Here is a 230,686-nt window from a genome sequence, read left to right on the forward strand (position 1 = left end):
CGTATATTGTAGCATCGGGAAGCTCTTTCTTGAAATCCCTGATGACTTGTCCAACGGTTTGTTCCTCATTGTAACAAGGAATAAGAACTGCAATCTCCATATACACAACTCCTGTTCTAATTAATTCAATCTTGACCATCAGATAGAATAACACGAATCGACATATTAATCTAGAAATAAATGATAGTCCATCCACCATTTTTTGGCATACATAAAAACGAAATTTTTCATTGAAACCTTATAATAACCACAATATACTATAATATGTACAATATACAACATTTTATAGGAGGCTAAGATTTTGCAAAACAGGTTGAAAAAGCTTAAAGCTGTTTTGACACAGTGTCTAATTATGCTGTCGATTTTCTGTTTTATCGTACCGATGACTGCTCATGCAGCTGGAGACACATCCAATGCTGATAACGTCCAAGAGGGTAATGTTCAATCGGTCAATGATAGCAGTATCGAACAAAATGATGAGGAAGCAGCACTCATCAGGTTGGTTGCAGACGTGCCATTGGAAAACGGGATAACCTTGAATGAAGGGCAGCTCATTTTTGTAACAATTGGTAAAGAGAATGAGGCATTAGTTCAAGTTGGTTCCTTAATGTTTAATATTCCGCTTGAAGCTTTCCAATCTGAGGAAGTAAGTCAAGAAAATGCAGAAGAGTACATATCATATGAGGATTCTAAAGTAGAATCGGATACGATTACACTTCCTGCAGGCTTGTCTCTTTATGCAGATTCAGATGAAGCCATTGCATCAGTAACTAAATCTGTTGATTTGCCAATATTGAAGCAGGATGACCTGAAATATTATTTGATTTTAGGCAGCCGACTGGTGTATGTGAATAAAAGTGAGCTTGAATCACAGTCAACGGAGACAGAAGATTCCTCTGGCGAAAAAGAGGAAACAGTTCCTGTCAGTGAGGAACCTGTTAGTACTGAGGAACCAATCTCAGAAAGTGAATCAGAAGAAACAGCAGCTTCTGATTCAACAGCTACTCAAGAGAACGCAGCTCAAACGGAGGATGAGATTGAGCTCTCTGCACAAGCTGAAGAAGAGACCACTACGACTTTACCCCCTCAAGAGGCTAAATTAACATTTGAGGAAGCGGGCTTTTTAAAAGCTGCAACTCCTACATTATCAATCTATGATAATAGTAGCGGGAGCCTTGTAAAAGTAGGGGATATTGTTGAAGGACAATCTTTCCGTATAGTGGAGACAATCGGTAATTGGCATAAGATTAAATTCAATAAGGGCTATGGTTTTGTTTGGAAAGGCTCCACTATTCCATCCACTGGCGAGGAAATAACAAATACAGCTCCAGTGAACAACCCTGCTATATTTGAAGTTCTTAGTGATGTGAATCTATCAGTCTATGATAATACTTCTGGCAGTCTCGTAAGAATGGGGAATATAGCCCCAGGAGTAAAATATCCAGTGATTGCAGAAATAGGGAACTGGTACAAAATTGAGTTCTCCGGAAGGATCGGATACGTTTACAAACCGGCAACAAAACTAGCATTTAATTCGAATCACAAGTATTTCAAAGTAACAACAGATTATTTGTCAGTTTACGATACCAGCTCAGGGGAGTTTGTAAAAGTGGGTGCTTTAAATAAAAATCAAGAGTATCCAATTGAGTCTGTCAGCGGGAACTGGATTAAAGTTAAGTTTGGTAACGGATTCGGTTATATCTGGAAAGATTCGACTGTACCTGTAACAAAACACTCGATCAAAAACCTGAATAGCGGAATGAAAGATTCAGCAAGGATGTTATATTCAGATAAATACCTGTCAGTCTATGATAATACTTCCGGTGAACTTGTCCAATTCGGTTCCATCCAACCCAATACCAAGTATCCAATAATCGACAGGACCGGTAATTGGTATAAGGTAAGCATGGCTGGAAGGATAGGGTATGTATACGAACCACCGACTTTCACAACTTTCCTTTCAAGTGATAAATTTTTTGAAGTAAAAAAGGAAACAGATGTTTATGATAATAGAAGCGGCAGTCTCAAAAAAGTCGGGATATTATCACAAGGAGAAACTTTCAGAAGAGTTGAAGATGCAGGAGACATGCATAAAATCAACTTTGGCGACTACTATGGGTATGTTTATGAAAGTGATACCTCAGTAGGATTTGAAAATAATATTCAAAGCAAATCCACCTATCCATCTTCTGCTCAATCTGATGGGAAAATATTCATCACCTTGCAGGATGTACCTGTTTTTGATAATGGTTCAGGAAGCCTGGTTAAGATAGCCGTTATTCAAAAAGGCGAGGCGTATCCTTTCAAAGGAACGATGGGGAACTGGATAGAGATAGACCTGGGGGGCCACATCGGTTATGTATATAAAACCGGCGTCCAAATTGGACCTGTACTGGATAACAATTACTATTCAACATCTTTTGACCAGGCACTTGAAATTCAGTTAACAAGAGCGCCTCAAAATGATACAACAAAATATGAAGCATATGTACACTCCGGTGCCTTCACTAAGATTGAAGGAAACTTCGGTTTTGTAAAAGATGTATGGAACGTACGGGGCGGCCCTGGGGTCAACTACTGGCAGCTGAACGCTAAATCGGTTGTTGCCGTAAATGGTCCTCTGATTGATGACGAAAAGGTAGAAATCCTTAGCGAAACAACCATTGAAACAGCCGCTGGTAAAGAGAAATGGTATAAAATCAATTTCTATAAAACATATCGTCTTGATGGTAACGGCAATTACAATACTCACTATCGTGCGTTCGTCAATGCGAGCAGAACACATGTAGCACACTACATGGATCCTGCCAACTTCGTAAATGACGAGAATGCAAGATTCCAGTTCTTGAAGCTGTCTGAATCTGCTGATGCAGATGCGAACAGAATCAATGAGTTGATGCTGTCAAACAGAGGCGGTCTCAAAGGTAAAGGAGCAGCTTTCGTTGAAGCAGGGAAGCGCCATAATATCAATGAGATATATCTTGTATCACATTCCATCCTTGAAACAGGTGCTGGATCATCAAGAGAATCAGTACTGTTGAAAGGTTACAAGATTAATAGTGTCAAAGGACAATCAGTCCCTGAAAAAACCGTATATAATGTTTATGGAATTGCAGCATATGATGGATGTCCTGGTTCACCAGCTGTTTGTGCGGCAGAATTTGCCTATGAAGAAGGATGGTTTACTGTGGAAGCAGCAATCATCGGCGGAGCAAAATTCATCGGTGAAAAGTATATCCACAGAGAAGGTAACCAACAGGATACGCTTTATAAAATGAGATGGAATCCAGAATCTCCTGGAACTCACCAATATGCAACCGATGTTGGATGGGCTGTCAAACAGGCAGTTAACTACTTCTCATCTTATTACTCGATACTTGGGCTTAAACCAAAAACATTCGATATACCTGTTTACGGGGGAGATCCTGGTAAATAATTCGAAAGTCTCAGCCGCTTCGGCTGAGACTTTTTTTAGTGCCTTATATATACAATTCCCATATGTATTCTTATTAAACCTTTTTGTGTTAAGATAAATATGTTTTCAATAGAAAGCTGTTTTGAGATGAAAACTATTTTTTTCTATGAGGTATGAATATGTCGAAACTAAAAATTGCCAGTATCATTTTCTTAATATCAACGTTGTTCCTTAAGTTCTCCAGTATGCTGAGAGACCTGGTCATTGCCCATTATTTTGGAGCCAGCTATATAGTCGATGCTTATAATGCCGCGATGATCATCCCGAATGCTTTCATATTATTTATGCTGACAGGAATGAAGGATGCATTTGTACCAAGCTATATAAAGTATGAAAAGAAGAATCAGGGAAATGAACACCTGACAAATATTGTAAAGGGCACCTTTATCGTTGGTTTTGTCATTTCTCTTATTGGAGCTGTGTTTGCACCGGTTTACTTTCCGCTTATGTATCCTGAATTCACAGACAGTGCCATCAATCTGGGAATCTGGACTGCTACCGTCTATTTTGCTACCGTTTTCCTTGTCGGTATCAATGCCATCTATGAAGGGTATTTTGATGCAAAAGGGAAGTACTCATTTGCGACTTTTTCACAGACCATCGTGGTATTATGTACCATCGGGAGTGCGATTTTACTACACAGTGTCATAGGAGGGTATTCACTGGCACTTGGATATCTGGTCGGTACCATTATCTCTTTCTTGATTAAGCTGATGTATCTTAAGCCAAGAAACTTTATCAACTGGAAACAAAGAATGGACAAGAAAGAGGTTTACAACTACTATAAAATCTTTCTGCCTGTCGGCTTGACGATCATGGTGGGGCAGATCAACCTGACTGTGAACTTTCTGTTTGCCGGGCAATTCGGGGAAGGAGTCATTTCCTACCTGAACTATGCTTTCCGGCTTGTCAGCATTCCACAGGCAATTTTTGGGGTCACGACAGCGACCATCATTTATCCGATATTGTCCAAGGCACAGGCTGATAAGAATGATGCCCTCTTTAAAACAGGCATAGAAAAAGGACTTAATGTCATGATCCTTCTGCTTGCGCCTACCATCACCATCATGATGATACTCATAACGGAAGTGGTGGCAATCGTGTTTGAAAGAGGAGCATTTGACCATACTGCGACACTGGCAACCAGCGAAGTGGCAGTTTATTACATTGGATCGGTCCTTTTCTATTCAATCCAAGTTATAATTGCAAAAGGCTTTTATACGTTGGAGAAGGGGCATTTGATTCTTAGAATCGGGCTTCTATCGGTGGTTCTCAATGTAATCTTCAGCTTTGTCTTTTCACAGCTGATCGGCTATAAAGGCCTGGCATTGTCTTCATCTGTTGTCGGTCTTGTTTATACAGTACTTTGCTTTATCATTCTATACAGGATTGCCGGCGGCTTTAACTTGTCGTTCATCTCAAAAGAGTATGGGAAAGTAATCGCCGCGGTCGTTCCTGCAGGAGCCGCTGTATACATTTTGAAAGGCTTGCCTGTATTTGCGGATCTTACAAATTATGTGAGTGTCCCGCTCTTGAGTATCATCGGCATACTCATTTACCTGCCGATTTTATATCTGTTGAAATCTGATTCCCTACGAATGGTTTTAACAAGAGGGAAAAAGGAATAGTGTACTGAAAGCTTAAATCAACTGGTGGAAAGGGTTAGTGGAATGAAAATACATTTGATTGCCAATATGTACCCAAGTAAAGATGCACCAAGCTACGGGGTATTTGTTCAAAACACAGAAAAGATTCTCGAATCTGCGGGTATTGAGGTTGACAGAACCGTATTGACGAAGAAGACATCGAAACTTAAGAAACTCATCGGATACGGTATGTATTCACTTAACATCTTATTAAAAGGCCTGACTAATAAATACGATTATACCTATGTGCACTATGCAGCACATAACTCACTTCCTTTGCTGGCACTTAAAATATTGAATAAGAATGTCAGAATTGTAACCAACGTCCATGGTTCTGACGTGGTTCCGGAAGTGCCATCCCAGGAAAAGTTCCAGAAATATGTTAAACGATTGCTGCAGAAGTCGCATAAAGTCATCACCCCGTCCAATTATTACAAGGGACTCGTGAAAGAAAAGTATGGACTATCGACTCCTGTTGAAGTGTTTCCATCCGGTGGTGTCAACAAGGAGTTATTTCATCAGAAGAAGAATAAAGAAGAATTGTTCTCACAATATAAATTAAATCCGGACTATCGTTATGCTGGATTTGTCAGTCGGCTTGACGTAGGAAAAGGCTGGGATGTACTTTTGGATGCCATCGCTTCTCTAAAGAAGGCGCAGGCATTGGATAAGGTCAAGTTCATCATTGTCGGTGACGGAAAGCAGCGGCCACAATTTGAAGCTAAAGTGGAAGAGCTTGGATTGCAGGATGACATTGTCCGCTTTACCCTTTTGCCTCAAAAGTCCCTCGCCGATATATATAACTGTTTGGAAATCTTCTGTTTCCCTACGACACGAAAAGGGGAGAGTCTCGGGCTGGTTGGACTTGAAGCGATGGCCTGCGGTACTCCGGTTGTCGGCAGTGCAATCGGCGGCCTGCTGGATTATGTGGAAGATGGGAAGAATGGCTTCCTGTTTGAACCGGGAAATGCTTCAGGATTGGCAGAGAGAATCAAAGATTATTACCGGTTGAGTGAAGCTGAACAGGCAGAAATGAAGAAGAACGCTTTGGAAAAAGCGGATGAATATGAAGTGGAAAATATTAAGCCTTTATTGGTTGATGTTTTTAAATAAGGGAAAGGCCTGCAGGCATTAAAGCTTGCTGGCCTTTTTCAAAGTTGGATGACCCTGCAGTAAAACGTATTAGGAAGCAGGATCTCTCACTTGGCGCTATTCTATTTCCTCTAATAATTGGAAGTATTCATCATAATAGCCTTTCTCGGCAAAAATCAGCAGTGACTCCACTTTTCTGTAGGGTATCCACAGGCTGATCCCCAGTTTGATTGAAATGACCCCATCGCTTTGTTCAAATAAATCAGGGTCCAGGCTTTTCAGACTGTTTATTGCTTTTCTGCCTTTCATATTCAAATATTTGACTCCTTGGAATACTGGTGATGAACTGCTTGTGAATTCAATAGCTTCAACGGTTTCATTATCTTCTTTATAGTAGATAAGAAGGCCGGATTTCACATATTGTTCAGCCGGGGAGTCTCCTCCCTTCATAAAAATTTCCGGAGATTCACCCAGTGCCTGCCGTATCTCTTCCTTTGTCATCGTAAAATTAAGCTGGCCAGCTCCATGGTAAGATTTGATTTCCACGTTTATCACCTCTTTTTTTGTTAAGTACCATTCTACCATTAATATTTTGCTGTTTGGGAAGGCTCAAAAAAAACAGTCCGAATTTTTCGGACTGTTTCAGGAGTACTATTCAATTGTCTCTTTCATTGAGGAGTTAAGCTCAACAACCGTCAGCGCAAATATCAAGCCAAAATAGATGCTTACAGCCGGTGCTGTTAACACATGTCCTGCAAAGTGGGCAATCCCCAACGTCAAGGCTAGGCTTGATAACAGCATCATGTATTCCGGTGTGAACACTAGTTTAATATTCTTAATCAGTTTCTTTCCGGCAATGTAAAGATAGAATAGAACAGGTGCTATATATACAAAGAAACCGAGAAATCCAAATGAGAAAAACAGATCGTAGAAATCCATTTCAATCATTTTGGGTTCAGGATTATCATAATTGCCGGCGAACCCTGTTCCAAAAGCTTTCTGCAGAAGTGGTGAGTCCATGTAATCTTCCGTATGATGGGCGAGGAATTCCTCACGACTGCTGTAGATTAAATTCTGAACTTGTTTTTTATTCAGTTGTTTACCTTCCTTATCCACTTCTTCCCCGTGGTCGTCTTCCTCAGGCGTTTCTGGTTCATCATCACTCATATCTATTCCAAGGAATCCTAAGTGGACATTGATATTATTAAATACAGGAGTAAAAGGTGTTGAAATAATTAATGCTAAAAGCAGTACCGAAGAGATCACCAGGTTGTTTTGACTCTTCTTTTGCCCGTCAGTCCCTTTATTTCTAAAGAAAAGAATGGCACAGACAAATACTGAGGCCAATAGGACAATGAAGATTGCGCCGTAACCAACTTTAGTCCCCAACATTAAAAGTGAAAATGAAGCAAGAACTGTCGGAATCCAGAAATAACTCTGCTTCAGTCTGCTTGTTTTTCTAATGGCATACAGGCAAAGGATAGGAAGAATGATGGCAATGATCGCACCAATCTCATTTCCGGCAAAGAACCAGCCGGTATAACCGACTTTAGCCGATTCGTAGCTTTCTAAGGAAGTGGAGGTCATTATCGAAATGATCATAGAAACAGAGATGATCAAAGATGCCACTAAAATATAATAAACAGCTTTCGTCAGAATGCTGCTTCCTTTTTCTTTAAGAAGGGTCAGAACTAAGATAAAGTTTAAAAAGACGATATTCATATAAACTACTTTAATGAAAAATTTGATTTCCTGTCCCATATAGAAGGGATCTTTAATGAAGTAATTAATAGCCAGGTTAAATCCAACGAATAAACCGAGGATGACAAGGTATATAAATGAGTTCCTAGCTAGTTTACTTTTATTGAAATTCAGAAGGATGAGCAAAAGGCCCGCAAACATGTATGCAACCCGTATGAGGACGCCAAAGGTGGCGCTGCTTTCCAACTGGACTAATGTATAGGTAGTCAATATGTCAATCACAGGCTGAAAAAGGATAAATATTAAAAAGAGATTTAAGAACCTCTTACTGTTAATCACTGAATGCATGATTTCATTCCCTCCAAGGTCAATTAGTCTTCAACTAGGATACAATATTTTTTTTACAGGGTAAATGGAAAATGTGAATATGGCAAAAAGTAGTGCCATAGTAAGATCGAAAGTTTATATATATAAATGGAGAAGTCCATCGAGTGATACAGGAACTATTATACAATGAATCAAGTTTTGTTCCAATTTTCGACATAAACTATTTCAAGATTTAGATAAACTTTAAACTTTGTGAAATATATTACCAAATGTTCACAATTTGGACCATATTTATGTATTATTATCATTTTAATATACATAACATTAGGTTGGCTCTGCAGAGGGGCACAACGTTTAAAGTAACTTCTTTTATTTTTTTACATATAAATGAAACTTTTGAAAGAGTTTCTCCGTCTAAGTATGTGGGAATATATTAATAACGTCGGATTTTGATAGATAAAAAGGATTAAATGGAGAATATGTTGGAATTTTATATATCATATCTGGTTTTCAAGTGGTATAATCAGTTTTGTGATTATTCGCTAGCTTACTATGTTTGCTGGCTCGCCCATTAATTGCAAAAAAGTAACAAATTGAAAATAAAGAAAAATGGTTATGATATCATTAAGGAGGTATTACATGGTTTACCTAACCTTGTTCCTTTGCTTTATTGCCTCGATTGTTTTGACACCTTTAGTAAAGAAGCTTGCCATTAAAATCGGAGCAACTGACAGTCCTAATCACAGAAAAGTCCATCAAAAAATCATGCCTCGTCTTGGGGGCTTAGCTATATTTTTAAGCTTTATTCTTGGAGTAATTATCCTTCAGCCTTCAAATGTTTATGCAAATGCCATCATTGCCGGAGCAGTCATCATTGTTTTGACTGGTGCTTTGGATGACGTGTTTGAACTATCAGCAAAAGTGAAATTGCTGGGGCAATTGATTGCCGCGCTGCTGGTTGTCGTTTGGGGAGGGGCTCAGGTTGAATTCATTAACCTTCCTTTCGGAGGCCAGCTTGAGTTTGGATATATGAGCATTCCGTTGACAATCGTCTGGATTGTCGGTGTAACTAATGCCGTCAACCTTATTGATGGTCTTGACGGTTTGGCTGCCGGCGTTTCATCGATCGGCTTGATTACCATCTCCGGAATGGCTGTCATCATGGGTGATACCTTTGTGGCGGTTATGGCGTCCCTGCTGCTTGTCAGTACTTTAGGCTTCTTGTTTTACAACTTTCATCCGGCAAAGATTTTCATGGGTGACACAGGAGCATTGTTCCTGGGCTATATGATTTCAGTGCTGGCTTTGCTCGGGTTTAAGAACATTACCGTCATTTCACTGATTATACCGGTTATTATTCTCGGCGTGCCCATTTCTGATACATTCTTTGCGATTATCAGACGAATTGTAAATAAGCAACCGTTGTCTGCACCGGATAAATCACATTTGCATCACTGTTTATTGCGTATGGGCTATTCCCACCGTCAAACAGTATTGATCATTTATGCGATTGCCGCTCTGTTCGGACTGGCAGCTGTCATTTTCTCGCAGGCAACATTTTGGGGTTCCATTATTTTAATTGGGGTTCTTCTTGTCGCACTTGAGATCTTTGTTGAAAGTATTGGACTTGTCGGCAATAATTATCAGCCTCTGCTTAAGATGATGAAAGCCCGCAGAGATAACGGATGAAAAAAAGCTCTCCATTTTCGGAGGGCTTTTTAATTTTAGCTATTTTTTTAAACAGGGAGGTGGGAGGTGATTTTTCGCTTCTTAAACGGAATGAAAATTTCATCGGTCTGCTCTAAATAAAACATTGCTTATAGGTGAACAATTTAATAAATCTTTGTAATCTTTAAGCAGTATGTAGCCCTATTTGCATTTTAAGAAAAGGGTGATGTCTGCTTAAAGTAAGATATTTGAAAGAGAGTCACCATATCGGTGTAAGTGGAATCGATATTGAAAAAACGCCTGGATTCTATCCAGGCGTTTGATTTTTAAGGCTGATGGGAAGATGCTATAGGATCTTTGTCATTTCTGCTTGAGACTTCCAAGTGATTTTTTAGCTGAGATGAAATAGAGTCAACGGATGTTGGATCCAGCTGCCAATAGTATATTTCATCAATATAAGAGTCGCTGCCATCTAGAGTGAGGGTATCAACGTTTAAATCCTTATTGATACCGTAACTTCCAAGAGTTTTCATCTCAGAGAACGTCATATTGGTTTCCATATTGTCTCCGACGGCTTCGATGACGTTATCATACTTTGTAATTGAATTAGCTTGTGATGCTTTTTTCATAATTGCCTTCAAGATATCCTGTTGCCGTTTTCCTCTTTCGATATCATTGTCCATTTTTCTTGTCCGGGCAAAAGCAAGGGCCTCTTCACCGTTCAACTGTTGTTCGCCAGGAAGAAGATGAATGGCATTTTTGTTATCCTCAGAATCTTGCTCGTATAATTCAAAAGGGACATCGACAGTAATTCCGTTTAGTGCATTTACCACATCAATAAATGCATAAAAGTTCATTTTTACATAATAGTCAACGGGGATGTCCAGAAGCTCTTCGACTGTTTCCATGGAGGCTTTGGCTCCGCCGTATGCATATGCATGGTTTATTTTTGTTTTATACCCTACTTCATCAACATATACATAAGAATCACGTGGAATGCTGACTAATTTTACGGTTTTGTTTTTTTCATTCAAGGTGGCGAGCATTAAAGCATCTGAACGAACAGCTTCGCCGAAATTCCTGCTGTCACTTTCATCTACGCCGATAAACAGGATTGAAACATTATCATCTTCAGGGTTAACTTCCTGTTGGCGTTTGTCTGATTTTTCTCGGCCATCTAAATCATTATAAGAATCATTCACTGCATTTTCGGCTTTTTTGTATAGATAAGCTCCATAGCCTGCAGCGGAAAGTGCGATTAAGAGGAATGGAATCACCAGGAAGAACAATATCCGGCGTCTTCGCTTTTTCTTTCTCCGTAATTGAAAATGTCTTCTGTCTGTAGACATATTGCTAAACTCCTTTGGCGGTGCTTTTCAGTGAAAGCTCTTATTAATGTATTTCCCCATTAATCGACTAAATACACTAAATTCTATTGTACTATTCCTGGTTATAGGCGTAAATGGCAAATAGGTGACAGTTTGTTTACGTCTAATTTGTGACGGCTTTTGTTAAAAAAGAATTAACATTATTGCAGCCGGACAAGGAAATAATCAGACATCCTTCTCCAAATATTCAAGATTTCCCTCTGTTATTTCCCCTTGTCCATTCGTCAGCTCCGTCATCCAATCGACAAATTCCTCTTTTTTGTCTTCTTCAACATAGGTTTCCACTTCAACTGCGTCCAGATAATGAATTTCTTTAAGCGGATATTTTGATGAACGGACTTCATTTTCGACTTTCCCCAGCCATGTATAGTCGATCTTTGTCTTCATGATCCGCATTAGTGTCCTTTCGACAATCCCAACGGCGTTGAGGCCTTCAGAAACTGCTTTTCCGTATGCTCTAATCAGTCCGCCTGCCCCGAGCTTAATTCCGCCGAAATAACGCGTCACGACGACAACAGTGTCCTTCAGGTCTCTTTTCTTAAGAACTTCCAGCATGGGAACACCGGCTGTTCCGTTCGGCTCTCCGTCATCATTCGCCTTTTGAATTAGGTTGTGTTCGCCGATCATATAAGCTGAACAGTTGTGATTGGCGTTCCAGTGCTCTTTTTTGATTTGGACTATGAATTCCTGGGCTTCTTCTTCCGATTCGGCTCGTTTAATGTGTGCAATAAAGCGGGAGCGTTCGATATTAATTTCATGCTCTCCGAGTTCTTTCACAGTTAAATACTTTTGCAGCAAAATGAATGCTCCTCTCCTAAAAGGTTTATATCTATATCTAAGAGGGTAAATAAGCATAATTCGACAAGGTGTCTACTCTTTATTCTACTACATATGACAAGATATATCATTTGATGGTTTTTACTTCAGTATTCTAAAGCGATGGGGGACAGTCCCCCATCGCTTTAGAGTGCTGAAGAGTCAGCGTGGTAAAGGTAACAATATGTAATGAAACTTTAATATCCGACAAAATGTGACATGGTATAATAGACGTGTGAATAGATACTGCAAGCCGAAAATATGCCTAGATGAATAAAGGGTTTTAAAAGGTCTCATGGAATTTTATTAATAACAGATAATTTTGGGGAAGTTATATATGGGATGAAAGATATAGGAGGTTCCGCCGGGTCTGTGCCTTTTGGCCGATTTTGGTGATGACTCCAACATTTAACTATTTTGCAATAGTATCCGTTATGAAATCCATGTACAATGAACTTGTCATTTAAGGAGGGTCCCCCGTGTCAATAAAAAAGGTGAACACCAAGATGCTGGATAACATTTTAGAGCAGATGATCGACACGGTCGGACGCAGTAAAGATGATGTATTTGAAATCGGCGAGCAATGCCGGCAGGATTTTGAATCCATTACAGAAGAGCTGAAAGTCATAAGGGAATCGGTATTCAAAGTGATCAAAGAAGGGGATGACCTTGAAAACAAATCAAGGTTTGCCCGAAAAAGACTGTCAGAAGTCAGCCAGCACTTTCAAAAGTTTTCGGAAGAGCAGGTAAGGGAGGCTTATGAGAAAGCACACGATCTGCAAATGAGGCTTTCACTGAACAGGCAGACTGAAGCAAGGCTGAGGGAACGCAGGGATGACCTTGAGAGAAGGGTGAGAAACCTGCAGGAAACCATCGACCGTGCAGAGCATCTAAACTCCCAGATTTCAGTTGTGCTCAACTACTTAAGCAGTGACCTTAAGCAGATGGGAGCAGCATTGGAGGATGCGAAAGAAAGGCATGACTTTGGCCTGAAAATTATCGAAGCCCAGGAAGAGGAGAGAAAAAGGCTTTCCCGTGAAATTCACGACGGACCGGCGCAAATGATGGCGAATGTCCTTCTCCGTTCCGACCTGATTGACAGGGTATACCGTGAAAATGGCCCTACGGCGGCACTGGGGGAAATAAAAAGTCTTAAGGAAATGGTTCGATCTGCATTGTATGAAGTGCGGAGAATCATCTATGACCTTCGACCGATGGCACTTGATGATTTAGGTTTGGTTCCGACCCTCACAAAATACTTAAGTACTATCGAAGATTATCATAAGAACACGAAAATCAGTTTTATTAATATCGGGCAGGAAAAAAGACTTCCTTCCAAGTATGAAGTAGCCCTTTTCCGGCTGATCCAGGAATCAATCCAAAATGCATTGAAGCATGCAGATGCTAAGGAAATTCAGGTGAAATTAGAAATCACTAAAGATAGAATTACCGTTATCATCAAGGATGACGGTACGGGGTTCGATATCAAAGAAAAGAAAAACGGATCCTTTGGAATCATGGGCATGAAGGAAAGAGTCGAGCTTCTTGAAGGGGAGCTGAGTATCGACTCAAAAGTCGGTACCGGAACGGTCATCCTTGTTCAGGTTCCATTAACAGCATAAATTTTTCTCGTATGTATAGGGAGGCGAAATCATGGCAACGAATATTGTCATTATAGATGATCATCAGTTATTTCGAGAAGGGGTAAAGCGCATCTTAGAATTTGAACCAAGCTTCAATGTGCTTGCTGAGGGTGATGACGGTTCCGAAGCAATTAATTTAGTTGAAAAGCATAAGCCGGATGTTGTATTGATGGACATCAATATGCCTGAAATTAATGGGGTAGAGGCTACACAGCAGCTTGTTAAAAGGTATCCGGATACAAAAATCATTATTTTGTCTATTCATGATGATGAAAACTATGTAAGTCATGCTTTGAAAACAGGCGCATTGGGTTACCTGTTGAAAGAGATGGATTCAGAAGCATTGATTGAAGCGGTCAAAGTAGTGGCGGCAGGCGGATCTTATATCCATCCTAAAGTCACTCACAACCTAATCAGTGATTACCGTAGATTGGCTAATTCACAGGATACAGGTGGATTCAAGCAGACAGAAGTGAGACGTCCACTGCATCTTTTGACCCGCCGTGAGTGTGAAGTGCTGCAGATGCTGGCTGATGGAAAAAGCAACCGTGGTATTGGCGAAGCCCTGTATATCAGTGAAAAGACAGTCAAAAACCACGTAAGCAACATCCTTCAAAAAATGAACGTAAACGACCGTACACAAGCTGTTGTAACAGGAATTAAAAATGGCTGGGTGGAAGTAAGATAAATATTCATATGAAGGCAAGCTCCTATCAGGGGCTTGTTTTTTTGTGGTTTTTTATTGGTGACAGGCACGCCCCGAGATTTGCAGAAAGTCGTCGGATGGATTATATAGCCAGAAGAATTTTATTGAGAAAAATTGCAGGTCTTTTTTACCCTTAATATAAGTATGATTTGAAAACAAAAGCTATATATTAAAAAAGTTCTGAATTTGTTTAAAACAACTGAAAATTGTAGTAGGCGAATCGAATCATAAGCTTAAAGGACGAATATTTTGTCTGATGGGATAAAAACAAATTGGACATACCAGGAAATTGTTAATAAAATTGTAAGTAATACAGGACTAAAGTACGAGTTTAGAAGGAGACGTTAATATGAAAGATACAAAGAAAGAAAGAGTAAGAAAACCAAAACGACTTATATCAAGTCATTTTCTTAAGAAATCTTTACAAAGGCAGATATTAATCCCGTTTTTAATATTAATAGTGCTCTCTGGAGCTGTGATTTCCTTTGTTAGTTATCAATCCAGCGTCTCCTTGACAACGGATGAACTTATTACCAATGTGGAAGAGCAAATGTCCAGTGTAAATGATTCTTACCAATTATTCTTCAATAATATCAATAATACGGTGAATAGATTTAGCACAGATTTTATTTTACAAAACTATGAACAAGAAGGAAATGTCAATTCTATCTTAGATGATTTTAGAAAAAATGCTGAAAGCAATACTGCGATTGTAAATATTTATATGGGCACTGAAGCCAAAGGGGACATGATCCTTTACCCAGAAACAGAATTGCCTTCAGACTTCGATGCAAGAACAAGACCTTGGTATGAAAGAGCAGTAGAACAGTCCGGAGAGGTAATCTGGACAGAACCTTACATAGATACAGCATCTAATGAAGTAATTATCAGTGCAGCTAAGGCAGTTGAAAAATCCGGAAAAGTTGTTGGAGTATTTAGTGTAGATGTTTCTATTGAAGCACTGGCGAATATTGTAAGAGAGATTAAGATAGGAGAAGAGGGTTATGCCGCATTGTTTGATAATGGCGGGAAATTCCTTGTGCATCCTTCACCAGAAAAAATCGGAACAGATGCTTCTAATCAGGAATTCTATAAAAAGATGGAAAAGACGGGTGAACACGGGATTGTAGAGTATGAATTTGAAGGTGACGATAAAATAATGGGATATGTCACCAACCCGACAACAGGATGGAAAATAGTTGGAGCAGTGTCTCTTTCTGAATTTGAGCAAAAAGCACAGGGAGTAATGTTCCCAATTCTAATAACACTGGGTGCCATCATCCTTCTTGCTGTGTTGATCTCTATCATAATTACAAGAGCGATCACTAATCCAATTCGTAAGCTTCAATCAGCAATGCAGGAAGTTGAAGAAGGAAACCTAATGACTGAAATTGACACCAATCGTCCTGATGAAATTGGACAACTGTCTGTCAGCTTCTCCAATATGCTGGAACAGGTAAAAGGAATGATGAGGAAAGTTTCTCAAGTATCTATGCAAGTAACAGATGCCTCTCAAACTCTCGTGGCAAGTTCTGAGGAAAATACTGCTGCTTCTAATGAGGTAGCTGTAACCATGCAGCAGATTGCTTCTGGATCAGGAGAACAAACAAGTTTGCTGGAGAAAAATACATTGGCTACAAACAGTTTAGCGGAAATGATCCGACAAGTAGAGGATCAATCCATCGAAGTTCAGCAGGAATCAGTTAAGTTATCTTCAATATCAGCAGAAGGAATGGATAAGGTTCAGTTACTTCAAAAGCAGTTTGACCGGACTAATGACATGATGAGGGAAATGGTTTCTGCTGTAGGTTCACTTGATGAAAAGTCCAATAATATCAGTAAGATTGTCAATGCCATAAGCGAGATTGCCGGCCAAACAAACTTGCTGGCCCTAAATGCAGCAATAGAGGCAGCACGGGCAGGTGAACAAGGAAAAGGCTTCGCAGTAGTGGCAGATGAAGTAAGAAAACTTGCTGAACAGTCTGAGTCAGCCCTTACTCAAATTGGGGAAATTATCAATCAAATGCAAAGTGAAACAAAACATACAGTCGGATTAATCACCAGAACAAACGAGGTAATGGGTGAACAAGGCAACGCAGTGACAGACACGGAAGGTGCATTCTTTACAATCAATAATGTTATTGAAGCAAATAATAGTAAAATAGCGGAAATTGTCGCATCAATGAAGAGAATGGTCGAGCAAAAAGAAGTGCTTGTGTCCAATGCCACTCATATTACCTCTATCAGCCAGGAAACGGCTGCTGGAACTGAAGAAGTATCTGCGTCGATAGAAGAAACTACTGCTTCAATGGAACAATTGAATAAATTGGCCGAAGAATTAGACTCCCATTCACAAGAAATGAGAAGAGAGTTGAAGAAGTTTATTATTGAATAAAGAAAAGGGCTGTTTTCACCTGGGGTGGCAACAGCCCTTTTTTAAAAACTAGGAGCAGGATATATGAAAAGAAAAGCGTATAAGTCACATATTTTTTGGAGAATCTTCTCTGTATTATTCATTACGATTGTCTTATTATTAAGTTTTGTATATATTGCTTCGAGCCTCATTTTACCAAGAATATCACAACAGCAATTTAAAGAAATGACCGATCTCGCATCAAACCGTTTAGCTGAACAGGCAAATCTATTAGTGGAAAATGCAATGGCAATTGCCGATGGCAGTCAACAAAACGACGAGTTACTGTCAAAAGATATAAATCAGCTTGATCGGGAGTTGAACAAGCTTGTGGATACCTCTCCTTTTTTTGATGGAGGAGCCATCACTGATGAACAGGGTGATGTACTAGTTTCTCGTTATCTAAGTCTGGAAGAATACGGGGAAACGAATTATCTGCCCTATCTAATGCAAATTAGAGAAGGAAACAATGCTTATTTTAGCAATGTATTAACAAGAAAATCCGGCAAAGCCAATTCAGTTATCTTGTTCTCCATGCCCATAGAAAGTGAAAAAGGAGTATTAAAGCGGGTAGTACATCTCTCAATCCATCTTGATAATCAGGGTTTGTTTCAATCTATCTTTAAGGATTTAAATCTTGGAATGGACAGCTATGCCTATATTGTAGATTCTACTGGTAAGCTGATTGCCCACCCTCAAAAAGAAATGCTTGCTGAAGATGTTTCTGATAATCCGGCAGTAATGGAACTGCTGAATAAAAACTCAGGGTATATGTCATTAGTTAATGAGTTTGAAGTAGAAATGTACTCTTCCTATGAATTTATTCCTGGATTAGAATGGGGCGTTGTTGCTCAGGTTCCAAGTGAAACAACACTGCTTGGAACGAAAGAATTCCAGAAAGTACTCTGGGTACTTTCGTTAATAGTTCTTTTCTTACTAACATTGATATCAGCAATTCATGCCATGGCCACGATTAAACCTCTTAGAAAATTATACAAAGCAGTTGATCAAATTGCCAAGGGGAACTTCCAAACCTCGATAGAAGGCATGAATGGTAAAGATGAAATAGGCTTACTCTCCCAACGTTTTAATGAAATGATTAGTTCTCTTCAATCAACAAGAAAATTATTGGCTTCAAATGAAAAATCGCTGAAAACACAGAAGGAATTCCTTCGCAAAATAATAGATAAGAGTCCAAATTCTATCTATATAATGGACTATGAAGGGAAGTATACCTTAGCGAACGAAGCCTACACTGACTTACTGGGCTCAACCCCTAAACAAATTATTGGGAAAACAGAGTCTGATTTCAACTCTAATGCAAAAGAAGTAGAATTATATATGAATATCAATCGTGAAGTCATGGAAAACAAGGAAGAAAGGTTTATACCTGAAGCTGCACTAATAGACAGCCAGGGCAATAAACATTGGATGCAGGTGGTAAAGATTCCGATCATTGAAGATGATGGGATATGTCAATCGGTACTATGCTTTGCTACTAATATAACTGAGCGGATTCTTAATGAGGAAAAGATTAAATTTCATGCTTCACATGATAGTCTAACAAAACTGCCCAATCGATATAAGTTCAAAAAGTGTTTAGACCAGGAAATCGAACTTGCTTCAGAAGATCAGTCTCAAATAGCTGTTCTCTTTATGGACTTGGACAGGTTCAAATATATCAATGATAATTTTGGTCATAACATGGGTGATAAACTATTAAAAGCAGTGAGTGACAGGTTAAAGGAAAATCTTGACGAAAGGGATACCATCTCGCGTCTCGGAGGAGATGAATTTACCGTCATCCTTTCAGGCATTGATGATAAACAGCAGGTAAGCAGTATTGCTTCAAAGTTAATACATGCACTCGCTCAGCCTTATCAAATTGAAGATCAGTCATTTGTTACAACAACAAGTATCGGTGTAAGTATGTACCCTGCTGACGGAGAGGATGTTGAATCCTTGATTAAATATGCTGATACAGCTATGTATCAAGCAAAGAACCAAGGGAAAAACACCTACAGATTCTATCAGCATGAAATGAATTCAATCTTATCAAATAAATTTAAGATAGAAACCTATATGCGCGATGCTCTTAAGAAGGGGGAATTTGCTCTTCATTATCAGCCTAAAATGGATACAAAGACAGGGAAACTCTCTGGAATGGAGGCCCTCCTTCGATGGGAGCAGGAAGAGTTGGGGATGGTTTCTCCTGCCGAATTCATCCCTATTGCTGAAGAGAGCGGGATGATTATTGAAATAGGTGAATGGGTTTTAGAACAAGCTTGTATTCAAAATAAAAAATGGCAGGAAACAGGGTATCCGCCAATTAAGGTGTCTGTTAATCTTTCGGTGTTGCAGATGAAGCATAGCGATATCGTCACAACGGTGAAAAATGTATTAGAAAGCACCGGGTTGGATCCTGTATGGCTGGAACTTGAAATAACAGAGACGGCGATTATGGAGAGCAAACGGTCAGTTGTACGCATCTTAAAGCAGTTAAAGAAAATCGGTGTGTCAATCGCCATTGATGATTTTGGCACGGGATACTCATCATTAAATTACTTAAAACGCTTTCCTGTAGATACACTTAAAATCGACCGCACATTTATACAGGACCTTCTGACTGAACAAGACGATACAGTTATCGCAACAGCTGTCATTTCCATGGCCAGTAAACTCGGTTTGAAAGTAGTTGCTGAAGGCGTAGAAACAGAAGAACAATTGAACTACCTCCATGATTTACATTGCAATGAGGTACAGGGATTTCTGATTAGTCCACCGATTCCTGTGAAAGAATTTGAAATTCTTTTGGAAAAAGAAAGATTATTTTATAAGGGAAGAAAAAATACAGGATAGTGACAGTTGAGTATACCTGAAAAGCTTGTGCCCTTTTGGAATAATGGCACAGGCTTTTTGTTTCATGGTTGGAAATAATTATACATTTCACAAAAAATAAATATTCTGTAACATATGTAATATAAAATTGGGTTTGTTTAAGGGAGTTATATGGTAGATATGTTCCATGTTGAAGTTATTGATATAAGATTTATGCTTATTATTGTGGTAATTGCTATACTTGGTTCTCTTATGGCATTAGATTATTCTACAAAGTCCATATTAACAAAGAAAAAGCACAACCTTTCCAGCCTGTTAATCATTTCCTTCGGTATGGGATTTGGCTTGTGGTGTATCAGTATGATTGGAATAATGGGATCCTATTCTCCTGAAGGTTTCACAAATTTTCATGAAGTACTGTATGTAATTTCTTTCCTTTTCAGTTCGATTGGTTCACTGTTTGGTTTTTATATCATCTCGATTAAAGAAAAGTCTATTTTACAACATTTGATAAGTGGGTGTTTATTTGCTGTAGCAATTGTAACAGCTCAATATATGGGGGTATTTGCCCTTCATGAACAAGGTGATTTGGCCTTCTCCTGGGGACATATTTTCCTCTCATTCATTTTTGCTCTATTAACAGCATTTTCTTTTCTCTACTTTTTACATATTCCCATAAATCATAAGGAACATAAAGGGAAAAGGTTACTGAAAAAATCAGGAAAATCAATCATCATGGGTGGTTCCTTGGCATTGATGCAAGTCTTTGTTTTAAATGGAGCGTATTATTCAACTGAGGCCTCTCCCTGGATGAGCCAAAGGGAAACAATCGATATGATGATTGTTGCCATATATCTGGGAATAGCAGCAACCTTCATATTCATCAGTTTCATTATCGCGATATATGTTGCCAATGAAAGAGCTTTGTACGACAAAAGCATTTCAGATGAAAAATTCAAATCACTTTTTCATTATAATCCGCTTATTGTCCTGGAGCTTAGCAAAACGGGAATCATCAAGGATGTAAACCAATCGTTCCTGGTTAACTTGGGGTATACAAAAGAACAAGTAGTCAATGAAAAGATTTACTGGCTGTTTTCTGTTGAACATAAGGAAGTGATTCAACAATGTATGGAGAATGCTTTATTAAAGGAAGCAAAGGTTACTCAGGAGATGACAATTGTCAAAAAAGATGGTGACTTACTCCCGGTAAAAATGGTGTTTTTACCTATACAACAGTATGCTCACACAATAGGAATCTATTTAATTGCGAGTGACTTATCAGAACGGAATAAAGCCTTATTCAAACAGCATAGTGCTGAAGAAGAGCTGCGGGATATATTGAAAAATCAATTGTGTATCATTACAGTATTCAAAAAGAAAAACAATCGTTTTGTCCATACTTTGATTGATGGAAAGTTATTATATAGAGCAGGCCTGAACCCTGACCAGTTTACAGGGAGATATTTAGAAGATATACCTCTAACAGAAGAGGAGTACGGGTATCACCTTAAACATTATGAAAAAGCGTGGAACGGCAGTGAGGTAACCTATGAAAGCTGCTTTAGAGACAGGACAATTCTAAGTTCATTAATGCCGGTCAAAAAAGGCGGGAAAACGATAGAAGTCGTGAGTACGATTGTTGATATTACAAAGCAGAAAATAGCTGAAAGGGAAATGGTGGCTGCGAAGGAACTTGCAGATAAAGCTAATGATGCTAAATCGCAATTTTTGTCTAAAATGAGCCATGAGCTTAGAACCCCACTTAATGGGGTTCTTGGTTTTACACAAGTCTTAGAGCTGGATGAAGGGCTTACAGAGGTTCAGGCATCACATGTGAAAGAAATATATACGGCAGGCCGTCATTTGCTAAAACTGATTGATTCCGTTCTTGACCTTGCCAGGATTGAATCAGGAAATCTGAAGTTTTCAATCAAGGAAGTTTCATTGAATAAAATACTGCAGCAAAGTATAAGAATGGTTGAACCTGATGCTGCTAATAATGGTATTAAACTAGTGAATAAAGTACCTGAAGATGATTTTAAAGTTAAGGCTGATAGTACAAAGTTAAGGCAAGTGTTCATTAATCTATTAGATAATGCTATTAAGTATAACAGAGTTAATGGAGAAGTTATCATAGAAACTCTCCTTATAAATGAACGAGTATGTGTCGATATAATAGATACAGGGATTGGAATACATGATGAAGAGTTAGAACATGTTGTTAAGCCCTTTTACCGAAGCCCAAGTACGAAATCAACCATTTCTGGTGCTGGAATAGGACTCTCTCTTGTCAAACAAATTATTGATACACTAGATGGCACATTTCATATTGAAAGTGAAGTAGGGAAAGGATCAGTCGTTAGGATTGAATTGCCTTTAATTATCTATGCAGCAGGAGATGATAGTGTAGAGCAAGCAGTTTCATATGTTCCAGATTCTTTAAGGATTTCCCCTTCTACCATTTTATATATTGAAGATAACAGAATGAATCAGCAGCTGCTGGAGAGCCTGTTAAGAAGAGAAAAAGAAAAATTGAATCTGCTCATTGTACCTAATGGCGTCGAAGGAATAAAGACCCTTAGAACACAGCAGATAGATCTCGTGTTGCTGGATATGGATCTTCCGGATATCAGCGGGTTGGACGTCTTGGATATTCTGCGCATACAAGAAAAAAGCGAAATCCCTATTATCGGAGTCAGTGCAAATGCGATGAAAGCTGATATTGACATGGCGCTTTCCAGGGGATTGAATGACTATATTACAAAGCCAATTGATGTGAAAAAACTTTATAAAGTACTTAAACAGCATTTAGAGGGTGAGAAATGACGTTATGAGGAAAATTGTAATAGCTGAAGATGACTTAGCTTCGAGAAAGGTTTTGTCTCTTTTTATTTCAAAAACGGCTGATTATGAAATCGTGGCAGAGGCCGTGAACGGAGAAGAACTTATACGACATTTGATTGTCGAAAAACCGGATATTGCAATTGTCGATATCGGTATGCCTCTGCTTAACGGAATGGAAGCCATAAAATCCTGCAAAGAGTTATTGCCCGACCTTCAGGTGATTTTCTTAACGGGCCATGATGAGTATGCAATGGAAGCATTCGATATAAATGCGGCTGACTATATCATAAAACCTATCGAACGCGGGCGTCTAATTAAAGCTTTAGATCGGGCTTCGCTTCTTGGCTCTGCAGAACAACAAGGAAAGTCTGACAAGAGAGAACAGAACGACAGAAAGCTTGTATTAAAACATTATAATAATTTTTCGATTATTCCTTTTGAGGAAATCATTTTCATAGAGAAAATTGATAGAAAAACATCCATCCATACGAAAGCAAATGTCTATCAAAATACAGAATCACTTTCAGACCTTTTGCAAGAGTTATCCTCCGATTTTATTCAGGCGCATCGTTCCTATATTATCAACATGAAACACCTGAGTAACATTGAAGCCCGAGGGCAATCATACTATGCTTCCTTTTTAAATTATAGTAAAAAGGCAAAAATTTCAAAGCATCATCTTAAAGAGGTCCGGAACAAGTTAAATCATCACTGATATAGGTTACCTTTTAAAACGAGCTTATGCAAAAAGTTGTCAGACGCTGAACAAACCCGACATCAACCTTTGAGTTGTAGTCGGGTTTGTTAATTTTTGAGTGAATCTTTGGATTTCAAAGTGGACATGGCGCTCGCTATGTCCACTTTGCCTATTTTCAGATTCATGGAAGCAAAAGTAGGCATCAGCAGAAATTCTTTAGATTGTTTCTTTGTGCTTAGAGTATAGCGCATGATTCAACTCAGTATGCCTGATTTATACAACACCATCTATGTAATCCTGCCAAATTTGCCTGTGAATCATTTTGTGTCACTTCATTAGGACAAAAGGTCAATCCGTTGTCTAGCCAGCACCTGTCTTACCAGGTAATCAAGGCTGGTTCAACCTTTTCTTACTAAATGTTCTACCGGAACCGAATGGTCCGAGTAATCATCTCTTTTTGATTTCTTCCATCTTCTAATGCTTAGACAACATTATGTTCCTTTCACAAATGCTAAAAGATTTTGGTTTCAAAGCTCTCTAAAGCTAATAAAGGGTGATTGAAGAAGAAGGCAAACGACCTCCTGTGGGAATAGTGGGTCTAGTTCCAGCGCCAGGTCCCTCGGGTTCCGGACCCCTACTACCCAGGAGGCTAACCGATCGCCTTGCGGAATCTTACGGCTGTAGAGGGAATTAACTATTCACTCCAATAACGGGAATCTCAGAAAACAGTATTAGAAAATTAAATTATATTAAAAAACCTTTTTTTATTGAAATTTTTAAAATACCGTCTTAACGGACGGTAAATGCACAGGAATGGACCTATAGTGAGTCTGTAAAACCGAATTTTATTGCCTGAACAGAAATGGACAATCCAGGAAAATATACTTATGATTTACAAGTAAGTTCGTAGGACTTAAGTAGTGTAAAAACTGTATGAAAAGGTTGAGAGGCATGGTAGTTAAAACCAAGGAAACAATAGAATCTTTACTTCCGCCAGGGGTTCATCATGAGTTTCAGCCATTATGGAACCTGAAAAGCTGGAGTGTGTTCGGTTATGAAGGTTTGTTTCGAAGTGAAAGCGATTTGAATCCAGAAGAGGCTTTTTCTCACGCAAGAAGCAACGGGTATCTGTATGAAATGGACACCTATTCTCTGAGAAAGGCAATAGAGACGTTTCCAAATTTCAACACTCAATTCTTGTTTTTGAATGTTTATCCTTCTACAGTTCTTCATAGAGATTTCCAAGGGTTTATTAGGAGTCTCGTAGACGAACATCCAAGAGTAATGGACAAACTTATCCTTGAATTGAACGAAACAAGTGAAGAGGAGTATGTTTGGCATATTCCTGCCTTAAAAGATAGAATTAACTGGCTCCAGGATGTTGGGATCCATATGGCTTTAGACGATCTTGGAAAAGGCGCTGCCTCTTTACAAAAAATAATTGAATTTCAACCTCGCTTCGTAAAGTTGGATCGATACTTTTCTCAGCAGTTGAGTGAATCGATGCAAAAACAAAAGATGGTTGAACTTCTCACTCAATACTGTATTGATGAGAGCATTACTCTCATTATAGAAGGAATTGAAAAGCCTGTAGATTTGGCACTTGCCAAGATGTTGAATGTGCCAATTGGTCAAGGATATTTAATGGGCAGGCCTTCAAAGTTATAAAGCAATTAGAATTCATCAACTAAGAAAAAGGGGAATTGAAAATGCTGTCTAAGTTCCGGAAAATTTCTAAACTATTTAATTTTTTACAGAATGTCAAAATCGGCTGGAAATATGGAATAGCTTTAAGTATTACAGTTGTTCTCTTCTGTATTTCTGCTGTCGTTATTTATACCCAGGTGGGGAATGTGAAGGAAGATCTTGAGACATTGGAAAGAAGAGGGGACAGAGCGATTAAAGTAACTGAAATGGCCTCTATTTTCCGGTCCAAGGATATTCTAATCGTTGATTACATCAATACTTCTGAGCACATATATATACAGCAGTTTGAAGATGAAAGAAAAGCCTACAATACATTGGAAAAAGAACTGAAGGCCAAGATGGATTCAGATAAAGAAAAGAATTTTTTCGAACAAATTGCCGCTAATGATAAAGAGGTTAACGATATCTTCTTGAACGAGATCGTGCCGATCGTAAAAACAGGCACTGAAGAAGAGATTGCGTTCACCAGGCAAAAGGCCCGTCTTTTAAGGATAAAAACGGTTGAAGTATTTGAGGACTTAAGAAATTTAATCAACGAGCAGAGACAAAAAGCGATTCATAAGGCAGAACAAAGTCTGAATCAGTCCATTCTTATTTTAGTTATCTCGATTACTGTATCTGTTATATTGGGTGCAATCATTATGACCGTTGTTAACCGATTAATACAAAGTAACTTAAGAAAAGTAATCGAAATGGCCACAGAGATTTCAGCTGGAAATCTGCAGATAGAAGAAAGTAACTATAAAGGAAAAGACGAGATAGGCGAGCTAAGCAATGCAATGAATAAAATGTTAGCAAGTTTGCGTGAAATGATAGGCGGAATTAATAACGTCTCCGGCACCGTCACAGCCCAGAGTCAACAAATGATGCAATCTTCCACTGAAGTTAAGGCTGCGAGTGAACAGGTAGCGTCTACTATGCAAGAGTTATCTTCAGGGGCTGAGCAGCAAGCATCTACTTCTAACGAAATCGCAATCACAATGGATCGTTTTATAGAAAAGCTTAAGGGCGCCAATGATCAGGGCGGCATTGTCAGCAGTACTGCTGAGGATGTATTAAAGATGACTCATAAAGGAAACGAATACATGGAACAATCAGTGAAACAGATGGCCTCTATTGATGAGATAGTGAGAGAAGCAGTGAAAAAAGTAAAAGGTCTTGACCATCAATCACAGGAAATAACCAAGCTTGTTTCAGTCATCCAGGAAATTGCGGAGCAAACGAACTTGCTGGCATTGAATGCGGCTATTGAAGCGGCACGTGCAGGTGAGCATGGAAGAGGGTTTGCTGTCGTTGCAGATGAAGTGAGAAAGCTTGCAGAACAAGTTTCTTCATCCGTGCTGGATATTACAGGGATTGTTCAAAAGGTTCAATTTGAGTCAAATGATGTGGCAACCTCCCTTGAGAACGGATACGGGCAAGTAGAGGCAGGAACGAAGCAAATACAAGATACGGGCGAGACGTTCAGGGAAATGAACGGAATGGTATCCCAAGTCGTACAACAGATCAATCGTATCACTGAGGATCTTCATAAAATTACAGAAACAGGAGCAGAAATGCACCATTCTATCGCCAATATTGCTTCAGTATCGGAAGAATCTGCAGCAGGAATCGAACAAACATCAGCTTCTTCTCAACAAACATCAGCTTCTATGGAAGAAATTTCACAAAATGTTAATGAGCTTTCTCAATTGGCAGAAAATCTTAATGGACTTGTTGGAAGATTTAGAGTCTAAAGGCAATGCATTCTGAAGGGCAGGGGTAAATTCATGGAAAACGAAGTAATGAAGGCAAGGTTGAAGAGGGCGTTTATGAGTTATGCCAGACGATATAGAAGCTGCCTGAAAAATGGTACAGTTGTTTCTGTCACGCCAGAAACAATTACAAAGCAGGTATTTCAACAGCTTTCCCTGGTTGAAGTGGAAAGAATCATCCAGGATATAGAGGTTATTAGAGACCGAGGTGGAGAAGCCGGGGAATATCTCAAAATGATTGTATATGGATTTCAAGATAACTTAAATGACTCTTCAGAAGTAAATGGGTATTCATCCTACTGATAGTAGGATAAGTTAGAAAGATCAAAACCTTAACATAATACTGCTGTAGACTGACTCAGTAGACAGCAGTATCAAATGAGAATGGAGTGAAAGATATGTCAACAACAGCTGCTGAACCTGTTACAGACTTGCTTAATGGGATGCTGCATTCTATCAATAGTATCGTTCCTATACCATATGAAAAGAAAAGCCCTCAAATGTTGAACAGCCACTTAAACTTAGAGTTTGGTGTTTTAATTGGATACACTGGGGACCTTAAAGGGAAATTGGTATTTAAAGCAGATTCATCAGTCTTCAGCTCAATAGGAGAAGTGATGTTTGGAATGCCGTTAGAAGGAGATATGTTGAGCTCTTTTGCAGGCGAATTAGGCAATATGCTGTCCGGGAGCCTTTGTACCTACTTGTCAGAAAAAGGGACGGTCCTGGATATTACCGCTCCGACCATGATAGAAGGTAATTCCAAGTTATCTGGCTTTGAGAGTGCTATTGAGATTGAGGTTACTTTTGATGGTAAAGGATCGATGTTTTTATACTTATTGAAGGATAAATAAACTGATTGAAAGATAGAGAAAGAAGGATAAAAAAATGGCAAGGATTTTGATTACAGATGATGCTGCATTTATGCGCATGCAGTTGAAGGATATGATCACAAAAGCTGGGCACGAAGTGGTAGGGGAAGCAGAAAATGGAGCCGTTGCCATAGAGAAATATAATGAATTGAAGCCGGATTTGGTTACGATGGATATTACAATGCCGGAAATGAATGGGGTCGAGGCGGTTAAAGGCATCAAAAATATTGATGCAAATGCCACCATCATCATGTGTTCAGCTATGGGGCAGCAAAACATGGTATTGGAAGCGATCCAGGCGGGTGCCAAGGATTTTCTGGTTAAGCCATTTAATGCTGAGCGTCTGGAAGAAGCTTTAAGCAAAGTGTTGTGATTCAATAGTTGATGGGGAAGTTTTAGCGAAGAGTACTTAATATTTTTTCCGGCATGCCGTTCCTGGAGAGAATAACACTGTTTGCTTAACAGGAGGATGGAATGAAGGAAAAACCTTTTAATGCTATAAAGCATACCTACGTTGATTCAATTGGGGTGAGCGAGTACACTGCGTATCATCCCGTTGTGAGATTTTATGAGAATGAACCTTACTGTTATATACCTTCAGAGGAATCACCTACGGGTTTGATTGAATATGACAATGAGAAAGAAGCATTAAGGTGTGCAGAGGATCTATACAAAGATTATTTACAGGGAAAGCTAGAATAGAATAGATGTTAGTATTTTTGCATATGCACGTTTACATGTAAAAGGCGTCTCGACCAAAGTGGACGTCTTTTTTACTTATTGGCTTTGTGAAAGAGTATTTTGGTTTAAGTGTTAACTGGTTTCCGCTTCAGGTGCACGACTCCACGGGACGGACGGGTGATCCTCCCAGGAGTTATGTCCAAGTAGGTACGTAACCTTGGTCTCACCTTTCCCGCTGTTCCCGCAGGAGGTCGCAAACCTTCAGTTCCAATTAACTAGAGCTTTCATTATTCATTAGAGTCATGAGTATCCAAAGTTAGTAAACAAGATTGACCATAATCGGATTGTTTCAATAAAAACTGAATAATGATTTATATTGATATATCAAGGGTTAAAAGATTTTCTTCTTAAATTAAATTACAAAGTATATTACTAAAAAAGCCTACTTATTAGTAATATATTCCACATGCTAGAGCACATTAAGATTTGACAAAACATGTCGATATTATGTGTATAAGAATGTCAGAAAATTTTTTGCATTCTGGCATTAATGTTTTACAGGAGGTATTTCATGAAGTTAAAAAGCTTACAATTCAAACTGACCCTCAGCCTCTCGATTCTTCTGTTTTTCCTAATCGCTATCAGAACGACTATAGTAGGAATAGCAGACCGCTTTTTTAGTGATACATTATTGGTTAATATCCTTTCAGCAGTTGGAACCATTATGATTGGTGCTGCTTTCATTTATTTTCTAATAAATTTTTTCGTTGAAAAGCCGCTGAAAAAGTTAACAGCCATCGCCACTCTTTTCAATGAAAATGATTTTACGCAGCGAGTCGATTTAAAAACGAAAGATCAATTTGAACAAATAGCAAATGTCTTCAACAATTTAGCAGATAATTTGCAGACTCTTATCCAAGAAATTCAAAACACAGGCCATCAGGTTGCTGCCTCATCTCAAGAACTGTCAGCAACCTCAGAGGAAACGACGACAGCCAGCGAACATATTTCAGCTACGATGGGCAATCAGCTTAGTGTCGCAGAAAACCAGGTTGTTCAAGTAGAAGAAAGTAAAAAATCAATTGATGAGCTGGTCGATGATATCAAAATCATTTCCCAAAGTACGAAAACTGTTGAAGTGCTGACGAATTCGGCCTCTGAGAAAACGATTATTGGCAGTGAGGAAATCAAGGTAGCCCTTCAGCAGCTGAATGTGATCAGTGACTCAGTGAAAAATTTATCATCCACCATGCACAGGCTTGGTGATCACTCCAACCAAATCGGCAACATTATCGGAGTAATCACTGGAATATCTGAACAGACCAATTTGCTTGCTCTTAATGCTGCGATAGAAGCCGCGCGGGCAGGGGAACATGGGAAAGGTTTCTCAGTTGTCGCGAGTGAAGTCCGAAAACTGGCCGAAGAATCTTCTGTTTCTTCTCAGAAAATCAGTGAATTGATTCAAGCGATGCAGGCAGAAACCAATGAAGTGTTGAAGACTATGGATACGTCAACAGAGGATGTTACCTCAGGGATTCAAAAAGTCTCTACACTGAACTCAACCTTTGCTGATATCCGTGCTGCGATAGAGCAGCTGGAAGGCGAGATCAAAACAGTTTCTACGAAAACCTATGAGATTGAAAGCAACACCGGCAAAGTGACAGAGTCAGTGGAAGCTGTAAGGGAAGTTGTCTTGAACTCATTGAGCGGCATGGAGGCCGTATCTTCAGCGACAGAAGAGCAACTGGCTTCAACGGAAGAAGTCTCAGCCTCTGCACAATCACTGTCTCATTTGGCAGATAATCTCAATGGGCTTGTTCATAAGTTTAAGGTGTAACCGGGGGCTTGCTTGGCTTGCTTCGTGACAGTCACGCCCCGGAATTTGTCGATAAATGTAAAAACGACTCATCCCTTTGAAGGGCTGAGTCGTTTTTTAGTGTTTTCTGCGGGCAAAGTCGACAAACCGAAACTTGTCGAGCCGGTGCCTTGATTCTGTATATTGAAAGAGAGTCGTATCCTCAAGGTGGACATAATTCTTCACCACAACCACATGATCATAACCGGCCAAGTCAAGAAGGGAACGGTCTTCTTCAGTGCACTCCTCGACAACGATCTCTTTTTTGGCAAAGGAAATTGGAAGCTTCAATTCTTCTTCCAGGTATTCATAGATTGACCTCTCACAGATTTCCTTCGTGAGAAGCGGGACACTCTTTTTTAAAAAGAAATCTTTATCAAGAATGATCCGCTCGCCTTTGATGTTACGGGCACGCACGACTTTCCAAACTTCTTCATCCAGCGGGCAGGCCAGCTGTTTTGCAAGATTCTTATCCGGCATGATCAGGCCGAAATCATAGACGATGGTCTTCGATTCGCCGCCTAGCGACCCCTGTAATTCCTTGAAGCTGACTAGTCCGGAGATAGGGAAGCTCAGCTTCGATACGTCTAACACGAGCGAGCCTTTGCCGCGCAATTTTTGGATGTACCCACGCTGGGAGAGCAGTGTCAGTGCCTTCCGGATTGTTTCCCGGGAGGTTTCATAGATATCTGCCAGTTCGTTTTCAGATGGAAGGGTTTCGTTGGCTGGATAGGTGCCGTCCTGAATTTTATCTGCCAATTCTTGATATATTTGCATATATTTATTGTTTTTTGTCATAATATCACCATCCTTATTTTAACATAGTTAAGGTATTTTCAATAAGAGGTTGAGAGTTTTGGGATTTTTCAGGTAAAATGGAGTTATCGCATATTTTAGAAAAGGGTGAAGGATTTGACTACACAGCTTTGGAAAAAATTCATGATAGGTCTTGGAGTGAGCAGTCTTCTCTTGGCGGGTTGCAATAACAATGAAGGGACAAGCAATGAGAACCAGCCGGAAGAGAACGCTCAAGAACAAACCGAAGAACAGCCAGAGGTAAATCCGCTGGAAGAGCAGAATGCTAAAATATTGAAAGACGCGGGTGCTCTTGAGGAAGCTGAGAATATTCCTGAGGAAGAAAAACAGGCGATTCTGGATGCTTTTAATAAATATATCGAAAGCTTTAATGAAGAAAACGTGGAAGAGTATCTGAGTACCCTTTCCGAAACACCGGTCAACTTTACGATCGAAGATGAAGAAGAAGCTGTAAACAATGTGTTTCAAAAGCTTGATGTAAGAAGAGAAGCTTCCAATGTGAAAATCATCAATTTTCAAGGGAAGAAAGCAGACGTTTACGCTGAGCTGGATGTTACCACAAAGGATCCTAACAGCGACAGACAGGCTGAAACCTCAGGAAAGCAATTGACGATTTTCCAAAAAACTGATGACGGCTGGAAGGTTTCTATGATTACGGCTTTGTTGAATGAAGAGGAAGATGCTGAGGCTGATAGCGAAGAGTAAGGTCAGCTTTTAAGGGAGCACCGGTTTATGCCGGTGTTTTTTTTGTTTTGGTTGCGGTGAGGGAGGAGGGAGGATTAGGGTGGATTGGAGTGCCTGGTACAAAAAGGTGGAGCTGAGCCAGGTACAAAAAGGTGGATTTGAGCCAGGTTCAAAAAGGCGGAGCTGAGCCAGAATCAAAAGGGTGGATTTGAGCCAGGTTCAAAAGGGTGGATTTGAGCCAGGTTCAAAAGGGAGGAAATGAGCCAGGGTCAAAAAGACGGATTTGAGCCAGGCACCTAACACTATAAAAATGGACAAAAATATACCCGCTATCAAAGGCTGTTGGATAGCGGGTACCAGCAGGTTATTTTGTCAATCGGTAAACGATCGATTCATATGGTCTCAACTTGATTAAATCCAGATCCGTCTGACTGTCGTCATAGTTGGAAAGCAGGATTTCACTCTTCCACCCGTCGACTTCAAGTTCGTCATTAGGCAAGTCAAAGACGGTTTTGTTGCCGTAGAAGTTGTTGACGACCAGGAGCTTTTCATTTTCACTGTTTCTTGCATAGGCGAATACGTCGGCGTGTTTTGGGGTCAGCAGTTGATAGTCTCCAGTGGTGATGATGTCGTATTCTTTACGCAGCGAAATTAGCTTTTGGTAATGATAGAATACTGAATCTTTGTCCTGTAAAGCTTTCACAGCGTTGATTTCCGGGTGGTTTTTAGCAACCGGAATCCAAGGTGTGCCGCTCGTAAATCCTGCATTTTGGCTGTCATCCCATTGGACCGGCGTACGTGAGTTGTCGCGCGATTTGTGGCGCAGAATTTCAAGGATTTCCTCTTCCGGTTTTCCTTGTTCTTTTAAAATGTTGAAGATGTTAATGGACTCCACGTCGCGATACTCATCAATGCTGGTGAACTTTGGATTGGTCATTCCGAACTCTTCACCCTGGTAGATATAAGGAGTTCCCTGCATCATATGAATCGTGGTGGCGAGCATTTTTGCGGAAAGGTTTCGATATTCTCCGTCATTTCCATAGCGGGATACAATCCGTGGCTGATCGTGATTACACCAGAAAAGGGCATTCCAGCCGCCGCCTGCGTGCATTTCTCGCTGCCATGTGGAAAGGATGTCTTTTAGCTGTAAAAAGTTGAAGTCTGCGACGGACCATTTTTCGCCATTTGGGTAATCGACTTTTAAATGATGGAAATTGAACGTCATGTTGAGTTCGTTGCGATCAGGGTTAGAGTACTTGATACAGTTCTCGATTGTTGTCGAACTCATTTCTCCGACTGTCATGATGTCATAGTTGGAGAAGACTTCTTTGTTCATTTCGTTCATGAATTCATGGACACGCGGTCCGTCTGTGTAAAATGTTCGTCCGTCTCCAGGCGGCACAGAACCGTCATCATCAGGGAAGTCCTGATTTTTCGAGACGAGATTGATGACATCGAGGCGAAACCCGTCGACGCCTTTATCGAGCCAGAAGCGCATCATGTCATATACCTTGGTGCGCAGCTCTTCATTCTCCCAGTTCAGGTCAGCCTGTGTGACGTCGAACAGGTGGAGGTAATATTGACCGGTTTCTTCGTCATACTGCCAGGCGTTTCCACCGAATTTGGACTGCCAGTTGGTCGGCTCGGACCCGTCTGCCTTGCCGTCTCTCCAGATGTAGTAGTCACGATAAGGGCTATCCTTTGATTTGCGTGATTCGATAAACCATTTATGCTCGGTCGATGTATGGTTGACGACGATGTCCATGATGATCTTGATGCCTTTTTGGTGGGCCTGTGATAAAAGTTCATCAAAGTCTTCCATTGTGCCGTATTCCTCGTGGATGCTGAAATAGTCGGCAATGTCATAGCCATTATCTCGCTGGGGCGACTTATAGATCGGCGTCAGCCAGACGACATCGATACCCAGTTCCTTTAAGTAATCGAGCTTTTCAGTAATGCCTTTAATATCCCCGACACCATTGCCGGATGTATCATTAAAACTCTTCGGATAAATTTGATAAACAACAGATTTCTTCCACCAGGGTTGCTGCTTCTTCATTTATAACACCTGCCAATAATAATTTGGTAATACTTTAGCACATCACCGCAGCATAGGGGACAGTCCCCCTTAGCGCTTTAATGCGGTAGTGTGTGAAGAGGGACTGTCCCTCTTAGTGGTTTAATGTGGTAAAGCAAGGGCTTGTTGATAGTATGGATTGTTTGTTTATTTTTATCTTAGGAAAAAGAGAAGAGCCGCCGTGGGAATTCTCAGCGGCGGTTCTTCTGGATTCTATTTTGATTACTTTGTTTTCATTACTTTTGACAACAGGTATGTCAGTAAAAATGGCAGTAAAAATGCGACAGCCATACCGATGAAGAAAGTCAGCCATTGCTCTACAGGAATCGAAACGAATGCCGGAAGACCGCCGACACCGATAGCAGGGGCAATGACGTCTCCCATCGTGATGATCAAGCCCGCCACCGCTGAACTGATAATTGCTGCGATGAATGGGTATTTGTAACGAAGGTTGACCCCGAACATCGCCGGTTCTGTAATGCCGAGGTAAGCAGAAACCCCGGAAGAAACTGCAAGCCCTTTGAATTTCTCGTTGTTTCGTACAATCATCAGCATAGCTAAAGCTGCAGAGCCCTGGGCAATATTAGACAGTGCAACCATTGGCCACAGGTAAGTACCGCCGATAGAAGCAATCAGCTGAAAATCAACTGCGAGGAATGTATGATGCATCCCCGTGATAACAAGCGGTGCATATAATCCGCCGTAAACCAATCCGCCAATAGCCGGTACAGCATCAAAAATAGCGTTAACACCTTCTACTAACCATCCGCCAAGCGTAAATGTGATTGGCCCGATAATCGTAAAGGCAAGGAATCCTGTGATAAGCAATGCGATTGGTGCAACTGTAAGCAGTTGGAACGCGTCTGGAATACGTTTGCGCAACCAAATTTCAATTTTAGCCAAGAACCAGGAGGCGACAAGGATAGGCAGAACCTGTCCCTGGTAACCGACTTTTTCAACCGTCAACCCAAGCAGGTTCCAGGTAGGGATTTCACCTTCCAGCTGTGCTGAACCGTAACCCCAAGCGTTCAGCAGGTCGGGATGGACAAGCATAAGACCAAGGACGATACCAAACAGCGGGCTTCCGCCAAACCGGTTTACAGCACTCCAGCCGATCAGACCCGGCAGGAATACGAATGCCGTATTGGCAATCAGGTTAATGATCGAGGCGATATCCGCCCATTGCGGAAAGGCTTCAATGATGCTTTGATCGTCAAAGAAAATCCCTTGCTGGGTAAGGACGTTATTAATACCCATCAAAAGACCGGCTGTAACAATCGCCGGCAAAATCGGAATGAAAATATCTGCCAGTGTTTTTACCGCGCGTTGAAGCGGATTCAAGTTTTTCTCGGCAGCATTTTTAACATCCTGTTTCGATGCTGTTTCCATCCCGGTTTCGTCCATCATCATTTGATAAACCTTATCGACAGTCCCCTGTCCGATAACGATTTGGAACTGGCCGTTCGTGGAGAATGACCCTCTCACCAGGTCGATTTCCTCGAGTCGTTCTTTGTCTACAAGGTTCTCATCGTTGAGTACTAGGCGAAGACGAGTGACACAGTGGGTAGCCGTATGGATGTTTTCCTTACCGCCGATCGCTTCAATAATTTCATGTACAGATTCTCTGTTCACGCTCATGCTTGTTCCCTCCCGTTTTGGGGTTTGGAGCCCCTTTATTTAAGCCTTTTGTAAAACTTCAGCGTATATCGAAAAAATTACTTCTGCGGCGAGTTAGAATGTATAAATTCAATTACTAGTCTGTGAAAAATGAAGCAATCTATCCATTTTTCAAATATTCCCCAGCTGCCACAGAATAAACAAAATAACGCTTACATTTTAGTTCGGCTTGTTGTATATACAAGTTATGAACTAATTGTATTCATGTATATACAAGTTGTCAACCTGTTTGGTGCCTGTCACGCCCCGGTTATTGTCGAATCAGATTCAGGGCAAAGCAAAATCCCCAGGAAACTCCTGCCTTTAAGGAGTTTCCTGGGGATTTTTTTATAAGAATTTTCCAATTTATTAATCGACATATTTCGGGGCGTGCCTGTCACGAATCAAATACGCTTAACCGAAATCGCATTCCGCATTTTTTTTAACGCATTTTGTCCTTCTTTATCCCGCTTCATCATAATGCTGACATACAGCGCATCGAAGAGGGAGAGCTGTGCGATCCGTGAAGACAGTGCTTCTGAGCGGTAGTCTGTCTCTTCTGAAACAGTATAGAGAGAAATGTCGGCTTTTTCGCTTAAAGGTGATTTGGCGAAATTGGTAATGGCGATCGTTTTCGCTCCGGTTTCTTTAATGACCTTCATGACTTGAAGCATATCCTTTGTAGAGCCTGAATGGGATATAAAGATGCCGCAGTCTTTTTCAGTCATTTGTGAAGCCGTCATTAATTGAATGTGGCTGTCAGTGGAAGCGTGGACCCTTAATCCTGTGCGGATGAACTTATGATAGGCATCCATTGCCACGATACCGGAGCCGCCGCTGCCGAAGAACTCGATGTTATCCGCAGCCAGCATGGCATCGACGGTTTCCTGGAATTGTGTTTCTTTTAAGACCATTAAGGTATCTTCAATCGTTTTCATGTTGGAACGGAACACTTTTGATGCGATGGTTTGCGGTGTGTCATTTTCTTCGACATTTTCGTGGATATCTCTCATGGGTGTCACGATTTCCGCAGCCAGTGCTATTTTCATGGACTGATAGCCTTTGAATCCGATTCTTTTGCAAAAACGGAAAACAGTCGAATCGGCAACACCAAGATTATCAGCAAGCCCGTTGATAGTGGAATGAATAATATCTGTCGGGTTGTTCAAGATATAATTGGCAATTTTTTTCTCTGTATCACTGAATTGGGGATAGTGGGAGCGGATGCTCGCCAAACAGTGCTGGTGATTCTTCTTCATATCTCACTCTCCTGAAAGGGTTTTCATGGTTTTATTATACTAGAAAATACAGAAAGAAAAAATATTTTTCTGAAATCGCTTGCAAAAAGAAAAATATTTTTTATAATAAGGGTAACGCGAAAATAATTTTCACATGAATATAAAAATGAATCCAACTTGAGGTGTTACACATGCAAATAGGAATGATAGGGTTAGGAAAGATGGGATACCAGCTTTCGCTTAACCTCGCTGATCATAAACATGACGTGGTTGCTTTTGATTTAAACGGAGAAGCGATGAAAAAAATTTCCGCAGAAGGAGTTCAAACGGCTTCTACGATTGAAGAATTGGTTTCGAAGTTAGAAAAACCAAGAACGGTTTGGATGATGGTTCCGGCGGGAGAAGCTACAGAATCTGTCTTTGGACAAGTGCTTCCTTACCTTGAAGAAGGCGACTGCATCATTGACGGTGGAAATGCGCACTACAAAGATTCACTAAGAAGAGACGAGCAGGCTGCGGAAAAGGGCGTTTATTTCTTTGACTGCGGAACGAGCGGCGGGGTAGACGGAGCACGTCACGGCGCTTGTACAATGATCGGCGGGAATGCCGAAGTATTCAAAGAAATCGAGGCGATTTTCGCGGATATCTCAGTTGAAAACGGCTACCTTTACACTGGAAAAGCGGGAAGCGGCCACTTTTTGAAAATGGTCCATAACGGTGTGGAGTACGGCATGATGCAGGCGATTGCTGAAGGCTTTGAGATTTTAGAAAAAAGTCCATTCGATTACGAATACGAAAAGGTTGCGCGTGTCTGGAACAATGGTTCTGTCATCCGCTCATGGTTGATGGAACTGACAGAAAATGCGTTCTCCAAAGACGAGAAGCTGGACGGCATCAAGGGCGTCATGCACTCATCCGGCGAAGGCAAATGGACAGTCGAAACGGCGCTTGACCTGCAGACGGCAGCCCCGGTTATCGCACTGTCACTGATGATGCGCTACCGTTCACTTGAAGACGATACATTTACAGGCAAAGTGGTTGCGGCACTGCGAAATGAGTTCGGCGGCCATGCTGTTGAGAAGAGCGGGAAATAATTTTTCATAAATGGGTGCCTGGTCCAAATCGCGCGATTTGTGCCAGGCACCGCTAAGAAATAAAAAGCAAACGTTTTCAAAATTTCTATTAAACTATAAAACTTTTATGAAGGGCAGGTTTTTTTAATGTCAGATCAAATGTTAATTCTGGTGGCATTAGCTGGTATTTTTCTTCTATTATTCTTAGTCATCAAAACAAAGCTTCATGCTTTTGTTGCCTTGCTGCTGGTCAGTTTGATCGTTGGTATCGCAGCGGGAATGCCTCTTAACGAGGTTGTCTCCTCGATACAAAGCGGTATGGGAGGAACTCTAGGTTTCGTAGCCGTTGTTGTTGGTTTAGGTGCGATGTTCGGCCGTATGCTTGAGGTTTCAGGCGGAGCAGAGCGTTTGGCGCAGACCATGATCAAGAAGTTTGGCCAGGATAAAGCTCAGTGGGGCCTTGGTATCACAGGTTTCCTGGTTGCCATCCCGGTATTCTTCGATGTTGGTTTTATCATCTTGGTTCCAATCGTTTACGGATTGGCTAAGAAAACAGGAAAGTCTCTTTTATACTATGGAATTCCATTGCTTGCCGGTCTTGCGGTAACGCACAGCTTCATCCCGCCAACACCCGGGCCGATCGCTGTTGCTGACCTTTTAGGCGCCGATCTTGGCTGGGTTATCTTATTCGGTTTCCTTGCAGGTATTCCTTCCATGATCATTGCCGGTCCGCTTTTTGCAAAATATATTTCGAAAAAAATCCATGTTGTCGTTCCTGAGTACATGGATGCTGATGAAGAAAAAGTATACGACAAAGACCTTCCAAGCTTCGCGCTTGTAGCGTCACTGATTTTCATTCCATTAGTATTGATTCTGTTGAACACAGTTTCAGGCGTTCTTTTAGAAGAAGGAAACACAATCCGCAGTATCTTAACGTTCCTTGGCCACCCATTTGTTGCGCTAACAATTGCAACACTCATGACGTTTACTTTCTTGGGAACAAAACGCGGGTACACTCGCCAGGAAGTAGCAGATATCGCGACGAAATCTCTTGAGCCTGCCGGCATCATCATCCTTGTAACAGGTGCCGGTGGAGTCTTCAAGCAAGTATTGATCGACTCTGGTGTAGGACAGGTTCTTGGTGATATGATGGCAGGATCCGCTCTGCCGCCGCTTGTGCTGGCGTTCTTGATTGCAACAGTTGTCCGTGTAGCCCAGGGTTCTGCGACAGTATCCATGGTTACAGCAGCTGGCCTGATGTCACCGCTGATTGCGACACTTGGACTTGAAGGGCCGATTCTTGGCCTGATGGTTATTTCAATTGCGGCTGGTGCGACAGTATTCTCACACGTTAACGACTCAGGCTTCTGGCTCGTGAACCGTTACTTCGGTCTGGATGTTAAAGACACATTGAAAACGTGGACAGTGATGGAAACACTGATCGGTTTCGTCGGTTTCGGAGTGGCGATTATTCTATCATTCTTTGTAGCATAATATATTCAATTCAATGAAAGGAAGGGCGTTTTTTCGCCTCTTCCTTTTCTGCGTACGGGAGGACTTATAACTATGGCTAATTATTATATGGGTGTCGATATAGGGACAACGAGCACCAAGGCAGTTGTTTTTGATAAAAACGGACAGGCGGTGAGCCGTTTCGGAGTCGAATATCCGCTTTATACCCCGGTGCCTGGTACAGCGGAACAGAATCCGGAAGAAATTTTTCAGGCAGTCCTGACTGTCATAAAAGAAAGCATGGTTACTGGAGGGGTAAGCGGGGAGGATATCCGCTTTGTTTCCTTCAGTTCAGCGATGCACAGTTTAATCGTGGTCGACGGCGAAGGCCAGCCACTGACAAATTCAATTACATGGGCAGATAATCGCAGTGCTGCCTGGGCGGATAAAATAAAAAATGAATTGAACGGACATGAGATTTATTTGCGGACGGGAACACCAATCCATCCGATGTCTCCGCTTGTGAAGCTTGCCTGGTTAAAAGACGAGCAGCCTGAACTATTGGCCGCTGAGAACAAAGTAATCGGGATCAAGGAATTTGTCTTTCACCGTCTGTTTGGCGAGTATGTCGTGGATTACTCGATCGCTTCTGCAATGGGGATGTTCCACTTGGAGAATCTGGATTGGGATCGGGAGGCACTTGAGGTTGCGGGTGTGACGGCAGACCAGCTTCCGCGGCCAGTGTCGACAACAGAATCTTTGATTGGCTTGAAGGCGGAGTATGCGAAAATGATGGGGCTGCCGGAAGGAGTTCCATTCATTGTCGGCGCCAGTGACGGGGTGTTATCAAACCTTGGAGTGAATGCGATCAAGCCGGGAGTTGTAGCTGTAACGATCGGAACTAGCGGTGCGATTCGTGCGGTGACGGACCGTCCGGTGACAGATCCGAAAGGCAGGATCTTCTGTTATGCTTTGACGGAAAACCACTGGGTGATCGGCGGGCCGGTCAACAACGGCGGCATGATCTTCCGCTGGGTGCGCGATGAACTGGCATGGGCAGAAGTCGAAGTGGCGAAGCGCCTTGGCAAAGATCCGTATGAAGTACTGACGGATATTGCGGAAAAAATTCCTGCCGGAGCGAATGGTTTGCTGTTCCACCCATATATGGCCGGAGAAAGAGCGCCGTTGTGGAACGCCAATGCCCGCGGGTCGTTCTTCGGGCTCGGCATGCACCATAAGAAAGAGCATATGGTCAGAGCGGTCCTTGAAGGGATCGTCATGAATCTGTACAGTGTGCTGCTTGCGCTTGAGGAACTGATCGGCACGCCGACGAAAATCCAGGCAACCGGCGGATTTGCCCGTTCAACGCTGTGGAGACAGATGCTGGCCGATATTTTCGATGGAGAAGTAAGTGTGCCGGAAAGCTTCGAAAGCTCCTGCCTGGGTGCGGTGGTACTAGGAATGTACGGACAAGGAGAAATAGACTCCTTCGATGTAGTAGAGGACATGGTCGGATCCGTCCATTCACATCAGCCGAACCGCGAAGCATCCGAGATCTACCGCGAACTGATGCCAATCTTCATCAGAATTCCAAGACTGCTCGAAAGCGAATACAAAGCCATCTCAGAATTCCAGCGTAAACACAAATAACCTATTGAGGGCCAGCCTCCTTTGCTGCTTTAAAGCACCAAAAAGGCCAGGCCCTCTTCGTGCTTTAAAGGATTAAAGTGCTCTTTGCAAATCTTTTGAAAAATTTTAAGAAAGTTTGAAAATGCTATGAAAATTTTGTGAATATTGTCGAAATAAAAAGTAAGAGAATTTCGAGAAGTATCTTCTTTAGTCAAGAGTGAGTCTGCTCTATACTGAAAGTAGTCCTAATTTCATAGTTCAAAATTCATAATTGAGGGGTCGAGAGATGAAAAAACTAGGGAGCAAGTTGAAGCGGAAAACTAAAAGTCCGGGGGAGAAAGTCCAGAAAGCTAAGAAACCAAAGAAGGCTTCTGGAATCAATTTTTGGAAAAATATGAAGATTGGTCAGAAATACATAACGGCGTTAAGTGTGACAATCGTCCTTTTCCTGATTTCATCTGTATTGATTTTTGTCCAGTACAATAAAATCCAGGAAAATATTGAACATGTGGATACAAGCAATGTCCGCTCGGTCAAACTGACGGAGATGGGTAGTATATTCAGGGATAAAGCGTTATTGCTTCAACGATATGCGAATGAACAGAGTCCACAGATTCTGGAAGACTATAACATCCAGGAAGAAAAATTCATAAATTTCACACAAGAACTTACTTCACAAATGAATACCAAACAAGAGAAGGAATTATTTAGTTTTATCATTGAGAGTGACAAAGAGTTAAATACTCTGTTCCATGATGAAGTCGTGCCAAGTGTCGATAAGAATTCGACGGTTCTTCTTGATACAACATTGAAAAAAGCGGGAATCATCGCTCCGAATACAGTGAAGAAGCTTTATGAGCTTCGTACCATCGTCATGAGTGAAAAAGATACTGCTCTTGAAGAGGCATACAGCGGGATTGCTGAAAGCAAAATGATCATGATTGCTGCGATTATCGTTTCATCTATCCTTGGTATCGCAACGCTGCTTATTATCAACCGCATGATTTCCAGTAGTTTGAACAGGGTTGTCAAAACAGCGAATGCGATTTCAGAGGGCAAGCTGAATGCAGATGAACTCACATACCTAGGAAAAGATGAAGTCGGCCAGCTGAGCTTGGCTATCAATAATATGAAAAACAACCTTTCCACAATGGTTAAAGATATGAGAAAGGTTTCTGAAACAGTGTCCGAACAAAGTGCCGCACTGACTCAATCTTCTTTGGAAGTGAGAGAAGGAAGTTCACAAGTTGCGGTAACGATGCAGGATCTTTCAGCTGGTGCCGATCAGCAGGCTAACTCTGCTTCAGAATTGAATGAGATGATGGCACTATTTACACAAGCCATCGAAGAATCCAACCACTTTGGTAAAGAAGTCAGCGACTCTTCGAGGGTGGTACTTTCAAAAGCAGAGGAAGGCTCAACATTGATGGCAGCATCAGTGGATCAAATGAAGAAGATTTATACAGTTGTCGAAACATCTGTTGAAAAAGTAGAAACGTTAAAAACTCGTTCTAACGAAATCTCGAGTCTGGTAAGCGTCATCCAAGGGATCGCTGACCAAACGAACTTGTTGGCATTAAATGCAGCGATTGAAGCAGCACGTGCCGGCGAAAGCGGAAAAGGATTCGCGGTTGTTGCGGAGGAAGTCAGAAAGCTGGCTGTCCAGGTATCTCAGTCACTTGAAGGAATCTCGAAAGTCGTTCACGGCATTCAAAATGAGTCAAACACAATTGCGGCTGCATTGAATGACGGATACACAGAAGTACGTACAGGTACAGAAAGCATTGAAAAAACGAAAGAAAGCCTGACTGCACTAGGCGATCAGATATCTTCAATGGTCAGCAACATTGACCGAATTTCAAACAACCTTGTTGAGATTAACAGCAAAGGCTCAGAAATGAACCAATCCATCGAAAATATTGCTTCTATTTCTGAAGAATCTGCAGCAGGTGTTGAACAAACATCCGCGACAGTTCAGCAATCTACAAGTGTAATGGAAGAAGTTGCCCGCAATGCGGAAGGCTTGAATGACCTTGCAGACAAGTTGAATGTCTTGATTCATAAGTTTGAAGTTTAATTGAAAGTTATTGGAAGAACCGGCAGCGATATGTTGCCGGTTCTTTTTGTATTTAGTGAGGGTAGAAAGAACGCTCTGAAAAAAAACGAATATTGGGGAAACTATTGTTATATCAGCATTAATATCTCTTAATCAAACGTTTGATTAAGAGATATTAAGCAGTCCTTTGTTACTGACATGGCTGCTATTTCGTATAATCTCCAGCTTGTAATGTTGAACGCCCGGAGTCGCGCAACCTGGAGCGGAAATCAGGTGACGCTATTATCAAGATACATATCAACAACAACTTTCTTAAATTCAGCCATTCAGAATTTTTTTCATATGAATAAAAAAGGAAGTCATTTTCTTCTAAATATTGTATTATGATAGGTATTGATTTGTATCTGAAGAAAGAAGGAATAACCATGCTCAGATTATATACGGCACTCATTTCCCTCAGCCTGATTTGGGGGCTTTCATTTGTTTTTATAAAATTAATCGTCGATCCTGCCGGTGTCTGGGGGACGACTTTTCTACGATGCTCTGCAGGAGTACTGGTGCTGCTGCCTTTATTCATCCGCAACCGAATGAAAAAGGAAAAAGCACCGCTGCCAATTGGCAAGCTTCTTATTGTTGGCTTAGTCAATGCCGGAATTCCATGGTCACTAATTGCTTGGAGTGAAACACAGATTAACAGCAATACAGCTTCCATCCTCAATGCAACGACTCCATTGTGGACAGCTTTGATCGGATTCGCGATTTTCTCAGTTGTACTGACCGGTTTTCAATGGATTGGGATACTGGTTGGATTTCTGGGGATTCTGGTGCTGATGGACTTTCAGGTCGCCGGATTGTTCACCTCAAACTTCATCGGAATCGGAACGATGCTGCTGGCGACCATCTGCTACGGTTTTGCCGGCCAGTATACAAGGAGGGCATTGCAGGGAGTCAGTATGGTGGCGATCTCCACCTTCCAGCTGCTCGTCGGAATGGCGACAGGATTGGTCGGCATGCTGTTTACAAGAGGGATCGAATGGGGAGCGTTGTTAGATCCGAAAATCATCCTTGCGATTATCGGACTTGGTTGCTTTGGTTCAGGGGTTGCCGCATTACTGTTCTTCTATGTCCTGACAAAAGGAAGCCCGGAATTCGCTTCAACCGTCACATACCTGATCCCGGCCTCCGCGATGATTTGGGGATTTGTCCTTCTCGGGGAACCAATCACCTCAAATCTTATCCTTGGATTAGCCATCATCTTTGCCGGAGTCTTCCTGTCATCAAGAAAAGGAAAGAAACGCGAAACATTGGCCAAACCCTTGGTGAATTAACGATGACTACCTATTAATCAAACGTTTGATTAATAGATATTAATCCTTTACCCCGCTGAAAGGGCCAGGCCCCTATCGCGCTTTAAAGCGCCAAAGGGGCCTGGCCCTTTCAGTGCTTTAGAGCGGTAAAGAGGTTTTTTCAGGATAGTGATGCAAATCGTTTCCTTTTCATATAAAATGTTATCTATACATAAAAATGAAGTAGACAAGTTGTCGGCTCGCCCGATAAATATAATTTAAGGCAGGTTATGTAATGAAAACAGCAATTGTGACGGATAGTACAGCCTATATCCCCCAAGAATTGCGCGATAGATATAACATACATATGATACCCCTGAGTGTGATCCTCGGCGGTGAGACATACCGCGAAGAGATTGATATATCGGCAAGTGGTTTTTACGAAGAAGTCAGGAATGAAGACAAGCTTCCAACCACTTCTCAGCCTTCACTCGGCAGTTTCGTAGAGCTCTATGAAAAACTGGCAAAGGATTACGATGCCGTCATTTCCATCCATCTTTCGAGCGGAATCAGCGGTACTTACCAGGGGGCAATCCAGGCAGGAGACATGGTTGAAGGAATCAAGGTTTATCCTTTCGACTCCGAAATCAGCTGTATGGTGCAGGGGTTCTACCCAATCTACGCTGCTCAACTGGCAAGCGAAGGAACAGCACCCGAAACCATCATTGAAAAACTCAATGAAATGAAGACGACGGTTCACGCGTATTTCATGGTAGACGATTTGGCCCATCTCCAACGCGGAGGACGCTTATCAGCGGCACAGGCAATCATCGGAAGCCTTCTGCAAGTAAAACCGCTCCTTCACTTTGAAGAAAAAGTCATCGTCCCGTTTGAAAAGATCCGCACCCGCAAAAAAGCGATGAAGCGAATAGCCGATCTGCTTCAAAAAGAAATCGATAAAGGCTATCCCATGCAGGTTGTCATCATCCACGCCAACCGTGAAGAAGAGGCAGTGAAATGGAAAGAGGAATTACAGGAAAAACACCCTGACACTGACTTTTCCATCAGCTACTTCGGCCCGGTAATCGGAACCCACCTTGGAGAAGGATCAATGGGGATGGGTTGGTCGAGAAAGTTTTGATCCCCCGACTTACCTTATTGAATTAGGGCAGTCCAAGCTGAAAGGTGCTTTTACCCAATCTAAACAAAAGAAAAGAGTGCCGAAGTAACAGTATTCTGGGGTTTTACTTTAAAAACTATTTTCCTTATAGACCTTCTTATTAAAAAATGAAGGCTTTAAAAAAATATAAGCAACTTGATTTTTGGCTCATATCCTTACGTTTCGTATTTTAATAATTTCATCCTTTGTCTCTCCCAATAAGGGCTAATCCAACTAAAAATTTATGTGTCTTGGCCGATATTTATAACATGGGGGTGTACATATGGAAGTTTCTTTTTCGCTAAGTAAAGCTCAAGCAGCATTAGGACAAAAAGTTAGTCTTGCTGTAACAAAGAAAGCGCTGGATATGACTGAACAGAAGAATCAACAAACAGTTGAAATGCTAAAAGCTTCTCATCCTACGCTCGGTAAGTCAATTGATTTAAAAGGATAGTCCTTTTAGTGCACTCTGTTAGGAGTGCACTTTTCTAACCATGTGAGCAGACCTCTCCCAATAGCTCTTCAAATCATTAATTTATTTGAACGGAAGCATGTGTTTCAAATTCGTCAATTCCCCAGCAAGCTCACCGACAGCCGCAAGCTCCTCAGCTCCTTCAAGGACGTATTCGGGCGACATCATTTCTTCCGTCAGCCTCATATCAAGCAGCAATGTCCCTTGGTCATCAAACAACTCAATGAACAGCGCATCCTGATTGAAGGTTTCCATCGCCAGCAGCTCATTGATGGCAACTCTTCTTCTGTCACCCGATGCATCCTCAATGTAATACTTCGCATCTATTTTTAGCATAGCCATCATCTCGGTCCATGCCTTACCAAGATCTTCAATTTGTTCCGGAGTCAGTCCTGACTCGGGGTCCAATGCCAGATAAGGCTCAAGACGTGAAGAAATCGCCTCCATCTGCGACTCCAGCGCCGTCTCATCCAACGCCATCAAATGGTTGAAGAATGCATCAACTTCATTCTCCGTCAATCCCATCGTCGCCAGGAAATCCTCTGCTTCCTCCATATACTCATCATGGTTTTGATAGAAATCAACCGAAAGGTCCAAGTCTTCCACAAACCAGTAATCATCAACTGTTTCCCCGAATCCTGCCAGGAGCGTATCGAGTTCTGCACGCGTCATTTCGTAATCTGCTAAAAGCTGGACAAGCGTCTCGTCAGTCAGAGGGGTTCCCATCATGACCCGAAGTTCCTCAACCGTGTCAAAGTCATCGAGTGTAAGCTCATAGTAATCCAGGTATTCAGTCAGGTCCTCCGGGGTCCACCCCAATTCGCTCAGCAGCTGGTTGATATCCTCTTGAGGAGGAGCTGCATAGGCAGTAAGAGAAGTTGAAAGGAAAATAAGAGCTGTCAAAATTGCAAGTAATCTTTTCATGAAAAAGCCTCCATCATTTGAAATGTTTTCCTAGCTATTATGTGAAAAATAAAAGGAATCATTCATGCGGTAGAGAATATATAGAAGGAAAAGGAGTGATGTGTTTGAAATTCAACTATTCGCGAGAAAAAATAATACCCGATATCCTGTCTGCCGATTCTTCCGGACCCTCTAAGCGGATTTCCGATCTAACCCAAATCCCCCAACCCCAACTCAACCCCTCTTTCAACATGGACCCCCAATTACAGCACCTGCTGGAAGGAAAAGCCCTCCTCATTGATGAAATCCCACAATCCTTAAATGAAATCCAAACACACTATGAAAACGGCTATATAAAATATGGAAAAGGATTAGAACTCACAAAGGACAAGCCCCAATGCAACCGGTGCGGCAACAATGACGTATCCCTATTCGCCGAATTTCCCTGCAGCCGCTGCAACGAGCAGTGCCTGTACTGCCGCAACTGCATCATGATGGGGCGGGTATCCCAATGTTCACCCCTTCTCGAGTGGAATGGGCCCAACCAACAACAAAACATCCATAGCTTTAGGTGGGAAGGGACCCTGTCACAAGGCCAGCAAACCGCTTCAGATAAAGTAAAAGAAGCCATCCGGAATGACGGAGATCTCCTCGTCTGGGCAGTTTGTGGAGCCGGGAAAACAGAGGTCCTTTTTCAAGGCATCCATGAAGCACTGAAGGCAGGAAAAAGAATCTGTATCGCCGCCCCCCGGACAGATGTCATCCTCGAACTGGCTCCACGCCTGCAAAAAGTATTTCCAGATGCTGATCCGATAGCCCTTTATGGAGGGAGCGCTGACCGCGACAAGTATTCACAGCTCGTCCTCACCACCGCCCACCAGCTTTACCGCTATAAAGAGGCCTTCGACGCCGTCATAGTCGATGAAGTCGACGCGTTTCCCTACTCCTATGATGAAACCCTGCAATTTGCCGTTGAAAAAGCAAGAAAGCCAAAGTCTGCTCTCATTTATCTCACCGCCACCCCAAACAGAAAACTCCAAAGTGAATGCAGGCTCGGTAAAAGAAATTTCGTCACCATTCCGGCCAGGTATCACAGGCATCCACTGCCAATACCTTCGATGACATGGATCGGCAATTGGAAAAAAGGAGTGGAAAAAGGGCATCTCCCATACGCACTAAAACTTTGGACAGAAACAAGAATCAACGAAAACAAACAGGCACTCATATTCCTTCCGAACATCAAGACCATGAACCAAATCCTGCCCCTTTTTCAAAAACTTCACACCGATATCCTTTCCGTCCATGCAGAAGACCCGGAGCGTAAAGAAAAAGTCGAAAAGATGAGAAAAGGAGAGGTTCCCATTTTACTGACGACAACCATTCTGGAGAGGGGCGTCACCATTCCGAATATCGATGCAGCTGTTATGGGAGCGGAAGAAGAGATTTTTACCGAGAGCGCCCTCGTTCAAGTCGCCGGCCGGGTCGGGAGGAACGCAAAACATCCAAAGGGAGACATCACCTTTTTTCATTACGGAAAGACGCTCGAGATGTTGAAAGCAATCCGCCATATAGAATCCATGAATTCGGCAGGAACGAAAAGGGGGCTGCTGGACTCGTGAATGAAAATTGCCTGGATTGCCACAGTGAAATCGACTATCCCTTAACATGGAATTCCTTTATCTTTCCCCCTGAAGAACAATGGCTGTGTCATAAATGTTCCTTGCAGCTGCATCCTGTTATTGGGGAGAGATGCCTGGTTTGTTCGCGGCCTCTTTCTCTGCTGCAGCCTGAGTTTATAAACGAAAACAAATGCCTGGACTGCGTCCGATGGGAAGAAGCCCCCGACTGGACGCGAATCCTGTCCAAAAACACATCCCTATTTTTATATAATGATTATTTAAAAGAGTACCTTGCGCGCTTTAAGTACCGAGGTGACTATCTGCTCGCAAAAGCATTTTCCCCGGTCATCAAGCAGGTAACAAGGGATCTCCAATATGATATCATCATACCCATCCCCCTTAGCCTGGAACGTCTCCAGGAACGGGGATTCAACCAGTCGGAAGCACTGGCAAATGAAGCAGGTTTCCAAACAGAAAACCTCCTCACGAGAACTCACTCCGAAAAACAGTCGAAAAAATCCCGCCAGGAACGTATTCATAGTAAGGGGATATTTGAAGTGCACCCTGAGAAAGCATCCCACATCCAAAGCAAAACAATCCTCATAATCGACGACATCTACACAACCGGCACCACTCTCCGCCAGGCGGCAAAGCAGCTGAAATATGCCGGTGCCAAAAAAGTAACTTCCCTAACCCTGGCAAGGGGCTGATTAGGCTAAACAGATACTAATAACTGCCGATATAAAAACTAGAGGAACTTTCGAGAGGAGCAAGAAACATGTCAGATTTACTAAATTGTCCAGAATGCGGTGGATTATTTGTTAAGAATATGTTCAAAGATACATGTGATAAATGTTATAGAGAAGAAGAAAAAATGTTTGAAGAGGTTTATGGTTTCTTAAGGAAACGTGAAAACCGTGCAGCTTCCATTGAGCGTGTAGTAGAGGTAACTGGGGTAAAAGAGAAGTTGATTCATAAGTGGGTGCGGAAAAGAAGGCTTCAGCCGACACATTTCCCTAATATGGGTTATCCATGTGATAATTGCGGTAAGATTATATCAAAAAGCAAATTATGTGAAACGTGCTCTGACGGCATTAAACAAGACCTTAAAACTTTCTCCGCACAAGAAGAATGGCGAGAGAAACAAAAGCAAAATCAACAAGCAACTTATCTTTCCGGGAATGCCCGAAACAATAAATAGGAAATAACGACCATTAGTTTTAACTAAACAAACATATTGAGTATCCGATATAATGAATAGAAATAACTTGATCGGAACGAAAGCGAGGGAAATACAATGAAAATCAACAATATTGGTGCTTCGGGTGTAAATCCCTATAAGAAACAGCTGAACAAGTTAGACCAACTTTCTAAACCTGGTCAGCCAAAAGCCGATAAGGTGGAGATATCTACATCAGCCAAGGAAATGCAGGAATCTTTACGAATTCCGAAAGAACGCCAGGCAAAAGTGGATGAACTAAAAATTTCAGTGGAAAACGGAAATTATAGAGTTAACTCCCAGGAAGTAGCAAAAAGCATTTTGAAATTTTATAAAGGGTAACCAATAAGACGAGCGGTAGAAAACAACTATGAGGACTTCAATGGAGTGTGAATTTTAATATGCAAGTTATTAATACTATGAAAATTTCATCCGCCAGTAATGGAATAAAATCTCTTTCTTTTAATGAAGGGGACGTATCTTCTGCGCTCGTCAAAGAAAAGTTGCCAAATCAAGAGGCAGTCTTAAATATAAGAGGCAACGATGTGAAAATGAAGCTTCAAGGTGATTATTCCGCAAATGATAGAGTGACTATTGAAGTCAAAGACCCCAAAAGTTCACCACCAGCAGGGAGGGTGTTGGAAAGAAACCCTCTTCCTGCGGCCACCCAATATACTAACTCCGCAGAGAAATCAGTAAAAATCGTTCACGACGGGCATTCTTCCCCACAAATAAAGCAGGCAGTGGAACTGCTTACCAGTAAAGGAACAAAGCTCAATAATGAATCCCTGCAGCAACTGAAAAGTTATATGGGGGAAGTAAACAGAACCTCCTCCCAGAAGCTTGAAACCATTCATATGATGGCTGTCAAACGGTTGGAGATCACACCTGCAAACCTGAGAGCGGTGGATCAATCACTGCACGGAGAGGGCGTCAGCAGATCATTGGATCAGCTATTAAAAGCAGCAGATCCTAACTTTAGTTGGAGTGAAATAAGAAAGACACTAGAGAATAGCAGGTCCTCTTCTGTTGATAGGGAACAGCCATCCAGAAACTTGAACCAACTCTACCAAAAAGCCCAAGCCATGTTAAAAGCGGGTTCGACCACTTTAACGGAAATTGAACAAATCGCCCAAACAGGAAAACGTATTGATAATGCCATTGGTCAGAGGCTGGATCAAGCACTGAAATTATTGAAAAACACAGGATTATCCAAAGAAACTGAGCTCCTTTTACGCATGAAGCAGTCGGTTGAACAAATGGCGGGAACTGGAGAGTTACTTAACCAGTTGGACCGTTTGTTGAGCAAGGGGACGCTTTCCGGTGAGGCAGAAGGTCTGTTAAGAGATGTAGGAAAGCTTTTGAGTATTAAGGGTGACCTTGCCTCGAAAGTGGAAGGGCTTTTGTTACAAACAACAGGTGACAGCGTCGGAGATTCTGACTCCTTTCCCCTACAAAGATTAGTCCAAAGTCAATTGAAGATGGTACAAAGGGAACCTCAATTCACGAAGATTATGGAATCTTTGAAAATGGAACTTTCTACTTCAGGGGTTGATGAAATCCAGAGCAATTCTTTACAAAATGCGATAGGGAAGGCGGACGCATTGTTCCAAGGCGGAAAAGAGCTGGCGGCAAGACAGGAACTGTTAAATACTCTTTCTGAATTGGAGAAAAGTACAAATCCCATACCACTACCAAATAAAGAAGCTCAAGTTCAGGCTGAAACTTACAGCTTGAACGATGAAATGTTATCCATGATTCCGATGCAATCAAAAGATGTAATCGTTAGTACTATTACCACGAAACTCTCGCAGATGGCAATAGATTTTAAAGCATTAAAAAGAGATATAGGCAGAAACTTGGATTCAATTTCGCAAATCATCCAACAATCCAAATCCCGTGCCGCTGTTACTGCACGACCTATGCTAGAAACGACAATCAAGCAGCTTGACCAGGCGATAATGAAGAGTGACATTATGCTTTATGCCGACATGAAGACGGAAAAGAGCTTGATGAATGCCAGTTCTCAGTTGGCTGAAGCGAAAAAATTGCTCTCTAGAGGAGATCACTCCAGTGCACACAAAATCGTTCAAGAAGTGAAGGGCAATATGGAAAAGTTGATATTTAAACCATCTGATGTAAGGGTGAAACATTTTGTTTCACAAGAAGTTCTTCGTTATGACTCGGCTCCTCTTACAAGTAAGATAGGGCAGTCAGTTAGCCAATCAATTCAATCATTCTCCCATGAACCTTCTTCAAGACATGCTTATGAGTTTGTCAGAAGCATGGGCCATACATTTGAATCAGAGCAGGCCCAATCGCTAGTCAGTTCTGGAAGGGCAAAAGAGGACCTTCACCTTTCGTTAAAAAATATCCTAATGAAATTCAATCAGTCCGATATGGAGATGCAGGGAACAACTAAAGCAGATACGCTTCTACAAAATCTAACCGGTCAGCAGTTGATGAGTAAAAATGATGCATCTGGACTGCAGAACATGATGTTTACCCTTCCTCTCCTATTGCAGGATAAGGTGGAAGATGTAAAAGTCTATGTCAATTCAAAAAATGAACAACAAAAAGTAGACTGGGAGAATTGCAGTTTGTTCTTTTTGATAGAAACCAGGAAACTGGGTGAAGTGGGAATTGCTTTGAATGCGGCAGACCGCGTTTTGTCTGTTCAGATTAAAAATGATCAAGAGGGTTTTAAAGAAAAAATGGAGCCGGTAACTAATATAGCAAAATCGCGGCTGGAGGAAATCGGCTATACAATCGGTAGTTTGAAATTCACTCCTTTAAATAAATCGACAGAACCTAACGAAATAGATACAGCCAGTACTGACAACAAGGGCAGTCACTTGGCGAAGGTTACAGAGAAAGGATATGACTTTACGGTATGATGAGTCATTATTACAATCAAAAAAAACGCCGAGCAGTCAATGGGCCAACTGCTGCAGTCATTCGCTATGATGAATCGGAAGGAAAAGGTCCCCAGGTAGTTGCTCAAGGGTCAGGCCTTCTGGCAACAAAGATTATGGAACTGGCAAAGGAACATAACATTACTATGCAGGAGGATTCAAGCCTTGTCCAGAATCTCCTGGATATCGATTTAGGAGATAATATACCACCCCAATTGTATTCGGTCATCGCTGAAATTTTACTTTTAATTGAAGAGATGGAGAATCAATATTAAACAACGAGTGAAGCGGTCGATATAAGAGAGGGAGGTAATGAATATGGATTTGCTTACAAAAGAGTTTATCTACCAGAAATCATCGCAGGAAATCACTGCGTTATTATATGAAGCATTGCTGACAAATATCCAGGGTGCGATGGATGACCTGCAGAAAAATAGATTAATAGAATCTAACACTAAGCTGCAAAAATCTAATGATATATTAGAAAGGCTGGGTGCAGGCCTCAATTATGAAGCTGGCATCATCGCTGATCAATTAGATGCGCTGTATAACTACATGGCTGATGTTCTTATAAAGGCAAACGCCACAAAAGATCTAACTCTTCTGGATGAAGTAAGAAGCATTGCAGGAGAACTGTCTGGCGCTTGGAGAGAAACGCTCACTAATAAACAAAAAAATGGTTTACATAAACCAAACAAAAAAACGAATGCCTATGAGAGAAATGTCATGGTATATGAACAAGAATCTACTATTGTGGAAGCGGGGAAATAACAGATGAGAATCAATCATAATATTCAGGCGCTGAATGCCTACCGAAACCTATCACAAACAATGGGCCAGACTTCAAAGAGCTTAGAAAAGCTTTCATCCGGTTTGAGGATTAATCGTGCGGCTGATGATGCTGCCGGTCTTGCCATCTCCGAAAAAATGCGTTCTCAAATCCGCGGCTTGGATACGGCAGAAAGAAACTCACTGGATGCCATTTCCCTGATTCAAACAGGTGAAGGGGCATTGAATCAGACTCATGAAATCCTTCAGAGAATGAGAGAGCTTTCCGTTCAGGCGGCAAATGGGACATTAGAAGATAATGACCGTAAAGCGATCCAAAATGAAATCGACCAATTGACATTTGAAATCGACCGTATTGCGGATACCACACAATTCAACCAAAAGAAACTGTTTAGCGGTGATGACCAGGGAACTGCTTTTGCAGAACCTAGTCTTGATGAAGTGGCTTATTCTGGGAATGGAACATGGGAAGGCGTTGTAACAGCCGAGCCAACTAAGCCTGCGGAGATGATGATTGAGTTTCCGATAGAGGTTGGGCAAAAATTGATAGCTGATATAAATGGTGAAACCATTTCGATTAATGGGAAGACCTATCAAATGGATACCACTGGGGCTACAGGCGGCACATTGGCAAATGGGAACATTGTGGTGAATTTAAGCAGCTGGACAGATGGGACAACAGCTGATGACGCTGAGGCGAAGATCACCCATTTAATGAATCAACTTTCTTCAGCTATATCCAGCAATGACCCGGATTTAAATAGCGGTGCGTTTGTTAAGACCTTTCCATTAAACTCTGACGGGGATAATACAAATCTTGAACAGAATGGACAGTTAACATTAGTAACAGCAAACAAAATGTCACCGAAAGAGGCAGCGACTCTACCTGTGACGAGTACATCTCTTACTGATGTGAATTTTATGAATCCAGAAGACCTTTCTTCTGCTACAGGTGAATTCTTCGGTAAAGCCGAAGGAGCAAGTGCCAAACCGTTAACTCTGACATTCTCTGAAGTACCAAAGTCAGGGGAAGAACTTCAAATAGATGGTCTGACTATCGAATTTAACTCTCCAGGAGCCGCCTATACAGGTGGAAGTGCTGCAAGAATTGATGTGGAAGGAAAAGATTTATTCACTGTTCTTGGGGAAATTGATTCGATTCTAACAACCGCTAAAAACGACTCCCCTAGCCCGGTTATTGCATTGACATCCCATAACGTAGTAGGAAACACTCTTTCTCTCTTTACAAACAAAACGGATGATGGAGCAACAAATGGTCTGGATGTGATGATCAAGGATCAAGATTTCGAAGCCAACAAAGACAAGGATCTTTCAGTAGAACTTCAAATTGGCGCCAACAGCTCGGAAACCATGAACTTAACACTTGGAGTCATGGACGCAGCGAAGCTAGGCTTAGCGAGAGACGCTGACCATACGACCATTCTAACAACGGGCGTGAACGCGAAAGCCGGTGTAAATCTTGGAACTCCTGATGCCGCAAGAACAGCGATTTCTGTCATAGATAACGCCATCCGTTTGGTATCAGAAGAACGCAGCAAGCTTGGAGCTATCCAAAATCGTTTAGAACATACTGTCACAAACCTTCAAACAACGAATGAAAACCTGACTTCAGCAGAGTCTCGTATAAGAGATGCTGATATGGCACAAGAAATGACGCAATTCACTCGAAATAATATTCTTAACCAAGCTGGCCAGGCAATGCTTGCGCAGGCGAACCAACTGCCGCAAGGAATTCTGCAGCTATTGAAATAATGATGGAAGGGGAGGAAAGTCATACCATGGCTCTTCCTCTTTTTTCTTGGGTACCATTCAATTACAATAGAGTGAGATTAAAAGTTTAATATATATGGAGTGATCCTTTTGGATATACAAAAAGTGAACAAAGTAAGTTCAGGCCATAAGATTGCAAAAAAACAAGAAATAGCTGCTGAATCTGTCAGTTTTTCTGAAGTAATGGCAAAGAAACGGACAAATGTTTTACATGAAAAGTTTGCTGCCATGGCCAAAGATATTGAAGCTCAAGGTAAAGTTCTTGCAGAGTCCCGTACGGTAGAAGACCTTATTAAATACAAAAAAATGGTAAAATCTCTTTTGGAAGAAGCTGTTAATAATGCTCTTCAACTTGAAGATCAACGCGGCTTCAACAGAAGAGGAAGAACAAAAGTGTACAAGATTGTAAAAGAAGTAGACAGGAAATTGATTGATATCACTAACGAGGTCTTGCAAAAGGAATCTAAGAGCTTGAATATCTTGAACATGGTTGGGGAAGTACAGGGGATGTTAATCAATATTTACACATAAATGCTTTAAATAAATGGCGTCATGCCGATATTATAAATGAACAATAACTACGAAGGAGGGATTCATTTGTCTGCTGAAAGGAACCTGATCAGTGTTCTTGAAAAACTTCTTGCCTTGCAAAAGAGTCTGCATGAAGTAGCCGTCAGGAAGACGAAGATCCTTAAGGATGGGGACATTGAATCCCTCGGTAAACATATGAAAGACGAGATCAAGCATATAAAGGCAATTGAGGTATTAAACAACGAACGGGAGAACCTCCAGCGTCAGTTTGCTAAAGATCTTCCTATTAATATCTCTAACGTCACCATTTCACACTTGTTGGAATATGGGAAATTTATTGAAGCAGAAAGACTAAAAGTTCTTCAAAACGAGCTCATTCAAACAGTAAATCACTTAAAGCAAGTGAACGATTTTAATCAAAGTCTTCTTAATCAATCCTTACAGTTCGTGAACTTGAATTTGGATTTGTTAACTGGAAGGCAGGAATCACCCAACTATTCTAAAGACCCAATAGATCATACAGAAGAAATGAATAGTCGATCTCTATTCGACTCTAAAGCATAAAAAAGGGGGATTATCTATGGCATCCACTTTCCATGGACTGGAAACAGCTAGGCGGGGAATGTTCACCCAACAGGCAGCTTTGAGTGTTACTGGCCATAACATTGCCAATGCCAATACTCCAGGTTATACAAGGCAAAGGCTCAATTTCCAACAGACAGAACCATATCCGGCACCAGCAATCAACCGTCCGCAAATCCCTGGGCAAATGGGGACAGGTGTTGAAGCAGGAAGCATTCAACGGATTAGAGAATCTTTCTTGGATGTTCAATACCGTGCTGAGAATAATAAGCTTGGTTATTGGGAATCGAAAGCCGAATCACTCACGAAAATGGAAGAAATTATGAATGAACCGTCTGATTCAGGTTTAGCCAAAACAATGGATATGTTTTGGCAATCTCTTCAGGATTTGGCGGTGAACCCGAAAAACTCGGGCGCACGTTCGGTAGTCAGGCAGAGAGGGATTGCCTTGGCAGAAACGTTCAATTATTTGTCCAACTCATTGACAGGAATCCGACAAGATTTAAAGAACGAAATTGAAATCACGGAAAAAGAAGTGAATTCATTAATTACCCAAATTCATAATGTCAATGAACAAATTGGGGATGTTGAGCCAAATGGATACCTGCCAAACGATCTATATGATGAACGTGACAGGCTGATTGACCGTTTATCGCAGCTGGTAGATATTGATGTTTCTTATCAGTCTTCTGGAGGAAATGCGTTAAAAATTGCAGAAGGAAAAGCAATCATCAATATTGTCGACAGTAATAATTCCCAAATTGCGAATGTCGTAAGCATCGGCGGGTATAAAGAAATTTCAGTAGAGTCGACCGGAACAGCACCTGATACATACGTAAATGGGATTACAATCAATGGCACAACAACCAATATTGAAAATTTCAAATCAGATGGAAAACTAAAAGCTTTAATAGAGTCCTTCGGCATGCAACAAGCGGATGGGACAATTTCCGGGGATTACCCAAAGATGTTAGATGAACTGGATAATCTTGCGTATACTTTTGCCAAGAAGTTCAACGAGATCCATTCCGACGGGATGAGTCCCAATGAAATCAACTATGTTAATGCAGCCGGGGAGCATGAACCAACTGACTTACCAATTGAATTTTTTGCAGATTCAGCAAATGGGGCTTTAACAGATTCCGATAAACAAGGATTTGCTCAGCGCATTGTTATTTCGGATAAAATCAAAGCTAGTCTCGATAATATTGCCAATGCAGACGGAACCGTCCCTGCCGACGCAACAACCGGAGATGCAAGCGTGTTATTGGAACTGGCAGATGTCATTAATAAAGAGCTGGAGTATGGAACGGCAACCGATTCCCAGAAAGCCAGCTTCAGAAACTATTTCGAAGTGCTGGTTGGCGGAATGGCAGTAGACACCCAGAATGCGATGAGATTGACAGCGAACAGTGGAACCTTAAGGCAGGCAGTTGAGGAAAGAAGGATGTCAACGAGTGCTGTTTCATTGGATGAAGAAATGACGAACATGATTCAATATCAGCATGCATACAATGCCTCTGCCAGAATGATTACATTGCAAGATGAGCTACTAAATAAAATTATCAACGGTATGGGTACCGGTGGAAGATAGGCGGGTGAGATAATATGCGTGTAACACAAGGAATGCTTGCATCCAATTCATTGAGACATTTAAGCCAAAGCTATGAACGACTAGGGAAATACCAAGACCAACTGGCGACAGGGAAGAAAATCACCCGGCCGTCAGATGATCCGGTTGTAGCCATGAAAGGGATGTTCTACCGTTCTAATCTAAGTGAAGTAGAACAATACCAACGAAATACATCTGAGGCCTATCTATGGATGGACAACTCAGAGGCAGGACTTACTCAGGCAAACAGTGCTCTTCAACGTGTGAGGGAGTTGGTCATTCAAGGTAAAAATGGTACGAACAGCGAGCAAGATCGGTTAGCCATTTCGAAGGAAATTGAACAATTGAAGCAGGATCTCGTTGAAGTGGCAAACACTAAAATTTCCGGACGATATATATTTAACGGTACGAATGTAGATGCTCCGCCAGTACAACATGGGAACCCTCCTACGGTATCTTTAAATACAGATGACTATAGAGTAACGGTGTCAGATGGGGTCAATATAAAATCCAATATCAATCCCGAAAAAGTCTTTAATCAAGGGTTATATGATAACTTGGAGAATGTCGCCAAGTTGTTCGAAGGCGGTTATAATGCGGAAGCGATGGATGATGCTCTTGAAAAATTGGATGTTAACATTGATTCTCTACAAGCAGAACGATCTGAACTCGGAGCACGATACAATCGCCTGGAAATGATTGAAAATCGATTAGGACAGACAGGTATCATAGCAACCCGAATTTTATCCGATAATGAGGATGCGGATATTGAAAAAGTCATCACTGATTTGACGTCACAAGAAAGCGTTCATCGTGCAGCTTTGAGTGTCGGTGCTAAAATCATCCAGCCGACCCTGATGGATTTCTTAAGATAATTTTTTAAAATGAGCTTCTAGATTTGGAGGGTTATTAGAAAATAGAAATAATCAGCAGGATTACAAGCTGTCCATTGTACGTGTGAACAAACAGTGGGCAGCTTTTTTAATGAGGTGATATTTATGAGATTGCCGCAACTGCAAATACAAACAACTAACGCTCAATTGGGAATACAAAAATCAAGTTCTCACATTCAAATGCAACAGCCAAAAGCGCAAGTTAACCTTCATCAGCCTCAACCGTCCATTCAAATGAGGCAAACCCCAGGAAGGCTGACCATTGATCAAACAGAAGCGTGGGCAGACATGAATTTAAAAGGCATCCTAAGAAGGAACAAAGAAATAGCACAAGAAGGATACCAGGCCTGGGCGCAATATCTCGCCAAAAAAGCCCAAGAAGGCAGTGAACTGATGAAAATTGAAAACGGAGGAGGAGCGATTGCAGCTCAAGCGAAACGAAACGGCCAGCTTCCTAAGCATGAGTTTGGTATTGATTTCATTCCTTCTCCATTCAGTGTAAGAATCGATTACCAGCCAGGCTCAGTAAATGTCACACATCAAACTCAGGATGTGGTAAGTGCAGTTACTCCTCAAAAACCGATCATTCAATACCAACCGGGGGATATCAAGTTTAACTTAATGCAACAAAACTCGATTCAATTTGATTTTACCATTTAATCTTGAAAAGATTTACCTATAGTAGAAAGGAAGTTATGAAATGAAGCTTGAAACAAAATACCATGGCAACATCGAGATTGATAAAGAGGATATATTAAAGTTCAGCCAAGGAATACCGGGTTTCGTGAATGAAAAAGAATTCATCCTGCTCTCTTTGCCTGAAAATGAATGGTTCCAAGTCCTTCAGTCTGTCCGGACACCTGAACTTGGTTTCGTAGTAACCGATCCATTTGTCTTTTTCAATGACTATGATTTTAAACTGGATTCAAGTACAATCAATACTCTTGAAAAACCAGCAGAACAGGATATCAAGGTGCTTTCAATTGTCACGGTGAGAGAACCGCTTCATGAAACCACAACGAATTTACAAGCGCCGGTGATTATCAACCTTGCAAACAATGAGGCCAAGCAGGTCATTATCAACGAAACTAACTATCAAACGAGGCATTTTATTTTTCAACAACCTCAAAAGCAGGGGCAGGAGGGATAAATCATGCTAGTTTTGACAAGGAAAAAAGGAGAAGTCATCCAGATAGGTGAAGATATCGAGATATCAATTCTTTCTATAAAAGGTGATCAGATAAAACTGGGGATAGAAGCTCCAAAACATATTGAAATCCATCGGAAGGAAATTTATGTATCCATTCAAGAAGAGAATGCCGAGGCGTCAAAAGGAATCAGCAACCTCTTCGATATCCTAGTAAAAAAAGAATAAAAAAATCGTCGGAAACTATTAAAGAATCTCAGTATCCTCCGATATTAATAGTGTAAGCAAGAGCAACATAGGGCGGCCGACCTTTCGTACTCTTAGCAAACTAATTAACAGTTCACAAGGATGTGGACTTTAAATTCAAGGAGGAAATTTATAATGAGAATCAATCATAATATTGCTGCTCTTAATACTTACCGTCAGTTAGGTTCTGCTAACAATATGCAATCAAAATCTATGGAGAAATTATCTTCAGGTCTTCGGATTAACCGTGCTGGGGACGATGCAGCAGGTCTATCAATTTCTGAAAAAATGCGTGGTCAAATCCGTGGGTTAGAGCAAGCGTCTCGTAATGCTCAAGATGGTATCTCATTGATACAAACAGCTGAGGGTGCATTAAATGAAACACATTCTATTCTACAACGTATGCGTGAATTAGCAATACAAGGTGCCAACGATACAAACGTAACAGCAGACCGTGAATCTATCAAGGATGAGCTACAACAGTTAAAGAAAGAAATCGATAGAATTTCTTCTGATACAGAATTCAATGAACAAAAATTAATAGCGGCTAGTGGAACATATAACTTCCAAGTTGGTGCGAACTCTGGTCAGGTTATTGCTGTGACAATAGGATCGATGAATGCATCATCATTAGCTACTAACTTAACTCAAGCTGCTATTACAGGGCTAAGTGGTTTTGATGAATTTACTTCTTTTGTTACACACGTTAATAGTGCTTTAACGAAGGTTTCTAAAGAACGATCTAAGCTTGGTGCTTATCAAAATCGCTTAGAACACACAATTACTAATCTAGATACAAGTGCTGAAAATCTAACTGCTGCTGAGTCCCGAATCCGTGATGTAGACATGGCGAAAGAAATGATGAATCAAACGAAAAATTCTATTTTATCTCAAGCTTCTCAGGCAATGTTAGCTCAAGCTAACCAACAACCTCAGGGAGTTTTACAGTTATTGCGTTAAATTTTCTGAAATATTTACTGATAGGCAACCATATAATGGTTGCCTATCTTATTATTAAGAGGAGTTAACTATGGATAATATTATATATATTAATAATAGAGTAAATGATTTACATAAAGAGGACATCTTAATTACAGAAAGTAAAACAGGAAATAGGTCAGTTAGGTATAACAACTTTTATCTTAATAGTCATTATAATCCTCTAAAAGAAGCAAAGCGTTTAGTGAGTAAGCATTATCAAAAAAATCATGCTCATGTTCTTTTTGGTATAGGTTATGGTTATTTAGCTAAAGAGTTCCTAACCGAAATTAGAGAAGATGAATTTCTACTCATAATTGAACCAAGTTTAAATTTGTTTAAACAAGTGAAAAACAACCCGAATCTCAGTGGATTATATAATCATCCAAGGGTCTTTTTTATTATTGGTTTTGAAGAAAAACAGATAGATGAAGAAATCAAATACTTGATAACCTCGAAATATATGGCGCAAGTAGAACTCATTGTATCGCCCAACTATGACCGGATATATCCAAGATTAATTGATAGTGTAGAAGAAATTATTAAGAAAAATGTAAAACTATCTTTAGTTAATCTTGGCACAATGGCAGTATTCTCAAAAATTTGGCAAAAAAATCTTTTGTATAATGTTTATGGTGCTTGGGAATCTACCCCATATAAAAAATTTCAAAAAAGATTCACCTGTCCAGTTATTATCGTATCTTCAGGTCCTTCTTTGACTAAACAATTAGACCTTCTGAAAACAGTAAGAGAGCAAAGTTCAGCTCTGATTATCGCAGCCGGATCTACTTTGAACCCTTTACTTAATGCAGGAATAAAGCCACATTTAGTAGTATCAATTGATGGAGGAGAGCCAAACTGGGAGCATTTCAAAAATATAAATTACGATGATGTTCCATTATTCTATAGTTTTACATGTCATAGAGAAATACCAAGAAATCATAACGGTCTGAAAGTAGTATTTAATAATGGTGATGAAGGATTAGCCGAGTGGGTAAATCAAACTGTGGGCACAGACATAGGTTTTGTTGTCGGGGGTGCGTCAGTAGCTAATTTTTGTTTATATATTGCTCAAAGTATGACTAGTGGAACTATTACTTTTATAGGGCAAGATTTAGGTTATACCAACAACTATACTCATGCAGAAGGAAATAAACACTTTAAAAAAATTAATCAAAATAAAATTGAGAAAAACAAAATGTATACTTATGTTACAGGGTATTATGGTGATGAAGTTCTAACCAGCTATCAGTTTTTAAGTATGAAGAGAGTATTTGAAGAGATGGTAACGATTTTTAGAAATCATGGAGATCAACGACAGATATATAACTCTACGGAAGGCGGAGTCCTAATTGAGGGTATTAAAAATATAAGTTTTAGTGATTTCGTTAAGGAAAACTGTAACGAGAATTATTCAGATGTATTTCAAGAAGTATTTATTTCTCATGAAGTAAATACTAAACAAAAGGAACGTATTGTTTCAAAATTATTATCAGAGAAAGAAAAACTTGGGGAAATAATAAAATTGTCTAAGAAAGCGAAAAAAATGTTGGATGGGATTTCTAGAGAAACTGTTTTAACTGACATAAGAATACTAAGTAAATTAGATATGATAGATGAAAAGTTAAATAAGTACTTAGGAAGTAACATTATTTATTATATTACCATGCCAGTATATTTCCGTGTTAATCACTTGTATCAAGAGAAGGATAATGAATCTCCTCTTGATAAAACCAAAAGAATTCTTAATAAGTCGGATGCACTGTATAAGGGAATTATTGAAGCTGCAGAGACTACTATTGAAATTTTAGAAATTGTTATAGAGGAAGACCAGTAAGAAGGGAGAAGAAAAATGGAGTACATAGTTATGGAGACAATTAAAAGCATAAAAGAATATATCCCTAAAATGGTGAATGGTTGTAAACAAACGGTTGAAGATTTACAGGAAGGGAATGAAGCAAATGCTTTGCAACTAGTCCCACATATTATAGAGGGGTTAGATTGGATTGTACAAGCTTTAGCTGGAATTCAAAAAAATGGATTGCTATTAAATATTGATTTCAATGAATTGAACTCTCACTTAGGAGAAATGCTCTCTTCGTTAGAAATCAATGATTACGTTTTGTTAGCTGATATAATAGATTATGAATTAGTACCTATTCTCAATGACTGGCTAAGTAAGGTTAATTCGGTAGAAATATGAATTGGAAATTAAAAGAAACAAAAAGTGGCCATCAAACGGTTGTATTAAATAAAGCTGGTCGAGAGTTTCTTTTACATAGTAAATATAATCCTATATTAGAAGCAAACCGGTGGGTATCTCAATGGGAAATTGATAAGCATCTGCCGAAAAAAATAGTCATTGTAGGAATAGGTGCAGGCTTTCATATTGCAAGAATAATTGAAAAGTATGCATATACTCCTATAGAGGTATGGGATTTTAACCCTGGCTATGTAGACTGGCTTAAGAAAAATAAGGTATTAGATGAATTGAATCCTAAAATTAAAAATCATCTTTTTGTGACAGATGATATGTCAAAAGTGCAACAAAAATTGCTACCGAGGCTAAATGAAGAAGACACAATGTTCCTAATTCATTCACCATCCCTAGAATTGATACCTCCAAAACTACTACCTATAAAAGAAGCGTTAGAAAGGTTTTTGGTTTTCTTAAGAACCATACGGAGACATGGTGACCAACTCATAAATAATTTTAGTGATAACTGCCGCTTAAACGATAATGGAATAAAAGAGTGGGAATTATATTTACTAAACAAGCCATCGATCCTCATTTCTGCCGGCCCGTCTTTAACTAAGCAGTTACCGTATTTAAAGATGCTCAGTGAAAGTGGTGAATATTTCCTAGCTTGTGTAGGGACAGCATTAACTCCTCTTTTAATTGCAGGAATTGAACCAGATATTGTTATGGTGTCCGACCCGCAAGAAAATATAAAAAACCAATTGAAAAATAAAAGTATTGAAATACCATTATTTTATTTATCTACAGCAAATCATACTGCTGTAAAGGAATACATAGGCCCAAGATTCATTGTTTGGCAAAAGGGTTTCTTTAAATCAGAAGAGCAAGCTCAATTGCGAAATGAGCCAGTTGTTGAAACAGGGGGTTCAGTCGCAACTTGTTTACTCGATTTATTAATGTGGATGGGGTGTAGTAAGGTGGCTTTAATTGGGCAAGATTTAGCCTTTACTAATGGATATAGTCATGCAGTAGGTACTCATGCTCATCACAGTATCAATAGTAGTAACTTAATTGAAGTTGAAGATTACTACAGGCAAGGTAAGGTTAATACTTCTAAGAATTTATATATATATTTAAAATGGTTTCAGAGCTATAGAAGTAGTATTAGTAGAGGTATAGAATTGTGGAATTGTACTGAGGGGGGAGCCTACATTCCTGGTTGGATTCACAGAAGTCTGAAAGAGTATACCAATGTTTAATGCTGAAAGATTCCTCATAGCATGTAAGAAGATATAAATTCTTACATGCTATGAGGAATCATTGGAAATAAAACAAAAAGTTTTCTTAAAAGAATTAATTAGAAACTAGAATCAGGATTCTATGGGTGATTTCGGAGAGGCTCCTTCTTCAATAACTTTTCAAAGTAATTATGGATGGTCCTGAAGCTTAATTGCCAAACTAATGGAATGGGATTTCAAAGGATAAGATAAAAATGAATACATAGAAAATTATACTAAAATATTAAATTGAGCAACAAGATATTGCGCTCGAATAATAGATGTATATTTTTTTATAGAGGTTTTAGTAACATTGCTAATACAATTGTTTGTCAAGTTACCAGGTGAAAGTTCAGGTATCTAAGAAGGTTTCCAACACAATTTATATAGCTAATTTCTCTTACTTGTAGATGATGAAGTGTTTTTTCTGAAAAAAAAGGTTTATATTAGTTAAATTGATTGATCATCTTAAAAAACGTATTTCAATTACATAGATAAAAAGGGATCCTCTAGGTAAAATATAGTGAATAATAATTTTTGATTATTTCCAATTTATTTTTTTGAAAGAATTTTGTCCCTTCATGGATAGAAGGAACTAACTTAATAAAAATGTATTAAAATAAAAATTAGTACAATTTAATAAAAGAAAGAAAAGTAAGGGTGAACCAGATGAGTGATAAACTTCAAGTCGAAATAGCAAATGATGGTGATTGCACTTGCAAGTATCTGATAAATGGTAATTGGAAGTATCTTTATTCTAAATATAAACCTAAAAAGATAAGACCATTTCATATTGATAATACTGTGGAAGCCTATATAGTATTGGGAATTGGTCTTGGCTATGAATTAGAACACTTATTAAACCATACATCTGACAAGCCTATATACGCAATTGAGTTTGATGCAGATTTCATTAAAGCTTGGAAGGCCAAAAATCTAACAGTCGATAAGGTTAAGGATTCAAGGATTACTTATTTGTTTGGAGAGGACTTTAAGAAAGTTTTTTTTCCTGAAGAACATTACCAAATCATAGTGAACAAAAACTTAGTTCAAATTAATCCTATTTATTATAGTGAGGTTCAAAAATATTTTTCGAAAGCTAAACCCAGAAGTAAAGAAAAGATTGTTGTCCTAAATCATATTACAATAGCAGAAGATTGTATAGATGCTTTTTCTAATATAGGTTATAAAGTTTACAAACTAAATTGGTTGAATGATAAGCACTTACTTTCTGAAATTTCCAGAATATCTCCACGCTATGTCTTTACAATTAATTTTAGCAAGAAAATTGCTCATATTTGTAAAGCATTAGAAATTATTTATATTTCTTGGACTGTTGATACACCAGCTTATTCTTTATATGATGAAAAAAATCTGAAATTCCATCATTGCTTTTATTTTATTTATGATCAGGGTGTTGTTAGTTCTTTAACAATAAAAGGGTTAGAGCGAGTCTTCTATTTACCGGTGGGAGTCAATGTTAATAGGTTTGATAAGATATTCATTGATCATAACGATAAAAAATTTATATCTGATATTTCTTTCGTTGGAACAACTGGAATGGAGAACGAATACAATCTAAAATTCAGACATACATTGTCGGATGAATTAAAGAAAAGGATTGAAGTGAAATTTCTTGAACAGATAACAAAACCCGACGAATCGATTTTGTATGATTTTATCGATGAGAGTATAATAAATTTATTTGAAAGAGAATTAGAGGGAAAAATATTGCATAATAATGAGGAGTTACTAGAAAGAAAAACTAAGCTATATTACTTACTTGGTAGAAAATATAGTCAACTAGAAAGAATGTATGTAATGAAAGAACTTTCTCAATTGGATTTAAAGGTATATGGAGATCAGTATTGGAGTGAAATTGTAAAAAGCCAATTTGTGGGAGAAGCTGAACATTTTAATGATATGCCAAAAATATTTAAATTAAGTAAAATTAATTTAAATATTACTAGGAAATTTGTTGAATCTGGATTACCAATGAGAGTTTTCGATATTTTAGGTGCAGGTGGATTTTTGTTAACAAATGAAAAGAAAGATATAAAGCGTTTATTTACTTTAGGAAAAGATTTAGAAGTTTTCCGTGACTGGCAAGATCTTAGAGAAATAATTAATTATTATTTAATTCACCCAAAAGCACGTGAACAATTACGATTAACTGGTCAAGAAACAGTTAGAAACCATCACACCTTTAAACATAGACTAGAGGAAATGATGAAGGTAGTCAATAGTAATAGTGAACTTTCGAAAATGATGAGATGATAGATGATCTCGAATATTCAGTATCGTTTCAATGCATATTTCTGCTGACAAGTGGATCAGTATGTTTGGTAGTGTATAAAAATCAAAGAATAAATAATAATTAACGAACGTTTTTTTTAATAGCAACAAATAAATCAGCCTTAACTTTCATTATGGAGTTGAGGCTAATCTCATTATAGGAGGGTGCGATAGAATATAAATAAAGTGGAAGCAATTAACTTTAAGTAATTGACTTAACTGAATTAATTGAATAAGCAATCCAATCCTTATTTTCTTTGTAATCAATGAAAGAATAATGTGAGCGGGAGGACTGTCAAGAACAAAGAAATGTTTTTATTCATTATTCTTGAAAACAAGAAACTTTTTATAGATGTGTTCTATTGGAATATTCTTATATGATCTTTCCTTTACTTATTTAACAAGGAACAATAAAGAATCTAATTCCAATGCGGATTACAATCTCAATGATATAAAATATAATCAATTTTGAATATTATTTTTGATAATCTATTTTACTCGCAGGTAGGGTTTTAAAACAACATTATTTAAGAAATAAAAATACAGTATGTTACTTTATTATTTGTACTAGAATAGTTGCGTAATTGGCGGTTTGATTTGTTATGTTCGTTGTAATATTAGATAGATATTATCTCAAATAAAGGAGAATACCTCGAAATGAAGGTGAAAATTTTTTCCTGCTAATAAACTAAATCCTACTAAATATATTTCTGTAGTAACCGATATAACAAATATATGTAACCATTAGGAGGATTCCAAAGGTGATTGACAAAGTGGCGGGGTTATCAGTGGGTATACATTCATACAATTCTTCAACCTCAAAAAGTAGAGAAATATCCGATAGTGAAATACAAAATAAGGCAGAAGGGCAACAGAGATCTCCATACAACCAAGAGCCTACCATAAAAGAGAAATTAGATAGTGTCGTCCGAGGAATGAACGAGTTTCTATCTTCTTCAAATACTCATCTAAAGTTTGAATTCCATGAAAAGTTAAAAGATTACTATGTCACAATAATAGATGACACAACAAAAGAAGTAGTAAAAGAAATACCATCCAAAAAAGTATTGGACATGCATGCAGCGATGAAAGAGTTTATTGGTTTAATGATAGATAAAAAGATTTAAAGGAGTGAGATTATGAGAGTCGGCGGCTTAGCGAGCGGGATGGATATCGATTCTATAGTAGCTGATTTAATGAAGGCAGAGAGAATGCCTCTTGATAAATTAAAGCAACAAAAGCAAATACTAGAATGGAAACGTGATGACTATCGATCAATGAACACTCTATTGTTGGACTTTCGTTCGGAACTTACTCAAATGAAATTTTCTTCTAAGTATAGTGCTCGAAAAACTACTTCAAGCAATGAAAATTTATTGACAGCAACAGCAACTTCTTCTGCTTCACAGGGGTCTTATAATATATCAAATGTCACACAATTAGCAAGTGCGGCAACACTTACTAATGGTGGGCAAATTTCCAATAATACTCTGGAACCGGCGAAAAGTCTTTTCTCTCAAACCTTTAGCAACAATATTACTTGGGTGGAGGGAGCAGTCGAAAAGCAAACCATCAATGTTGCAGCAGACGGAACGACTGAACTTGCTCTAAATGTGGATGCGATTGATTCAGGGACGTTGAATGTAAAGGTGGATGGGAAGAATTATAAAGTTGTTCAATCTTCTACTCCCGCTGCCGGAGAAGTGTATTTAGATGTGACGAACGATAAGTTAGTGTTTGGAGGTACTGGTTTATCTCAAGGGGCGGTGGTAAAAGCTGAGTTTATCACCCAGAACAGAACTGAAAATAAAACCATCGATGCAGCAGCCGGTACATGGCAGCTTGAGCGTGGATCCTTGAAGTCATTGAGTTCTTTTAAGATTAATGGAGCGACCTATTCGATTAGTGATGACACTGCAAATAATAGGTTTACCATAGGTGCAGATGTAGGATATATTGATAAAGAAACAGGAAAAGTTACTTTTAATGCGGAGCAAGCTTCAGGCACTTCTTTTGAAGCAACCTATACCCAAAACTACACTTCTTTTACTTTGGGAGCTCATACTTCAAAAGGCGAAACCTCTGAAAACTTTATTGTCCAAGGGAACCAGTCTTTAAATACCGTTATGAATAAAGTGAACGGCTCCAAGGTTGGACTTTCGATGGTGTATGACTCATTCTCAGACCAGGTGACTCTTACACGAACTGAAACAGGTAATTATAATGGTACTGAAACAAATAGGGAAATAAATACTTCAGGTGAATTCATTAATTCAGTATTAAAGTTTGATGCGAATGTTTACAATTCAGACCCCAATAAGGTAACTGAAACTGGCGGCGAAAATGCCCAATTCACCATTAATGGGCTTACTACGGAAAGGACATCAAATACCTTTACGATTAGCGGTGTCACTTTTACATTAAAGCAGACATTTACTACCGGCTCTGCTGGAATCTCAGTCAATAATGATACCGAAAAGGTGTATGAAAACATAAAAGGCTTTATTGAAAAATACAATGAGCTCATAGGGAAAATAAGTGATAAAACTTCAGAAGAATATTATCGTTCCTACAAACCTCTAACAGATGACCAGAAAGAATCACTGTCTGATAAACAGCAGGAAAAGTGGACAGACATGGCCAAAAGTGGATTGTTAAGAAGAGATCCAATCCTATCCAATGTACTTTCAGAAATGCGGATGGATTTCTATCAGCCGGTTCAAAACAGTGGAGTCTCTTCCGTATTTAATCAGTTAGCTTCCATAGGAATTACCACCACTAGCAATTATTTAGAAGGCGGGAAGCTTGTAATTAATGAAACTGAATTAAAAAAAGCAATTGAAGAAGATCCTTCTTCTGTTCAAAATCTTTTTTCTTGGGATGGATCTACTGAAGAAGAAAAGGGGATCATCAACCGGCTATACGATACGGCCAACAACGCTATGGACAAGCTAAAAGATAAAGCAGGAAATGCGTTTTCTAACAATCAGCAGTTTGCCATTGGAAGAAACTTGAATAATATGGATAATCGAATCGACCTCTTTGAAGACAGAATGAAGCAGGTTGAAGACCGTTACTGGCGTCAGTTCACTGCCATGGAGAAAGCGATACAAAAAGCTAATTCCCAGTCAGCTTATCTGATGCAACAGTTTAGTGGCATGTAATAATTTATTAAGGAATAGTGAGGAGTGGCAATATGGCTATTAACAACCCATACAAAACGTATCAAAACAACTCAGTCTCAACAGCATCACCCGGGGAGTTAACGCTTATGCTATACAATGGCTGTCTGAAGAATATTCAGTTTGCAAAAAAAGCAATCGTTGATAAACAGGTAGAAGTAAAAAATACTAACATTCAAAAGGCTCAAAATATTATCAGTGAACTCATGGTGACCCTGAATATGGACATTGCAGTTTCGAAAAATATTATGGCACTTTATGATTACCTGAATAGAAGGCTGATTGAAGCCAATCTAAAGAATGACACTGAAATTTTGGAAGAAATCGAGGGGTTTGTGACAGAATTTCGCGATACGTGGAAGCAAGTCATTCAAGCTAACAGACAGCAGCAATATGCAGGTTCAGGTGATAAAGCGTAATGTTGGCTGTTAAAGAATGTTATCTGTTGACCAAACAATTGGTCGAAGTTTTACAAGCGCTCCCTGATGAAGAGTGGGATGCTTACATTTCTAAAGTGGAAAATTTATTAGAGCGAAGAGATAGTGTCTTGGAGAAAATAGAGCCGCCCTTCATCGAACAAGAAGTAGAGCTGAGCAGAGAAATAATAAAGTGGAACCAAATGATTGACAATAAGATGACAGACTTTCGAGATCGTATCAAAAGGGAAATGAATGGAACTGTTAAAAAGAAAGTTTCAGTTAAAAAATACAAAAATCCTTATGATCATCTTCAAACGGACGGATATTATTATGATAAAAAGAATTGATTTTTCAATTAAACTCCTGATTAGTTAGGGGTTCTTTTTTTGTAAAAAGTGAATTGTGAAATTAGTAGACTGGTACCTACAAGACAAGCACCAAAAGAAATTAACAAAAAGATTACATAATGGTTTCTGTTTAAATACACAGAGTTACAGTTATTAAAATAGTAAAAAATAAATATTACTGGTGCGATAATTGACACTTAAATTAATGCGTATTTTCTGGAAAATAATTCATTCACCTGAGGATTACAAAACAAATTAATAACTTTTTGATATTATTATAGCAAAGGAACCAAGGGGAAACCTTTCCATTCCAATCTTGAAGGTTCGTTAGTTGATTATTAATCCATTATATATCAATGGGTGACGGAGGATATCTGTATACCTATTCTCGAAAAAGAGTGTGGGCTAACATGTGAATTGATTTTAAAGTTGGATATTCTCCTAAAGGTAAATCTAGACGATAAAGTGCATAATTTAGAGAATATTTTAAAATTGTTTCTCGCGTTGATTAATAAAGTATAAAGGGATTTTAAGAGACTATTAGTAAATAATTGCTGGTGTGAATAAAGCAAGTAGTATTAAAGGTACTGAAGTCGCTAAAGCTGTAGAAAATAGTCAGTAAGAAAAATTAACGATGGGAAGGGTGAATTTGTATCAGGTGGGATTATTAAAAAGCTAATTCAAATATTATGAAGTAAAACGAGCAAAAGTGGTTTTGCTTGAAATAATTTTTAAAGAAAATTGTTTTGATATTAGAACTCTAATGTTATAGATAATATTACTAGCTTTAATGAGTATGGTATAAATCCAGTAGTTGTTGAGCATATGTAGAATCTTTAGTAGTAAAAAATGGGAATGCCGTATTGATTTCGCTGATCTTGAAGAGGTTAATGATAGTGAATAATTTTTTTGGCAGTTGGTCATGAGGGGGTAAGAGTATAAATTTGTTAAAGATGTATTTACTAATTAGGAAAATGATAAAAAGGTAGTTATGATGTAAGAAAATTGGAAAATAAAATAAGGGGCTAAAGTTATTGGTATAATAGATAAAATGACATAAATCCAGGGTGGAATAAATTAAGTAAGAAGGTTTGGTATATTAATTCAAATTATAGTGTAAGTTTTTTTTTGAAAATTTATTAAAAAACCAAAAGGAAGTTGGATAAGATATTGATGTACATGTTCCAGTTTCTACATCGGTAGATAAGAAAAGTTTAAAGCTTGATGATTATACTACAATAAGTATAAATCATAGAATATATGATAGATTAATATTTTATTGTTTACTCAGTTGGTAGCGTTGGTAAACTATTACAACTAATATGCCCCGATATTAATTTTAAAATGGAAGAAAAAAGTTGTTTTGAAGAATAAGGGCTCAAAAATTTCACAAAATCTATAAACTAAAATAATAAACGAACAGGAGAATTTTTATGTTAAACAATAAAACAATCTTAGTTACAGGTGGTACAGGTTCTTTTGGGAAAAAATTCATATCAAGGGTGTTAGAACAAAATGTTAAAAAAGTTATTGTTTTTAGCCGTGATGAATTAAAACAATATGAAATGGCGCAGGAGTTCACTGATCCTCGAATCCGCTTCTTTATCGGAGATGTTCGTGACAAAGAGCGTTTATATAGAGCTTTTGATGGAGTGGATATTGTCATTCATGCAGCTGCATTAAAACATGTAGGTGCTTGTGAATATAATCCTTTTGAGGCTGTTAAAACCAATATTCATGGTGCTCAAAATATTATTGAGGCTGCCATCGATCGTGGTGTTGAAAAAGTAATAGCTCTAAGCACAGATAAAGCAGCAAGCCCAATTAACTTATATGGTGCGACTAAGTTAGCTTCAGACAAATTATTTGTTGCTGGAAATTCATATGCAGGTAATAAGGTAACAAGATTCTCGGTAGTTCGTTATGGCAATGTAGTAGGAAGTCGTGGAAGTGTAGTGCCATTCTTTAAAAAGCTTAAGACACAAGGAGAGATTCAATTTCCAATTACTGATGAACGCATGACACGTTTCTGGATTACATTAGACCAAGGTGTACAATTTGTTATTGATAATCTCCAGAGAATGAAAGGTGGAGAAATCTTCATACCTAAAATTCCTAGTATGAAAGTCGTGGATTTAGCTGAGGCAATAGCTCCTGAATGTGAAATTAAGATAGTTGGAATTCGTCCGGGAGAAAAATTACATGAAGCTATGATTAATGAAGATGATGCTCGTCAAACTTTAGAATATGATACTTACTATGTAATTCAACCGGAATTTCCATGGTGGAGAGAAGAATACTCAAACGGTGGTAAACATTTAGCGGAAGGGTTTACCTATATGAGCGATGTAAATGACCATTGGTTAACTGTTGATGAACTTAGAGAATTAGTAAACGAGTAATTACTATTTCTTCTATTTAAATATGGAAAGGAAGTTTAATATGGGTACTAAGACATTTAGAGACAGTTACTTACCATATGGGAGACAATGGATTGATGAAGAGGATATTCAATCAGTGGTAAATGTATTAAAAGGAGACTATCTAACAACTGGACCATCAGTAAATGAGTTTGAGAAAGCAGTTGCCTCTTACGTCAGTGCTAAGTATTCAGTTGCATTTTCGAATGGAACTGCTGCACTTCATGGTGCTTGCTTTGCTGCAGGTATTGGTGAAGGAGATGAAGTTATTACAACACCGATGACATTTGCTGCTAGTTCTAATTGTGTTCTTTATCAAGGTGGCAAGCCAGTTTTTGCAGATATTGATTCCGAAACTTATAATATTAATCCCAAAAAAGTTGCAGAGTTAATTAACGAGAACACAAAAGCAATTATTCCTGTCCATTTCACTGGACAGCCAGTTGCTCTAGATGAAATTCACCAACTTGCTAAAAAGCATAATTTGGTGGTAATTGAGGATGCAGCACATGCCTTGGGAGCGACTTATAAAGGTAAAAAGATAGGCTCATTAAGTGATATGACAATGTTTAGTTTTCATCCTGTGAAACATATTACTTCAGGAGAAGGCGGGATTATAACAACTAATAATGAAGAGTATTATCAAAAGCTATTACAATTTAGATCCCATGGAATAACACGAGAACCTGATAAGTTAATTGAAAACCATGGTCCTTGGTATTATGAAATGCAGTTCTTAGGCTTTAATTACCGAATGACAGATATTCAAGCTGCTCTTGGTACTAGTCAATTGAAGAAGATTGATAATTTTATTGACTTAAGAAAGAAGTATGTATCAATATACAATGAGGCTTTTAAAGGGATAAATGGAGTTCAAACACCATATCAGAATCAGTACGGGTCATCAAGCTGGCATTTATATATAATACGTTTAGATTTAGAAAAGTTTTCTGGGAGTAGAAAAGAAATTTTCAAAGCTTTACTTAATGAAAATATAGGTGTGAACGTACATTATATTCCTGTTCATCTTCTGCCTTACTATTCACAATTGGGTTATCAGCGTGGTATATGCCCAAATGCAGAAAATTTGTATGAGAAAATCATAACACTACCACTTTTCCCTTCAATGACAGAAGAAGATGTAATGGATGTAATAGCAGCTGTAAATAAAGTAATAAATACTTATCGAAAGTAGGGTAATTACATGAAAATTGCAGCTATTATACAAGCAAGAATGGGCTCGACAAGACTTTCAGGAAAAGTAATGAAGGATATAAAGGGAAGAACTGTATTATCGCATGTCATAGAGAGAGTTAAGCAATCTAATTTAATAGATGAGATTATTATTGCTACAACAGTACAAGAAAGAGATAACGTTATTGAAAACGAAGCACTTAAATATGATGCTAAAATATATAGGGGTAGTGAAGGTGACGTTCTAAGTCGTTACTATTTGGCTGCAAAAGAAAACAATATTGATATTATTGTAAGGATTACTTCAGACTGTCCTGTAATTGATCCAAACGTAATAGATAAAATAGTTAATTATTATTTGAATGAAAGTTGTGCAATTGTAACCAATGCTGGGTCAGATATAAGTCAAAGAACATTTCCTAGGGGTTTAGACACAGAAGTATTTTCTATTAAGGTATTAGAAGATGCATTTATTAATGGACAGGAAAAGTACCATAGAGAACACGTTACTCCTTACGTATATGAAAATAATAATAATAAAATACATTACTATAAAAATAATGTTGACTATTCAAAGTATCGTTGGACTCTAGATACCAAAGAGGACTTTGAGCTAATAAATGAAATATATAATAGGTTATATATAGGGAAACATGACTTTTATCTCCAAGATATTATTGAGATATTTAAGCAAGATCCAAAACTTTTTACAATCAATGCACATATTGAGCAAAAGAAAATCAATTAAACATAAGGGTGAAAAGTATGAGAGTGTTGATTTTCACAGAAGGCGGTAATCAAATAGGGTTAGGGCATATCTCAAGGTGTAGCTCTTTATATGATGAGTTGTTGGATAGAGGGATTGAAGTTGAATTCATTATTAATAGTGACACGTTTCGATTTGAAATTCTAAAAGATAAGAAATACAAAATAGTTAATTGGTTGTCAAAAGAATTTTTAACCAACTATATTAAACAGAGCGACTACTGCATTGTAGACTCTTACTTGGCTAGTGAAAATTTATATCAAGTTATTTCAAATTGTGCAAGGAAAACTCTATTTATTGATGATGTTGGAAGGATTGAATATCCAAAAGGTATTGTAGTTAACCCATCTCTAAGTACAAAAGTAGTTAAGTATCCTATGAATGATACTAATTGCTATTTACTTGGTCCAAAATATATCATTTTGAGGAACTCCTTTATAGGAATAAAAAGGAAAGAAGTTAATCAGCAAGTTAAAGAAGTGCTGATAACATTAGGTGGGTCAGATTTACACAATCTAACTCCGAGCATTTTAAAACAATTTGCTCTAAAAAACTCAGATATTACTTTTAATGTAGTGATAGGAAATGAATTTGATAATATTGAAGAAATAAAGAGTTACTCATTAAATAATATTAATTTCTATGAGAGTGCTTCCGCTGAGGAAATGAAATCAATAATGTTAAAATCTGATTTTGCGATAACCGCTGCAGGGCAAACTATCTATGAATTATTAGCTACTCAAACACCTTTTATTCCAATAAAAGTAATTGAAAATCAGCAAAATAATATTAGTGCTTTATTTGATCTTAATTTGATCGAGAGAGCCCTTGAATTCAGTGATACTTGCTTAAGTGAAAAGTTAATTGTTGAATTTGAGAATATTATGAATTTTAGTACTCGAATAAGGATGGTAGAACGATTTAAAGAAGTAGCTGATGGACTAGGGAGTAAACGAATTATTGAAATGATTTTATCGGGAGAGGTTATGGAAAAAGATTACTATTTAAGAAAAGTGAAAGATGAAGACATTTCTGCCGCGTTTCAATTATCTAATGAGGATTACGTAAGAAAGCACTCAATAAATAAATCAAAAATTAATTGGGAAGATCACAAGGCTTGGTTTCGGAGGATTATAAATTCCGCTAATGATGTATTTTATGTTGTGACAGATCATACCGAGGAATTCCTTGGGCAGTTAAGGTATAAAATAGAGGGTGAATCTGGAGTTGTAAGTATTAGTTTAGGTAAGTCAATTGCAGGAAAAGGCTTCAGTAAAGAATTACTAAAGAAAAGCATTGAATTAATTCGCGAGGAAAGAAATGATTTAAAAAAGATCATAGCCTATGTCTCAAATGAAAATTTTGCCTCCAAAAAGTTGTTTGAAAATGTAGGTTTTAGTTCTCATGAAAATACTAGTGGCTTTTTTAAGTATATTTACACAATTAAATAGAGGTGGAAAATTATAAATGCTTATCGATAATTTTGACATAAATAAAAAAGTATTCGTAATTGCAGAGATGTCTGCTAACCATGGACATGATATTAAAATTGCGAAAGAAACAATAAAAGCTGCAAAAGAAGCTGGGGCAGATGCTATTAAGTTCCAGACATATACTGCGGATACTATAACGATTGATTGTAATAATGATTATTTTCAAGTTAAGCAAGATACAATATGGGATGGGAGAACGTTGCATGACCTTTATAAAGAGGCTCATACACCTTGGGAATGGCATGAAGAATTAATGGATTATGCCAGAGAACTAGGTTTGATATGCTTCTCCAGTCCGTTTGATAAAACGGCAGTTGATATGTTGGAGAGTCTAAATGTTCCTGCTTATAAGATAGCATCATTCGAAATAACGGATATTCCTTTAATAGAATATGTTGCTTCAAAAATGAAACCAATAATAATCTCAACTGGAATTGCAACTTTAGGTGAAATTGATGATGCTGTACAAGCATGTAGAAGAGTGGGAAATAATCAGATCATTTTATTAAAATGTACATCTTCATATCCAGCAAAAATCGAAGATGCTAACCTAAGAACAATGCAAAACCTAAAAGAAACCTTTGATGTGGAAGTAGGATTATCAGATCATACACTAGGTGTTACAGTCCCTATCGTATCTGTAGCTCTAGGAGCAAGAGTAATTGAAAAGCACTTTATTTTAGATAAAAGTATTGGAGGTCCAGATGCTAGCTTTTCACTTGATAAACATGAATTTAAGTGTCTGGTGGAATCAGTAAGGGACGCAGAGAAGGCTTTGGGATGTGTTGATTATAAGCTTACGGAGAAAAAAGAGAAAAGTAGAGAGTTTTCCCGTTCATTATTTATTGTAAAAGATGTTCAAAAAGGAGAAATCCTTACTGAAGAAAATGTTAGGTCAATTAGACCAGGCTATGGGTTGAAACCTAAATATACTAATAAAGTGATTGGAAATAAGGCAAAACAAAATATCCTAAAAGGGACACCAGTAAGTTGGGATATAATAAAATAATTTAAAAGATAATTAGGCGAGGGTTTTTCTTAAAAGTTACTAACCTAATTTATAAGTTTATTAATAGTGACTTATTAAATTTATCCTTGCCTTCATATATCGCCATGCTTTACTGTACATCATTTAAGAGTGATCTGAGATATACAGTTTAAACAATATAGGTTAAGCTTACAGGGATTTCACCTTCGATCATTCAGGCCAAAATTTAATTAGAACACATAAAAAATGAGAAGATATATATTTATGCCTAAAAGTTAAAGAAAAATATCCCCCCACCAAACTTCTAAAACAATTAATCAAATCAAACGACTGCAAGTATAGAATTTCAGCTTTAAGACAAACTGCTTTTTATTAGAATTCTCCACTTAATAACAACAATTCAAACAATTGTGGGTATGTTTCGATTGCCCTCTTTACTTTCTTTACATGGATCTGTGACGAGGTTCTTCGATGACATTATGGGTTAACCCGAATAACAAAAAGAATATTTGGGATCTATATTTGTTTTAATTTTCTATACTTCATTAGCCTCTATTTTATTTTTTATTAAATTCTATAGGTGCAATGTTGTTTAAAACTATTCCTGTCTCCTCTTTTTTAAGGCAGCTGAAGGAGAAATAATCCCCTGGGGCAATTTTCCGGTCATTGTAATAGAATTATTATTGCAGGTGAAAGTAGTCCTATTCTTTCAATTGATCAGGCTAATGAATGTTTATCCAGATATTGAGAAGGCTTGGAGCCATCCAGAACCGACTGGAGTATGTTCTATCTGTTTCAGAGATTTCAGTGGACACAACTTCATCAGCTATATTACATATCGAGGACGCAGACATTGTCAAACAAGTGCTGAAGCGCCTGATTATTGCAGTGAAAATGAGCCACTTATGCGGAGTTTTGAGCCAGTCATTGCGGAGAAAAGAGCCACCACCCTTTGCGGAATGCGTTGCCACTATAAATAGAATAGAGAAAGGCCTCCTGTATAATTATCTTGCATGCCAGTAAGCATGACATTATTATACAGGAGGCTTTTTTATGGTTAATTACCGTAAGATTCTGGAACTTCACTTTGAAGAAGTCAGTCAAAGAACGATTAGTTCTAGCACTGGGCACTCAAGGAATACAGTTTCAGATGTCATTCAACGTGCCAAAAAACTTGGCGTGGAAAGCTTGAATGACACCATGACCAACCCATGGCTAGAAGCGTTTCTCTTCCCAGAGAAACAGGCTGTTGAGAAAGGGTACTTCCCAATTGATTGGGAAAGAGTGCATAAGGAACTCCAAAAGAAGAATGTAACCCTGTCCCTATTGCATCATGAGTATTCGACAGAGGCACGTGAAGGTGGAAAGATCCCATATGCCTATCGTACTTTTTGTGAGAACTATGGGAAATATGCGAAAAAGTATAAACTTACCATGCCTATTCGCAGAAAACCCGGTGAAGTGATGGAAGTAGATTGGGCTGGTACTACATTGAAGATTAATGACCGTTCAACAGGAGAAACGATTCCAGCGTATGTTTTTATTGCGACCTTACCCTATAGTCAATTCAGTTATGTTGAAGCCTTTTTAGATATGAAATCAGCTAATTGGCTTATCGCTCATATTCATGGATTGGAGTATTTTAATGGAGTTCCTGAAACAATGGTTCCCGATAATTTAAAAACAGGGGTTACGAAAGCACATCGTGAAGAACCTCTTCTAAATGAAGCTTATCGTGAACTGGCAGATTATTATCGCACTGTCATTGTTCCTAGTCGTGTTAGAAGGCCAAAAGATAAAGCAAGTGTCGAAGGCACTGTTGGATATATTTCCAGGCAGATTATCGCTCCACTAAGAAACTATCAGTGTTTTCATCTTCAAGATTTAAACCAGAAAATCTTTGAAAAGTTAGAGGAAATCAACACCACTGAATTTCAAAAGCGACCTGGTTCGCGTAAAAAGGTGTTCGAGGAAGAAGAGAAATCCTACCTTCAACAGCTTCCTCAAACAAGGTATAAACTTGCGGAATGGAAAACAGCAAAAGTTCAACTGAACTACCACATCCAAGTTGATCGAATGTATTATTCCGTTCCATATGATTATGTCCGAGAGAATGTCGATGTTCGACTGACCACGGATTTAATTGAAGTTTACTTTAAAGAAGTCCGGATTGCATCCCATAAACGACAACATGGTGAAATTGGCCAGTTAGAGACCAATCCAGACCATATGCCTGACAATCACCGATTATATTTAGATCATAATCCAGAAAATAACCGGAAGTGGGCAGAAACAATTGGACCATCTATGACTCAATTTGTCTCTCATATCTTAGAAATGAATGTAGAGAAAAAAGCATTAAATAGCCTTAGCACACTGAGGAATATAGCTAAGAAATACCCAAATGAAGAAATAGAGAAAGCAACAGAAACCTTACTTGAAATTTCAACAAACCCCACGGTTTCTGTCTTTAAAAGTGTAGTAGAAAGAAATAAGAAGAAAAAACAAACTAAAAAAACGGATATTAACAGACCTCGCACAACATCTGACGACTATGGATTTGTCCGTGGAGCTAAATACTTTGGGAGGGATACAGAATAATGAACCAAGAAACTTTACGTAAACTAGTAGAAATGAAAATGGGTGCGATGGCCTAATTATATCAGCAGCAAAAGCAGAATACTGATTATAGGGACATGGATTTTGATGATAGGTTCAATCTCCTGGTAGATTATGAATATGATAGACGTAAATCGAATCGACTTGAACGACTAATTAAACAGGCTACACTCAGCGACCCAACAGCAGCTATTGAAGATATCGAATATCATCCGGATCGTAATTTAGATAAGAATCAAATACTAGAGTTAGCAACAGGAAATTACCTTCAAAATCACCATAACATCATTTTAATGGGCGCCTCTGGGAACGGAAAGACGTGGATATCCAATGCCTTTGGGGTACATGCATGTCGCCAATTTTATAAAGTTAAATATATAAGGTTACCAGAATTACTAGATGAATTAGCTGTAGCAAAGTATGAAGCAGATGGCAGCTTCCGTAAGTTAATTCAGAAGTACAAAAAGATTGATTTATTAATCCTAGATGAGTGGCTACTAACAGAGCTGTCAGAGGAAAATGTACTTCATGTGTTGGAGATTATTGAAGCAAGGCTCAAAAGAGCCTCTACTATATTCTGTTCTCAATTTTCACCAGAGGGATGGCATTCCAAACTGGGACAGGCACAAATAGCAGATGCGATTCTTGACAGAATCGTTCATGATTCATATAAGATTCTAGTTGATGGTGAAGTTTCGATGAGGGAACGCCATGGATTGCGGGTATTTAAATGATTCCGCCAGCAGTTGAAAACCGTATAGCTAGATATTTTTTGCATATGTATTTACCTGATAAGGTACAGCAGGCTGTAGAGGAAAAACTATTACCCTCCTGCATTTGGAACGATGAAGAAGATATAGATCAGGATGAATTGGTTCGTTGGGCTATTGAAATTATTGATCAGGAATTGAGAGATAAGAGATTCAAATAATAATATAAACAACCATTGGAGCAAGTGAAATTCCAGTGGTTGTTTATATTATTAGCTGCATTAATAAGAGTGGCTCTCACCCCCGCACTTAATGGCTCAGTTGACCGCAAACAGTGGCTCAAATATCCGCACTAATGGCTCAATCTGTCCGCAATACTCAGCGCCCAAGGTTTGTAAACCAGACGGCTTTGACACTCCATGGACAGGCAGTCAAAAAACCACATGCTGTACTTGTGCTTTTAAGTTAACAAAAAGACCCGAGAGCAATAGTTGTCTCGGGTCTTTAGTAAATGTACACAAATAAACTGATGTATTTCCTAAGCCTTTAATTAACAACGCACATAGTGCTGCTAATTTTTTCAAAAGCCTCCGTAAGATTCTCCAAGCATTCTTCCCGAAAGGTATCACTGCATATAAAATTATGCGATATATCGTCTTTTATAGTGGAAAAGGTAACTTCTAATTTTTGACTAATAGTCAAATGATTTAATTCTTCTTTGCTGAAGTAAGTAACTAATTCTATTTCAAAATATTCTACGGATCCAAATAACACGGTCATTATTCACATCTTCCTTTCTGTGTAAATATTGCAAGAGCAACATGGATTTATGATGAAGATTCCACATCGTATGGGTATCGATATCCAGACATAAACTCCTCAATCTTTTTATGTCTCACAATATTTCATGTGTACTTTTCTGTAGACTCTGGCCTTTCTGCACTCTGAACAATTAATAAAACGGTTTCCTTTTTCATAAAAGTCATTAGTCGACTTTTGTGCCTTGCATTTATAACATACTTGTAGTTTTTTAGGAGGTTTCACCTATATTACAACCTCTCTTTTACCCTAAACATAAATTCGCTTACCTTTATTCAAAAAAATCTCAATCATTGCTTTTTAGAAGAGATTTATTCCCTCCCCTTTTTTGACAATAAAAAAGTCCACCAAAAAGAAGGTGGATAAACTTTAAGAAATGGATATTCAACGAACCATTACATTTATTTATCTCAAAACTTTTTGGCAGCCCGGCTATCTTAGTTCAAAGAACCTTAGACCCGCAGCTTTGCGTCCTTACCTTTTGATAAGTTTGCCTTTATCAGAATTGTCAATAGACTTTTAAAACTATTTTAATAATAATACAAAAGGCATCTATTTTTCAATAATTTCCAACAAAAAACTACAAAAACTTCATGATTTGTATTAGTTGGATTGTGAAAATGTCTAAAAAGGTTTGGACAGGTATTCCCCCTGCATACTGACTGTGATTTCCAACTAACAAATCAAGAATAAGATGTTAAGTTCAGTTTTATTAGATTTAAATAATAGGCTCTGCTACTGGAAGATTTTGTTGTGTTGAATCATTTGTTCATCGGTTTGTGAAAAATTGAAACTTTCAATGTGATCTTGAACTGCCTATCAACAGCTCTGCAGTAAATGTGAGTTATTAAGCCTAGTAGAGTATAGACTCTTAGGATTCTTAGTCTTCCAGTAAATTGATTGGAGTGGGGGATATGAGACACCTACTTGAGCAGTAGGACAGGTGAAACCAAGGTTACGTACCTACTAGAACATCCCCCTTGTTGGCAAATCTAGGGTTCAATTGTCGCTCTGCAGAGTCACATATCTAGAACGGAAATTCAACGTCCTCTTTTAAACCACAACAACATTATTTTACTTTTAAACAAAGCGAGTTAGGATAATATGAAATGCTTTTACAGCAATTTATTTATTTCTCGGAACCTACTAAAAAGGAACTAACTTGAAATATTATTGATACTTTTCAAAAATTTCACCGGATCTCCCTCAATGATATTGGTTTGAGGTGGTATGGCACTCTGTTTTAGTGCAAGCGTTAATTGATTCAATACCTTTGTGACATACTCTCTTTGTGCTTCCGTGATGGAAAATTCAACCCCGTAGCGGTAAAATTCTTTATCTGTTTCTTCTTTCCAAACAATTTGCCCTGGACATATTAGCTGTTTTCCCATCACTTCTGTATGGAGTTCTAACTGCATATCTTTTCTGACTGGAAATTGGATGTGGGAAACAAAGCTTAATCCCCCCGGCCCGATATTATTCACTACTACAGGAGTTTTCCCTATAGAAACAGCTTTATCATTGATCTTCTTGATGGTAATTCTGCCTTCCAATGGAATGGTTAATTGGAGACGGTAGAAGTTCCTCAAATCTCTTTCAGGAGATTTTGATGGAGCATCTGACGGTTTGAGTGCTTTCTTACCCAGAAGCTCTATGAACTCTGCAGAAGAAACAGGCTTGCTGTAGAGGTAGCCTTGCACAAGCTTACAGTTCACTTTTTTCAAGAAGTTCAATTGTTCCTTCGTTTCTACACCTTCCACAATGGTAGACATACTCAGCCCTTCAGACAGATCTAATAGAGATTTAACAATAATGTTATTTTTTTCATTTTTGCCTATTTCCTTTACATATGTTCGATCGATCTTAATGCCGTCAATATTCAAGTCTCTTAGATATGAAAAGGACGTAAAGCCCATCCCGAAATCATCAATGAATATTTTAATCCCCATGGAACGAAGCTCTTTTATTGTTTGGATAACTGTTTCTTCGTTTTGCAAAAATGCTGCCTCGGTGATTTCTAGTTCGATTAAATGAGCAGGTACAGAATATTTCTTTAAAAGTGAGGCGATGGTTATTTTCAAATCTTTAACCAAAAAGTGCTGAGGCGAAAAGTTTACAGAAATTGGGACGGACGGCAGTTTCTTTTTCTTCCAATCTCTGATTTTTTCACAAACTCTTTCCAGTACCCATTGTCCCACTTCAATAATAAAGCCATTCTCTTCTGCGATAGGGATGAATTCATTTGGGGAAACGGTACCCCATTCAGGGTGCTCCCATCTTAATAGAGCTTCTGCTCCGACAATTTTTTGGTTCTTAATTTCTACCCTGGGTTGATAATGTACTTGCAAGTCTCCATTGATAAGGGCATGGCGAAAATCCTTCTCAAGGGTAAATCTTTTATAGGAATCTATGCTGTTTTCGGGTGAGTAAAGTTGATAATTGTTTTTCCCCTTTTCCCTTGCACGCAGAATGGCGGCATGGGCATTTTCAAAAAGAGATTTCAATTCGTCAGTATCAGAAGGGTAGATACTGGCACCGATTGAAACAGTAAGGAAAAGCTCAAATTCACCAGTCTGAAAAGGCTGTCTCAATTGCTCTATTGCTTTCTTACAGATGCATTGTAAGTCTTCCAGATTATTGGGTTTCTTATATACAAGAGCGAATTCGTCACTGCTTACTCTGCTAACAAGCATTCCTTGTTCATTGAAGGGTTCAAGTCTCTGGGCGACTTGCTTTATTATTTCATCTCCTGCTGTGGAACCAAGTGTATCGGTTATATATTTGATGCGGTCAAAATTTATATAGATGAAAGCAAACTTTTCTCCTGCTTCAATCAGGGAATTCATGTCAGCCTCTAGTTTTTTTCGATTTGGCAGTCCTGTAAGCGAATCATGATGAAACAAGTAATTGACCTTCTCCAGCAATTCTTTGTCTTTGGTAATGTCATACACAATTCCATGGGCTTCAACAAATTGACCATCTTCATTGAATACAGGATGGGCCTGATCCTGAATCCATTTTATCTTTCCGGAAGGAGTCATGATACGGTATTGATAACTGAATGGCTGTCCTGATTGAAGCTGATTTTGCATGGCATCATAGTTTTCAAGGTCGTTTTTGTGGACATGATCTCTCCATCTGATTTTTCCGTTTACAATATCAGCAGGATTAATTTCCGATATTTCCCTTATTCCTTTTGTACATACTGTAATGATATTTTTTTTAATGTCCTGAACCCAAATACCTGCTTTCAGACTGTCACACACATTATCTATTTCTGCACTCTTCTTCTTTAAAGCCTGTTCAAGCTCATATTTGTCGGTGATCTCATGAATAACCGCATAAACACCTACCGTAATGTCGTCTTTTTGAATAGGTATGTATGTGAGTTGTAAATTTAATAGCTTCCCGCTCTTATGATATGCTTTTGATAAAAATTGCTGTGCACTTCCTTGTACTGCTGCGTTAAAATGCTCCCTGACTTTTTCTTTATCTTCTGGTGGAGTATAGTCAGTCAACATCTTATTCATATCAGAAAGCTGGTATCCGGAAATGGTGGTCGTCGCTTTGTTGGTGGTTATGACCTTTCCGTTACGATCAAATTCTATAATAATATCGGGAAAATGCTCGAACAATGAATGAAAGTGGGAGTTAGGAGAGTGAAACGTGTCGATTAGATTTTTAGATATTGAAGCAGTACGTTTTTTTCTCAGAGCAGTAAATATGCTAGCCATACCTGGGTTTCACCTCATTATTGTTAATTTTCGATGTATCTATAGTATAAAAGTACCGGATGGAACAAACAAGACGAAATTATCAAAAAATTAAAGTGACAGTCACCTCTGCCTCAAAAAAATGACTATTTGTGAAGGTGTTCACAAATAATACAACCTTTTCCCGTCTGCTTTATTCCTAAACATGAGAAAATAATAATAGAATATATTTCTTCTATTCCTTGTTTTATAATCCTTCAACAAGACATTCGAAAATTCGTCAAAATTTTTAGAAAGATTAAGAAGGAATATTAAAGGGAATAGAGAAATATATAAACATAGCTTTATCTAAAAGGAGGAGTTTACATGTTGAACTACAACATTCGAGGCGAGAACATTGAGGTAACTCCAGCGATTCGCGAACACGTGGAGAAAAAGATTGATAAGCTGAAGCGTTACTTCAATGAAACTCCTGATGCCGACGTACATGTTAATTTGAAGGTTTATCCTGATAAGAGAACAAAAGTTGAAGTGACGATTCCGATGCCGCACTTGGTGCTACGCGCAGAAGAACCACATGAAGATATGTACGCAGCTATTGACCTGATCGTAGACAAGTTAGAACGGCAGATTCGTAAACATAAAACAAAAGTGAACAGAAAAATGCGTGAAAAAGGCAGCCCGAAAGAATTCTTCGCAGCCCAGGAAGGTTTGACAACAAGCCAGCTGAATGAAAAGGCACGCGAAGATGATGACAGTGATGAAGTTGTCAGAACAAAGCAATTCAATCTTAAACCGATGGACAGCGAGGAAGCGATTCTTCAGATGAACCTTCTCGGCCACAGTTTCTTCATCTTTACGGATGCTGAAACAGATGCTACAAACATTGTGTACAAGCGAAGAGATGGTAAATACGGATTAATTGAAACAAACTAATAATGAGAACGTCGCATCCTGCAGTTTATACTGCAGGATGTTTTTACATATTATTAATTAAAGGGATTATGTTTCGGGTGTCGAAATAATGGGATTAAGAATACATATTTTTAGGGGGAATATACATATGACTTTCAGTATCGTCGGCTTTGATCCAAAGGAAAAAGAATGGGGTATAGCGGTACAGTCAAAATTTATCGGGGTCGGTGCGGTTGTTCCATTTGCAAGGTCTGGAGCAGGGGCTGTTGCGACACAATCTTATGCAAACACTGCTTATGGACCGCAGGCGCTGCAGCTTATGGAAGAAGGGAAAACGGCTGAGGAAGCGTTGGAAATTATTACGAAAGATGATCCGGAACGGCATCTGCGCCAGGTTGGTTTGGTTGATGCTCACGGTAATGCGGCTACTTTTACTGGAGAGGGCTGTTATGACTGGGCAGGCGGGATGACGGGTGAGCATTTTGCTGCACAGGGAAATATCCTTGTGGATCAGCGGACTGTGGAAGCGATGGGGGAAACTTTTATTTCTGCAGAAGGTACCTTGGCTGAGCGCTTGCTGAAATCGCTGGATGCAGGCCAGGAAGCCGGGGGTGATTCACGCGGCAAACAATCCGCAGCCATTTATGTTGTGAAAGAAAAAGGCGGTTATGGCGGATTTAACGACCGTTTGATCGATTTAAGGGTGGATGACCATCCGGATCCGATTAAAGAGTTGATCCGGATCTTCAGTCTTCACCAGCTTTACTTTGCTTCATCGAAGGCTGACCGGGTGGTGCCGGTTGATGGGGATGTGAAGGAAGAGCTGCAGGCGGAGTTGGAGCGCCATGGTTATTTGAAGGAAGGAAAATCGGTCGGGCAGGCTCTGAAAGACTATCTTCATACGGAGAATTTTGAGATGAGGGAGCACGAAGGCAGAATTGACCTGGATGTACTGGAGTTTATGAAGAAACAGGATAGATAGGGTGGAGCGGATAACGTCATACGGCGTTATCCGTTTTGTTATTGCCGGCCAATTAACAAGTTTTACAAGGACCTTAATTCCAGCAAATAGTTTATTGTTAACGAAAACTAGATTATAATAGTAGTTTGTGAGTTTAATTTTTGGCTCTGTTAGTTGATGATGTTGTTATTTCGGGTTAAGTACGGAACATTCATTACAAACAAACTGTATTTGTTTAGAAACTAATTTCTTTATTAGTGAATGGGTGTTCTAGATTTTTATTGAAGTAAACAAGTTACTAGTACTAGACCTCAATGATTTAGTGTTATATAGAACAACTGTTGATTGGAGCGGAAGGTGTGCGACCTCCTGCGGGAATAGCGGGACAGGTGAGACCCCGCAGGCGAAGCTGAGGAGGCTCACCGCCCGCCCCGCGGAGTCGCGCACCTGGAGCGGAAATCAGCAACACTATCTCAATAGGTGTAGTAAACAACAACACTATTAAACAAAGCCTATTTTTAAAAAGAAGTGCAGCATCAGGAGGTACCTATATGAAAACGATTGGCCGGAATGAACCGTGCGAGTGCGGAAGCGGCAAGAAGTTTAAAAAGTGCTGCGGAAATCAATCCGCTGTTGATATTAATGGCTTAGTACTTGGTGAGCTGGAGATTCTGCAGGCTCAAGCTTATGATTATATTGCCGTACATAATAGTGAGGAACTTGAAAGTGATTATCATCATTACTATTCGGAAATGAAGATGATGAATAAGGATCAGGAAATCTATGAGATGGCTTTCTTGAGCTGGTATGGAGTTGAGAAGGAACTTGAAGATGGCATGACTCTGATGGAACGGTTTGTCGAAAGGCAGAGCAAGCTGGTCACAAGGCCGCAGACGCTGGAGAACCTGTTGAAGTGGAAGAAGCCTCGCCTGGTCGCAGGTGTTGTTAAGTCTGCCACAGGGACTGAGCTTGTAATTGAGGATACAGTTGAAGGAGAGACGTTTGAGGTAAAGGGTGCGAATGCTGAGATAGTTGCAGGCTGCTTCTTTATTGGCATCCTTCTGCAAAATGGTGAGAGCTATCTGCCGTTTGCTCAGTATTTTGTATATCCTGGACTCGCTGATGTCTGTAAGGATGCGATGGTGCAAAGGATTATCGACGCTGGTAAAGATGGCGTGGAAGAGTATTTGGCTTCTCATTACCTGCATCTTGCTGATCACTGTTTCTATCTGTATGCCGGAGGCGGTGTGGCTTCTGAGACAAAGGCAGCTCCCGAGGATGGAGATAAAGGAGAAGACAACCCTGCTTACAGTGAAGCAATCCAATCGATGGAAGACTTCTTGACAGAGCAAGGGGAAGCAGCTGGAACGATTGAAAAAGCTTCAAAGCTGCTTTCACAGTACTTTGAGAGTGAAGCTCCTAAGATCCGCAATCCGCAGATCTATTCTGCTTCCATCATTGAAGTGATCAAAGCAGATACTGAACTGAAGAATGATTATCTCCAAAAGGATCTGGCAGAAGCATTCGGGGTATCAGCCAACAGCATTTCCCGGCGTTCAAAGGAAATGAAAAAGATCATCCTTGCAGCCGTTTAATGCGTCACCGCGTTACCAAGCGAAGAGGGACAGGCCCTATTAGTGCTTTAAAGCATTAAAAGGGACTGTCCCTCTTCGTGCTTTAAAGCGGTAAAGCGCCTGCCTTGTCATTTGTTGTCACTCTTTCGCGATAGTGGTAATATTAATAGGGAATATTTCGTTTTTTTAAATAAAGGATTTTGCTGTTATTTATAGAAGTTTTAGTAGTGATTATTTAAGGTTGATTTTACTGGCGGAACTTGTAACTCCGCTTGAATATATTTTTTCATAGAGGCTGCGGCAACTGAGCAGCTTTTGGCACAATTACATTTCCACTAGAAGGAGCGCTCATACATGATTGGAATTTTAAACAAAGTGTTCGATCCAAATAAACGCGAGCTCAAGAAACTGGAAAAGCTTGCAGATCAAATCGAAGCTCTTGGTCCGGATATGGCGAAGCTTTCGGATGACGGCCTTCGCCAAAAGACGGAAGAGTTCAAGAAGCGTTACCAGGATGGCGTGCCGGTCGATGATATGCTTGTCGAAGCATTTGCGGTTGTCCGTGAAGCAGCGAAGCGAGTACTCGGCCTTTATCCATACCGCGTGCAGCTTATGGGTGGTGCCTCCCTTCATGAGGGTAACATTTCCGAGATGAAAACCGGTGAAGGTAAAACGTTGACAGCGACTATGCCTGTTTACTTGAATGCCATTACCGGGAAAGGCGTCCATGTCGTGACGGTCAATGAATACCTCGCAAGCCGTGACGCCGAAGAGATGGGCGAGTTATATAACTTCCTTGGCCTGACAGTCGGCCTTAACCTTAACTCAATGACGAAGGAAGAGAAGCGCGAAGCTTATGCGGCTGATATTACGTACAGCACGAACAATGAGCTTGGATTCGATTACCTGCGCGATAACATGGTCCTTTACAAGAACCAAATGGTACAGCGCCCGCTTCATTTTGCCGTAATCGATGAAGTTGACTCCATCCTGATTGATGAAGCGCGTACTCCGCTAATCATCTCTGGACAGGCTCAAAAATCCACTCAATTATACATCCAGGCAAATGCAGTGGTCCGCATGCTCAATAAAGAAACAGATTTCACATATGATGAAAAAACAAAAGGTGTACAGCTTACAGAGGACGGTATTACGAAGGTTGAGAAAGCATTCAACATCGAAAACCTTTTCGACCTGTCTCACGTAACCCTGAATCACCATATCCTTCAATCGTTGAAGGCGCATGTCAGCATGCAGAAAGATGTTGACTATGTTGTCCAGGATGAAGAAATCGTCATTGTCGACTCTTTTACCGGACGTTTAATGAAAGGCCGCCGTTACAGTGACGGCCTTCACCAGGCGATCGAAGCGAAGGAAGGGGTCGAAATCCAGAACGAAAGCATGACGATGGCGACGATCACCTTCCAGAACTACTTCCGTATGTATGAAAAACTGTCTGGTATGACGGGTACAGCCAAAACGGAAGAGGAAGAGTTCCGCAATATTTATAATATGAACGTTATCGTGATTCCAACGAATAAACCGATCGCACGTGATGACCGCGCCGATCTTATCTATGCATCAATGGAAGGCAAGTTCCGTGCAGTAGTAGAAGAGATCGCTGAGCGTAATCAAAAAGGCCAGCCAGTGCTTGTCGGTACGGTTGCCGTTGAAACGTCAGAGCTGATTTCAAGATTGCTGACGAAAAAAGGTGTCCACCACAACGTCTTGAATGCGAAAAACCACGGACGTGAAGCGGAGATCATTTTAGAAGCCGGTCAAAAGGGATCTGTAACGATTGCGACTAACATGGCCGGTCGTGGAACGGACATCAAACTAGGAGACGGCGTCCTTGATTTAGGCGGCCTGGCTGTTATCGGTACAGAGCGTCATGAATCCCGCCGTATTGATAACCAGCTCCGCGGACGTTCCGGACGTCAAGGGGATCCGGGTGTGACGCAGTTCTACCTTTCCATGGAAGATGAACTGATGCGACGATTTGGTTCTGACAATATGAAATCGATGATGGAACGTTTGGGAATGGCAGACGACCAGCCGATTCAAAGTAAAATGGTCAGCCGTGCAGTGGAATCTGCGCAAAAACGTGTTGAGGGTAACAACTTCGATGCCCGTAAACAGCTTCTGTCTTATGACGATGTTCTCCGCCAGCAGCGTGAAATCATCTACAAGCAGCGTTTTGAAGTGCTTGATTCCGAGAACCTGCGTAATATCGTTGAGTCCATGATCAAGTCGGTCATCACACGTGCTGTTGAAGCGCATGCCCCGATTATTGAAGAAGAAGCGAAGTGGAACCTGAAAGGGATTGTCGACTACACAGCTGCAAATCTTCTTCAAGAGGGAGATATTACAGAAGCAGATCTGAAAGGCAAAGAGCCTGAAGAAATGATTGACTTGATCTATGGAAAGGTTCAGGACAGATACAATGAAAAAGAAGAAGAGTTAACGTCAGAGCAAATGCGTGAATTCGAAAAAGTTATTCTTCTTCGTTCGGTTGATACGAAGTGGATCGACCATATTGACGCGATGGACCACCTGCGCCAGGGTATCCACCTCCGTGCTTATGGACAAAACGATCCTTTGCGCGAATACCAGCATGAAGGTTTTGCGATGTTTGAAAGCATGGTATTGGCCATCGAAGAGGATGCCGCCCGCTATGTCATGAAAGCAGAAATCCGCAATAATCTTCAACGCCAGGAGGTTGCGAAAGGGCAGGCTGTCAACCCGAAGGAAGACGGCGATAGCAAGGCGAAAAAGAAACAGCCTGTACGTAAGGCTGAGAATATCAAACGAAATGATCCATGCCCTTGCGGCAGCGGTCAGAAATATAAGAACTGCCACGGTAAAGTGGAGTAAGATTTAATGGCTGCCTGCCATCTCTTTCGCTAAAAAGGGGTGTCAGGCAGTTTTTATTAAAAAATTGGCTTTGTTAATTGATGAAGTTGATAATCAGGTTTAAATGCGAAATATTTATCCAATCCAATCACAAACTGAATTGTTCTGATACATTGAGTTTCTAGAACGAAAAAACTTGCTTGCTTCTAAAATGGGGTGCAGAATGTCAGAATGTCTATTCATTAATAGCAGAATAGCTTTAAGTGAATAGTGAAACATCAGTCGATTGGAGCGGAAGGCGTGCGACCTCCTGCGGGACTAGCGTGACAGGTGAGACCCCGCAGGCAAAGCCGAGGAGGCTCACCGCACGCCCCGCGGAGTCGTGCGCCTGGAGCGGAAATCATCAGCATTTTTTGCAGGTGAAAACTTTGCTAACCCCCCCCCGGCACGTTATAATAAAGCTTATGCTTACTATTTTATAAGAGGTGAATTTGATGGAACTTTTTGAAGTGAAATCACAATTAGAAAATACAGCCAAAAAACTGGCGGACTTCAGGGGGTCTCTTTGACCTCGAGAACAAAGAAGCCCGCATAGCTGAACTTGATGAAGTGATGCTGCAGCCTGATTTCTGGAACGACCAGCAGGAGGCACAGGGCGTTATCAATGAAGCAAATGGCCTGAAGGACCTTGTGAACGAATATAAAGACATGCAAGAGATGCAGGAGAACCTTGAAGTGACGCTGGAGCTGGTGAAAGAAGAGAACGATGCCGAGCTGCAGGAAGAACTTGTTGAGGAAATGAAAGATTTAAACAAACGTTTGAATGAATATGAATTGCAGCTGCTGTTAAGCGAACCACATGATAAAAACAATGCTATTCTGGAGCTTCATCCAGGGGCGGGCGGAACCGAGTCACAGGACTGGGGTTCGATGCTTCTGCGTATGTATCAGCGTTGGGCAGAGAAAAAGGGCTTCAAGGTCGAAACCCTTGATTACCTTCCTGGTGATGAAGCGGGGATCAAAAGTGTCACGCTGCTGATCAAAGGCCATAACGCATATGGATACTTAAAAGCAGAAAAAGGGGTACACCGCTTGGTGAGGATTTCACCGTTTGATTCTTCAGGCCGCCGCCATACTTCCTTCGTATCTTGTGAAGTCATGCCGGAATTCAATGAAGAAATTGAAATCGAAATCCGTACGGAAGACATTAAGATCGATACGTACCGTGCGAGCGGTGCCGGCGGACAGCATATCAATACGACCGACTCGGCCGTGCGTATTACCCACCTGCCGACGAACGTGGTCGTAACGTGCCAGTCAGAGCGTTCACAGATTAAAAACCGTGAACAGGCAATGAAGATGCTGAAAGCGAAATTATATCAAAAACGGATTGAAGAGCAGGAACAGGAACTTGCTGAAATCCGCGGAGAGCAAAAGGAAATCGGCTGGGGAAGCCAGATCCGCTCCTACGTCTTCCACCCATACTCAATGGTCAAAGACCACCGTACGAACACAGAGGTGGGCAACGTCCAGGCAGTCATGGACGGAGACATCGGCGGCTTCATCAATGCGTACCTTCGTTCCCGAATCAACTAAATAACTTCCCGAAAGGCCTTCCTTCAAAGCAGGAAGGTCTTTCTTTGTCTGCAACTCTTTATCGCTTCACCGCGCGAAGAGGGACAGTCCCCCTTATCAAAGTAACGCATTAACACGTTAAAGTAATGATATTTACAGGCAGAAAGCCTCATGCTATACTCTCAAAGGTTGAAGATTAGAGAAACAAGCATGTCGGCGACTGGTATAAGGCTGTCGTACTTTAGTGCTTTAACGTGTAAAGAGGGACAGTCCCTCTTAGTGCTTTAAAGGGGTAAAGCGAAAGTATGTTTATTATACGGTTGTTGGCTATACTAACTATTAATACATCAAAGGAGATTTTCAGGGATGGGAAAAAAGGAAAGAAGAAGACGCGGTAATCATTATAATCCTACTCTTCATAAAATTTTGGAATATGTCTATGTACTGGCAGGGTCGGCAGTTGTCGCGATTGCCTTTAACGTATTTTTACTGCCGAATGAAGTCGCTTCGGGCGGGGTGAGCGGTATTTCTACGATTACAAAAGCAGTATTTGATTGGAAGCCCGCCTTCGTACAATGGGCATTCAACGTGCCATTGTTTATCGCCGGGTTGATATTCCTGGGCTTTCAATTCGGATTTAAGACGGCATTGGGAACGATCTTCCTGCCGTTTGTGGTTTACCTTACAGAAGATTGGGAGGCCTGGACACTTGATCCTCTTCTTGGCGCCTTGTTCGGCGGAATAGGAGTCGGGATCGGTCTGGGAGTTTGTTTTCGAGGGAAAGCTTCCACAGGTGGTACTGACCTGGCAGCACAGATTATCAATAAATACTCCGGACTCTCACTGGGGACATGTGTCGCCATCATCGACGGAATGATCGTCCTATCGGCTGCCATCGTATTCGATATTGAAAGAGGTTTATACGCACTTATTGGTCTATACGTTACAAGTAAAACAATCGACCTGGTACAAGTTGGATTCGGCCGTTCGAAAATGGCAATGATCATCACTAACCGCCAGGAAGAAATCCGCGAAGGCATCTTGAATAAAATCGACCGCGGTGTGACAAAACTATCAGCATACGGCGGATATACAGATGACGAACGCCCGATCTTGATGGTTGTGGTCGACCAGCGTGAGTTCACAAGATTGAAACAACTGGTCAAAAGCATTGACCCATCTGCGTTTGTTGTCACTATGGACGCCTCGGAGGTACTGGGAGAAGGTTTTAAACAGGCTTAATCCTGGTATAATAAGGAATGAGAGGAAATATCGATTTTTCTCTAATTCTTTCCCTGGGAGGAAGACAAATGAAAAAGAAACTACTTGGAATTTTACTAGGTTCCTCATTATTGATGGCAGCCTGCGGAAACGCTCCTGACGTGTCAACGGATGCAACGAACCCGCAAGATGCCGCTGAAAATGCAACTTCAAATCAAATTGATGCAGAAAAAATTGTTAATCAAAAATGCTCGAGCTGCCATGGAGGAGATCTTTCTGGCGGAATGGGCCCTGCATTGAAAAACATTGGATCCACATTAAGCTATGAAGAAATCCTGTCGGTCATCCAAAATGGTAAAGGCCAAATGCCTAAAGGAATCATTGATGGTGAAGAGGCTGAAGCTGTTGCAGAATGGCTGGCCAATAAAAAATAAAAAAAGAGTCTTCGGGCTCTTTTTTTATTGGTATTTTTCAAATTGATTATTCGACCATACATTACATCCCTATATTAAATATCTCCCCGCTTATATTCCGACAATAATCTTAATCTAGTAAACATGGCATTTGTAAACCTGTGTAAATGACATATTTTTCATTTAACGTTTTTCTCCTATAATAAATCTCTTAATTCCTCGAAATATCGCTGCTTTTCAACATGGAAATTCATGAATAATCTACCAAAGTTGTTGCATTTTGATACCAAAATGTAATATTATTTTTCCTTAACTTCCTAGGCATTGATGTTATAATACTTTTAGAAAGTTTTTATTCGAGTTTTTTCTACATTATTTCTTATTACTTAATCCTTGTGAAATTACATCTTCGATTAGAACACTATAAATGTTTAACTTGGGTGGTTGGAAAATGATCAAAATGAAAGATGTCTATAAGCAGTATCCGAACGGGATTATGGCTGCGAACGGATTCGACGTACATATCAAACAAGGAGAATTCGTCTATGTGGTTGGCCCGAGTGGTGCTGGTAAATCGACCTTCATCAAAATGATGTACAGAGAAGAAAGAGCAACCAAAGGTGAAATTATCGTTAATGGTATAGATTTAGTCAAACTAAAAAATAAACGCGTTCCACACTTGCGCAGAAATATCGGAGTGGTCTTTCAGGATTTCAAGCTGCTTCCTTCACTAACAGTCTATGAAAATATTGCGTTTGCATTGGAAGTAATAGAAGAGACGCCAAAGAATATCCAGAAGCGTGTCATGGAAGTACTTGATCTTGTCAAACTGAAACATAAAGCAAGGATGTTTCCGGATGAGCTCTCCGGAGGGGAACAGCAGCGTGTGTCGCTGGCCCGTTCAATCGTCAATACTCCACAGGTAATCATTGCCGATGAGCCGACAGGTAACCTTGATCCAGAAACGTCATGGGATATCATGAATGTTTTTGAGGAGATTAACACTCAAGGTACAACAGTCGTCATGGCGACTCATAACCGGGAAATTGTTAATACTATCAAACATCGTGTAATTGCCATCGAGAATGGCAGAATCGTCCGCGATGAACAGCGAGGTGACTACGGTTATGAAGCCTAGAACAATGGGAAGGCATCTTCGCGAAAGTTTGAAGAGCCTGGGGCGTAACGGATGGATGACATTTGCGTCCGTAAGTGCTGTAACCGTCACACTGCTCCTTGTCGGGGTTTTTGTCGTACTGATGCTGAATATGAATAAAATTGCTTCTGACATTGAAGAAGATGTGGAAGTACGGGTGTTAGTAGAGATAGGCACTGAAAAAGCTCAAATAGAAGAGATGAAAACAAAAATAGAACAGATCGATGGCATTGCCAGTATCAATTTTTCCTCTAAAGAAGAAGAGCTTCGCAATTTAATGGAAGACATGGGGGAAGAATTTCGTCTGTTTGAACAGGATAACCCGTTGTACGATGTGTATATCGTAAAGGCTGAAAATCCGGTGGAAACGAAACGAATTGCCAATGAAATTAAAAGTTTTGAAAATGTAAATGATGCGCTCTATGGTGAAGCGAAGATTGAAAAGTTATTCAGCTTCCTGCAAATGAGTCGCAATGTTGGTTTGGTATTGATAATCGGTCTTCTTTTCACGGCAATGTTCCTGATCTCCAATACGATCAAAATTACAATTGTCGCCCGCAGAAAAGAAATTGAAATCATGAAGCTGGTCGGTGCGACCAACTGGTTTGTACGCTGGCCGTTCATATTGGAAGGATTGTGGCTGGGAGTACTTGGCTCTGTCGTTCCAATCGCAGTGGTCTCTACAGGTTATTATTACGCTTATCAGTTCATTGAACCAAAGTTGCGAACAAGCTTTATGCAATTACTTGAATATACCCCGTTCATCTATCAGGTAAACTTCCTGATTATCCTTATGGGATGCTTAATCGGAGCATGGGGAAGCTTTATGTCCGTCCGAAAATTCTTGAGAGTTTAATAGGTTGATAGAAGCCGAAAGGAGCATGTCGCTTGAAAAGGAAAACATTAGTCACTTTATCAATAGCTGCCACACTAACAATCGGAAGTCTACAAACTACAGGTATCACTGCCAGTGCAGAATCTTCACTGTCAGATTTGAAAAATAAACAAGAAGACATTCAGTCCAAAAAGTCAGAAGTCAACGAGGAAATTGAGCAGAAAGAATCAGAAATCAGCGAAAATATTTCCCGCCAGGAAAAAATCAAAGCTGAAATAGCGGCTTTAGATGATAAGATCCGTGATACAGAAGATAAAATTAAAACCAAAACAGCTGAAATTGAAAAAACAAACGAGGAAATCGAGCAGCTTAAAGAAGAAATCAAAGTTCTTGAGCAAAAGATTGCCGAACGAAATGAATTACTTAAAGACCGTGCCCGTTCCATGCAGGAAAAAGGCGGTTCTGCAAGTTACCTTGATGTACTGCTTGGAGCAGACAGCTTCGGAGATTTCATCAACCGCATCACCGCTGTAAATGCGATTGTCAGCGCAGACAAGAAAATCATTGAAGAGCAAAAAGCCGACCAGGCTGAGCTGGAAAAAAAGCAGGCTGAAGTAGAGGACAAGCTTGCCAAGCTGGAAGATGCAAAAGCGAATCTTGTTTCCCTAAAAGGGGATTTGGACAGCCAAAAAGGTCAAAAGAGTGAGTTGTTCAAAGAACTTGAGAAAGAACAGGAAACACTGAAAATGGAAAAAACGGAGCTTGTCGCTCACGCTAATGAACTTGAAAAACTAGAGAAAGAAATTGGCGGAGAAATCCAGGCTGAACAGGCAAGATTGGCAGAAATGGCCCGTCAAAGAGAAATCCAGCGCCAAAAAGAGCTGGAAGCGAAGCGCAAAGCAGAGGCAGAGCGCCGTGCAGCTCAACAAGCAGCAAATAATAATGGCGGCAGCGGATCTACAGCAACCCAAACACCTGATCCTGCTCCTGTAGAAGAAGGCAGATGGACAAGACCTGCTTATGGCTATATCACAACCGAGTTTGGCTATGATATGCTGAACGGAAAAGCACGTTATCATTATGGCGTCGATATTGCAGCAAGCGGAAATGTACCGATTGTCGCTGCAGCTGACGGTTATGTCATCAAGAGCCATTACAGCTCAAGCTATGGTAATGTTGTTTACATGACGCATTCCATCAATGGTCAAACATTCACAACGGTATATGCACACATGTCCGGCTCTGCTGTATCAAGCGGCCAGTACGTTGAAAAAGGCCAAAGAATCGGTACAATGGGTAACACTGGTTACTCCTTCGGCCAGCATCTTCATTTCGAACTTCATGCCGGACCATGGACTTCCAATAAAGCGAATGCGATCAACCCGCGCAGATATATCAATATGTAATTTAAAAAACCCGCTGAAAAGCGGGTTTTTATTTATCCTGCAGCAGCCAGAAATCAAGGAACGGCATGATTGCCAGTGATCCCGCCAAAAAGGCAACCATCACCGCACCCAGTTTGTTTTGGTCTTTCCAAATAAGCCTGGCGTACCTTAAAGAGTAGTAAGCCAAATAGGAACAAATAATCAAAGTCAGCCAAAACATTAGAGCACATCCTTTTAATCAGTAATCATCTCTTTATTGCGGGGGCGCAGAAGCTTGCCGAAGTCATCCAATTTAACATGCATATTGATGTTCACTTTCGCATCAGGATAGGTTTTCATCCAGTCATACTTTTGGTACTGCTTCAGATTTAAGAACTTCCTCCGGGCGTTCAGATGCCAATCGAAGGCTTCAGCCTTTAATTCTTCCTGCGATTTTTTTACAAAATCCTCAGCGAGAGATTTAAATCTTTTTTCCATATAATGATCAAGCATTTCTTGTTTTTCGAGGTCTTCGACATAATCGATCATACTCGGGATTGAAAGGATCCTTACATCAAGCCATGCATCGACTGTGATGACAGGCTTGGGCTTGCTGACATCCACTTTTACTTTTGTTTTCGTGTTCGTCGCTTTCCCTGTAATCTTAAATTTTTCTTTAATGGGATCCGGGAAAGTGAAGGCAATGTCCTGTGGTTTCAGACTCTCTGTTAAAATCGTCATAACCCGGACTTCTTCTCCTGTTAAAGAGCCGACCATCTTTCCGCCGCGGAAAGCCGCTCCCCCAACGAGTTGAACTGGGGTGCCTCCTTGTTTATACAGCTCCCCTGGCAAGTATTGGTCTTCATTTTCCTTGATTTCTGGATCCATTTTCTCTGCCGTTGTGTACACAGCTAAAGCGAGTCCGGCATCTGCTTCTATGTCATGCAAAAACTGCTGCAGGTCAGCTTTAGGGACTAACGCATTCGTTTCCCACCTGCGGGAAATAAAGTCATAGAATTTATGCGGGCTTGCTTCAAAGACTGGTTTGTTGTTTCTCAAGTAGTTACTGGCTCTTTCCTTCGAGACCAGGAGGATCATATCCCTTCTTGCTTGCGGATCGCGCCCTAAAGTTCCGATGCTTTCAAGAAATTTGTCGGAACGGGCAAAGGCTTCACTAACGACCAATGCTTTAGTGTGATAAAAGTTGATATTCCGGGTTTCTGAAACATTAAGCATATCCCGGGCAGATATAAGGTCCGGCATACGAATGGTGATTGTTTTGTGTTCCTCTGCCCCCGGTTGGCTGCCGGGTGCACCTGCCTGGGGGTCTGCCAGTTGATAGGTAATATCCAAGCCGTTTTGTCCATCTTCCGGTAAATCAATGCCGATGACTAGAACAAACCCCTCCTCTTCAATTTCAATCTTGTCTGCACAGCCAGTCAAAATAAGAATAGGTAAACAAAACATAACCAGGTATTTCATTGCTTGAATTCACCTCTCAGTTTTGCGACAATCAGCAGGGTGACCGGAATGAGGAAAATCAAAACGGATGTGATCATTAAAATGATGTCATTTCGGAGCAGCAGTACATTTTGAGCCACATTTTCCGGCAGCAGTCCAAGCATGATGGCAAGTACGGCAAACGGTAAGATAAGTGGTTCAAACTCCTTGATTTTAGCTGTATATCCGAAAAAGGCTGTTGAGATATACAGGTACACTGCGAAACGGATTAAGCTTGCCACACTCCAAAAGGCAAAAAATAATGCTTCGATATGGGATACATATCTTCCGAAGGTAACCATCCGGGTAATCTCATGGAAAGGATAGGCGATGAACTCAATCGATGGATAATCGAAATACATAATGAAAACCGCGAAGAACACCATCAGTTCAACTATCGATACTCCCAATCCCAAGAGTGTCGCCTTTTTGAATGATTTGTAGCTTTTAAAAAATGGAAACAAAATCGAGAAGAACAGCAGATCACTTGTTATAGAAGCATAACTTGCTCCCTGGACAGCAATTTTTTTAAGGCCATGGCCGGCAATCGGGAACATGTATCCGAAGTAAAGTTCGCTCCATAGGAGGATGATGATGAAAAATAACGATACTTTTATATATGGGAACGTAATCCAGGCTGTTCTCCCGATCGCCAGCAGTCCCCGGTTGGCCAGGTAGTAGCTTGATCCGACCAGGACAAAATATAAGTGTATGGAACTGGTTGATGGGAAATACATCGTATTCATGATATCGACGTAACTTCTGCTGTCAATGACCGTCGATGAATAGGCGATTAAAAATAAGGTCATTCCGATCAGGAAGCCGAAGAATTTGCCTGTCACCTTATAGGTAATGTCAATAATATTCCGGTCTCCATAGTGCTTCAGCAAAATCAGGATACATATGAGCGGAATGACCATGATCATGCCTGAGATAAGAGGGATCATCCACGCAGCCTGTGCTGTTTCTTTGTACAGCAGGGTAGCGGTCATATCTGTAAACTTGATTCCAAGCGTAATCGTGATTAGGGCGAACAGCTCCCGGGTTCCAAGTCTCCTATCTTGGGGAGTGATCATTCGTTGCTTTCTCCTTTCGGCTTCTTCATCTTCTTAGGTTCAACTGGGAACACATTCAAAGGCCGCAGCCACTGTTTCCATGTCGGCGGGCGGATAATGAGATCTTTAGATGAAGGGTAGTGAGGCGCCATTGGTGACAGAAATGGCACATCAAATGAAGTAAGTGTCGTTAAATACCCGATACACATCGTAATGCAGATGCCGATTCCGAAGAATCCCCATAAACTTCCGAATAAAAGGAAGATATAGGTCGACAGCCTGATCATATAGCTGAAGGACAAGTTTGGGATGGCAAATGAAGCAAGTCCCGTAATCGCGATCACGATAACAAGGATTGGACTGATGATATTGGCTTCGACGGCTGCCTGCCCTAAAATCAAGGCACCGACAATCCCGATGGTCGGACCGATTGGACTCGGAACCCTTACGCCGCCTTCACGGATCAATTCGAAAGAAAACAGGAGAAGGACGACCTCGAATATCGCCGGGAATGGAACATCTTCCCTGGTTGCTGAAATCGCCAAGGCCAAATCGGTCGGCAGCATTTCAATATGGTAATTAGTGACCGCAATATAGATTGCAGGGGTCATGATGGTGATAAAGATCGCTATCAAGCGAAGAAATCTCGTGAAATTGCCATAAGGCCACCTTGCGTAAGAGTCTTCGGATGAATGAAAGAACGACCAGAAAGTAACAGGCACAATCAGGCTGCTTGGAGAACTGTCCATAAGCAGCACGACATGCCCTTCATTAATAAAGCTTACTGCTCTATCCGGCCTTTCCGTATACAATACCGTCGGAACGAGTGAATAAGGCCGTTCCTCGATATGCTGTTCAAGAAGCCCCAGGTTTTGCACTTCATCTGACTTCATTTCAGTAATTCGCTTTTTTACTTTTTCTAAAAGGTCAGGATTGGCGACACCTTTTAAATAGATCAGGGCAACCTGGCTTAGTCCTTTTTCACCGACGGTTACATACTCTGTCATAAGTTCAGAGGAGCGCAGCTGCTTCCTGATCAGTGAAATATTGACGGCAATGGACTCGATGAATGCTTCCTTTGGCCCCTTGAGGACAGCCTCATCCTCCGGCTTTTGAATTCCTCTTTTTTCAAATCCGGTGGTTCCAAACAGATAGGCGTGTTCTTCGCCTTCAATAAATAGCACTGTGTTCCCCATCAGGAGATTGGTAACGATTGTATCGTAATCGCATTCCTCTTTAATATCTTTGATCGGTATTTGATTTGCGAAAAAATCCAGGTCCAGTTCCGCTTCTTCGTTTGGGTAAGGTGTTATAAGATTAGGAATAAGTTCTTTTTCTATGACCTCTCGCTGGCTCATGCCATTAAGGAAAAACAAAATGGCTTTTTTGTTAAAAATAGAAATCGTCAGCGGCCTGACGGATAGATCTTGATTGATGGGATAATTAAAGGTTTCCTTGACCTTTTCGGTATTATCTTCAAGTGAGGAAGAAACACCAGAGCAGTCCTTCTCTTGATCCTTCTTATTTTTTTCGCGTGTGGATTTCAGCATCTTTTCACCCCCTGTTGTATATAGAGTGTCACAAGATTTACTTGGTTATGTAATTAATGGTTATAAAGAATGATTTTGTCTTTGTTCAAACTTTGTGTTGCTAATGGGTGGGTAATTGCTGGTATTATGATAGGGAAATGATTTAAATCGCACGCAGTCAGGAAGGTGTAACCTTTGAAGTGGTACAGCATAGGAGCTTTCACGTTTCCCTCTGTCTGGGGAGCCGTCGTCATTGCTTTTGCAGTGACAGGCATCTTTTTAAAACTTTATGATGGCAAACAGGCAAATGAATGGTTCGGCAACAGTGTGTTCTGGTTCATCCTGACCTGGAAGCTGAGCTTCATCCTGTTTGATTTCTCTGCTTTTATCAGGCAGCCTCTGTCCGTCATTTATTATTATGGAGGGGTGAAGGGTTTCTGGTTAGGGATAGCCATGGCCCTGATTTATATATTTTTAAAAGGAAAGCGAGAGCATCTGTTTGGTTCGTGGATTCTATTCGTTCTTGTATATGAAGGAGCGGCAGGGTATTTAGCGGATAACACTTCTCTGTTGGATGCCGGAAATCTTCTTGTCGGGCTGGGGCTGTTTTACCTGGTTCTGAAGATGGGGAAAAAGGAAATCTGGCTGCTGGTGTTCACCGGCATACAGCTATTGGTTAATTTCTTGCAGAGCGGATGGTTTTCGACGGAGAGCTTCGCATATGTGGTCATAACGATTGGAGTACTGGTTGTAAATAGATTCGGGAGGGACGCTCATGAGTAAGAAAATTTTGGCGTTCGGGCTTGTCGGTGTTCTGATAGGCTTGTTTGTTGCCAATATCGTTCAAAATCAAAATGCAAAAAAAGAAATGGAAGAACAGGTGGCGGAACAACTCGAGTCAGGGCTGGAAGTGGAATTCGGAAGTGAAGGCCTGGATAAAGGAGACACCGCCCCGGATTTTACGTTGACCACGTTGGAGGGGGAAGAGGTCGCGCTTTCCGATTACAGAGGGCAAAAAGTGATTTTGAATTTCTGGGCGACCTGGTGCCCTCCTTGTAAAGCGGAGATGCCGCATATGCAAGAGTACTATGAACAGTATCATGAAAGAGAAAATGTCGAAATGCTGGCGGTGAATCTTTCGACAATTGATAATGGCAAGGAAGCTGTCCAGGAGTTTGTTGAGGAGTATGGTCTGACATTCCCGATCCCTTTGGATGAAGAAGGAGAACAGGGAACTGCCTACCAGGCCCAAACCATCCCCACCTCCTACATGATCGACACAAACGGCGTCATCCAGCACAAAATCCTCGGACCCATGAACAAAGAAATGATGATCCAAATGGTGCGATCAATGGACTGACTTTACTCCTCTAAAGCACTAAGAGGGACTGTCCCCTATGCTGCGTTAATACGTTAATGCGCAATAGGGGACAGTCCCTTTTCATGCATTAACGCGTTGCCATACTAAAAGGGACAGTCCCTCTTCGCGCGGTGATGCGTTAATTCGATAAAGACTGACAGTCGCAATTTCTTGTCGTATAATGAAGGGAAAAGGATTTAAAAGGAAGGGGTTCATCATGAATTTTGGCACGAAAGTTGTACACAGCACATTACATAAACGCGATATCAACAGCAAAACGACACCGATCTATCAAACCTCCGCTTTCACGTTTTCTTCCCTTGAAGAGCTGGAAGGATTTTATGAAGGAAAATCGCCTTATCTTTATACACGCTCAGGCAACCCGAATACAGATGAACTGGGCAAACTGGTCGCAGAACTTGAAGGCGCACCGGATGGAGTTGCCGCCTCCTCGGGACTCGCGGCAATCCTCGCAGGCATTCTCGCCGTTGCTGAAAGCGGGGACCATATCGTCGCAGCAGAAGATATATATGGAGGCACTTATCATCTGTTAAAAGAAGAATTACAGTCGTTCGGCATCACAACCACTTTTGTCGATTTCAGCGATCCTCAAGAGATCGAAAAAAGCATCACTCCGGAAACGAAGCTGTTATACAGTGAAAGCATCACCAATCCTTTTCTGCGGGTGGAGGATATCGGCACACTCATCTCCATCGCGAAAAAGCATAACCTGAAAACCATGATCGACAATACATTTGCGACCCCATACCTTATGGCGCCTTACACGGAAGGTGTGGATATCGTCGCCCACAGCGCAACAAAATATATCGGCGGCCATAGTGATGTTACGTCAGGTGTAACAGTAGGCTCATTAGAATTGATTGAAAAGGCAAGGCTGAAAGTCGTCAACCTTGGCAGCAATCTAAGCCCGCATGAAGCCTGGCTGACAGTGAGAGGCTGCAAAACCTTGGCCCTCAGAATGAAGCAGCAGTGTAAAAATGCCCAAAGGTTAGCAGGTGCATTGAAGAACCATGAGGGTGTTAAAACAGTATACTATCCGGAAAATGCCTCCGAAAAAGGGAATGGCGCCATCGTCACCATCGAACTTGCAGAGCAAAACGATATCCACAGGTTTTTCACAAACTTGAGCTGGGTGAAAATTGTTCCGACACTTGCAGGGGTGGAGACGACAGTATCCTATCCTCAAGGTACATCTCACCGCGCACTCTCCCCGGAAGCAAGGGCGAAAATCGGTGTGAACGGGCAAGTCGTCCGCATCTCCGTCGGCATTGAAGATGCAGAGGATATTATCCAGGCCTTCAAAATTGCAGTGGACAAATCAAAATAAAAATATTCTGAAAAATCATTGACCTTGGCGAAATAGTTGGTTATAATCCAACACATACAGCATATAAATTTTTCATAAGCAATTCGATAACTCTTATCGAGAGCGGCGGAGGGAATAGGCCCGATGAAGCCCGGCAACCTTCAAGCAGAACCTGCTTGAAAAAGGTGCTACATCCTACAGGCTCACGAAGTCTGGAAGATAAGAGGAGGAGCCGATGTCTATTCAAGCCCTCTTCTTAGCGGAGAGGGCTTTTTCATGTTGAAAATTCCTCTTCCCGATCCAGTGTCAAATTTTTTATTTAAATAAGAGGAGGAAGTTAGTATGACAAACCATCAATTCGATCCGGAAACATTACTGCTGCATGGAGGACAGGAACCTGATCCTGTTACAGGTTCACGAGCCGTTCCGATTTATCAAACCACATCGTATGTATTCAACGACACTGAACATGCGCAGAATTTATTCTCATTAAGTGAAGCCGGTAACATCTATACAAGGATCGGAAACCCGACTGTGGATGTTTTTGAAAAAAGGATTGCCCTGCTTGAAAAAGGAGTCGCAGCCGTAGCGGTGTCTTCCGGAATGGCAGCGATTTCCCTGGCGATATTGAACCTGGCGGGTGCCGGCGATGAAGTTGTTGCCTCGTCAAAACTATATGGCGGGACCTACAACCTGTTTGCTGTGACTCTTCCTCGCTACGGAATCAAGGTGAAGTTCGTTGACAGCACCGACCCGGAAAATTTCCGCCATGCGATAACCGAAAACACGAAAGCGGTATTTGCAGAAACGATCGGCAATCCGAGCCTCAATGTGCTGGATATTGAAAAAGTTGCGGATATCGCGCATTCCAAGGGTGTTCCGCTGATTATCGATAATACCTTCCCGTCGCCATATGGCTGCCAGCCGATTCAATATGGAGCAGATATTGTCATCCATTCGGCAACGAAGTGGATCGGCGGACACGGTACGGCAATCGGCGGTGTCATTGTTGATGGCGGCCAGTTTGACTGGAACAGCCCTAGGTTTCCCGGGTTTACAGAACCGGATGCCAGCTATAATGGGCTTCAATATGTTGATGTTGGCGAGGCGGCCTATGCCGTAAAATTGCGCGTCCAGCTCCTGCGTGATTTTGGTGCCTGCCTGAGCCCGCACAATGCGTTTTTGCTGCTGCAAGGGCTTGAAACGCTACACCTTAGAGTTCCCAAGCATAACAGCAACGCCCTGGAAATTGCCCGTTACCTGGAAAATCATCCATCTGTTGACTGGGTCAGCTATCCTGGACTGGCAAACCATCCGGCCAACACTCTTGCGGAAAAATATTTAGAGCATGGACATGGCTCTATCGTCAACTTTGGCATCAAGGGCGGAAGAGAGGCTGGCAGAAAGTTGATAGACAATATAACATTATGGTCCCACGTTGCCAATGTCGGTGATGCCAAATCACTGATCATCCACCCGGCATCAACCACCCACCAGCAGCTGAACAGTGAAGACCTGAAAACGACGGGTGTAACCGAAGCGCTCATTAGGCTGTCGATCGGGTTGGAGTCGGTAAAAGATTTAACGGCAGACCTTGACCAGGCAATCCAAAAAGCGACGGCAGCGGCAGCTTCAGTCTGATTTATGAAAAAAGCAATCTATGAAACAGGGAATGTTTCGGTAGGTAATCTCATACTTGAAAGCGGCAGACTCCTCATGGATGCTGGACTCAGCTATGAGATTTGCGGCAATCAAGAAGGACCTGTCATTCTTGTCTGCCATGCCTTGACGGGCAGCCACCTTAGTGTGGGGACGGATGGTCAGCCTGGCTGGTGGAGAGGGCTGATCGGTCCCGGGGCATATATCGATACGGAAGAATACCTGGTGGTGACGTTTAACGTTCTGGGTGGGTGTGACGGGTCGACAGGACCACTGTCTAAAGATCCGGACACAGGACAGCCTTACAGGATGGCTTTCCCGCAGGTGACCGTCCGTGATATTGTGCATTCTCAGTATAAAGCACTCCAAACACTTGGGATATCCTCACTCCATGCCGTGATTGGAGGTTCGCTGGGAGGGATGCAGGCTCTGGAATGGGGCCTGCTTTATCCTGCCTTCGTTAAAACAGTGTTCATGCTGGCAAGCACGCCGTATTTTTCTGATTACGGAATTGCTTTTAATGCAATCGGTAAATCAGCCATCACTTCTGACCCCAACTGGAAGGATGGCCATTATGAAGATGCAGCAGATGTAGCGGGCCTGCGGGTGGCAAGGATGGCCGGAATGGTCACGTACCGGTCTCCTGAACTTTTTAATGAAAGATTCCAGCGGGCTGAAGCCTCTGAAAAGGTGTTCCAGGTGGAATCCTATCTTGCCTATCAGGGTGAAAAACTGGCAAAGCGGTTTGATCCCAACAGTTATTTGTATTTGCTCCAAACCATGAACAGCCATGACATCGGAAGGGACCGGGGCGGTTGGAGGGAGGCGGCTTCACAATTTCAACGGGAGCTTATCTCTCTCGGTTTTACTAGAGATCTAATTTACCCGCCTTCACTCATCAAAGAACTGGCAGACCTGGTTCCGAGATCTGTATTTTATGAAGTAAAAACCTTATTCGGGCATGATGGTTTTCTGACTGAATTTGAAAAATGGGGAGGCCTCATAAAAACCCATTTAGAAAGTTAGCTCCATGACTCATAACTTGTCCCTCACCGGCATATAGTTTCAATAGCAAAGACATCGCACCGCTTCTAAGCATTTTTTGTGTGGTGTCTTTTTTATCCGAAAGATTAAAAGGATGCTAATGAAGGTGATATATAGGGAGGAGACAGAATGGAGCAGCGCAAAGGCGTGATTATAATAGCCGTCGCATCCCTTTTGGCAGGTGCCGGGGGAATGTACGGCGGAATGGACTTACTGAATTCATTTGACAGCAAGGCAGAAGAAGGGGCCGCGGATAACTCGGGCCAGGTAACGGACCGTCTGCATAAAGTGGAGGTTGCCTACGATCTGATAGCGGACAAATATGTAGAGGAAGTGGACAAGGGAGAGCTGGTGGAAGGTGCAATCCAGGGAATGCTTGATACTCTCGGCGACCCCTACTCTGTCTACATGGATGCCAGCACTGCCTCGCAATTCAGCGATTCCCTCGGCTCTTCCTTTGAAGGCATCGGGGCAGAAGTGACGGTCATGGACGGGAAGCTTCTGATTGTTGCACCGTTCAAGGACTCTCCAGCCGAAAAGGCAGGGCTGCGGCCTAATGATCAAATTTTAAAAGTGGACGGGGAAAGCATTGTCGGCTTGGATTTATATGAAGCCACATTGAAGATTCGCGGCGAGAAAGGCTCCAGTGTCGAGTTGGAGGTTATGAGAGAAGGGGTTACCAATCCCATCAAGGTAAGTGTAAAAAGAGATGAAATCCCTCTGGAAACAGTCCACTCAGATATTAAAAAAGAGAACGGCAAAGATTACGGTATCATTGAGGTCTCATCCTTCTCTGAAAATACAGCGAAAGACTTTAAAAAGCAGCTGGCGGAAATGGAGGAAACAGGTATCGAAGGGCTTGTCATCGATGTCCGTGGCAATCCGGGGGGACTGTTGTCGAGTGTAAATGAAATGCTGGTTGAACTGGTGACAGAGGAAAAACCATACGTGCAAATCCAGGAGCGCAACGGTGAGACGATGAAATATTTCTCTGAAAATAAGCAGAGGAAGGCATATCCGATTACCGTACTTGTCGATGAGGGGAGTGCATCAGCCTCTGAGATTCTTGCAGGGGCATTGAAGGAAGCGGGAGGCTATCCTTTGATTGGTACCAAAACGTTCGGAAAAGGAACGGTCCAGCAGCCGGTCCCGATGGGGGACGGAAGCAACATCAAGCTGACGATGTTCAAATGGCTCACACCCAAAGGGAACTGGATTCATAAAAAAGGCATCCAGCCGGACATTCAGGTCAAACAGCCTTCTTACTTCTATGCCCATCCTTTAGAAGCAGAAAAGCCGCTGACGGCCGAAATGAATAACGAGCAAGTAAAGAATGCCCAGCTGATGCTGGAAGGGCTTGGCTTCAAGCCAGGCCGGAATGACGGCTACTTCAACAGTTCAACAGAAGCGGCGGTTAAAGAGTTTCAAGAGCAGCATAATTTGGTGGCAAATGGAAAGATTGACAGTGTGACAGCCGGGAAGCTTCAGGAAGAGATCTATAAAGCGGTGAAAGATGAGAAGAATGATGTGCAGTTGAAGGCTGCGTTGGATTATTTGAAGAGGTTGAATTAACAGTAAAAGGCCTGGAGTTCACTCCAGGCCTTTTAATAATACTGCTGCTTAAGTTCTTGCATTTCAAAGCTGGGAACTTCCCTGCGGTTCAGTTTTTCCAAAATATAAGCAAGAGCCTTCAGACTATGCCCAGCCTGCTCCTCCGAAACAGCTCCTGCCTCATAGGCTCCATAATACTCATCCATATCAATCACATGGTAGCTTCCATCCTCGAATACCCGGATATCAATCAACAGATCATGGACACAAATGAGGTCTTCCTGCCTCTTTTCATACTGGACGATGTCAATCAGCCACCCATTATGCGAGCTTTTGAACCCGTAGGAAAATTGCAATCTTTTATCCAGCATATAGATGATGATAAATCTTTTCGAAGAGGCAAGTGGAGGCAGTTCGAGAATGGTAGAAGAATTAATTCTGATAAAGCGATTTGGTTCCTTCATGCTGAGAGCACGTTCCTCTTTTAACTGAATGGCTTTTTCAACCTCTTCTTCGCTGCTTTTTTTGATATCATTTGTATAGGTCAGGCCGCCATGCTCTCTTCCGACATGATTCCAAAAAATGACGACATCCATTTGACATTCCTCCCGACATCCTTCACATATCCATTCGCCAGCTCTCTGCAATTTCCTTTATATTTCCCGGGAAAAACTATTATTGTCGAAGTACTGGAAAATTTAGTAGTCTTCTATTTATAAAAATAAATAGGTTTTACAGTGGCTATTTGTTAAAATAATAGAATAGATTAACACGTTGAGGATGGTGAAGACCATTGTTACAGCATTGGCTTATAGAGATCATGAAAGCAAGCGGCAAGCTGTTTGTGAATCCGCTGATCTATTTCGCGGTGATCCTTGCTTTTGGTAGTGGTTTCTTTCGGGTAAAGCGGGAGAGGCGGGAACTGCATACAAGGATTTTCGATGTTTATCATGAGATTCGGTTTTTATTTCCCCTCGGAATTCTGCTTGGCCTCGGTTTTTCTTTACTGACGATCGGTGCGGGGCTGGTCATTCCTTTTGGAGGTTTGCTATTGATAGGAGCGGTTACGATGCTTCTGGCTCTTACATTTAACTTCCGTTTGCTGACACCGGCGTTTACTGTCGGAATATCTTATTTCATCCTTCTGGCTATCAATTACTTTAAGCTGGAAATGCCATTTTTTCATACATATTTCGAACGGCTGAATGAAGGGCTGTTGAATTCTGTTGTCGTATTGCTGGGGACGCTGCTGTTGATTGAAGGTGTCTTAATCAGCCACAGCGCGTGGAAGAAGACTTCACCCCGATTAATCAAAAGTTCGCGCGGGCTTAAGGTCGGAGCGCAGGAAGGGAAGAAGCTGTGGGTTGTGCCGATGTTCCTTCTGATGCCGATAGGGACACTGGATATGCCTTGGGGCTGGTGGCCTGTTTTTACAATAGGGTCACAGACTTATTCAATCATCCTTTTCCCATTCCTGCTCGGATTCAGGCAGCTTGTCAGAAGCACACTTCCGCAAATCAGCATCAAAGAAACTGGAAACCGGGTTTTCTGGCTGGGTGCTCTTGTACTGACAATTGCTGTAGCAGGATTCTTTGCTCCGGTGATTTCCATTGCCGGCGCTGCCATTGCAGTCATCGGGAGAGAGTGGATGGCCTACAGGCAGCGTGTCCAGGATAGTGAAAGGTCTTACTTCTTCTCAAGAAATTCCCAAGGGCTGATGATTTTGGCAATCCTGCCAGGTTCGCCAGCCGAAAAGATGTCACTTGTCTCCGGGGAAATCATCTCTAAAGTGAATGGATTCCGCGTCCAGACAGAGGCTGAGTTTTATGAAGCTCTGCAGAACAACCGTGCCTACTGTAAATTGGAAGTGATTGATACAAACGGACAAATCCGCTTTGCACAAGGCGCTCTTTATGAAGGCGATCACCATGAACTTGGGATTGTGTTCGTTGAGGAAGACCGTGAATGGTCATCAAAAGTCGGCTATCATTTTGTTAGTTCTTATAAATAGTCTCAATCTTTCTTATAGAGACCTATAGTGAAACAAAATGTTTGATGAGTTGCTCGGATGGATAAGTGATGCGATGCATACAGACCTCATTCTTTGAATCTGTTCCTTGAAATTTAGAATAGGGGAAGGTTCTGTTCACAAAGATTTACAGCTAGTAGAGGTTAGAAACCCATAGACCAGGATTTGTCAACAACAGGGTGGAAAGTGCCAATTCATGATACTTTCCAAAACATCAAAAAATAAAGGAAGGCAAGAAATGAGATTTATTGACATATCAGATTATCAACAGGAAACAATGCAATTAGCCAAACCAATTTATGATCGGATGAGAAGAATATTGCTGACAGCCGGTCGTACGATCCACCCCACATTTCTAAAGAGAATTTCTGAAATGGGAATTTCTACTTTAGTAGTAGAAGATGCAGAATCCAAAGGGATTACCTTAGATGAAATGCTTGATATGCCTACCTGGATGGATACAATTGAAACCGTGCAACAAGCTTTTAATGATGCTCGCAATAAAAAAAGAATAAATGCTTATGCAATTAACAATGCTGTTGGAAAGCTAATTCATGAGTTATCAAGACGAAAAATAATCATTCTAATTCCCTCAAGTTCCATTTCTGAAGAATTAGTTGAATATGCACATGCTGTGAATGTGGCTTTGGTTTCTATACAGATGGGGAAGAAGCTCAATTATAATGGATTGAAGCTGAGAGACCTGGCTGTAGGAGCCTTGCTGCATGACATTGGGAAAACACAGTCACAAAACGAGAAAGACCACCCTAAGCAAGGCTTTGATATTATCCGTGATAACCGGGAAATCAGCTTATTATCTGCACATATAGCTTATCAGCACCATGAAGTAATGACAGGGGAAGGATATCCAAGAGGTTTATCAGGTAACGAAATCCTTGAGTTCCCTCAGATATGTGCAATAGCAAACTTATATGAAAACTTAACTTCTAAAGAAAAAGTAAATCCAGATGAAGTCCTAGAATTAATCATGAGCAAAAATGGAGTGGAGTATAAAGAAAACGTTGTTCATTCCTTCGTGAATAGTATTCCTTCCTACGCACCGGGTACCAAAGTAGAATTAAATGACGGTGAGGAAGCGATCGTTATTGCGTTGAAATCCCATTTGCATAGGCCAATCATTCGTTATAAAAATAGCGGGGAAGTGGTCGATCTTGCTGAATCTCACACTACTTTAATCACAAGGGTGATAAATTAGAGTTCAAAATTGTTATTGGAAGATAATAAAAAAGTTTCATAGAATTCTAAGTAAGCTCAATAATAGATTAGCTTTAAAGATTAAGGTTAGACGCAGGTATTGAATTAGTATATGAAGTTAATGAATCGAAAGGAGATTATCTCAATTTAATTATTGGGATATTCCCTTTTGATTAAGTTGAATTTGTTGTACAATCTGTGTTAATAGGCTCTACTTTATGCTAATTTAAACAGTCGGTCCTATATTGTTTTTTTACTTATTATAATAATTTATCAAAGGAGATAGAGATGAATAAGAACAACAGCAATAAAATTGATTTATACATAATATTAATGCTTACTATCGGTGTTCCATCATGCACAATAATTCCCCAATTAGGTCTCCCGCCTTTCGTTAGCTATCCCCTACAAGCTATTGGAATACTTCTTATTATTATGGGCTTACCTGCATCCTTTCTGAGGCTAAAATCTATCAATAGATAAATGTTTTAGTCCTCAAGGTGACAGGAGAATGTTATGTAGATCACCATAAGAAATTCTATAATAAAAAAGTCCAATTATACAACAGCCCGGTAGTTAGATGTCTTTAAGAGAGACGAAGAGCTTGGTTTATATTATCTTCTTGACAGAGATCTATAAAAGAGAGTGGATTCACTGCGCTATCTATTTAAAATACAGGGTATTCTTTGCGAACAATATCAAAAATGGTTGCTACTTCCCTTTTGGCCGTAGGTCTATCCTTTCCAAAAGGTCTAATAAAGTTTTCAATTGATTCGTGCCCCATTCCGTAATTATTGCTATAGTCTCTCCTCAAAGGTACAAGCCTTTCAGAAAAGTACATAATGTAGCTTCCCTCAGTTTTATCTCCTCTAATTTCATATCTGACAGAATATTTTGCTCCCTTTGGACCCAAAAAGGGTTGATCTGATATCTCTGTTACTCTCACCCTGTACTTAAAATCTTCTTGAATGGGTTTTCTCAATGTGTTCTATCCCTTCTGTTAACATTTAGTATTATATTTATTTTCGGTTTTTCTTTCGGAGTTTTTAATAGCTGACTTTCATTCTTCTTTTTTATAATCCACCTTTTTTACCACTAAATAGTAACGAGCGACACAAAAGTACAGAATCAAAAGAAATCGGTATTACTGTATTTAATAGATAGTAACCAGTCAGTGCTATTGTGTGATTTCTTTGACACAATAATGAATACAATCTTGTAAAAAGACACAAAAGTATTAACAACACTATTGAAAAAGCCATAAATAGTCTCATATTCCACTAAAGGGCCATTTAATTGAACATCACATTATTAAAGAGTGGATAAATACTACGTAGCAAAGCATTCACAAACTTTTAAGAAGATAGATAGGTTAAAGTAAAAGTAATAGAAGCGAAGAAAAGAATCTTTCTTGACAGTAATACTACTTTGTTATACTATATACCAGTAATAAGTATTACTAATTACCTCTTGTGTAGTGTACTGAAAAATTAAATTTAATTTAAATGGGTGATAAAATTGGAAAACATTACAGAAATGCTCAAAGGAGTACTTGAAGGTTGTGTGCTTGAGATTATCAGTCGTGGCGAAACTTACGGCTATGAAATCACGCAACAGCTTCGAGAACTTGGCTTTACTGATGTAGTGGAGGGCACAGTTTATACGATTACCATGCGGTTGGAGAAACACAATCTAGTGGACATCCAGAAAAAAAAATCCACTGTGGGCCCGCCGCGCAAATTTTACACACTCAACGCTGCTGGTCAAAAGCATCTTGAAATTTTTTGGGGGAAATGGAATTTTATCTCAAGCAAAATGAACGAACTAAAAATAAAAGAAATCAAAAGGAGAAGGTAAAATGAACATTCTTGAGAAACTTATTGGGAATCTAAATGACAAACGGGAATGGAAGGCGATGGAGGCACGCGCAAAGGCACTTCCAACTGAATACCATAACGCTTACAAAGCTATCCAAAAATATATGTGGTCTGTTGGTGGTCTCACTGACTGGAAGGACATGAGTCGTATTTTTGGCGGCATTCTCGATCTTTTTGAAGAAGGTGCAGCGGAAGGCAAGAAAGTGACTGAGCTTGTGGGTGAGGACGTTGCCTCTTTCTGTGAAGAACTGGTGAAGGACGCGAAGACTTGGAAGGAGAAATATCGTGAAAAGTTGAACAATGCTATTGTTCGGGATGAATGACGAAATGATAAAAGAATTAGAAAAGTAATTCAATAGATTTTTACGACTGAATAGTTGGCAATAAATGAGAACTGCCACCTTCACTATTCGGTTAAATTTTTTATTCAGTAGTGAGTGTTACTGATTATCTGTAGTACTTATTAGATAAGTATAGAAATTAAGATGAGAAAAGCACTAGTTATGAGGAGGAAAAAGTATGAGTAATACGGCGATTTCTGTAAAAGGACTAAAAAAGTCCTTTAAAGACAAGGAAGTTTTAAAGGGAGTAGATTTTGAGGTACAACGTGGGGAAATTTTAGCTCTGCTTGGTTCCAATGGTGCTGGCAAGACCACGGCGGTCAACATCCTCTCCACACTTATGAAGCCAGATGGTGGGGAAGTAAGTATTTGTGGCTTTGACGTTGAGCGTCAAGCAGAACAGGTTCGTCAATGCATCAGCCTGACTGGACAGTTTGCAGCTTTAGATGGTATGCAAACAGGGCGGGAAAATCTGATGATGATTGCCAAGTTACGGGAAGTTTTCAATCCCGCTGAAGTAACCGACAATCTGCTTGCAAGATTCAACCTGACCAGTGCAGCCAACCGCCGTGCTGACACGTATTCTGGTGGGATGAAGAGACGGCTTGATATTGCCATGAGTTTGATCGGAACTCCAGAAGTGATTTTTCTCGACGAACCGTCTACGGGGCTTGATCCTGAAGCAAGGATTGAAGTTTGGGATACCGTCAAGGAGCTTTCCAAAGGTGGCACAACAATATTGCTTACAACTCAGTACCTGGAGGAAGCTGAAAAACTTGCGGATCGTATTGCCATTCTTCATGGTGGAAAAATCATTACGATTGGCACTCTTGGCGAACTCAAGGAGATGTTCCCCCCAACGAAAGTGGAGTACATCGAGAAGCAGCCATCATTGGAGGAAATTTTCCTCGCGATAATTGGCAAAAAGGAGGAGAGTTAAATGAAAAGTAAAACTGGGGTATTACTAGGTCGTTTAATGCGTAATATCATGCGTAGTCCAGATACGATTATCACGGTAGCGATTACGCCGATTATGATGATGTTGCTGTTTGTTTACGTATTTGGAGGCGCAATAGAAACAGGCAGGGATAATTATGTGAATTATTTGTTACCGGGAATTTTACTGATCACTATTGCATCCGGTGTGGCTTACACCTCTTTACGCCTATTTACGGATGTAAAGAGTGGCCTGATGGCTCGTTTCATAACCATGCCTATCAAACGTTCCTCGGTACTGTGGGCTCACGTGTTGACCTCCCTTGTATCCAATGCACTTACTGTGATGGTCGTGATACTCGTGGCGCTCTTGATGGGGTTCCAATCTAATGCTGGTATTCTGGATTGGCTCGCGGTAGTCGGGATACTCGGGCTGTTTACGCTGGCACTGACTTGGCTGGCTATCATTCCCGGGCTGACAGCAAAGTCTATGGAAGGAGCAACAGCCTATTCTTATCCGCTGATTTTCCTGCCGTTTATTAGTTCTGCCTTTGTCCCAACTGAAACGATGCCTAAAGTTGTTCGTGTATTTGCTGAGAACCAGCCCGTGACTTCAATTGTGAATTCGATTCGTGCCCTCTTGTATGAAGGTCCTGTAGGCAACGGTATTTGGACCGCTCTCGCCTGGTGTGTTGGACTCATGGTCATCGCTTACTTGATTGCCAGTAAAACATTTAAGCGACAGTTAGGGTAAGAATAACAAATATTAAAATGAGAATAGGGGGAGAATGAAGGGGCGTGAAGCGTGTGTCTAAGAAGAAGTTATTGGATGAAATGATTGTTTCAAGCAAAAATATCAAAAAAACAAACTGAAAACAACAAAAGATACTAGAGAATGCTATTCAATTATTTGCTAAAAAAGGATACGCCAATACTTCTACTAGCGAAATCGCGAAAGTCGCTGGAGTTGCAGGAGGAACGATTTTTAGACACTAGGGGGACAAAAGATAATTTACTATTGTCTGTGGTTCTCCCCTTCCTTAAAGAGTTTTTACCTAATATGGCCGAAGAACTTTTTCAGGAAATTATGACTGAAAATGCAGGGGCGTTTGAGGGGTTTCTAAAAGCCTTATTGAAAAATAGAATTCAATTTTTTATAGAAAATAAAGAAATCCTTCAAGTTATCATAAAAGAAATGTTATATAATGAAAAACTCAAGAAAGATATTTTACCTTATGTATCTGAAAATATTATCATGCGTTTAAATAGTGCGATAGAAATATTTAAAAATCGTGGTGAATTAGTTGATATTCCTAACAACCAAATAATAAAAATGGTGCTTTCATTTTTAGGTGGATTTTTTAATCTCACGTTTTATATTGTTAGATGATAATTATATTAATGATGATGAAATTGAAGATGCAATTCGTTTTGTGATGGATGGGATTAAAAGAAGATAGCAAAAAAGAAATTCAATAAAACAATATTGTAGAACCATCTAAATAGTTTCCCGTTTAGATGGTTTTTTTACGCTTTTAGAATAATGTGAGACAATTGTTGATAAAGTAAAAGGAGAAAGTAACAAATTTGGACAGAAATTCGTCAGTTTTTTTGTATTTTGAACTATTTCTGCAGTTTGTTTTACAGAGTAATATTAAACTTCATCGGTTAAAACTACTCAGCTTATTGCACAGACTGTTCAATAAAATAAATTTTTCCCTGACTCATTCTCCTGAGGGTAATTTTTATTGGATATATTTTATGGTTGTTGAAGTATTCTTTTTTAGAGTAAGAGGGTGTGTGGTGTGTTGTTTAAGTTGTAGAACCGAAATTAGGAATTGATCAAAGTTAAGCCAATTTCTTACAGGATAATTATGGTGATATTTGTCTGTTACCTACTTCAACAATCGTGAAATTGTTGAAGTAGAGAAAGATTGTTATCCAGTGAAAGAATATATAAATATTTATCATTGTTCCATATAGTCGCTAAGACCAGATACAACAAAGTGGTTTAGTTCTTCCATTCTCTCATCAATCCATTCCATCGGCTTCTCTTCGAGTAAATAAGTTTCACAAAGGTTCATGTACATAAAGCACAAATTCTTAATCAAGGTTGCACTTGGGAGTTTAATTTTATATTCACTTGTTACTTGATTAACGGAATTAAGTTCATATGAAAGGTAATTGTTGATAAGGTGTTCCTTGAAGCCATCATATTTACTACCTTTCACCTTTGAAAGTAGAATCCGAAGACTATCTTGATGCCTGTCCATGAAATGGATCAGTTTTGTTGTGATGGAGGTAATATATACATGAAAATCACTTTTATTCAATGAAGTGGGCATCGGAATATCTGCATCTTCAATATTTAATATTTGATAATAGAATTCACCTACCAGTTCATCCAATAATGCTTCTTTATTAGTAAAGTAATTGTATAGGTTGCTGACAGAAATGTTGCATTCAATAGCGATTTTCCTCATAGACATCTTATCAAATCCTGATAAAGCAATTTCTCTTCGGGCTACGTCAAGAATTTTTGTATATATGGCTTTTTTCTTTACCTGAACCATTTCCACACTCCATAATTTTTTATTTGTTTATTTTATCATAAAACGACACTGTTTCATTTATTACTTCTTTCCCATCGGTACCCCACCATACAAAGTGTCCTCCTGCCTTAACCGTCATAAATTTCCCTCTAACAAGATTTTTTTGCAGCCTTTCAAAATGATTAGGTTCCAAATCTTTATCCCAACTAGAATAGATGGCTAAAACAGGCATCTTAATTTTTTCCCATTCAATATGTTGAGGTGAAGCAGACTTTGCTACCTCGTCCATCATACCGTCATAAAGTTTATTCATTGGTGTCAAAGACTTCACAAATTGTACAAACCGTCTTTTTTCGTCCTCGTCATAGACAATTGAATTAACTATTTGTTTGGTTTCATTTTTATCCAAATAGGCTTCAGTTTTCAGGAAGTTCCGAATGGTTGCTTTCGGGAAAACCTCTGCGAATCGCACCAGCATCCATGAGATAATGCTCTTCCCCTTGTTTCCCATGACGAGTTTACCTAATGGTGAATCGACGGCTTCCTGGTTAGGATGATATTCTCCTGATACGGCACTCCATAAAACCATTGACTTGACAGGGTACATTTGAGCGAAATATAGGGAAGACAGACCGCCCATTGATACTCCGAAAACATTCACTTCACGAATACCAAGAGATACAATTACCTCATGGTAAATCTTTGCATGGCCTTTAATAGAATCTACTACATTAACAGAAAGTTTGGAATAACCAGGGCGATTGATAGATAGTACCCTATACCCATTTTGTATTAGCCAATCAAATGCTAAGGCAGAATCAATTCCTGCGCCTCCACCTGTTGAATAAAGAACAACCGGTGCATCTTTCGGTCCTAAATCCAAATATTCAATTTCTCCATAAGAAGTATTCACCGTAGAAAAACCCTCATATACAGTTTTTCGATCTTTTAGAAAGCGTTTGTAATCGGTCCATCCAAGAAAAATTAAACAAACAATAACTAACATAATTCCAAAACTTATTAACATTTTTCTTCCTCCTCAAAAATAAACAGTGTTCATTTTTGAAATATACATTACTTTGATTCAAATATCAAATACAAATTCTCATAAATGATTATAATGGGATTGCATCCATAGAGACTGCCGCCTTACATTTATTAAGTAATAAATGGTTTGATTTTTTTACTACTATTGATTTTCAATCTGAACACACCTCTTAGGTTGAGTGGTCATATCAGAGCCAGAGCCTATTGCGCCTTTCTGTTTGTATATCGTACTAGAAAAGGTGATTGATTCTACTGTTGACATATAAAGAAAATCAGGCGAAAATAATGAGTGTGCTCATATATGAGTACACTCATTTTTAACGAAATATATTTAAGGAGTGTTAATATGAAAATTTTGATTGTTGGCGGTGGGATAGCAGGATTAAGCCTTGCAGGATTACTTAAGAAAAGAGGAATAGAGCCCGTCATTATTGAGAAGGCAAAGGAATATGGTGAAGTAGGCTATTTTTTAGGATTATGGCCTTTAGGCAGCAGAGTTTTGCATGGATTAGATCTCTACGAAGAATATGTTAAAGAGGGTACGCCCACCAAGGATTACAAAGTTTTGAATGAATCGGGCAAACTGTTAAATCAACTAACTTTCAGTAATGTTTCAAAACAATTTGGTGAAACTTATTTAATAGCCAGGTATAAATTATTGGAAGTATTAAAAAGGGGTATTGAAGAAACTCCCGTTAGAATGGGGTTGTCGGTAACAAAACTAGAGCAAGATGACCAAAAGGTTTATGTCACATTTACAGATGGAAATAAAGATGCTTTTGATTTGGTTGTAGGAGCAGATGGTATCCATTCAACAGTCCGTAAATTATTATTTGGTGAGCTACCTCTTACCCCTACAGGTTGGGGAGGATGGGGATTTTGGCTGGATAAAAAGTATCTTCCAGCAGGAGTCAGTGCATCAGAATATTGGGGGAAAGGGAAATTCTTTGGGATCGGGCAAACACAAAAAGGTTACAGCGGATCAGCAATTATTCCAATTCCTAAGAAAATGCCAAAAACAAGAGAAGAAACCATTTTATTTATTCAGAAAAGGTTCAACACAATGGGAGACGAAATAGTTCAGGGAACCCTAAAAGCTCTTCCTAAGGCTACAGATATAAATTTTTTAGAACTAAGTGATTTTAAGACAGATAAATGGAGTAAAGGAAGAGTCGTTTTGATTGGTGATTCTGCTGCCGGTTTTTTACCTACCGCAGGAATTGGCGCTTCTATGGCATTGGAATCTGCATCTGTTCTAAACGATGAATTATCCAGAGTGAATAAAGATTTTGTCGAACAAGCTATTTTTCTCTATACTATGCGTAGAAGGGAAAGGATTGACAAGATACAATTAAACTCTCGTAGATTAGCAAAGATAATGTTCACTAAAAATCATTTAGTGTCAATTACTCGGGATTTTGTCACGAGTATGGCAACAGAAAAGCAATTGTTTAAAGAAATAGGTGGAAAAATGAATAAGCCAATATAATTTTCCGTGAGGTTGGTGTTTGCAATTGAGTCTTCGTGAGAAGAAAAAGAGGGAAGTTAAAAATAAGATTTTAAATGCTGCAGAGAAATTGTTTAAGGAAGTAGGATTTGAAAAAACAACTACTAATCAAATAGCAAAAGAAGCTGGAGTGGCATCTGGAACAGCTTTTAATTACTTTGACACAAAGGCAGAAATTTTGTTAGCTGTGTTTATTAAAAACAACAGGGATACAGCTCATTATAATTATTCAATTAAGAAATCAGATGATCCGTCAGAAATAATATTCTCATTTTTATGGCATTACTCACAGCAACTAACTAAAATAGATAAATCATTACTGCAAGAACTCTTACAGGCTTTTGTTTCTTCCTATAAAAACAATCCTATCTTAATTAAACAGTTAATTGAAATTGATTTTGGGTTCTTAGAAAAATTAAAAGAAATCATGATTGAACTTAAAAATAACTATTTACTCATAGAAAGTTATCAGAGCGAAATAGCTGTTGAAATCATCTATAGTTCATTATTGTATGAGTTTGTAAATTACGCTTTTAGTGAGGATGTTAATGAAGAGGATATAAAAGAAAGAATCAAACAAAAAATACAATTTCTAGTATCACAAGACAAAGGTTAAGTGTTTAATCCAATTCACATTAAGTTTTAAATAATGCAGATTTTAATATGTGATACCATTGACGAGGGGATAAATTTTGTTGAGTGTGATTTATTTGTAAAAGAAGGATAAAAAGGGTGCTTATCAAGAACAGGGTAAGCTCCTTTTTTTTATGAGTTTTACTTGAGTAAGTAGCTGGACTTTATAATAATTGGTATTAAGTTAAAGGGAGGTAATGGAAGAAGCATTATTTATCAAATTACGAATGTGTGTAAGGAGTTGTAAGAATGATAAAAACAAAAAGACGACTTAGGCCTATTATAGTTCTCCTCCTCATAATCGTTCTGGCAGCAATCACAAACCCAACAAAAAATCTAATATTCAATTTAGCGAAGCAAAGATAGGTGAACCTTTTCCAAATAATAGTGTAGATATTGAAAGAGTTAACTTTAATGCCTTTTCAACCTACTGTAAAGCTTAACCGGGAAGATATCAACTTCTCAGCGAAATCTGTTATTGTACACGGGAAAGGTGACAAGGAGAGGGAAGTCTATTTTAATACTCGCTGCTCCCTTTGGTTAAAACGGTACTTGGATGAACGGGATGATCAAGAGGATTGCCTATTCATAACAGAGAGGAAACCCAAACACCGAATGAGTATAGATATGATTCGATACATTATAAAGCGGGTTTCTAACCGAGCAGGTATAAAGAAGAGCATACAGCCTCCTCAATTAAGACATAACTATGCAACTCACCTAATTAATAACGGTTCACCCCTGGAAGTGATCCAAAGCCTTTTAGGACATAAGAGAAGTTAGACAACAAGGATATACGCTCAACTTAGTGGTAAGCTGCGCCATGACTTCTATTGTAAATATTTTTAAGATTTCAGAGCTTCATTCCTTACTGGGTATAAGGCTCTTTCTTCTTGTATCGGGCCATTTAATGGAAGAACTCTCTTGCTAATGCTGAAATGAGTAGTATTGAAGTAACTGGTATAATAATATAATTTAGATGGCTATTCTTAGTTTTTACGTAAATTCAATAAATAGACATCAATATAGGGGCGGTAATTCGCTTCCTGCTTTTTTGTTTTGCGCTAATATAACACAAAGGCATTGACTGACGAGTCAATTATTGAGTATAATCAATATTGACTGGCCAGTCAATATATCCTTGTGAGGAGTTTTGATGATGAACGTTATTGAGATTAAAGGTCTGACAAAACAGTATAGGAAGGGCCGAGGAATTGAAGATGTTTCATTCTCCGTCCGAGAGGGAGAGATTTTTGGATTCATTGGTCCTAATGGTGCTGGAAAAAGCACAACCATCCGAACGCTCCTAAATTTCATTCATCCCACAAACGGATTTGCCTCTCTGTTTGGGAAGGATATCGTGTCGGAATCCAGGGAAATAAGAAAACATGTTGGTTTTCTTCCATCTGAAGTCCATTACTATGACGATATGAAAGCAATAGACATACTACTTTATTCGGCAAAGTTTTATCAGTATAAGAACACGAAAAGGATTTATGAATTAGCTGAAAGGCTGCAGCTGGATCTACAAAAGAAAATTGAAGATTTGTCATTTGGAAACCGCAAGAAAGTCGGCATTATTCAGGCCATCCTGCATGAACCGAAACTGCTGATTTTAGACGAGCCGACAGGGGGATTGGACCCCTTGATGCAGCATATTTTCTTTGATCTGTTAAAAGAAGAAAATGAAAAAGGGGCAACCATTTTTTTCTCCTCCCATATCCTAAGTGAAGTTCAAAAGATGTGCGATCGGGTGGCCATCATTAAAGAAGGAAGGCTGGTAAAAGTAGAGAGAATCGAGACACTCACAAAGAATAATTTGAAGAAAATACACATGCTGGTTGATAATCCTACGGAAATGAAGTTCGACTTTGAAGGGATTGTGGATATACAGCAAACGGGTAAAGATATTCATTTATTATTCAGTGGCGATGTAAAGAAGCTGATGTATCACTTATATGGATTGGACTTGAAAGACTTAACCATCGAAGAACCTTCGTTGGAAGAAGTATTCATGCACTTTTATGAATAGGAGAGGTGAAAAAAAGAATGTTGATTTTTAAACGTGAACTGAAGAAGAATTTAAAATCACTGATCATCTGGAGCCTCATCATCGGGGGAATGATTCTGATGACTTTGAGTATTTATCCACAATTCTCGCAAGACCAAGAAGCAATGAATCAAATGTTGAACGCCTATCCCGACGAATTCAAGAAAGCGTTCGGCATGGATCAGCTGGATATCGGGACATTGATTGGCTATTATGGTATGCAGATTCACTTATATACAACTTTACTAGGGAGTATCTATGCGGTGATGCTGGCATCTAACATCATCTCCAAGGAAGAAAATGAAAAGACGATTGAATTTTTATTGTCCAAACCTATTTCAAGAAAAAGAATCATTGCCGAGAAATATTTGGCGGTGGCTGCTAACATCTTGATTATCAATACGGCCATTGTTGTTATAAGTTTAATAGGATTTCAATTTACAGATGACACCATCCCCTTCAAAACGTACAGCGTCTTTGTCATGGCAACACTGTTGATTCATCTCACATTCGCTGCCATTGCGTTATTATTATCTGCTGTAATGAAAAAATCACGCACTATTACGGCCGTATCACTGGGAATTGTGTTCGTCTCCTATCTACTCAGCGTTACATCTGGAATAGCAGAAGAATTGAATGTGCTAAAATATATTAGTGTATTCAAATATATCGATGCTGCTGAACTGATAGCTGAAAATGAGATCAGGCCTCTGTATTTATTGATAATGATGGGTATTATTCTGATTGCAACGGTATCCACTTTCCTTCATTACAATAAAAAAGACATAGCATCATAAAATTGGAGGTTATTCCGTGTATCCTAATTTTGAGAAATTATCCAAAGAGAAGAAGCAATCGATTCTGTCTATCTGTATAGAGGAATTTGGCAAAACAGGATTTGAGAAAACTTCTACAGATACCATTACAACAAGAGCGGGTATTTCTAAAGGCATATTGTTTCACTACTTCAAAAATAAAAAGAATCTTTTCCTTTATGTTATCGACTATTGCCGGCAGCTTATTGGCAATACGTTAATGGAAGAGTTAGAAAAGCTTGAAACAGATGACTTCTTTGAAAGAATCAAAGAAGTCGTATTAACAAAGTTGAGAGTACAGCTTAAGTACAGTCAGGAAACTAACCTGGTGGCTAATGTACTGCTAAACCCGCCGGTTGGTCTGAAAGAAGAAGTTCAAGAACACCTGCAAAAGAATGTCGAGAACTACAGCGACCAGTACCTAGGGAAACTGCTAGATCCTCAGCTTTTAAAAAATCATGCTTCACCCGAGAAAGTGGTTAACTTGACTATGTTAGCGCTAGAGCAAATTACCAAAAAGTATATCGCCTTGTACCAAAACAAGCGAATTGAATTTGAAAAACTAAGTGAGCAAATGATACCTGAAATCGATGAATATATAGAATTGATAAAATATGGATGTATGGAGAAATAATAGTTATGAGTTTAAGTGGATAAAGTTTTTCCATGTCAAATAGCTTATTCAGGTAGAAATGAAGGCAAAGAGTCCGCTCCTGTAATTTAATTTAATGAGATGGATGAGAAACGGATTGATGGGTTTAATGAATATAGAAACCAAATTCTAGCTTTGTTCAAGTAACGGGGGCGCGCGACAAGTTCTGCTATAAGCGCTATCAAGCGTGAAAAGCAGGGGATTTTTTTAATTGAAATTCTAACTTTACAACCGAGGATGGGAATGACGGTTCCATGTTACCCGAAACCATCCCGTCAATACTCCTGCATGCGTTATAACTGACAGGTTATAGGGTTTGAAGCACAGGTAGATTCGGCAGAACGAAGGCTGAAGCCAAAAGGTATGCCAACGGATATGCCGCACGGCTGAAAAACTAGAAATGGTGAGAATAGTTCTGTTAGCTAAAGAACTGACGAACTTCCGAAGGTAAGGGTCTAGAGCTACGAACATAGGGAAACTTATGTCCCATCTTCCGATGGGGTGAGTGGTGTGGAGTAAAATTGCCCCCTCTGAAAGACGCTATACCGGACTACGGCGGTATCAAGCTCACAGGCTTAAAGGAAGCACCTAACTTTAGAATGGAAAGCTACGTTGTAAGGTACTTGGAAAGCAAGGAACGTTGAACCAAGAGCTGTCACTCGAAGCGTTTGCTATAAGGTTTACGAAAGGCATTTATCCTTGTGAGGGTAGGGGAACGACTGAAGAAACTTTTGTAATGAAAGTGGAGGAACAGCCCCAAGTCTACTGAATGAAACGATTATTTTCCTATACGTGAATGGTGCCGGTCGGGTAAGAATGTGGGGACATCACTTCTACAAGGAGGGATGCCACAGTGCCAACACTGCGATATTGGGATTACTACAATATGACGGAGACATTCACGGAACTATATGAGAAAGCCCAGGAAGGAAACAACTTTTCCTTCCTTTATAATGTCATCATTTCAAGAGAAAATATCTTACTCGCTTATCGTACCATCAAATCCAACAAGGGTTCAAACACACCTGGGACCGATGGGAAAACGATAACGGATATCAAGAAGTTATCCGAAGATGAACTCGTCTTGAAGGTGCGTACAATACTGAAAAGCTATCAACCTAAGAAAGTCAGAAGAAAATGGATTGAAAAGGATAATGGGAAACGAAGACCGCTAGGTATTCCCTGTATTATGGACAGGATTATCCAACAGAGTTTCAAGCAAGTTCTGGAACCCATTGCGGAGGCTCATTTTTATAAGCACAGTTATGGCTTTAGGCCTCTCCGGTCCGCCCATCATGCGATGGCAAGGATTCAATACTTGATTAATCAAGCCTCCCTTCATTTTGTTGTTGATATTGATATCAAGAGCTTTTTTGATAATGTAAACCACACACGGTTAATGAAGCAGCTTTGGAATTTAGGAATACAGGATAGGAAAGTAACAGCTTGTATTTCTAAAATGATAAAAGCAGAAATTGATGGAGAAGGAATCCCCGACAAAGGGACACCTCAAGGTGGAATTTTATCTCCCCTCCTCTCTAATATCGTGTTGAATGATTTAGATCAGTGGATTGCTGATCAATGGGAGTTCTTCCCCCTGCACAAATCATACAAATCAAAAGAAGGTGAAAGATACGCAAAGAAAAGGACTAATCTGAAGGAAGGATACCTCGTCCGCTATGCGGACGACTTCAAAATTCTTTGCCGTGATGGAAAGACCGCTCAAAGGTGGTATCATGCGGTCCGTCGTTATTTGAAGGAACGGCTCAATCTTGATATCTCGCCAGAGAAATCTAAAATCCTTAACCTACGCAAACGGGAGTCTGAATTTCTAGGATTTACGATACAAGCGAACAAAAAAGGGAAGAAACGAGTAGCGCATACCGGTGTTATTCAAAAGAAAAAGAACCAAATCAAACAAGAAGCTAAAAGGCTAATCCGTCGGATTAAAGCTTCACCAACTTCCCAAAACGTTCTGCGCTTTAACAGTTTTGTACTGGGCATCCATAATTATTTTAAGCGAGCGACACATGTGAACCCGGTGTTCTCACGTCTTGCCTACGACTTAAAGCCGTTCATATACAATCGACTACAACCGGTTGGGAAGCAAGAACACCCAAGTAACCCGCCGCCTCTGTTTAAAAGATTTTACAGTGTAACCATGAAGACTTTTAAAGTAGCTGAAGTCTACCTTTTCCAACTAGGAATTGTTAAAACGGTCAACTCGTTGAACTTCAGTCCAAAGGTGACACCCTATACAGAGGAAGGTCGAGAGATGTTATACAAGAAGCTTCGTCCTGATATCCAAAAGGAAATCAGTGAATTGTTGAACTCCAACCTTCCTAATCGGTCAGTTGAATATGCGGATAATAGAATAAGCCGATACAGTATGAAAATGGGGAAATGTGAAATCACAGGCTGGGATTTACAGGCGTTTGAGGTGCATTGTCATCACTATCTCCCAAAATCACTAGGTGGAGACGATAAGTTTCATAACCTGCGAATCCTTCACCAGGATATTCACCGGTTAATCCACCTAACTGACATGGAAAAGATAAGGTCAATCCTCAAAAAGCTCAACATCTCAAAGCCCATTTTAAATAAAATTAATCAATACCGAAAGGTATGCGAACAGGCAAATATCGTATTATCCTAATCGTCAAAGTAACGAGGAACTTATAATCTATTACATATCAGTAGATGGAGCGCCGGATGCTGGGAAACTAGCACGTCCAGGTGTGGAGCAGGGGAAAAGCCGGAGATAACTTCAAACGCTTACCTATTGCTAACGTTAACTTATAAACCAGCTAATGACCTCCGCATTGATTTCTAAACAATTAAAAACTCATTTCTCTTAAAGCGGCGACTTCTTAACCGAAGCGTCCTTTTTTCTGTTTTAAACAAACACGCAAGAGGAATGGATATATATGTTAATATAGGGGTGGTGGCATTTAAAGTAAGCTATGGGAATAACAGAATAATTAGTTGGGGTGTTTTGGTGGATAGTAAATTTTTTAGAGGGACTTTCTTTTTAACTGCAGCAACCTTAATATCAAAAATTTTAGGGTTTATTTATATAATTCCTTTCACTGCCCTGGTAGGCACTCAAGGATACGCATTATACAAATATGCTTATGGTCCATATACAATTCTGTTGAGTATTTCAACAATAGGTCTTCCACTTGCTGTATCGAAGTTTGTTTCGAAATACAATGAATTAGGAAACTATAAGGTTGGATTAACTCTATTAAGATTTGGAATATATTTAATGATAATAAGCGGCATTATTACTTTCGCGGTCTTGTATTTATCAGCTCCGTTTCTAGCAGGAATCATAATTAATCCTACTGATCCAACTGGTAATTCTCAAGAAGATGTTCAGTTTGTAATACGTCTTGTTAGTTTCGCTTTGTTAATTATCCCGGCAATGAGTATCCTAAGAGGATATTTTCAAGGAAGTCAATCTATGGGGCCTTCAGCTTTAAGTACAGTAGTTGAGCAGGTTGTTAGGATTATATTTATATTAGCGGGTGCATATGTAGCGATTCACATACTTAATAGTTCTCTTAAAAATGCGGTCGGAATTGCAACCTTCGCCGCATTTATAGGTGGAATAGCAGGATTCATTGTATTAATTTTTGTTTTCTATAAAAGAAGAAAATTGATAAAGGAACAGAAGGAGCAAAGTTCGAGTAATGAGGACTTGAACATTATTTCAATGTTTAAAGAACTGATCGGTTATGCTTTTCCCTTTGTCGTAACCGGTTTAGCTATTCCGATTTATCAGAATATCGATACCTATACTATAAATGGAATATTTCAGTCTATTGGCTACAGCTTGGATGAAGCAGAGGATATAAATGCAGTAATTGGACTGGTGCAAATCCTTGTGATGGTCCCTTTGTCTCTAGCAACAGCATTTAGTATGTCCTTGATTCCTGGTATAACTTCAGCATACATTAGCGGAAGAATGAGAGATGTTAAAAATAAGATAAATCAGACCGCTCAGGTGCTAATATTCTTTACACTGCCTGCCGCAATGGGTTTATGCATCCTTGGAGAACCCATCTATATTATAATTTTCGGATTAGAAAATAGTCCTCAACTTGGTGGCGACTTGCTACAGTGGTACTCTTTAGCAGCGGTAGTTTTTTCATTGTATATTGTAACTGCTGCTATTATTCAAGGAATTAACAAACAAAATACATTGTTCATAGGAATCTTGTTGGGAATTTTTTTAAAGATAGTTTTAAATTATCTCTTGGTACCCTACTTTGAAGAACTAGGGCCTATATTGGCCACTTACGCTGGTTTTATTGTCTCCTGTGTTTATAATGTAGTAATAATTAAAAAAACTATTAGCTATAGGGTATGGCCATTACTAAAGACATTAAAAGAAATTTACGTGCTGGTCATAGTAATGTCCTTGGCTGTTTGGGCTGTTAGATCCCTGTCTGAGAGTTGGCTGCCTAAAAGCCTAAGTTTATATTCCAGTTCTTTTCTTATTTCTGCAATATCAATCTTTACAGGTATAGCAATTTATTTAGGTATAGGTTTGCGGCTAAGGAAAGTAAAAGGCATTTTACCGATGAATAAAAAGCATAAAAGTTATTAGTTACTTCGCTAATTACACTGCAGGGGAACAATAACTGAAGCAGGCTGATCGGTGGCCATTGCGTTCTTCAATTATTGGGGCAGGTTAATGGAAAAAGAAGGAAAACTCATTGTAGTTGTCGAACTATGACCTTAGAAAGAATAGTGTTTTTCAGGGAGGTTAATACGGGTTACTTTGAAGATTTACGCAAAGTGGTTGGAAACCAACCATTAATTTTGGTTGGAGTTGCAGTAGCTGTAATTAACGAAAAAGGCGAATTTCTATTGCAAAAACGCAGTGACGAACTTTGGGGAGTTCCGGGTGGATTTATAGAATTAGGTGAATCTACAGAAGAAGCAGGAAGAAGAGAAGTTTTAGAGGAAACGGGCATTGAAGTAGGTAAACTTGATTTAATAGGAGTTTTCTCGGGAAAGCAGCATTTTGTTAAATTACCAAACGGAGATGAATTCTATCCAGTTACAATTGCATATATTTCAAAAGAAATACAAGGTGGAGTTCTTAAAGCAGACGGTCAAGAAACTACGGATGCAAAGTTTTTTAATGCTAATGAGTTACCAGAAGGGCTAAATCCTTTAATAAAAAACCTCATTAAACAATATTCCCTGTCATTTTCACAATAATTAAAGGCAATACAGTGAAGAAGTGTACTTAAAGTAAGGGGGCGTATGCTGAACAAGCAGCCGTCCCCTTTGGTTTTTTAGAAAGGTGGCATATTCGGCTAAAGGGCAGGTTAGTGGAAGTAGAATGATAGGGGTGGAATTTATGTGGGAATGTAAAATCATAAATACAAAACGAGGGGAATTTGAATTATTTGAAGCTGGGGATGGCGAACCATTATGCATCACCCATCTTTATAGCGAATTTAACGACCGTGGTTATTATTTTGCGGATATGTTTGTAGATAATTATAAAGTTTACCTTGTAAACCTAAAAGAAGCTGGAAATTCTCCTAGAGTGAAAAATGAAGATGAATTAAGTATGAGTGAAACAAGCGAAGATTTAGAAGCTATTAGAAATGCTTTAGGGTTTGACCAATGGAGTTTTGCAGGACATTCGACGGGAGGAATGTTGGGGTTAGTGTACGCATCTAAATATCCGAATTCACTAGTACGATTAATGGTCGGTGGAGCTTCTGCAACAAATGATTATATGGAACATAAAAATAGTATTTATAGTTATAAAAACCCTGTTAACAAAAGGCTACAAGAGATATTCTCCATCCTTAAATCCAATGAGTCAACAAGAGAACAGCGAGTGCAAGCAGGTAGAGAATGGACTGAAATGTCATTGTACGAACCAAGTAGATTTGATGAATACTTTTCTAAGCCGAGTAGTGGAAAAGTTATACAAAAACGCTTAGATTACTATTCCTATAATGAACTTCCAAACTATGATATTAGAGAAGACATTACAAAAATAAAGATTCCAACAATAGTATTTTGTGGTTTGCACGATTCACAATGCCCTATTGTTTATTCAGAAGAAATTCACCAACTAATTTCAAACTCAAAATTTTACACCTTTGAAAAAAGTAATCACACTCCTTATTTAGAAGAAAAGGAAAAGTTCAATGAGATGGTTAAAGATTTCATTGAATTGTTCTGATTCTATCTTCAAGTAAAGGGGGGCTTATCCAGAATAGGATAAGCTCTTTTTTAAAGAAAATTTTTTCTTGAGTATGCTGCTTTGATTTAAAATAATTGGTATTAAGTGCTCACTTTAAGTTTACAGCAGGGAGGAAAATAAGTGGGATTGAGTAAAAATACTTTAAAAAACGAAAGAATATATTTAAGAGAATTTATTGAAAGTGATTGGGTGGGAGTTCATAACTACGCTTCTCAAGATATAGTTAGCAAATATCAAGTTTGGGAGCCAAATTCCAAAGAAGACTCTAAAGAGTTTGTAAATCAAATATTGATAGATAAATCTAAGAGTCCAAGAACTCGTTATGTTTATGCAATTATTCTTAAAGAAACAGATGAAATGATCGGTGCTGGAGAAAGTAATGTAAGGGATTCCTTAAATAAATCGGGTGATGTCGCATACATAATAAATCCTAAGTATTGGGGTAAAGGTTTGGCAACAGATGTTGCAAAAATATTAATTCGTTTTGGGTTTGAAGATTTAAACCTACATCGAATTTTTGCTTATTGTAATCCAGAAAATTTAGGTTCGAAAAAAGTCCTAGAAAAAGCAGGTTTAACTCAGGAAGGAAGACTCCGTGAAAATTTATTAATGAAAGATGGCTGGCGAGACTCATTAATTTATAGCATTTTAGAAAACGAGTGGCCAAAATAAGAGATTGATTTTCTTAAAGGAGACAATAAGTAGGGTAAGTTGATTTTTCGATTATTTCCTCATGTTCAATTAATGGGCAGGTTAACAGAACAATCTTTTTGGAGAGGAAGTGGTATTTTGATTTTGGGTAGAGATAGATACTTTTTAGAATTGGCACTAGATGAAGCTGAAAAAGCCTTAGAGGAAAATACATATCCAATCGGTGCGGTCATTGTTGATGAAAATAATAACTTAATTTCTAAAGGGAGAAATCAAGTGCATCCCCAACAAGATGCAACAGCCCACGCTGAAATAGATGCTATTAGAAATGCCAGTCAATCAATATTAAATGCTAAGGTTAACCGTGAAAAATTTACTATCTATACTTCTTTAGAGCCTTGTCCGATGTGTACTGGTGGGATTTTATTTGCAAACATAAAAAGAGTTGTTTGGTTACTTAATGATGATTTAGGGTTTGGAGGATATAGAAAAATTAAAGGTGCAAATATATTTGATGAGGGATTTAATGAAGTTGAAGTAATAATGGAACCATTTGCTGATTTAAAAATTAGACAACTTGAACTTATGAGTCAATGGGGCGCAAATCCAAACAATATTATTAACTTGCGAGAGGCTGTTAAGAATAAATAGATTATTCAATTCTAGAGGGCGTTTGCCGAACAAGCAGCCACCTTTTATTTAAATAAAAGACAGGTGTGACTGCTAAACTAAAGTAGACAGGGTTGTGGCAATCTTTTATGTAACTAATAAATATCAATTCAAGTTACAGCAGGGAGTGAAATAAATGAAAGTGAGTATGAGTTCTTTAACAGCCGCCCTTTGTTAAAGTAAAGGGCAAGATTGTTGAGTAAGAGACCTGCGGGATAGAAGACACCTTTGACTCAAAAAGCGACACAAAAAAGAAAGCTTCAATAGATTAACTACTTTCTTTTTTGGTTAATTTTTCAAGTATTTCGTGATTTAACTTTATCTGATATTCCTGTTCCTTTTTAATTTGATGTTGGGTGTATATGAGAATTATCAAAAGTGTAAGGCAGGCGGTAGCAAATAAAACCCAAAATAAATCAACAAAGAAATCCAACTGAGAACCTCCAAACGTAAAATTCTATCTTACAATTTAATTTTAATTATAACAAATTATATTAGTTGGTGAACTATCCGAAGAAATGCATTCATCTTATTTAACTGTTATTTAACAACGGAGGCGTATTCTGAACAAGCAGCCGCCTCCCTCCAACTATGCCAGCAATCGTTAGCATCTTCGGCTAACGGGCAGGTTAACAGAACATTGAAACCTCAGCATTTAGGGCTTTCAACAGCTCTTTAAGTAATGGATTAATGCTAAGGTTTTAGCATATCTACTATTATTTAATTAGGAGTGCGATATAAATTGATGAAAATTTTCTTTCTTTTATCCGCTATTTCAGCGTTAATAACTCCTTTATTATTAAAAATTGACATAGCATGGTTAGGATTAACACTAACAATTGTATTTTTTATTCTTGCTATCTTTTTTAGTAAACCGAGATTTACTAAAAATAACTAAAAAAGAAAAGACTCTTATTCAAATATAGAGGCGTTTGCAGAATAAGCAGCTACCCTTATTTAAGTAAAGGGAGTTTAATTCAAGGATAACTGGGCAAGAGTGACGAACAGGCAAGATAGGGGTTATAGGATATGATACAAGTTTTATTTGTGATTTTAATATGGATTTTACCGACTTTCCTTTTTACAAATGCTTTTTTTAAAATGGACAAGGAAGAACAACAGAAATTTAAAAATGAGCTTCAACAACCTTTAGTCCTTTTTGGTGTAGGGTTAATAATCATCGGCTTATTGTTATCTTTTTCTGGTATTATCCTAGCAATTGATTGGATTCAGCATATTGGTGCAATTATGGTGTTTATTAGTTGGCTAACTGCAAGTATCCAAAGCTGGAAAAAAGGAAAGACGGGTTTTAGAAAAAGTACTGCCCTATTTTTTCTGGGTATCACTGGAATATCCGCTTATGGTTATCTGTATTTTAGCTAACAAGTGGGTTTCCTAAACGGTAGCCACCCCTTGTTCAAGTATCGGGAGGTTAATGGAAGAAATCGAACTTACAGGGTCTTATAGAATAGAGGGGGGAAATAAGATTTTAATTTTGTTTTATTTGTTAATCATTTGCATTACTATCTTTTTATTTTTAGTTCTATGTGCCAAGGGAACAATTTCTTTCATTAAAAAGAAACCTTTTCCCAAAAGAATGTTGATTGCGACGTTATCGGGAGTTATTTTAATTTCTTCAATCTATATTTATGAAGCATCTTTTTTCACGTTTGATGAAATCGATAAAGAATTTACGCAAAAAGGCCCTGGTCCTGTAACCTCACCTACCAACGCTTATACAGCTAATGCCTATTATGAACCCTACGGAGGAGCAGCAGGTGGTGTTAATGTTTGGGTTGAAGTTACCTACAACAATGAGGACGATAAGGTTCAAACAGTTTATTATGGGGATGCGAAAAGCACATTTAATATGGATTGGTTAAATGAAGATACTCTTAAAATTCAAAATGATGACCCTGATTATCCTGATTCAGATAGAAGTATCAACTTACGCATTGGTAAGGATATTTATCACGAATTCGGATTGGCTTGTCAGAGTATTTTGATGAAGGACGAATATGAAACTTGCTATCAAAACTAATTTGACATAATACAATATTCGAGATGTTTGCTAAACAAGCAGCCGCTCTATCTTCCGCTAAGGGGGGCGTTGATCTAAAAAGGAATAACGCTTTTTTCCATGAAGTTATTGGATTAACAGTGCAGTTAAACAGATTAGAATTTGTTCAATACAGGCGTGAGAAAAAGTAAAGGAGCATTTAAATTGAAGGACCAAATTGACGAACTTACATTAGTGCTATTGTATTTAACTTCTTTTAAAGATGATTATGGATTAGGGGAAGCACAGAGAAGTTGGAAGGGGTATCCTTTTGAATCGTTAAACGAATTAAATGAGGATAAGTACATTATGGGAGGCAAACGATCAAAATCTGTTTATCTAACCGAGGAGGGCATCAATCAAGCTAAAGAGCTGATGGAAAAATATAATATTGTAGATGATAAGTGAGTAAAGTCATCTAATAGCTGAAGAACAGGCGTAATCCTATGGCAGAGTTGCGTCTGTTTTTTTTAATGTTTTTCTTGTGTAATAAAAACGTTTTTGAAATAATTGGAATATATAATAGCCATAAGAATGGAAAAGGAGTAAAACTGTTTGAAAAAAATTCATATTATGATGATTTTAGTAATTTTTTTAATTGGAGTATCTGGCTGCTCAAGTAATAAGAAAATCTTAGTGGGAAACCATGTGATCAATTCAGGCTCCTCAGGAGTATCAGTAAGGACAAGTGAGATTGAGAGGGAGAAAGTGAAGGAAATTCAAAAGGTACTTAAAAACGTTGAAGCAACAAAAAAACCAAAAGATCTAAAGCGAAATGCCGATGCATTTTTTTCGATAGCTGCAAACGATGAGAACAAACAAAATATTTGGTTATACATATGGTTCATAGATGAAGATACTGCTGTAATACGAAGAGGCTCTGATAATTATTTCGTTTTATCTAAGAAACAAACTCAAAAAGTAAAAGCGGCATTAAGTAAATAAAAACGCAGCCATAAAGTTTATCTATGCTACTCTGGATATTCGAGTAAAGGGCAGGTTAAAGTGATAACCATAGAAGTTCGAAACAATACCCCATTACCAATCGTCAAATCTATATATAAGAAGTATTTTAATGAACGAGGAGTAACTTCCAAAGACCATAAATAACAGTGAGGTGGAAGATGGATATAACCATTAAGTTAATAGCTTATGTAATATTTATTCTTGGTTCACTTTATTTTTATTTCGGAGGGACTCGAAAAGCGAAAAACAAAGGAAGTTTCAATTTAGTTATGATAGCCAGTGTATTAATACTAAGTTACTATTACTGGCTTAGAATTTAATTCATCTTTTGTTAATGCTGGCGTTAGCTGAAAAGCAGCCTCCCTTTGTTCAAGTAAAGGTTAGTTGAACAAGCATATAAGGAGGGTTTAAATGAAAAGTTGGTGGAAATGGTTTTATACATCTTTCATTTTGTTGATTACATTCACAATTTTTCAATTTCAATTCTTAACTTGGCTTACTAAAGAAAGTTTAGATACCTTTTATCTTTCTGGTTGGGTAATTTCTTTATTATTTGCTGTTGGATTACTAGTTTATAAATGGAAAGAAGAGAGGAACATTGAAGAAATAAAAAAGGAAAATGAACGATTGAAGGAAGCGGTAGAGTATTATCGTCAAAAGGCGGAGTGAAAAAAGTTGATTGCCTTTCTTCAAGTAAAGGTTAATTGAACAATAAGTTTATTGAATTTTAATGATGGAGGATATATGCAAACAGAAATTATTATTTTAGATAATGAATTGAAAGTATTGGTTAATATGTGGGGATTAGAAAACAAAACAACCTTGATTTTGTTACATGGATTAGGCAGCACAGGGAAAAGTTTTGATGAAATTGCTTCTATTTTGAGTAAAGACTTCAAAATTTTAGCTTTCGATTTACCTGGACACGGCAAGTCATCATTCTTTAACGATGAAGAATTTTTTTCAATGGAGTCCCTAGCAGATTGGGTTATGGATATTTTAATTTTTTATAAGGTTAAAGATTATCACATTATCGGACATTCTTTAGGTGCCTATATAGGTCTTACATTTGCTAAGAAGTATTCTCTAAAATCATTAATTTTGCTGGATGGGGGGTATATTCAGTCTTCCAACTTGCCAAATAACTCACTTAAAGAAGAAGTAAGTTTAACATTGCGGCATATAGATACATATACCTTCCGAAACTGGGAGGAGTATGAACAGGAACAGTATAATAACGGACTATCAAATTCGTTGGTAGAGTTATCAAAAAATAGTATGAAATGTGAAGATTATAAAATAAAATTAATTGTTTCGCCTGATGTAGCATTGCATCTTACTAAGCAGATGTTTAGAGAACCTTCAGAGGCTACGTTGACAAATATTGATACACCCGTTTTGCTTTTAAGAAGTACATTACCAGAAGATTTTAACACAATAAGAACAAGTGAAACCGACCGTTTGAAAAGGCATTTAGAAGTATGTGTTAAAGAAGTAAGCGAAGCTAGCCACGATATTTATTGGGCCCAACCTCGTATTGTATGCACCGAAATACTACAATGGGTTAATAGTTAAACAGACTTATCGTGGTGAGAAGCTATTCCATTATGGGGGGCGTTTGCTGACAAGCAGCCGCCTCCCTTTGTTCAAGTAATGGGCAGGAATGTTGAACAACGTTGATTAATGGAGGGATTAGATGAGGGAAGGGAAACAAAGATTATATCTCAATATGATTTTTGGCTCAGTTGGATTGTTATTGGTTGCTTTAGCTGCAATGAGATATATTGCAGAAGGACTCAATAGTGGTAATAACGGTGGATATCTAATAGTATTATTTGGTTTTATATTTACAATGAACTATGTTAATTTCCTTGAAGAAAAAGCTGGAGTAAGCAAAAAGATTACGTGGGTTAGAGCCATCATCTCCATAATTTTGTTATTTGTAATATCATATTATTTATTTTTCTAGTTATTATACATACGGGGGCAAAAACGGAAGATCAGCTAACTTGATCCGCCTATTACTCTTATTCAATTATTGGGCAGTTATCTTTAAGAAGAAGGAGTGTATGTGTTTGAAGAAATCTATTTATCTTATCATCAGCCTATGCCTAATGTTTCTTGTTGTAGGATGCAACCAAGATTCAGCAACAGAGTGGTACGATTCAAAAGAAGCAGCCATTGAATCGGGGCTTAAACACGAAGGGACAGAAAGTGAATCTGTTTTATCAATCGAAGAATTTGAAAATGAGACATTTGTGGTTTACGAGTATATGGGTGGTTTGGGTATAGCAAACGTAGTTGAAAGTGAAAAAGGTTATGGTTGGAAAAGAAGCCAACCTTATACTGATTTCGAGGTAGAAGGCGAACTAGCTTATTCTACATCTGGGTTTGATATTATAACGGAAACTGGATTAGATGTATCAGTTTTAGTTGGGAAAACTTTTGATTCTTCGATTCAAGATATGAAGCTTTTGGGGGATGGAACTGAAAGAAAACTAAAGGTGTACGGCGATACGGGATTCTTTTACGCTCTTCATAAAATGCCTACTGATGCAGTTGATGTTTCTCCAATAGTAAACTAGAAAATATTTAAGCTCAATGCATGTTGAGGCGTTTGCTGAACAAGCAGCCGCGCCTTTGTTCAAGTAAAGGGTATTTCAAGAGCTAAAGGGGGAAAGCGATGATTTTTATACAAATTGGTGCAACTCTAATATTCCTAATATTAATTACACTGATTGTTTGGAGAGCATATAAGAAGCCAGATGCAAAGGATAAAGAAACTTTTAAACGAGAGTTACTATTCGATGGAACTGGGATGCTCTTTGTTGGTCTTTCACTAATAGTTATATCACTTATTTTTCAAAATCTAATTCTTATGAATTTAAGTATAACCCTGATACTTGTAGGGTGGTTTTATCAAGGTCTTTTAAAATGGAAAGAAAACAGAACCAGAAGTATTCTTTTATTTATTTTAGTCATTATTGCTGCTTATATATCTGTAATTTTATTGAACTAAAGATGGCGTTTGCTGAACAAACAGCTCCCCTCTGTTCGAGTATAGAAGCAGGATATTGGAAGATTGAAAGAAAGGAAATGTACATAGGAGGTATGGAGAGTGGACTTATTACTTTTGATAACTATTGGTTTCATCATAATCGGATTTGTTGTTCTCGTGTCTTTGAAAAATAGTATGGAAAGTAAGATGGCTTTTATAAAAGCCAATATGACAAACGAGGAAAGTTCAAGAAAGGCTAAATCCGTAATTTGGTGGATAGTGAGTGCTACAGCTTGGGGAATAGTAAGTTTCATTCTTATTGTTTGGTCGTTTCATAATCACTTTGGATAACTGTTGGTTTCAAATGTACTTAAACTAACAGGGGCAATATAGAGAGAAAACCCCACTTTCTATTTAAAAAGGTAGTCTGGAAAATTAAATAATCCTCTGATATGCTTTCACTATAATAAAATTACTGGAGGTAATACCAAATGTTAGGGAAGATTAAAGGAGTAAAACTTTTATCAGAATATAAAAATCCAAATTATAAAGTGAAGTTAGAATGTCCTGACGGAAGTGTACTGCTTATTAGGTTTGATTATACATACTCAACTAAGAGCTTTATGCCCTTAGAGGTTTACCATAATGGTGTTCATAAAGGGGCAAAATTAGCATGGTATACAAGTGAAGTAGAAAAAATGACTGTTGAAGCATTTTTGGAAACTATTGCTCTTAAAATCAACCAAAAGTATAACTTTGATTTGAAAGAAAAAGAATTCACAGTCGGTAAATGATCGTATTACTTTTAAGTTGTCGGAAGGGCCCTTTAATTCTTAACTTTGTTGCATTGAATAACATATGGAAAAATAAGAGCAGCCTTACATAAGCACAGTTATGTCTATTAAAATGAATGAAGAGTAACACAGTGGAAAACTAAGAACAATTCAGCCGCTAAGACGTTGTTTTGACAAATTTTTATAACAGAAACCGTATTATTAGTTCTGTTTATTTGCAGGGTGGAATTAGATTGGGATTATGGTTAAAAGTACTGAAAACAATTTTAGCAATTCTTGTGATTTCTTTATCTGCCTATAGTCTAATAAAGGATAATTATGAGCTATTGCCTTACACACTATTTCTCATGGGAATAATGCTTTTAGTTATGGGATTGACTGAAATTCAAGACGAACGAAAAGTAATAGGTATTTTTTCTCTTCTTTCCTCAGGTTTTGCTTTATTCGTCAGTATATACATATTATTCGGCTAAAAGTGGTGGGAATTGAGGCCGATTGTTTAATAAAGAGCAGTCGCTTCTTATGCAGACAGGTGGATTGAAGAGAGATAGGTGATTTTAATGAGCATATAATAAAAATTTTGCTAAGTGTAATAGCTTGTATGTTTCTTATAGCACTTATTGATTACTTGAATAGAGGTGTGTTAGAGTGCCTACTGATAGATTTAGTTGTTTCAGGAATCACAATATTTAACGAAAAGCAAAACCACAAGTTGAACAGAAAATAGGCTATTGGAGTAACGAAGCTTTTACGCAACAAAGATTACAAAAATGCTCGATTTTTTTTGAATGGATGATCACATCTCACATATATATAGCGTGCTTTGATCAATCTTTTTATTCAAATCGCGCTTTTTCTATTTGTTTTTTTATCAAAGTTTATAAAGTTACAATAATCAAACTTATAGTTTAACGAATTGCAGGTATTTTAATTTTTACAGTAAACTCTTCGTCCTTATAAACAAAATCCAAAAAGCCTTGGCAGCGATTGACGATATCCTGAATTTGTCTGGTTCCAAGTCCTTCATGGCCATCCTCTTTTGTCGTAAGGCCAAATCTCGTATAAAGATGATCTAAAATGTCTGAGTCAATGGGTAGACTTTGATTGCTGCAGATGAGTATATACAAACCACCTCGTTTATAGAATTGAACCGTAACGAAACCAGATTTTTGATAATGCTTCTGCCATTCTTCACATGCCTCAATGCTATTGGATAATAAATTTCCTAGTAGTCCGACAATATCATGGTTAGAAAGCGGCAAAGTTGAAATAGGGATGTCCAAGTCGTACACAATAGAAATTTTCGAGGCCTTCGCTCTCCGATACATTTGGTTCAATATCCCTGCAACAATCCCTTTTTCTCCTTTAATTGAAAGGTTCGTTTCATCATATCCTTCGACTAATCCATCTAAATATTTCTTTGCTTCATTGGTTTCTTCCTTCTCCAGGAGAAAATGAATAGCGGAAATATGCTTTAGAAAGTCATGACGTTCACTCCGAACGATACGAAATGTCTCATTAAAGGAAAGATTTTGTTCCTCATATTGATGAAGTTGCTTACTATAGTGGGTAAACTTCCTCCCTATATAAAGGCGGCTCCATTCAATCACAATGAAAATCAGAAAAGGCAATATAGATAAATATGTTGACTTATTAAGAGCCAGGTAAATGAGTAGAAGTGTTAATTGTATGAAATAGAAAATTCCATTCCACTTCACTCCTAGAACGGCAATCTGCAATACGTACATCTTGGCTGCAAAGTACATTGGAATGAGTACGAATATACAAGTTATATAAATGGGGATCTGCCAGTTTAGAATGACACATATAGCTTGTAGGTGTATAACGCCGAGTATGGCCAGACTTGCCCAGTATATAATAGAATGTTTCACGATTTCTTCCACCTTTAAAAGTAATGTTGCTGTAAAAAGTCTACTTTATTCTTTGTGATTACGGCCTGATCATCTATTCCTTCGAAACTAACAATGTAAGAATTTTTAGCATATAAAGAAAAGTTCTTCACATGATGGATATTAATAATAAATGAACGATGGGAACGGATAAAGTCTCTCTCTCTTAATTCCCCTTCTAGTTCGTTTAGGGTTAAATATGTTTTAATCGGGCCTGTTTTCGTATAGATCGTGGAAGATCTGCCCGAGCGTTCAATGAATACGATGTCCTTCTTCTGAACTATATGGACCTCATTCTTTTGTTTTAAGTAGAGTCTGCCTGCAATTTCTGTAGATTTTGTTTTATCTTTAAAGCGTTCTATTGACTTTATTAATCGTTCCTTTGAATAAGGTTTCATGATATAGTCATGGACATTCATTTCAAACGCATGAACAGCATAGCCACTATTCCCTGTCACGAAAATAACTTCAATATTTAATGCGTGTGAATGAATAATGTCCGCTAATTCATATCCTGATAGATTTGGCATTTCTATATCTGCAATTAACAAATCAATTTCTTCTTTTTTTATATGCACATAGGCCTGTTCTGCCGATTGGGTAGAGAATACAATATCAATACCCGGTATACCTGATATGATGCCATTTAATTTATCTAAATCTATAAAACGATCATCCACTAGACCAACCTTCATTACATCCGCCTCTTTTTACAAATAAATCTTATTAGAAACTAAATTTCCAATTTTTATTATACCATCTATGTTGCTGAATTCGACCTTTTCACGACATGAAATGGATGATTCACGACATAACTGAAGATTTACTGCACCATTATTTTTATAATAAATCCAAGATAAAACGAATGAGGTGGAAAACATGATTGAAATTCATGAGTTAACAAAAAGGTTTAAAGAAAAAAAGGCAGTGGTCACTGCTCTCAAGCATGTTTCGATGTCAATAAATGAAGGTCAAGTTGTGGGCCTCCTTGGTGAGAATGGTGCTGGTAAAACAACATTACTTCGAACGATTGCCACCCTGTTGACACCAACCGATGGAAGTATAAAGGTGGCAGGATATGATACTGTAAAAAGCTCTGAGGAAGTAAAAAAGAAGATTGGTGTACTGTTCGGAGGCGAAACAGGCTTGTATGATCGTCTGAATGCACGTGAGAACTTAGAGTACTTTGCATCACTGTATGGATTAAGTAAACATGAAACAAAGGTGCGAATAGATGATCTCGCAAGAATGTTTGGGATGAGAGATTATTTAAATCGAAAGGTAGGGGGCTTTTCAAAAGGGATGCGCCAAAAGGTCGCTATAGCAAGAGCCATCATTCACAATCCGGATATCATTCTTTTTGATGAACCGACAACTGGTTTAGATATCACTTCTTCCAATGTCTTCCGGCAGCTGGTACATCAGTTAAAACATGAAGGAAAAACCATCATTTTTTCCACTCATATTATGGAGGAAGTTGCATTGCTTTGTGACTCAATCATGATGGTGCACAAAGGAGAGCTTATTTATCAGGGGAACCTCGAAGAACTTTATAAAGAAGAAGGCAATCGTGATCTTAACTATATATTCATGAGTAAACTAGTAAGGGGGGAGTGAATGATGCTTCTTAATGTCTATTTAAAAGAAATGAAAGACTGTTTCCGTGACCGGAGAACTTTATTATTGACCGTGTTCCTGCCTATTGTGATGATGACCGGACTGATCTTTTTTTATGAAAACATGGTTTCAGATGGAGAAGATACAGAATACAAACTTGCAATAGATGAAGCGGTGACAAGCGAGGATGTAAGTGTGCTTTCTACTATAGAGAATATTGAATTAGTAAAGTCGTCTAACCCGGAAGAAACATTTCGGAATGGAAATGCCCAAGCAGCCCTGCTTCTAGAAGAGAACTTTATTTCTACTATAAATAGTGGCGGAAGTGCATCCATTACCATCATTGGTGATTCCTTTAGCCAGAACTCAGCCAACTTAATGAATATTGTTATGAATAACCTATCAATTTATGAAAAATCTATTATAACTGAAAGACTAAAAGTAGAAGGGGTCAATCCAAATTTAATACAGCCTTTTACTATAGAACAAAAAGAAGTTTCCGAAGAGAATCCTAATATTGCTTTAGTTGCCATGTTAATTCCGATGATCTTAGCCTTATCGATTAGCATTGGAGCTGGTCCCGCAGCAGCTGATTTGTTCGCTGGGGAGAAAGAAAAGAATACGATGGAAGCCCTATTAATGACACCGATCAACCGTAATACATTACTATTCTCAAAGTGGCTGACAATAACAACCTTAGGTTCTATTACTGGACTGATTACACTTATTGTTGTTGCAGTAGAGATTCAGTTTTTGACTGAACACTTGAAAAATGCAGTCTCATTTGGAGAAAATACGGTCATCATTATTGCTTTAGCTTTGTTAATTTCTATCATTTATGCGATGCTTATTGCTTCACTGCTGATGTTAACAAGTATAATTGGAAAAACCATAAAGGAATCGCAAAGCTATAGTACACCGATTATGATGTTAGCGGTATTCCCGGTTATGATCATAACAAGTGTGGGGGTGAATGAACTGGGGTTTCATCACTTTGCTATCCCGATCTTAAACATGTTCAGTCTTTTGAAAGAGTTATTGTTTGGCGTTATCAATTATGAACATTTACTCATTACAATAGTAAGTAACATTATTTGTATGGTTATTGTGTTTGTAATTGGAAGAATACTATTCTTAAAGGATAAATGGGTGATGAATTAATCTTAGAAATTTTGTCCTTTGAGATTAATATTTGGAAAAATATTACTTTATTAATAAGGCATGGACGAAAGAATATATTTTTCTTATTAAGATAATCTATTCAACAAAAGACGCGTTTTTCTATTAACGCGTCTTTTGTTGTTTATGCTGTTAATCCTGATTCAGCATGACGAACAGCATAGGGACCATTTGCTGCGTAGTAAAATAATATGGTATTTTTCTAAATCCCCTTATAAGGAATTTAAGTTTAAGCTTAATTTTTTTTTGCTGGTTTTATCAAGGAATCTTAAATTGGAGGAAAGAAAGAAAAGGAAGTGTGTTCATATTTGTTTTAGTTTACATTGCTACTTATATCAATTTAATAATGAGTTAGTCACTATACACCTTCTTTTTGCAACTAATTAGGATGTGAAAGATAAAAAAAGATTTTCATTTAACCGATATTTCTCGTTTACTTAGTTGCTCCTTCTAGTTAAATTCCGTGCAACGCCATTTATGAAGTGAATACCGTAAGAAGAGCAACATTTACAAATTTTATTTTCTTACTTAAAGCATAATCTTGAAACAATTACAGTTCTGGAATACTTTACAGGTATTAGTGGAGATAAGGTTTAAATAGAAGGAAAGTTAAATGGAGTGAAATAAACACACTGTATGACTTATTATTGGAAAACCGACAATTCTGGTAAATTACTTTATAAATATTGTTACTGGGACTCTTTCTGAGAAATCCTTATAAAGGAAAAGAGGTATTTCAAGATTTATTTCGTTCGTTATTCAACAACTAAGATTTATCCCTTTCTTTATTAAGGGAGATTATTGAAATAGACGAAGTCAAAATAATTAGGCCGTCTAATAACTAAACATACTCAAGAGGAGGGAGTTATGGGTAATAAGGGGGAATGGAAACAATGGCAAAGGGAAATGGATTAATACTCTTACTAATTTTGTGTTTAATAATTTTGTTTTACATTAATCTTCTTCATCTTAAGAGGAGAAAATATCAATAAACTTATCAAAATGAATTAACAAATGTGACCGTCAAGTAGAATGATACAATTTTTGCTGATTAATTTGAGACACTTTGTTCACCAAAAATCGTTTTTCTATGTTTCATTCTCCAACTATCATCATTTAAATGAACTATTTCCACTCGATGTAATATCCGGTCCAGTATAGCTGTCGTGATGGCTTGATCGCCCAATAGCTCACCCCATTCTTTGGGTCCTTTATTAGATGTTAGTATAATCGAGGATTGATTATAAAGGTTGTTAATGAGGTGGAAGAACATATTAGCTTCCTGTTTATCCATTGCCATAAACATCAAATCATCAATGATAACCAAATCTGCCTCTCTAATTCGCTTCATTCTTGTTTTGGATTTCCTCGTTATTTCTTCTGTCTTTAATGCCTGAATTAGATCTCCCATAGTGGTAAAGATCACTTTATATCCCTGGTTTAAAGCTTCAATTCCAAGACCTATCGAAAGATGGGTCTTACCGACACCTGGCGGTCCTAGAAAAATGATATTATATAGCTGTTCAATCCAAGTTAAATCTTTTAACTGGTTCAACTTCTTACTGCTCAAAGACTTTTGCTCTTTCACGTTATACTCATCCACTGTTCTATGGAAGGGAAACGTTGCCCACTTAAATCGCCTTTCCAGCTGCTTTTCATCTCTGCGTTTTTGTTCATAGGTTGCTACATCTAGTAGAAACTGAGTAAAGGACAAATCCCTTTTCTCAGCTTCTCTTATTAACTCTGGCAATCGATCAGCTGTTTCAGCTAACCGAAGGGATCTAAATATATCTTGGACCTCCTGAAGCTGATTCAACTTTGATCACCTTCTTCCAATAAGGCAGTATAGGTATCGACATTTCTCTTTTGTGCTTCTGTTTCTATAATCCAACCGGATATGCTATTTAATGGTGAAACAGTCTCAGCTTTGTCGTTTGTTGTATCATGAACCTGGCGTTGTCGCTTGAGGTATAAAATGATATCGCTGAAATCTGTTGCACTATATAAGTTTCTCTTGATACATTCCGAGAGGGCTGCTGTTAGGAGCTGCTCGTTATTTTGTTTTGTTTCTTTTAGTATCATTTGTAACTGATCACGAATATACCGTGGGTACTTCTCACGAAGTTTATCCAAGTAATCGTAGGCCGTTTCTGTTTCTTCGAATCGGTTCGCCACAGTATCAATGAATGCATCAATTCCTTTTGTGCGATCTCTTGTATGCTTTCTGTCTTTAATTAATTGTCCTTTACCATCTGGAATCTGATGCTTGGCCAGGAGTTCTCCTGTCTCAGAGTGATAGATTAATAGTTCTCTGTCTTTTGTTTCTTTTATTGAGACAGTTTCATTCATATGAAAAGTTCCAAGTGGAAGGGAGTACCTATTGGATAAATACCGTATGGTATTGTCCTTATGGACGCTTCTTGTTATACTATTTTCATGATTGTTTAGGAAATTAATGTTTCCTGAGACTGGTCTTAAGTGTTGCTTTTCCAAGGAGAACACTTCGACCGGTCTTTTTTTTGTTGTGTTATGGATTTTTCTATTACCTGTACGGTTTAACCATTCCCATCCTTGCTCATTCCAGGAATCAATATTATTGAACACTCTATACTTGGCGAAATTGTACTTAATAAATCCTACAACGTTTTCTATTTTCCCTTTGCTTTCTGGATCGGCTTTCCTACAAACCCGAAGGTTTAATTTGCGAGTTTGTTTATAGTGCTGGAACTCTTTCGTTAAAATGAGATCACCGCCATTCTCGCTCACCACAATTAAGCTATCCTGATCATACACGAGTTCTCCTGGAATCCCACTAAACCATTGAAAGGCATTTTCATGAGCTTGAATGACATCTTGAGTTGTAAAGGGGCGATCTAACCACTCTTTATATTTGTATCTCGAGTTAGATAGCACAAAGGCAATAAAGTTAAGCTTTACTTCTTTATTACCAGACGTTTTTTGCTTGGTGTGCCCAAAGTCAACTTGGATCTGTTCCCCCATTGGTGAATCCGGAATTGCTTCATAATCCCTTGGTGAAGATTCCTTAGCTATTTTATATTCAACTCTTAGCTCCCTTACGTAAGCACGGACTGTACTTTCACCCACTTCAAGTTGTTCCTTATACCTTTCCATCAACCAATCTTCTACTTGTGCTGCTGAAAGATCAGGATGTTCCCTTAACCAATTCAAGATTAACTCTTTATAAGGATCCAACTTTTTCTTTCTTGTTTGTAAGGATTCAACCCATTCTGCCATCTCCGAAGGAGATTTCTTAAGGTGACGATATACAGTCGCCCTGGACACCCCCAGCTTATCTGCTACTTTTGTTTTACTGAATCCTTTCTTGAGTAACTGCTGTATTTCCATATACATTTCCCACTTATCCACCTTTTCTCAGCCCTCCAATGATTTAAGAATCAAACCATCATCATACAATGGAAGGGCCTTATATTTTACTGGTATATTAGGGTAAATAAGTGTTTCATCTTATCTAGCAAAAACTGTCTACTTTAGTTTAGCAGTCACAACAAATTATGAGCAAGTATCTATACAAGATTAATAAACTTTATAACAGCCTTTATTAAAGAGTGCATATCCAAACAGATAGTCTCCTTTTATTGAAAGTCTCTGTCTCATTCCTTTATTAGAGGGATTTGGAAGCTAATTAAAATATCAATCTTTTAGGTTGATGATTTTTCTAAAGGAGTTATTTCACTACCCCATGTGACTAATAATATTGTTAGGTAGAAATTCTTGTTTTTTTTGTAAATTAATAGGTGCTTTTGTCGAAACTCTTCTCAGGTTGTAAAAGATTAACTAAAATAATTTATTGTTACGATAAAGTGTAATCCGAAAACGATTCTGAAGGGGATTTTCAATATGTCCGTTTTAATAAAGCATTATTTGAAAGTGAAAATATATTTTCTTCGTCAAATTATGATATACCTTGGTAGAAAAAAGGGATTAGGTCATTCAGTTACAATTAAATATAGTCAAGTATTAGATAAGGTTTTGAATACATATAACCGAACGAAATGAGGTAAACTCAGTTCATTACTCCAATCCCTTACCGGTACTTGCTACAATCGAAACCAAGGCTGTTCTTCTAATATACGAATCATTCAGTATGCCTACATAATAATTTCCTGAATAAACCGTTGATTAGTATCTGGAAATCAATATTTAACTTTTTATAAATGAGATTTGGCTAAAGAGAGTCCTTACTAGGTATTTATGGATATTTTCCCTAGTAAGCATTAATACATTGTTTATACTAACCTTTTGATGATCAAGGGAGACAATACCAACGGTTCAGTGTTAACTCAGTCATAAGGAAGAAAATAAAGTTGTTTCTTTGGGGACGTTTAATGCTGAAAATTTTTGTTCTTGCTAAATCTCCTGGAAAGAGCTAAGCAATGTGTAAACTAAAAATGTAATCATTAAAAAAAATGCAAAGAGGCGGGGGAATGAAGCAGATAGTAAATCGACTCACTTGCTTTTGGGACTTTTCATGATTATCAGGTGTGATTCAAAGTGCCATAAGTGATATCTTAATATTTGCCTGTGTCATATGCCTTATTGACTAGAAAACTAAGAAGGTAAGAGAAAAATGATAAACTTATTAATGAAGAGGCAAAAGCCGAAGGTGCTCAGTAGACCTTCGGCTTTTGCCTTTTTTGAAATTCATTACAATATAACAAGATTTTCTTAGTGTATTGTCAATAATCAACTAAATTGTGTTCAAATCAATAAAGTCACTGGATATCTTTATTTAGTTTTGTAGTAAAGAAAGTTTGATTATTTATATTTTTCTTAATAGGTGAACTTCTTTTTTCGACAATATTCGACTTGTTTTAACAAATAATAAATATAGAATGGAACAGATATAGTTAAAAAGTCTTATTTGTGCAATCAAGGGGGAACTTATATGTTAAAACGAAAGATAAAACATTTTCTTAATTTAAGAAGCTTGCGGGTAAAAATGATTATCGTATTTTCACTCATCTTTGCTGTTATGCTTACGGCACTATCTGGATTTTTATACTTCAAGCAAAGTGAAGATATAAAGAAAGATGTGAGAAATGATTCAAAGTTATTGGTAGATGACCTGAAATCCAGTGTTAATGTTTTCTTAGATAAGTATGAATCTAACATCAATATGTTTGGGAACGAAGCATTAATAAGAAACTACTTGAAAGGCATCAACACGAAGGAGGATAATGAGTCTTCCTTTCAAACTCAAATTGACCAGTCTAACATTTCAAAAGAATTCATAGCGTATTTAAAGTCTAATGAGGCTGTAACGAATGTATATGTAACGTCTGTCAATCAATCCATATTAATTGAACCTTATGTTGAGCTTCCAGCAGACTTTAATCCAGTTGAAGCACCTTGGTATAAAGGAGCAGAGTCTAGCCCTGATACAGTATTTTGGAGCGATCCATATGAAGACAAATCTTCCGGGGATTTTATTGTCACATTATCCAAAGCGGTCACTGAACTTAATTCCAATAAGATCTTAGGTGTTCTTGCTATAGATATTAAAATCGATCAGCTGAACGAGTTAGTTGGGAATACAAATGTAAATCATAACGGTTATGCTTTCCTTTTTGACCAAACTGGAGTGGCAATGGTACACCCGACAGAAAAAGGGGAAAGTTTGATGGAACTTTCCTTCATAAAAGATATGTATGAGTCCAAAGAAGAATCCGGCCGAATGGACTATGTGTATAAAAAAGAGGATAGAGTGCTTTACTATAACACGATCGGTCATACCAACTGGAAGGTTGGAACTGTTTATGTTTATGAAGATATGTTAGCAGCTGCAGCAGATTTGCGTAACTTACTTCTCTTGTTGACATTTATTATTATCGGGGTAGTAGCAATAGTCACCACATTTGTAGCACGGAAAATCACAAAACCGCTTACTTATCTTAACGAACAGGTTAGTAAAGTAACAGATGGCGACTTGACGATAGCGGTACATTCCAAATCCAAGGATGAAATAGGAGATTTAACAAATAACTTCAATCAAATGGTCGAGAGTATGAGGGAAATTATTAACTCTGTCCAAGGGTCGGCAACCCATGTACAAGAATCTTCCGAAAGTCTGAGTGCAATTTCAGAAGAAACGACTGCCTCGAGTGAAGAGGTAGCACGTGCTATGGATGAAATCGCAAAGGGATCTTCGACTGCAGCTGCAGATGCAGAATTTGGAAGCCAAGTCACAATGGCATTATCCCGGCATATTGAAGAAGTTAGTGAAGATGCTAACCAATTACTTGCACTGTCAACTAGAACAACGGAAGTAAGCGATCAAGGACTTGAACAAATGAACACTTTAAGAGAAAAGGCGAGCCAGTCTAACCAAGTAATTCATTCTGTAGAGTCTGTAGTGCAGAACCTGACCTATAAAATTAAAGAAATTGAATCGGTCATCCATTCAATTAACGAGATTTCAGATCAAACTAATTTGCTTGCTTTGAATGCAAGTATTGAGGCAGCGAGAGCCGGTGAACATGGTAAGGGGTTTGCGGTAGTAGCAGAAGAGGTCAGGAAGTTGGCTGAACAGACAGCAAGAGCGACGGATTCAGTACGTTCAACTATTTTAGGAATCCAACAAGAATCAGAACTGGCTGTAAAAGAAATGACAACTACTAAAGAGATAGCGGATGAGCAATCTCGAGTAGTAGGGGAAACGGAAGAAGCTTTCCAAACCATTTCATCCATGATTGATCACATGGTATCCTCGATAAATGGTATTGGTGATAAAGTTGCTGTTATAAGCTCCCAAAAAGATGAGGTAGTGGGAACTATTCAAAACATTTCGGCTGGCGCCCAGCAATCGGCAGCATCTTGTGAGCAAGTCAGCGCATCTACCGAGGAACAATTACAAGCATTCGCAACTCTTTCGGAATCAGCTGAGAATCTAAATGGCTCCAGTAAAGCGTTATTAGAAATCAGTCGTAAATTTAGAGTTTAAGGTGAACATGTTCAATGAATTTATTACAGTTTTATACAAGAAAGATTGAGGTTAACAAAATGAGCAAAGAGGAATTTGGACTATATTCTCTGTGTGAAGAGTTTCATAAAGACATTAAAAGGACGCTTTTTATCAAGGGCTCACCAATTCAGATAGCAAGGAAGGCATCTAAGAAACTGACGGCTCACCAAATTCAGCAAATTATTAGCGATGTGGCAGAAATTAAAGATAGGAAAGGTAATGCTTCAGGATATTTCTGTATGCTGATGATCCCTATCTTTAGCCCTTGAATTGATTGGAAAATCAAGTGCAAAAAGCAAAGTCAAGTAAAAAGTAATGTAGATTTCCTTTTCCTTGATTTGGACTGCTATTGAGATCAGCGATTATTAAAAAACAAGCGTCCTATGGGTCAATCCATTTCAAAGCTTCATTTTTTTATAATGAAAGCTCACCTCTCAAGGGCCTCTTTTGGACTGATTTAGTTTATGTTATTAAAATTTGAAGTATTAACATTAACTACCCGCTAGCCTTACTGCAACCTTCTAATCCTTAAGATGAATGAGGATATTATTATCGTAGTGAGTAATTATTCATCAACAAAGTGCACCTCTCAATACAGTAAATAAAATTAATTTAAAGGGAGCATTAAAGAAGGAAGAAGTATCAGAAAATAATTCCATAGACTAATTCCATGAATATCGCACATAAAAGCAAGTGAATTAGTAAATTAGGATAGTTTCACTTTAAGAGAAGCCTTTTAGGTTTCTCTTTTTTTACTACCTCTAAATAGGGTGAAAAATGCATTGAAAAAAGTGAAAGGCTGTCTGAATGGACAGCAATAGGAATAAAAGTATATAGAAATCAAATCAATAGGATATTTATTACGCATGAAAGGAAATGGACATTTCTGTAAGAAGTATTTATAGTTAAAAGCAATTACATAGGACATAAGTACTAATGGCTGAGTTCTATATTTATAATAGGAGAGAAAATGATGATTAATCCAAAAAAAGTAGAAGAGAAAGAAGAAATAACTCCGGAAGAGGTCGACGAATTGTGAAAAGAATTTGATCACTTAATTGAAGAGGGGTTTGAAGTAGACTCTTATTAGTAAATAAGGAGAATGCGTTATGACGGCAAAAGAAGCAAACATGAACAAGACTATTATCTTTCAGTTAGGGAGAGAAGAATTTGGTGTAAGTGTTTCTTTAACACAATCTATTGAAAAAGTCCAAGAAATTACCTCAATTCCTCAAGTAGCTAAATTTGTTATGGGAGTCATCAATCTGCGTGGAACCATAATACCGGTTATTGACTTAAAGCAACGGTTGGAATTAGGACATATGGATGTCAAAGATACGACTAGGATATTAATAATCAAGATAAATGAGATTTCTATAGGAGTCTTAGTGGACTCTTGTCACGAAGTATTAGATATTCCACCTGATATTATCCACCCGGCAACAGAGATAAAATCTTTTATTCATCAAGAATATATCAGAGGGGTCGTAAGTTTTGAGGATCGTCTAGTTATGCTGCTGAATATTGAGCATTTATTTATTAACGAGGAACTACAGAAGCTTGAAGAAAACGTACAATGATTTAATGAAACTAAACAGGGGAATTATCGGGACTTCTGGTCTGATTGTACACACAACTCAAGCCCAGAAAATCACTGGTATGGTGAGGAGATGAACAATCCTTAGGCCATGTGTTCCAGTTTCTGCTTGCATTGAGAATATTCTGGCAAACCCTCTACTCTCAAAGAGGGAATAACACAACTTACAAGATATTTTTCTGTATTGGCATAAAAGCGGAATCGAATGTCAGTATAATCAGAACCTTACAGAAATAGAAAAAATTGAGTTCGACCTTTCAGGTAGAGAGGTTGCATTCTGTTATTAAAGGGGAATAATAATGGGAACAAAAGGTATTTATCAAGAATTTCTTCACCCAATCGACGATAGTTATCCTTTATATATGAGGAATAAAGAACTGCTCTATTCTTTTTCTGAATGTGAGTATGAATCCTTTCTATCATCTTTCATTAAGTTCATGACAATAGCAAAAGAAGAGATCATTAATAGTGCAATGCATTGCAGCAATGATATTGAATATTTCAAGAAGGCGGAGATAATTAACTCGATTGACCATCTTCTAAATAAATTCTTGGAAGGAGAAATTAACACGGTTAAAGAGGAAGTGCCTTTTGTCCTTACTTTATTTCAGTTTCAGCAATATGTTTTACCAGATGATATATGCTCTCTATTTAACTAGTGTTTACTTTCCTAATAGTTCTATAAATTGGTTCTCTTCTTAATATAATAGGAAGGGAATCTCTTTGTATATCCTATTTCGCTCTTTAAGTTAGGCGTTTGAGCTCCCTAAATATTATCCATAATAATCGCCTAGGGTACATCCCAATGGAATGTATCCTAGGGTTGGCCCCATTGGATGATTCCTTCCCCTTTAGGATGTTCAACTTCCCTGCGGAGTCGACCACCTGGAGCATAAATTAATAATGCAGATTAGGTTATCCGATGGGCATTCAGTCTATTTTAGAAAAAAGTGTAACTTTATCCAAATAGTAACGTCCACTTCTATAAGAGAGGATTCATTATGAGAAAGGAGTGTGAAGCATGATTAAGCGATTTTTCGTGTTAATAATAGTCTTTTTAACTGCCGGGATGACTGCAGCATGCGGCCTGGGCGTTGAGCAGGGGGAGGAGTCAGGTATGGAGGAAGTAACAAATGGTTCACAAGGTGATAATGGCGGAGAAGTCGAAGAAGAGGATAAAGGACAAGGAATTGTCGCAGGTGAGATAGCCCCATCTCTTACCAAGACAGAGGACGGCCGATTTGTCTATACGGTAAAAAATCAGACAGAAAAAGAAGTGACCTTCGAATTCACAAGTTCCCAGCGCTATGACTATGCAGTGAAGAATGCAGGTGAAACCATATACCTGTTTTCCAGCACCGCTGCATTCATGCAGGTATTAGGGGAAGAAACACTCGCTCAGGGAGAAGAACTGTCCTATACATTCGAGCTGCCCCCTGAAGCGAAAGGCAAAGGAGATACACTGGAAGTATGGCTGACCCCTAAAGGCGGAGAAAAAGCCAAGGTGTCAATGAAACTGAACTAAGTATGTTGAGCAGCGGGTTCCCATAAGGTGCCCGCTTTTTAATGCTTTAAAGCACTGGGGGACAGTCCCCTGATACGTTAACGTACTAAAGCGATTGGTTATATTAAGTATTCAGCAATAATTCCTATGTTCAATCTGAATACACAGTGTGCAAGCAGGTATTAAAGGCTTAGAGAGAGAATCTTTTATCAGGATAATAATTTGGCAGGAACGGGGAGATAAGGTATGCAAGGTTATCAATTCATCAAGGATTACAGAGATAATGGCAAATTTCGTAGCAGCTTTAACGAACTGGCTGCGCAAACATTCGGAATCAGTTTTGAAGAATGGTATGAAAAGGGGTTTTGGACGGATAAATATCAACCTTATTCTCTTCTGGATGGAGATAAGGTTATCGCGAACGTTTCGGTGAGTAAAATCGATTTGCTGGTACACGGCCAAAGAAAACGGGCCATTCAGATTGGGACGGTCATGACGCACCCCGAGTACCGCAAGAAAGGGTTGTCTGCCCTTCTTATGGAAAAGGTGCTGCATGATTATCAACAGGTGGACCTTTTCTATCTTTTTGCCAACAACACTGTGCTTGATTTCTATCCTAAGTTCGGCTTTCTCCCTGTACAAGAATACCAAGGGATCATGAAGGTGACGCCCCAGGGCTCAAAAGCTGGATTGGCCAAGCTGGATGCGGGCAGTCTGGGCGACCGGAAGCTGATCCGCCGGCTTGCCGAGAACAGAGTGCCGGTTTCTCAGAAATTCAGCACTGTAGATACAGCTGAACTGTTCATGTTTTATTGTCTCTATGTTTTCCCGCAGGATATTTATTACTTGCAGCAAGAAGGTATCATCATCCTTATGAAAATGGAAGGCGTAGAGCTGCATGTGTTTGATATCGTCAGCCCTAAAGCAGTTGATGTTGAAAAGCTCATGGCACAGATAGCTCCAGAGGGAACTAAAAAAGTCTTCTTCCATTTCACTAATGACAGCAACGGTGAAGGCTCGAAAACGAAACTCTTTCATGGAGATGAAGTCCTGTTCGTAAAACCGGCAAAAGGGCTGGAACTGCCATCTGAGTTCAAGCATCCCATCACCTCACAAGCATGATAGCACGCTTTAATACTTTAAAGTGCGAAGAGGGACTGTCCCTTGTAGTGCTTTAAAGTGGTGAAGCGCTTGTATGTTCTTGCTGGCTTCTGCCAAAGCTAAGGGTAAATTGTTCAGGCAGGAGGAGAATGGGAATGGGGACATGCACCTTCGAAGGCAGGGAGCTATTTTTTGAAGACTACGGGGAAGGGACTCCGATTTTGATGATTCATCCGCCTGGTTTGGGCAGGAAATCATTTATTTATCAAAATCCACTGAAGGAACAGTTTCGCTTAATTATTCCCGATTTGAGCGGCCACGGGGACTCCTGTAATGAAGAGGATTATGTCAGTATCGCAACGTATGTAGAGGAAGTGCGAACGATCCTTGATCACTTGGATATTGAAAAGTGTGTCCTTCTTGGATACTCGGCTGGGGGGATCATCGCCCAAGAGTTTACTTTTAAATACATGGACAGGGTGGAAATCCTCCTCCTTGCCGGGGGATATCCCAAAGTCCAGACAGTCCGGTTAAAGGTGATGCATCTCCTCGGCATGAGGGCCATTAAGGAGCGTCCGCAAGTCATGCTGTCTGTTTTATCCAAGACACATGCCAAAACCCCCGAAGCGGAGCAAGAGCTTTATGAACACATGGAAAAAGCTAACCGGAGCATCTGGTATCACTATTATAAGCAGTCCCTTTATTACAACTGTGAAGACAGGGTCCTTGACCTCAAGGTGCCTCTGCTGCTGATCTACGGCGGGAAATCGGACTGGATCAATAACCAGTACCGGTTGTATAAGGAGCACCCGAATCATGAGCTGGTCATTATTGAAAAAGCGAAACACCAGCTTCCGACCCTTTTTTCCAACTCCTTTAACAAAGCAATCTTTTATTATGTTAAAAAAATGTTGAATAGGGAATGAAAAGGAGTATAATGAACGAAATAAAAAGATAGACAGATTACAGGGGAGGAGGATTCAATGGGGATTCATCATTACTTTAAAAGTCTTTCCGATGTGGAAAAGCTCGTCCGCTGTCCGGGAAGATTTAAGTATCAGGACCATAATGTTGCCAGCCACTCTTTTAAAGTCACCAAGATCGCTCAATTTCTTGGGACGGTAGAGGAGCACAATGGCAATGCCATCAACTGGAAGGCCTTATATGAGAAGGCGTTGAATCATGACTATGCTGAACTGTTTACAGGTGACATCAAAACTCCCGTAAAGTATGCTTCTGAAGAATTGCGTCGTCTGTTCAATCAGGTTGAGGAAGAAATGATCACCAAATTCATTAATCAGGAGTTTCCGCAAGTGTACCAGGAAGTCTACAGAGAACGGTTTAAAGAGGGAAAAGATTCGACGCTTGAAGGGCGGATTCTTTCTGTAGCCGATAAAATTGACCTTCTGTATGAGTCCTTCGGTGAAATTCAGAAGGGAAATCCTGAACCGTTGTTTCTGGAAATATATGAAGAGGCACTGGCGACCATTTTGAAATTCAGGGAGATGGACTGTGTGCAGTACTTCCTCAATGACATCCTGCCTGAAATGCTTTCTGAAAAGAATATCCCTCATGAACAGCTGAGTGAAATGACGAAGAAAATAGTCAGCGGGTTTAACAATCGGAACCAATAACTATCTCTTCCCTCTATTTTTTTGGTAAGATAACGGTAACGGAATTTTTGAGGAGAGAATAGAATGCTTTCGAAATATATATTGGGAATTTTCCTGCCTGGAATGCTCGTCGTCCTATTTACAAGAGTTACTTATAATCATTATGTCGGCTTGATTTTGACTGTAGCGTTGATAGCGGCTTCCGTCTATAAAGGCTACACGGATACCTTGGCGCTGATCGTTGTGGATGCAGCATCACTGACAGCCGGTTTCTGGTACAGCAATCGAATGAGGAATAAAGCGAGAAATCGCAGCTGAAGCCCTGATCCTATCAGGTGCTTTTTTATTTTGCACGAAGGAACAGTGGATAACTCCAGCTGAAATGTGGATAAATACAACTTATACACATTATTTTCAATAAAAATTGATTTATTAACAGTTAATCAACTGATAATTAGTAGTTACGCACAACTTATTAACAAAACTAACAAGTTATACACAAAGTTATTCACAAGGTAATGTGGTTTTCAAGCTCGAATACATAGGTATCTCACAAAAGGAGAGATTCTTATGTACAATAAGCTCGTTTCCTGGGTGGAACAGATAAAAAAATTGAATCACAGCTCGGCAGCTGCGTTAGTGATCATGAAGGATGACGAAATAGTGCTGGAGCATTACAGCGGCAGTCAATCAAGTACTCCTGGCTCCCCTCCTGCTACAAGAGAAACCAGGTTCAATATCGCTTCGGCTAGAAAAAGCTACCTGGGGCTTGCCGTGTCTTATGCCTTATATGAAGGGAAAATCGACAGTCTGGATGATGAGGCTGTGGATTATTTTCCACAGTTTGATAAAGAGCTGCTTGGAAAAACGACCATACGCCATCTTGTTACGCATTCACACGGCCTCCATGAACATGAAGACGGTACACCTTTCCGGGAATTTCCTCCTGGAGGAGGCTGGGCATACCGTGGAATCAACATCATCATGATGACGGAACTATTGCAGCGGCTTTATGGAAAAAGTTATCCCCAATTGCTACAAGAAAGAGTTTTTACAAGAGCGGGTTTAACGGAAACAGGCTGGGAAATATCCCCGGGAGAAAACCTAGCCGAAGTCATCATCGATCCAGAGGAGAAAGCAGTCAAGAGTCTCGGGACTACACAAGATGGCACTCAATCCAACCTGTTCGTTTCAGCACGCGACCTTGCCCTTTGGGGGAATCTTCATTTGAATAGTGGCGAAGCAAATGGACAGCAGATTGTACCGCATGAAGTCATAGAAACAGCAACGACTGTCCAAAGTCCAGTCTATGAAGATAAAACCCTGCCGCAAAATGGATTGTTCTGGTATGTGCAAGGCGAACCGGCTGAAAAAAGTGAAATCGGCGATCGTGTTCCAAAAGGCTCCTATCAAATTCTCGGGATTACCGGTCCTACCGTTCTGGTCATACCGGAATATCATGCGGTCGTGGTGAAGATGTACAATAAACGTTACAACTATGGTGGCGAAGGCTACCTAGACTATCTAAGGGAATTCAGCAATCTGGCAGCTGACTGTTTAAAGGAGGGAGAATCTGATGGGGGTATGGGAAAAGAGTCTCTTACAAACGGCACGCGGGACATTTGAAGTTTTTACAAAAGGTGAGGGAGAACCTCTGTGTGTGACGCATCACTATTCGGTTTTTAATCGATCAGGCGATTATTTTGCAGACGAATTTACTGATACGCATAAGGTCATCCTTGTTAATCTGCGGGAAGCAGGAAATTCTGAGAAAGCACATGAACATTATCAGTTGAGCCTGCTTGAAACCATTTTTGACCTGGAAGCGGTACGGGAGGCATCAGGGTATGAAAAATGGTTTTTTGCCGGACACTCTACTGGCGGTATGCTGGGAATCATGTATGGAATTTATTTTTCCGGACACCTGGCAGGGCTGATCGTGGCCGGGGCAGCGGCGAGAGAATTCTACACATTTTCTCAATCATGCATCTATCATCAATCGCATCCGCAGTTCCAGATAATGCAGGATTATAATGAAAGGCTTAAGCAGCCCGATCTTGCAGCTGAAGAGCGAAAGGAACTGTCCATCAACAGGACGAAACTGTCACTCTATCAACCGGAAAAATACGAGCAATATTTCAATAAAAATACCAATAAAACGATCTCAGGTATCCGGATGAACTTCATGAACAGGGAATTGCAGGTTTTTGATGTAACGAAAAAACTGAAACTGATCTCTGCCCCGACTCTGGTTATGTGCGGAAGACATGATGTGCAATGTCCGCTGGAATACTCTATTGAGATTGCAGAAGGAGTCCCATTAGCAGAACTTGCTGTTTTTGAAAACAGCAATCACTATCCGTTTTTAGAAGAGAATGAACAATTTCACAAAGAAGTGTCTTCATTTTTTGGAAAGATTGAAAAAGGCCGCTGAGGGTCTTTTTTTATTTTTCATGGTTATAGCTCGATGGCATGAAAAACTACGAACTTTTGTTCGCTTATTGTTGGTTATTTCTGTCTCGATTGTGGTAGAATGAGAATATTGAAAAGAGAAGGCTTTAGAGGAAGCATCTGCAGGGTAATATGTATATATCCTATGAAAATGATATAGATAAGTCTAGTTGAACGGGAGGTACGATGGTGAAAGATCAATTCCAACTTAAATCACATTACCAGCCGGAAGGTGACCAGCCTGCTGCCATTAAGGAAATTGCTCAGGGAATCCGCGATGGGAAAAGGCATCAGACCCTTTTAGGGGCTACAGGAACCGGAAAAACGTTTACAGTATCGAACGTTATCCAGGAAGTGAATAAACCGACTTTGGTCATCGCCCATAACAAAACGCTTGCAGGACAGCTTTACAGCGAGTTCAAGGAATTTTTTCCGGATAATGCGGTAGAGTATTTTGTCAGTTACTACGATTATTATCAGCCGGAGGCATATGTCCCGCAGACAGATACATTTATTGAAAAAGATGCAAGTATCAATGATGAGATTGATAAGCTTCGCCACTCGGCAACTTCTTCTTTATTTGAACGGAAAGATGTCATCATCATAGCCAGTGTGTCATGCATCTATGGACTCGGTTCTCCTGAGGAATACAGGGATCTTGTTGTCTCACTAAGAGTAGGCATGGAAATTGAACGGAACCAGCTTCTGCGCAAGCTTGTCGATGTTCAGTATGCACGCAATGACATCGACTTCAAGCGCGGAACTTTCAGAGTCCGTGGAGATGTAGTGGAAATCTTCCCGGCTTCAAGAGATGAACATTGTATGAGAATCGAGTTTTTCGGAGATGAAATTGACCGTATCAGGGAAGTCGATTCCCTAACAGGCGAAATCATCGGTGAACGCGATCATGTCGCAATTTTCCCGGCATCCCACTTCGTAACCCGTGAAGAAAAAATGAAAATAGCCATTGGAAATATCGAACAGGAATTGGAAGAACAGCTCAAAGTGATGAGAGAAGAAAATAAACTGCTGGAGGCGCAGCGCCTTGAGCAGCGCACCCGTTATGACCTGGAAATGATGAGGGAGATGGGATTCTGCTCGGGAATCGAAAACTATTCCCGCCATTTGACGCTCCGTCCTGCCGGGTCGACACCTTATACACTGCTCGACTATTTTCCGGATGACTTCATGATTGTCGTCGATGAGTCGCACGTTACCCTCCCTCAAATCAGGGGGATGTTCAACGGTGACCAGGCGCGGAAGAAAGTCCTGGTTGACCATGGATTCAGGCTGCCGTCAGCGATGGATAACCGCCCGCTCAGGTTTGAAGAATTTGAAGGCAAAGTGAACCAGCTCGTTTATGTATCGGCAACACCGGGTCCTTATGAGGAAGAACACAGTCCGGAAATGATTCAGCAGATCATTCGTCCGACGGGTCTCCTTGATCCGACCATCGATGTCCGTCCGATTGAAGGGCAGATTGATGACCTGATCGGAGAAATCAATGAACGAATCGAGAAGAACGAGCGGGTGCTGGTTACGACCCTGACGAAAAAGATGTCAGAGGACCTCAGTGCCTATCTGAAGGAAATCGGAATCAAGGTCCAATACCTTCACTCTGAAATTAAAACACTCGAGCGGATTGAAATCATCAGAGATTTGCGGATGGGCAAATATGATGTCCTTGTCGGAATCAACCTTCTGAGAGAGGGATTGGATATTCCGGAAGTGTCGCTTGTGACAATCCTTGATGCAGATAAGGAAGGTTTCCTGCGTTCGGAACGTTCGCTCATCCAGACAATTGGACGTGCAGCCCGTAATAGCAACGGACACGTCATTATGTATGCAGATAAAATCACGGATTCCATGCAAAAAGCGCTTGATGAAACCAGTCGCCGCCGGGAAATCCAGATTGAATATAACGAAAAGCACGGAATCACGCCGCAGACGATCAAGAAAAGCATTCCCAATCTTATCCGTGCAACACACGCTGCTGAAGACCAGGCAGAATATGAAGGACAGCAGAAGAAAGTTTCAAAGCTCACAAAACCAGAGAGAGAAAAGCTTATTGCAAGCTTAGAAGGAGAAATGAAGGAAGCAGCGAGAGCGTTGGACTTCGAACGTGCCGCACAGCTGCGTGACACGATTCTAGAGCTAAAAGCGGAAGGATGACCAGTAATGGGTAGAGATCAAATTGTTGTACAAGGAGCCAGAGCTCATAACTTGAAAAATATAGATATTACCATTCCAAGGGATAAGCTTGTCGTATTGACAGGCTTGTCCGGTTCGGGTAAGTCCTCCTTGGCCTTCGATACTATTTATGCCGAAGGTCAGAGAAGGTATGTCGAATCTTTGTCTGCTTATGCCAGGCAGTTCCTCGGCCAAATGGATAAGCCGGACGTGGACGCAATCGAGGGGTTGTCACCGGCCATTTCCATCGACCAGAAGACAACCAGCCGCAATCCTCGTTCAACCGTAGGAACAGTGACGGAAATCTATGACTACCTGCGTTTGCTTTTCGCCCGTGTCGGAAGACCGATCTGTCCGATACACGGCATTGAAATAAGTTCGCAGACCATCCAGCAGATGGTTGATAGAATCATGGAATATCCTGAACGGACAAAGCTGCAGGTTCTTGCCCCGATCGTTTCCGGCAAAAAAGGTACCCATGCCAAGACATTGGAGGAAATTAAGAAACAAGGATATGTCAGGGTGCGTGTTGACGGGGAAGTCATGGATCTTGGTGATGAAATCGAGCTGGAAAAGAATAAAAAGCATTCCATCGAAGTGATCATCGACCGGGTCGTCGTAAAAGAAGGTGTTGAAGCCCGCCTGTCAGATTCACTTGAATCAGCTTTGAGGCTGGCTGACGGCAGAGTCATCATTGATGTGATCGGAGAAGAAGAGCTCTTGTTCAGTGAGCATCATGCCTGTCCGCAATGCGGCTTTTCAATCGGGGAGCTTGAGCCGAGAATGTTTTCTTTTAACAGTCCTTTCGGTGCCTGTCCCAGCTGCGACGGCCTCGGTTCCAAGTTGGAAGTGGATGAAGAGCTGATTATTCCTATCTGGGACAAGACACTTAATGAAAATGCACTTGCCCCATGGGAGCCGACCAGTTCGCAGTATTATCCGCAGCTGTTGAAAGCGGTCTGCGATCATTTCGGCATTGATATGGACGTCCCTGTCAAGGATCTGCCAAAACACCAGCTTGATAAGGTGTTGTACGGGTCGAAAGGGGAAGAAGTCTACTTCCGTTATGAAAATGACTTCGGCCAGGTACGGGAAAACTACATTGAATTCGAAGGCGTAATCCGAAATGTGGAACGCCGCTATAAAGAGACCAGCTCAGATTATATCCGGGAGCAGATGGAAAAATACATGGCGCAGCAGCCGTGTCCAAAGTGTAAGGGGCACAGGCTTAAGCCGGAAAGCCTTGCGGTCAAAGTAGATGCTCTTCACATTGGGGAAGTTACAGCATTCTCAATTGAAGAAGCAGATGCTTTCTTTGCCCAGCTGGAATTGACAGAAAAAGAAATGAAGATTGCCAATCTGATTTTGCGTGAAATCCGGGAACGCCTCGGATTCCTCGTCAATGTCGGCTTGGATTACCTGACACTGAGCAGGGCGGCCGGTACATTATCCGGAGGAGAAGCCCAGCGCATCAGGCTGGCTACTCAAATCGGCTCACGTTTAACGGGAGTGCTCTATATTCTTGATGAACCTTCAATCGGACTTCATCAGCGCGATAACGACCGATTAATTTCGACTTTGAAGAACATGCGTGATATCGGAAACACGCTGATTGTCGTGGAGCATGATGAGGATACGATGCTGGCAGCCGATTATCTGATTGATGTCGGACCTGGAGCGGGAATTCATGGCGGAGAAATTGTCTCTGCTGGCACTCCGCAGGAAGTAATGGAGGATCCGAACTCATTAACCGGACAATACCTTGGCGGTAAGAAATTCATCCCGCTGCCGGTGGAACGCCGCAAAAACGACGGCCGTTTTATAGAAATAGTCGGAGCAAAGGAAAATAACTTACAGAACGTCAAAGTGAAAATTCCATTGGGAATCTTCACATCCATTACAGGGGTTTCAGGGTCGGGTAAAAGCACCTTGATTAACGAAATTCTTCATAAGTCACTTGCCCAGCAGCTTCACAAAGCAAAATCGAAGCCCGGTGAGCACAAGCAAATCAAAGGTGTCGAACATCTCGAAAAAGTCATCGACATCGATCAATCGCCGATCGGGAGAACACCGAGATCAAACCCGGCAACCTATACAGGGGTATTCGATGATATCCGCGATGTCTATGCAACTACCAATGAAGCAAAGGTACGCGGCTACAAAAAAGGCCGATTCAGTTTCAATGTCAAAGGAGGGCGCTGTGAAGCCTGCCGCGGAGACGGGATCATCAAGATCGAAATGCACTTTCTTCCGGATGTCTATGTGCCATGTGAAGTCTGTCACGGCAAACGTTACAACCGTGAAACATTGGAAGTGAAGTATAAAGGCAAAAATATTTCCGATGTATTGGAAATGACAATTGAAGATGCCCTGCAATTCTTTGAAAATATTCCAAAGATCAAACGCAAGCTGCAAACCATCGCAGATGTCGGTCTTGGCTACATCACACTGGGACAGCCGGCGACGACCCTTTCCGGTGGAGAAGCACAGCGTGTGAAACTGGCTTCTGAACTTCACCGCCGTTCGACCGGTCGTTCATTGTATATCCTTGATGAACCGACAACCGGTCTTCATGTGGATGACATCTCCCGCTTGCTGGTCGTTCTGCAGCGTTTGGTTGAAAACGGAGATTCTGTCCTGGTCATTGAACATAATCTCGATGTGATCAAAGCCTCGGATTATATCATCGACCTTGGACCGGAAGGCGGAGACAAAGGCGGTACGATAGTAGCAACAGGAACACCTGAGAAGGTTGCGGAAGTGCCTGCGTCGTACACAGGTAAATACCTGAAACCGGTCCTCGAACGTGACAGAGCGCGAATGGAAAAGCGGATCAAAGAAAAAGAAGAAGTCGGCAGCAGCCGGTGACATAAGAAACAAGCTCCCACTGAAGGGGGCTTGTTTTTTAGTTGTGGGAATGGCAAATCCTTCACTGCTTTAAAGCACGAAGAGGGACTGTCCCTTATAGCGGTTTAAAGCGTTAAAGCATTGAGTGAACACTCCGTCGAAAAACACATCTTGATACGTATGGTTTCTCAGCCTGGAGATGGAGGGAAGTTTTGTGGAGATATGGGATGATGGTTTTATAGAAAAACTTTGAAACCTTTAAGGAGTCATAACGTAAATATTACTAACAGAGAGAGGAGTGACTTCCTTGGAGACTAATAAATTACTATCATCCCTATGTTATTTCAGTATCTTTTTTGCAGGGTTTATTTTTCCGATTATCGTTTACTTTTTAACAGATAACCGCGACACCAGGCAGCATGCCAAATCAGCTTTCCTGTCCCATTTGCTGCCGCTGATTGCGCTGCCGCTTGTCATAGCGGGAATCTTCTTTGACGCCGGCGTCTTATCGGTCGGCAGCGGTGTGCCGATATTCATCTTCATCGCAATTGGATTTTCGTTGTTGATCTCATTTGGTGTTGTCTTATGGAATGTTTACAAAGGAATTAAAGTGCTTTTATAACTTTGAAGGAGTGACATGGAAATGAATGAAGAACGCAAACGAATTTTAGAAATGGTGGAAAAAGGCCAGTTGTCCACAAAGGAAGCTCTTACCTTATTGGAAGCGTTGGATAGCGAGAAGAAAAGCAGTACCAAAACAACTTACAAAGAAAAAGAATCAGATATCCTGAATGATCTTGCAGACATTTTTACCGGTGAGAAGTCGGAGAAAAAAGACTATGGCAGCTCTTCCTCCCATAACAGCAAAGATAAATTGATCGACTTTTTCCAATCGGCCCTTAACAAGGTTAAGAACTTTGACTTGGATTTTGAATTCAATAAGTCTATTGAGCTTTCTCATGTTTTCCAAGAGACGGAAGTCGAGTCCCTGAGGGAAGTGGCGGTTGATGTTGCCAATGGCAAGGTGGAAGTCCTGCCTTGGGAACAGAATGAGGTTAGAGTCGAATGCCAGGTTAAAGTATACCGTACGGATGATATCGAAGAAGCGCGTCAATCATTCTTGGGAAACACGGATTTTTACATTGAAAGTGGCAAACTGCGATTATCGACTGAATTGAAGTGGATGAAGGTCGATACGAAGATTTATGTACCTTCCTCTCATTATGAAAAAATCTCGGTGAAAGTGTTGAATGGAGCTGTAAGATCAGAAAGAATCATTGCGGATGTATTCAAAGTCCGTTCAGGGAATGGCAAGGTTGAACTGAGGGATCTGAAGACGAAGAAAACGGAAGTGGATACTTCAAATGGGGCAATTCATTTGGCAAATATCCACTCAGACGACGTGGAAGCGGAATCCATTAACGGTAAGGTATATCTGGATGGCGATGTTCGTGTCAGCGACTTGCAGTCATTGAACGGCACGATCGTCTGCCATTTGAAAGGAGACCGTGCGGATACCCTTCATGCTAAGGCTGTGACTGGCGGAATTGACTTGTATGTACCAGGGTCCATCGGCCTGAAAGGGGAAGCGAAGTCGAACCTTGGCAGTTTTAAGATCGAGATGGAGGGTATTAATATAGTAGAAGAAAAAAATGAAGTGGTGCAGAAGCACGTTCACTTTTCAAAAGAAAGTGCTTCGGATAAGAAGCTTCATATCTTTGCTCACACAAAGACTGGCTCTGTCCTCATAAAAAAATCAGAAGAGAAGAATGATATATAGGACAGAGCATAAGATTTAAGAGAGGATGATAATGAATGGCATTAGCTCGTTCACGAACAAATAAGGTCTTGGCAGGAGTGCTTGGCGGTATCGCAGAACAGACTGGCATGAGCGCTAACCTATTGAGGATCATCTTCGTCATTTTGCTTTTCCCGACAGGATTTTTCCCTTTAGGGCTCGCATACATCATTGCCGCATTTGTACTTCCTAAAAGATAAAAGGAGTATGGATTGAATGAGATGGCTGATCGGTATTTTGATTAATGCGGTAGTCTTTGTCAGTCTTGCCGGCTATTTTGAAGGGTTTGAAGTATCCGGGTTTGGTTCGGCTGTCATTGCCAGCTTCATTTTGGCAATATTGAATGTGCTGGTGAGGCCGATCCTGATTGTACTGACACTGCCTGCCACCATTTTAACACTGGGGCTGTTCCTGTTTGTCATTAATGCAGTAACCTTGTTATTGACGGACGGCATTATGGGAAGCAGCTTCGAGATTGATGGGTTCGGGATGGCTTTATTGGCCGCGATCATTCTGGCTGTCATCAATGTCGCGGTCCAGAAAGTGGTCATTGAACCGATGAAAAAGAAAAAAGAGTGAGAAGCAGTTTAGTCTGCTTTTCACTCTTTTTCTTTGTAAAAAACCGTCTTATTCTCTCGATATAAAAGCTTCAAAACCCGCCCGTTTCAACCTCAACGCCAAAATTTCAGCATTGTCCCTATTGGCAAAGGCTCCGGCTTGTACCCTGAATAACCCACCAGGCTTATCTTTTTTAATCAACTGATAGACGTCAGCCAAAGCTAATGCAATCTCTTTCCCGCACAGTCTTCGAAAAGATTCCTTTTTTAATAATTCCGCATTGCCTTTATTCGTCATAAAGCCGCACTCAACAAGAACGGCAGTCATCTCCGTTTCTCTTAATACATGAAAATCGGCAGCTTTCACTCCCCGGTTGACGAGGCCGGTTTTGGAGATGAGCCGCTTTTGGATTATCTCAGCTAAGCGAACTGATTTTTCTGGTCTTGTTTTATAGACATAGGTTTCGATTCCTGATGCCTCATTCCAACTTGACCCAAAGGCATTGGCATGAATCGAGATAAATGCATCCCCCTTCTTTTCATTGGCAAGGTCCGTTCTTGCTTTTAAAGGGACATCCCTCTGGTCGGAGTGGGTAAAAACGACAGAGGTATTTTCATACTTCAAGAGATTTTCTTTTACAGCAAGGGCTGCCTCTCTATTGAACTCATACTCTCTCATGCCTGCAGGGCTTCTTTTTCCGGGAGTGCTATATCCGTGTCCTGCATCAATAATGAATTTCATTGATTATCACCTCATCTTTTATATAGAAGGGGGACCGGATTATGGATACCCTGGTGAAAAAGAACAGCCAGCAAGGTGGTAGTCCTTATCGAAAAAGTGCTAAAATGGGTTAGGATGAATTCTTTCCGGCCCTTTCTGTTCATTTCAACCGTTTTTATAAGAGAGCGGCTGGCAAAGATAAAACTGAAGATTGTTTTTACATACACGTTTGAAGATAAAAAGGAGGACTTCTTTTTGGCAAAAGTACGAGCAAAAGATATTGTTGAGAAGTTTGATCTGGAATTGGTAAGTGGCGAAGAAGGCCTTCATCGTCCGATTGTGACGAGTGATATATCGAGACCCGGATTGGAAATGGCGGGTTACTTCAATTATTATCCTGCAGAGAGAATCCAGCTGCTGGGCAAAACCGAGTTATCATTCCTGGAAAAGCTTGATGATACTCAGCGGAAGTCGAGGATGGATCAACTATGCACGGACATTACTCCGGGAATCATCATCAGCCGTGATATGGTCATTCCGAATGAATTAATAGAAGCCTCCAACCGCAACGATGTGCCGGTGATGAGAACCCCGATGAAGACGACTCGCTTTTCGAGCAGGCTGACCAATTACCTTGAAAGCAAGCTTGCCCCGACGACGGCGATTCATGGAGTCCTCGTGGATATTTATGGAGTGGGTGTTCTGATTACAGGAAAAAGCGGCGTCGGTAAAAGTGAGACAGCGCTTGAGCTTGTAAAAAGAGGGCATCGTCTTGTGGCCGATGATTGTGTGGAAATTCGCCAGGAGGATATGGATACGCTTGTCGGCAGTTCACCTGAGTTGATTGAACACCTGCTGGAAATCCGCGGTCTTGGCATCATCAATGTCATGACGCTCTTCGGTGCCGGTGCGGTCCGAAGCTATAAGAGAATCACGCTTTGCATCAATCTTGAGCTTTGGGATAAAACAAAGCAGTATGACAGGCTCGGCTTGGAAGAAGAAAAAATGAAGATCATTGATACTGATATTACGAAATTAACGGTTCCGGTACGTCCGGGACGTAACCTGGCAGTCATCATCGAGGTGGCGGCCATGAACTTCCGCCTGAAGCGAATGGGCGTCAATGCGGCCGAACAATTCACGAACCGCCTCAGTGACGTCATCGAAGACGGAGATCACGACGAATATTAAATGCTTTACCACTTTAACGCAATGAAAGGGACTGTCCCTCTTCGTGCAGTAACGCGTTAAAGCAGCAAAAGGGACTGTCCCTCTTAGCGCGGTGATGCGTTAAAGCGATGGGGGACAGTCCCCAATAGAGAATGGGAGTGTGGAAGTATGGAGTCAAGGATTACACCGCTGGATCCGATTGCTTTTGAGTTCGGTCCGCTTCAGGTTCATTGGTATGGATTAATCATCGGTTTGGGCATTGCGCTTGCACTGTATTTGGCTGTGAAAGAGAGTGACCGGCTCGGCCTGCCAAAGGATACCTTTATCGACTTGATTGTCTGGGCAATTCCGGTTGCCATCATTTCGGCACGTATCTACTATGTGATTTTTCAATGGGACTACTATTCACAAAATCCAGGTGACATCATTAAAATCTGGAATGGCGGGATCGCCATACATGGTGCGCTGATCGGGTCCGTGTTGACGGCTTATATTTTTGCGAAAGCGAAGAATCTTTCATTCTGGAAGATTGCCGATATTGCCGCGCCGAGCATCATCCTTGGCCAGGCAATTGGGCGCTGGGGGAACTTCATGAATCAGGAAGCCCACGGCGGTGAGGTAAGCAGGCAGTTTTTAGAGAATCTGATGCTGCCCGATTTCATCATTAACCAAATGTATATTAATGGGGTGTATTATCACCCGACATTCTTATATGAATCACTCTGGAATATCGCAGGCTTCATTTTGCTGCTGATTATCCGCAGGAAATTGAACCTGAGAGTCGGCGAGCTTTTCCTATCTTATGTCATCTGGTATTCAATCGGCCGCTTCTTTGTGGAAGGCTTGCGGACTGACAGCTTGATGCTGACAGAAATGCTTCGCATCGCCCAAGTGATTTCGATTGTCCTGATTTTACTCGCAATAGCCGTTTGGGTTTTCAGAAGAATGAAAGGCTATGCTGCCAAACCTTATAATGACGTAGAAGCCTAGAGAGATAATAACAGCAAGGGGAGAATGGAGCATGTTGGGAACATCTATAAAAAACGGCAGTGTTGCCGGACTGAAAACGACCTGGTCGCTGGGGAAGGTCATTTTTCCGATCACCATGATTGTTGTGCTGCTGCAGCATACACCGATTTTGCCGTGGATCATTGATAAAATTTCTCCATTCATGAAAGTGTTCGGCCTGTCCGGGGATGCGGCGATTCCGCTGGTGCTGGGGAATTTCCTGAACCTCTATGCTGCCATTGGTGGAATCCTTTCATTGGATCTTACAGTGAAAGAAGTCTTTATCATCGCTGTCATGCTAAGCTTTTGCCACAACTTGCTGATTGAATCGTCGGTAGCGGCGAAAGTGGGCGTGAAAATCTGGATCATCCTTCTGGTGAGAATCGGGCTGGCTGTCATTTCTGCCGTTGTCATCAACCTTGTCTGGAATGGCGGCGGAGAGCTGGCTCAATACGGAATGGTTCCTCCTCAGGGAGCTGAGCCTGAAAGCTGGGGAGAAATATTCCTGCTGGCCTTTGAAAAAGCTGGTTACGGTATTTTGCAGCTGGCATTGATCGTCATCCCGCTTATGGTCGGCCTGCAGATTTTGAAAGATAAACAGTGGCTGGCGGCATTCTCGAACTGGATGTCTCCGTTTACGAGAGCGATGGGGATGAATGCCAACACTTCTACAACACTTCTACAACACTGGCAGCAGGCTTGCTGATCGGGCTGGCGTATGGTGCAGGAGTGATGATTCAGGCAGTCCAGGAAGACGGGGTCAGTAAGAAAGACGTGACCCTTGCGTTTATCTTCCTGGTCGCCTGCCACGCGGTTGTTGAAGATACGCTGATCTTCATTCCGCTTGGCATCCCGGTACTGCCGCTGCTGATCATCAGGCTTGTCACCGCTATATTATTGACACTTGCCGTTGCATTTGTTTGGCGACGTGCTGAAGTGACAAAACGAAAGGAAGCAACGCTATGAATGAAAAAATGACAACAGTGCTTTTCGACTTGGATGGAACACTGATCAATACAAATGAGCTGATTATATCTTCTTTTTTGCATACGATGAATACGTATTTTCCGGATCAATATAAGCGGGAAGATGTCCTGCAATTCATGGGGCCGCCTCTTGAAGAATCCTTTTTAAAAGTGAATCCGGATGCGGTCGAGGATATGGTGAAAACCTACCGGACCTACAATCTTGAAAAACATGATTCATTAGTTACTGAATTCGAAGGTGTATTCGAGACTGTGCAAACATTGAGCCAAAACGGTTACAAGCTGGCGATTGTTTCCACAAAAGTCCGGGACGTCGTGATCAAAGGGTTGGAATTGACTAAATTGGATCAGTTCTTTGATGTCATCATCACATTGGATGAAGTCGAGAAGGCAAAACCTGATCCTGAGCCGATTGAAAAAGCTCTTGAGGCACTCGGTTCAACTGCTGGCCAATCCATCATGGTAGGCGACAATCATCATGATATCCTGGCAGGGAAGAATGCCGGAACCTATTCCGCAGGTGTCGCCTGGAGTGCAAAAGGCCGTGAATACCTTGATCAATATGAACCTGATTTCATGCTGGAAACAATGCCGGATCTTTTAGAAGCCGTAGGAATGAAAAAAATATGAGACGGACGACCCGTTATCCGGTAGACGGGGCAAATTCACTCTGGCATGTGTACAAAACCGTGCCATTCCTGAAAGTGGTCAAAAACTTTGCTGTCATTCAGCTGGCAAGATATACGCCTTTCTTAGGAATGAAAAACTGGCTGTACAAAACCTTTCTGAAAATGAAGGTCGGTGATGAAACATCGTTCGCCCTCATGGTGATGCTTGATGTCATGTTTCCTGAAAAAATTTCAGTCGGACGCAACACCGTGATCGGCTACAACACCACCATCCTTGCCCACGAATACCTCATCAAAGAGTATCGTCTCGGCGATGTCGAAATTGGCAGCGAAGTCATGATCGGCGCCAACACCACCATCCTGCCAGGAATCAAAATCGGCGACGGAGCGATCGTGTCCGCCGGAACGCTCGTCCACAAAGACGTACCCGCCGGAGCATTCGTCGGAGGCAATCCGATGAAAGTCATCTATACCAAAGAGGAAATGCAGGAACGATGGAAAGATGATGAGATATATGGTGTGCAGAAGTGATCTTTAACCTCTCAGTAGTTATTGCTGAGGGGTTTTTTTGTATGTCAGTGGACTTTCTAAATGACCTTTCATAAATAATGTAGTTATTCAACAAGTTCAGAGTGATTTCCGCTCCAGGCGTGCGACTCCGCGGGGCGTGCGGTGAGCCTCCTCGGCTTTGCCTGCGGGGTCTCACCTGTCACGCTAATCCCGCAGGAGGTCGCACGCCTTCCGCTCCAATCGATCAGTTTTACATTAAGTCAGAATAAAAAACCACAACCACAACCACTTAGAATATAGATTTTAAAAAATTCAAGGTGAAGATTCCTGTTCCTGTGGGCAGGTTTTCTAATTTTACTCTAGCTCTTGAACTGCTCTCCCCTATCTATGTGTAAATTCATGCTTGAACTGGGCACCTCCATATCTAAACGGTCCATCTTTTACAGTAAACACAGCAGACAAAAAAGAGTTTTAGGTTGACGGAACTGCCCTCCAGGGTTACACTACATATAACTTTACCTTATTAGCACATTAGCGAACTAAAGGATTTTAAATATTTTCAATAAATTAACTATAGTGCGATAATAAAATCAAACTCAAATATAAAAGGTGGTTGTCATGTCAAAGCTGTTCATGTTTGAAAAACCGTTGGGGATGAGAGATACATTTCCTAATCTCTATCAGGCGAAAGCTTCGTTGAAAACAAAAATGGAAGATACGATGAAAGCTTGGGGCTATCAATTTATTGAAACGCCGACACTCGAATACTTTGAAACAGTCGGAGAAGCGTCGGCGATTTTAGACAGGCAGCTGTTCAAGCTTCTCGACCAGCAGGGGCATACCCTCGTGCTCCGTCCGGATATGACAGCGCCGATTGCCCGGGTGGCGGCTTCCAAGCTGCTGCGCAACAAACAGCCACTACGGCTTGCGTATTGTGCAAATGTTTTCCGGGCCCAGCAAAGGGAAGGTGGACGGCCCGCAGAATTTGAACAATTCGGGATTGAATGTATCGGAGATGAAACGATATCAGCGGATGGGGAGGTTATCTCACTGATGATTTCGTCCTTGAAGAAAGCGGGGCTTGAAAACTTTACGATATCGATCGGCCATATTGGATTCGTCAAAGAGCTTTTTAAAGAGATTTTAGGAACGGAAGAACGCGCGAACACGTTAAGCCGCTTTCTATATGAAAAAAATTATGTGGGGTTCAGGGACCATGTGAACGGTTTGTCCTTATCCTCTATTGACAAACAGCGGCTGTTCTCTTTTTTGAAAATAAGGGGAGGAAAAGACGTCCTTCAGAAAGCGTACCCTTTAATGGAAGGCGAGGCGGGAAGAGAAGCGATCCAGCAGCTGGAAGAGCTTTCAGGCCTGCTTGAGGATTACGGTCTTGCACAATATGTAAAATTTGACCTGAGTCTCGTCAGCCATATGAGCTATTACTCCGGGATTCTTTTTGAAACATATGCCGAAAACGTTGGCTTTCCGATCGGAAACGGGGGCCGTTACAATAAACTGATGGAAAAGTTCGGGAAAGAGTCAGGAGCCACCGGGTTTGCCCTAAGGCTGGATTATACTCTTGAGGCAATCGGGTTTCCGGAAAGTCCGGTTACAGATGATTGCGTCCTGTTCAGCCGGGAGCGCCGGGGAGAAGCCATACAGTTTGCGCAGGAGCTTAGAAGTCAGGGCAGGAGCGTTGTGCTGCAAGACTGGAAAGGCATTTCGGATGTTGACGACTTTTCAAAAGAATTCACGGAAGTCCATTATTTTATCGGAAAGAACGGAAAAGGCGGTGAGGAATCATGACACAGCTGACAATCGCAATGCCGAAGGGGCGGATCTTTGATGAAGCACTTGAGCTGCTGCGGCAGGCGGGGTATAACCTTCCACCGGAATTCGATGATTCCAGGAAATTGATCATCGACGTCCCGGAAGAAAAGCTGACATTCATCCTTGCGAAACCGATGGACGTACCTACCTATGTCGAACATGGTGTAGCCGATTTGGGGATAGCCGGCAAGGATGTGATGCTGGAGGAAGAGCGGGATGTCTATGAACTTCTTGATTTGAAAATTTCTGCGTGCTACTTGGCGGTTGCGGGTCTCCCGGACACAAAGATGAATGAGGTCGCTCCAAAGATTGCGACGAAGTATCCGGTCATTGCCTCAAGCTATTTCCGTGAACAGGGAGAGCAGGTTGAAATCATCAAACTGAATGGATCGATTGAACTGGCGCCAATGATCGGGCTTGCCGACCGGATCGTTGATATCGTTTCAACCGGCAGGACCCTCAAGGAGAATGGGCTGGTCGAATATGAAAAAATCGTAGGCATCACTTCGAGGCTGATCGTGAATCCCGTCAGCTACCGGATGAAAGATAGAAGGATCGATGAGCTGGCAGAGAGATTAAGAGAAGTTGTAAGCAACATTCCAGTGTAAAGGAGGGGAAATAGATGAAAATCGTGGATGCGAAAGGGCCACTGTCGATTAAGCGCTCAATCGACAGCGGGACTGAGCAGCAGCGGGAAACAGTGAAAGAAATTTTACGGAATGTAAAAACAAGCGGTGATGAGGCGTTAAAGAAGTATACTGAACAATTTGATGGCGTGAGTCTTCAGGAGCTGCAGGTTTCCTCAGAGGAAATAGATACAGCGGTAAAGGAAGTCGGCAGCGAGATGATGGAGATCATCAAAGAAGCTGCAGAGAATATCGCCGCGTTTCATCGAAAGCAAAAGCGGAATTCCTGGTTTGATACAAATGAAAATGGAACCCTGCTTGGACAGAAAATAACTCCTCTCGATTCAGTAGGCGTATATGTTCCGGGCGGCACAGCTGCCTACCCTTCCTCCGTGCTGATGAATGTCCTTCCGGCAACAGTCGCTGGTGTTGAGCGGATCGCCATGGTATCGCCGCCTGGTGAAGACGGGCGCATACCATCGGCTGTTCTGGCAGCAGCAAGTATTGCCGGGGTAACGGAAATTTGGAAAGCCGGCGGAGCGCAGGCCATCGGTGCCTTGGCTTATGGAACAGAGAGTGTTTCACCGGTCGATAAAATTGTCGGCCCAGGGAATATCTATGTAGCGCTTGCCAAACGGGAAGTATTTGGAGATGTGGCAATCGACATGATTGCCGGGCCAAGCGAGATAGTTGTGCTGGCTGATGATACGGGCATTGCAGAAGAAATTGCTGCAGATCTGTTGTCCCAGGCAGAGCATGATGTCAATGCGTCGGCAGTGCTAGTGACAACGTCGGCGGAATTAGCCGAGCAGGTTTCCCGGGCAGTCGATAAAGCTTTAGAAGACCTTCCGCGGAAAGACATTGCAGCAGAGTCGATTGAAAAGTTTGGAGCGATTTATCTTGCAGAGGATATGGATCGAGCCGTCGATATCGTCAATGATCTTGCTCCGGAACACCTGGAAATCATGACAAAAGATCCGATGGTGACGATGGCAAAAATCCGCCATGCAGGAGCGATTTTCTTAGGGAGATATAGTTCAGAACCGGTGGGCGATTACTTCGCCGGCCCGAACCACGTGCTGCCGACTAACGGCACGGCAAGATTCTCATCGCCGTTGAACGTCGATGATTTCACAAAAAAATCCTCGGTCATCTCATATAGCGAAAAAGCACTGAAAGACAACTACAGCAAAATAGCCAAACTCGCCCGCCTTGAAGGCCTCGAAGCCCACGCCAGAGCGGTCGAAGCAAGATTCAAAAATTAACGCTTTAACACACTAACGCACTAAGAGGGACAGTCCCTCTTCATGCGTTAACGCGTTAAAGTGATAAGAGGGCCAGGCCCTTTTAATACGGTGAAGGAGTGAAGTGTTTTGGGAAACAGCAGGAGATCGGAGCTTGTCCGCAAGACGAATGAGACGGATATTGAGCTTGCTTTTACGATAGATGGAAGCGGTGATTCTACTATTGAAACGGGTGTGCCGTTTATGACACATATGCTGGATTTGTTTGCAAAGCATGGGCAGTTTGACCTCAACGTCAAAGCGGAAGGGGATGTGGAGGTTGACGATCACCACACAACCGAAGATATCGGCATCTGTCTTGGGCAGGCTCTTCAGCAGGCACTGGGAGATAAGAAAGGAATCAAACGATATGGCAATGCATTTGTTCCCATGGATGAAGCATTGGCACAGGTGGTAGTTGATTTGAGCAACAGGCCTCACCTTGAAATGCGAGCTGAATTTCCAAGCCAGAAGGTAGGGACCTTTGATACTGAGCTGGTTCATGAGTTTCTGTGGAAGCTGGCTCTTGAAGCCAGAATGAATCTTCATGTCATAGTCCATTATGGCCACAATACCCACCACATGATCGAGGCGATTTTCAAGGCATTGGGCCGCGCCCTTGATGAAGCGACGATGATTGATCCGCGCATCAAAGGGGTTCCATCCACGAAAGGAATGTTATAGATGATCGGAATCGTCGATTACGGAATGGGCAATCTGTTCAGCGTCGCTAAAGCGCTTGAGCGGCTGGATGTTCCTTATTTTATTAGTGAGAACGCCACAGAACTTCAAAAAGCGGAAGGCCTGATCCTTCCTGGAGTCGGTTCTTTCCGTGATGCTATTACTCTGTTAACGCGGCAGGAATTGACCGGTTTTATCAAGGAGTATGCTGCAAGCGGTAAGCCGCTTCTTGGTATTTGTCTGGGTATGCAGCTTCTTTACGAAACAAGTGAAGAAAATGGGACCACAGAAGGACTTGGATTGCTGAAAGGGCGGATTGTCCGGATACCAAGACTTTCTGAAGATATGAAAATACCGCATATGGGGTGGAACAGGTTGAATTATGTGAATGAATCCCCCCTGCTCGAAAATCTGTCTGAAGAGCATGTCTATTTCGTTCACTCTTACTATGTTGCGGAGCCAGATGCCAGCGAAGTTATCGCTACAGCTCAATACGGAGTGGAAGTGCCTGCTATCGCAGGGAAAGATAATATTTTTGCGATGCAGTTTCACCCTGAAAAGAGCAGTGTACTGGGCATGCAGCTGCTTCGTAATTTTACCAAAATGGTTGAGGAACGGGAGGCGGTACAATGAGTTTTACAATTTATCCGGCAATCGACATGCGCGGCGGCAAGTGTGTCCGCCTTTTGCAAGGGGACTACAGTAAAGAAACGGTTTATGGCGATTCGCCATTCGATATGGCCAAAACATTTGTGGAGGCAGGTTCAGAATGGATTCATATGGTGGACCTGGACGGGGCAAAAGCAGGCAGCCGTGTTAATGACAAGTATGTACTGGCTGTCGCCAATGATCTGGGAGCGAAAGTTCAGATCGGCGGCGGAATCCGTACCGAAGAGGATATCGAATACTACCTGAATAATGGTGTGCAAAGAGTCATCATTGGCAGTCTCGCTGTTTCCCAAACAGAGCAGGTGAAAGGCTGGCTGAAAAAGTACGGCGGCCGGATTGCCATCGGGCTTGATGCGAAAGACGGCTATGTCGCTACCCACGGCTGGGTTGAAACCTCTCAGCTAAAAGCGGTTGATTTAGGGAAAGAACTTGCTGAGGCAGGGGCGGAAACATTTATTTTTACCGATATCGCGACGGACGGCATGCTGTCAGGTCCGAATGTTGGAGCGATTGTGGACTTGGCAAAAGCGACCGGCAAAGAAGTGATTGCTTCCGGCGGAGTGAGTTCTATGGAAGATTTACGCCTTTTAAAAGAGAACGAGCAAAATGGTGTTGCTGGAGCTATTGTCGGAAAAGCGATATATACGGGCAAGATTTCGGTAAAAGAAGCAGTCAGAGAGGTGTCGTCATGCTGACCAAAAGGATTATTCCGTGTTTGGATGTCAAAGAAGGCAGGGTTGTGAAGGGAATCAGTTTTCTGCAGTTACGCGATGCAGGTGATCCGGTGGAGCTGGCCAAATTTTATGATAAACAGGGGGCGGATGAACTGGTGTTCCTTGATATCTCGGCGTCTCATGAAGGCAGGAAAACGATGATCGATGTTGTAAAAGAGGTAGCTACACAGCTTGCGATTCCTTTTACAGTCGGCGGGGGCATCAATTCGGTTGAGGATATGAAAAATATCCTCCGCGCTGGGGCTGATAAAGTTTCCTTGAATACCGCCGCAGTATTGAGGCCGGAGCTGATTGCCGAAGGAGCGGCCTATTTTGGTTCGCAGTGCGTAGTGGTGGCGATAGATGCCAAGTATGAAGAAGAAACAGGAAACTGGAAAGTCTATACTCATGGCGGCCGGAAAGTGACGGAAAAAGATGCTGTATCCTGGGCAATGGAAGCAGAAAAGCTGGGTGCAGGTGAGATCCTTTTGACGAGCATGGACAGTGACGGAGTCAAAACGGGTTTTAATCTGGCGCTGACAAAAGCAGTGAGTGAAGCTGTCTCGATACCGGTTATTGCTTCAGGCGGAGCCGGCAAGGCGGAACACTTTGAAGAGATTTTTAAAAATGGTAAAGCGGATGCAGCACTGGCTGCGTCGATTTTTCACTATAAAGAAACCAGTGTAGAGCAGGTGAAAGAGTATCTGCGTGGAAAGGAGGTTTTAGTCCGATGAGCACTATCATTGAATCAATCAGTTTTGACGAGAACGGATTGGTGCCTGCCATTGTGCAGGATGCGTCTACAAAAAAGGTGCTGACCCTTGCCTATATGAATGCAGAGTCATTGAAGCTTTCGATCGAAAAAGGGGAGACCTGGTTCTATTCCCGCTCACGCCAGGAGCTTTGGCACAAAGGCGGAACGAGCGGCAACACGCAGAAGATCGTCGAAATGAGCTATGACTGTGATCAGGACGCGATTCTGGTTGAGGTGGAACCGAAAGGGCCTGCCTGCCATACGGGAAGCGAAAGTTGTTTTGGGGAAAGTTTTTATAAGGCTGAGGGTATTGCAGCAGCTGAATCATATGAAAAGGGAAGTTGTATTCTAACAGAACTGGAAAAGGTCATATCTGATCGGTTCGATCAAAGACCTGAGGGCGCATACACGACTTACCTCTTCGAAGAGGGTGTCGATAAAATCCTGAAAAAAGTCGGTGAAGAAGCGGCAGAAGTCATCATTGCTGCGAAAAACCGTGACAAGGAAGAGTTGAAATGGGAGAGTGCCGATCTCCTTTACCACCTGCTCGTCCTCATGAAAGAACAGGATTTGCCCTTAGCGGACGTCTTTCAAACTCTCGAAGAGCGCCACAACAAATAGCTTCACCGCTTTAAAGCGGTGAAAGGGCCAGGCCCCTCTGCTGCTTTAACGCAGCAAAGGGGCCTGGCCCTTTTAGCGTGCTAAAGGATTATTTCCAGAAAATATCCTTGAGGAGTGGTTTAGCTGCTGAAATAGTTGTGTTATACTACTGTAGTTAATCTATACGTTTCGGAGGACTTTCATGAGAAAAGGTTCAAATGCAAGAAACGATAAAAGCAAAATTTTATCATTCGTACCGACGGGTGAGTACTACTTCAATAAAGGCCTCAAGGCTTATCACCGCCGGGAACTAAATAAATCAAAAAAATATCTTAATCGCGCCCTGCAGCTTGAGCCGCTAGAGCCGATGATCGCCTGCCAGCTGTCGATTGTGCACACGGAAATGGGCGAATACAGTCAATCAAATCAGCTTCTTCACCTGATCGTGGACAGTCTTGATCCACACATGGTGGAGTGCCATTATTTCCTTGCCAACAACTATGCGCACCTCGGGATGTTCAAAGAGGCTTACACCCATGTGACGAACTACCTGGAAAAAGAGGAATACGGTGAGTTCAGTGAAGATGCAGAAGAACTTCTTGAAATACTGGAGCTTGATTCAGACGAAGCACTGGACACGCTTTATGAGCATGATGAACTGATTGCCAACCAGGATAAAGCCAGAAACCTTTTGGAATCAGGGAATTTCCAAAAAGCTGTCGATCTGCTGAAGGAAGTCATCAAGGACTACCCTGAGTACTGGTCTGCTTACAATAATCTGGCGTTAGCTTACTTCTACCTGGGTGAAACAGAAAAAGCAGCAGAAACACTGGAGGAAGTGCTGGCGAAAAATCCAGGAAACCTTCATGCATTATGTAACACAGCTGTTTTCTATTTTTACCAAAAAAGGCATGAAGAGCTAAAGGAGCTTATTGAGGGATTGGAAAAAATCCGTCCGATGCATTTTGAACAGCGCTATAAGCTGGGAGCGACCTTCGCATTGATCGGACGCAATGAAAAGGCGTATGAATGGCTTAAATCTCTTCAGAAACAAGGTTTTTATGGAGATCCGAGCTTTTACTACTGGCTGGCACATGCCGCTTATCATACAGGGCGTGAGAAGACAGCAGAACAGGCTTGGGCGAAGGTGCTGGAAGAGAATCCAGAGAAAGCCGGAATGGAGCCTTGGAATGACGGGAATTCCAAAAGCGAAGGATTCGAAAACCATGTTTCTTCCATTTTAAAAAAGATGAAGAGTGAGTATGCTGAAGAAAGGCTGTTCGGATTGTTCCTGATTTCAGTATCCCGCCATCAGAAGGATGTTTTGACTCATACCGACTTTGGTGCTGTGGATGATTTCAACCTTTCGGAAAAGCTGTATCTTGCTGAAATCTTGAATGCCGATTCCAGGAAAGCCATCAAAGGGAGCAAGGCAATCAAGCATATTCATGACACGGCAATGGAGTTATATGAACGGCATCAGCCAATCAATGCAATTGACTCAGGATTGTTCCTGACATGGTTCAGCATCGCCTGCAAATTGCTTGAGAGCGATCACGCTTTGAAAAATGCCAAAGCATGCGCTGCAGCCACTGAATTTACTTGGCATAGATTGAGAAGCGAAAAGAAAACAAAGTCGGAAATATCAACTAAATATGGAATTACTTCTGGTACGCTGAACAAATATCTGGAAATCATTGAGGACTTTCTAAATTAGAATCGTTTTAATGAGCAGATTCTTGGACGAATGAGCACTCCTTTTTATAGGATATGAGTAGATAGGAAATACTACAAAATATCTTAAACAGAATTTGTGGAGACCGGTTGGATTACTGATCAAAAGTTAGAGTGATGATTTTGCTCTTTCTTTTTTTTAGCAATAAAAAGTAATCCTGCGATTTGGTTTTGCAAATCTGCAAACTGGATATCTTCAACTAAAGGAGTGTTAATCGTGTCAGAAGAAAAAATTTATGATGTTATCATCGTTGGTGCCGGTCCTGCCGGCATGACAGCTGCAGTATATACTTCCCGCGCAAACCTTTCCACATTGATGCTGGAACGCGGTGTGCCGGGCGGCCAAATGGCAAACACAGAGGAAGTTGAAAACTATCCTGGTTTCGACCACATTCTTGGCCCCGATCTTTCCAACAAAATGTTCGACCATGCGAAAGCGTTCGGTGCTGAATATGCTTATGGCGACATTAAGGAAATCGAAGACGGAGAAGAATACAAGACGGTAAAAACCGGCTCGAAAGAATTCAAGGCGCGTGCTGTCATCATCACTACCGGTGCTGAATACAAAAAAATCGGTGTGCCTGGTGAAAAAGAACTTGGAGGACGCGGTGTATCTTACTGTGCCGTGTGTGATGGAGCATTCTTTAAAGGCAAAGACCTTGTCGTCGTAGGTGGGGGGGACTCTGCAGTTGAAGAGGGAGTGTACCTGACTCGTTTCGCCAACAAAGTGACGATCGTTCACCGCCGTGATGAGCTTCGTGCGCAAAAGATCCTTCAGCAGCGAGCATTCGATAATGAAAAAGTGGATTTCATCTGGAATCATACAATCAAAGAAATCAATGAAAAAGACGGAAAAGTCGGAAGCGTAACGCTTGTATCGACAGAGGATGGAGAAGAAAAACCATTTGAAACAGATGGTGTCTTCATTTACATCGGTATGATTCCATTAACAAAACCGTTTGCAAATCTGGGTATCACCAATGATATGGGATACATCGAAACAAACGACAGAATGGAAACAAAGGTGCCTGGAATCTTTGCTGCAGGTGATGTGCGTGAAAAAATGCTCCGCCAGATCGTGACGGCGACCGGCGACGGAAGCATTGCCGCTCAAGCAGCTCAGCACTACGTAGAGGAACTTGTCGAAAAGATGAAAGGCAAGTAAAAAAATGTAGAAAAAGTGCTTGTCGAAAAATCTGTACAGGCAAATTATACAGATTTTTCGACAAGGCTTGTCTAACAATACGGAATTTTGTTTAGAAAAAATTAACAACCGTAATCACGTCTTAAACCTACTGTAACACTAGTGAAACACAATCCGGGTAATATAGATAATAAGAAATTGACCCCCTTTTAAGAAATAAATCCCTTTTAGACACAGGAATCGCCTGTGTCTCTTTTTTTGTGTAAATCCTTTATTGCTTTAAAGCGCTAAGAGGGACAGTCCCTCTTAGTACGTTAAAGCAGTAAAGCACTGGTAAATGTTCGAACATTGTAGGTGAGGTACAATCATAGTATAATAAAGAGCATGACAAATCCGGAAATACAGCCATTCAAACAGATGAAAAGCTTGAGGTGATGTTAATGCAGCGAGTGACGAATTGTCTATATATGAAAGAAGATAAAGTCCTCCTTCTCCAGAAACCGCGCCGAGGCTGGTGGGTTGCACCAGGCGGCAAGATGGAGCAGGGAGAATCGATCCGCGACTCTGTGATCAGGGAGTACCGCGAAGAAACAGGCATTTATTTACGTAACCCTGATGTAAAAGGGATATTTACTTTTATCATAAAAGACGGCGACAAAATCATTTCCGAATGGATGATGTTCACCTTTTTTGCTACAGAAGCAGATGGGGTTAACCTTTCAGAGTGTGAAGAAGGCACATTGGAATGGCATCCGTTCGACGAAATCAAAAATTTGCCAATGGCAGAAGGCGACCGCCATATTTTAGAATATATGGTGCATGGAAAAGGAACGATATTCGGCACCTTTACATATACACCTGATTTCAAGCTGCTGGCATATAAGTTAGATCCTAGTTAATCAAAGGGGGAAGGGAATATGAGTACTGGTTCAACTACTGACGGTCAATTGGTGATCATTACCGGAATGTCCGGAGCAGGCAAGACCGTTGCCATACAAAGTTTCGAAGATTTGGGGTTTTTCTGTGTCGATAATTTACCTCCTACTCTTCTTCCTAAATTTCTTGAACTCATGAAAGAGTCGGGGACGAAAATGAACAAAGTCGCCCTGGGCATGGATCTCAGAGGCCGGGAATTTTTCGATCACCTTATCCAGGCACTTGATGATCTGGCGGAAACTTCATGGGTGACACCGCAGATTCTTTATTTAGATGCAGATGATTCCTCATTGGTCAGAAGATATAAAGAAACCCGCCGGTCCCATCCGCTGGCTCCGTCAGGCTTGCCGCTCGAGGGGATCAAACAGGAAAGACTGCTTTTAGAAGAATTGAAAGGCCGTGCACAGACAATTTACACGACTTCTTCGATGAAACCCAGAGAGCTCAGGGAAAAAATTCTTGAGGAATTTTCCAGCAATAAGCGTTCTATTTTCACTGTAAATGTCATATCATTCGGTTTCAAGCACGGAATCCCGATCGATGCTGATCTTGTATTTGACGTCAGATTCCTGCCTAACCCGCATTATATCGAGCATATGAGGCCGAGAACTGGTTTGGAAGAAGATGTATCGAACTATGTATTGAAATGGAGCGAAACCCAGAAATTCCTGGAAAAGGTGACAGACCTGCTGACATTTATGCTGCCGCATTACAAACGCGAAGGAAAAAGCCAGCTTGTCATCGCGATCGGATGTACAGGTGGACAACACCGTTCTGTTGCTCTCGCAGAATACATCGGCCATCATTTTGAAAAAGATTATACAACAAAAATTTCTCATCGAGACATCAAAAAGAAAAGGGAACAGTTGACATGAGGAAGAGCCAGGAGCCAAAGGTAGTCATCATAGGCGGGGGAACAGGACTGCCTGTTCTTCTCAGAGGACTAAAGACATATCCTTTAGATATAACCGCGATTGTCACGGTTGCTGATGATGGAGGCAGTTCAGGGAGATTGAGAGATGACCTGAATGTACCCCCGCCAGGTGATATCAGGAATGTCATTGCCGCTTTGTCAGAGGTCGAGCCTCTCATTGAACAGCTGTTTCAACACCGTTTTGAAACATCCAATGAGTTGTCCGGCCATTCCTTAGGAAACTTGATCCTTGCCGCGTTTACATCGATCACCGGTGATTTTGTCCATGCCATTCAGGAAATGAGCAGGGTTTTGAATGTAAAAGGAAAAGTGCTTCCATCTGCCAATCAAAGTGTTGTGTTGAATGCGGAAATGGAAGACGGAACCATCGTTACAGGAGAATCCAAGATTCCTATCGCAGGGAAGAAAATAAAGCGAGTATTTTTAACGCCAGGCACCATTATCCCGGTATCAGAAACGATTCGGGCAATCAGGGAAGCTGATCTTATTGTGGTGGGTCCTGGGAGCTTGTATACCAGCATCCTGCCTAATCTGCTTGTCCCGGAAATCGGAAAGGAAGTCAGCAAAGCAAAGGCGCAAAAAGTGTACATTTGCAACCTGATGACCCAGGCAGGGGAAACACTTGATTTCACTGCAAGCGATCATGTAAAAGCAATCTATGATCATCTCCATGACGGGTTCATTGACACGATTATCGTCAACAATGAACAAGTTCCTCAAGAAATCGAAGCCCGCTATGAAGAAGAAAAGGCGAAACCGGTCATTTTTGACTTTGCCAGGCTGTCCGCAATGGGCTTGAACGTCATTGAAGAGGAAATCAGCTCTTACCGCGACGGCGTCATCCGCCACGATACCGGAAAAGTTGCCGAGATCATCTTTTCACTCATTGATAAACCCCATCTGAGAAGTATTGAATAGATTAAAAAGAAAAATCAGCACACCAACGAAAATAGTGCAAGCGTTTGTCTTAGGAGGTGAAGAGATGTCGTTTGCTTCAGTAACGAAAAAAGAATTAACCAACCTGGATTTGAAAGATTGCTGTTCAAAGTCAGAGTTGTCTGCCTTGATCAGGATGAACGGATCTCTTTCATTTGCCAACAGATCGCTTATTGTGAATATCCAGACGGAAAATGCCGCCATCGCAAGAAGGATCTACTCATTGATCAAAAAAAATTATGACACTCCTGTCGAGCTGCTTGTCCGCAAAAAAATGCGGCTCAAAAAGAATAATGTCTATATAGTGCGTCTTAACGAAGATACAAAAGAGATTTTGGAAGACCTCCATATCCTTGGAGAAGGTTTTACCATTATTCATAATATTTCTGCTGACTTGGTTAAGAAGAAATGCTGCAAGCGTTCCTACTTAAGGGGTGCGTTTTTAGCTGGAGGATCCGTCAATAACCCCGAAACCTCCTCTTACCACCTTGAGATATTCTCATTGTATCAAGAACATAATGAGGCGCTTTCCGACCTGATGAACAGCTTCGGATTGAACAGCAAAACATTGGAACGCAAAAAAGGATTCATCACATATCTTAAAGAGGCGGAAAAAATTACTGAATTTTTGAATGTAGTAGGGGCCCATGGTGCGCTGCTGCGGTTCGAAGATGTACGGATCGTCAGGGATATGAGAAACTCGGTCAACAGGCTGGTAAACTGTGAAACCGCGAATCTGAACAAGACGATAGGGGCTGCCCTCCGCCAGGTAGAAAATATCCGGTTTATCGAACAGACAGCCGGATTGCAGATACTTCCTGACAAGTTAAGGGAAATTGCTGAACTGAGAGTAACCTATCAGGATGTAACATTGAAAGAATTAGGGGAAATGGTTTCAGGGGGAAATATCAGTAAGTCAGGCATCAACCACAGACTTCGCAAAATAGATGAAATAGCAGACAAACTGCGTGCAGGTGAAAAAGTAAACCATTAAATATAAATGTACAAAGGGGAGAAAGAGAATGGTAGAACAAAAAGTTGAGGTAAAATTAAAAACCGGCTTGCAAGCCCGCCCGGCAGCTCTGTTTGTACAGGAAGCCAACCGATTTTCATCAGAAGTCTTCTTAGAAAGAAACGGTAAAAAAGTAAATGCCAAAAGCATCATGGGACTAATGAGCCTGGCCGTCAGCTCAGGCACTGAAATCACCCTCATTGCAGACGGCACTGATGAAAAAGAAGCAGTCAGGCAGCTGGCTGAATTTGTACAGAAAGAAAGTTAATCAAGGAACTCCGCCTTTTCATTTGAGCGGAGTTTTTTTATTGATGCTGGTTAAGCGGGGATTTTCCTGGTCTGTGCCAGGTACAAAAGGGGAGAACTATACCAGGCACCAAACCTCCAATCCACCGCTGCCAACAAGAATAGAGCACATAAAAAAGCACCTGCCAAAAGCAGGTGCTCTTCTGAATTAATTATTTCTTTTCATTCATTTCATTATTAGTGATGATACGATCGATTAAACCGTACTCAAGCGCTCTTTCAGCTGTCATGAAGTTGTCACGGTCAGTGTCTTTAGAGATCACTTCAAGCGGCTGTCCAGTGCGGTCAGAAAGGATTTGATTCAGCTTTTCACGCAAGAATAGAATGCGTTTTGCAGCGATTTCAATTTCTGTCGCCTGTCCTTGAGCGCCGCCAAGTGGCTGATGGATCATGACTTCAGCATTTGGAAGGGCAAGGCGCTTGCCTTTAGCACCTGCAGCCAGAAGGAATGCACCCATGGATGCTGCCATACCGATACAGATCGTCTGTACATCAGGCTTGATGTATTGGATTGTATCGTAGATTGCCATACCGGCTGTGATGCTTCCGCCAGGGCTGTTGATATAGATTGAAATATCTTTTTCAGGGTTTTCTGATTCAAGGAATAGCAACTGCGCTACGATAGAGTTGGCAACATTATCATCAATGCCGCTTCCCAGCATGATAACACGGTCTTTTAACAGGCGGGAGTAAATGTCATAAGCACGCTCACCGCGGTTTGTTTGTTCAATAACTGTCGGAATTAAGTTCATCTTATTTCCTCCTTCGATCAAATAATGTTATGTTGTAAACATAGAAATCTTTATGTACTGATATAATACACCAGTTGGTCAATAAAGGTCAAACAATTCACCTCAGCTAAACCTTTAATTCTCTCAACAATCCTTTCTACATGATACCCATTCATTCCTTTTTTAAAACTATGCTAAATGTGAATAAAAGATTATTGTTTGTTTTTTTATAAGTTACCTAACAAAGCATTAATGCAAAGCCAAGTACAGCGTAGTAAGTCTATTGCGTGCTTTGACCTTCTTTACAGACCGTTGAAACTCAGTGTTTAGGTTTTCATTGGGCCGATAACCCCGTTTGCGGTCCGTTGACTTTTGGTATTTAGGATTTCAATGGTCCGATAACCCCGTTTGCGGTCCATTGACTTTTGGTATTTAGGTTTTCAATGGTCCGATAACCCCGTTTGCGGTCCATTGACTTTTGGTATTTAGGTTTTCAATGGTCCGATAACCCGTTTTGCGGTCCATTGACTTCTGGTGTTTAGGTTTTCAGTGGGCCGATAAACCCGATTGCGGTCCGTTGACTTTTGGTATTTAGGTTTTCAACGGGCTGATAACCCCGTTTGCGGTCCGTTGACTTTCAACAATCAGGTTTTCAATGACCCGATAACCCCGTTTGCGGTCCGTTGACTTTCAACATTCAGTTTTTCAATGACCCGATAATCACATATGCGGTCCGTTGACTCTCGGAACACCCATTTTCCTTGTCTCTTAATATGCATTACATCAACAATGAAAAACTCTAATCCTGGCATACCCAAAACCTATTGCATTTCCCCGGTTTCTGGACTATAATAGGATATCGTACGCTTCGTCGTACAGTTTGCCCTCGTGGTGCAACGGATAGCACGTAAGATTCCGGTTCTTAAAATGGGGGTTCGATTCCCTCCGAGGGCGTTGCCAAAGGCTTCTGCGCTGATTTTCAGTGCAGGGGCCTTTTTGTTTTTGCCAGCAAGCAAATCACGTGTAAAATCCAATCACACAAACTATACTATAGGTGAATAATGATTAGGAGGGATAAATATGGTACACATCGAAATGTGGACAGATTATGCTTGACCATTCTGCTATATTGGCAAAAGGCGTCTGGAGGACGCCATTAAGCAGATTGACCACCCGGTTGAAGTCACTTACAGGTGCTTCGAACTGGATCCGGCAGCAGAGCGGGATATAAAAGAAAACATTTATGAGAAACTAGCCAAGAAATATGGCATGAGTATAGATCAAGCCAGGGCCAACACCCAAAACATGGTACAAATGGCGAAAGAGGCTGGATTGGATTATCAAATGGATACGATGATCTTAACGAATACCTTTGATGCACACCGCTTGACGATGTATGCGAAAACTCAGGGTCTGATGAAAGAGATGACAGAGCGCATTTTACGTGCGTTTTTCGTTGAATCCAAGCATATTGGGGACCATGAAACCTTGACAGAGCTGGCGGTTGAAACAGGATTGGACCGTGAGGCGGTTGAGAAGATGCTGGCAAGCGGCGAGATGGCTGATGCCGTCCGTGCTGACGAGCAGGCTGCACAGCAAATTGGCGTATCAGGTGTTCCTTTTTATTTGATCAATAAAAAGTATGCCCTTACAGGTGCCCAGCCCGCTGAGGTATTTGTTCAGGCATTGCAAAAAGTAATTGCAGAAGATCAAATCACTGTATTGAACAGCGACAGTGAAGACGGTGTTGTCTGTGATGAAAACGGCTGTGAAATCCCTAAAAAGTAAACAAAATAAAGTACCGGTCCTTGCTTTCCTGTAAATCAGGAAGCAGGGACTATTTTTTATATAACGATGAAAAACACTTCCGCCCTAGAGCCGCCTACTTATTTCCATACACGGGAGCCTCTTTCTGTTGTAAAATAAGGGGAGGAGGGATAGGAATGAAGCTCAATACCGGGTTATATCAGCGGCAATCTTTAAAATTACATATGACTCAGCAGCTGACTCAGGCGATCGAACTGCTGCAGTATTCCTCCCTGGAGCTCAATGAATATCTGGAAAGCAAGGCACTGGAGAACCCTCTTCTTCAGCTTGAACCTGTTTCTTACCAGGAGAACGATAGAGGCCGCCACCAAGGTGGAATGAGCATCGACTGGATTGAAGAAATTGCTGTCCGGGAGGCTTCTCTATGGGAACACCTGACAGCTCAGCTTGATTTGAAAGCGCTAACCCGTGAAGACCGAAACCAGTTGTCTGTGTTATTTGACAGCCTTGACGACAATGGCTATTTGCCATCCAATATAGAAAGTATTATAGGAACAAACAATCTATCAGAATACATCAAGATTCTACAAGGGTTGGACCCTGCTGGAATCGGAGCGAGAAATTTAAAGGAATGTCTGCTTCTTCAGATCGACAGGGACAGCAAAGCCCCGCCGTATACGTACAATATTATTGAACAATTTTTTGTTGATTTTTGTGAAAAGACCTGGAAAAAGATTTCGAGTGAGATGGATATTACTCTCACTGACATCCAAAAGGCGGCTGATTACGTAAAAACATTGAATCCCCGGCCGGGAGCAAGATTCTCCTCGGATCTGCCACATTATATCCGTCCTGAAATGATCGTTACCCAGACAATCGATGGGTTGGAGGTCAAATTGCTCGACGGCAGTGTGATGAAGGTACTCTACAATGATAGTTACCATGAACTGATTTCGCGGTCACAAGATAAAGAAGCCTTAAGGTACCTGCATGATAAGAAGCAGGAGTATCAATGGATTTTGAAAATGATCAATCAGCGGAAGTCAACGTTGATAAAAGTCGGGAAATGCCTGGTTGAAAAGCAGCAGGAATTTTTCAGGCGGGGCCCTAAACATCTAAGACCGTTGACATTAAAGGAAGTCGCAGACACAATAGGTGTACATGAATCGACGATAAGCAGGGCGGCCCGGGGGAAGTACATCGGGACTCCGTATGGTACCTATGAATTGAAAGCTTTATTTGTAAGCGGGGTAGGAACTGATGAGGATTCCGCATCTTCGGAAGGAATAAAGGGTGAGATCAGCCAGCTTGTAGAAGATGAAGATAAGACGAAGCCCCTGTCTGATCAGGCGATTGCCGGTCTTTTAAAAGAGAAAGGGATTAAGGTGTCAAGAAGAACAGTGGCCAAGTATCGTGACCAGCTGAATATCCCATCATCCACAAGGAGAAAAAGATATGAATGAAACACAAACACAATTGCCTCAACTAAAATTTTATACGAGAGATCAGTGCCATTTGTGTGAGGAAGCGAAACTCATGCTGAAACTGGCCCAAGATGATATCCCCTTTGTTTTACAGGAGTTTGATATCGATGAAAGTGACGAGCTCACAGAGCGGTTCGGCCTGATGATTCCAGTCGTTGAAATGGACGGGGAAATCATTCAATATGGGCAAATTGATTATTTTACTCTAAGTAAACGTTTACATCGAAAATTCTGAGTTTTTACAGTTGAATTTTGTTTCATCCCTTGCTAAACTAAGCTTGAAAGCAGGGATGAATTTTTTTTGCAGGAAGTGGGACACAATATGTCTTATAGGGACATATAAAGTCCAACTAATCATTTTAAGGAGCTTTTAGATGGAATCAATCATTGATATTCAAAAAAGATTATTACCGGACCTGCTCCAGGTTATGCAAAAAAGACATCAAATCTTGAAATCGGTACGATTAATGCAGCCGGTTGGAAGAAGAAGTCTCGCTCATTCACTCGGGATGACGGAAAGAGTCCTGAGAAGTGAAGTGGAGTTCCTTAAAGAACAGGATCTGATTGAAATTAAGTCATCAGGGATGATGATCACTGATGAAGGGGAACGGCTTCTGACCAAGACGGCGGACATGATGAGAGAGATAACGGGAATCGATTCGATGGAAAAAGAATTGAAGAAGTTACTCAATCTTCATGAAATTGTCATCGTACCGGGGAATAGTGATGAGTCCCCCTGGGTAAAAGAAGAGTTAGGAAGATCGGCAGCATCGCGTATGAAAGACCTTCTATCTGGAGATAATATCATCGCGGTAACCGGAGGGTCGACGATGGCGGCTGTTGCTGAAAAACTGACACCGGATTTTACCAAAAGCAAGGTGTTGTTCGTTCCGGCACGGGGCGGTATCGGTGAAGATGTCAAAAATCAGGCCAATACCATTTGTGCAAAAATGGCGGAAAGGACAGGCAAGAGGCATCGTGTCCTCTATGTTCCTGACCAGGTCAGCACCGAAGTTTACAAATCTTTTATCAAAGAGCCTGACATCAAGGAAGTGTTGAGCCTGATCACTTCAGCCAACATTGTCCTTCACGGGATCGGCGATGCAGTCACAATGGCTGAACGGCGCAAAACCAGTGAAAAGGTTCTTGATAAGATTCATGCGGGAAATGCAGTCGGAGAAGCATTTGGCTATTATTTTAACGAAAATGGCGAAGTCGTACATAAAGTGACGACTGTAGGCCTTCAGCGTGAAGATCTCAGAAATAAAGCGAATGTAGTCGCTGTCGCAGGCGGCCATTCAAAGGCGAAAGCCATTCGCGCCTATTTCAGGAGCGTGCCCCATTCGACTATTTTGATCACGGATGAAGGTGCGGCAAAAGAGCTTTTAAAAGGGTAAGACCTTTTGAAATATATTTTTTTAGGATTATCCTTAACCAATTAAAGGAGGAAATTATTCATGACAGTAAAAGTTGGTATTAACGGATTTGGACGTATCGGACGCGTAGTATTCCGCGCAGCATTAAAAAACGACAACGTTGAGGTAGTGGCAGTTAACGATTTGACTGATGCAAATATGCTTGCTCACCTTTTACAATATGACAGCGTACACGGAAAGCTTGACCAAGAGGTATCTGTAGACGGAGATTACCTTGTTGTCGGCGGCAAAAAGGTAAAAGTATTAGCTGAACGCGACCCTGCTCAACTTGGCTGGGGAGATCTTGGAGTGGACGTAGTAGTTGAATCCACTGGCCGTTTCACAAAGCGTGCAGACGCAGCGAAACACTTGGAAGCAGGCGCGAAGAAAGTCATCATCTCTGCTCCGGCATCTGATGAAGATATCACAATCGTTATGGGTGTTAACGAAGACAAGTACGATGCAGGGAGCCATGACGTAATCTCTAATGCGTCTTGTACTACTAACTGTCTTGCACCGTTCGCGAAAGTATTGAATGATAAGTTCGGCATCAAGCGCGGTATGATGACGACTATCCACTCTTACACAAATGATCAGCAGATCCTTGACCTGCCGCACAAAGATTACCGCCGTGCGCGTGCAGCTGCTGAAAATATCATTCCGACTACAACTGGTGCTGCAAAAGCGGTATCTCTTGTTCTTCCGGAACTTGAAGGCAAGCTGAACGGTGGAGCAATGCGTGTTCCGACTCCAAACGTATCTCTTGTTGACCTTGTTGCTGAGCTTGATAAAGAAGTGACAGTTGAAGAAATCAACTCTGCTCTTAAAGAAGCTTCAGAAGGTAATTTGAAAGGAATCCTTGGTTACAGCGAAGAGCCGTTAGTATCCGGCGACTACAACGGAAACCCTGATTCTTCTACAATCGATGCGCTTTCTACAATGGTAATGGAAGGCAACATGGTAAAAGTAATCTCTTGGTACGATAACGAAAGCGGATATTCCAACCGTGTAGTAGACCTTGTTGATTACATCGCTTCAAAAGGTCTGTAAACCTATTTCTATAAATGTGACATCCTAAATGCTTAATGTGACATAATTTTTCAATAGAAATGTTGGATAAATTATGTCCCAGCATCTATAATGAAATGGGATGAAGGGGAGCGGGGAGGATTCCCCGCTCTTCTTTTTCATAAATGACGGGATCATTCCCGCAAATCAAAAGGAGGGCCTTTTGCATGAACAAGAAAACAATCAAGGATATCGACCTGAAAGGGAAACGTGTATTTTGCCGCGTCGACTTCAATGTGCCGATGAGCAATGGCAATGTAACGGATGAAACAAGAATCAGAGCGGCACTGCCGACTATCCAGTATCTATCCGAGCATGGAGCCAAAGTGATTCTCGCCAGCCACCTTGGACGACCAAAAGGCCAGGTAGTCGAAGAATTGAGATTGACTCCGGTAGCAAAACGCTTGTCTGAGCTTCTTGACAAGAATGTAGCAAAATCAAACGAAGCTTATGGGGACATTGCAAAAGCTGAAATCGATAAAATGGATGAAGGAGACATTCTTCTTCTGGAAAACGTCCGCTTCTATCCAGGTGAAACGAAAAATGATCCTGAACTTGCAAAAGAATTCGCAGCACTTGCTGATGTATACGTGAATGATGCTTTTGGAGCTGCTCACAGAGCACACGCTTCGACTGCAGGCGTAGCAGAGCATTTGCCAGCAGTTGCAGGATTCCTGCTTGAAAAAGAATTGGAGGTCCTCGGAAAAGCACTATCGACACCTGAAAGATCTTTCACTGCGATCATCGGTGGAGCAAAGGTTAAGGATAAAATCGGTGTCATCGATAACCTTCTTGAAAAAGTAGATAACTTAATCATCGGCGGAGGACTGGCCTACACATTCATTAAGGCGCAAGGCCATGAAATTGGAAAGTCTCTGCTTGAAGAAGATAAAATTGATTTAGCGAAACAATTCATGAAAAAAGCAGAAGAAAAAGGCGTTAAATTCTATATGCCGGTTGATGCTGTCGTTGCTGACGACTTCTCGAAAGATGCGAACACGAAAGTCGTGTCCATCGAAGAGATCCCATCTGATTGGGAAGCGCTTGATATCGGGCCGAAAACAAGCGAGTTATATGAGGATGTTATCAAAAACTCCAGACTTGTCATTTGGAACGGGCCAATGGGCGTATTTGAATTTGAAAAGTTTGCAAATGGTACGAAAGCCGTTGGTCAAGCTTTAGCCGATGCTGCAGATACATATTCTGTCATTGGCGGAGGAGACTCGGCCGCGGCGGTTGAAAAATTCGGTTATGCCGATAAAATGAGCCATATTTCCACTGGCGGCGGTGCATCCCTCGAATTCATGGAAGGAAAAGAACTTCCAGGAGTGGCTGCATTAAACGACAAGTAAAGGAAGGATGATTAACATGCGTAAACCAATCATTGCAGGAAATTGGAAAATGAATAAAACCATGTCAGAAGCCAAAACCTTCGCTGAAGAGGTTAACGGCCTGGTACCGGATGCTGAAAAAGTAGAATCCGTTATTTGTGCCCCGGATCTTTTCTTGGAAAGACTTGTGGAAATCACCAAAGAATACAAGGTAGAAATCGGTGCCCAAAACATGCACTTTGAAGAGAGCGGTGCTTTTACAGGCGAAACAAGCCCTAAGGCACTTGAAGACATTGGTGTGAAATATGTAATCATCGGACACTCTGAACGCCGTGAAATGTTCAATGAAACGGATGAAGCGGTAAACAAAAAGACGCGAGCTGCATTCCAATACAACCTGACACCGATTGTGTGTGTAGGTGAAACATTGGAACAGCGTGAAAATAACGAAACAAAACAAATCGTCGGCGACCAGGTTGAAAAAGCACTTGAGGGATTGAGTGAAGACCAGGTCAAAGCGACGGTCATTGCTTACGAGCCAATCTGGGCAATTGGGACTGGCAAGTCTTCTACTGCACAAGATGCGAATGAAGTATGCTCTCATATCCGCCAGACGGTTGCAGAGAAATTCTCACAACAAGCTGCAGAAGCACTTCGTATCCAATATGGCGGAAGCGTTAAGCCGAACAACATCGATGAATATATGGCGCAATCGGATATCGACGGCGCCCTCGTAGGAGGAGCAAGCCTAGAGCCGCAATCATTCCTGCAGCTATTGGAGGCAGGTTCCAATGAGTAAGTCTCCTGTTGCTCTTATCATCTTAGATGGTTTCGCACTACGTGAAGAGGAAAAGGGAAATGCTGTCACACAGTCCAATAAGCCGAACTTTGACCGGTACTGGAACAAGTACCCCCACAGCACATTGAAGGCGAGCGGAGAAGCTGTCGGCCTACCTGAAGGGCAGATGGGCAACTCGGAAGTCGGGCACTTGAACATCGGTGCCGGGCGAGTGGTGTATCAAAGCTTGACTCGCGTGAATGTTTCGATTCGTGAAGGGGAGTTTGAGAAGAACCAAACCTTCGTGGATGCGATCGAGCATGCCAAGAGCAAGAACAAAGGCCTTCATGTTTTTGGGCTGCTTTCCGATGGCGGTGTGCACAGCCATATTGAACACCTTTTTGCACTGTTGAGAATGGCGGCTGCCGAAGGGTTGAAGAAAGTCTATGTCCATGGTTTCCTTGATGGACGCGACGTGGGGCCGAAAACGGCTGAAACGTATATCCAGCAAACGCAGGAAGTCATGCGTGAACTGGGTGTCGGCGAATTTGCGACGATTTCAGGACGTTATTACTCAATGGACAGAGACAAACGCTGGGACCGTGTTGAAAAAGCCTATCGCGCCATGGTGTACGGAGAGGGTCCATCTTACTCCAACCCATTGGAAGTCGTCGTCGATTCTTACGATAATGGAATCTTTGATGAGTTTGTACTTCCTTCTGTTATCAAAAAGGAAAATGGCGAACCGGTGGCAACAATCGAAGAAGAAGATGCGGTTATCTTCTATAATTTCAGGCCGGACCGTGCCATCCAAATCTCGAATACGTTTACAAATGATGATTTCCGTTCGTTCGAAAGAGGGCCTTTGCACCCGAAAAACCTTCACTTCGTGTGCCTGACACACTTCAGTGAAACGGTTGACGGATATGTGGCCTTCAAGCCGGCTAATTTGGACAATACAATCGGTGAAGTCCTTGCGCAAAACAATTTGAAACAGTTGCGCATTGCCGAAACGGAAAAATATCCTCACGTGACGTTCTTCATGAGTGGGGGACGTGAAGAGGAATTCCCGGGTGAAACAAGGATCCTGATTAATTCTCCTGACGTAGCGACCTATGACCTTAAGCCGGAAATGAGCGCTTATGAAGTTACAGAGGCACTGCTTGAAGAGATTAAAAACGACAGACAGGATGCCATCATCCTCAATTTCGCCAACCCGGATATGGTCGGGCACTCCGGAATGCTCGAACCGACAATCCAGGCGATTGAAACGGTTGATGAATGTTTAGGGAAAATCGTCGACCTCATTACCGAAAAAGGCGGAACGGCAATAATTACGGCCGATCATGGAAATGCTGATGAAGTGGTGACACTAGAAGGCAATCCAATGACTGCCCATACAACGAATCCTGTCCCGGTAATCGTGACAAAAGAGGGGGCAGCTCTCAGGGAAGACGGAATTCTCGGAGACCTTGCGCCGACAATGTTAGACCTTCTGGATCTGAAAAAACCGGTTGAAATGACTGGTGAGACGTTGATTAAGAAATAAAGTTTGTTGATTTTAGCGGAATGCACTCTGCTAGGGAATAGTTACTCGGAGGCATTGACCCGGAAGAAGTTTACTTTCCCTACGCCTGAATAGGGTGATGTGAAGCCTAAGTCGCAATTTAAGTTTGTGGTCTTTATGTAAAGACTTACTTTTGCTCATCAAGGAGTTGATTGGAGCGGAAGGTGCGTGACCTCCTGCGGGACTAGCGGGACAGGTGAGACCCCGCAGGCGAAGCCGAGGAGGCTCACCGCCCGCCCCGCGGAGTCACGCACCTGGAGCGGAAATCAACATCTGCGTTAAAAGAACATTAAACAAACCCATTTAAAGGAGAGAATTTACATGCCATTTATTACAGACGTATATGCTCGCGAAGTATTGGATTCCCGCGGAAATCCTACAATTGAAGTTGAAGTTTACACACAATCAGGCGCATTCGGCCGCGCATTAGTGCCAAGCGGTGCTTCCACTGGTGAATACGAAGCAGTAGAACTTCGTGACGGCGACAAAGAACGCTACCTTGGAAAAGGTGTTCAAAAAGCTGTAGATAACGTGAATAATGAAATCGCTGAAGAACTAATCGGCATGGACGTTACAGAACAAGTCGCGATCGACCAGGCGATGATTGCTCTTGACGGCACTGAAAACAAAGGCAAATTGGGTGCTAACGCTATCCTTGGTGTATCCATGGCAGCTGCACGTGCTGCTGCAGACTTCTTCGGCGTTGAGCTTTACCAATACCTTGGAGGCTTTAACTCCAAGCAGCTTCCAGTACCAATGATGAACATCGTTAACGGCGGGGAGCATGCTGATAACAACGTTGATATCCAGGAATTCATGGTTATGCCAGTAGGCGCTCCTACATTCAAAGAAGGCCTTCGCATGGGTGCGGAAATTTTCCACAGCCTTAAAAACGTACTTAAATCCAAAGGCTACAACACAGCTGTAGGTGATGAAGGCGGATTCGCTCCTAACCTGAAATCAAATGAAGAAGCACTATCTACAATCATCGAAGCCATCGAAAAAGCAGGCTACAAGCCAGGAGAAGAAATTCTTCTTGCCATGGACGTTGCTGCTTCTGAAATCTACAACAAAGAAGATGGTAAATACCATCTTTCCGGCGAAGGTGTTGTCCGCACTTCTGAAGAAATGGTTGATTGGTACGAAGAAATGTGCAACAAGTATCCAATCGTTTCAATCGAAGACGGTCTTGACGAAAATGACTGGGATGGCCACAAGCTCTTGACTGACCGTATCGGCAGCAAAGTACAGCTTGTAGGTGATGACCTGTTCGTTACGAACACAAACAAATTATCTCAAGGTATCGAGCAAGGCGTAGGAAACTCCATCCTGATTAAAGTGAACCAAATCGGTACATTGACTGAAACGTTCGATGCGATCGAAATGGCTAAGCGCGCTGGCTACACAGCTGTCATCTCCCACCGCTCTGGTGAAACAGAAGACAGCACAATTGCTGACATCGCTGTTGCGACAAATGCAGGACAAATCAAAACAGGTGCTCCTTCACGTACAGACCGTGTGGCGAAATACAACCAATTGCTTCGCATCGAAGACCAATTGGCACACACTGCACAATACCTTGGAGCAAAAACATTCTATAACATCAAGAAGTAATTTTGATGCAAGATCCGTCCACTGTGGCGGGTCTTTTTTTGTATAGAAATGGTATTCCAATTAGTTAAAGTGTAAGTCACAAGGAGATTACTGAGGGTTCTGCTATGATTTCCGCTCCAGGTGTACGACTCCGCGGGGCGGGCGGTGAGCCTCCTCGGCTTCGACTGCGGGGTTACGTTCCGGTGGGTACGTAACCTTGGTCTCACCTGTCCCGCTAGTCCCGCAGGAGGTCGTACACCTTCCGCTCCAATCTATCATAGTTTGCGATTTACTTAGAGATGAACGAGGGTACATAAAAAAACTTTTGACACGCGTTTTATCAAGAGGACAATATTCTATGTACCTCTGTTATTTTTATTTATGTGATTTTGGTTTCCTCCCAGATAACTCCTATAGCTAATATCTTCTCTCCTGGAAGTGGGCCCGCTAATATTCCATTTTGGATATTTTAAAAAGCAAGAGCTATAAACCAAAAAAGACACCCTTCTAAAAAAGAGTGCCTGGACGGCCAGCTTAACCGCCTAATTGTTGGATCTGATCAATGATATTAGCAATTTCGCTTAGGGTTTGGAATACTTCTGTATTTTCAATAACAGCTGGATCCAATTTTCCGTTTTCAATATTGTTTAAATAAGCATCTATGCCTTTTAGTGCTTGTTTGTTTTGCTCCAGCACTTGCTGATGGAGCTCAGCACCCACTGCTGGTTCTTCCAATTCATTAAATTCTTCTATTTCTTGCTTCATATCCTTAAGCCGTTTTTCTAATTCTATTGCCGCCTGCTCATCTGTTACTGCTTGTTGAGCCAATTGGGGAACTTCATTGGCGAAGGCGCTGACTTCATTGGCATAGTCTGCAGCCTTTTCGGCGTAATCCAAGGTGTTATTTATCCCTTCGAGCATAGAGCAGCCGCTTAGAATAACGGTAAGGGACATTAAAAATGCGATTATTGTTTTCTTCAATGACATACCTCCTCCCAAAAATAGTATGCATGCATTCTAAGTATAGCACTCCCGAATACAGCAAAGGTCATACGGTTGTCGCATTTTCCATATAACCATGAAAAGAGGAGGCCGGAATCATTATCTGATCCAGGCCTCCTCTCTTTATGCAAAAGTAAATAGGGTGTCCATAGTGTCTTATGCCTGCTTTAACGCCTCAGTGCCTTTCAGCTGATCGATTGAGGCAACACCTATCCCGAACATAGCGGTGCGCAGTTCGAATTCAATCCGTTGGAACTGCGCAGCCAGCGCTTCTTCATCAGACAGGGCAGCGTTGGGAAGGAGGGACCTGCCAAATCCAGCAAGATCTGCGCCTAACGCGATTGCTTTGGCTGCATCCACACCATTTTTCAATCCTCCACTTGCATACAGCGGCACTCCCGGAAGCTCTTTCTTAATTTGCATCAGGCTTTCCGCTGTTGGAATTCCCCAATCTTGGAAAGCTGCCGCCGCTTCTGCTCTTAGAGGATCTTTAGAACGATAAGCTTCGACCCTGATCCACGAAGTTCCTCCAGCGCCGGCCACGTCGATAAAAGAGACGCCTGCCTCATATAAACGGCGTGCAGCGGCGCCGCTGATTCCCATTCCGACTTCTTTTACACCGACAGGAACAGAAAGAGACTTTGCCACTTTTTCAATTTTAGGCAGCAATTCTTTAAAATTTGTATCTCCTTCAGGCTGGAAAACTTCCTGCAGGCTGTTGAGATGGAGAATAAGGGCATCAGCTTTTATCAGATCAACGGCACGCTGGCATTGTTCCAAACCATAACCGTAATTGAACTGAACAGCTCCTATGTTTGCAAGAACAGGAATCGTCGGTGCATGCTTGCGTACATCATAAGAATAGGCGGTCTGTTCCTTTTCGATGGTGGTCCTCATTGAGCCGACGCCCATTGCCCAGCCGCGCTTTTCAGCTGTTTTTGCAAGCGTCTCATTGATTCTGGCTGCAGTTTCCGTTCCTCCTGTCATGGAACTGATCAGAAACGGTGCTTTCAAACGCTTGTTGAATAGAGAGGTACTGAGATCAATCTCGCTGAAATCGACTTCCGGCAGAGCGTTATGCTGAAATCGAAATGCTTCAAGGCCGGTCGTCATCTCATCCGATTCCACTTCTTGTGTTAAGCAGATATCAATATGCTCTGTTTTTCTCTTCTCTGTAATACTGCGTTTCTCCTTCTCCTTGTCGATCAAGCAAATTCCTCCTCTTTATGCGTTGCTGCAGGATGCGTTGAAACCGAAACCGATTGTACCGTTGAATAATAATGAAAGGGATATTGGCTATCATTGCATAAGCGACCATGATCCACCCTACAAACGCTGTATTCCAAATGAAAAATAGAAGTGCGGGGGGAATCAGAATCAAATGGGTGAACTCCGCCCGTCTTGTTTCAACGATAAATGTTTCAAAATAATCGTTGTTTCGGTCCAATAGTTTTTTCTTTCGAAAGCCCCCCGCAAAGACACCGCCGCCATCAGGAAGAATCGTTTTCCAACGTTTGATCCCGAGTTTTTCATAAAACTTTCCGGCCGACTCCCAGCGTTTTTCACGGTAAAGGCATGAATCCTTTGTGAAATAGCGGTCATCAAGGTGCAGGCATATGTAAGAAAAGGACAGATGGATCACCGGCCATAATACGATATTTATGAGTAAGGTCCACCAGAACGAAAATGTCACCAGCATAATTTTAACGCCCTTTCTTCTTTGTTAAAGAGATACTGCGCCCTTTCCGGGCAACTCTTTTCGTCGAAAACGTCCTCACGAATGAATAAGTAAAAACAATAATGAGGAATAAAGTTAATAAGGGATAGAAGAGGGCTGCTGCCCAACTGATAAAAGGAGGTGCAAATTTTTCTCCTCATTCGTGCCGGGATGATGATCGAAAGTCGGCACCCACCTCATTATTTGTATTTCCAAATCAGTCCTTTTCTAAGCCAGTCAGCGGTGTTCCGGTGATACGGAAATCAGTTCATCTCTTTATTTCGTCTGCCTTTGCCAGGTCCGTCTCGCTCAGTTCCATGTCACATGGTATGGCGTATTGTGAAGCCTGTTTCAAGACCGCTTTCCCGACTTCCAAGCTTTCTGTGAAAAAGATTTTATCTCGTTTCTGGTCTATTGCATGCTGTGCTTCTTCTTTCGCTCCGTTGATCACTTGGAAAACATCTTCGGGTGGAATGTTAAATTTGGCATTCCACCCGGGCCTTCTTTTTATCTATTATCATCCCAATCTTTCAGCGAGCAGTTGATCCTTTTGCCTCTCTGAAACATAAGCCCGTTCAGAGAAGACATTATATCCATTTGAACGAACACTGTCCAGGATCCCACGGTAAAAAATGGCTGCTGATTTGACCGGCAGCTGGGAATAGGAAGGATAATGAGCTAGGGTTTCCATTGCTTCCTCATAATAAGTTTCCGCTCGTGCGGCCATACTTTCCCACAACGAGATAAACGAACTGTTCAGGACATTTTCTTCCAAGAGAGCGGTTGAATAGCCGTGTTTCATCATTTCTTCTTTTGGAAGGTACACTCTGCTGCGGCCAAGGTCTTCTCCAATATCCCGCAATATATTTGTGTATTGCATGGCGATGCCGAGTGCGATTGCACCCTCTCTCAGCTCCTTTTCTTTTCCAGGGGCAAGCACCGGAAGCAGCATGAGGCCGACTGTCCCGGCGACGTGATAGCAATACGATTCAAAATCATTGATAGAGTGATAGCGCTGTCCTGAAAGGTCCATTTCCTGACCCGTGATCATATCTTCAAACGGAGCGCTCTCCATCTGAAAACAATTAAATACGTCATGTAATGCTGTCCAATAAGGGGATTCTGACATACGCTCACCTTTGGCAAATCTCATAAACTCTTCTTTGAATCGTTTCAGTTCAACTTCGGGGTTTTCACCTTCATCCACAATATCATCGACCCTTCTGCAAAACGCATAGATGGCCCACACGGCGTTCCGGTTCTCCTCCGGCAAAAATGAAAACGCCTTGTAGAAGGTTTTTGAATGCTGCTTAATAATGTCTTCACATGCCTGGTAAGCTTCCTTCAACTTGTCATCACCCTTTCCATGTAATTTGAGAGTAACTTTGCACCCTGCATGACGATTGGAATGCCTCCTCCTGGGTGGACGGAAGCACCGACACTGTAGAGCCCTTCAAAGGGAAACGGCTTGACTTGCGGGCGGAATACGCCGGATTGGCCAAGTGTCGGGGCAATGCCGAAGCTTCCGCCTTGGTACAAACCATCCTGCAGGTCATCTTCCGGTGTTCGGATTTCCATCCATTCCACTGCATCCCTGAGGCCGGGGAAGCCTCTTGTTTCAATTTCATCCAGGATGCGCTCGATAAACTCATCTTGACTTCTCCAATTAATCTCATCACCCGAGGGAACCGGTATAAGTGTATACAACACGCTCTTACCATCCGGAGCGAGACTGTCATCAATTTTAGACGGGTAGAAGGTGTAAATCGAAGGATCATCCGGCAGCGCCCCGCTGGAAAACACTGCGTCCATATGATGCTGAAAATGTTCAGGCATGAAAAACTGGTGCACATCTGCCTCCTCAAACTGCCTGTTCAAGCCGAAATAAAGAAGTAAGCAGCCTGAAGATGCTTTATAACGCTTTTTCCTGGGTCTTTCATTGTTGACTAACCGGTGGATCCCGGGAAAGTCTCCGTTGAAAACCACCGCATCATAATTTTCCGATTTCCCATTGGCGATGAGTCCCGTGCATCGTTTCCCCGTGATCTGCAGCTCTGTTATTTCGGACTGAAGATGTACAGGGATGTTATGATTCTCAACATGCTTTGTTAAAATGTTTACAAGATTTCCATAGCCGCCTTTTAAATACCAGATTCCATGTTCATGCTCACTGTAGGGAATAAGCGAATAGAGGGCAGGTGCATTATTGGGCGAGCCTCCGATATATAGCGTTTGAAAAGAGAAAGCCTCATGCAGTCGCGGATGTGTAAAATAAGCTTCAGCATTTTTTCTCACGCTGTGGTGTGCCTTTAGCTCTAATAATATTTTCATATTTTGAAAGGAGAAAAAGTCGCTTTTCCTGACAAAATCTTTGTCAAGAAACGCCAGCTTTCCTTTTCGGAAACGCTCTTTCATGTCTTTTAAATACCTTAGATATGGCTGCTGTTCACCTGGGAAAACACGCTGTATTTCCTCCAGTTGTTTTTCGAGGTTACTGTATTTATAGAAATGGCTGCCATCGGGATAATGCAGCTTATAAAGAGGATCAACTTGGATTAATTCCAGTTCTTCCTCTGCCACTCCGGCTTCATTCAAGACTTCTTTTAACATATCCGGCAGCAGCACGATCGTTGGTCCTTTATCGATTTTAAATCCGTCCCTCTCGATGAAACCAAGCCGTCCGCCAAGCCGGCTGCTTTTTTCATATATCGTGACATCATGCCCTTTCTGCTTTAATAGAAGGGCTGTTGTCAGGCCGCCGACTCCGCCGCCAATTATCGCCGCTTTCATACAGATACCCCCTGGACAGCATGCTTTTCTAAAATCATCGAGCTTGTAATCCTTGCTGATTCAATAATCGTCGGAAGTCCGCTGCCAGGGTGTGTGCCGCCTCCGACCAGCCAGAGCCTGTCGATTTCCTTCACTCTGTTATGAGGCCTGAAATACATCATTTGCGGGAGGTTATGGGCAAGGCTGAAGGTTGCCCCTTTGTATATGTTCAGATCATGTTCCCAATTGTAAGGTGTGAATACTGTCTCCACTTCTATGTGGTTTTCGATTCCTTTAAAACCAGTCCGGTCCTCTAACTGTTGAAGAATCAGTTTCCTGAACTGCCCTTTGTTCTTTTCCCAATCGATTTCACTGAAATTGTTCGGCACAGGGGCAAGTAAATAGACAGCGGATTTTCCCGGCGGGGCGAGCGTTTCGTCCGTCACGGAAGGGTTGTGAATGTAGATGGACGGATCTTCTGAGAGTATTTTGGTACCCGTGATTTCCTCAACATTCTTTTTGTAATCTTTTGAAAAAACGATGGTATGGTGCGGGAGGTCAAATCGCTTATTCAATCCGAGATACATCATAAAGGCCGAGCAGGAATACTTCTTCTTTTCCAGCTTTTGTGGTGTGTATTTCTTGGTCACTCCTTCGTCAAGCAGGTTTTCCATTGCATAGCCGAAATCGGCATTCACCACGACTTCGTCTCCGTAGAGGGTCTCACCGTTTTCAAGAAGAACACCTTTCGCCTGGTTTTCACTCGTCAGGATTTTTTTTACACCAGCGTTGGTCATTACCTTACCGCCAAATTCTTCGATTACAGCGGCCATCGCTTTCGTGATTTGATTCACGCCGCCAACGGGATGGTGAACCCCATATGCATGCTCCATATACGACAATATCGTGAACGCCCCGGGACATTCCCATGGCGACATGCCGAGATATTTAGATTGAAACGTAAAGGCGAGTTTCAGCCGGTCATCTGTAAAATAGTCCGAAAGCCGTCCGTACAAGGATTTTCCTACACTTAACTTTGGAAGGGCTTTGAGAAAACGCCATTTCGCATAGTCAAACAGGGAATCATGCTTGTTTCGTAAAATCGGCAGCAAGGCCTGCAGTTTCGCATCTTCTTCCATCATAAACCGTTCGTATCCCTTCACATCTTCCGGAAAAAGCTGCTGAATTTGTTTCTTCGTTTTTTCCTGATCTCTGCTTGGATTAAAAGCCAGGCCGTCGAAGCGAAGCTCATACATCGGGTCAATTTCTTTCAGGTTCACGTAATCATGGAGATTCCTGCCCGATACCGCAAAAGCTTCCTCAAGGATATGCGGCATATTTAAAAAAGTAGGCCCTCTGTCAAACACATACTCGCCCACCTTCATCGATGATGTCCTTCCACCGATAAAAGACTGCTTTTCTACAACTTTCACCTTCATTCCCTGACTTGCCAGCAGCATTCCGGCTGCCAAACCACCGGGACCGGAGCCGACTATAATGACCGTTTTCACCATTCCCACCTCTTCCTGATTAATAGTACATTAATTATACAATCATTATACAAAACTTGAAAGAAATAAGTGTTTTCTGTTTTGGTTCCGAGGCGGCCCGAAAACTGTTGGTAGACCCCAGAATCATCCTTCTTTTAAAATCGAGTATTTAACCTCACCCCCTTAATACCCTGCCATCGCCAAAAAATTCAAAACCTTATTGTGACTATCTGCCAGGTGTGATAAAATTAAAAATATTGCTTAACGTTCGTTTCAGGAGGTGGGACTCGTGCATACATTATTAATCACTTTACTAATCATTGTTTCAATTGCTCTTATCGTAGTTGTACTATTGCAATCTGGTAAAAGTGCAGGACTATCAGGTGCCATCTCAGGTGGTGCAGAGCAGCTATTCGGCAAACAGAAAGCGCGCGGACTCGATTTAGTGCTGCACCGCGTTACAATCGTTCTTTCCGTATTATTCTTCATTTTGACACTTGCAGTAACATACTTCGGTTTTTAATAGGAAACCCGGTCATGACGGCCGGGTTTTTTTATTTGCCTTAGTGCAGAACTTTTATACATAATAGGCTTCATTACTGGATTGTTTTGGCTGGAATTGCTTAAAATAAAGGGTGGACTTGAATTAATCAAACGTTTGATTAATAAAATTGAAGGCTGCCGCACAGCCATTTACTATATTTATAAAAGGAGTCACAATCATGAAAACTGTTTTGCCAAAACCATTTACCTTTGAAGCTGGTCCCCGTGCTGTTTTGTTGCTTCATGGCTTTACCGGGAATTCTGCGGATGTCCGCATGCTCGGGCGTTTCCTTGAGAAGAAAGGGTATTCTTCTCATGCGCCACATTATAAAGGGCATGGCGTTCCTCCTGAGGAACTGGTCCATACAGGGCCTGAAGACTGGTGGAAGGATGTTATGGACGGCTACAACCATCTGAAAGAAAAAGGCTATAAGGAAATCGCTGTAGCCGGGCTGTCCCTGGGAGGGGTATTTTCCCTTAAATTAGGTTACACTGTACCTGTAAAGGGTATTGTACCGATGTGTGCGCCAATGTACATAAAAAGCGAAGAGGTCATGTATGAGGGTGTCGTTGATTACGCGAGGGAATTTAAGAAGTTTGAAGGAAAAGAAGCCTCGCAAATTGAAGAAGAAATAAAAGAGTTTAAGAAGACACCGATGAATACGTTACAATCTCTTCAACAGTTAATCGCCGATGTGCGGGACAATGTCGATATGATTTACAGCCCGACATTTGTCGTACAGGCAAGAAATGACCACATGATAAATACAGATTCGGCAAATATTATTTATGAAGCAGTCGAACCAGATAATAAAAAGATTAAATGGTATGAGGAATCCGGCCATGTCATCACGCTGGACAAAGAGAAAGAGCAGCTGCACGAGGATGTACATGCATTCCTTGAAGGGCTGGACTGGACCGTTTAATACTAGGTTTTAGGAGGGTTAAAAATGGATGATTCTATACGCGAAAAAATAGATAAGCTTCTTTCCTATATGAAAGATGAAACTTATAAGCCATTGACGGTGCAGGAGCTGGAGGAGGCTTTTGGGATTGAAGGCTCTTCCAATTTTAAGGATTTTGTGAAGGCTCTTGTGACAATGGAGGAAAAAGGGCTTGTCGTCCGCACTCGCAGCAACCGATATGGTCTGCCGGAAAAAATGAACCTGATCCGCGGGAAGCTGTCAGGACATGCCAAAGGGTTTGCATTCGTCATTCCTGATGAACCGGGTCTAGATGACATTTTTATTCCGCCGAATGAAACGAACAATGCCATGAACGGTGACATCGTTCTTGCCAGAGTGTCTTCTGAAACCTCAGGAAGCAGGCGTGAAGGCTCGATTGTCCGCATCCTGGAACGGGGAGTCACACAGGTAGTCGGGACGTATACAGAGAGCAAGCATTTCGGGTTTGTCATCCCTGATGACAAAAAATTCTCAAGTGATATCTTCATTCCGAAGTCGTCCAACATGGGAGCTGTCGAAGGACATAAGGTTGTTGTGAAACTGACTTCCTATCCTGAAGGGCGCAAGAGTGCCGAAGGAGAAGTCATCGATATCCTGGGCCACAAAAACGATCCGGGTGTTGATATTCTTTCCGTTATCCATAAGCATGGCATCACAGTCGAGTTCCCGGATGAGGTGATGGAGCAGGCGAACAGTGTGCCGGATGAAATTGACCCATCTGAACTTGAGAATCGCCGTGATTTGCGTGATGAGACCATTGTTACCATCGACGGAGCCGACGCTAAAGACCTTGACGATGCTGTTACGGTCAAACAGTTGGATAACGGCAATTACAAGCTCGGTGTTTATATCGCTGATGTCAGCTACTATGTGACAGAAGGTTCGCCGATCGACCAGGAAGGCTTTGAAAGAGGAACGAGTGTATACTTGGTGGACCGCGTAATCCCTATGATCCCGCACCGCCTTTCAAATGGAATCTGTTCATTGAATCCAAAAGTGGACCGCTTGACCCTGGGATGTGAAATGGAAATCAATGCTGATGGTGAAGTGGTGAAACACGAAATCTTCCAGAGTGTCATCAAAACAACAGAGCGAATGACCTATTCCGATGTGAATAAGATTCTTGTAGATAAAGATGAAAAGCTTCGTGAGCATTACGAGCCAATCGTACCGATGTTTGAACAAATGGAAGAGCTTGCGCAAATTTTAAGAGAAAAGCGGATGAAGCGAGGCGCCATCGATTTTGATTTCAAAGAATCGAAGGTGCTTGTAGATGATGAAGGCAAACCGACTGATGTGGTTCTAAGAACACGTTCAGTGGCTGAACGCCTTATCGAGGAGTTCATGCTGGTAGCGAATGAAACTGTCGCAGAACATTTCCATTGGATGGATGTTCCGTTTATCTATCGTATCCATGAAGACCCGAAAGAAGAAAAGCTGCAAAAGTTCTTTGAGTTCATTACGAATTTTGGCCTGTTTGTAAGAGGGACGGCGAATTCCGTTCACCCTCGTGCATTGCAGGAAATCATCGAAGCGGTAGAAGGCAAACCGGAAGAAATGGTCGTGTCGACGGTTATGCTTCGCTCCATGCAGCAGGCAAAATATCATGCAGAGAGTCTTGGACACTTCGGCTTGTCGACACAATACTATACTCACTTTACATCGCCGATCCGCCGCTATCCAGATTTAATTGTTCACCGTCTCATCCGTACGTATCTGATCGAAGGCAAGCTGGATGAGAGTACGAGAGCGAAATGGGATGCTCAGATGGATGAGATTGCCGAACATACATCCAGCCGTGAAAGACGGGCAGTCGATGCCGAGCGTGAAACAGATGACCTGAAGAAAGCGGAGTACATGCTGGATAAGGTTGGGGAAGAATACGACGGCATCATCAGTTCTGTCACCAACTTTGGAATGTTCGTCGAGCTTTCCAATACAATCGAAGGCCTGGTCCATGTCAGCTACATGACGGATGACTATTACCGGTTCGACGAAAGATCTATGGCGATGATTGGTGAAAAGACGGCCAATGTTTTCCGAATTGGTGATGAGATTACCATCCGCGTCGTAAATGTAAACAAAGACGAACGGGCGATTGATTTTGAAATCGTCGGCATGAAAAGCAACCAGAGACCGCGTGAAGAAAGGCCGACTGTTCTAAGAACGAAACAAAAGGATGGCAAAGGCGCACCAAAAGATAAGAAGAAAGACTCCGGTGAATGGTCTACCCGCCCGCCAAAAAACAAAAAGAAAAAAGGCAGCAAGAAGTTCGAAAATGCGCCGAAAAGCAAGCGCAAGCCGAAAAAACGTAAATAAAGCGCAAAGGAGAAAAGAGGATTTCTTTTCTCCTTTGCTTTCAGCTAGTATAATGGAAGTATTATTCATGAGTGGCTGATAAAAAGAGAGAATACAGTCGTTCAACGAAAGAGGGGGAAAGCCGCAATGCCAAAGGGTGAAGGTAAGTTAATTGCACAAAATAAAAAAGCAAGGCATGACTATACTGTGGAAGAAACATACGAAGCCGGACTTGTCCTGCAAGGAACAGAAATCAAGGCGATCAGGGCCGGACGTGTGAATTTAAAAGATTCTTTCGCCAGAATCCAGCAAGGTGAGGTTTTTGTGCACAATATGCATATAAGTCCTTACGAGCAGGGGAACCGATACAATCACGAACCGCTCAGGACACGTAAGTTGCTGCTTCACAAAAAACAGATTAGTACACTGATCGGTGAAACGAAAGAAGCAGGGTATTCGTTAGTGCCGCTGAAGCTGTATATCAAAAATGGCGTAGCCAAACTGTTGATCGGATTGGCGAAAGGTAAGAAGAAATTTGATAAGCGCGAAGACTTAAAACGAAAAGATGCTAACCGCACCATCCAGCGTGAACTCGCTCAAAGGCAGAAAGGCAATTACTGATTAGTGTAATTTACCAAAGGCATTTTCATTGCAAATTACAGCAGGTTTGTTATAATAATATTAGTCGCGAGGCAATCAAGCGGCAGCAAGAACAATTGAATAAGTAACTAAGCTTATAACTTATTCTTCCCGTTCTTCCCTTTAAGGGTTTTCGCAAAAAGCGAAACGAACCCTATATCATGGGGACGTTACGGATTCGACAGGGATAGTTCGAGCTTGAGTTGCGAGCCGTGGGGATCGTCCACGATAAAACGTCAACGCCAATAATAACTGGCAAATCTAACAACAACTTCGCTTTAGCAGCGTAAGCTAGCTTAGCGGTTCCTCCCTCCATCGCCCATGTGGTAGGGTAAGGGACTCACTTTCAGTGGGCTACGCCGGATTCCACCGTCTGAGGATGAAGGAAGAGATTAATCAGGCTAGCTGCACGGACGCCCGTCGATAGGCAGAAGTTGCAGCGAACTCGCGAATATATCGACTACGCTCGTAGATGCTTAAGTGGCGATATGTCTGGACGTGGGTTCGATTCCCACCGTCTCCACCAAATACATATTTGGTGGTTTTTATTTTGGCTGAAACCCCGAAGAAATAGTGAATTTGTTGAACATATAATAACATGCCAAAAGCCATATTATTGCTTCCTGCAATAATATGGCTTTTTATGTGGGGTATCTGTCGTCAAAAATTTAGAACCCTTTATTAACGGTTGAGATCTTGGTGAACAATACTTCTCGGTTTCCCCTGAAAAATACATATGTCGAAATGAATGTCCATAATGTACATATTCTGGACAGTTCTTTAAAACTCTATTCCTATACGCCGGGCAAATCAGCCTGGCACAATTCTTGCAATATAAAAAGTGAATAGATAAAACTGGAGGTCAGTCGATGAATATCAATGATACGATTGCAATGATAACAGGTGGAGCATCAGGGTTGGGGGAAGCGACAGTCAGGAAGATCATTAAGCAGGGCGGTAAAGCAGCAATACTGGATTTAGCGGTAGAAAGGGGTCAGTCGCTTGTTGAAGAACTGGGTGAGAGGGCTATTTTTATAAAAACGGATGTAACGAGTGAAAATGAAGTCTCAGCAGCTATAAAGGAGGCAGTAGATTCTTTCGGTTCGATTAATGCGGTAGTCAATTGCGCTGGGATCGCCATCGCGTCTAAGTTGATGTCACGAAAAGGCATCCATTCACTTGAATCGTTTTCCAAGGTAGTTTCAATCAATTTGATTGGGACATTCAATGTCATCCGAATGGCCTCTGAACAAATGTCCAAAAACGATCCGAATGAACATGGAGAACGGGGAGTCATTATCAATACAGCCTCAGTAGCAGCTTTTGAGGGGCAGATCGGACAGGCTGCTTACAGTGCTTCAAAGGGAGGCGTTGTCGGAATGACGCTTCCAATCGCGAGGGAACTTGCTTCCCATGGCATCAGGGTGATGACAATTGCCCCAGGCTTGTTCCATACGCCGATGTTCGAATCGCTGCCAGAGGAAGCCATCAACTCACTCGGAAAAATGGTTCCGTTTCCCCAGAGGCTTGGACAACCAGATGAATATGCAATTCTAGTAGAAAGTATTATTGCCAATCCGATGCTGAATGGAGAGACGATTCGGCTTGACGGTGGAATCCGCATGCAGCCGAAGTAAATGGAATAGGATGAGTAAATTTTAAGATCCCCTTTATTAAAATGGGGTCTTTTTATTTTCACAAACCAATTTTACTCTTCAAGATGTGTACCTCTATTGCAGGAAGCTTTATAATAGAAATAAGAAATTGAATTTTCAGATATTTACTCATGAAAACGAAAAGCTAAGGGGGATAGAGATGATTCAGTTCCAGGATATTGTCACTCCGGTTGATTATGTCATTACGGAAGACACCACATTGAAGGAAGCAGTTGAAATCATCAAGCAGAAGAAATGGAACCTGCTGCCTGTTACTGACAAGAACGGGAATCTTCGGGGGGTTTTTACACGCAGCGGACTTTACCAAATGATTCTCGACCGCCTTCCGCTCCAGACACCGATTAAATCTTATATTAAAAATGAAGCACAAACAATCAGGATTGACACGCCCTATCATCAAATCGAAAATATTGTAAAAACGAGCAAGGCTGGTACGGGAGTGGTGCTTGATGAACAAGACAAGGTGATTGGATTGCTCACGAAAACAGAGATGGTGATGGCTTTGTTAAAGTCTGCGAACATGCTGAAGGAGCAGTTAGAAACGATCTTAAAGCATTCCAATATCGGTGTATTGATGGCGGATGAACATTTACAGATCATCTATGCAAATGCCTCATTTTCTAAGATTACCGGCCGCTCAATTGACTCCATTCAGTCCCGCAAGCTTGGTGAAGTATTCCCAAACATGTCACTTGAAATTAAGGGGCACCATCATATTGAAAAATATAAATCGATCATACATATTTCATCTTACGAAACAGTTACCCATAAACAAGGAAAAATTATTCTATTTCAGGACATTTCCGAAATTGAAAAAATGGCAGAGGAACTGCAAACGGTAAAAAAATTGAAGCTTACAATCGAGACGGCATTAGAGCATGCGTATGATGGCATCCTGATGACGGATGACCGGAATATTATTACGATGGTCAGTCCACCGCTGCTTGAGCTTTTCAATCTTGAAAAAACAGAGGTTCTGCATCAGGCTGTCGATACAGTGCTGCCTCAGTTGAAGCTTGCGAATGTATTTAAGACGGAAACAGCTGAAGTCAGTGATTTACATGAGAGGAATGGAATCAACTATATTGTGCACAGAATTCCCATCAAAAAGGACGGCAAGGTCATCGGGGCAATCGGAAAGATCATGTTCAGACAGTTAAACGAGGTTAGTGAGCTGTTTAAAAGGCTTCAAAAAGCTGAAAACAAGGCAAGCTATTATCACCAGCAGCTGCAAAAATCCGAAACAGCAAGGTTCACCTGGGAGCATATCCTAAGTGAACACCCTTATATGGAAAAGTTAAAGAAGAGTGCTGCAAAAGCTGCGAGAGGCAGATCCACTGTATTAATCAGGGGTGAAAGCGGTACAGGTAAGGAATTGTTCGCGCATGCAATCCATAACAGCAGTGCAAGGAGCGACGGAAAATTTGTCATTGTAAACTGTGCGGCAATTCCCGAGGATTTACTTGAATCCGAGTTTTTCGGATATGAAGAGGGGGCTTTTACAGGGGCGAAGCAGAGAGGTAAAGTCGGGAAGTTTGACCTTGCCAATGGCGGCACTTTGTTTCTTGATGAAATTGGTGATATGTCCATTGCTCTCCAGGCGAAATTATTAAGAGTCCTGCAAGAAAGGGAGTTTTACAGGGTTGGTGGGAATGCCCGTATAAAGGTGGACGTGCGGATCATAGCTGCAACCAATCGAAATTTAGAAGTGATGGTCAAGGAAGGCGGATTCCGGGAAGATTTGTACTACAGATTGAACGTCATTTCCTTGAATATACCTCCGCTGCGTGATCGTGTTCATGATGTTGAGCATCTAACCAATAAATTGATGATTGAACTCAATTCAATGCTGGGTACAAGTATTACCGGAATTTCATCAAAGGCTAAGGAGGCATTGCTTCATTATGGATGGCCGGGAAATGTCCGTGAGCTTAGAAATGTGCTCGAACGTGCGATGACGTTTGCTGAGCATGGGAACATTCAGGCAGAAGATCTGCCGGATTATCTCATTTACCAGCTGTCAAAACAGAAGATGCAGAACACGGGTTTGGCAGAGGATGCTGAACTTGAAGCAATCCAAAAGGCATTGACCCAATCAAGCGGCAACAAAGCACAGGCAGCAAGGCTGCTTGGAATCAGCCGTTCAGGCTTATATGAAAAACTTAAAAAGTACGCGCTGTGAGCCGCATCTCATGGGCTCAAAGGAAATCAGCAGCATGAGCTGATAAAAATAAGGGGAGAAACTTCCCTTATTTAGGAAATGACACTAAAAACAGGGGGAATAAGGGGAATATTTACCGCTATTCATTTGAAAATCATGAAAAATGGGGTGCTGAGCCAGGAATAAGGGGAAAATCTCCCCTTATTTATAGCTAACTCAGCTATGTTTTGCAGTTTAAGGGGAATTTCTCCCTCTATTTATGGATCTGTGACCCGCACTTAAGGATAGGACTTTCTATAATCAAAAAATCATCTTCCACTATCCTGCTCCTTCCCCTTCTTCTTATCATTTTCTTTCAGTTAGGCCGACAGTTTTGCCTGCACTTTACCTTACCAATCAGGGTGCAGATTAGTATGCTTTTTCATATAAAAAAAGCAATTCAATTAAGGGGGCAAATAGTGCTTTTGTACTCCAAAACTGAACTACTTGAAACTAAGTGGCAGAGTTCGAATTCCGGGAGTGTAAAGGAAAGGAAAGAGACAGCTATAATCCAGAGAACACGGTTGAGAAAGAGCCATACATAAATATACTGTCCAAACAAAGGTGTCCAATTTCTGGACACCTTTGTTTGGTTGTCTCTTATTTAACCCAATCAATTAACGTTTTTATAGTTATCAGAAAGTTGGCATAATAATTGCATATATAAAAGTGAATGTGTTTTCAAATCATTTTCAATAGGGGGAAATGGAATATGGATATCGGATCTTATCTAGCACAAAATGCGAGAAAAAAGCCGGAAAAGCTTGCGTTGGAATGTGAAGGAAAAACCTATACCTACAAGCAGTTCAATGAAGAAGTAAATAAACTGGCACACGGGCTGCTTGCTCTTGGTGTACGTAAAGGCGAAAAAATTGCATTGATGATGAAAAATTCCGATCAATTCGTACTTGCCTTTTTTGCGGGTGCCAAAATAGGGGCAGTGCTTGTGCCTGTGAATTTCCGGCTGACGGCAACTGAGGTCCACTATATCCTTGAGCAATCTGAATCGGCTGTCGTTTTTTGTGACGGGGAATTCGAGGATACTGTCACTTCAGCCAGGGAAGGAACACGTGTCTTGCATGTCATTACTACCGGTCCTCCGAAAGTAGTGGGGCATCACTCATTGGAAAGAGTGGCCAGTGAAAACATAGAAAATCCGCCGATTGAAGTCAGGGACGATGATGACCTAGAAATTTTATATACATCCGGTACAACCGGAAGACCTAAAGGAGCCTTATTTGATCATAAACGAATCTTCAATGTCGGGCTTACGATGATGATCAGCATGGGAATCAATGAGGAAGAGCGAATCCTGCACATTGCACCGTTATTTCATTCGGCCCAGCTCAACCTGTTCCTGATTTCAGGGGTAGTGCTTGGAGCGACTCATATCATCCATCGTGATTTTCATCCGGTGAAGACAATGGAAGCGATACAGGAGCATAGCATCACCCATTTCTTCGGCGTGCCTGCCATGTATAACTTTATGCTTCAGGTTCCAAATGCAGCCGATTACGATCTATCTTCCATTAAGAGATGTGGATATGGTGCAGCACCCATGGCTCCTGAGGTCGTCCGTAAGAGCATCGAATTGTTCAGGACAGACCAGTTTTATAATCTTTGCGGCCTGACCGAAGCCGGGCCCGGAGGAATCCTGCTGGATCCTGAGGGACACAAAACACACTTTGGCAAGGGCGGGAAAGCAGCATTTCTGACAGAAGCAAGAGTGGTAAATGAAGAAGGGCAAGATATCAAGCCGGGTGCTGTCGGGGAGTTTGTCATCAAAGGCGAGTCGATCATGAAGGAATATTACCGTAAACCTGAGGAAACTGCGAAAACGATCAAGGATGGCTGGTTGTACACGGGTGATCTGGCAACGATTGATGAAGAGGGATACATTACGCTTGTAGACCGGAAAAAGGACATGATCATTTCCGGTGGAGAGAATGTTTATTCCATCGAGGTGGAAGAGGTCCTTTATGAGCATCCAGCCGTATTAGAGGCAGCGATTATCGGAATACCCGATGAAACGTGGGGAGAGGCAGTTTGTGCAGTCATCGTACCAAAGCAGGGTGAGAGCATTGATGAGCAGGAATTAAAAAGCTTCTGCCGCCAAAAACTTGCAGGCTACAAGGTACCAAGGAGATTCTTTATTGAAGAGGCTCTGCCAAGAAACGCTTCCGGTAAAATTCTGAAATACCAATTGCGCCAAACGTTGAACGGAGTGAAACAGTAGCCTATTACATTTGGGAGCTTGTAAAAATGTGACTTTTATAGAGGAGAGGTAAAAATGGGACACCTGTATTTAACAGACGATCATGAAATCTTCAGGAGGTCATTAAGGAAATTTTTAGAGAAAGAAGCCTATCCATTTTATGAAAAGTGGGAGGAGGAAAGGATGATTCCCCGCTCCTTCTGGACGAAGATGGGTGAACAGGGCTATCTTTGCCCGGATATTGATGAACAATACAGAGGCAGTGAGGTCGACTGGGGCTTCTCGGTCATCATTAACGAAGAGATTGAGAGAGTGGGCTCAGGCCTGGTCGGCATCGGCCTTCATAACGATATCGTTGTTCCCTATATCACAGCTTATGGAACCGAGGAGCAGAAAAAACGCTGGCTTCCTAAATGTACGACAGGGGAAATCATTACAGCCATTGCGATGACTGAACCAGGAACAGGGTCGGATCTCGCAAATATTAAGACAACCGCCATCCTTGATGGTGACCACTATATCTTAAATGGCCAAAAGACCTTCATCACGAACGGCATCCACTCCGATCTGATCGTGGTCGCTTGTAAAACGGATCCAAAAGCGAACCCGAAACATAAGGGAGTCAGCCTGCTTGTTGTTGAACGGGATGCCCCTGGCTTTTCTCGAGGCAGGAAGCTGAACAAGGTTGGCCTTCATTCTCAGGATACTGCGGAGCTTATTTTCGAGGATTGCCGGGTACCGAAGGACAACCTGCTTGGTGAAGAGGGTAAAGGTTTCGTTTACCTGATGGAAAAATTGCAGCAGGAACGCCTGCTGGTGGCCATAGCCGCACAAGTTGCATCAGAAGTGATGCTGAAACAGACCATTGACTATGTGAAAAGCCGGGATGCCTTTGGAAAGCCGGTGAGCAAGTTTCAGAACACTCAATTCAAGATAGCGGAAATGGCAACAGATATCGAAATGGGCAGGTCCTTCCTTGACCAGTTGATTGCAGAGCATATTAATGGAAAGGATATCGTCACAAAGGTATCGATGGCAAAGTGGAAGCTGACCGACATCGCCAAGAAAATTGCAGGAGAATGCATGCAGCTTCATGGCGGCTATGGATATATGGAAGAATACGAGATTGCCAGGAGATTCCGCGATATTCCCGTTGCGAGCATTTATGCAGGAACAAATGAAATCATGAAGACGATCATCGCCAAAAACTTAGGCCTATAAACAGAGTAGGGGATCTTGATTGCAGAAAGGGAGAGTTAATATGCGTGAAGTAGTGATTGTGGAAGGTGTGAGGACACCCGTTGGCAGAAGAAAAGGACTATTAAAGGATATCCGTCCGGATGACCTTGCAGCACAGGTACTGCAAGAGGTTGTCAAAAGGGCTGGTATTGAAGCCGGTCTCGTGGAGGATGTCATTCTTGGCTGCGTTACCCAGGCAGGCGAGCAGGCTGGCGATATTGCCAGAGTTGCGTCTTTAATTGCAGGCTTTCCGATTGAAGTTCCAGGAACAACGATTGACCGGCAGTGCGGCTCGAGCCAGCAGGCTGTCCATTTCGCTGCACAAGCGATTTTGGCTGGAGACATGGATGTCGTGATTGCGGGGGGTGTCGAGAATATGAGCCGGGTGCCTATGGCATCAAACTATCAGGATGCCGATCCTTTCAGTCCGAAATTGAAGGAACGCTATGAAATTATTCACCAAGGCCTGTCAGCTGAAAGGATTGCCGGGAAATATGGCTTTACCCGCAAGGAGCTTGACGAATTTTCGGCAGAGAGCCACCGGCGTGCATTGAAGGCACAGGTGGAAGGCTATTTCAAAAGGGAGATTATGCCGGTGGAGGTCGCACTTGAAAATGGTGAAACAACATTGGTGACCGAGGACTCAGGTCCAAGGGAAGGCACGACAGCGGAAACGCTTGCCGGCTTGAAGACGGTCTTTAAGGAAGACGGAGTCATCCATGCAGGCAATGCCAGCCAGATCAGCGACGGTGCAGCCGTCCTTCTGCTGATGAGCCGTGAGAAGGCTGATGAGCTCGGATTGAACCCCCGATTTAAGGTGCACACAAGAGTGGTGGTCGGTTCGGACCCTACATTGATGCTGACAGGGCCTATTCCAGCAACAGAAAAAATATTGAAAAAGTCGGGGTTGAAACTCGAGGAGATTGATATTTTCGAAGTCAACGAGGCGTTTGCTCCTGTCCCAATGGCCTGGCTCAAGGAAACAGGTGCAGATCCAGCAAAATTAAACCCCAATGGCGGAGCAATCGCACTTGGCCACCCGCTCGGTGCAAGCGGTGCACGCTTGATGATCACCATGATGCACGAGCTGGAAAGAACCGGAGGACGCTATGGATTGCAAACCATGTGCGAAGGGCACGGAATGGCGAATGCAACCATCATTGAACGTTTGGATTAAACAAGTTTCACTCGGTTGACCACTTTTAGAAAAATCTAAAGTAGTGACGTTTTTTCCATTTATATAACCCAGTGCCCGACTTGTCCCGAACCTTCTTTGTGCTATTTGTTGTAAAAGAATTCTGGAATCCAATTAAGAAGTCAATATCAATTCATTGGTACAGAAATTATATGGCTTCAAATAGAAACAAAGGTTGATTGGAGCGGAAGGTGTGGGACATCCTGCGAGAATAGCGAGACGTTTATGTCCAGCGCTCGCGCACCAGGAGAGAAATCTTTCAGTATTGATAGAAGCATTTATGAAGCGTTTAGTAAAAACTGTTTTCTAAGAGGTTGTTGTTGTTTTAGCACTAACTAGCCGCTTTTTTACGTGGGTTGATTGGAGCGGAAGTTGTGCGACCTCCTGCGGGACTAGCGGGACAGGTGAGACCAAGGTTACGTACCCACTGGAACGTAACCCCGCAGGCCAATCCAGCTCCAGCGGCCAGCGACTAGCAGATTTCGGTCTCTCTCCTTGCGATAAGTCAACATCAACTCACTACGTTCGTTGTGTTTCCTTTATCTCATGCGAGAGCCCTCCAATCTGTACGTCGCTGAACGGCCGCTTCCGCTTTTTAATCAGCCGAGGAGGCTCACCGCCCGCCCCGCGGAGTCGCACAGCTGGAGCGGAAATCAACTATTTTTGTCAATAAGCAACAATATTTGCGAAAAGAACTTTAATTCATTTTTTACCAGGAGGTATAAAAAGATGAGCACAACAATCGGCAGGATTTTTGACCTGACAGTAAAAAATTTCCCGAACAAGGAAGCCCTCTATGATGTCCGTAAAAATGTCCGTTTTACCTACAGGGAATGGAACGATGAAGTGAACCGTCTTGCTAATGCTCTATTGCAGGAAGGAGTCAAGAAGGGGGACCGGGTTTCCGCCTTCTTGTTTAATACAGAGGAATTAGGAACAACCTACTTCGCCTGTGCCAAAATTGGGGCTGTGTTCAATCCCGTCAACTTCCGGTTGCTGGGCGAGGATGTTGCTTTTATCCTGAACGATGCTGCGCCGAAGGTAGTTTTATTTGAAAAGGCAGTGGAACCTGTCATTCAATCGATTGAAAATCGCTTCCCGCATATCGCCTTCTGGTTCATTGATGAAGGAACTCCCGCGTATGCCGCAAGTTATCATGAAAAAGTGCAGGCTGCTGAACCAAAATCGGTTGATTCTGAGGTCGATGAGGATGATGTATACGCAATTATGTATACAAGCGGTACAACCGGCAGGCCGAAGGGTGTCATGCATAAGCACAGGGACATGGTGGAGCAGAGCCTGATAGTCATTGGTGCCACAAAATTAGGAGCAAAGGATGTCGGGTTGGTCACTGCACCAATGTTCCATTGCGCAGAGCTTCATTGTGCCTTTCTTCCGAGGGTGCATGCCGGGGGAAGGAATGTCATCCTTCATCAATTTGCACCCAAAAAGGTTTTGGAAGTGATAGAGTCCGAAAAAATCACCAAGTTATTCGCTGCGCCAACCATGTGGAATATGATCTTGCAGGAAAATCTTGCAGACTATAATATTGGAAGCTTGGAAATCGGACTATATGGAGGAGCCCCAATGGCGCCATCACTTGTACATGCCTGTCATGAAAAGCTTGGAATTTCGCTTGTCCAGGCGTATGGAATGACGGAAATGGGTCCGGCGATCACCTTCCTGGCCGAAGAAGATCAGCTTTCGAAGGCCGGTGCGGCCGGGAAAGCCTGTCTAAATCATGAAATCAGAATCGTTAAACCGAGTGAAGATGGCCGATCGGAACCGGAAGATATCCTGCCGCCGGGAGAAAGCGGGGAAATCATTGTCCAGGGGCCGTGTATGATGTCCGGCTATTTTAACCGTGAAGAAGCATCGGAAAAAGCGATGTATAAAGGCTGGTACCATTCCGGGGATATTGGCTGGCTGGATGAAGATGGATTTCTTTGGGTCAAGGACAGGGTCGACGATATGATCATCAGCGGGGGAGAGAATATTTATCCCCGCGAGGTTGAGGATGTACTTCATGCTCACGAGGGAGTTCTTGATGTCGCGATTGTAGGGCAGCCGGACGACCGCTGGGGGGAGAGCGTTACAGCATTTGTTGTAAAAAAAGATCCGCTGATAACGGACGGTGAACTGGATAAATGGTGTAAAGACAGCGACAGCCTTGCGAATTATAAACGCCCAAGGAACTATATCTTCCTCGATGCCCTGCCTCGAAATGCAAGCGGGAAAATTCAGAAGTTCATGCTCCGTAAGCAAATGGAGGAGTCGTTTACAAAAGGGCAGACAACATAAGGAGGGCGATCCGCCATCATGCTGAAGGGCATTAAAATCATTGACTTCACCAACTATATACCGGGACCTTATGCAACGCTAAGGCTTGCAGAATTGGGAGCGGAAGTCATCAAGGTAGAAGCCCCTGAAGGAGATCCTGCAAGAAATACCGGAAAAGGGTTAGTATTTGCAGCCCATAACAGAGGTAAGAAAAGCATCGCCATCAATCTGAAACATGAAGAAGGGAAGAAGATAGCCCTGGCCATGCTGAAAAAGGCCGATGCTGTCATTGAAAGCTTCCGGCCAGGAGTGATGGAAAAGCTGGGCATCGGTTACACGGCTGTCAAAAGGGTTAACCCTGGCATCATCTACTGCTCCGTTACCGGCTATGGAAAAAGCGGAAAGATGTCCAGACTAGGCAGCCATGACCTGAATTATATGAGTTTAAGCGGAGCGCTTGCACAGCTTAAGGATGGCAATGGGAGGCCTGTCCATCCGGCTCACACATTTGCCGACTATATCGGCGGTTTGGCTGCAAGTGAACGGATTTTAGCAGGTCTTGTAGCCCGGAGTCTGTCAGGCGAAGGGAGTTATCACTGCATCTCGATTGCTGACAGCATGGCTTCATTGATGGCCAATCATGTCCTGATTGAGAAGGAGACGGGTTATCAGAATGGGGTTCAACTATTGAACGGTGCCGTGATTTCGTATGGGCTGTATGAAACGAGAGACCGAAAGTATGTATGCCTTGCAGCCCTTGAACCGAAATTCTGGCGGAGCTTTTGCCAGGCTCTGGGCAGGGAGGACTGGCTGTCTGCCCACTACTCAGAGCCGGAAGCGAACAACCCTGTTCACAGTGAACTGATTGATTTGTTCAGAAGCAAAACACTGTCAGAGTGGTCTGCATTCGGCCAGGAAGTGGACTGTTGTCTTACCCCGGTGCTTGAAGCAGGGCAGCTTGCTGATTATCCTTATTTTAAAGATAAGGGTTTTGTATCCTCAGAAGGGCAAGTCAAAATGCACGGGGATTTGAATAATATTGAAGCAGCCACTCCGCCCGAAAAAGGCGGACAAACTAAGGAGATTTTAAGGGACTGGCTTAAAGCTGCTGATCAGGAAATCCTTGATTGGCAGGCTGAAGGTGTTATTGAATAATTAGATTGTAGAAAGTCCTCCAAACATTTGTTGGTAAATTCGTGAATCGGACATTTTTAGAACAGTTGAAAGATCATTTAGTACAGAGTGCATAATCATAGAAAGCCGGCCAATCACTTGTTTGGCCGGCTTTCTATGATTATGCTGGGAATTCGTTCTCAGGAAGAAGAGTGGCCTCAATATACTTTTTGTGAATTTTGCAATGCCGGATCTTTAAGCTTTTTCTTTGTGAACTGAAACATGATAATGAGGAAAACAGAAGCAACTGGATAAACGGGAATAGAATAAACAAGCTTCCAGCTTGTATAAGTCAATGCATGATTTTTGACAGTCAGCCATTCAAAGAAAAGGGAAAAACCGCTCCAGCATAAAATATACAAAAGCGTTCTTTTGCCGTGCAGCTTCCATTTGTCATAGCCATATAAAAAAAGCAAAGAGGCACAAGGATACATAATAAAATGAAAGAGCCCTCCAGACAGTTCATAGGTAGAATTATCACCAAAAATATACAGTTTGAATGGTGTCGCAAGAAGGAAGTAGTCGATGGTTGCAACAAGTACGACATTGTAAAGCCATATGACTATCGTTACTACCGGCTGAAAGTATTTTCGGGTCGGTAAATATAATGAAAACATGATAGAAGCGGAAATGATGAAAAACCATTCATTCCAATCAAAGGTAACATTCATGCCCATCAGCCTCCTTTATAAAGGACCTTGCGGAAAGTTCTCATTGCCAGAACCAAAAGAAGCAGAGCTGAAATCCAATATGCAATTGACCACCAGGGCTGCCAGTCGACATGTACTACAACACCTGACAGGTGCTCGATCCATTCCATACCGCATAATATCCCTGTAAAGCAGCCCATTATGAGTAGTTTCTTCTTAAGATTTCTGACAGGAAGAAAAAAGTGAAGAAAAGTAACCATCAGGGCTGGATATAGTACCGTTCGATTCACAAAGTGTGCTAATTCATGGCCAAGCTTCTCAGGAATTAGAAAGGTTTTTAAATTCATATAGCACAGGGCAGACAGATTTTGAAAAAGATATGATGAAAAAAGCCAATAAACAATGACTTCAAGAATGTGCAGGTTCTTCTTTGTTTTGGAGTATAGAAAAATGACAAGTATATTCAGTATGAGGTAAGAGAATAGCACCATGAATGTAACCCCTTTGTTTATTCTCTAGATCCTTCCTAAAAGTCCCTTTTGTCTTATAATGCTCAAAAAAGAAGAGATTATATAGATATCGTGTTGAAAAAAACAACAGGGGTTAGTGGTGTCCCTTCCATGAGACCATGTACCTACTGTAAAAACAGAGGTATAAATCACAATTTTTTCAGAAAACCAGCCTTTTGTTATAAACTGACACTCTTTTACAACCTCTGCTATGGTATTATTTAATAGTATTTTCTTCAGGGGGAGAACTTCATGTTTGATAAAAAAATATTTCGGTCTTTAAGGGGAAAACAAAGTGTGAAGATGGATAGAGGATTTAATGACTGCAAGCAGTATATGTCGCTTTTAAAAGAAAAAGGCGGAAATCATTTATCTCATCTGGCTTTCCTGAACGATAAAGAGATTTTTTGGACGGAACAGAATTCTGTTTGTATTTTATATAGAAGGTTTGCAAATAAATTGATCGTGTTGGGAGACCCGATTGGGGATGAAACCTTATTTCAACAATCGATCAAAGAATTTTGCGCGTATGGTAACAGCAAGGGGCTTAAAACGGTCTTTTATCAAATAAGCCCGCAGTATATGCATCACTATCATAACTCAGGATACAGATTTATTAAGTTAGGGGAAGAAGGCAAGGTTGGCCTCGAGCAATTTTCTCTGGAGGGAAAACAGGGAGCAAAAATGAGGACAATCTTGAATAAGTTTACTCGGTCAGGCTGTGAATTCAGCGTGATTCAGCCGCCTTATTGCAAAGACCTTCTTTCCGAAATGAAGCAAGTTTCGAACTCATGGTTAGGCAATCAGCATGAAAAGAGGTTTTCAGTCGCTTCTTTTACTGAAGAGTATGTTTCCAGGTTTCCAGTAGCCGTATTGAAAGATTCCGAGGGCAATATCCTTGCCTTTTCTACATTAGCGACTGACTATCAAAATACAGTAAGCGTTGACCTTATGAGAAAGTCTTCTGAAAGTCCTAATGGTACGATGGAAATGTTGTTTATTGAAATCTTCAAATGGGCGAAAACGAACGGATATCATACTTGCAGCCTGGGGATGTCCCCGCTTTCCAATGTCGGTAACTGCAAGCATGCATTCATCAGTGAAAAGCTGATTCACCTTGCCTACAATCATGGTAATTCATTGTATAACTTCAAAGGATTAAGAGACTTCAAAAGTAAATTTGCTTCGCATTGGGAACCTAAGTACCTGGCATATAAAGGCCCTCTCCTGCCGATCATTTTTATCCAATTGATCCTGTTAATTAATAAACAGCCTTTACGTGCTGCACAGCCAGTGAAGAATAATTATTTTTTGGATGTTTTGCGTACTGCTGTAAAATTACGATAAATTACTGTTGGAGTTACACCACAGGGCACACCTGCATAGAGTAGGTATTGGGAAACATGAAACCAAGTAAAGGAGCGGTAGCGTTGCCGGTAATCGTTACAGGCGGGAATGGTCCTGTTTATCAAGGATTTCCGCCGCCGCTGTATGGAAGCTGGGCCCAGCCATGGCAGAAAGGATATCCTTATCACCATTACCATTCTCATTCTCCTCTAACGAATGTATATAGTCCTTTCACATTAAAGAACATGCCGTTTTATTTAGCCTCACCTTATTTTAAAAGAGGCTGCAAATGAAAAGGAGCTTGTACAAACCTGTACAAGCTCCTTTCGCCATTTATTACTTGTTATTGTTGTCATTTTGACGGGCGCGCGCGTTTCCGCCTTTTTCGCCGATTTCTTCGTAGAATTCTTTGTCATGATTGTTAGACGTGGCTTCGCCGCCCTTTTCGCCAATCTCTTGATAGAATTCCTTGTCATGGTTTCTGGACGTCGCTTCGCCGCCTTTTTCACCAATCTCCTGATAGAATTCCTTATCATGGTTTCTTGATGTTGCTTCTCCGCCTTTGCGTCCCGCTTCTTCCAAACTCATTTTGCCATTGTTGTCATTTCTGTTCTTAGCCATTATAAATTCCTCCTTAAAAAGATTTTTTAAGTCGATTTTACTTAAGCTTTAGTCTAAGATGTGAGTAAATGTTTTTTTATCTTAACCTTTGCTAGTACTATTCCACGGAGGAGAAGTAATAAACAAGAGAAATCGCATTTAATAGTTTTGTAACATTCCTGTAATTCTATTTTCTTTTAAAATATGGTAATGGAACTTAGAGCTTCCACAGGTTTTCTAGTTCTTTTCCATAATCTACTCTCTCCCATTGTAATATTTATCTTGATTTTAAAACCAGAAGGAGTGTAAAGATTGACCCCTTTTACAGAAAAAGTAATCGGCATCATTAGCAAAATCCCTCAAGGAAGGGTGATGACTTACGGCCAAATTGCCAGGCTTGCCGGAAGTCCCCGGGCGGCCAGGCAGGTTGTAAGAATCCTTCATTCAATGAGCAAAACATACAAACTGCCGTGGCACCGCGTCATCAATGCCAAGGGCCAGATTGCACTTCAAGATGAGGAGTCTTATCAGGAGCAGAGAATGAACCTTGAGATGGAAGGTGTGGAACCAGGACTGAATGGAACTATTGATTTAGAGAGGTATCAGTGGAATCCAGAGCAATGGACGAACGAATGATCTTATGAATTTCAACTCATTTCAAGAAAACATACTTTTATTTAGAATAGGCAGAGAAGCATTGGGTATTTATGTTAAAATAAGTAAAATATGAATGTTTTTGGAATCGGGGAGTGCAGGTGAGCATCGCTGGTATAATAGCCATTATTTTCATTGTTGCTTCAGTGTGTTTTTCTGGAAGAAAAGAGTATTTGAAGTTATCGGATGATGAGAAAGAAAAGCTGAAGAAAGATTTGCGAAATCCTGCCGCGGTCATGGCTGGGGGAATAATGCCAATAGGCTCTGCATTAATTTTTATATCCATTGTGTTTCATTCAGTCTCTATAAGATGTATCGGGTTTATCCTTATGGGACTCGGGATGATCATTGAAGGAGCCGAGTTGACGAAACATACGTCAAGAGGCGTCTATCTGATTGTCATTGGTGCATCTGGCACACTTGCAACCGGCTTTTTTATGACAAAAGCTTTCTGGTGAGTTTTGCCGAAGGAAGATTTCATTAAGAATGGCAATACACAAAATAGCCACATTCGCTGTTTCGAGAGCATTAGGAAATATAGACGAAAAAAGATATAATAAGAGTCAGATACAGTTAAGAAAGGAAGATTCACGTGGATTTCTTAAACTTGATTCTGGCTTATGTCATTCTATCGATTCCTGCCTTGGCCATAGTGCTGTTCTTTAAAAGAAAATCCAAGAAAGACTTAGAGGAATTGGAAAGTAAGTTTAGAGAAGGCAACAAAGAACAATGAATTTATAGAGCTTGGCTGACTAAAAGGCGCTTCCCGCTTGGGGCGCCTTTTTTATGTTGCTTTGAAGGATTTCAGCCATTGGATAAAGGCTCTTATGCTTATTCCCGTGACAATATAGTAAAGGAAAGAATAAAAGTAGTTCCATTTGCTATAGATAACCAGCTCCTGCCAGACGCAGAACGGTTCACCGATGAATGCGTATACGGCAGCCATGAGTAGGAGCCAATTCCTAAAAGCTTTCCATGTTTGAGCGTATTGATATACAAGGATAAGCCCGACAGGCACCATGGAAATGTCGAAAGGAAAGGCCCGGGGGAAAATCGGAATCAGCGAGGTCGGATAATACCAAAAATTCAGCTCGGTCCCGAGGATGTCCAACACTGTTGTGAGCTGGATGGTAAACATTGCAAATAGAAGCAGTTCGATAACTCTATTCCTGTCGAACAGCCTGCTCCACAGAATCCAGGGGAGAATTAAAAAGGCAAGAAGCAGCCACCAGTCAGCAGTGAAAAGTTCATTATTCAGCCACCCGCTTACATCATGGAGCATTGCCTGGTATTCAAGATCATTCACTTTTTGGAGGTTCTCGTATTTAGCTGACATTGGAATATACATCCTTAGAATAGTTAATATAAGTATTTTTGACAAAAAACGACAAAATATCCCTGATAGACGGGTTCCAATTGTAAGAAATCTAAAGAGGACATGATGGACATAAAAATTTCGAAAATTCAAGAAGAAAATCCATAATATTCCTTGCATTTGGAATATAATGGTATACATATCTTCCAGTAGGAATAAATCTTTTAAGGAGGAGATTCACAAGTATTAAACGGCTGCTCAGAGTACATACACCCAGGAAAAGGGAAGGAAGCTTGTCTTATCACTTAGCATTGGGGGAGTAAGATTTGAAAAAGAAAATCATATTCATTATTATCCTAAGTTTATGTTTTAGCGGCTTTATCTTTACGGATAAAAAAGCAGGTGCAGCAAGTGAAGCAGAAGTTTTTCCTGAAAAGCTTGAAGGGTATTTACAGAAAGCAGAATATTATTATCAAACGAACTCATTGGAATTGCTGGATACAATGCAAATGGATGGGGTTGTGGACAAGATTGTTCAGGTTGATAATCCTGAGACCCCGGAAAACGAGGAAAAAACTGAAAGGTATAATTCAACACTGATTATTGGGTATGCTGACTACCTTGAAAAGCGCGATACAATCTTTTTCTTTAATGTCAAAGATGTTTTTTTCTATGATGCCGAAAATGATATTTTCCTGACGTATGGTGAGGTTTCGGCGAATGAGGAGATACGTGCATTCTTTGATGTCTATAAGGACGGTTTAAACAAACAGATGTTAATGGGGTCATTATTGAAAATGCTCATCCTGCTTCTTGTGTCCATCGTTCTGTTTCCTTTATACATCATCAGCAGAAAACCAAGACAAAGCCAGGTGGATCTGTTTTTGGAAGGTACTCAAAAAGCATACTTTAAATGAAAAACAGCACCGTGAATCCATAGATTCACGGTGCTGTTTTAGTCTTTTTCCTGTGGTACTTTAAAAATTGCCGCTTGGAGAGGAATTCACTTTGAACTTGTTGGATAGCAACCATATATACGAAAAGAGCCTTGTAAAAAACAGTTGAACTTAACGTTAACGTCAATGTTAAAATATAATTATCTAAAAATTCAGATACAGGATGATGAGGATGGCCTACACTATTTCACAGCTTGCACAAGAGTTTAATTTAACAACAAGGTCCATACGGTATTATGAGGAACTAAAGCTCTTAAAACCGGACCGTGAAGAAAATGGGAGAAGGGTGTATTCGAAAAAGGAATATGCCCGTTTGAAGCTGATTGTGCGAGGGAAGCGGTTTGGCTTTTCCTTGGATGAAATCAAGGAAATGATTCATCTATTCGACCGGGACCGTACTGGAAAGGCACAGTTGGAAAGAACCATAGAATATGGCAACCAGAAAATTGAGGAGGTGAGTGACCGGATAGAAGAACTGGAGAAGATGAAGAGCGATTTGGAAAAGCTGCGAGACGATTTTGTAAGAAGACTTGACTATTTAGGGAGCGATGAATAATGAATATATCCAATTTACTTGAAAGAAATGCCCGTAAGTATCCGTTTCAAGAAGCAGTCGTTTCAGAGAGCAGCCGTGTGAACTACCACGAGTTGGATCAGCAGGTCAATAAGTTTGCATCGGCTTTAAGTCAGCAGGGAATCGACAAAGGGGATAAAGTGGTCTTGTTTATGCCGAATACCCATGAGTTCATCATCTCCTACTTTGCTGTGCTGAGGCTCGGGGCGATCATAGTGCCGGTGAATGCCAAGCTTACTGGTGAAGAAGTGCAGTATATTCTTCAGCATAGTGATGCGAAAGCGCTGCTTGTCCATGAAGTACTTTTTGATACTTTAGCATCCATTGACCTGGAAGGGCTTTTATTGATCAAAACAGGTGAGGGACAGGACTCTTGGAAAAGCTTCACGCACGTGTTGGGAAGCGGGTCTGGGGAAAAAATCCCTTGCGGATTGCAAGAGGATGATGAAGCAACGATACTATACACCTCTGGGACCACAGGCAAACCGAAAGGCGTCTTGTTTACTTACCGCAATATTCTGAGCACAGCCATCATGATGTGTGTTGAAATGGAGATGAAGCCTGAAAGCCGTATCCTTCATATGATGCCTCTAAGTCATTCGGCACCCCTTCATTTATTCCTTGTAGCCGGTACATATGTAGGAGCAACGCATATACTGTCCCCGACTTTTACGCCGGAAGCGTTACTGAACCTGGTTGATAAAGAAAAGGTGACTCACTTCTTTGGAGCGCCTGTTGCTTACTTGTTTACGGGCAAAATGCCAAACATCGGCTCCTATAACCTTTCTTCCATGAACTATTGGGTCTATGGCGGTGCACCACTGTCACAACCAGAAGTTGCTTTTGTTAAAGAGAAATTTAAAACAGACCGTCTATGCTGTGTATATGGATTGACGGAGGCAGGGCCAAGCGGTACACTCCTGCTTGCAAATGAGCACGATAAGCACGCCGGCAGTATTGGCCGCAGAGCTGCATTGGGAACGGAAATCAGGATTGTCGATGAAGACGGGAATTCAACAAAGCCGGGTGAAGTGGGTGAAATCCTGGTCTTCGGTGAGGGCAATATGAAAGGGTATTACAAAGACCCGGAAAGAACGGCAGAAGCATTCCATGAAGGCTGGCTTAAAACCGGTGATCTCGCCAAAGTGGATGAAGAAGGATATGTCTGGGTAGTGGACCGGAAAAAAGACATGATCATTTCCGGCGGTGTGAATATTTATCCAAAAGAAGTCGAAGAAAGTTTAACTTCTCATCCAAAAATCTCTGAAGCGGCAGTCATTGGTGTCCCTCATCCTGAATGGGGAGAAACCGTAAAGGCATATATCGTCGCTTCAGAAGAGCTGAAAGATGTTAAGCAAACCTGCCAAGACTATTTAACCGGTAAACTGGCAGGCTATAAAATTCCTAAACTCTATGCGCAGGTAGCAGAACTTCCACGCAATGCGACAGGTAAAATCCTTAAGCAGGTTCTGCGGGAAGAGAATAAAAGCGAGGTTATACGATGAAAACAATCGAGAATTTCTACCTTGAAGATCCACATTTTATCAACCTGTTGAAAAAGTATCTGGATGAAAATATGGGGAAGTGGGCCCATAATGAACTGACTGAGTTTGGAAGGATGTGTGCGGGAGAAATCGATGAACGGGCTGTGCATACCGATCGTGAAGGACAGCCGCGATTGATCAAGTATGACCGTTTTGGAGAGGATGTATCCGAGATATGGGTGAACGAAGGATACAAACAAACAGTTAAAGATACTTACAACACAGGGATTGTCGGTTATATCCATAAAAAAATACCCGAGCTCGGGCAAAAAGGTAACTACCTGTATTCGTATGCCCAGGGATACCTGCTGTCACAGTCGGAACCGGGGTTTTACTGTCCCGTTACCTTGACGATGGCGACAGCTTATCTCTTGGAGCACTATGCCAGTGATGAGATCAAAGAACGTTTCCTTCCCCATGTCCTTTCAACTGGAGAAGTCGAACTATACGAAGGGGCGACGTTTTTAACAGAGAGACAGGGAGGATCTGATGTCGGAGCCAATGATACGAAAGCGGTGAAAACAGAAGACGGCTACCGGCTATACGGAGAAAAGTACTTTGCTTCCAATTCAGGTATGTGCGGAGTGGCGATGGTTCTCGCCCGAATTGAAGGGACACAGCCCGGCACCAGAGGATTGAGCCTGTTCGCAGTTCCATGGAGAAGAGAGGACGGAAAGCTGAACGGCATTAAAGTCCGGAGGCTGAAGGATAAGCTTGGTGTCCGTGCAGTACCATCAGCAGAGGTGGAATTCGAGGGTGCGGCTGCCTATTTAGTCGGCGAACCTTCAAAAGGCATCCACTATATGATGGAGGCTCTGAATCTATCAAGGGTCTGCAACGCCATTGCTTCCATCGGGATCATGAGACGCGCCTACATGGAAGCGAAGAATTATGCTTTTTACAGGGAAGCATTCGGGAAGAAGCTTGCAGAGTATCCGATGGTCAAGGAAACGCTGGCGCATCTGGCAGTAAAGCAGGAGATCGAGACCAGTGCAGTATTCTCGCTTGTGGAACTGTTTGATAAAGTGATGTCACATCAACACCCTGTTTCAGAAAAGGAAATGGTGCTGAACAGACTGCTGATTGCCTTGTTAAAGAAGGAAACAGCTGAGCAAGCTATCCACTTTTCCCATGAGGCAATCGAACTGCATGGCGGGAATGGCTTCATAGAGGATTTTGTGTTGCCGCGTCTTCTCCGCGATGCGCAGGTGCTGACGGTTTGGGAAGGGACGGCGAATATTCTCGGGCTTGAAATCCTTCGTTTGATGAAGAAACACAGTGCGCACACCCTTTTCATTGAGGATTTGAAGGAAAAACTCGCAAGACTGCCTGCTTCACTCAGCTCCTTGAAAGAGCCTGTCAGCGAAGGATTGCAGGAACTTGTAGAACTAACGGACTATGTTGCAGGGGCAGCTGAGGACATCCAGACCTTCCATGCCAAGAAAATTGGAGACCGGATGACAGCCATTTATGAGAGTTTTATCGCATTGGAAGAAGCTGAGTCCGGCGGTGAACGGGAACGGGCCAAGGCAGACCTG

At 41.1% G+C, this 230,686-nt stretch carries 207 protein-coding genes, 1 tRNA gene, 1 other RNA gene, 8 pseudogenes and 2 riboswitches (2 of these 219 only partly in view); of the genes and pseudogenes, 181 read left to right on the plus strand and 36 right to left on the minus strand.

Going from position 1 to position 230,686, the window contains the following annotated elements:
• On the minus strand, positions 1–100 hold the beginning of the coding sequence (locus M1E09_RS01865; protein ID WP_456273214.1) for a glycosyltransferase family 2 protein. It extends 842 nt beyond the left edge of the window; the window shows 100 of its 942 coding nt (coding positions 1–100); the start codon lies at positions 98–100; the stop codon falls past the left edge of the window.
• 201 nt (positions 101–301) lie between these two features.
• On the opposite strand from M1E09_RS01865, the gene M1E09_RS01870 reads away from it, so the two are divergent.
• The 3 genes from M1E09_RS01870 to M1E09_RS01880 all read left to right on the plus strand — a co-directional run bounded on the left by M1E09_RS01870 (position 302) and on the right by M1E09_RS01880 (position 6,234).
• Entirely contained in the window at positions 302–3,436 is a 3,135-nt protein-coding gene (locus tag M1E09_RS01870; RefSeq protein ID WP_456273215.1) for a hypothetical protein, read from the plus strand.
• A gap of 158 nt (positions 3,437–3,594) precedes the next feature.
• A complete protein-coding gene (gene murJ / locus M1E09_RS01875; protein WP_456273216.1) occupies positions 3,595–5,103 on the plus strand; it encodes a murein biosynthesis integral membrane protein MurJ in 1,509 nt (502 codons plus the stop codon).
• Between the two features lie 42 nt (positions 5,104–5,145).
• Positions 5,146–6,234, plus strand: coding sequence for a glycosyltransferase (locus M1E09_RS01880; RefSeq protein ID WP_456273217.1), 1,089 nt, complete (start codon positions 5,146–5,148; stop codon positions 6,232–6,234).
• Positions 6,235–6,330: 96 nt separating this feature from the next.
• On the opposite strand, the gene M1E09_RS01885 is transcribed toward M1E09_RS01880, so the two are convergent.
• Positions 6,331–6,759, minus strand: a complete 429-nt coding sequence (locus M1E09_RS01885; protein WP_456273218.1) for a hypothetical protein — start codon at positions 6,757–6,759, stop codon at positions 6,331–6,333.
• 105 nt (positions 6,760–6,864) lie between these two features.
• Entirely contained in the window at positions 6,865–8,262 is a 1,398-nt protein-coding gene (locus M1E09_RS01890; RefSeq protein WP_456273219.1) for an O-antigen ligase family protein, read from the minus strand.
• 618 nt (positions 8,263–8,880) lie between these two features.
• On the opposite strand from M1E09_RS01890, the gene M1E09_RS01895 reads away from it, so the two are divergent.
• Positions 8,881–9,930 carry a glycosyltransferase family 4 protein gene (locus tag M1E09_RS01895; RefSeq protein ID WP_456273220.1) on the plus strand — a complete coding sequence of 350 codons (1,050 nt, stop codon included), beginning with the start codon at positions 8,881–8,883 and terminating at the stop codon, positions 9,928–9,930.
• Positions 9,931–10,235: 305 nt separating this feature from the next.
• On the opposite strand, the gene M1E09_RS01900 is transcribed toward M1E09_RS01895, so the two are convergent.
• Together M1E09_RS01900 and M1E09_RS01905 are read right to left on the minus strand one after the other, a co-directional pair.
• The gene (locus M1E09_RS01900; RefSeq protein WP_456273221.1) at positions 10,236–11,258 is read right to left on the minus strand and encodes an LCP family protein; all 1,023 of its coding nucleotides are present in this window, start codon (positions 11,256–11,258) and stop codon (positions 10,236–10,238) included.
• A gap of 204 nt (positions 11,259–11,462) precedes the next feature.
• Positions 11,463–12,095: a YigZ family protein gene (locus M1E09_RS01905; protein WP_456273222.1), complete on the minus strand. Its 633-nt coding sequence runs from the start codon at positions 12,093–12,095 to the stop codon at positions 11,463–11,465.
• A 497-nt stretch (positions 12,096–12,592) separates the two neighbouring features.
• On the opposite strand from M1E09_RS01905, the gene M1E09_RS01910 reads away from it, so the two are divergent.
• The 16 genes and pseudogenes from M1E09_RS01910 (at position 12,593) to M1E09_RS01985 (ending at position 30,108) form a co-directional block, all read left to right on the plus strand.
• Positions 12,593–13,735: a sensor histidine kinase gene (locus M1E09_RS01910; protein WP_456273223.1), complete on the plus strand. Its 1,143-nt coding sequence runs from the start codon at positions 12,593–12,595 to the stop codon at positions 13,733–13,735.
• 28 nt (positions 13,736–13,763) lie between these two features.
• Positions 13,764–14,444: a response regulator gene (locus M1E09_RS01915; protein WP_456274869.1), complete on the plus strand. Its 681-nt coding sequence runs from the start codon at positions 13,764–13,766 to the stop codon at positions 14,442–14,444.
• Between the two features lie 568 nt (positions 14,445–15,012).
• Positions 15,013–15,861: pseudogene (locus tag M1E09_RS01920) on the plus strand (cache domain-containing sensor histidine kinase); the annotation flags it as partial.
• A gap of 174 nt (positions 15,862–16,035) precedes the next feature.
• The gene (locus M1E09_RS01925) at positions 16,036–16,857 is read left to right on the plus strand and encodes a methyl-accepting chemotaxis protein (RefSeq protein ID WP_456274870.1); all 822 of its coding nucleotides are present in this window, start codon (positions 16,036–16,038) and stop codon (positions 16,855–16,857) included.
• 63 nt (positions 16,858–16,920) lie between these two features.
• Entirely contained in the window at positions 16,921–19,734 is a 2,814-nt protein-coding gene (locus tag M1E09_RS01930; protein WP_456273224.1) for an EAL domain-containing protein, read from the plus strand.
• A gap of 150 nt (positions 19,735–19,884) precedes the next feature.
• Complete coding sequence (locus M1E09_RS01935) at positions 19,885–22,542, plus strand: ATP-binding protein (protein ID WP_456273225.1); 2,658 nt, start codon at positions 19,885–19,887, stop codon at positions 22,540–22,542.
• A gap of 4 nt (positions 22,543–22,546) precedes the next feature.
• Positions 22,547–23,275, plus strand: coding sequence for a LytR/AlgR family response regulator transcription factor (locus M1E09_RS01940; RefSeq protein ID WP_456273226.1), 729 nt, complete (start codon positions 22,547–22,549; stop codon positions 23,273–23,275).
• 933 nt (positions 23,276–24,208) lie between these two features.
• Entirely contained in the window at positions 24,209–24,925 is a 717-nt protein-coding gene (locus tag M1E09_RS01945) for an EAL domain-containing protein (protein ID WP_456273227.1), read from the plus strand.
• Between the two features lie 731 nt (positions 24,926–25,656).
• Positions 25,657–25,713: pseudogene (locus M1E09_RS01950) on the plus strand (hypothetical protein); the annotation flags it as partial.
• Between the two features lie 231 nt (positions 25,714–25,944).
• Complete coding sequence (locus M1E09_RS01955; protein WP_456274871.1) at positions 25,945–26,700, plus strand: methyl-accepting chemotaxis protein; 756 nt, start codon at positions 25,945–25,947, stop codon at positions 26,698–26,700.
• Positions 26,701–26,733: 33 nt separating this feature from the next.
• Positions 26,734–27,021, plus strand: a complete 288-nt coding sequence (locus M1E09_RS01960; protein ID WP_456273228.1) for a hypothetical protein — start codon at positions 26,734–26,736, stop codon at positions 27,019–27,021.
• A 95-nt stretch (positions 27,022–27,116) separates the two neighbouring features.
• Complete coding sequence (locus tag M1E09_RS01965) at positions 27,117–27,572, plus strand: chemotaxis protein CheX (protein WP_456273229.1); 456 nt, start codon at positions 27,117–27,119, stop codon at positions 27,570–27,572.
• 34 nt (positions 27,573–27,606) lie between these two features.
• Positions 27,607–27,963 carry a response regulator gene (locus tag M1E09_RS01970; RefSeq protein WP_456273230.1) on the plus strand — a complete coding sequence of 119 codons (357 nt, stop codon included), beginning with the start codon at positions 27,607–27,609 and terminating at the stop codon, positions 27,961–27,963.
• A 101-nt stretch (positions 27,964–28,064) separates the two neighbouring features.
• Positions 28,065–28,292, plus strand: a complete 228-nt coding sequence (locus M1E09_RS01975; protein ID WP_456273231.1) for a hypothetical protein — start codon at positions 28,065–28,067, stop codon at positions 28,290–28,292.
• Positions 28,293–28,995: 703 nt separating this feature from the next.
• Positions 28,996–29,118: pseudogene (locus M1E09_RS01980) on the plus strand (hypothetical protein); the annotation flags it as partial.
• Between the two features lie 171 nt (positions 29,119–29,289).
• Complete coding sequence (locus M1E09_RS01985; protein ID WP_456274872.1) at positions 29,290–30,108, plus strand: methyl-accepting chemotaxis protein; 819 nt, start codon at positions 29,290–29,292, stop codon at positions 30,106–30,108.
• Between the two features lie 96 nt (positions 30,109–30,204).
• Here the strand turns inward: M1E09_RS01985 and treR are convergent, their stop codons facing one another.
• On the minus strand, positions 30,205–30,924 hold the full coding sequence (treR, locus tag M1E09_RS01990) for a trehalose operon repressor (protein WP_456273232.1): 720 nt from the start codon (positions 30,922–30,924) through the stop codon (positions 30,205–30,207).
• Positions 30,925–31,038: 114 nt separating this feature from the next.
• Here treR and M1E09_RS01995 point away from each other — a divergent pair, with 114 nt between their 5' ends.
• On the plus strand, positions 31,039–31,647 hold the full coding sequence (locus M1E09_RS01995) for a hypothetical protein (RefSeq protein ID WP_456273233.1): 609 nt from the start codon (positions 31,039–31,041) through the stop codon (positions 31,645–31,647).
• Between the two features lie 343 nt (positions 31,648–31,990).
• Here the strand turns inward: M1E09_RS01995 and treC are convergent, their stop codons facing one another.
• The 3 genes from treC to M1E09_RS02010 all read right to left on the minus strand — a co-directional run bounded on the left by treC (position 31,991) and on the right by M1E09_RS02010 (position 36,618).
• Positions 31,991–33,685, minus strand: a complete 1,695-nt coding sequence (treC, locus tag M1E09_RS02000) for an alpha,alpha-phosphotrehalase (protein ID WP_456273234.1) — start codon at positions 33,683–33,685, stop codon at positions 31,991–31,993.
• Between the two features lie 240 nt (positions 33,686–33,925).
• Entirely contained in the window at positions 33,926–35,341 is a 1,416-nt protein-coding gene (gene treP, locus M1E09_RS02005; protein ID WP_456273235.1) for a PTS system trehalose-specific EIIBC component, read from the minus strand.
• A 422-nt stretch (positions 35,342–35,763) separates the two neighbouring features.
• Positions 35,764–36,618, minus strand: a complete 855-nt coding sequence (locus tag M1E09_RS02010) for a MurR/RpiR family transcriptional regulator (RefSeq protein WP_456273236.1) — start codon at positions 36,616–36,618, stop codon at positions 35,764–35,766.
• A gap of 170 nt (positions 36,619–36,788) precedes the next feature.
• Between M1E09_RS02010 and gnd the strand changes: the two genes are divergently transcribed.
• The 8 genes and pseudogenes from gnd (at position 36,789) to M1E09_RS02050 (ending at position 45,706) form a co-directional block, all read left to right on the plus strand.
• A complete protein-coding gene (gnd, locus tag M1E09_RS02015) occupies positions 36,789–37,691 on the plus strand; it encodes a phosphogluconate dehydrogenase (NAD(+)-dependent, decarboxylating) (protein ID WP_456273237.1) in 903 nt (300 codons plus the stop codon).
• Between the two features lie 126 nt (positions 37,692–37,817).
• Complete coding sequence (locus M1E09_RS02020; RefSeq protein ID WP_456273238.1) at positions 37,818–39,164, plus strand: GntP family permease; 1,347 nt, start codon at positions 37,818–37,820, stop codon at positions 39,162–39,164.
• 72 nt (positions 39,165–39,236) lie between these two features.
• The gene (gene gntK, locus M1E09_RS02025) at positions 39,237–40,772 is read left to right on the plus strand and encodes a gluconokinase (RefSeq protein ID WP_456273239.1); all 1,536 of its coding nucleotides are present in this window, start codon (positions 39,237–39,239) and stop codon (positions 40,770–40,772) included.
• Between the two features lie 979 nt (positions 40,773–41,751).
• A pseudogene (locus M1E09_RS02030) lies at positions 41,752–41,838 on the plus strand (hypothetical protein); the annotation flags it as partial.
• Positions 41,839–42,072: 234 nt separating this feature from the next.
• Positions 42,073–42,828, plus strand: coding sequence for a methyl-accepting chemotaxis protein (locus tag M1E09_RS02035; protein ID WP_456274873.1), 756 nt, complete (start codon positions 42,073–42,075; stop codon positions 42,826–42,828).
• 404 nt (positions 42,829–43,232) lie between these two features.
• Positions 43,233–44,135 (plus strand): DMT family transporter, encoded by a 903-nt coding sequence (locus tag M1E09_RS02040; RefSeq protein ID WP_456273240.1) that lies wholly within the window; start codon positions 43,233–43,235, stop codon positions 44,133–44,135.
• A gap of 253 nt (positions 44,136–44,388) precedes the next feature.
• Positions 44,389–45,234 (plus strand): DegV family protein, encoded by an 846-nt coding sequence (locus M1E09_RS02045; protein ID WP_456273241.1) that lies wholly within the window; start codon positions 44,389–44,391, stop codon positions 45,232–45,234.
• A gap of 301 nt (positions 45,235–45,535) precedes the next feature.
• Entirely contained in the window at positions 45,536–45,706 is a 171-nt protein-coding gene (locus M1E09_RS02050; protein WP_456273242.1) for a YjfB family protein, read from the plus strand.
• Positions 45,707–45,787: 81 nt separating this feature from the next.
• Here M1E09_RS02050 and M1E09_RS02055 read toward each other — a convergent pair whose 3' ends face one another.
• On the minus strand, positions 45,788–46,648 hold the full coding sequence (locus tag M1E09_RS02055) for a processed acidic surface protein (RefSeq protein ID WP_456273243.1): 861 nt from the start codon (positions 46,646–46,648) through the stop codon (positions 45,788–45,790).
• A gap of 98 nt (positions 46,649–46,746) precedes the next feature.
• Between M1E09_RS02055 and M1E09_RS02060 the strand changes: the two genes are divergently transcribed.
• The 33 genes and pseudogenes from M1E09_RS02060 (at position 46,747) to M1E09_RS02220 (ending at position 81,080) form a co-directional block, all read left to right on the plus strand.
• Positions 46,747–48,246 (plus strand): DEAD/DEAH box helicase, encoded by a 1,500-nt coding sequence (locus tag M1E09_RS02060; RefSeq protein ID WP_456274874.1) that lies wholly within the window; start codon positions 46,747–46,749, stop codon positions 48,244–48,246.
• Entirely contained in the window at positions 48,243–48,956 is a 714-nt protein-coding gene (locus M1E09_RS02065; RefSeq protein WP_456273244.1) for a ComF family protein, read from the plus strand. The genes M1E09_RS02060 and M1E09_RS02065 overlap by 4 nt, the downstream gene beginning before the upstream one ends.
• 68 nt (positions 48,957–49,024) lie before the next feature.
• Positions 49,025–49,447 carry a TIGR03826 family flagellar region protein gene (locus M1E09_RS02070; protein WP_456273245.1) on the plus strand — a complete coding sequence of 141 codons (423 nt, stop codon included), beginning with the start codon at positions 49,025–49,027 and terminating at the stop codon, positions 49,445–49,447.
• Between the two features lie 96 nt (positions 49,448–49,543).
• Positions 49,544–49,807, plus strand: coding sequence for a flagellar biosynthesis anti-sigma factor FlgM (gene flgM, locus M1E09_RS02075; protein ID WP_456273246.1), 264 nt, complete (start codon positions 49,544–49,546; stop codon positions 49,805–49,807).
• A gap of 59 nt (positions 49,808–49,866) precedes the next feature.
• A complete protein-coding gene (locus tag M1E09_RS02080) occupies positions 49,867–52,362 on the plus strand; it encodes a hypothetical protein (protein WP_456273247.1) in 2,496 nt (831 codons plus the stop codon).
• Complete coding sequence (locus M1E09_RS02085; RefSeq protein WP_456273248.1) at positions 52,359–52,655, plus strand: EscU/YscU/HrcU family type III secretion system export apparatus switch protein; 297 nt, start codon at positions 52,359–52,361, stop codon at positions 52,653–52,655. The genes M1E09_RS02080 and M1E09_RS02085 overlap by 4 nt, the downstream gene beginning before the upstream one ends.
• Positions 52,656–52,698: 43 nt before the next feature.
• Positions 52,699–53,151 (plus strand): flagellar export chaperone FliS, encoded by a 453-nt coding sequence (gene fliS, locus M1E09_RS02090; RefSeq protein WP_456273249.1) that lies wholly within the window; start codon positions 52,699–52,701, stop codon positions 53,149–53,151.
• A gap of 3 nt (positions 53,152–53,154) precedes the next feature.
• Positions 53,155–54,942 carry a flagellin N-terminal helical domain-containing protein gene (locus M1E09_RS02095; protein ID WP_456273250.1) on the plus strand — a complete coding sequence of 596 codons (1,788 nt, stop codon included), beginning with the start codon at positions 53,155–53,157 and terminating at the stop codon, positions 54,940–54,942.
• Between the two features lie 108 nt (positions 54,943–55,050).
• On the plus strand, positions 55,051–55,491 hold the full coding sequence (locus M1E09_RS02100; protein WP_456273251.1) for a YaaR family protein: 441 nt from the start codon (positions 55,051–55,053) through the stop codon (positions 55,489–55,491).
• Between the two features lie 66 nt (positions 55,492–55,557).
• On the plus strand, positions 55,558–56,055 hold the full coding sequence (locus M1E09_RS02105; protein ID WP_456273252.1) for a flagellar protein FlgN: 498 nt from the start codon (positions 55,558–55,560) through the stop codon (positions 56,053–56,055).
• Between the two features lie 16 nt (positions 56,056–56,071).
• Positions 56,072–57,667: a flagellar hook-associated protein FlgK gene (gene flgK, locus M1E09_RS02110; RefSeq protein WP_456273253.1), complete on the plus strand. Its 1,596-nt coding sequence runs from the start codon at positions 56,072–56,074 to the stop codon at positions 57,665–57,667.
• A 14-nt stretch (positions 57,668–57,681) separates the two neighbouring features.
• A complete protein-coding gene (gene flgL / locus M1E09_RS02115; RefSeq protein ID WP_456273254.1) occupies positions 57,682–58,560 on the plus strand; it encodes a flagellar hook-associated protein FlgL in 879 nt (292 codons plus the stop codon).
• Between the two features lie 123 nt (positions 58,561–58,683).
• Positions 58,684–59,238, plus strand: a complete 555-nt coding sequence (locus M1E09_RS02120; RefSeq protein ID WP_456273255.1) for a DUF6470 family protein — start codon at positions 58,684–58,686, stop codon at positions 59,236–59,238.
• Between the two features lie 40 nt (positions 59,239–59,278).
• Complete coding sequence (gene fliW, locus M1E09_RS02125) at positions 59,279–59,728, plus strand: flagellar assembly protein FliW (RefSeq protein ID WP_456273256.1); 450 nt, start codon at positions 59,279–59,281, stop codon at positions 59,726–59,728.
• Between the two features lie 3 nt (positions 59,729–59,731).
• Complete coding sequence (csrA, locus tag M1E09_RS02130) at positions 59,732–59,953, plus strand: carbon storage regulator CsrA (protein ID WP_456273257.1); 222 nt, start codon at positions 59,732–59,734, stop codon at positions 59,951–59,953.
• A gap of 153 nt (positions 59,954–60,106) precedes the next feature.
• Positions 60,107–60,931: a flagellin Hag gene (hag, locus tag M1E09_RS02135; RefSeq protein WP_456273258.1), complete on the plus strand. Its 825-nt coding sequence runs from the start codon at positions 60,107–60,109 to the stop codon at positions 60,929–60,931.
• A gap of 70 nt (positions 60,932–61,001) precedes the next feature.
• Positions 61,002–62,786: a motility associated factor glycosyltransferase family protein gene (locus tag M1E09_RS02140; RefSeq protein WP_456273259.1), complete on the plus strand. Its 1,785-nt coding sequence runs from the start codon at positions 61,002–61,004 to the stop codon at positions 62,784–62,786.
• Between the two features lie 30 nt (positions 62,787–62,816).
• Positions 62,817–63,152, plus strand: coding sequence for a hypothetical protein (locus M1E09_RS02145; RefSeq protein WP_456273260.1), 336 nt, complete (start codon positions 62,817–62,819; stop codon positions 63,150–63,152).
• Entirely contained in the window at positions 63,149–64,408 is a 1,260-nt protein-coding gene (locus tag M1E09_RS02150; RefSeq protein WP_456273261.1) for a motility associated factor glycosyltransferase family protein, read from the plus strand. The genes M1E09_RS02145 and M1E09_RS02150 overlap by 4 nt, the downstream gene beginning before the upstream one ends.
• A 687-nt stretch (positions 64,409–65,095) precedes the next feature.
• A complete protein-coding gene (locus M1E09_RS02155) occupies positions 65,096–66,703 on the plus strand; it encodes a glycosyltransferase family protein (RefSeq protein WP_456273262.1) in 1,608 nt (535 codons plus the stop codon).
• Between the two features lie 779 nt (positions 66,704–67,482).
• A complete protein-coding gene (gene flaG / locus M1E09_RS02160; RefSeq protein WP_456273263.1) occupies positions 67,483–67,848 on the plus strand; it encodes a flagellar protein FlaG in 366 nt (121 codons plus the stop codon).
• A 12-nt stretch (positions 67,849–67,860) separates the two neighbouring features.
• A complete protein-coding gene (gene fliD, locus M1E09_RS02165) occupies positions 67,861–69,885 on the plus strand; it encodes a flagellar filament capping protein FliD (protein WP_456273264.1) in 2,025 nt (674 codons plus the stop codon).
• Between the two features lie 32 nt (positions 69,886–69,917).
• Positions 69,918–70,322, plus strand: a complete 405-nt coding sequence (gene fliS / locus M1E09_RS02170; RefSeq protein WP_456273265.1) for a flagellar export chaperone FliS — start codon at positions 69,918–69,920, stop codon at positions 70,320–70,322.
• On the plus strand, positions 70,322–70,669 hold the full coding sequence (locus M1E09_RS02175) for a hypothetical protein (RefSeq protein ID WP_456273266.1): 348 nt from the start codon (positions 70,322–70,324) through the stop codon (positions 70,667–70,669). Before fliS (M1E09_RS02170) ends, M1E09_RS02175 begins: the two co-directional genes overlap by 1 nt.
• Positions 70,670–72,102: 1,433 nt before the next feature.
• Positions 72,103–73,071: a UDP-N-acetylglucosamine 4,6-dehydratase (inverting) gene (gene pseB, locus M1E09_RS02180; RefSeq protein WP_456273267.1), complete on the plus strand. Its 969-nt coding sequence runs from the start codon at positions 72,103–72,105 to the stop codon at positions 73,069–73,071.
• 40 nt (positions 73,072–73,111) lie between these two features.
• Positions 73,112–74,284 carry a UDP-4-amino-4,6-dideoxy-N-acetyl-beta-L-altrosamine transaminase gene (gene pseC, locus M1E09_RS02185; RefSeq protein WP_456273268.1) on the plus strand — a complete coding sequence of 391 codons (1,173 nt, stop codon included), beginning with the start codon at positions 73,112–73,114 and terminating at the stop codon, positions 74,282–74,284.
• Positions 74,285–74,293: 9 nt separating this feature from the next.
• Entirely contained in the window at positions 74,294–75,031 is a 738-nt protein-coding gene (locus M1E09_RS02190) for a cytidylyltransferase domain-containing protein (protein ID WP_456273269.1), read from the plus strand.
• Positions 75,032–75,048: 17 nt separating this feature from the next.
• Positions 75,049–76,500, plus strand: a complete 1,452-nt coding sequence (pseG, locus tag M1E09_RS02195) for a UDP-2,4-diacetamido-2,4,6-trideoxy-beta-L-altropyranose hydrolase (RefSeq protein WP_456273270.1) — start codon at positions 75,049–75,051, stop codon at positions 76,498–76,500.
• Positions 76,501–76,516: 16 nt separating this feature from the next.
• Entirely contained in the window at positions 76,517–77,551 is a 1,035-nt protein-coding gene (pseI, locus tag M1E09_RS02200; RefSeq protein WP_456273271.1) for a pseudaminic acid synthase, read from the plus strand.
• Between the two features lie 708 nt (positions 77,552–78,259).
• The gene (locus M1E09_RS02205) at positions 78,260–78,553 is read left to right on the plus strand and encodes a hypothetical protein (protein ID WP_456273272.1); all 294 of its coding nucleotides are present in this window, start codon (positions 78,260–78,262) and stop codon (positions 78,551–78,553) included.
• Positions 78,554–78,583: 30 nt separating this feature from the next.
• Positions 78,584–80,131: an IS21 family transposase gene (gene istA / locus M1E09_RS02210; RefSeq protein WP_456273273.1), complete on the plus strand. Its 1,548-nt coding sequence runs from the start codon at positions 78,584–78,586 to the stop codon at positions 80,129–80,131.
• Positions 80,128–80,883, plus strand: a pseudogene (gene istB / locus M1E09_RS02215) (IS21-like element helper ATPase IstB). The gene istA (M1E09_RS02210) and the pseudogene istB (M1E09_RS02215) overlap by 4 nt, the downstream one beginning before the upstream one ends.
• Complete coding sequence (locus M1E09_RS02220; RefSeq protein ID WP_148991997.1) at positions 80,880–81,080, plus strand: hypothetical protein; 201 nt, start codon at positions 80,880–80,882, stop codon at positions 81,078–81,080. The pseudogene istB (M1E09_RS02215) and the gene M1E09_RS02220 overlap by 4 nt, the downstream one beginning before the upstream one ends.
• Positions 81,081–82,097: 1,017 nt before the next feature.
• Positions 82,098–82,183: riboswitch (cyclic di-GMP riboswitch) on the minus strand.
• A 652-nt stretch (positions 82,184–82,835) separates the two neighbouring features.
• On the opposite strand, the gene M1E09_RS02225 is transcribed toward M1E09_RS02220, so the two are convergent.
• Positions 82,836–85,412, minus strand: a complete 2,577-nt coding sequence (locus M1E09_RS02225; protein ID WP_456273274.1) for an EAL domain-containing protein — start codon at positions 85,410–85,412, stop codon at positions 82,836–82,838.
• A 345-nt stretch (positions 85,413–85,757) separates the two neighbouring features.
• Between M1E09_RS02225 and hpf the strand changes: the two genes are divergently transcribed.
• The 10 genes from hpf (at position 85,758) to M1E09_RS02275 (ending at position 98,300) form a co-directional block, all read left to right on the plus strand.
• On the plus strand, positions 85,758–86,327 hold the full coding sequence (hpf, locus tag M1E09_RS02230; RefSeq protein WP_456273275.1) for a ribosome hibernation-promoting factor, HPF/YfiA family: 570 nt from the start codon (positions 85,758–85,760) through the stop codon (positions 86,325–86,327).
• A 127-nt stretch (positions 86,328–86,454) separates the two neighbouring features.
• Positions 86,455–87,288 carry a DUF1028 domain-containing protein gene (locus M1E09_RS02235; protein WP_456273276.1) on the plus strand — a complete coding sequence of 278 codons (834 nt, stop codon included), beginning with the start codon at positions 86,455–86,457 and terminating at the stop codon, positions 87,286–87,288.
• Positions 87,289–87,818: 530 nt separating this feature from the next.
• Positions 87,819–88,862 (plus strand): YecA family protein, encoded by a 1,044-nt coding sequence (locus M1E09_RS02240; RefSeq protein WP_456273277.1) that lies wholly within the window; start codon positions 87,819–87,821, stop codon positions 88,860–88,862.
• Positions 88,863–89,195: 333 nt separating this feature from the next.
• Positions 89,196–91,715, plus strand: coding sequence for a preprotein translocase subunit SecA (gene secA, locus M1E09_RS02245; protein WP_456273278.1), 2,520 nt, complete (start codon positions 89,196–89,198; stop codon positions 91,713–91,715).
• A gap of 473 nt (positions 91,716–92,188) precedes the next feature.
• Positions 92,189–93,290 (plus strand): peptide chain release factor 2 gene (gene prfB / locus M1E09_RS02250; RefSeq protein WP_456273279.1). Its coding sequence is split into 2 segments (ribosomal slippage): positions 92,189–92,260 and positions 92,262–93,290, totalling 1,101 coding nucleotides; the frame shifts between segments, so codons are not numbered across the junction.
• 345 nt (positions 93,291–93,635) lie between these two features.
• Complete coding sequence (locus M1E09_RS02255; RefSeq protein ID WP_456273280.1) at positions 93,636–94,511, plus strand: YitT family protein; 876 nt, start codon at positions 93,636–93,638, stop codon at positions 94,509–94,511.
• Between the two features lie 68 nt (positions 94,512–94,579).
• On the plus strand, positions 94,580–94,924 hold the full coding sequence (gene cccB, locus M1E09_RS02260; protein WP_456273281.1) for a cytochrome c551: 345 nt from the start codon (positions 94,580–94,582) through the stop codon (positions 94,922–94,924).
• A 430-nt stretch (positions 94,925–95,354) separates the two neighbouring features.
• Entirely contained in the window at positions 95,355–96,041 is a 687-nt protein-coding gene (gene ftsE / locus M1E09_RS02265) for a cell division ATP-binding protein FtsE (protein WP_456273282.1), read from the plus strand.
• Positions 96,031–96,915 (plus strand): permease-like cell division protein FtsX, encoded by an 885-nt coding sequence (gene ftsX / locus M1E09_RS02270; RefSeq protein ID WP_456273283.1) that lies wholly within the window; start codon positions 96,031–96,033, stop codon positions 96,913–96,915. Before ftsE ends, ftsX begins: the two co-directional genes overlap by 11 nt.
• A gap of 32 nt (positions 96,916–96,947) precedes the next feature.
• The gene (locus M1E09_RS02275; protein WP_456273284.1) at positions 96,948–98,300 is read left to right on the plus strand and encodes a murein hydrolase activator EnvC family protein; all 1,353 of its coding nucleotides are present in this window, start codon (positions 96,948–96,950) and stop codon (positions 98,298–98,300) included.
• 28 nt (positions 98,301–98,328) lie between these two features.
• Here the strand turns inward: M1E09_RS02275 and M1E09_RS02280 are convergent, their stop codons facing one another.
• The 4 genes from M1E09_RS02280 to M1E09_RS02295 are packed head-to-tail and all read right to left on the minus strand — an operon-like array spanning position 98,329 to position 102,363.
• Positions 98,329–98,499: a hypothetical protein gene (locus tag M1E09_RS02280; protein ID WP_456273285.1), complete on the minus strand. Its 171-nt coding sequence runs from the start codon at positions 98,497–98,499 to the stop codon at positions 98,329–98,331.
• 14 nt (positions 98,500–98,513) lie between these two features.
• A complete protein-coding gene (locus M1E09_RS02285; RefSeq protein ID WP_456273286.1) occupies positions 98,514–99,740 on the minus strand; it encodes a Ger(x)C family spore germination protein in 1,227 nt (408 codons plus the stop codon).
• Positions 99,737–100,834, minus strand: coding sequence for a GerAB/ArcD/ProY family transporter (locus M1E09_RS02290; RefSeq protein ID WP_456273287.1), 1,098 nt, complete (start codon positions 100,832–100,834; stop codon positions 99,737–99,739). The genes M1E09_RS02285 and M1E09_RS02290 overlap by 4 nt, the downstream gene beginning before the upstream one ends.
• Complete coding sequence (locus M1E09_RS02295; RefSeq protein WP_456273288.1) at positions 100,831–102,363, minus strand: spore germination protein; 1,533 nt, start codon at positions 102,361–102,363, stop codon at positions 100,831–100,833. Before M1E09_RS02295 ends, M1E09_RS02290 begins: the two co-directional genes overlap by 4 nt.
• Before the next feature lie 174 nt (positions 102,364–102,537).
• On the opposite strand from M1E09_RS02295, the gene M1E09_RS02300 reads away from it, so the two are divergent.
• The 6 genes from M1E09_RS02300 to M1E09_RS02325 all read left to right on the plus strand — a co-directional run bounded on the left by M1E09_RS02300 (position 102,538) and on the right by M1E09_RS02325 (position 109,304).
• A complete protein-coding gene (locus M1E09_RS02300; RefSeq protein ID WP_456273289.1) occupies positions 102,538–103,125 on the plus strand; it encodes a hypothetical protein in 588 nt (195 codons plus the stop codon).
• On the plus strand, positions 103,118–103,702 hold the full coding sequence (locus tag M1E09_RS02305) for a redoxin domain-containing protein (RefSeq protein ID WP_456273290.1): 585 nt from the start codon (positions 103,118–103,120) through the stop codon (positions 103,700–103,702). The genes M1E09_RS02300 and M1E09_RS02305 overlap by 8 nt, the downstream gene beginning before the upstream one ends.
• Positions 103,703–103,919: 217 nt before the next feature.
• The gene (locus M1E09_RS02310) at positions 103,920–105,050 is read left to right on the plus strand and encodes a trans-sulfuration enzyme family protein (RefSeq protein WP_456273291.1); all 1,131 of its coding nucleotides are present in this window, start codon (positions 103,920–103,922) and stop codon (positions 105,048–105,050) included.
• Positions 105,051–105,140: 90 nt separating this feature from the next.
• Positions 105,141–105,255: riboswitch (SAM riboswitch) on the plus strand.
• 116 nt (positions 105,256–105,371) lie between these two features.
• A complete protein-coding gene (locus M1E09_RS02315) occupies positions 105,372–106,670 on the plus strand; it encodes an O-acetylhomoserine aminocarboxypropyltransferase/cysteine synthase family protein (protein WP_456273292.1) in 1,299 nt (432 codons plus the stop codon).
• Between the two features lie 3 nt (positions 106,671–106,673).
• Positions 106,674–107,714, plus strand: a complete 1,041-nt coding sequence (metX, locus tag M1E09_RS02320) for a homoserine O-acetyltransferase MetX (protein WP_456273293.1) — start codon at positions 106,674–106,676, stop codon at positions 107,712–107,714.
• Between the two features lie 147 nt (positions 107,715–107,861).
• A complete protein-coding gene (locus tag M1E09_RS02325; RefSeq protein ID WP_456273294.1) occupies positions 107,862–109,304 on the plus strand; it encodes a S41 family peptidase in 1,443 nt (480 codons plus the stop codon).
• A gap of 32 nt (positions 109,305–109,336) precedes the next feature.
• On the opposite strand, the gene M1E09_RS02330 is transcribed toward M1E09_RS02325, so the two are convergent.
• A complete protein-coding gene (locus M1E09_RS02330) occupies positions 109,337–109,879 on the minus strand; it encodes a DUF402 domain-containing protein (RefSeq protein WP_456273295.1) in 543 nt (180 codons plus the stop codon).
• A gap of 197 nt (positions 109,880–110,076) precedes the next feature.
• On the opposite strand from M1E09_RS02330, the gene M1E09_RS02335 reads away from it, so the two are divergent.
• Both M1E09_RS02335 and M1E09_RS02340 read left to right on the plus strand, forming a co-directional pair.
• Positions 110,077–111,294, plus strand: a complete 1,218-nt coding sequence (locus tag M1E09_RS02335) for a PDZ domain-containing protein (RefSeq protein ID WP_456273296.1) — start codon at positions 110,077–110,079, stop codon at positions 111,292–111,294.
• A gap of 256 nt (positions 111,295–111,550) precedes the next feature.
• The gene (locus M1E09_RS02340) at positions 111,551–112,528 is read left to right on the plus strand and encodes an HD-GYP domain-containing protein (protein WP_456273297.1); all 978 of its coding nucleotides are present in this window, start codon (positions 111,551–111,553) and stop codon (positions 112,526–112,528) included.
• A 666-nt stretch (positions 112,529–113,194) separates the two neighbouring features.
• On the opposite strand, the gene M1E09_RS02345 is transcribed toward M1E09_RS02340, so the two are convergent.
• Entirely contained in the window at positions 113,195–113,509 is a 315-nt protein-coding gene (locus M1E09_RS02345) for a hypothetical protein (RefSeq protein WP_456273298.1), read from the minus strand.
• Between the two features lie 536 nt (positions 113,510–114,045).
• Between M1E09_RS02345 and M1E09_RS02350 the strand changes: the two genes are divergently transcribed.
• From M1E09_RS02350 to M1E09_RS02370, 5 genes are all read left to right on the plus strand, one after another.
• On the plus strand, positions 114,046–114,384 hold the full coding sequence (locus M1E09_RS02350) for a PadR family transcriptional regulator (protein ID WP_456273299.1): 339 nt from the start codon (positions 114,046–114,048) through the stop codon (positions 114,382–114,384).
• Position 114,385: 1 nt separating this feature from the next.
• Positions 114,386–114,727: a DUF1048 domain-containing protein gene (locus M1E09_RS02355; RefSeq protein ID WP_456273300.1), complete on the plus strand. Its 342-nt coding sequence runs from the start codon at positions 114,386–114,388 to the stop codon at positions 114,725–114,727.
• Positions 114,728–114,923: 196 nt separating this feature from the next.
• A complete protein-coding gene (locus tag M1E09_RS02360) occupies positions 114,924–115,685 on the plus strand; it encodes an ABC transporter ATP-binding protein (protein ID WP_456273301.1) in 762 nt (253 codons plus the stop codon).
• Positions 115,686–116,435: an ABC transporter permease gene (locus tag M1E09_RS02365; RefSeq protein ID WP_456273302.1), complete on the plus strand. Its 750-nt coding sequence runs from the start codon at positions 115,686–115,688 to the stop codon at positions 116,433–116,435.
• 146 nt (positions 116,436–116,581) lie between these two features.
• Positions 116,582–116,677 (plus strand): TetR/AcrR family transcriptional regulator, encoded by a 96-nt coding sequence (locus tag M1E09_RS02370; protein WP_456274875.1) that lies wholly within the window; start codon positions 116,582–116,584, stop codon positions 116,675–116,677.
• A gap of 971 nt (positions 116,678–117,648) precedes the next feature.
• Here the strand turns inward: M1E09_RS02370 and M1E09_RS02375 are convergent.
• Together M1E09_RS02375 and M1E09_RS02380 are read right to left on the minus strand one after the other, a co-directional pair.
• A complete protein-coding gene (locus tag M1E09_RS02375; protein ID WP_456273303.1) occupies positions 117,649–118,254 on the minus strand; it encodes a TetR/AcrR family transcriptional regulator in 606 nt (201 codons plus the stop codon).
• A 19-nt stretch (positions 118,255–118,273) separates the two neighbouring features.
• Entirely contained in the window at positions 118,274–119,260 is a 987-nt protein-coding gene (locus M1E09_RS02380; RefSeq protein WP_456273304.1) for an alpha/beta fold hydrolase, read from the minus strand.
• 366 nt (positions 119,261–119,626) lie between these two features.
• Between M1E09_RS02380 and M1E09_RS02385 the strand changes: the two genes are divergently transcribed.
• The 24 genes and pseudogenes from M1E09_RS02385 to M1E09_RS02500 all read left to right on the plus strand — a co-directional run bounded on the left by M1E09_RS02385 (position 119,627) and on the right by M1E09_RS02500 (position 139,788).
• Entirely contained in the window at positions 119,627–120,769 is a 1,143-nt protein-coding gene (locus tag M1E09_RS02385) for an FAD-dependent oxidoreductase (RefSeq protein ID WP_456273305.1), read from the plus strand.
• Positions 120,770–120,788: 19 nt separating this feature from the next.
• Entirely contained in the window at positions 120,789–121,403 is a 615-nt protein-coding gene (locus tag M1E09_RS02390) for a TetR/AcrR family transcriptional regulator (RefSeq protein WP_456273306.1), read from the plus strand.
• 449 nt (positions 121,404–121,852) lie between these two features.
• Positions 121,853–122,269, plus strand: a pseudogene (locus M1E09_RS02395) (tyrosine-type recombinase/integrase); the annotation flags it as partial.
• A 310-nt stretch (positions 122,270–122,579) separates the two neighbouring features.
• Positions 122,580–123,452: an ABC transporter ATP-binding protein gene (locus M1E09_RS02400; RefSeq protein WP_456274876.1), complete on the plus strand. Its 873-nt coding sequence runs from the start codon at positions 122,580–122,582 to the stop codon at positions 123,450–123,452.
• A 17-nt stretch (positions 123,453–123,469) separates the two neighbouring features.
• A complete protein-coding gene (locus M1E09_RS02405) occupies positions 123,470–124,267 on the plus strand; it encodes an ABC transporter permease subunit (RefSeq protein WP_456273307.1) in 798 nt (265 codons plus the stop codon).
• 16 nt (positions 124,268–124,283) lie between these two features.
• On the plus strand, positions 124,284–124,919 hold the full coding sequence (locus M1E09_RS02410) for a TetR/AcrR family transcriptional regulator (protein ID WP_456273308.1): 636 nt from the start codon (positions 124,284–124,286) through the stop codon (positions 124,917–124,919).
• 871 nt (positions 124,920–125,790) lie between these two features.
• Entirely contained in the window at positions 125,791–127,593 is a 1,803-nt protein-coding gene (ltrA, locus tag M1E09_RS02415) for a group II intron reverse transcriptase/maturase (RefSeq protein ID WP_456273309.1), read from the plus strand.
• A 339-nt stretch (positions 127,594–127,932) separates the two neighbouring features.
• Positions 127,933–129,552 carry a putative polysaccharide biosynthesis protein gene (locus tag M1E09_RS02420; RefSeq protein WP_456274877.1) on the plus strand — a complete coding sequence of 540 codons (1,620 nt, stop codon included), beginning with the start codon at positions 127,933–127,935 and terminating at the stop codon, positions 129,550–129,552.
• Between the two features lie 125 nt (positions 129,553–129,677).
• Entirely contained in the window at positions 129,678–130,172 is a 495-nt protein-coding gene (locus M1E09_RS02425) for an NUDIX hydrolase (RefSeq protein WP_456273310.1), read from the plus strand.
• Between the two features lie 142 nt (positions 130,173–130,314).
• Positions 130,315–131,157 carry an alpha/beta fold hydrolase gene (locus M1E09_RS02430; RefSeq protein ID WP_456273311.1) on the plus strand — a complete coding sequence of 281 codons (843 nt, stop codon included), beginning with the start codon at positions 130,315–130,317 and terminating at the stop codon, positions 131,155–131,157.
• 141 nt (positions 131,158–131,298) lie between these two features.
• Positions 131,299–131,850: a GNAT family N-acetyltransferase gene (locus tag M1E09_RS02435; RefSeq protein ID WP_456273312.1), complete on the plus strand. Its 552-nt coding sequence runs from the start codon at positions 131,299–131,301 to the stop codon at positions 131,848–131,850.
• A 72-nt stretch (positions 131,851–131,922) separates the two neighbouring features.
• Entirely contained in the window at positions 131,923–132,480 is a 558-nt protein-coding gene (locus tag M1E09_RS02440) for a nucleoside deaminase (protein WP_456274878.1), read from the plus strand.
• Positions 132,481–133,527: 1,047 nt separating this feature from the next.
• Positions 133,528–133,881 carry a Fe3+-siderophore ABC transporter permease gene (locus M1E09_RS02445; RefSeq protein WP_456273313.1) on the plus strand — a complete coding sequence of 118 codons (354 nt, stop codon included), beginning with the start codon at positions 133,528–133,530 and terminating at the stop codon, positions 133,879–133,881.
• A 52-nt stretch (positions 133,882–133,933) separates the two neighbouring features.
• Complete coding sequence (locus tag M1E09_RS02450) at positions 133,934–134,539, plus strand: DUF5412 family protein (protein ID WP_456273314.1); 606 nt, start codon at positions 133,934–133,936, stop codon at positions 134,537–134,539.
• A gap of 183 nt (positions 134,540–134,722) precedes the next feature.
• The gene (locus M1E09_RS02455; RefSeq protein WP_456273315.1) at positions 134,723–134,965 is read left to right on the plus strand and encodes a DUF6429 family protein; all 243 of its coding nucleotides are present in this window, start codon (positions 134,723–134,725) and stop codon (positions 134,963–134,965) included.
• A 147-nt stretch (positions 134,966–135,112) separates the two neighbouring features.
• Entirely contained in the window at positions 135,113–135,502 is a 390-nt protein-coding gene (locus tag M1E09_RS02460) for a hypothetical protein (RefSeq protein WP_456273316.1), read from the plus strand.
• Between the two features lie 432 nt (positions 135,503–135,934).
• Entirely contained in the window at positions 135,935–136,192 is a 258-nt protein-coding gene (locus M1E09_RS02465) for a hypothetical protein (protein WP_456273317.1), read from the plus strand.
• 75 nt (positions 136,193–136,267) lie between these two features.
• Positions 136,268–137,098 (plus strand): alpha/beta fold hydrolase, encoded by an 831-nt coding sequence (locus M1E09_RS02470; protein ID WP_456273318.1) that lies wholly within the window; start codon positions 136,268–136,270, stop codon positions 137,096–137,098.
• Positions 137,099–137,219: 121 nt separating this feature from the next.
• Complete coding sequence (locus M1E09_RS02475) at positions 137,220–137,492, plus strand: hypothetical protein (RefSeq protein ID WP_456273319.1); 273 nt, start codon at positions 137,220–137,222, stop codon at positions 137,490–137,492.
• A 106-nt stretch (positions 137,493–137,598) separates the two neighbouring features.
• Positions 137,599–138,108 (plus strand): hypothetical protein, encoded by a 510-nt coding sequence (locus M1E09_RS02480; protein ID WP_456273320.1) that lies wholly within the window; start codon positions 137,599–137,601, stop codon positions 138,106–138,108.
• A 98-nt stretch (positions 138,109–138,206) separates the two neighbouring features.
• A complete protein-coding gene (locus M1E09_RS02485) occupies positions 138,207–138,542 on the plus strand; it encodes a hypothetical protein (protein ID WP_456273321.1) in 336 nt (111 codons plus the stop codon).
• 99 nt (positions 138,543–138,641) lie between these two features.
• Positions 138,642–138,872 carry a hypothetical protein gene (locus M1E09_RS02490; protein ID WP_456273322.1) on the plus strand — a complete coding sequence of 77 codons (231 nt, stop codon included), beginning with the start codon at positions 138,642–138,644 and terminating at the stop codon, positions 138,870–138,872.
• 140 nt (positions 138,873–139,012) lie between these two features.
• The gene (locus tag M1E09_RS02495) at positions 139,013–139,315 is read left to right on the plus strand and encodes a hypothetical protein (RefSeq protein WP_456273323.1); all 303 of its coding nucleotides are present in this window, start codon (positions 139,013–139,015) and stop codon (positions 139,313–139,315) included.
• 233 nt (positions 139,316–139,548) lie between these two features.
• Entirely contained in the window at positions 139,549–139,788 is a 240-nt protein-coding gene (locus M1E09_RS02500; protein ID WP_456273324.1) for a YczI family protein, read from the plus strand.
• A 435-nt stretch (positions 139,789–140,223) separates the two neighbouring features.
• On the opposite strand, the gene M1E09_RS02505 is transcribed toward M1E09_RS02500, so the two are convergent.
• Together M1E09_RS02505 and M1E09_RS02510 are read right to left on the minus strand one after the other, a co-directional pair.
• Positions 140,224–141,207: a sensor histidine kinase gene (locus M1E09_RS02505; RefSeq protein WP_456273325.1), complete on the minus strand. Its 984-nt coding sequence runs from the start codon at positions 141,205–141,207 to the stop codon at positions 140,224–140,226.
• A gap of 14 nt (positions 141,208–141,221) precedes the next feature.
• A complete protein-coding gene (locus tag M1E09_RS02510; RefSeq protein ID WP_456273326.1) occupies positions 141,222–141,920 on the minus strand; it encodes a LytR/AlgR family response regulator transcription factor in 699 nt (232 codons plus the stop codon).
• A 184-nt stretch (positions 141,921–142,104) separates the two neighbouring features.
• Here M1E09_RS02510 and M1E09_RS02515 point away from each other — a divergent pair, with 184 nt between their 5' ends.
• Both M1E09_RS02515 and M1E09_RS02520 read left to right on the plus strand, forming a co-directional pair.
• Positions 142,105–142,842, plus strand: coding sequence for an ABC transporter ATP-binding protein (locus tag M1E09_RS02515; RefSeq protein WP_456273327.1), 738 nt, complete (start codon positions 142,105–142,107; stop codon positions 142,840–142,842).
• Positions 142,843–144,003: an ABC transporter permease gene (locus tag M1E09_RS02520; protein WP_456273328.1), complete on the plus strand. Its 1,161-nt coding sequence runs from the start codon at positions 142,843–142,845 to the stop codon at positions 144,001–144,003.
• A 1,069-nt stretch (positions 144,004–145,072) separates the two neighbouring features.
• Here the strand turns inward: M1E09_RS02520 and istB (M1E09_RS02525) are convergent.
• Positions 145,073–145,837: an IS21-like element helper ATPase IstB gene (gene istB / locus M1E09_RS02525; RefSeq protein ID WP_456273190.1), complete on the minus strand. Its 765-nt coding sequence runs from the start codon at positions 145,835–145,837 to the stop codon at positions 145,073–145,075.
• Complete coding sequence (gene istA, locus M1E09_RS02530) at positions 145,834–147,408, minus strand: IS21 family transposase (protein ID WP_456273189.1); 1,575 nt, start codon at positions 147,406–147,408, stop codon at positions 145,834–145,836. Before istA (M1E09_RS02530) ends, istB (M1E09_RS02525) begins: the two co-directional genes overlap by 4 nt.
• 549 nt (positions 147,409–147,957) lie before the next feature.
• Between istA (M1E09_RS02530) and M1E09_RS02535 the strand changes: the two genes are divergently transcribed.
• From M1E09_RS02535 to M1E09_RS02625, 19 genes and pseudogenes are all read left to right on the plus strand, one after another.
• On the plus strand, positions 147,958–148,059 hold the full coding sequence (locus M1E09_RS02535; RefSeq protein ID WP_456274879.1) for an aspartyl-phosphate phosphatase Spo0E family protein: 102 nt from the start codon (positions 147,958–147,960) through the stop codon (positions 148,057–148,059).
• A gap of 976 nt (positions 148,060–149,035) precedes the next feature.
• Positions 149,036–150,016 (plus strand): annotated as a pseudogene (locus tag M1E09_RS02540) (cache domain-containing protein); the annotation flags it as partial.
• A gap of 168 nt (positions 150,017–150,184) precedes the next feature.
• Positions 150,185–151,003, plus strand: coding sequence for a methyl-accepting chemotaxis protein (locus M1E09_RS02545; protein ID WP_456274880.1), 819 nt, complete (start codon positions 150,185–150,187; stop codon positions 151,001–151,003).
• Between the two features lie 14 nt (positions 151,004–151,017).
• Entirely contained in the window at positions 151,018–151,293 is a 276-nt protein-coding gene (locus tag M1E09_RS02550; RefSeq protein WP_456273329.1) for a hypothetical protein, read from the plus strand.
• 840 nt (positions 151,294–152,133) lie between these two features.
• Entirely contained in the window at positions 152,134–152,604 is a 471-nt protein-coding gene (locus tag M1E09_RS02555) for a chemotaxis protein CheW (protein ID WP_456273330.1), read from the plus strand.
• A gap of 316 nt (positions 152,605–152,920) precedes the next feature.
• Positions 152,921–153,280, plus strand: coding sequence for a hypothetical protein (locus M1E09_RS02560; protein ID WP_456273331.1), 360 nt, complete (start codon positions 152,921–152,923; stop codon positions 153,278–153,280).
• Between the two features lie 362 nt (positions 153,281–153,642).
• Positions 153,643–154,146, plus strand: a complete 504-nt coding sequence (locus M1E09_RS02565; RefSeq protein ID WP_456273332.1) for a BsuPI-related putative proteinase inhibitor — start codon at positions 153,643–153,645, stop codon at positions 154,144–154,146.
• Between the two features lie 225 nt (positions 154,147–154,371).
• Positions 154,372–155,247, plus strand: a complete 876-nt coding sequence (locus tag M1E09_RS02570) for a GNAT family N-acetyltransferase (protein ID WP_456273333.1) — start codon at positions 154,372–154,374, stop codon at positions 155,245–155,247.
• Positions 155,248–155,381: 134 nt separating this feature from the next.
• A complete protein-coding gene (locus tag M1E09_RS02575; protein WP_456273334.1) occupies positions 155,382–156,152 on the plus strand; it encodes an alpha/beta fold hydrolase in 771 nt (256 codons plus the stop codon).
• 57 nt (positions 156,153–156,209) lie between these two features.
• Positions 156,210–156,860 carry an HD domain-containing protein gene (locus tag M1E09_RS02580; RefSeq protein WP_456273335.1) on the plus strand — a complete coding sequence of 217 codons (651 nt, stop codon included), beginning with the start codon at positions 156,210–156,212 and terminating at the stop codon, positions 156,858–156,860.
• Between the two features lie 63 nt (positions 156,861–156,923).
• Positions 156,924–157,157 carry a CsbA family protein gene (locus M1E09_RS02585; RefSeq protein WP_456273336.1) on the plus strand — a complete coding sequence of 78 codons (234 nt, stop codon included), beginning with the start codon at positions 156,924–156,926 and terminating at the stop codon, positions 157,155–157,157.
• Positions 157,158–157,403: 246 nt separating this feature from the next.
• Positions 157,404–158,465 (plus strand): serine hydrolase domain-containing protein, encoded by a 1,062-nt coding sequence (locus tag M1E09_RS02590; RefSeq protein ID WP_456274881.1) that lies wholly within the window; start codon positions 157,404–157,406, stop codon positions 158,463–158,465.
• On the plus strand, positions 158,416–159,273 hold the full coding sequence (locus M1E09_RS02595) for an alpha/beta fold hydrolase (protein ID WP_456273337.1): 858 nt from the start codon (positions 158,416–158,418) through the stop codon (positions 159,271–159,273). Before M1E09_RS02590 ends, M1E09_RS02595 begins: the two co-directional genes overlap by 50 nt.
• A 206-nt stretch (positions 159,274–159,479) precedes the next feature.
• Positions 159,480–161,462, plus strand: a complete 1,983-nt coding sequence (gene uvrB, locus M1E09_RS02600; RefSeq protein ID WP_456274882.1) for an excinuclease ABC subunit UvrB — start codon at positions 159,480–159,482, stop codon at positions 161,460–161,462.
• A 6-nt stretch (positions 161,463–161,468) separates the two neighbouring features.
• Entirely contained in the window at positions 161,469–164,348 is a 2,880-nt protein-coding gene (gene uvrA, locus M1E09_RS02605; RefSeq protein ID WP_456273338.1) for an excinuclease ABC subunit UvrA, read from the plus strand.
• 286 nt (positions 164,349–164,634) lie between these two features.
• The gene (locus tag M1E09_RS02610; RefSeq protein ID WP_456273339.1) at positions 164,635–164,949 is read left to right on the plus strand and encodes a hypothetical protein; all 315 of its coding nucleotides are present in this window, start codon (positions 164,635–164,637) and stop codon (positions 164,947–164,949) included.
• Positions 164,950–164,970: 21 nt separating this feature from the next.
• The gene (locus M1E09_RS02615; protein WP_456273340.1) at positions 164,971–166,107 is read left to right on the plus strand and encodes a DUF4097 family beta strand repeat-containing protein; all 1,137 of its coding nucleotides are present in this window, start codon (positions 164,971–164,973) and stop codon (positions 166,105–166,107) included.
• A gap of 35 nt (positions 166,108–166,142) precedes the next feature.
• On the plus strand, positions 166,143–166,325 hold the full coding sequence (locus M1E09_RS02620; protein ID WP_456273341.1) for a PspC domain-containing protein: 183 nt from the start codon (positions 166,143–166,145) through the stop codon (positions 166,323–166,325).
• 16 nt (positions 166,326–166,341) lie between these two features.
• Positions 166,342–166,704 (plus strand): phage holin family protein, encoded by a 363-nt coding sequence (locus tag M1E09_RS02625; RefSeq protein WP_456273342.1) that lies wholly within the window; start codon positions 166,342–166,344, stop codon positions 166,702–166,704.
• A gap of 48 nt (positions 166,705–166,752) precedes the next feature.
• Here M1E09_RS02625 and M1E09_RS02630 read toward each other — a convergent pair whose 3' ends face one another.
• Positions 166,753–167,424, minus strand: a complete 672-nt coding sequence (locus M1E09_RS02630; protein WP_456273343.1) for an N-acetylmuramoyl-L-alanine amidase — start codon at positions 167,422–167,424, stop codon at positions 166,753–166,755.
• A 234-nt stretch (positions 167,425–167,658) separates the two neighbouring features.
• Between M1E09_RS02630 and hprK the strand changes: the two genes are divergently transcribed.
• The 20 genes and pseudogenes from hprK to M1E09_RS02730 all read left to right on the plus strand — a co-directional run bounded on the left by hprK (position 167,659) and on the right by M1E09_RS02730 (position 185,826).
• The gene (hprK, locus tag M1E09_RS02635; protein WP_456273344.1) at positions 167,659–168,594 is read left to right on the plus strand and encodes an HPr(Ser) kinase/phosphatase; all 936 of its coding nucleotides are present in this window, start codon (positions 167,659–167,661) and stop codon (positions 168,592–168,594) included.
• Between the two features lie 147 nt (positions 168,595–168,741).
• Positions 168,742–169,563: a prolipoprotein diacylglyceryl transferase gene (gene lgt, locus M1E09_RS02640; protein ID WP_456273345.1), complete on the plus strand. Its 822-nt coding sequence runs from the start codon at positions 168,742–168,744 to the stop codon at positions 169,561–169,563.
• Positions 169,564–169,594: 31 nt separating this feature from the next.
• Positions 169,595–170,547 (plus strand): annotated as a pseudogene (locus M1E09_RS02645) (nucleoside recognition domain-containing protein).
• Positions 170,544–171,197 (plus strand): pyrophosphatase PpaX, encoded by a 654-nt coding sequence (ppaX, locus tag M1E09_RS02650; protein WP_456273346.1) that lies wholly within the window; start codon positions 170,544–170,546, stop codon positions 171,195–171,197. Before M1E09_RS02645 ends, ppaX begins: the two are co-directional and overlap by 4 nt.
• The gene (locus M1E09_RS02655; RefSeq protein ID WP_456273347.1) at positions 171,194–171,727 is read left to right on the plus strand and encodes an acyltransferase; all 534 of its coding nucleotides are present in this window, start codon (positions 171,194–171,196) and stop codon (positions 171,725–171,727) included. Before ppaX ends, M1E09_RS02655 begins: the two co-directional genes overlap by 4 nt.
• A 597-nt stretch (positions 171,728–172,324) precedes the next feature.
• The gene (locus tag M1E09_RS02660) at positions 172,325–173,512 is read left to right on the plus strand and encodes an ATP phosphoribosyltransferase regulatory subunit (RefSeq protein ID WP_456273348.1); all 1,188 of its coding nucleotides are present in this window, start codon (positions 172,325–172,327) and stop codon (positions 173,510–173,512) included.
• Positions 173,509–174,144 (plus strand): ATP phosphoribosyltransferase, encoded by a 636-nt coding sequence (gene hisG, locus M1E09_RS02665; RefSeq protein WP_456273349.1) that lies wholly within the window; start codon positions 173,509–173,511, stop codon positions 174,142–174,144. Before M1E09_RS02660 ends, hisG begins: the two co-directional genes overlap by 4 nt.
• 14 nt (positions 174,145–174,158) lie before the next feature.
• Positions 174,159–175,427 carry a histidinol dehydrogenase gene (gene hisD, locus M1E09_RS02670; protein ID WP_456273350.1) on the plus strand — a complete coding sequence of 423 codons (1,269 nt, stop codon included), beginning with the start codon at positions 174,159–174,161 and terminating at the stop codon, positions 175,425–175,427.
• Positions 175,428–175,535: 108 nt separating this feature from the next.
• Positions 175,536–176,129, plus strand: a complete 594-nt coding sequence (gene hisB / locus M1E09_RS02675) for an imidazoleglycerol-phosphate dehydratase HisB (protein ID WP_456273351.1) — start codon at positions 175,536–175,538, stop codon at positions 176,127–176,129.
• Entirely contained in the window at positions 176,130–176,759 is a 630-nt protein-coding gene (gene hisH / locus M1E09_RS02680; RefSeq protein WP_456273352.1) for an imidazole glycerol phosphate synthase subunit HisH, read from the plus strand.
• Positions 176,756–177,490, plus strand: a complete 735-nt coding sequence (gene hisA, locus M1E09_RS02685; RefSeq protein WP_456273353.1) for a 1-(5-phosphoribosyl)-5-[(5-phosphoribosylamino)methylideneamino]imidazole-4-carboxamide isomerase — start codon at positions 176,756–176,758, stop codon at positions 177,488–177,490. The genes hisH and hisA overlap by 4 nt, the downstream gene beginning before the upstream one ends.
• Positions 177,484–178,242 (plus strand): imidazole glycerol phosphate synthase subunit HisF, encoded by a 759-nt coding sequence (gene hisF, locus M1E09_RS02690; protein WP_456273354.1) that lies wholly within the window; start codon positions 177,484–177,486, stop codon positions 178,240–178,242. Before hisA ends, hisF begins: the two co-directional genes overlap by 7 nt.
• Positions 178,239–178,883, plus strand: a complete 645-nt coding sequence (hisIE, locus tag M1E09_RS02695; RefSeq protein WP_456273355.1) for a bifunctional phosphoribosyl-AMP cyclohydrolase/phosphoribosyl-ATP diphosphatase HisIE — start codon at positions 178,239–178,241, stop codon at positions 178,881–178,883. The genes hisF and hisIE overlap by 4 nt, the downstream gene beginning before the upstream one ends.
• A 181-nt stretch (positions 178,884–179,064) precedes the next feature.
• Positions 179,065–180,579: a tetratricopeptide repeat protein gene (locus M1E09_RS02700; protein ID WP_456273356.1), complete on the plus strand. Its 1,515-nt coding sequence runs from the start codon at positions 179,065–179,067 to the stop codon at positions 180,577–180,579.
• A gap of 234 nt (positions 180,580–180,813) precedes the next feature.
• Positions 180,814–181,761 carry a thioredoxin-disulfide reductase gene (trxB, locus tag M1E09_RS02705; protein WP_456273357.1) on the plus strand — a complete coding sequence of 316 codons (948 nt, stop codon included), beginning with the start codon at positions 180,814–180,816 and terminating at the stop codon, positions 181,759–181,761.
• A gap of 419 nt (positions 181,762–182,180) precedes the next feature.
• Positions 182,181–182,639, plus strand: coding sequence for an NUDIX hydrolase (locus tag M1E09_RS02710; RefSeq protein WP_456273358.1), 459 nt, complete (start codon positions 182,181–182,183; stop codon positions 182,637–182,639).
• A gap of 18 nt (positions 182,640–182,657) precedes the next feature.
• A complete protein-coding gene (gene rapZ / locus M1E09_RS02715; RefSeq protein ID WP_456273359.1) occupies positions 182,658–183,551 on the plus strand; it encodes an RNase adapter RapZ in 894 nt (297 codons plus the stop codon).
• Complete coding sequence (locus M1E09_RS02720) at positions 183,548–184,528, plus strand: gluconeogenesis factor YvcK family protein (protein ID WP_456273360.1); 981 nt, start codon at positions 183,548–183,550, stop codon at positions 184,526–184,528. Before rapZ ends, M1E09_RS02720 begins: the two co-directional genes overlap by 4 nt.
• 64 nt (positions 184,529–184,592) lie before the next feature.
• Entirely contained in the window at positions 184,593–185,540 is a 948-nt protein-coding gene (gene whiA, locus M1E09_RS02725) for a DNA-binding protein WhiA (RefSeq protein WP_456273361.1), read from the plus strand.
• 28 nt (positions 185,541–185,568) lie between these two features.
• Complete coding sequence (locus tag M1E09_RS02730; protein ID WP_456273362.1) at positions 185,569–185,826, plus strand: HPr family phosphocarrier protein; 258 nt, start codon at positions 185,569–185,571, stop codon at positions 185,824–185,826.
• Between the two features lie 190 nt (positions 185,827–186,016).
• On the opposite strand, the gene clpP is transcribed toward M1E09_RS02730, so the two are convergent.
• Positions 186,017–186,616 carry an ATP-dependent Clp endopeptidase proteolytic subunit ClpP gene (gene clpP / locus M1E09_RS02735; RefSeq protein ID WP_456273363.1) on the minus strand — a complete coding sequence of 200 codons (600 nt, stop codon included), beginning with the start codon at positions 186,614–186,616 and terminating at the stop codon, positions 186,017–186,019.
• Between the two features lie 861 nt (positions 186,617–187,477).
• Here clpP and M1E09_RS02740 point away from each other — a divergent pair.
• From M1E09_RS02740 to eno, 10 genes are all read left to right on the plus strand, one after another.
• Positions 187,478–187,549, plus strand: a tRNA-Arg gene (locus tag M1E09_RS02740).
• Positions 187,550–187,759: 210 nt separating this feature from the next.
• On the plus strand, positions 187,760–188,383 hold the full coding sequence (locus M1E09_RS02745; RefSeq protein ID WP_456274883.1) for a DsbA family oxidoreductase: 624 nt from the start codon (positions 187,760–187,762) through the stop codon (positions 188,381–188,383).
• A gap of 155 nt (positions 188,384–188,538) precedes the next feature.
• Positions 188,539–189,825: an RNA polymerase factor sigma-54 gene (rpoN, locus tag M1E09_RS02750; protein WP_456273364.1), complete on the plus strand. Its 1,287-nt coding sequence runs from the start codon at positions 188,539–188,541 to the stop codon at positions 189,823–189,825.
• The gene (locus M1E09_RS02755) at positions 189,818–190,081 is read left to right on the plus strand and encodes a glutaredoxin family protein (protein ID WP_456273365.1); all 264 of its coding nucleotides are present in this window, start codon (positions 189,818–189,820) and stop codon (positions 190,079–190,081) included. Before rpoN ends, M1E09_RS02755 begins: the two co-directional genes overlap by 8 nt.
• Before the next feature lie 139 nt (positions 190,082–190,220).
• Positions 190,221–191,243 (plus strand): sugar-binding transcriptional regulator, encoded by a 1,023-nt coding sequence (locus M1E09_RS02760; RefSeq protein WP_456273366.1) that lies wholly within the window; start codon positions 190,221–190,223, stop codon positions 191,241–191,243.
• Between the two features lie 60 nt (positions 191,244–191,303).
• Positions 191,304–192,311 (plus strand): type I glyceraldehyde-3-phosphate dehydrogenase, encoded by a 1,008-nt coding sequence (gap, locus tag M1E09_RS02765; RefSeq protein WP_456273367.1) that lies wholly within the window; start codon positions 191,304–191,306, stop codon positions 192,309–192,311.
• A gap of 185 nt (positions 192,312–192,496) precedes the next feature.
• On the plus strand, positions 192,497–193,681 hold the full coding sequence (locus M1E09_RS02770) for a phosphoglycerate kinase (RefSeq protein ID WP_456273368.1): 1,185 nt from the start codon (positions 192,497–192,499) through the stop codon (positions 193,679–193,681).
• Between the two features lie 16 nt (positions 193,682–193,697).
• Positions 193,698–194,459 carry a triose-phosphate isomerase gene (gene tpiA / locus M1E09_RS02775; protein WP_456273369.1) on the plus strand — a complete coding sequence of 254 codons (762 nt, stop codon included), beginning with the start codon at positions 193,698–193,700 and terminating at the stop codon, positions 194,457–194,459.
• Positions 194,452–195,987 (plus strand): 2,3-bisphosphoglycerate-independent phosphoglycerate mutase, encoded by a 1,536-nt coding sequence (gpmI, locus tag M1E09_RS02780; protein WP_456273370.1) that lies wholly within the window; start codon positions 194,452–194,454, stop codon positions 195,985–195,987. Before tpiA ends, gpmI begins: the two co-directional genes overlap by 8 nt.
• Before the next feature lie 339 nt (positions 195,988–196,326).
• Positions 196,327–197,619, plus strand: coding sequence for a phosphopyruvate hydratase (gene eno / locus M1E09_RS02785; RefSeq protein WP_456273371.1), 1,293 nt, complete (start codon positions 196,327–196,329; stop codon positions 197,617–197,619).
• Positions 197,620–198,132: 513 nt separating this feature from the next.
• Here the strand turns inward: eno and M1E09_RS02790 are convergent.
• From M1E09_RS02790 to M1E09_RS02820, 7 genes are all read right to left on the minus strand, one after another.
• Positions 198,133–198,579: a DUF6376 family protein gene (locus tag M1E09_RS02790; RefSeq protein ID WP_456273372.1), complete on the minus strand. Its 447-nt coding sequence runs from the start codon at positions 198,577–198,579 to the stop codon at positions 198,133–198,135.
• A gap of 177 nt (positions 198,580–198,756) precedes the next feature.
• The gene (gene fni / locus M1E09_RS02795; RefSeq protein ID WP_456274884.1) at positions 198,757–199,806 is read right to left on the minus strand and encodes a type 2 isopentenyl-diphosphate Delta-isomerase; all 1,050 of its coding nucleotides are present in this window, start codon (positions 199,804–199,806) and stop codon (positions 198,757–198,759) included.
• On the minus strand, positions 199,748–200,299 hold the full coding sequence (locus M1E09_RS02800; protein ID WP_456273373.1) for a glycosyl-4,4'-diaponeurosporenoate acyltransferase CrtO family protein: 552 nt from the start codon (positions 200,297–200,299) through the stop codon (positions 199,748–199,750). The genes fni and M1E09_RS02800 overlap by 59 nt, the downstream gene beginning before the upstream one ends.
• 286 nt (positions 200,300–200,585) lie before the next feature.
• Positions 200,586–200,768: a hypothetical protein gene (locus M1E09_RS02805; protein WP_456273374.1), complete on the minus strand. Its 183-nt coding sequence runs from the start codon at positions 200,766–200,768 to the stop codon at positions 200,586–200,588.
• Between the two features lie 66 nt (positions 200,769–200,834).
• On the minus strand, positions 200,835–201,665 hold the full coding sequence (locus tag M1E09_RS02810; RefSeq protein ID WP_456273375.1) for a phytoene/squalene synthase family protein: 831 nt from the start codon (positions 201,663–201,665) through the stop codon (positions 200,835–200,837).
• On the minus strand, positions 201,662–203,107 hold the full coding sequence (locus M1E09_RS02815; RefSeq protein WP_456273376.1) for a phytoene desaturase family protein: 1,446 nt from the start codon (positions 203,105–203,107) through the stop codon (positions 201,662–201,664). The genes M1E09_RS02810 and M1E09_RS02815 overlap by 4 nt, the downstream gene beginning before the upstream one ends.
• On the minus strand, positions 203,104–204,600 hold the full coding sequence (locus M1E09_RS02820; protein ID WP_456273377.1) for a phytoene desaturase family protein: 1,497 nt from the start codon (positions 204,598–204,600) through the stop codon (positions 203,104–203,106). The genes M1E09_RS02815 and M1E09_RS02820 overlap by 4 nt, the downstream gene beginning before the upstream one ends.
• Before the next feature lie 265 nt (positions 204,601–204,865).
• Here M1E09_RS02820 and secG point away from each other — a divergent pair, with 265 nt between their 5' ends.
• The 12 genes from secG (at position 204,866) to M1E09_RS02880 (ending at position 220,981) form a co-directional block, all read left to right on the plus strand.
• The gene (secG, locus tag M1E09_RS02825; RefSeq protein ID WP_148941247.1) at positions 204,866–205,099 is read left to right on the plus strand and encodes a preprotein translocase subunit SecG; all 234 of its coding nucleotides are present in this window, start codon (positions 204,866–204,868) and stop codon (positions 205,097–205,099) included.
• 199 nt (positions 205,100–205,298) lie between these two features.
• On the plus strand, positions 205,299–206,045 hold the full coding sequence (locus M1E09_RS02830) for an alpha/beta hydrolase (protein ID WP_456273378.1): 747 nt from the start codon (positions 205,299–205,301) through the stop codon (positions 206,043–206,045).
• Positions 206,046–206,069: 24 nt separating this feature from the next.
• A complete protein-coding gene (gene rnr / locus M1E09_RS02835) occupies positions 206,070–208,403 on the plus strand; it encodes a ribonuclease R (RefSeq protein WP_456273379.1) in 2,334 nt (777 codons plus the stop codon).
• 126 nt (positions 208,404–208,529) lie between these two features.
• The gene (smpB, locus tag M1E09_RS02840; RefSeq protein ID WP_456273380.1) at positions 208,530–209,003 is read left to right on the plus strand and encodes an SsrA-binding protein SmpB; all 474 of its coding nucleotides are present in this window, start codon (positions 208,530–208,532) and stop codon (positions 209,001–209,003) included.
• Between the two features lie 181 nt (positions 209,004–209,184).
• Positions 209,185–209,547, plus strand: a transfer-messenger RNA (tmRNA) gene (gene ssrA, locus M1E09_RS02845).
• A 343-nt stretch (positions 209,548–209,890) separates the two neighbouring features.
• Entirely contained in the window at positions 209,891–210,658 is a 768-nt protein-coding gene (locus M1E09_RS02850) for a 3-hydroxyacyl-CoA dehydrogenase (protein WP_456273381.1), read from the plus strand.
• A 178-nt stretch (positions 210,659–210,836) separates the two neighbouring features.
• The gene (locus tag M1E09_RS02855) at positions 210,837–212,879 is read left to right on the plus strand and encodes a sigma 54-interacting transcriptional regulator (protein WP_456273382.1); all 2,043 of its coding nucleotides are present in this window, start codon (positions 210,837–210,839) and stop codon (positions 212,877–212,879) included.
• A 730-nt stretch (positions 212,880–213,609) separates the two neighbouring features.
• Entirely contained in the window at positions 213,610–215,133 is a 1,524-nt protein-coding gene (locus tag M1E09_RS02860) for a class I adenylate-forming enzyme family protein (protein WP_456273383.1), read from the plus strand.
• A 54-nt stretch (positions 215,134–215,187) separates the two neighbouring features.
• On the plus strand, positions 215,188–216,333 hold the full coding sequence (locus tag M1E09_RS02865) for an acyl-CoA dehydrogenase family protein (protein WP_456273384.1): 1,146 nt from the start codon (positions 215,188–215,190) through the stop codon (positions 216,331–216,333).
• 40 nt (positions 216,334–216,373) lie between these two features.
• Positions 216,374–217,528, plus strand: a complete 1,155-nt coding sequence (locus tag M1E09_RS02870) for a thiolase family protein (protein ID WP_456273385.1) — start codon at positions 216,374–216,376, stop codon at positions 217,526–217,528.
• Positions 217,529–218,275: 747 nt separating this feature from the next.
• Positions 218,276–219,847 carry a fatty acid--CoA ligase gene (locus tag M1E09_RS02875; protein WP_456273386.1) on the plus strand — a complete coding sequence of 524 codons (1,572 nt, stop codon included), beginning with the start codon at positions 218,276–218,278 and terminating at the stop codon, positions 219,845–219,847.
• Positions 219,848–219,865: 18 nt separating this feature from the next.
• The gene (locus M1E09_RS02880; RefSeq protein WP_456273387.1) at positions 219,866–220,981 is read left to right on the plus strand and encodes a CaiB/BaiF CoA transferase family protein; all 1,116 of its coding nucleotides are present in this window, start codon (positions 219,866–219,868) and stop codon (positions 220,979–220,981) included.
• Between the two features lie 176 nt (positions 220,982–221,157).
• Here M1E09_RS02880 and M1E09_RS02885 read toward each other — a convergent pair whose 3' ends face one another.
• Positions 221,158–221,670, minus strand: coding sequence for a hypothetical protein (locus M1E09_RS02885; protein ID WP_456273388.1), 513 nt, complete (start codon positions 221,668–221,670; stop codon positions 221,158–221,160).
• A 5-nt stretch (positions 221,671–221,675) separates the two neighbouring features.
• Positions 221,676–222,140: a hypothetical protein gene (locus M1E09_RS02890; RefSeq protein ID WP_456273389.1), complete on the minus strand. Its 465-nt coding sequence runs from the start codon at positions 222,138–222,140 to the stop codon at positions 221,676–221,678.
• 270 nt (positions 222,141–222,410) lie between these two features.
• Between M1E09_RS02890 and M1E09_RS02895 the strand changes: the two genes are divergently transcribed.
• Together M1E09_RS02895 and M1E09_RS02900 are read left to right on the plus strand one after the other, a co-directional pair.
• A complete protein-coding gene (locus tag M1E09_RS02895; RefSeq protein ID WP_456273390.1) occupies positions 222,411–223,505 on the plus strand; it encodes a phosphatidylglycerol lysyltransferase domain-containing protein in 1,095 nt (364 codons plus the stop codon).
• Positions 223,506–223,561: 56 nt separating this feature from the next.
• A complete protein-coding gene (locus M1E09_RS02900) occupies positions 223,562–223,798 on the plus strand; it encodes a hypothetical protein (RefSeq protein WP_456273391.1) in 237 nt (78 codons plus the stop codon).
• A gap of 43 nt (positions 223,799–223,841) precedes the next feature.
• Here M1E09_RS02900 and M1E09_RS02905 read toward each other — a convergent pair whose 3' ends face one another.
• On the minus strand, positions 223,842–224,126 hold the full coding sequence (locus M1E09_RS02905) for a KGG domain-containing protein (protein WP_456273392.1): 285 nt from the start codon (positions 224,124–224,126) through the stop codon (positions 223,842–223,844).
• 291 nt (positions 224,127–224,417) lie between these two features.
• Between M1E09_RS02905 and M1E09_RS02910 the strand changes: the two genes are divergently transcribed.
• From M1E09_RS02910 to M1E09_RS02920, 3 genes are all read left to right on the plus strand, one after another.
• Positions 224,418–224,741, plus strand: a complete 324-nt coding sequence (locus M1E09_RS02910; RefSeq protein WP_456273393.1) for an MGMT family protein — start codon at positions 224,418–224,420, stop codon at positions 224,739–224,741.
• A 119-nt stretch (positions 224,742–224,860) separates the two neighbouring features.
• Complete coding sequence (locus M1E09_RS02915; protein WP_456273394.1) at positions 224,861–225,217, plus strand: hypothetical protein; 357 nt, start codon at positions 224,861–224,863, stop codon at positions 225,215–225,217.
• A 134-nt stretch (positions 225,218–225,351) separates the two neighbouring features.
• Positions 225,352–225,492, plus strand: a complete 141-nt coding sequence (locus tag M1E09_RS02920) for a hypothetical protein (RefSeq protein WP_456273395.1) — start codon at positions 225,352–225,354, stop codon at positions 225,490–225,492.
• Between the two features lie 51 nt (positions 225,493–225,543).
• On the opposite strand, the gene M1E09_RS02925 is transcribed toward M1E09_RS02920, so the two are convergent.
• Entirely contained in the window at positions 225,544–226,095 is a 552-nt protein-coding gene (locus tag M1E09_RS02925) for a CBO0543 family protein (protein ID WP_456273396.1), read from the minus strand.
• Between the two features lie 305 nt (positions 226,096–226,400).
• On the opposite strand from M1E09_RS02925, the gene M1E09_RS02930 reads away from it, so the two are divergent.
• From M1E09_RS02930 to M1E09_RS02945, 4 genes are all read left to right on the plus strand, one after another.
• A complete protein-coding gene (locus M1E09_RS02930) occupies positions 226,401–226,991 on the plus strand; it encodes a hypothetical protein (protein ID WP_456273397.1) in 591 nt (196 codons plus the stop codon).
• 202 nt (positions 226,992–227,193) lie between these two features.
• Positions 227,194–227,586, plus strand: a complete 393-nt coding sequence (locus M1E09_RS02935; RefSeq protein WP_456273398.1) for a MerR family transcriptional regulator — start codon at positions 227,194–227,196, stop codon at positions 227,584–227,586.
• Positions 227,586–229,109, plus strand: a complete 1,524-nt coding sequence (locus M1E09_RS02940; protein ID WP_456273399.1) for a class I adenylate-forming enzyme family protein — start codon at positions 227,586–227,588, stop codon at positions 229,107–229,109. The genes M1E09_RS02935 and M1E09_RS02940 overlap by 1 nt, the downstream gene beginning before the upstream one ends.
• Positions 229,106–230,686, plus strand: the 5' portion of a protein-coding gene (locus M1E09_RS02945) for an acyl-CoA dehydrogenase family protein (protein WP_456273400.1). It continues 102 nt past the right edge of the window; the window shows 1,581 of its 1,683 coding nt (coding positions 1–1,581); it begins with the start codon at positions 229,106–229,108; the stop codon falls past the right edge of the window. Before M1E09_RS02940 ends, M1E09_RS02945 begins: the two co-directional genes overlap by 4 nt.

The organism is Bacillus sp. AK031, assembly GCF_053903065.1.

Excerpts from the sequence above, each read along its gene's own strand:
- murJ (WP_456273216.1), top strand. The coding sequence starts at position 3,595 with ATGTCGAAACTAAAAATTGCCAGTATCATTTTCTTAATATCAACGTTG.
- M1E09_RS01880 (WP_456273217.1), top strand. The coding sequence starts at position 5,146 with ATGAAAATACATTTGATTGCCAATATGTACCCAAGTAAAGATGCACCA.
- M1E09_RS01890 (WP_456273219.1), bottom strand. The coding sequence starts at position 8,262 with ATGCATTCAGTGATTAACAGTAAGAGGTTCTTAAATCTCTTTTTAATA.
- M1E09_RS01895 (WP_456273220.1), top strand. The coding sequence starts at position 8,881 with ATGGTTTACCTAACCTTGTTCCTTTGCTTTATTGCCTCGATTGTTTTG.
- M1E09_RS01900 (WP_456273221.1), bottom strand. The coding sequence starts at position 11,258 with ATGTCTACAGACAGAAGACATTTTCAATTACGGAGAAAGAAAAAGCGA.
- M1E09_RS01925 (WP_456274870.1), top strand. The coding sequence starts at position 16,036 with ATGCAGCAGATTGCTTCTGGATCAGGAGAACAAACAAGTTTGCTGGAG.
- M1E09_RS01930 (WP_456273224.1), top strand. The coding sequence starts at position 16,921 with ATGAAAAGAAAAGCGTATAAGTCACATATTTTTTGGAGAATCTTCTCT.
- M1E09_RS01935 (WP_456273225.1), top strand. The coding sequence starts at position 19,885 with ATGGTAGATATGTTCCATGTTGAAGTTATTGATATAAGATTTATGCTT.
- M1E09_RS01940 (WP_456273226.1), top strand. The coding sequence starts at position 22,547 with ATGAGGAAAATTGTAATAGCTGAAGATGACTTAGCTTCGAGAAAGGTT.
- M1E09_RS01945 (WP_456273227.1), top strand. The coding sequence starts at position 24,209 with ATGGTAGTTAAAACCAAGGAAACAATAGAATCTTTACTTCCGCCAGGG.
- M1E09_RS01955 (WP_456274871.1), top strand. The coding sequence starts at position 25,945 with ATGGATCGTTTTATAGAAAAGCTTAAGGGCGCCAATGATCAGGGCGGC.
- M1E09_RS01960 (WP_456273228.1), top strand. The coding sequence starts at position 26,734 with ATGGAAAACGAAGTAATGAAGGCAAGGTTGAAGAGGGCGTTTATGAGT.
- M1E09_RS01965 (WP_456273229.1), top strand. The coding sequence starts at position 27,117 with ATGTCAACAACAGCTGCTGAACCTGTTACAGACTTGCTTAATGGGATG.
- M1E09_RS01970 (WP_456273230.1), top strand. The coding sequence starts at position 27,607 with ATGGCAAGGATTTTGATTACAGATGATGCTGCATTTATGCGCATGCAG.
- M1E09_RS01975 (WP_456273231.1), top strand. The coding sequence starts at position 28,065 with ATGAAGGAAAAACCTTTTAATGCTATAAAGCATACCTACGTTGATTCA.
- M1E09_RS01985 (WP_456274872.1), top strand. The coding sequence starts at position 29,290 with ATGGGCAATCAGCTTAGTGTCGCAGAAAACCAGGTTGTTCAAGTAGAA.
- treR (WP_456273232.1), bottom strand. The coding sequence starts at position 30,924 with ATGACAAAAAACAATAAATATATGCAAATATATCAAGAATTGGCAGAT.
- treC (WP_456273234.1), bottom strand. The coding sequence starts at position 33,685 with ATGAAGAAGCAGCAACCCTGGTGGAAGAAATCTGTTGTTTATCAAATT.
- treP (WP_456273235.1), bottom strand. The coding sequence starts at position 35,341 with ATGAGCGTGAACAGAGAATCTGTACATGAAATTATTGAAGCGATCGGC.
- M1E09_RS02010 (WP_456273236.1), bottom strand. The coding sequence starts at position 36,618 with ATGAAGAAGAATCACCAGCACTGTTTGGCGAGCATCCGCTCCCACTAT.
- gnd (WP_456273237.1), top strand. The coding sequence starts at position 36,789 with ATGCAAATAGGAATGATAGGGTTAGGAAAGATGGGATACCAGCTTTCG.
- M1E09_RS02020 (WP_456273238.1), top strand. The coding sequence starts at position 37,818 with ATGTCAGATCAAATGTTAATTCTGGTGGCATTAGCTGGTATTTTTCTT.
- gntK (WP_456273239.1), top strand. The coding sequence starts at position 39,237 with ATGGCTAATTATTATATGGGTGTCGATATAGGGACAACGAGCACCAAG.
- M1E09_RS02035 (WP_456274873.1), top strand. The coding sequence starts at position 42,073 with ATGGCACTATTTACACAAGCCATCGAAGAATCCAACCACTTTGGTAAA.
- M1E09_RS02040 (WP_456273240.1), top strand. The coding sequence starts at position 43,233 with ATGCTCAGATTATATACGGCACTCATTTCCCTCAGCCTGATTTGGGGG.
- M1E09_RS02045 (WP_456273241.1), top strand. The coding sequence starts at position 44,389 with ATGAAAACAGCAATTGTGACGGATAGTACAGCCTATATCCCCCAAGAA.
- M1E09_RS02050 (WP_456273242.1), top strand. The coding sequence starts at position 45,536 with ATGGAAGTTTCTTTTTCGCTAAGTAAAGCTCAAGCAGCATTAGGACAA.
- M1E09_RS02055 (WP_456273243.1), bottom strand. The coding sequence starts at position 46,648 with ATGAAAAGATTACTTGCAATTTTGACAGCTCTTATTTTCCTTTCAACT.
- M1E09_RS02060 (WP_456274874.1), top strand. The coding sequence starts at position 46,747 with ATGTGTTTGAAATTCAACTATTCGCGAGAAAAAATAATACCCGATATC.
- M1E09_RS02070 (WP_456273245.1), top strand. The coding sequence starts at position 49,025 with ATGTCAGATTTACTAAATTGTCCAGAATGCGGTGGATTATTTGTTAAG.
- flgM (WP_456273246.1), top strand. The coding sequence starts at position 49,544 with ATGAAAATCAACAATATTGGTGCTTCGGGTGTAAATCCCTATAAGAAA.
- M1E09_RS02080 (WP_456273247.1), top strand. The coding sequence starts at position 49,867 with ATGCAAGTTATTAATACTATGAAAATTTCATCCGCCAGTAATGGAATA.
- M1E09_RS02085 (WP_456273248.1), top strand. The coding sequence starts at position 52,359 with ATGATGAGTCATTATTACAATCAAAAAAAACGCCGAGCAGTCAATGGG.
- fliS (WP_456273249.1), top strand. The coding sequence starts at position 52,699 with ATGGATTTGCTTACAAAAGAGTTTATCTACCAGAAATCATCGCAGGAA.
- M1E09_RS02095 (WP_456273250.1), top strand. The coding sequence starts at position 53,155 with ATGAGAATCAATCATAATATTCAGGCGCTGAATGCCTACCGAAACCTA.
- flgK (WP_456273253.1), top strand. The coding sequence starts at position 56,072 with ATGGCATCCACTTTCCATGGACTGGAAACAGCTAGGCGGGGAATGTTC.
- flgL (WP_456273254.1), top strand. The coding sequence starts at position 57,682 with ATGCGTGTAACACAAGGAATGCTTGCATCCAATTCATTGAGACATTTA.
- M1E09_RS02120 (WP_456273255.1), top strand. The coding sequence starts at position 58,684 with ATGAGATTGCCGCAACTGCAAATACAAACAACTAACGCTCAATTGGGA.
- fliW (WP_456273256.1), top strand. The coding sequence starts at position 59,279 with ATGAAGCTTGAAACAAAATACCATGGCAACATCGAGATTGATAAAGAG.
- csrA (WP_456273257.1), top strand. The coding sequence starts at position 59,732 with ATGCTAGTTTTGACAAGGAAAAAAGGAGAAGTCATCCAGATAGGTGAA.
- hag (WP_456273258.1), top strand. The coding sequence starts at position 60,107 with ATGAGAATCAATCATAATATTGCTGCTCTTAATACTTACCGTCAGTTA.
- M1E09_RS02140 (WP_456273259.1), top strand. The coding sequence starts at position 61,002 with ATGGATAATATTATATATATTAATAATAGAGTAAATGATTTACATAAA.
- M1E09_RS02145 (WP_456273260.1), top strand. The coding sequence starts at position 62,817 with ATGGAGACAATTAAAAGCATAAAAGAATATATCCCTAAAATGGTGAAT.
- M1E09_RS02150 (WP_456273261.1), top strand. The coding sequence starts at position 63,149 with ATGAATTGGAAATTAAAAGAAACAAAAAGTGGCCATCAAACGGTTGTA.
- M1E09_RS02155 (WP_456273262.1), top strand. The coding sequence starts at position 65,096 with ATGAGTGATAAACTTCAAGTCGAAATAGCAAATGATGGTGATTGCACT.
- fliD (WP_456273264.1), top strand. The coding sequence starts at position 67,861 with ATGAGAGTCGGCGGCTTAGCGAGCGGGATGGATATCGATTCTATAGTA.
- fliS (WP_456273265.1), top strand. The coding sequence starts at position 69,918 with ATGGCTATTAACAACCCATACAAAACGTATCAAAACAACTCAGTCTCA.
- M1E09_RS02175 (WP_456273266.1), top strand. The coding sequence starts at position 70,322 with ATGTTGGCTGTTAAAGAATGTTATCTGTTGACCAAACAATTGGTCGAA.
- pseB (WP_456273267.1), top strand. The coding sequence starts at position 72,103 with ATGTTAAACAATAAAACAATCTTAGTTACAGGTGGTACAGGTTCTTTT.
- pseC (WP_456273268.1), top strand. The coding sequence starts at position 73,112 with ATGGGTACTAAGACATTTAGAGACAGTTACTTACCATATGGGAGACAA.
- M1E09_RS02190 (WP_456273269.1), top strand. The coding sequence starts at position 74,294 with ATGAAAATTGCAGCTATTATACAAGCAAGAATGGGCTCGACAAGACTT.
- pseG (WP_456273270.1), top strand. The coding sequence starts at position 75,049 with ATGAGAGTGTTGATTTTCACAGAAGGCGGTAATCAAATAGGGTTAGGG.
- pseI (WP_456273271.1), top strand. The coding sequence starts at position 76,517 with ATGCTTATCGATAATTTTGACATAAATAAAAAAGTATTCGTAATTGCA.
- M1E09_RS02205 (WP_456273272.1), top strand. The coding sequence starts at position 78,260 with ATGTTTATCCAGATATTGAGAAGGCTTGGAGCCATCCAGAACCGACTG.
- istA (WP_456273273.1), top strand. The coding sequence starts at position 78,584 with ATGGTTAATTACCGTAAGATTCTGGAACTTCACTTTGAAGAAGTCAGT.
- M1E09_RS02220 (WP_148991997.1), top strand. The coding sequence starts at position 80,880 with ATGATTCCGCCAGCAGTTGAAAACCGTATAGCTAGATATTTTTTGCAT.
- M1E09_RS02225 (WP_456273274.1), bottom strand. The coding sequence starts at position 85,412 with ATGGCTAGCATATTTACTGCTCTGAGAAAAAAACGTACTGCTTCAATA.
- hpf (WP_456273275.1), top strand. The coding sequence starts at position 85,758 with ATGTTGAACTACAACATTCGAGGCGAGAACATTGAGGTAACTCCAGCG.
- M1E09_RS02235 (WP_456273276.1), top strand. The coding sequence starts at position 86,455 with ATGACTTTCAGTATCGTCGGCTTTGATCCAAAGGAAAAAGAATGGGGT.
- M1E09_RS02240 (WP_456273277.1), top strand. The coding sequence starts at position 87,819 with ATGAAAACGATTGGCCGGAATGAACCGTGCGAGTGCGGAAGCGGCAAG.
- secA (WP_456273278.1), top strand. The coding sequence starts at position 89,196 with ATGATTGGAATTTTAAACAAAGTGTTCGATCCAAATAAACGCGAGCTC.
- M1E09_RS02255 (WP_456273280.1), top strand. The coding sequence starts at position 93,636 with ATGGGAAAAAAGGAAAGAAGAAGACGCGGTAATCATTATAATCCTACT.
- cccB (WP_456273281.1), top strand. The coding sequence starts at position 94,580 with ATGAAAAAGAAACTACTTGGAATTTTACTAGGTTCCTCATTATTGATG.
- ftsE (WP_456273282.1), top strand. The coding sequence starts at position 95,355 with ATGATCAAAATGAAAGATGTCTATAAGCAGTATCCGAACGGGATTATG.
- ftsX (WP_456273283.1), top strand. The coding sequence starts at position 96,031 with ATGAAGCCTAGAACAATGGGAAGGCATCTTCGCGAAAGTTTGAAGAGC.
- M1E09_RS02280 (WP_456273285.1), bottom strand. The coding sequence starts at position 98,499 with ATGTTTTGGCTGACTTTGATTATTTGTTCCTATTTGGCTTACTACTCT.
- M1E09_RS02285 (WP_456273286.1), bottom strand. The coding sequence starts at position 99,740 with ATGAAATACCTGGTTATGTTTTGTTTACCTATTCTTATTTTGACTGGC.
- M1E09_RS02290 (WP_456273287.1), bottom strand. The coding sequence starts at position 100,834 with ATGATCACTCCCCAAGATAGGAGACTTGGAACCCGGGAGCTGTTCGCC.
- M1E09_RS02295 (WP_456273288.1), bottom strand. The coding sequence starts at position 102,363 with ATGCTGAAATCCACACGCGAAAAAAATAAGAAGGATCAAGAGAAGGAC.
- M1E09_RS02305 (WP_456273290.1), top strand. The coding sequence starts at position 103,118 with ATGAGTAAGAAAATTTTGGCGTTCGGGCTTGTCGGTGTTCTGATAGGC.
- M1E09_RS02310 (WP_456273291.1), top strand. The coding sequence starts at position 103,920 with ATGAATTTTGGCACGAAAGTTGTACACAGCACATTACATAAACGCGAT.
- M1E09_RS02315 (WP_456273292.1), top strand. The coding sequence starts at position 105,372 with ATGACAAACCATCAATTCGATCCGGAAACATTACTGCTGCATGGAGGA.
- metX (WP_456273293.1), top strand. The coding sequence starts at position 106,674 with ATGAAAAAAGCAATCTATGAAACAGGGAATGTTTCGGTAGGTAATCTC.
- M1E09_RS02325 (WP_456273294.1), top strand. The coding sequence starts at position 107,862 with ATGGAGCAGCGCAAAGGCGTGATTATAATAGCCGTCGCATCCCTTTTG.
- M1E09_RS02330 (WP_456273295.1), bottom strand. The coding sequence starts at position 109,879 with ATGGATGTCGTCATTTTTTGGAATCATGTCGGAAGAGAGCATGGCGGC.
- M1E09_RS02340 (WP_456273297.1), top strand. The coding sequence starts at position 111,551 with ATGAGATTTATTGACATATCAGATTATCAACAGGAAACAATGCAATTA.
- M1E09_RS02355 (WP_456273300.1), top strand. The coding sequence starts at position 114,386 with ATGAACATTCTTGAGAAACTTATTGGGAATCTAAATGACAAACGGGAA.
- M1E09_RS02360 (WP_456273301.1), top strand. The coding sequence starts at position 114,924 with ATGAGTAATACGGCGATTTCTGTAAAAGGACTAAAAAAGTCCTTTAAA.
- M1E09_RS02365 (WP_456273302.1), top strand. The coding sequence starts at position 115,686 with ATGAAAAGTAAAACTGGGGTATTACTAGGTCGTTTAATGCGTAATATC.
- M1E09_RS02375 (WP_456273303.1), bottom strand. The coding sequence starts at position 118,254 with ATGGTTCAGGTAAAGAAAAAAGCCATATATACAAAAATTCTTGACGTA.
- M1E09_RS02380 (WP_456273304.1), bottom strand. The coding sequence starts at position 119,260 with ATGTTAATAAGTTTTGGAATTATGTTAGTTATTGTTTGTTTAATTTTT.
- M1E09_RS02385 (WP_456273305.1), top strand. The coding sequence starts at position 119,627 with ATGAAAATTTTGATTGTTGGCGGTGGGATAGCAGGATTAAGCCTTGCA.
- M1E09_RS02400 (WP_456274876.1), top strand. The coding sequence starts at position 122,580 with ATGAACGTTATTGAGATTAAAGGTCTGACAAAACAGTATAGGAAGGGC.
- M1E09_RS02405 (WP_456273307.1), top strand. The coding sequence starts at position 123,470 with ATGTTGATTTTTAAACGTGAACTGAAGAAGAATTTAAAATCACTGATC.
- M1E09_RS02425 (WP_456273310.1), top strand. The coding sequence starts at position 129,678 with ATGACCTTAGAAAGAATAGTGTTTTTCAGGGAGGTTAATACGGGTTAC.
- M1E09_RS02430 (WP_456273311.1), top strand. The coding sequence starts at position 130,315 with ATGTGGGAATGTAAAATCATAAATACAAAACGAGGGGAATTTGAATTA.
- M1E09_RS02440 (WP_456274878.1), top strand. The coding sequence starts at position 131,923 with ATGGGCAGGTTAACAGAACAATCTTTTTGGAGAGGAAGTGGTATTTTG.
- M1E09_RS02445 (WP_456273313.1), top strand. The coding sequence starts at position 133,528 with ATGATACAAGTTTTATTTGTGATTTTAATATGGATTTTACCGACTTTC.
- M1E09_RS02450 (WP_456273314.1), top strand. The coding sequence starts at position 133,934 with ATGGAAGAAATCGAACTTACAGGGTCTTATAGAATAGAGGGGGGAAAT.
- M1E09_RS02465 (WP_456273317.1), top strand. The coding sequence starts at position 135,935 with ATGAAAAGTTGGTGGAAATGGTTTTATACATCTTTCATTTTGTTGATT.
- M1E09_RS02470 (WP_456273318.1), top strand. The coding sequence starts at position 136,268 with ATGCAAACAGAAATTATTATTTTAGATAATGAATTGAAAGTATTGGTT.
- M1E09_RS02475 (WP_456273319.1), top strand. The coding sequence starts at position 137,220 with ATGAGGGAAGGGAAACAAAGATTATATCTCAATATGATTTTTGGCTCA.
- M1E09_RS02485 (WP_456273321.1), top strand. The coding sequence starts at position 138,207 with ATGATTTTTATACAAATTGGTGCAACTCTAATATTCCTAATATTAATT.
- M1E09_RS02495 (WP_456273323.1), top strand. The coding sequence starts at position 139,013 with ATGTTAGGGAAGATTAAAGGAGTAAAACTTTTATCAGAATATAAAAAT.
- M1E09_RS02510 (WP_456273326.1), bottom strand. The coding sequence starts at position 141,920 with ATGAAGGTTGGTCTAGTGGATGATCGTTTTATAGATTTAGATAAATTA.
- M1E09_RS02515 (WP_456273327.1), top strand. The coding sequence starts at position 142,105 with ATGATTGAAATTCATGAGTTAACAAAAAGGTTTAAAGAAAAAAAGGCA.
- M1E09_RS02520 (WP_456273328.1), top strand. The coding sequence starts at position 142,843 with ATGATGCTTCTTAATGTCTATTTAAAAGAAATGAAAGACTGTTTCCGT.
- M1E09_RS02535 (WP_456274879.1), top strand. The coding sequence starts at position 147,958 with ATGATATACCTTGGTAGAAAAAAGGGATTAGGTCATTCAGTTACAATT.
- M1E09_RS02545 (WP_456274880.1), top strand. The coding sequence starts at position 150,185 with ATGGATGAAATCGCAAAGGGATCTTCGACTGCAGCTGCAGATGCAGAA.
- M1E09_RS02550 (WP_456273329.1), top strand. The coding sequence starts at position 151,018 with ATGAATTTATTACAGTTTTATACAAGAAAGATTGAGGTTAACAAAATG.
- M1E09_RS02555 (WP_456273330.1), top strand. The coding sequence starts at position 152,134 with ATGACGGCAAAAGAAGCAAACATGAACAAGACTATTATCTTTCAGTTA.
- M1E09_RS02560 (WP_456273331.1), top strand. The coding sequence starts at position 152,921 with ATGGGAACAAAAGGTATTTATCAAGAATTTCTTCACCCAATCGACGAT.
- M1E09_RS02565 (WP_456273332.1), top strand. The coding sequence starts at position 153,643 with ATGATTAAGCGATTTTTCGTGTTAATAATAGTCTTTTTAACTGCCGGG.
- M1E09_RS02570 (WP_456273333.1), top strand. The coding sequence starts at position 154,372 with ATGCAAGGTTATCAATTCATCAAGGATTACAGAGATAATGGCAAATTT.
- M1E09_RS02575 (WP_456273334.1), top strand. The coding sequence starts at position 155,382 with ATGGGGACATGCACCTTCGAAGGCAGGGAGCTATTTTTTGAAGACTAC.
- M1E09_RS02580 (WP_456273335.1), top strand. The coding sequence starts at position 156,210 with ATGGGGATTCATCATTACTTTAAAAGTCTTTCCGATGTGGAAAAGCTC.
- M1E09_RS02585 (WP_456273336.1), top strand. The coding sequence starts at position 156,924 with ATGCTTTCGAAATATATATTGGGAATTTTCCTGCCTGGAATGCTCGTC.
- M1E09_RS02595 (WP_456273337.1), top strand. The coding sequence starts at position 158,416 with ATGGGGGTATGGGAAAAGAGTCTCTTACAAACGGCACGCGGGACATTT.
- uvrA (WP_456273338.1), top strand. The coding sequence starts at position 161,469 with ATGGGTAGAGATCAAATTGTTGTACAAGGAGCCAGAGCTCATAACTTG.
- M1E09_RS02615 (WP_456273340.1), top strand. The coding sequence starts at position 164,971 with ATGAATGAAGAACGCAAACGAATTTTAGAAATGGTGGAAAAAGGCCAG.
- M1E09_RS02620 (WP_456273341.1), top strand. The coding sequence starts at position 166,143 with ATGGCATTAGCTCGTTCACGAACAAATAAGGTCTTGGCAGGAGTGCTT.
- M1E09_RS02625 (WP_456273342.1), top strand. The coding sequence starts at position 166,342 with ATGAGATGGCTGATCGGTATTTTGATTAATGCGGTAGTCTTTGTCAGT.
- M1E09_RS02630 (WP_456273343.1), bottom strand. The coding sequence starts at position 167,424 with ATGAAATTCATTATTGATGCAGGACACGGATATAGCACTCCCGGAAAA.
- lgt (WP_456273345.1), top strand. The coding sequence starts at position 168,742 with ATGGAGTCAAGGATTACACCGCTGGATCCGATTGCTTTTGAGTTCGGT.
- ppaX (WP_456273346.1), top strand. The coding sequence starts at position 170,544 with ATGAATGAAAAAATGACAACAGTGCTTTTCGACTTGGATGGAACACTG.
- M1E09_RS02655 (WP_456273347.1), top strand. The coding sequence starts at position 171,194 with ATGAGACGGACGACCCGTTATCCGGTAGACGGGGCAAATTCACTCTGG.
- M1E09_RS02660 (WP_456273348.1), top strand. The coding sequence starts at position 172,325 with ATGTCAAAGCTGTTCATGTTTGAAAAACCGTTGGGGATGAGAGATACA.
- hisG (WP_456273349.1), top strand. The coding sequence starts at position 173,509 with ATGACACAGCTGACAATCGCAATGCCGAAGGGGCGGATCTTTGATGAA.
- hisD (WP_456273350.1), top strand. The coding sequence starts at position 174,159 with ATGAAAATCGTGGATGCGAAAGGGCCACTGTCGATTAAGCGCTCAATC.
- hisH (WP_456273352.1), top strand. The coding sequence starts at position 176,130 with ATGATCGGAATCGTCGATTACGGAATGGGCAATCTGTTCAGCGTCGCT.
- hisA (WP_456273353.1), top strand. The coding sequence starts at position 176,756 with ATGAGTTTTACAATTTATCCGGCAATCGACATGCGCGGCGGCAAGTGT.
- hisF (WP_456273354.1), top strand. The coding sequence starts at position 177,484 with ATGCTGACCAAAAGGATTATTCCGTGTTTGGATGTCAAAGAAGGCAGG.
- hisIE (WP_456273355.1), top strand. The coding sequence starts at position 178,239 with ATGAGCACTATCATTGAATCAATCAGTTTTGACGAGAACGGATTGGTG.
- M1E09_RS02700 (WP_456273356.1), top strand. The coding sequence starts at position 179,065 with ATGAGAAAAGGTTCAAATGCAAGAAACGATAAAAGCAAAATTTTATCA.
- M1E09_RS02710 (WP_456273358.1), top strand. The coding sequence starts at position 182,181 with ATGCAGCGAGTGACGAATTGTCTATATATGAAAGAAGATAAAGTCCTC.
- rapZ (WP_456273359.1), top strand. The coding sequence starts at position 182,658 with ATGAGTACTGGTTCAACTACTGACGGTCAATTGGTGATCATTACCGGA.
- M1E09_RS02720 (WP_456273360.1), top strand. The coding sequence starts at position 183,548 with ATGAGGAAGAGCCAGGAGCCAAAGGTAGTCATCATAGGCGGGGGAACA.
- whiA (WP_456273361.1), top strand. The coding sequence starts at position 184,593 with ATGTCGTTTGCTTCAGTAACGAAAAAAGAATTAACCAACCTGGATTTG.
- M1E09_RS02730 (WP_456273362.1), top strand. The coding sequence starts at position 185,569 with ATGGTAGAACAAAAAGTTGAGGTAAAATTAAAAACCGGCTTGCAAGCC.
- clpP (WP_456273363.1), bottom strand. The coding sequence starts at position 186,616 with ATGAACTTAATTCCGACAGTTATTGAACAAACAAACCGCGGTGAGCGT.
- rpoN (WP_456273364.1), top strand. The coding sequence starts at position 188,539 with ATGAAGCTCAATACCGGGTTATATCAGCGGCAATCTTTAAAATTACAT.
- M1E09_RS02755 (WP_456273365.1), top strand. The coding sequence starts at position 189,818 with ATGAATGAAACACAAACACAATTGCCTCAACTAAAATTTTATACGAGA.
- M1E09_RS02760 (WP_456273366.1), top strand. The coding sequence starts at position 190,221 with ATGGAATCAATCATTGATATTCAAAAAAGATTATTACCGGACCTGCTC.
- gap (WP_456273367.1), top strand. The coding sequence starts at position 191,304 with ATGACAGTAAAAGTTGGTATTAACGGATTTGGACGTATCGGACGCGTA.
- M1E09_RS02770 (WP_456273368.1), top strand. The coding sequence starts at position 192,497 with ATGAACAAGAAAACAATCAAGGATATCGACCTGAAAGGGAAACGTGTA.
- tpiA (WP_456273369.1), top strand. The coding sequence starts at position 193,698 with ATGCGTAAACCAATCATTGCAGGAAATTGGAAAATGAATAAAACCATG.
- gpmI (WP_456273370.1), top strand. The coding sequence starts at position 194,452 with ATGAGTAAGTCTCCTGTTGCTCTTATCATCTTAGATGGTTTCGCACTA.
- eno (WP_456273371.1), top strand. The coding sequence starts at position 196,327 with ATGCCATTTATTACAGACGTATATGCTCGCGAAGTATTGGATTCCCGC.
- M1E09_RS02800 (WP_456273373.1), bottom strand. The coding sequence starts at position 200,299 with ATGCTGGTGACATTTTCGTTCTGGTGGACCTTACTCATAAATATCGTA.
- M1E09_RS02815 (WP_456273376.1), bottom strand. The coding sequence starts at position 203,107 with ATGAAAGCGGCGATAATTGGCGGCGGAGTCGGCGGCCTGACAACAGCC.
- M1E09_RS02820 (WP_456273377.1), bottom strand. The coding sequence starts at position 204,600 with ATGGTGAAAACGGTCATTATAGTCGGCTCCGGTCCCGGTGGTTTGGCA.
- M1E09_RS02830 (WP_456273378.1), top strand. The coding sequence starts at position 205,299 with ATGAAAACTGTTTTGCCAAAACCATTTACCTTTGAAGCTGGTCCCCGT.
- rnr (WP_456273379.1), top strand. The coding sequence starts at position 206,070 with ATGGATGATTCTATACGCGAAAAAATAGATAAGCTTCTTTCCTATATG.
- smpB (WP_456273380.1), top strand. The coding sequence starts at position 208,530 with ATGCCAAAGGGTGAAGGTAAGTTAATTGCACAAAATAAAAAAGCAAGG.
- M1E09_RS02850 (WP_456273381.1), top strand. The coding sequence starts at position 209,891 with ATGAATATCAATGATACGATTGCAATGATAACAGGTGGAGCATCAGGG.
- M1E09_RS02855 (WP_456273382.1), top strand. The coding sequence starts at position 210,837 with ATGATTCAGTTCCAGGATATTGTCACTCCGGTTGATTATGTCATTACG.
- M1E09_RS02860 (WP_456273383.1), top strand. The coding sequence starts at position 213,610 with ATGGATATCGGATCTTATCTAGCACAAAATGCGAGAAAAAAGCCGGAA.
- M1E09_RS02865 (WP_456273384.1), top strand. The coding sequence starts at position 215,188 with ATGGGACACCTGTATTTAACAGACGATCATGAAATCTTCAGGAGGTCA.
- M1E09_RS02870 (WP_456273385.1), top strand. The coding sequence starts at position 216,374 with ATGCGTGAAGTAGTGATTGTGGAAGGTGTGAGGACACCCGTTGGCAGA.
- M1E09_RS02875 (WP_456273386.1), top strand. The coding sequence starts at position 218,276 with ATGAGCACAACAATCGGCAGGATTTTTGACCTGACAGTAAAAAATTTC.
- M1E09_RS02880 (WP_456273387.1), top strand. The coding sequence starts at position 219,866 with ATGCTGAAGGGCATTAAAATCATTGACTTCACCAACTATATACCGGGA.
- M1E09_RS02885 (WP_456273388.1), bottom strand. The coding sequence starts at position 221,670 with ATGAATGTTACCTTTGATTGGAATGAATGGTTTTTCATCATTTCCGCT.
- M1E09_RS02890 (WP_456273389.1), bottom strand. The coding sequence starts at position 222,140 with ATGGTGCTATTCTCTTACCTCATACTGAATATACTTGTCATTTTTCTA.
- M1E09_RS02895 (WP_456273390.1), top strand. The coding sequence starts at position 222,411 with ATGTTTGATAAAAAAATATTTCGGTCTTTAAGGGGAAAACAAAGTGTG.
- M1E09_RS02900 (WP_456273391.1), top strand. The coding sequence starts at position 223,562 with ATGAAACCAAGTAAAGGAGCGGTAGCGTTGCCGGTAATCGTTACAGGC.
- M1E09_RS02905 (WP_456273392.1), bottom strand. The coding sequence starts at position 224,126 with ATGGCTAAGAACAGAAATGACAACAATGGCAAAATGAGTTTGGAAGAA.
- M1E09_RS02925 (WP_456273396.1), bottom strand. The coding sequence starts at position 226,095 with ATGTCAGCTAAATACGAGAACCTCCAAAAAGTGAATGATCTTGAATAC.
- M1E09_RS02935 (WP_456273398.1), top strand. The coding sequence starts at position 227,194 with ATGATGAGGATGGCCTACACTATTTCACAGCTTGCACAAGAGTTTAAT.
- M1E09_RS02940 (WP_456273399.1), top strand. The coding sequence starts at position 227,586 with ATGAATATATCCAATTTACTTGAAAGAAATGCCCGTAAGTATCCGTTT.